This is a genomic window from Sporosarcina sp. Y1004 (assembly GCF_057669665.1).
Genome location: NZ_JBYHFQ010000002.1, coordinates 1 through 230,686, shown reverse-complemented (window position 1 = coordinate 230,686; position 230,686 = coordinate 1). Strand labels below are relative to the sequence as shown.

Sequence of the window (230,686 nt, the reverse complement as noted above, 5' to 3'; positions counted from 1 at the left end):
AAAAAATGCAGCCAACTACTATGAATATGCACGGGAAAATGATATTAGTTTAACCCATACATTAATACACCCACAAGTGAATAGGTCGATGCTTACACAAGCAGAACAAAAAGATCCATTTCTCTCTGCACGTATTACGAAAAAAACGCCTGATGGGATTGTTGTAAATGGTTGTCGGCTCTTGGCAACGTTAGGCGGCATTACTGATGAGCTAGTTGTTTTCCCGTCGACTATCAACAGGACACCGGGAACGACGGATGATCCATTCGCATTTGCATTTGCAATACCAAATAATACGGCGGGTTTAAAGTTTTTATCTCGCGAATCATTCGACTATGGGAAAAGCAAATGGGATCATCCATTAGGCGCTAGGTTTGATGAGGGGGACGCAATCATTTCATTTGAAAATGTATTGGTCCCTTGGGAAAGGGTTTTCGTGAGTGGAAGTACAGATATATGCAATCGTACGTACACTGAGACAAATGCGGTTATCCATATGACGCATCAAGTTATTTCAAAAAACATCGTAAAAACCGAATTTATTCTGGGTGTTGTCATTAGTATGATGGAAGCAATTGGTATTGATAAATTCATGCATGTTAAAGAAAAAGCAAGTGAAATCATGGTTATTTTAGAAGTCATGCGTTCTCATTTGTTCAAGTCTGAACACAATGCAAAAATCGATCAATACGGCAATATGACACCCGACTTTGAACCGTTAAATGCTGCACGCAACTGGTACCCTAAAATGTACCAGCGTATGAATGAAATTATTAAAATACTAGGCGCTTCAGGATTAATGGCACTTCCAACTGAAGCAGACTTCTCCAGTACGGACGTTGGCCCATTGGTTCACCGTTATACACAGGGTGCAACCATTAACGGTGAGGAAAAAGTACAGCTATTTCGCTTGGCGTGGGATATTACCATTAGTGCATTTGGAAACCGACAAGCACTCTATGAATATTATTTCTTTGGAGATCCTGTGAGAATGTCGAATGCCTATTATGATGGTTTTGATAAGCAACCCTATAAAGACATGGTTGCAAGTTTTTTGAACAAAACTAAGAGAGATGCCGGCATAGTCAATTGAAGTTTCACATTATTGACAGGTAAATATTTTTTTAGAAGGAGTGAGTACTATGGGATACGATGAAGCTAAAAAGAAATTAAGAGGTTCAATTTGCCCTGTCATTACTCCGTTTACTGATAGTGGTGAAATCGACGAAAAAGCATTCATTGAGTTGATCAATTGGCAAATTGAAAGTGGAAGTCATGGGATTTCTGTAACAGGTACGAGTGGTGAACCGAGTTCATTAACTATCTCCGAAAGGAAAAGGGTTATGGATCTGGCAACAAAGACAATTGATGGACGCGTGTTTTTTGCACCTGGTACAGGTTCTACAAATCATGATGAAACAATGGAATTAACGAAATATGCCGAAGAAATAGGTGCGGATGCTGCAATGGTTATCGTACCTTACTATAATAAGCCGAACCAAGAAGCACTTTATCAGCACTTTAAAACAGTAGCAGATTCAGTTAAAACACCAATTATAATTTACAATATTCCGGGTCGGTCCGCCGTTAATATGGAAGTAAGTACGATGAAACGCTTAGTTGATGATTGTCCGAACATTATCGGTGTAAAAGAAGCAAATAAAGACTTCGAACACGTAAATCGCGTGCTGTTAACCTGCGGAAGGGATTTTCTATTGTTTTCGGGAATTGAATTACTTTGCTATCCAATGCTCGCAATTGGCGGTGCTGGATTTATAAGTGCCACAGCAAATGTTGAACCAACGAAAGTAGCCGATCTTTACAACGCATGGGTTGCAGGAGACATTGTAAAATCGCAAAATCTTCACTTCGAATTAATGCCACTAAATGATGTACTCTTCAAAGATACAAATCCATCACCGGTTAAAGTAGCACTAAGTATGATGGGGAAAATCACACCTAAACTTCGCTTACCTTTGGGATTACCTTCAGTTGAAATACAAGCAGAGGTTCGCCAATCACTTATTGACCTTGCAATATTACCACAAGGGGCTTCCATAAAATGATGAAAATAATGATAAGAAACTAGGTGAAGAGTATGGTATCAATTCATAAGTCAGTTTCATATAAACATGAAACGCAAAAGAATATATTACTCTATATAAATGGGGAATTTACACCGGCTATAAATGGGATGACGATTAAAAACATAAATCCGTTTACAAATAAACAAATTAATGAAGTTGCTGAAGGACAATCTGATGATATTCAAAAAGCAGTGGCAGCGGCTCGATATGCTTTTGATCACGGACCTTGGAAAACAATGAAACTTAAAAAGAGATTGGCATACATTTACCGTATTGCAGATTTGATAGACGAAGAAGTAGAAAAAATAGCGTACCTAGAATCACTTGATACAGGACTTCCCATTAGTCAAACTAGAAATATGGTAAGTCGTGCCTCCGAAAATTTCAGATTTTATGCCCGTATGGTAGAAAGTCGTCTTGTTGGTGAATCCTATCAAGTGGATGAAGAATTTATCAACTACACGATTAATGCACCTGTAGGAGTTGCAGGGTTAATCACACCATGGAATGCTCCCTTTATGTTAGAGACATGGAAAGTCGCGCCAGCACTTGCGACTGGAAATACAGTTGTATTAAAGCCGGCTGAACTCTCTCCGCTTTCAGCTAACCTATTAGCCGAAATAATTCATAAGGCAGATCTTCCTAAAGGTGTTTTCAACGTTGTTCACGGTTACGGTGAAACAGCAGGAGATGCGCTCGTTAGACATCCAGACGTCCAACTAATATCTTTCACAGGTGAAACAACGACGGGCACTATGATTATAAAAAATAGTGCAGATACATTGAAAAAGTGCTCTATGGAACTCGGTGGAAAATCTCCTATTATCGTCTTTGAGGATGCAGACTTTGAACGAGCTTTAGATGCTTGCGTCTGGGGAATTTATTCATTTAACGGTGAACGATGCACTGCGAGCTCCCGCTTGTTTCTACAAGAAGGGATTAAAGATCAATTTATAGATGCTTTAAAGTTGCGTGTGTCGAATATTATAATTGGTGACCCACTAGACAAAGATACGGAAGTGGGGCCATTGATTGATAAAGGTCATTTTAATAAAGTGAATAGCTATTTGGAGATTGCAAAAGCGGAAGGCACCGACGTAGTTACCGGCGATATTCCTGAGAAATTCGACAGTGGCAATTTCGTTGCACCAACATTGATCCTAAATGCTAAAAATAACATGCGCGTTGCACAAGAAGAAATCTTTGGGCCCGTATTAACTGTGATGACATTCAAAGACGAAGAAGAAGTCATTACATTAGCGAATGTTATTGATTACGGACTTGCAGGTTATGTGTGGACTAACGATATTAAACGTGGCCATCGAGTTGCACACAAGATTGAAGCGGGAATGCTTTGGGTGAACGCTCAAAACGTCCGCGATCTAAGAACACCTTTTGGAGGGATGAAATCTTCTGGCATCGGTCGTGAAGGTGGACACTATGGCTTTGATTTTTATACTGAACAAAAAATAATTCATGTATCCATTGATGAACATCGTATACAGCAGTTCGGAAAAAAATAAAGGAAGGCATGGTGAGTAAGTTGGACTTTTCAATCATTCGAATTGCGAGAACCGTTCTTCATGTAGTGGATTTGCAAGTGTCTCGTCAGTTCTATGTTGATGGGTTAGGCATGATTGAAACAGAAAGTGATGAAAACCATATTTACTTAAGAGGTTTAGAGGAACATTCGCATCATAGTTTACTTTTGAAAAAAGCAGACAAAGCCGTTGTTGAAGTACTAAGCTATAAGGTCGAAAAAGAACAGGATCTTGAGGAAATCGAAAAATTATTTCTATCGCTAGGTTTACAAACAAAGTGGATGGATAAAGGGGAACAACATGCAATTGGAAGAACACTTCGAGTGCATGATGTTTCAGGTATTCCTTTAGAGTTTTTTGCGGAAATGACCACTGTTGACCGGATGCTTCAGCGATATGACCTCTATCGCGGAGCCAAGATTCAGCGGATTGACCACGTAAACTGTGCTGTTCCAGATGTTCAAAAAGCTTATGATTTCTACGTCAATCACTTAGGATTCTCGTGTTCAGAGTATACAGATACTGAAGAGGGAGACTTGTGGGCAGCATGGCTTTATCGCAAACCAACTGTGCATGACCAAGCATTTATGAGTGGTCCTGGTCCAAAATTACATCATTTTGCATACTCATTAACAGATCGCCTTAGCGTGCTCGATTGCTGTGATACTTTGGCTAGTATGGGGTATGCGGATTCAATAGAGCGCGGTCCTGGTCGTCATGGCTTGTCAAATGCTTTTTTTCTCTATTTGAGAGATCCAGATGGGCATCGTATTGAACTATACACGGGAGATTATTTAACCACCGATCCTGACTTAAAACCGAAACGTTGGGATTTAAATGACCCACTTCGTCAAACATTTTGGGGACATCAAGCACCCGATCGATGGTTTAATGAAACCAGTACGTTCATTGATATTGAAACGGGCAAAGAGATAGAATACCGAGAACCGTTATTGAAACAAAGGAAACCAAAGATCTTGACCTAATTAGTATAATTTTTAAACACCTACAAAAATGGCAATGTTGCCTTTTTGTAGGTGTTTATTCTTTGGTGGAAAAGTAATTCAAGCATCGGTTACTTTGAAAAGGCATGGTTGGCTGTCATTTAAAGAAGATACCCCACAGAAATCGTTTAGACTAGTCGAGCAAGGGTATCCTTAGAGTGGAACGAAATTTAAGGAGGTTAAATGATGTCTATTAGCAAAGAACTCCAAACCTTGAAAGAATTTAACTGTGAAAATCGTTGTGTCTTGAGTGTGTATTTAAACACCAATCCGGGTGATCCGGAGCAATTAAACGGTGCTTGGAGAATTCATTTGAAGAGTGGTTTAAAGCGCATTGATGAATATTTAACAGCCTCTAAAGATGAAAATGAAATAAAAGCATTTAATGCATTGAAGAAAAAAATCGAAAAAGAAGTTGAGGATAATAAAAATGATTTGAGCAAAGGCGTTGTAATCTTTGCCTCATTAGATCCGGAGTTATGGTCAGTTCACTATGTTCAGGTTCCCGTGAAAACGAGTTTTCACTGGGAAAATCATGCTGTGACTGAAGAAATGGAATATATGTACAAAGCCTATCCGGAGGCAGGAATTATCTTGCCTAGTTTTGGGGAAGTACGTATTTTAGACACGGCAATGGGAGCTATTAAGAATGAACTTACTTTCGAATTTGATCCGAACTTGGAAGGATGGGGAGAGCGGAATAAAGCATCCGCTGCGCATAATCAGGGTTTGGGAAGTTCGAAAGTCGACGCGCTTGAACCTCGTCTAAGAGAAAACTTGCAGAGATTTTATAAAGGAATGGTGGAAATCGTTGAGAAATTAAAGAAAGAAAAAGGTTGGAAAGAAATTCATGTGTCAGGTGAAGCAGACCTGGCAAATGCATTCTCTGAAACGCTACGGGAAAAACCCGCAAGTTGTATCTACAAAAACCTGAATAATAGTAAACCCAATGATGTGCTTCATCAAGTATTTGAAAAGTAACGATTTAAGTCAAAGACCAACCGTTTTTTATTTTAAAGACGGTTGGTTTTGTTACGTTTGTTAACACACTCAGTACTCATTGAATAATATAGGTATAGGCAAGGTGTAAGAATGCTTCTGAGAATGGACACCTGGGAAAGGGATATTGCCTATCAATCTTGACGTCAGGTATAGGTAACCATGACTTTCATCAATATTATTGTACTTATTCCAAAGTATGTAAAAGAGAAGTAACTACCTAAGTAGTTACTTCTCTCAGTTATTTATACGTTTTTTCAGATTCGCTTTTTTCGCGTTGATTTGGAGTCATTGGCTCATGAGTAGGATTTAAATTTCCCAGTTCAGCTAACTCAAGAGAAATTTCTTCTTTCATAACGCCTGTTTTACCTTTTTTCATTTTTTGAAGTTGGGGCCCAATAGAAATTTTAGTGGTATCTTCAGTATTATTTCGTTTCATGGTCAAACCTCCTCTTAAAGTATTGTTCTTTATTAATATGGCTCAGTAAGCGAATTCAATCCGTTTTTAAAACTTATAATTGTTAATGTGTAAAATGAGCATTCTATAAGTAAGGTACAATTGGTCAAAATTAAGAACTGTCAAATTTTATGCGAAATATTAAATAGGTGACACTAAAAACTTTGTTAATTGCTGTAAGGAAGTCAAAGAAATCAATTGCTATTCAAAATATGCGTCTTAATTGTGATGGTTTGGTGAACATTTAAAAAAACACTACAATACGACATTCTTTTCATGAAGAGTGTTGTACGATGAACTCGTTGCTTCTTAACCTACAAGAAAATAACTTCAAGATATGAAGCCCAATATATCATATGGAGGAAAAATTGTGAAAAGTCTATTTAATGAAAAAGCATTGTTGGTTCAAATTGGGATTAAAAGAAAGATCATGTATAGGAAAGCAAAAACGTTCGGGTTTACTCATCCTTTGGTTGTTGAATGCAGTCAAGAATTGGACGTGTTGATAAATAAATACCATGAAAAGGTTGCATGAAGTACTATTTTTTCTTAAGTCACTTTTTCCGATAGTTGAAATATAAAGAGATCAGCACTCCAAATGGAGAACTGATCTCTTTTTTGTACAATTCATGATAATGAGATTAAGTAAAACTTCTTTATTTTTATACGAAGAAATGCATTTTTAATTTTTACTGAAGAAATAGATTTCAAGTAAAATATAAAGCGTTCTCCTGCACTGGGGAATTTAAATCCTATTGACTAACACTAGTGGACAGTGTACTATTACGAATAATTATCGCTATAAAAAAAGACTAAAAGAAAGCGATAAATGTAAAAGGGGGAGATTGAATGAAGAAGAATTGGATAGCGTATACAGTGGGACTTTTGAGTGTTATGTTCGTTCTCGCAGCATGTGGTGGAGCTGAAAAAACCTCTACAACGTCAAACGACGATAAAGCGACAGAAGCTAATGAAGAAACTGAAAAATATAAAATTGGTGTGACGCAAATTGTAGAACACCCATCATTAAACGCAGCGTTCGATGGTTTTCAAAAGGCTATCGAAGATGCAGGTCTTGAAGTAGAATATGATATTCAAAATGCACAGAACGACAACAGTGCAAATACAACAATTGCAAATAATCTAGCTAGTTCAGGCGTTGACTTGATTTTTGCAAACTCTACACCAAGTGCACAAGCAGCAGCTAGTGTTACGCAAGAAATTCCGATTATTTTCACTTCAGTTACAGATGCAGTAAGTGCTGAACTTGTTGCTTCAAATGAGAGTCCAGGTGGAAATGTCACGGGTACGATCGATAATCACCCTGAAGCTATTCCGAATACAATGAAATTCCTTAAAGAAGCTGGGGTAAAAAATGTTGGGATGGTATTTAACTCCGGCGAACAGAACTCCCGTGCGCAAGTAGATGCAGTAAAAGAATTGCTAAAAGATATGGATATGAGCGTAAAAGAAGCATCGGTTGCCACTTCAGCTGATGTTAAACAGGCTACAGAATCCTTGATAGGAAAAGTGGATGCATTCTATATCATTACAGATAATACTGTTGTTTCTGCACTTGAATCTGTAGTATCCGTAGCAAATGAACATAAACTTCCGGTAATGGTAGGTGAATTCGATTCAGTAAAACGTGGTGGCTTAGCGGCATATGGATTCGAATATTATGATATCGGTTATGAAGCAGGTCAAATGGCAGTGAAGGTATTAAAAGGTGAAAGTGAACCAGCTACTTTACCGGTTCAAATTCCACAAAACTTGAAACTTATTATGAACAAAGATACGGCTGATTCAATTGGGCTTACCATTAAAGATGAATGGAAAGCTGAATTCAGCGAATAAATTAGGAGATGATTCTGTATGTTTAGTGCTATTTTCGGCTCTGTTGAGCAAGGAATCATCTATGCAATCATGGCACTCGGAGTGTATATCACATTTCGGGTGCTTGATTTCCCCGATCTTACGGTAGATGGAAGTTTTGTAACAGGAGCAGCGGTTGCAGCAACAATGATTTTCTTTGGCTATCATCCACTATTGGCAACTGGAGTAGCTATCGTATTTGGATTTATAGCTGGTTGTATTACGGGGCTCTTACATACAAAAGGAAAAATAAACCCATTGCTAGCAGGAATTTTAATGATGATCGCACTATACTCAATTAATTTAAGGATTATGGGAATGACGTCAGAAACATCAATTGGACGTCCTAATATTCCTTTATTAAATGCTGAGACGTTGTTTAGTGGTTTTTACACATTTTGGAGTACGCTTCCAATCGATAATGCGATAAATCAGTTTTTCTCCATGCTAGGTGTTAATTACTTGCCATCTACATGGGGAACGCTGTTTTTAGTTATTATTATTACACTAATAATTAAATTCGTAGTGGATTGGTTTCTTCAAACAGAAATTGGACTTGCCATTCGGGCAACCGGCGATAATAAAAAAATGATTCGTAGTTTTTCAGCTAATACAGATACACTCGTTATCTTAGGATTAGGCTTATCAAATGGGCTTGTAGCATTCTCGGGTGCCTTAATTGCGCAGTACTCAAAGTTCTCAGATATCGGTATGGGTATCGGTATGATTGTTATCGGGTTGGCTTCAGTAATTATCGGTGAAGCAATCTTTGGTACAAAAACAATTATACGAACAACACTCGCGGTTATTGCAGGGGCTATTATTTATAGAATAGTATTAGGCCTGGCCCTGCGCGTAGAGTTTCTTGATACGGGAGATATGAAATTAATCACTGCTGTTATCGTAATAGCCGCACTCATTTTACCGCAGTTTCTTGAAAAAAGGCGGGAGAATAATAGAAAAGCAAAACGTTATGCAGAACGATTATCAGGTAATGATCAAGCGCAGAAAAAGGAGGGAAAAGCAATTGTTGAAACTCCAACAGATTAATAAAGTATTCAATGAAGCAACTCCCGATGAAAAAATTGCACTTGATCAAATCAATTTGCATTTAAAAAAAGGCGATTTTGTTACTGTTATCGGCAGTAATGGTGCAGGGAAATCAACCATGATGAATATGATTTCAGGAGCACTAACACCTGATTTTGGCACGATTGAAATTGAAGGTAAAAACGTGGTGAAACTGCCTGAATATAAACGATCTGCTATGATTGGTAGGGTATTCCAGGATCCTATGTCTGGTACCGCTCCTTCCATGACAATCGAGGAAAACCTTGCAATGGCTTTTTCCAGAGACAAAAAACGCGGTTTACGGAAAGGTGTTCATAAGAAACGTCGTGAGTTGTTCAGGGAATCACTCGAAACGCTTCATTTAAATCTCGAAGACAGGCTAAATGCAAAAGTAGGCATGCTTTCTGGAGGAGAGCGTCAAGCGCTTTCTCTGTTAATGGCTACTTTTACACAACCGGCCATATTGCTTCTTGATGAGCATACGGCAGCACTGGATCCGTCAAGAGCAGCATTAATTACAAATATAACAAAAGAACTTGTTGAAAAGGATCAATTGACCACGCTTATGGTTACGCATAATATGCAGCAAGCGATGGATCTTGGTAACAGATTGATAATGATGGATAAGGGACAAATCATCTTGGAAGTCGAAGCTGAAGAAAAGAAGCAGTTGACGATTGAAAAGCTAATGGCTGAATTCCAACGAATTCGGGGAGAAAAATTGAATAGTGATGCGGCGCTACTATCCGTGTGATGAAAGAAGGCATAACTTGTTGGCTATCCAACAAGTTATGTCTTTTTAGTTTCGACAATGTAACTTGGATACATTGATTATCTAAACTGGTATGATTAAAACAGATTATAGAGAAAAAAGGTGTATATATTGAAATCATTTATCATTATCGGTGGTGGAATCTTAGGCGCTTCGACAGCTTATCACTTGGCGAAAGCGGGCGCAAATGTGACGGTTGTGGATCGGCAGGATGCAGGGCAGGCCACGGACGCCGCCGCAGGAATTATTTGTCCATGGCTTTCTCAGAGAAGAAATAAAGCTTGGTATGCACTTGCAAAAGGTGGCGCAGCTTATTATGTGTCACTAATTCAGCAATTAGAAGAGGACGGGGAAACTGAAACAGGATACCAAAGGGTTGGGGCAGTCAGCTTGCATACAGATCCGCTTAAACTTCAAAAGATGGAAGAACGAGCGAAGAAAAGACTGGATGATGCACCAGAAATGGGTGAAATTCGTCAAATGACAAAAAGTGAAACAAATGCGATATTCCCGCCTCTTTCAGAGGAATATGGATCGGTCTATGTAAGCGGGGCGGCACGTGTAAATGGGCGAGCTTTGCGATCTGCTTTGGTCAATTCTTCAAAAAAACATGGTGCGGTTTTTGTGAATGGCTCAGCAAAACTGACATTTACCAACAAATTAGTAACGGGTGTTCAGGTTAATGGGACTCAATTTACTGCCGATACTGTGATTGTTACTGCAGGTGCTTGGGCAGCTGAATTGATGGAGCCAATGGGCATACATTTACAAGTGACTTCTCAAAAAGCCCAAATCGTTCATTTACAGCTTGAAGATACACAAACGAATGAGTGGCCAGTTGTAATACCGCCTACGGATCAATATATATTAGCATTTGATGATGGGAAAGTGGTTATCGGGGCAACGCACGAAGATGAAATGCAATTCGATATGCGTGTGACTGCAGGCGGTTTAAATGAGGTTTTAGGAAAAGCGCTACAAGTCGCACCAGGATTATCGGATAGTACCTTTACGGAAGCACGAATCGGATACCGGCCTTTCACACCTGGTTTCCTTCCAATTATTGGTGAAGTGCCTGGGGTACAAGGGCTATTGCTAGCGAATGGATTAGGTGCTTCCGGATTAACAGTAGGACCGTTCTTAGGGCAGCAACTTGCCTATTTGGCAATGGGAAAACAGCTCGATATTGATTTAGACTTATATCAAGTAGCTTTGGCAATGGATATCGAGTGACTGTATTCTACATGTGACTATTCACATAAAACGGTAATTTAATTACTGTAAAACGATTTAGAAGTATGTATGTTAAGGAGATTATTAGAATGAGATTAGTATCATGGAATGTCAATGGATTAAGGGCATGCGTAGGTAAAGGTTTCTTGGAATACTTTGAATTGGTAGACGCTGATATTTTCTGCGTACAAGAAATCAAATTACAAGAAGGCCAAATCGACATGCAGTTGGATGGTTATTTTCAATACTGGAATTATGCGCTGAAAAAAGGGTATTCTGGAACAGCGGTGTTCACGAAAGAAAAACCGATAACAGTGAAATATGGCGTAGGGGAAATGGATTCCGAAGAAGAGGGACGTATTCTCACGTTGGAGTTCCCTGGATTTTACTTGGTGAACGTCTACACGCCAAACTCCAAACGTGATTTAACTCGACTGCCTTTCCGTTTGGAGTGGGAAGATAAAATGCGGGCATACTTGATAGAGTTAAATAGTATAAAACCAGTGATTTTATGCGGCGATTTGAACGTTGCACATGAGGAGATTGATGTACGAAACGTGAAATCGAACATAGGTAATTCAGGATTCACTACTGAAGAACGCGGCAAAATGACGGCATTGTTAGCAGCAGGCTTTATTGATACATATCGGTATTTCAATCGAGATTTAGAAGGGGCTTATACGTGGTGGTCCTATATGAGTAAAGTCAGGGAACGCAATATCGGATGGCGAATCGATTATTTCATTGTGTCAAAACAGCTTGAAAGTTTACTGATAGATGCAACCATCGATTCGCATATTCTCGGTAGTGACCATTGCCCAATCGGATTAGAAATTGATTTTAAATAATATGTAAGGCGGAAAACCATGTGGAAACAAGTTGTCAAAACATCAAATCGATCTAGATGAAGGAGTAGAATTATGATAATAGCCGACATTAAGAAGATTGAAAATGGATACATCGCCCACTATGAACGTCTTCTTGAACATTCCGTGGATAAAGTATGGTTAATGTTGATGGATAACAGGGAACTAGAAAAGTGGTTTCAGGAGTTGCGTGTTGGAAATCCTGGGAAAGGAGGATTCATGAAGTTCGACATGCAGGACGGGAAGTTTGAGGAACTTGAAATTTTTGAGCATGCTTTACATTCTGTACTTGAATTTGATTGGTTCGGCGATGTTGTCCGCTTTGAACTACATCCGCAGCAAAAGGGGTGTTTAATGATATTTACAGAAAAGTTCAAAATGATAACCCCACAAACAACAAAAGACCTTGCAGGATGGCATGTTTGTCTGGACGTCATAAAGTCATTGCTTGATGGTGAGCCAATAGACTCCAGAGAAGAAGATTGGGCAAAGGCACATAGCAAATATGAAATAGCTATCAAGGAATTGGTCTAATTGATAAAATATAACGGACTCGTAACGGGTTCTAGCAAGTGAACTGAAATGAAGACATGACAAAAAGAGGGCGATATTCCGTTCGGATTTGAACGGAATATCGCCTTTTTTTTTTTTTTTTGATTTACCGTATCGTTGTGTTTCCATCTTAACACACTCATTAGTTTCCTTTTTGATACTATGGCACCTTTTAGTGTGTACTTACACGATGTGCGTTATAAGATTATACTAACGTTAATAATGAAATTAGAGAGGGGTCAGGAAAATGAAGAAATATCGTATTGATCAAAGTAAAGGAATGGAATTTGGAATTTATACACTAGGAGATCATATACCGAATCCACATACTGGAGAACGTATTTCTGCACAACAACGTATTCATGAAATCATTGATTTAGCGAAGCTAGCTGAGCAAGCGGGTATTGATTTTTTTAGTGTGGGGGAGAGTCATCAGGAGTATTTTGCAACACAGGCACATTCAGTTGTATTAGCAGCAATTGCTCAAGCAACTAGTAAAATTAAAATTGCAAGTTCTTCTACAATTATCAGTACATCGGACCCTGTTCGAGTGTACGAAGATTTCGCTACGATTGATTTGATCTCAAATGGGCGCACGGAGATTATTGCTGGCCGTGCTTCACGGGTAGGGCTATTTGATTTACTAGGCTATGATCTTCGTGATTATGAAGAGTTGTACGAAGAGAAACTTGAACTGTTATTGAAGATAAATGAAGAGGAAGTTGTTAATTGGAGTGGGCAATTCCGTGCACCATTAAAGAATGCTTTAGTAATTCCACGTCCGCAAAATGGCTCCATGCCGATTTGGCGCGCTGTTGGTGGACCGCCTGCTAGCGCAATCAAGGCTGGACACGTGGGGGTTCCGATGTTTCTAGCGACTTTAGGTGGACCTGCTACAAGTTTTAAACGCTCTATCGATGCTTACCGTGAGGCTGCTGAGCGAAGCGGTTTTGAAGCATCTGAGCTTCCGATTTCAACAGCTGGATTTTTTTATGCTGCCGAAACAACTCAACAGGCACAGAGAGATTCGTATCCTCATGTTAATCAAGGGATGCAGTTAATCAACGGACGAGGTTATCCAAAACAACACTTTGCTCAGGGTGCAGATACGCGTGATGTCATGAATATCGGTAGTCCACAACAAATCATTGAAAAAATTCTCTATCAGCATGAGGTATTTGGTCATCAACGATATATCGCACAAATAGATTTTGGTGGAGTGCCATATGAAAAATTAATGAAAAACATTGAGCTGATTGGAACAGAAATTTTACCGGCAATTAAAAAGTATACAGCTAAAAAATAGGAGGATCCTACCATGAAAATCGTTGGAATATCGGGTTCAATAGTGGGCTCAAAAACAAGAACAGCCATGAACTACACAGTAGAATCAATTGCTGAAAAATATCCAAATGCAACAGTGACATTAATAGACTTAGCTGATTATAACGTTCAATTTAGTGATGGGCGCAATTATTTGGACTATGAAGGAGATACAGGATTTGTATCAAAAACAATAATGGAAGCTGATGCAATTATCATTGGGACACCCATTTTTCAGGCATCTATTCCAGCGACATTAAAGAACATTTTTGACTTACTACCGGTCAATGCGTTTCGGGATAAAGTAGTGAGCATGCTTGTAACTGCCGGTTCACCAAAGCATTACTTGATTGCGGAGCAGCAGTTAAAACCGATTTTAGCCTATATGAAGGCACAGATTGTTCAAACCTACGTATTTATTGAGGAGCAGGACTTTCTTCGCAAAGAAATTGTAAATGATGATGTGCACTTCCGGATTGACCGTTTAGTAGAGGATACCGTTGTGTTAACGGAAACCTATACAAAGATTAGAGAAGCAAAAGAAGCAAATTACGACTTTTAAGTCTGATGGCTCCAATTTATATTTAAGTCTGCGGAGGATCGATATTTTAGTGCGAATGACAATCCCATATAAATCTCTGAATAGAAAAAAGCCGAAACTATTGTAGTTTCGGCTTTACCTTCGTTATTCAGGAGTAACGAAACCATTTTTACCTGCTTTCATGCCTGATATAAGAATACCTATACTTGAAATGATAATTAGCAGCATTGGTATTGTCCAACTGGATGTGAAGTCGTGTAAAATACCAAACAAAACAGGACCGGCTGCAGCAAGTGCGTAGCCGAAAGACTGTGCCATGCCTGACAGATTTGCTGCTTCATGTGGTGTTCGAGTGCGTAAGCTGAAGAACATCATCAACAGTCCAAAAGCTACACCGCCTGCAATACCTATTAAAATCATAAATAACGGAACAAGCGCGGTTTCACCAACCATAATACCTATATAACCCGATAGATATAAAACCGTAGCACTTGCGACAATCCAGCGCTGATCTTTTACTTTCCCGGCTAGAATTGGAATGATGAATGTCATGGGTAATTGTGAAAATTGCATGAGGGAAACCATCCATCCAGCACTGCCGGCATCCAATCCTTGAGATTTTAATACTTCTGGTAACCATGCCGAAGTTGTATAAAATAACAAAGATTGGAAACCCATGAAAAAGGTTACGCTCCAAGCCATAGGGGAGCGCAATAGAGAAGCGGATTTTGTTTTAAGTGATGCGAGTGTATCCACTTTTGATGTTTTCTTATTTTTAAGTTGAGGGAACCAAAATAACACAGCAATGAAAGATAAAACACCCCATACACCAAGCGCACCTTCCCATCCGAAATTCATTCCACTCGCAAGCGGAACACTGACACCGACTGCAATTGACGCCGATATATTCATAGCTACAGAATAAATGCCAGTTATAAGGCCAATATGGAGCGGGAAATTGAGTTTTATCAAACTGGGCAATAAAACATTGCCGAACGCAATGGCAAGTCCAAGTAGGAAAGTGCCGATAAGTAAATTTGACGTTGAACCCTGAGAACGAATGACAATGCCTGCAGTCAATAATAGAAGAGAAAAGAATAATGTCAATTCCAACCCGAAGCGTCGTGCAATCTTCGGAGCGAAGGGTGAAATTAGTGCAAATGCAAGCAGTGGAATGGTTGTTAAAAACCCTGCTAGTGTATTGGAAATCGTCAAGCTGTCTTTTATAGAGGAAATTAATGGACCAACAGTCGTTAATGGTGAACGGAGCGTGGATGCCATGAAAATAATACCAATAAGGAGGATCCACGTTTTCTTAGTGAAATTCAATTTCTTACTTGTATAGTTGGAATGTGGATTCGTCAAAATTCTTCCTCCCAAATCTAGTTGCTTTCTCAACAATATCACATTGGTGGTACGCGGTATGTACATTGAGTATCATGAATCTTTAACAGCTGTTGAAATGAACTCTATGCACATATGCCTAATGGTATTGTTGCGGGTAGTTTAACAGCAATTGCTTTAAATAAATTATTCCTTCGAAAAAGAAGAAATCAATACAGTTATCTGAGCAAAAAGCTTAATATGTTTTCATGACGCCTGCTTGTTCTATTAACATAGAGAGGCTGCGGTTTTTTAGTAGGGACATTTGCAAATCATAGAAGGCTGGCCTTATAATTGACTGAATATAAAATATAGATTGACTTCCAATGTATCTCATTATATATTATTAGTGAGATTGAGAATCATTTTCAATTATAAAATAAATGTCTGGAGTTGGAATGTCATGAAAAGAAGTTTATTCTTAGTCGTTATTGCCGTGATGCTCGTACTTGCCGCTTGTGGAAGTACAACTAAAAAGGATAGTGGTGCTGATACAAATGCAAAGAAATCCGAGAAGTCGGAAGTGAATTTGTATACAAGCCGTCATTATGACGTTGATAATGAATTATATAAAAAGTTTGAACAAGAAACCGGTATTAAAGTTAATATCATAAAAGACGAAGCGGATGTACTAATCGAGCGCATCAAGCGTGAAGGATCTGCAACGAAAGCCGATGTATTACTAACAGCTGACGTCGGTAGACTGTATCGTGCGAAAGAAGAAGGACTACTTCAAACCGTGTCAAGTGACATCTTATCAAAACAAATACCTGAGAACTTGCGTGATGTTGACGATATGTGGGTGGGTTTGACGAAACGTGCGAGAATTCTTGTGTATAATAAAGATAAAATCAAACCTAAAGAGCTTTCCACGTACGAAGCGCTTACTGAAGACAAGTGGAAAGGGCGTGTTCTCGTCCGATCTTCTGAAAGTGTTTATAACCAGTCACTTCTCGCTTCATTCATAGAGATAAATGGTGAAGAGGAAGCAAAAGAATGGGCACAAGGTCTCGTCAATAACTTTGCCCAAAATCCTGAAGGCGGAGATCGAGATCAGGCGAAAGCAATCGCTGCGGGTATCGGTGACGTCGCAATTATGAACTCATACTATTTCGGTCAAATGCTTCATTCAGAAGAACCGGAAGAAGTGAAAGTAGCAGAAAACCTTGGTGTTTTCTTTCCAAATCAAGAAACGACGGGAACACATGTAAATATTAGTGGAGCTGGAGTTATCAAAGGTTCGAAAAATGCGGAGAACGCACTTAAATTACTTGAATTTCTTACTGGGGAAGAAGCGCAAGGCGAGTTTGCCTCAGCGAATTATGAATTCCCTGTGAATGCTAATGTAGAGCCTTCAGAACTCCTTAAATCTTGGGGAGAATTTAAAGAACAAGATATACCATTATCGACTCTAGGAGAGAATAACGCGAAAGCGATTATGATTTTTAACGAAGTCGGCTGGAAATAAAAGTCGAGCCCCCTTCCGTATTTCCGGCAAGGGGGTTATTGCTGAAAAGGTAAAGGATGGGTTTTGACATGAACAAGCATTTAGCTAATGTAAACGGATGGACGATTGGTGCAATACTCATTATCATCATGCTGTTTTTACCTAATATATCGATTGTAGTAGGCATTTTTTCACCAGCAAGTGAAAATTGGGCACATATAAAGGAATTCATGCTTCTTAACTATATAAAGTCATCGCTCACACTCGTTTTCTTTACGGCGCTGTTCACGATTGCAATCGGGCTCAGTCTCGCTTGGCTCATTGCCCAATATAATTTTCCGCTCAGGAACTTTATGAAATGGGCGCTTATTCTTCCATTATCGATTCCGCCTTTCATTGGTGCCTATACGTATCACGGCATCATTAATTACACGGGCGTCATTCAAAAGACACTACGTAACCATTTCGATATCACACCGAATCCTGCCTATTTTGACATTATGCATGTCCCAGGTGCGATTTTCATTTATACACTGTTTCTTTATCCGTATGTATATATGATTACGAGAATTTTTCTTTCTCATCAATCTGCTTCTCTAATTGAAAGTGCGCGGACTTTAGGAAAAGGTCCTTTGGAAATCTTCTTTAAAGTTGTGATCCCAATTTCCCGTGTATCCATAATTGGTGGTGTGAGTCTAGTAGTTTTGGAAGTTTTAAACGATTACGGGGTAGTGAAATATTTTGGAATTCAGACCTTTAGTACGGCTATTTTTCAAACGTGGTTCGGGCTTGGTGATTTGGAGTCATCCATCAAACTAGCTGCCTCTCTTATGGGAATTGTTATTGTTATTCTGATTATTGAACGTTTACTACGAGGGGGCAAACAATTTAGCTACTCCACGACAAAAGTAAGACCACTTCCACTTGTTAAACTAAAGGGGAAGAAAGCGGTATTTGCGACGTTGTACACAGTTATTATTTTTAGTGTGGCATTTTTTATACCAATCCTTCAGTTGATTGATTGGGTTATACTGACGTTTGGTAAAGTACCAATGCAGGATGTATTACTCTATACGAAAAACTCTGTTATTGTTGCAGGAATGGGTGCATTCTTAATAATTATATTTTCATTAGTAGTAGGTAACTTTAGTCGAATTGTCAATCACAAGTTTGCCAAAGTACTGCCGAAATTAACGGTCCTCGGTTATTCGATACCCGGTGTGGTTGTAGCTGTGGCTGTTATTACAACATTCATTGCGCTTGACCGATTTCTCGCTCCTATCTATCGATTCTTTGGTACAGATTCAGAACTTGTATTGAGCGTCAGTTTGTTTATGCTAATTAGTGCGTATGTCATCCGTTTTTTTGCAATCGGCTATAATTCAATTGAATCGGGTTTTGATAAAATTGGAACAGATTTCCGTGATGCGTCTCGTATGCTAGGAGCAAACAGCCTTCGAACATTTTTCAAGATAGATGTACCTATGATGAAGGGCGCTATTATTAGTGGATTTATTCTTGTGTTTGTAGATATACTAAAAGAAATTCCGTTAACGTTAATCTTACGGCCATTTAATTACGATACATTAGCGACAAAGGCGTTCCAATATGCAAGTGATGAAAAGATTATGGAAGCATCACAAGCATCATTATTAATTGTAGGTGTTAGCACGATTGCGATCTTTGTTTTCCATAAGTTACTAAGAGAGGAGCCAGAATAATATGTTTATAGATATTAAAAGTTTGCAGTTCTCTTATCCCAAATCCCCCTTGAAAACGATCGATAATTTCTCCTTCACGGTGGAAAAAGGAGAGATTATTTCAATACTTGGCCGCAGTGGAAGTGGAAAAAGTACACTTCTTCGTTTAATTGCAGGGCTAGAAATGCCGGCAGGAGGCTCATTTATTCTGAATGGTAAGAAGATGTTTTGCGACCAGACGTTCCAGCAACCGGAAAAACGTGGAATCGGTATGGTTTTTCAGGACTATGCACTTTTCCCGCATATGAGTGTTGAGGAAAATATTCTATTTGGGCTCCCGAAAATGACTAGGAAAGACAAAAAAAAGCGTGCACAAGAAGTGCTTGAACTCGTTGAACTAACAGGATTTGAAAAACGGTATCCTCACCAGTTGAGTGGGGGCCAGCAGCAGCGGGTTGCACTTGCACGGGCACTAGCTCCGGAACCTGAACTGATTCTTCTTGATGAGCCATTCAGTAACCTGGATACAGATTTGCAAGTGAAAATTCGTGAAGATCTTCGAAGGATTCTCAAGGCAGCAAAAATAACTGCAATTTTTGTCACGCATAATCAAAATGATGCCCACGCACTTGCGGACCGCATCGTTAAAGTTAAAGATGGAAAAATAGAAAAGGTTGGACGTCCTTGCGACTTATTGGGGGTATCTCCGACTGAGATTCCAGGAATGATCGAGATTACTTATGAAGAACTAATTGGTGCTCGATAATAAATACGTAACCACGACAAAAAGCTTCATTCCAATTTCCGGGGATGAAGCTTTTTGTTTCTAAGGATATAAAAGAGAAGAATAGTATCATGGGTGATATAAAGAACTAATAAAATCGACTGTGCATAGTCCAATAGCATATGCGAATCCTTAAATTTAAACATATTTAACAATTATCACCAAGTGTTAAAATAGTATGCTATCAGCAATAATGAAGCATTTCTATCTGGTTTATTGCCTCACTATTGTCTCCTTGACAGCCCGGAATAATAGTACAATATACGAGTATTATTAGGTACTTCCACATAATTAACACTCCTCAATAAACTAATCCTGCTCCGGATTCGAATTAGGTTCCACATGAACGTGTACGTCGTATACATCATGTTTATTTACTAATACTTTTTCAACTGATGTCGAAATACTGTGCGCTTCATTAATATTTAGGGATGATTCTACAAGAATGACCACATCGACAACTGCGTTGTTACCATACTTTCTAGCTTTTACTTCTTTTACTTTCTGAACGCCGGGTACCGCTTGAATTGTATTCTTATAGACAATCATTTCAATTTCATCAAATCCATCACTTAAATCATGAGAGGCTTGACTAAAAATATCCCATGCAGTTTTACAAATTAGATATCCTACAACTAAGGCAGTAAGCGGATCAAGCCATGGCATGCCTAATTGGGAGCCAAATATCCCAATTGCTGCACCAATACTTACCCAAGCATCTGATATATTATCCTTTGCAGCGGCCATGATAGCTTGGCTATTTATTCTTTCTGAAAGCTTTTTATTGTAACGGTATACTACATACATTACTCCGAAAGAAAAAATACCGACATATCCAGCGAGTATATCTGGAGATTCATTACCCCCTTGAAAAAAAGTGATGGCTGCACTGATTAATACCTGTATACCTACTGCCATCATGATGAAAGAGGCAAGCAAAGAAGCGATTGTTTCGCTTTTCCAGTGTCCATATTTATGGTTTTTGTCTGGTGGTCTTTGAGAGAGTTTTAACCCAACAAGTACGGCAATGGAAGCAATGATGTCGGAGGTGTTATTTAAACCATCTGCTTTTAAAGCTTCTGAATCAGTAATATTTCCTATAGTTATCTTCAATACAGAAAGAAATATATATGCAATTATACTTATTATTGCACCACGTTCGCCTAATTTAAGATCTTTGTATTTTTGTTCATCCAAAAAAGTCTCCTCCTTGCATAACTTAAACTAGGTGCTTTCTCACTGTAAATAGCATATAATTACCAAGTTGTCTTAAGGAAACAAAATCCCTTGACTGATTCCAGTCAAGGGATTTTGTTTTAAAAATATAGTGTTTGGTGAACTCATTTTTATCATTTATATCACTCGTTACATTCTGACGTCTAGACAACATAACACACCCAAGATCTTGTAGCAAGGTGAACTGCTTTTAAATGCCAACAATCTACAACTTAATGCGATGTTCTTTATATACATGTTTTTTTGCGATGTTTCTTAGTTGAGCCATTTCAAATTCACTAACCTTTTTCTCGTAAGCAATTATGGAATCGAGCAATTGTTCAGTTGTACGAGCACCAATAAGTGCAGAACCAACCGTTTTATCTTCAAGTACGAATGCAATTGCAGCTGCATGTAAATCTTCTGATTTGCTATCGAGCGATACGAGTACCTGTTTTAACGCATTTGTATCATATTCGACAAATCCGTCCGTTTTACTGGCTCTTGATAATCCTTCCGAAGTTAAATAACCTTTGGCTATCGTTCCTCGAGTAATGACAGATGCACCAGCGCTGTGTATCATTGGAAACCATTCTTCAGGTCTGCGGTCAAGTAAATTATATTGCATCATGACTGTGACTGCGGAACCACTCTCCAAAAATCGTTTAATGACGTTTGGACGAATGGAAGAAATGCCATATTGACGAATCAGACCTTCTTTTTTCAAGCTCTGGAATGCATCAATCGTTTCCTCAACATTGTCCTCCATCGTTCCCCCGTGAAGCTGGTAGACATCGATATAGTCTGTTCCTAGACGCAACAAGCTCTTTTTTACGGCAGCCATAATATGTTCTTTAGAAGAGTCCCATGTCCATCCATTACCATCCGCGTTCATTTTGTTTCCCGCTTTTGTAGCCAGGATAATTTCTTGACGCTTACCTTTCAAAGCTTTTCCAATAAGTTCTTCATTTTTACCGGCATCATATAAATCCGCAGTATCAAAATAATTTATGCCCGCATGTAGGGCAGCATCAACAATCCTTTTTGATTCATCAAAATCATTAGGAAGCGACATGCAGCCGAATCCAATTTCAGAGACGAAAAGCCCGCTATTACCCAACTCTCTTTTCTTCATAAGAACACCCCCTGTTTTTCCCATGGTACAATGACTCCATTAGAAATACCATTTGAAGGGATTGATTGTATTGAAAAATTACGAAGAAAAAACAATTTCAGGTGAAACGTTGTATGAAGGAAAAGTGATCACTTTGCGCGTTGAAAAGGTAGAGCTGCCGGACGGGAATAGCGCTATGCGTGAGCTCATCAAACACCCGGGTGCGGTCGCAATCCTAGCGATTACTGAAGAGAAGAAAATCGTTCTCGTTGAACAATACCGAAAAGCATTGGATCGTATATTAATTGAGATACCTGCCGGCAAAATCGATCCTGGAGAAAAACCTGAGATCACAGCGGTCCGTGAACTTGAAGAAGAAACAGGGTATGGCGCTAAAGATTTTACATATATTCAATCATTTGCGACTTCACCCGGTTTTGCGAATGAAATCATTCACATCTACTTGGCAAGGAACTTATATAAAATCGACAATCCTGCTTCTGGCGATGAAGATGAATTCATTGGACTGCTGGAAGTGACCCTAAAGGAAGCGGAAGAAATGGTTACAGCCGGGGATATTTTTGATGCCAAAACGGCCTTTGCTATTCTTTACGCTAAAAACCTTTTAACAAAGTGAACTAATTTTGGACGGACAAGCATATGTTGTACAAACTATGCGGAGGTGCAGCTATGGTCCGTTCTTTATCGTTCATCCATTTATTCGTTATTCTCGCGATCGGTTATATTGGAGGGGCGCTTTTATTTCGTGAGATGTCTATGACCGCAGTGGAAAGAGTGGTTACCTTCTATGACGCTCGCGTTGTTCTAGGTCATGATGCAGGCTATATTAGACCTGTAGGAACGGCAGCATTATTCTTTGTCGTTGCATTCGGGTTGTCGTCGTTTAGAAAAACACGGTTCACAGTCTTATTTCTCGGTGCTGTAAAATGTGTTCTGTTTGGGTTATCATCCGCGTATTTGCTTGCTTCAGGAATGAAAATAATGGAGTATTCGATTTGGTGGTTCCCTTTTCAGTTTCTTATTTGTTTCATGTTTCTAGTGTATTGTGCTGTCCTCAGCCCGCCATACTTTATGCGTTCAACAATTGGGAAAAGACCCAATACGCGTGCGTTACCGACAATTATTGGTGTTTCAACTGCTGTAATAGCCATCGAAATTATCGTTTTTCAATTCATTTTAAGATAGAAAATCAGTTTCGCCATTTTACTCCTCGCTCCCTTTCTGTTGTCATAAGGAAAGACCGTTTGTTATAATGGAGTCAGTTTGAGGGGGGCGTCGTATGGAGAGCCGAATCGATCGGATAAAACAACAATTGCACGGGGCCAGCTACAAGCTGACGCCTCAGCGTGAAGCGACGGTTTTGGTCCTCCTTGAGCATGAGGAAGATCATCTGAGTGCTGAAGATGTATTTTTGCTAGTTAAAGAGAAAGCACCGGAAATCGGGCTTGCTACTGTGTACCGAACGCTAGAATTGCTAACAGATCTAAAGGTAGTCGATAAAATCAATTTTGGTGACGGTGTATCGCGATATGATCTGCGGCAGGAAGGCGCTGCGCATTTTCATCACCATCTTATATGTATCGAATGTGGAGCAGTGGATGAAATTCAGGAGGATCTTCTCGGAGATGTTGAAAAAATTGTTGAGAACCGTTTTGAATTCGCAATTAAAGACCACTGGTTAACGTTTCATGGCATTTGTAAAAGATGTAAATCAAACACTGATGAAAGTGGAGACTGAAACAGAGGATAGCATAAAGCTGTCCTTTTTTCATTGAAATTGAAGTTGTGAAAAATGGTTCATGTATTACTTAAAGGTTGAAGAGAATGAGGGTTTTGTGTCTAGGTTACGGTCGCCAACTTTATGTCTCGCTATTAAGAGCTGAGTGGCGCACATCATTATGTACTGTATTCCTGAAACTGGTAAAAGGGGGAAGGGGTTTGCTTAAATTGAAAGCAGAAGGAATTTTTATTTATGTTTCCCGCCGTTTATGAAAGATAGCGGTTTTGCACTGGAGGATTATATGCACTTTCTGAAAGTGGAGCGCCAATTATCCGTAAATACAATTGTTTCATATAAAAGGGACCTTGATGAATATATGGGGAATATGGAACTAGCAGGTTATAAATCAATCGATGACGTTGACCGTCCAGCAATACTAAGTCATCTGCGAAAGATGAAAGAAGGCGGGAAATCACCACGAACCATATCCAGGCATATTTCATCCATTCGTTCGTTTCACCAATTTTTACTTCGGGAAAAAGTAACAACGCAAGACCCAACCGTCCATTTGGAATTACCGAAACTTGAACAAAAGTTACCGCGTATTTTGTCGATGGAAGAAGTAGACAAGTTGATTGAGTCACCAGATCGTTCTAAGCCTCAGGGTGTAAGAGATACGGCCTTACTTGAAATTTTATATGGGACGGGAATGCGGGTAAGTGAACTGATTGGACTTAATATGGATGATATTCACTTATCTATGGGATTCGTCCGTGTATTTGGTAAAGGTGGTAAGGAAAGAATTATCCCGCTTGGAGGCAAGTCTATCGAGGCATGTAAGCGCTATATAGAAGAAGCTCGACCGATTTTTATCGAGAAACAAAGAGGAACTGAAGCATTATTCGTTAATATGAGGGGAACTAGACTAACTAGACAGGGTTGTTGGAAACTGTTGAATGGACATGCCTTAAAAGCGGGTATACAGAAAGAGTTGACACCACATATACTGCGGCATACTTTTGCTACACACCTTATCGAAAATGGCGCAGATTTAAGGGCAGTTCAAGAAATGCTCGGTCACGCCGATATCTCAACTACACAAATATATACGCATGTCAGCCGATCCAGGTTGAAAGACGTCTATGTGAAGTTTCATCCTAGAGCTTAAAAGTCTAAAGAAATCGTAATTTATGGAGGAAATATAATGAAAAAACAACAATTTGAACGCGTCCATCTAATCGTACTCGATTCCGTGGGGATAGGGGAATCGCCAGACGCACATCTTTTCGGTGATGTAGGTGCAGACACACTGGGTCATATCGGTGAAGCTATGGGGGGATTAAATATGCCAATTATGGGCAGTCTTGGGCTTTCCAATATTAGTGAAATACAAGGCATCCCTCCTGTGAATGAACCCAGAGGCTATTTTGGTAAAATGCAGGAATCTTCTGTTGGGAAAGATACTATGACGGGTCATTGGGAAATAATGGGCCTCAATATAGACAAACCATTTAAAGTATATCCAAATGGTTTCCCACAAGAACTGATTTCAGAATTAGAACAACGCATTGGTCGGAAAGTAATTGGCAATAAACCGGCAAGTGGTACTGGAATTATTGATGAGTTAGGTCAAGAACATATGGAGACCGGCGCAATAATTGTCTATACGTCGGCGGATCCAGTATTGCAAATCGCTGCGCACGAGGGGATTATCCCGATTGAGGAACAATATCGAATCTGTGAAATAGCAAGAGAATTAACAATGAAGCCCGAGTTTTTAGTCGGTCGTGTTATTGCACGTCCGTTCATCGGTGAACCGGGTAATTTCGAACGTACTACGAACCGCCATGATTATGCATTGAAGCCATTCGGTCGTACCGTCATGAATGAAATGGTAGATGCGGGTTATGAAGTGATTGCAATTGGAAAAATCTCTGATATTTATAATGGAGAAGGAATAACGGATTCGGTACGTACTGTCAGCAATATGGACGGTGTTGATAAGTTGTTGGATGTTATGAAAAAAGACTTCACGGGGCTCAGTTTCACGAATCTGGTTGATTTTGATGCATTATTTGGGCATCGCAGGGATCCGCTTGGTTACGGAAATGCTCTGCAAGAGTTCGACGTGAGACTCGCAGAAATCATGAGTGCAATGCGTCCGAATGATTTGCTAATCCTAACTGCAGATCACGGCAATGATCCCGTCCATGAAGGTACAGATCATACAAGGGAATATGTTCCCCTTATTATTTACTCACCATCATTTAACAAGGGTGGAGCCATGCCGCAGAATGAAACTTTCTCAGACATTGGCGCGACGATTGCAGAAAACTTTAATGTGAAAATGCCTGAATTCGGCAAGAGTTTCTTAGATTTATTAGAAGAGGTGTGATGATTTTGTTCAGAATGGTTGATGTAATTGAGAAAAAACGAGATGGCTACGCCCTGACGAAAGAAGAGATTACATTCTTCGTGAATGGATATACAGATGGATCGATTCCTGACTATCAAGCGAGTGCATTCCTTATGGCGGTCTATTTCAAAGGGATGACTTCGGAAGAACAAGGATACTTAACTATGGCGATGGTAGAATCTGGTGACCAAATCGACTTGTCTGCAATCGAAGGAATAAAAGTCGATAAACATTCTACCGGTGGTGTTGGCGACACAACAACACTAATACTTGCCCCACTGGTTGCAGCATGCGGCGTTCCCGTCGCGAAGATGAGCGGCAGGGGGCTTGGTCATACTGGTGGGACACTCGACAAGCTAGAGTCGATAGAAGGGTTTCACATTGAACTAACTGAAGAACAGTTCGTAAAGCAAGTGAATGATTTAAAATTGGCGGTCATTGGTCAAAGTGGCAACTTGACGCCTGCCGACAAAAAACTGTATTCCTTGCGTGATGTGACTGCTACGGTTAATAGTATTCCACTAATTGCAAGTTCCATTATGAGTAAGAAAATTGCTGCAGGAGCAGATGCAATTGTTTTGGATGTGAAAACCGGAGACGGCGCATTCATGAAAACGGAAGCAGACGCAAAAGTGCTGGCGCATTCAATGGTTGCCATTGGAAAGCAGGTCGGTAGAAATACGATGGCAGTCATTTCTGATATGAGTCAGCCATTAGGGTTTGCAATCGGAAACTCTCTTGAAGTGATTGAGGCAATTGAAACGCTCAAAGGGAATGGTCCAGAAGATTTGACAGAACTTTGTCTCGTTCTTGGTAGCAAAATGATTGTAGCTGGAGCAAAAGCAGATTCAATCGATGAAGCTCGGAGTATGTTAAAAGCCGTCATTGCTGATGGTTCAGCGCTTGAATTATTCGGTAAATTGATAGAAGCACAAGGTGGTAACGGTAAGGTCATACATGATATTTCATTATTGCCAACCGCACAATACCAAATAGTCGTACCGGCGTTATCATCAGGTTATGTTACGAAGATGGACGCAGATGACATCGGTGTTGCCGCAATGCTCCTCGGTGCAGGAAGAGCCACCAAAGATGCTGAAATTGATCTGGCAGTAGGAATTGTGTTAACTAAGAAAATTGGTGACGCTGTGCAAGAAGGTGAAGCGCTCGCCATCATTCATTCAAATACAGAAAATGTAGAACAATCCATGAAACTTATACAAAAACATATTACTGTAGGAATAGTAGCAGTAGAAGGTCCGCGTCTCATCGGAGATATGATAACGGGCTGATAGTAATTGAAATCATAGCTCCCCCCACCAAATACTTATTGGTGGGGGGAGCTTTTTTGCTATGTAGTGGACCGCCCAATAGCTCCCGCCAACCGCTCGAGAATATCCGCCGCCCACCCGAGAATCCGCGTCAACTAATTCTTTTTTCTCTCATGTGTAAATCGATTGGAAGACGTACATACTTTCACTAGTAGTTGGCAATGTCGAAATATAAGAACCTTTCAATGACTTTGACTAGTTCTGTCAAGTGTAAGGTTTTTACCCTCCAGTTGTGGAATAATTTGCAGGAAGGAGGGGGTTCAGCATGGCTGACATCGAAATTATTGACAATGGAATTTTAATTGCAACACTGCGAGGGGAATTGGACAATCATGAGGCAAATCGAATCCGTTCCCACATTTCGTCATCTATTTTTAGCGGACAAGTCAAGGCGGTGATTTGGAATTTGGCAAATCTCGGTTTCATGGATAGTGCAGGAATAGGACTCATTCTCGGCAGGATGCGTGATTTAGCACCTATTGAAGGGGAAACACTCATATTAAATCCATCCGTAACAATGGAGAAGATATTTACATTTTCTGGTCTGGGACCGAATATAAGGCATTGCACGGTCGATATCGCGATCGGGGAAATTGGAGGGGTATTACATGAACAATGAAATGACGTTATCATTCGTCGCTATTGAAGAAAATGAAGCGCTTGCAAGGATGGCAATGACGTGTTTTATCACGCCGTTGGACCCGACAATCGAAGAAATCTCTGAATTTAAGACAATTGTTTCAGAAGCTGTAACGAATGCGATTATTCATGGTTACGAATGTGATGGGAAGAGTCTAGTCACCCTGCATGCATTGATTGAAGGAAATAGAGTGACAATGACGGTCCGAGATGAAGGAATGGGTATTTTTGACGTAGAGCAGGCAATGGAACCGATGTTTACGACAAGACCGTTCATGGAGCGATCGGGAATGGGATTTACGATAATGGAAAGTTTCGCCGACAGTGTATCTGTCGAATCTGTACTAGGGAATGGAACATCCGTCAAGTTCGAAAAAACGTTTTCTCCGGTCCCGGAAGCAAGCAGAATGAGGTGACCCATGGACGCATCTGTTGAAGTGAAACCCGCTTTGTTGACCCAGGAAAAGATGAGGGAACTCATCAAAGTTTCACAAGAAGGTGATAAAGAAGCAAGAAGAATGATGGTAGAAGGGAATACGCGGCTCGTCTGGTCCATCGTCCAGCGATTTTCTTCCCGCGGCGCGGATCCTGAAGATTTGTTCCAGATTGGTTGTATCGGTCTTATGAAATCCATTGATAAGTTCGATTTGTCGTATGAAGTTAAATTTTCGACATATGCCGTCCCGATGATTGTTGGAGAAATTCAGCGTTTTCTTAGGGATGACGGAATGGTTAAAGTGAGTCGGTCAATCCGGGAGCTTAGTTTTAAAATTCGTCATGCAACCGATGATTACATCAAATTACATGGTAAATCACCATCTATTTCAGAAGTTGCGGCAGTACTTGAAGTAACAGTCGACGAAATCGTTCTAGCATCTGACGCCTTGCGCGATCCTGCCTCACTTCATGAGCAGCTCTATGAAAGTGAAGGAGATAGCCTAACGCTTATGGATCAGCTTCGCGATGACAGATCCGAGAGAGTATTCGATCACATCCCGCTTCGAGATGTCATATCCAAGTTGAATAAACGAGATCAGACGATTATCTATATGCGCTATTATTTGGATTGTACACAAAGTGATATTGCGGAAAGAATTGGAATATCACAAGTACAAGTGTCACGGCTTGAAAAGAAAATCCTGGCACAATTAAAACAATGGATGGGTGCAGACCCGGAAGAAAGTATTATAAAAGTGAGGACGGATTGAACTAATGGAAAAATTATTTCAGTCAATGAATGAAGCTGAAGAATGGTTTTATAGATGTTTTGGCAAAGACAAGTCGTTCGATGCCACCGCCAGGTCGTTGCACCTTTGGGAAATGCCAACAATGCTGTTTTATATTAATGGACTTATTGACGGTCTCACGATAACAATGTTATTGACGGAAATGCAAAGGAATAACGAAAGAAGTAACGAGAGGAATAACGAGAGAAACGACGATGTGGAAGATGGAGGGGAACGCTTCCTCTCTTTTTTTCCATATCATGCTGTTTCAAATGTAAAAGATACTGACGAGTTACTAACTTCGATTCTAAGTGGTATGGCAGGCTTTGTAACACCTGATGGTTATGCATTTACGATTGATATACGATCTTATCCGGGCAGGCAGCCTGACGAACCGGATAACGAAAAAGTTGTCAGAGGATCTAGAGACGGATTTACGGAGAATATCATCCAAAATACAGCGCTCGTCAGAAGGCGGATTCGAACAGAAGATTTACGGTTTGAAATGCATAAAGTGTCGATGAATGGAAAAACAGACGTCGCCATTACATATATGCAAGGAGCGGCTAGTGAAGAGCATTTAACGTATGTACGGGAAAGATTGGATGCAATTCGTCATGATGGTCTAACGATGACAGATAAATCACTTGAAGAATTTCTCATGAAACAGCGTTTTCACCCAATGCCTTTTGTACGTTTTACAGAGCGCCCAGATATATGTGCGGCTCATTTGCTAGAAGGGCATGTCGCAATTATTGTTGATACGTCACCTTCAGCCATACTTGTACCTGCGCCTTTATTTCATCATCTTCAACATGCCGAAGAATATCGCCAGGCACCGCTTATCGGAACAATGGTCAGGTTAATGCGTTTCTTTGCAGCAGTAATGAGTCTCATTCTCTTGCCATTTTGGTATTTGCTCGCGACGAAACAACAATACTTACCAGATTTCCTCAGTTACATCGGGCCAAAAGACCTTGGGGACATCCCACTTCTTGTTCAGCTCCTCATTGCTGATGGAGGTATCGAAATACTCCGAATGGCAGCTATTCATACGCCGACGCCGATGTCGACCGCGATGGGACTTGTCGCCGCAATTGTGATTGGACAAGTGGCAATCGATGTTGGATTATTCACTCCGGAAGTCGTATTGTATGTAGCGGTTAGCGCAATCTTCACTTTCTCTATCCCCTCTTACGAATTAAGTTTGACAACAAAGATTTTCCGATTATGCATTTTGTTATCGACAGCACTTCTTGGAGCACCTGGATTTTTCATAGCTGTTGCAGTACTATTTTACTATTTATGTTCTTTAAAGCCGATGGGCATACCGTATTTATGGCCCGCTGTCCCATTTTTCCCGAGAGCTATGTTGCGTGTTCTAGTAAGGTTTCCGATGACTGCAGATGCTCCCAGACCATTCATAACGAACTCACCTAATCGAAACCGTGTGTCCTAGACGTTGCTTCAACCCTTCAATATATGATAAAGTTTTAATTATCTAAGTCGAGGGGGAAGGCAATATGCATTTATACGGAACTCAATCGATCAACGAACAAGGCCACCTAACAATAGGTGACGTTGATACGGTTGATCTTGCACATACTTATGGAACACCACTTATCGTTTATGATATCGACTTGTTCCGTGAACGGGCAAAAGCTTTTAAAGAGACTTTCGAAAAGGTTGGCATCCGTGCACAAGTCGCTTATGCGAGTAAAGCATTTTCGTCGATTGCTATATATGAAATAGCAGCACAACAAGGTCTTTCTCTTGATGTCGTTTCTGGAGGAGAACTGTATACAGCAGTAGCTGCAGGTTTCCCAAGCAATCGAATTCACTTCCATGGTAACAATAAGAGTTTTACGGAGCTACAGTATGCGTTCGACGAAAAAATAGGCTGTATTGTTATCGATAACTTTTCTGAAATCGGATTAGTAAAAGAAATCGCGGAATCGCGTGAAGAAAAGATGAACGTGCTTATTAGGGTAACACCGGGAGTAGAAGCTTCGACGCATGATTATATTACAACTGGCCAAGAAGATTCCAAGTTTGGTTTCGATTTAAAAAATGGTCAGACAGATAAGGCTTTTCTCGAACTGTACAATCATCCTTATATCAACTTACTGGGCATGCATTGTCATATTGGCTCTCAGATTTTCGAGACGGATGCATTTCGATTAGCTGCAGAAGCTCTTATGTTGAAAATGGTTGACTGGCAAGAAAATCATCAATTCATATGTACCGTTCTGAACTTGGGCGGCGGTTTTGGTATTCGGTATACAGAGGTAGACAAACCGCTTGAACCGTCAGTATATATCGAAGAAATGGCAAAAGTGGTTTTGTCTATGACACGCAGCTATAATTACCCTATGCCTGAAGTTTGGATAGAGCCGGGCAGATCGCTAGTTGGAGATGCAGGTACGACTCTTTATACTGCTGGAAGCGCAAAAGAAGTACCAGGGATTCGTACTTATATAGCGGTTGACGGAGGAATGTCAGATAATATACGACCTGCACTTTACGGTGCAAAATATACTGCGGTCTCAGCAAACCGTATGAATGAGCCTCACGATGATAAAGTAACGATAGCAGGGAAATGTTGTGAGTCGGGGGACAAGCTGATTGAAGAAGCTTATTTGGCACAACCTGTCGAAGGCGATATTATCGCTGTTTTCTGTACAGGAGCTTACGGCTATTCTATGGCTAGTAATTACAACCGACTTCCTAAACCTGCCATTGTATTCTGCGAAAAAGGAGTCGACCAGCTGGTTGTTCGTAGAGAGACCTATGAAGATATTGTCAGACTCGACATTCCGTTGCAGCAAATTAGACAGGGGGAGAAGATTTGAACAAACGCAATATCCTCCTGCTTGCCTTTATTGTAGTTGCAGCTATTATGTGGGGGGCGGTATACTGGAGGTTCGTCGCACCAGTCCTCGATCCTCGATAATAGACAAGGCTTATCATTGGAAAACGCAGTCAGTCCTTTAGAAACAGAAAGGACTTTCAGAAAAGAAGGGATTTAAGTGATACTACTACGCTATAAGAAAATAAATGAAAAAATTGCAATGGGCTTACTTTCGTATATGCCCGGCGATAAAACAGTGAAAAAACTGCAGGACACGATTCACCAATACGAAACAGATGATAAATGGCAGTTGTATCTTTATAAAAAAGATGACGACTTTATCGGTGTTATTGGGCTTGAATTAGGTGATGGAATGTACACTTTGCAACATATTTCCGTCAACCCCTCTTTTCGTGGTGAAGGGATCGGCAAGGAAATGGTGAAAAAGGTACAGGCATTATTTCCTGAACAGAAATGCGTTGGTACGGAAGAAACTGTACAATTTATACAAAAATGTACGCAGAAAGAAGAAGGAGCAGATAATTAATATCTGCCCTTCTTCTTTTCTTCGCGTTCTCTAAGAATATCACTACGGTCTCTTAGCATATGTTTATGAATGACAGCATCATCACCGAAGGGAAGTAGTTCCATAGATTGTTCCGCTTTATGAACGAGTTTAGTTAGTGTAGGCGATTTGATGACAATCGGGAACGATTCAAATGGGAGTTGCTGTTTCAATCGACTGATTGCATTTTTTAAATTATGGATAAGTAGATGGAATTCAATTTCGTCTGTGAAGGCGGGAGTGTCTATCTCAGATGCCGGTAATTTTGCCATCGCTTTATCAAGCGTTCGAATAGCGCCGTTCAAATTACCACGACGCCAATGATACATTCCAGTGGATAGGAGAATATAAGCGGTTAAAGGGTGGCTTTTATCTCTGTTAGGAATAGACTTCCAATATTCCTCCAGTACTTCATGACATTCAAAATAGTCTTGATTACTGTTAAAATAAACAATGAAATTTACGAATAACGGATGATGGTACGGATGCATGTTAACAGTCCTCTCCATAGTTTGATAAATAGGTAGGTGTGAAAGTATGACGTATTTTGTGAAATTGGAAGCTTTTGAAGGTCCACTAGATCTATTATTACATTTAATCAACAGACTTGAAATTGATATATACGATATCCCTATGTCGCAATTGACAGGACAATACATAGAACACCTTCAAGCGATGCGGGTATTGCAACTGGATGAGCTGAGTGAATATCTAGTTTTAGCTGCAACTTTGCTAGAAATAAAGAGCAAAATGCTTCTTCCCGTCCACGAAAGTGAAGCGTTCGATGATGACTTTGATCTGGATGCGGAAGACGATCCGCGAGATGAACTCGTTGCTCGACTTATTGAATATAGGAAGTATAAGGAAGCTGCTATCAGTCTGAAAGAATCGGCGGATGATCGAGCTGTCCATTTTACAAAAACACCTGAAGATCTTACGCAGTTTGGTGAAATCGTCGCGAATGAATCGGAAGTGAGTTTAAATGTTTTTGATCTAATCGGCGCATTCCAAAAGATGTTAAATAGAAAGCGTTTAAAAGCACCCTTAACGGCTAGTATAACAAAAACAGAAGTATCGCTAAATGAAAAAATGGACGAAATTATGGCTATATTAGAAAGGGGAGGCGGAAAGTGTGATTTCTACTCTCTATTTGAAGACGGGGAGACAACCGATCTCGTTGTAACCTTTCTATCATTGCTTGAATTAATGAAACGGCGAGACGTCACTGTCGATCAGAATGGTAATTTTGACGAAATGACTGTGACGTTCCGACGGGAGGATGAGTGTTATGGCAATTGAAAGCCGCTTGCCGGGAATGATTGAAAGTTTTTTATTCATCGTAGGTGATGAAGGGTTAACCATTCAACAGTTAACGGCTTTGACGGAGCATGATGAATCTGAAGTTACAGAGGTAATCGACTGGCTTCGGACAAACTATGAAGAACGTAGAGAAAGTGGTATTGAACTGAAAATCTTTGGTGGTGCATACCGTTTAGTGACGAAAGCTGAATTTGCAGAGGATTTAAAACGATTGTTAGAAAATCCATCACCAAAGACCATGACACAGGCTTCTCTCGAAGTATTGGCGATTATCGCCTACAGACAACCTGTAACACGCGTTGAAATCGATGATCTAAGAGGTGTAAAATCCGAAGGCCCGATTAACACATTGATTGCTAAAGGGCTCATTATGGAAAAAGGTCGTTTTGAAGGAAGTGGACGAGCAATCCTTTATGGAACGACCGATTTATTTCTTGACCGCTTCGGCTTGGAATCACTTGTCGGCTTGCCACCGCTTTCTCAGGACGAAGAGGGAGAGGAGATTGAAACAGACTTGTTCATGACAAAGTTCCAGGAAGCATTTGCAATGGAAAATGACTGAGGAGGAGACATTTCTTGAAACGGGTAATGATTGTTGTCCTATTTTTCTCGATATTATTTGGCACAGGGGTAAACGAAGTGGCCGCGTCCGGTCAGGCATGGGCAGTAATAGATGCAGACACGGGCAGGTTACTGGAAGGCCATAATGAAAATGTCAGGTTGCCAATTGCCAGTCTGACAAAAATCTGGACGGCGTTAACGTTCCTTGAAAGTGGTACACCTCCCGGAGATGTAATTATATCTCCACGAGCAGCATCAGCGGAAGGGTCTTCCTTGTATTTGCAGACAGGTACAAGTATGGACTCGTATGCGTTGCTCTACGGCTTGATGTTGCGATCAGGGAATGATGCAGCGTTTGCTTTATCAGAAGCAGCTGGTGGTTCAATGGATGGATTCGTGAATTTAATGAATGAAAACGCACTACTCTACGGCTTGAATGACACTGTTTTTACTAATCCTTCTGGCCTGCACGATGAGCTTCACTTGTCTACGGCATTTGAAACAGCGCTTATGCTGCACTACGCGATGGAAAATGACCAGTTCCGTGAAATTGCATCCACTAAAAACTATAGTTATGAGGGCAAGGATCGAGTCTATAGCTGGCGAAATAAACACCGACTTATCCATTCTGAACCGACTGTAATTGCAGGGAAGACAGGTTTTACAAAAGCTGCTGGCCGAACGCTTGCAACCTACTTTGAGAAGGATGGAAAAAACATCATTGTAGTCACACTCAATGACGGTAATGACTGGAACACACATAAAAACTTGGCAAATCAAGTTTTTTCTAACTATAAAATTGTAACCGTCGCAAAAAAAGGAGTTTACGATATTCTACCGGGTGTAGAAGCAGAATTGGAAAAATCCATTCGTTTGCTGCTTAAAAAAGGTGAAACTGAAGAGTTGTCCAATGTCATTCAAATCCCTCGTGGGGAAAGTGGTAATAGTAGTGGCGTATGGACCGTCTCACTCAATGGAGAACCGCTAGTAGCGAGCAATGTCCTACTAAAACAATGAATCTAAGTGAAAGCTACTGAGAATCGTGGAAAACAAACCCCGTCACCAATAATAATTCAATTGTGACGTTTTTGAGAAGACTGATGCTATATAGGTCAGTCTTCTTTTCATTTACGACAAAGTGTGACATAATTTTTTACAGAATGAAGATGGGGTGACTTAATGGAAAGATTACAGAAAGTACTAGCACAAGCAGGAGTTGCGTCACGGAGAAAATCCGAAACACTAATAGTAGCTGGTAAAGTGAAAGTGAACGGTGTAGTTGTTACGGAATTAGGGACAAAAGTATCCAATTCCGACCGAGTGGAAGTTGAAGGTGTAGAGCTCGTTAAAGAAAGTTACGTATACTATTTGCTATATAAACCAAGAGGGGTTATTTCCACTGTCGACGATGAGAAAGGTAGGAAAACCGTTTTAGACCTGTTTCCGCAAATTGAACAACGGATTTTCCCGGTTGGACGACTTGACTATGATACATCTGGTGTAATCATTATGACGAATGATGGAGACTTCTCTTATCTAATGACACACCCGAAATTTGGTATTAAGAAAAAGTATATTGCAAAAGTAAAAGGAATTCCTGATCGTGAAGCGCTTCGTAAACTAGAAAAAGGTATCGATTTGGAAGATGGTAAAACTGCTCCAGCGCATGTGAAAATGCAGACGGTAGATAAGAAAGCCGGTACTGCACTCATTGAAATCACGATTCACGAGGGCAGAAACCGCCAAGTACGTCGAATGTTCGATGCAATCGGATGTCCGGTTCAAAAACTTCGTAGGGAATCATTTGGGAACATAACAACCCACGGGTTGAATGCAGGCGAAGCACGTGAACTGACCAAACATGAAGTGAAACAGCTTCGTGTCCTCGCGGAGACAGGTAAAATAGGCTGAATTCGAATCATTTGCGCCTATGCGAAATTTGATTGCTTACCAAAACTTATCTAAAAAATGTGATTGACGCCTTGCCCTGGGCAAATGGGGAAGGAATTGTAGTACTTTCCTCCCCGTGAGGCAATTGTTCACAAACCCTTCAATTATAGCAAGTTACTGCAAAGGTCTATTTGTTATAATTTAAGGCAGAGCTTAATTATTGTTAGGAGGTAGTGCATATGGCTAAGGCGGGTAAAAAGAAATCTCGTCTAATTATTAGGACGTTTGTGCTGTTGCTTCTCGTATCAGCAGTTGTCTATACCATCGCTTCGAAAGATAAAGTGAAAGTACTAGCGGTTGGAGATAAAGCCCCCGATTTCGAGCTTGTCGATTTGGATGGCAACAAGCATAAGTTATCTGATTATAAAGGCGAGGGCGTTTTCCTGAACTTCTGGGGAACTTGGTGTGGTCCTTGTAAAAAGGAAATGCCATATATGGAAAATCAACATATAGCATTTGAAGAAAAAGGCGTCAATATTCTAGCAGTCAATATCGCCGAATCTGATTTGAAGGTTGAAACGTTTAGAGACCAGTATGGCCTGACATTTCCAATCACAATCGATAAGGATAAGAGTGTTAAGGAAGCCTATAATATAGTGCCGCTTCCTACGACCTTTCTTATCAATAAAGACGGCAAAATTGAACAAATCATAACAAGGGAAATGTCTGAAGATGAGATCATTACACTCATGGAAAGCATTCAACCCTCTTAAGGAGTAAATCCAGAATGAGCAAAATCAAATGCCAGTGCGGTCATGACAATCCATTCGGCACAGTGCTTTGTGAGCGATGTGGTAGACCGCAAACAGAAGAAGCGAAAGAAAGTAAACTTGTTGACATGCGCTACGAAGGTTCGGCAAGAAGATCGCAGACATATAAACGGTCAATAGTTGATAAAGTATGGAATTTCTTTTCAAGTGTGAAAATTGGCATCAGTATTATTGTTGCCGTTCTCGCGACAGCTGCAATCGGGACGATATTCCCGCAGAAATTATATGTGCCTGCATCCACAGAAGTGGAATTAGCTGCTTACTATGAAAGGCTTTACGGATTTGCTGGAACCATTTATTACAAACTAGGATTTCATGATATGTACAATAGCTGGTGGTTCATCACGCTAGTTGGGATGCTTGGAGCATCCATCATCATCGCTAGTGTCGATCGGGTTATTCCGCTTTATAAATCATTGAAAAAGCAACGTACGAAACGCCATCCTTCCTTCATGAAAAAACAACGTCTCTATGGCGAAGGACCTTCGGAAGATCCAGATGCCGCACTACTAAAAGCGGAGGAGAAACTGAAGGAACTTCGTTACAACGTGAAGACGGAAGACGGAGCTTTACTTGCAGAGAAAAACCGTTTTTCAAGATGGGGTCCGTACGTCAATCACTTGGGACTTATCATTTTCTTATTCGGTATTCTACTGCGTGGTATACCTGGGTTTTATGTAGATGAAACGATGTGGATCCGCGAAGGGGAAACACGTTCTATTCCAGGTGCAGAAGGTTACTTTTTGGAAAGTAAAGAATTCATCATAGAAAACTATACAAAAGAGGAAGCTGACGAAGTGTTCGGTGATGCGCTCGAACGTGTCGGCATGATTGCGAAAAACTATCAGACCGATGTCGCTTTGTATCAAAAAGAGGAAGGTAGTCTTCCTGGTTCCAATGAGACAGAGTTCGTGAAGGACTACTCAATTATTGTCAATAAACCATTAAAATTTGATGGCTATAACGTGTTTCAAATGGATTTTCGTCTAGATGAATTAAAATCAATGACGTTCAATTTAACTGAAAAAGCGACGGGTTCATCATTCGGGGAATTCACGGTCGACCTTAACAATCCGAAACGTGATTACGAACTTGAGAATGGCGCAAGCGTTGTACTGAGTGATTATTATCCTGACTATGATGGGGTTGAGAACGGGGAACCAATATCGAAATCTCCGATACCGAACAATCCTGCATTCATCTTTAAAATGGTGACTCCGGATAAGCCTGATGGTGAAATGAGCTTTGTTGCGATCAAACAAACACTCGAAACGGAAGTCAATGATTATAAAGTGAATTTCGTTAGTGCAGAAACCCGAGATATATCGGGACTTACAGTACGCAAGGATAAAACGTTATATCTCCTTCTTATAGGGGGGATTATCTTTATGATTGGTGTCTCACAAGGATCTTATTGGCACCATAGAAGAATTTGGATTCAAAAAGGGACTGACGGCGGGCTGTTAGTCGCCGGTCATACAAATAAAAACTGGTTTTCCTTGAAGAAAGACCTGGATCAAGTGAAAGACGTTGCAGAATTACCATCTTATGAAGACAGACAAGACAAAGAATCTACCTCGGAAGATAAGGAAGTGGACAAAATATAATGGGACTTGCAGCGTTAAGTGCTAATCTACTTTTAGTTTCATTTATCGCCTATCTTGTCGCAACGCTCTTTTTCGGCGGTGCGGTAAAAGGTGCTAAATCGGAAACTTCTTATAAAAACAACAGATGGGGCAAAATTGCGATTACGATTACGATTATCGGATTCATTACCCATGTAGGCTATTTCATTGCTCGCTGGATAGCATCAGGACATGCCCCAGTAAGTAATATGTTCGAATTTACAACAGCATTTGGAATGATGCTCGTAGGGGCATTTATTCTTCTGTATTACATTTATAGAACGCCATCACTCGGCTTGTTTGCACTGCCAATCGCGATTATTATCATCGGGTATGCAAGTATGTTTCCGAGGGAAATTACACCACTTATTCCCGCACTGAAAAGTTATTGGTTGTGGGTTCATGTAATTACGGCTGCACTTGGTGAATCGATTCTTGCAATAAGTGCTGTTGCGGGACTCATCTACTTATTGAAGAATATTGATTTGACGAAAAAGTCGAAACAGCGTTTCTGGCTAGAAGCGGTTATCTTCACACTTATACTAGTAATTGGGTTCGTATTGTCTTCGACGTCGTTTAAAATAGCAGGCTATGAAGCAGAATTCACATACATTGATAAAAATGAACAACCTGCTAAAATCGAGTACAATTATCCACCACTTTTCGGAATGGCTGGTTATGAATCGCTTACACCGGGTGTAATGACGCCATGGGCCGAAATGCCGCCAATCATAAATGCGAAGACGTTTACGACATTCGTCTGGTCAGTCGCGAGCGGAATCGTTTTATACTTGATTCTGAGACTTATTTTCCGACGTCCAATTGCAGCATTGCTACAGCCTTTCGCTAAAAAAGCGAATTCGCAAATGATGGACGAAATTGGGTATCGTTCTGTTTTGATTGGTTTCCCTGTCTTCACACTTGGTGCACTCATCTTCGCTATGATTTGGGCTCATGAGGCTTGGTCAAGGTTCTGGGGTTGGGATCCAAAAGAAGTATGGGCTCTTATTACATGGTTATTCTATGCCGCATTCCTCCACTTGCGTTTTTCACGAGGGTGGGACGGCGAGAAATCAGCATGGCTAGCAGTTATCGGTTTCATTATTATTATGTTTAATCTAATTGCTGTTAACTTAATCATTGCTGGGTTACACTCCTATGCTTAAGACAAGGTAAGGAAACTTACAATTGAATAGTAATTGAGAACTTCATGGATGTAGTTGGATAACTACTTCTGTGAAGTTTTTTATTGTTTACATAACAACAGCCGAACAATACATTAAAAACTACAGTACTTCACTGATCCGTCATATTGAAACGGGTTCAAAGCAAGCCACCGCTGCTTTTCTGTTTCTTTTTTACATGGCGACTTGTACAATGGACTAAGAAGCATGTTGAAAGGGGTATACATCTATGGACGAAAAGTTGAAACTGTTAGTAGTAGATGACGAGGAGAGAATCCGCCGTTTGTTAAATATGTATCTTACGCGAGAAGGATATGAAATTGACGAAGCGGTTGATGGAGCCCAAGCTCTTGAAAAGGCTCTTATTAATAATTATGACTGTATTTTACTTGACTTGATGATGCCTGAAAAAGATGGCCTTGAAGTGCTGGAAGAATTGAGAGAAAAGAAAATAATGACGCCTGTTATAATGCTGACAGCAAAAGGCGAGGAGTCTGACAGAGTAACCGGTTTTGAAGCGGGTGCGGATGATTACATAGTGAAACCGTTCAGTCCGCGTGAAGTTGTACTGCGCGTTAAGGCGATTTTAAGAAGATCAGTTACATTCCCAGGATCAGCATCAGCATCTACATCGAAAGATTTAGTCGTTTTTCCACAATTGACAATCGATCACGATGCACACCGTGTTACAGCAGATGGTAAAGAAGTGGCGCTAACGCCTAAAGAGTATGAACTTCTCTATTTCCTTGCGAAGTCGCCGGACAAAGTTTTCGACAGAGAGCAATTGTTAAAAGAAGTATGGCATTATGAATTCTTTGGCGACCTTCGTACTGTTGATACGCATGTTAAGCGACTTCGGGAAAAGCTCAGTCGCGTTTCTGAACATGCGGCAAAAATGATTGTCACTGTGTGGGGAGTCGGCTACAAGTTCGAGATTCCTAATGAATAGGATATGGAATTCAATTGTCGGGAAGCTATGGGCAACCATATTGCTTCTCGTTTCCTTTGTCCTTTTTATCGTAACAGTACTGTTACTAGAATTCCTTGATAATTTTCATACGCAACAAGCCGAGGATACCTTACGTAGGGTAGTAACGACAATCGGGAAAATCGTCGAAGATCATGAAGGCGGACCTTCGATGCAAGTAATTATTCATGACATTCTTGACGAAGAAACAAATGCAATGGTTGTAGGTTCCGACCGAGAAGTTACCGATTCGTTTCATAAGGGATTAAACCAGGAAAAGATAGAGGAAAAAATCCTGAATGAATCTCTATTCCAATTCAATCAAAAATTGGATAAGCCAGTTGTGAAGGAAATGATTCTACCTTCTAATATTGAAGAAGATGTCATGGAGCAATATCTTGTTTTATCTTACCCACTTGAAATAGAAAATGAAGTAACTGGTACGGTTGTCATTTACCAAAGTCTTGAAGCCGTCCACAGAACTACGAAAAGAACTACGCATATTGTATTTTTATCAGCATTTATAGCATTTATTTTAACGACATTTTTTGCATTTTTCCTGTCTACTCGAATTACTCTACCTTTAAGGAGTTTTAGGCAAGCTGCTTTTGAATTGTCAAAAGGTAATTTCGACACTCGTTTGCCTGTAAATCAAAATGATGAAATTGGTCAACTCGCTACGGCATTTAATCAGATGGGTAGACAACTTAAATATCATGTAGAACTAATTAATCAGGATAAGGAACAACTATCAAGCATTTTGACATCAATGACGGATGCTGTCATTACATTCAATCGTGATTACACGATTCTTTTAAGTAATCCCCAAGCAGAAAGACTATTGCAAAACTGGTATATTAAAAATGAGGAACTAGAAGGAAATCGCCATATTCCGCCAGCAATTTTCCATATGCTTGAACACGTTATTACGTTTGCGGAGGAAGTGGAGGATGAATTGGAACTGAATGGTCAGTTCTATGGTATTTCGATAAGCCCGCTTTACAGCGGAAATAGTATTCGTGGGGCTGTTGCAGTCTTAAGAGATATGACGGATCAGCATAAACTTGAAAAGCTCCGTTCAGATTTCATCGCAAACGTTTCCCATGAACTTCGAACGCCCATTTCCATGCTGCAGGGGTACAGTGAAGCGATTATAGATGGTGTGACCAACAGTGATGAGGAACGCGACGAGATGGTGCAAATCATTCACGATGAGTCGAAAAGAATGGGACGCCTTGTGACGGATCTTCTGGATCTCGCTAGGATGGAGTCCGGTCATATGCGGCTTTACAAAGAAGATTTGTCAATAATCCCTTTCCTGGACAGAATTGTATTTAAGTTCATGCAAGTAGCGCGAGAAGCGAATGTTGAACTGTCTTTCGAATTTCCAGAAACACAAGAATTAATAATAAACGTTGATGAAGATCGGTTGGAGCAAGTATTTACTAATTTAATCGACAATGCCATACGCCATACGCCTGATGGAGGTAGCGTCAAAATTAGTATTGAAAAGCTTGTAGATAAGATTGAAATAAAAGTCACGGATACAGGCGTTGGGATTCCAGTAGAGGACCTTCCGTACATCTTCGAACGATTTTATAAAGCGGATAAAGCGAGAACAAGGGGGAAAGGCGGTACGGGCCTAGGACTTGCTATCGCGAAAAGTATAATCGACTCCCACGGCGGCAGAATTACTGCAACAAGGAGCGACGTTGAAGGTACGATTTTCTGTTGTACATTGCTATTAAAAAATATGTAACTAATTAGCTTGAAGAACGACTAATTAATAGAGCGGGGGAATTTTATGAACGACTCCGTTTTTCACCGACTATACGAGCAGTATCATCAGGATGTGTTCAAGTTTCTTATCTATTTGACAAGGGACCGTGATCAAGCTGAAGACCTTATGCATGAAGTATATGTAAGGGTGCTGCGGGCGTACGTCGGTTTTGAGGGGAAAAGTTCCGAAAAGACATGGCTCTTTTCAATTGCCAAAAATGTCGCAATAGATTATTTCAGGAAAAACACAGTGCGAAAAAAACATCTCTTTGATAAATTCGACTGGGAAAAAAGTGAGCTCGTTTCGACAGGAATCCTTCAGGAGGAAATCGTTACGCTCAATGAAGAAATGCAAGAGCTGTTAAACGCACTTAATACGTGTACAGGTGATCAGAAAATGGTTATCATTATGCGTTATTTCCAAGACCTTTCAATTGCTGAATCAGCTGAAATCCTTGGCTGGACAGAAGGCAAAGTAAAGACCACTCAACACAGGGCAATCAAAGCTTTACAAAAGAAATTGAATGCTCTTCCGACAGAAGGGAGGGAACTTGATGACCCAAAAAAAATGGAATAACAACAAGATTGAAAATCTCCTCGGAGATTTACCTGATATAGAGGATAACCGTTCAAAATCGAAAATTATTGAACGGCTTAAACAGGACGAAAGGCTGAGCGATCACCGTCGCAAGCGATCTTTAAGGTGGATGCCGGCATTGGTAGCTATCGCTGCTCTGCTAGTTGTAGGGCTTCTAATCCCATCGATGTTTCGGGGAGATGACAGCGCAATGAAGTCTGAAAGTGCAGACTCGGCTGTGACGAAGAGTGATGACTTTGACACTTCTACGGTAGGAGATGAATCGGCTAAAATGGCAACCGTTGAAGAACAGACTGAAAAGTCTTCTACCATGATGGCAGACATGGAGAGTGGTATGCATCATTTTGCTGTCTATCCTGAAGATCTTGAAGATGTTACATTATTCCACATAGGACTTGCAGGTGATCAAGCATCAAGCATTCCTGTTTCATTCGTTATTCCAAACAGTCAAATCGAAGCGGATTTTGGGACTTTGAATCCGACAAGTTATGATTTATACTCAAAATATGCGGTGCGTATCGACGAGGAAGCGCTCGGATTTACTGCATATCACCCTTATGAAGGTGTTTTTATTCGGGATGATTTAGACCTTATCCACCGGCTTCCGAAGGGGCATGGCTACGACTTGGCGTCTGCTTCGATGGAAGTGTATTTCAATACATTACAGGATACGTTTTATGGTTTTAAAGAAATACAATTTCAGCACGAAGATGAATCGGCAGTCGTGTTTTCCGAAGTCGGGCAGCCCAGTACGCCGATGGTGTTAAAGAGTGGTATCAATCACTTTAATTACTACTTATTTGAGCAAGAAGATGGACAGCAGTTTCTTTCATCTAACTTTTCGCAACCGCAGCAATCTATCGTAAAGGCGCTGCAACAGATGAGGATAAAGCCAAATGATGTTTTTCAGCCAGTCATTCCAGCTGCTATCGAATTTGAAGTAAATCAAGGAACTGAAGTGACTGTTGTAAAATTCACAAAACCCTTGGACTTGGAAGCGATTGAGCCGATAAAAGGAATGTTAATGATTGAAGGTATGTTGTTAACGGCCGCTAGCTTTGGTGAACAACTTCAATTTGAAAATGTAGTTCAAGAAGAATGGAACGGTTTTAACTTCAGTGGACCTTTACCGGTTCCGATTGGATCTAATCCGCTACCTATCATTTTGAAATGAAAAAAGAGTGCTTTGTAAACTGAACTGTTTACAAAGCACTCTTTTATATATACAATAGAAATGTAACATAATATTGATTCATCTTCGGGGCAGGGTGTAATTCCCGACCGGCGGTAAAGGAAATTTTTCCAAGCCCGCGAGCTTAACAGCTGATACCGGTGTGATTCCGGAGCCGACAGTATAGTCTGGATGGGAGAAGGTGAAGGTGCGGCCATCTTTTTGTGTTGTCCACAAAAAGGGTGCTTGTTTAATCATGGGTAAATAGGAGATTTCCTCCTTACAACTTGTGAAGATTTCGAGATGAATGTAGCGATAGATGCGAGTAAGTGAACACCAGAGTGTCCTTAAGTTAGACACATATTGATGTGAACGAGCGAAGCTGATGACGTATTGCGACATGTATCGGAAGCGAAACGTACCTTTTAACTCCTTAAAGCCTATTTGCTTTAGGGATTTTTTGTCGACATATATAGGATGGAACGGCCTTTCCTCTTTTGAAGTGAATCGCAAAAGGAGAGAGGAACAAATGACAAACAAGAAATTACGTAAGATGATTTTGATCGCGATACTAGGGAGTATTTCAACTGTTTTGATGCAGTTTAACTTCCCGTTACCTGCATTACCGGCATTTCTGAAAATCGATTTCAGTGAGATTCCTGCCGTTTTGGCAATTATGACTATGGGACCTGTAGCTGGAATATCGGTTGAATTGCTTAAAAATATTATGCACTGGTTCATGTCAGGGAGCCCGACAGGAGTACCTGTAGGAGAACTTGCAAACTTTGTAACGGGTGTACTCTTTATACTACCTATCTATTTCATCTTCAATAAATTCCGGACGGCTAAAGGCCTTACGGTCGGTCTGATTGCTGGAACAGTTGCGATGGCAGTCGGCATGAGCGTCCTGAACTATGTATTGTTTTTACCAATGTACGGTTACTTCCTTAATATGCCAGCCATGTCAGGTGATGCATTGTACTCAATGATTGTATTGGGAATCTTACCATTTAACCTTGTCAAAGGTGTTATTCTAATGGTTATTACATTGCTACTTTTCAATAGTATGCAAAAATGGATTGCTCAACAGCGGTCACAATTAGCTTCTTAAATTACAAATGTCACGAGTCAAACTACTATATATAGAGAAAAGCCGTACCGGGAAGTTTTACCGGTACGGCTTTTCTATGTATTAATTAATTTAGTGACCTGAAGGTGAGTTCAGCGCGTTCAACACTGCATAGGACATGCTTGTGGAGTAATCTAGTGTAGTTGGTCGGTATGGTATTTCCAACGTCAACTGAGAGGCGCTGAGCTAGTAATACTGGTTGGTGTATGTCGACTACTAATTTGAAATTAATCTTCGTATTTTAACGCATCGCCATCAAATGGTGCATCGGCAGTCTTGATTGAATCGGTTGGACAGCCATCGAAAGCATCTTCCAAATCTTCCATTAGTTCTTCTGGAACTTCCGCTGTACCCGTGTTATCATCGAGGATAACGTAAGCAATCCCCTCGTCATCATAATCGTATATATCTGGAGCAGCTGCTCCACACGCCCCACATGCGATGCATGTATCTTGGTCGACGATTGTATATTTAGGCATAGTCTTTTTCTCCTCTTTTCTCCGTACAAAAAATTTACTTCATAATCCATTCTAATGATGTTGACAAGAGTTTTCAACAAAAAACGTTTGTTTATCGGAGGAATTCAAAATGAATCTATTTTCAATACTATTAACCATCATAAGTAGAATAGATGGGGAACGCAAAATCTATGCGGGTTTTCACCTATTACGCGGCAAAAAATCAGGTCAGACTTTGCAGGATGTCGAATATTACGGCTTAAAAGAATTCTTTGGCATTTTACCAAAATTGTCGTTAGAAGAGTTTAATTTAGTTGCTCATCAATTGGCGGATCAAGAACTTATTTTAACCATGAATGATTCATACGTCAAGTTGACTGAACAGGGAAATGCCGAAGTTGCAAAAATTCAATCTTATCAATTTAACGGTTGGGACTATAGAGGTCGTGAAATGATTTTTTTTGGAAGATTATCGCTTACAGTTCAAACGGTCTCTAATTTTAAGGCAGGTGAAAAGTCTTTCATGCCAGTTCAAAAAGACCGCGATATCCAGCACTTTGTAAAATCTTTCTTACATACTTTGCCTATTGGCGATCCTGCGTTTTCTCGCTTGCTTAGCGAAGAGCTTCGCGTTTGCTTTACACGAAGCGGAATAGACGACATTCAAAAGCAAGTTATCACCTATCGATTGAGCGGTTTTAAAATGAGCGGATGGACTTGGGATCAATTATCGGATACTTTGAAACAAAATCCATTTGACATCCGTCTACTTTTTATAGAAGCATTACATATATTACTAACTGTAATCTTAAATTCATCCGATTTGCCTTTGTTGCGAAAATTAGCTGAAAATGTCAAGGTTTCGACATACTTGACTGATTCGTCAGTAAAAACGAAACAGCTTTTTATCCGTGGACTATCGATTGAAGACATAGTCAATGTACGTAAATTGAAAACAAGTACGATTGAAGATCACTTCGTCGAAATGTCTATTAATGACTTAGAATTCCCTCTAACTGATTTTGTTTCAGAGGAAGATGTAGTGGCAGTCATTGCGAAAGTTAGTGAATTTGGAACACGAAGACTTCGAGTGCTGAAATCGGAATTCGAGCACTTGTCCTATTTTCAACTACGACTAATTCTAGGTGCTCGGACTGGAGTGGAATGCTAGTGGAGATTCACAAAATTTTGAAAGAGAAATTTGGTTTTGACCAATTCAGGACGGGTCAAGAGGAAGTGATTCGCGATGTAATTGCAGGAAAAGATACGGTTGCCATTTTGCCTACAGGCATTGGGAAATCCCTTTGCTACCAACTACCAGCATATGTCTTTGAAGGAGCAGTCTTAATCGTTTCACCCTTGGTTGCTTTAATGGAAGACCAAGTGGCCATCATGAAAAGAAATGGAGAAAAACGAGTGGTTGCTTTGAATTCATTCCACACTTATTCTGAAAAGACACGAATAATGAATGAGTTGCACCATTATAAATTTATTTTTATTTCACCTGAAATGCTGTTGCAGAAAAAAGTGACTGCACTACTCCGCACTTTGAATGTGTCGTTATTCGTAGTGGATGAGGCGCATTGTATATCGCAATGGGGATTTGATTTTCGGCCAGATTACTTACGGATTGGGGAATTGTTCAACGGTGTGGCGCGTCCGGGTATTTTGGCTTTAACGGCTACAGCGGATGATAAGGTAAAAGCTGATATTTGCCATTATTTACAGTTACGGACACCAATCATCCATCAGCAATCACTTGATCGTCCGAATATTTCATATTCGATTATTAAAGTTGACAACGGGATGATGAAAACGGATTGGATAAGAAGTCGTATAATTGAAACACAGGGTCCTGGAATTATATACGTTGCTTCAAGAAAACGTGCGGATAAACTTTCAGCAATCCTCCAGACGGACGGTGTATCAGTCGCATCTTACCACGCTGGTAAAGAACAAGAAGATCGTGCATTTATCCAAGAGCAGTTCATTACTGGTGAAATTAGTTGGATTTGCGCTACAAATGCTTTTGGCATGGGTATACATAAGAATGATATCCGTCAAGTAATCCATGAACATGTGCCCCAGGCCATTGCAAGTTATATTCAAGAAGTTGGAAGGGCAGGCCGGGACGGTAAACAATCTGCTGCAACATTGCTTTTTTCTCCAGAAGACGAATCGAGAACACGGTTTATTGTTCAAGATGATATACCACAAGAAACTGAAATTCGGCATTATCAACAGCTTCTAGTGAATAATGTTTCACCTAATGAGGCTGCAGAATTAGCGCGAATCAGCGAAACAGGAAAACGTGTCATGGATTACTATATTGAACGGATGCCAATCGAAGACGTTATTATTCGGATGAATGAGTTAATAAGGGAAAAAGAGGCACAGCTACAGACGATGCTTCGACTAATCCACTCAGATCAATGCATTCGACACGAAATTTTACGTTTTTTTGGTGAGAACTGTGAAGTGAAACCTCAATATTGTTGTTCAGTTTGCAGAACTGCAGAATTTATAGGCACTGTTGGACAAAAGTCGATTCCATTCGATAAACGAACGATGGATTGGGATCAAAGACTAGCTGTACTTCTTGGATAATAGCTCGGTTTCTCAAACAAGTTCACTTAGTATGAGCCTTCAGCTAGTCAAAAGGTGTCCTAAATTCGTCGCGTCCTGCAGGCACAGGCTCAATTCAAAATCTGGACGCAATCTATTCCAAGATGAAAGCGTAGTGGCAGTAGTGATTTCACCAATGTGTATTTGATTTTTACGACAAAACTCGTCATAATAGAAGAATAGTACGATGCGATAGGAGAATGTGGCGATGAAAAAAGATGATTACAAGACTGAATTCGAAGAGCACAGAAAAGAAATCAGTTTAGACGAAGGTTCAGAAGTTGGAGACCTTCCATCGCGTACGGAATTACACAGGAAAGGTCGGAAGCCGAAAAAGAAATCCGGCCATTTGATGATTAACATAATTCTTGGACTATTTACGCTGATTCCAGTACTCATTTTAGTTTATTTCATTTCTGATTTTTATTCCCCTGGTGATATGACATCTGCAAAAGGTGGCGAAACGGGTATACGCTTTGAAACTAGTAAGGAAGCGGCCGATAAAAAAAATGATGCCACCGATAAGGATATTGCAATTGAGGCCGAGGATGATGAGAGTAAAACAGATAGCAAAGATGATGGGGAAAGTACAAGTAAACCGGTCAGTGGAGCGGAAAAGCCAGTAGTCAAAGCCGATCCAATTCCTGAGAAGAAACCAGTAGTGAAGCCGGAACCTAAGCCAGAGAAGAAATCTGAACCAAAACCTGAACCAAAACCTGAACCAAAACCAACTGCTAAAACGCATAAAGTGGCCAGTAATGAGAATCTATATCGTATTTCACTGAAATATTATGGCAATGGAACAGGTGTAGATAAAATTAGAAATGCGAATGGCTTGTCTTCAAATGAAATTAGTGTGGGCCAGACGCTCGTTATTCCTTGATAAATAACATTGTGGAAGAAGGCAAAGTGTACTTGCTTTGCCTTTTTCCTATGAAAGGTGGGGCATGATTACGGTCAATAAAACAATTAAGTTATTAGTATTAATTATAGTCGGCTTCATCATATTCATGTTTATGAGCGCCAGAAGAAGGAACGTTGTTCACCATAGCATGAACATAGAAAGTCAAAGCTTACACGACAAAAGGCTATCAGTATTTTTCATTTCTGATATTCATAGGCGTAAAATCGATGATAAGCTACTAGCTAAAATTCAATTCGAAAATACAATTGATGTAGTTATCATCGGCGGGGATCTTGCCGAAAAAGGTGTCCCATTAGCGCGTGTCGAGAAGAATATCCGTCAGTTAGCCAGTTTAGGTCCGTTGTTTTTTATCTGGGGGAACAATGACCGTGAGGCAGGAGAAAAGCAAATTAGGGATATGATTAGCCGCTACGGAGGAAAAATCCTTGATAATGAAAATGTAGCAATTCCTGGTCATTCAAAGTGGGGGATTGGTGGAACGGATGATCCATCTAGCGGGAATGTCGATATTGATTCTTCTCTTCAATCCATCGTACAGTATGAAAATGTTATATTTGTTACACATACGCCTTCACTTTTTAGGAAAGTGGAACAGCTTTATCAACCTCGTATATTGCTGGCTGGACATACACACGGAGGTCAAATTAGAATCGGTAAATACGGTCTGGAAGACAAAGGATCCTTCCGCATCAAGAATGGTCGGGCAAAGCTTATCAGCAATGGATATGGCACTTCTAAGATACCGTTACGTCTAGGGGCAGAGCCAGAATGTCATATTATTGCAATCAGATACACTTGAACCGTCCTAAAGGAGCGAAAGTTAAAATGATACTAAAAGATGTAATTGTGATAGGGGGAGGACCATGTGGTCTTTCAGCGGCAATTGAATTGCAAAATAAAGGTCATGACGTACTTGTTATTGAAAAGGGTACTATTGTGAACTCGATTTATCATTATCCAACGCATCAAACCTTTTTCAGTACCAGTATTAAATTATCCATTGGGGATATTCCGTTTATCACTGCAATAGATAGGCCAAAGCGAAATGATGCGCTTGTCTATTATCGTAAAGTAGCTGAATTTAAAAAAATACCCATCAATAATTACGAAAAAGTGGAAGACGTCACTAAGGTAGGTCAAGACTTTTGCGTTTTAACAGACAAAAACGAGTACCAAGCTGCAAACGTTGTTGTTGCGACTGGCTATTATGACAATCCAAATCGATTGGGAATTGAAGGGGAGGAACTTCCGAACGTTTTCCATTATTTTAAAGAAGCACACCCTTACTTCGGAAAGAAGGTTGTTGTCATTGGAGGTAAGAACTCCTCCATTGACGCAGCACTAGAATTGGAACGTGCCGGCGCACAGGTTACCGTAATTTATCGGGGTTCTGACTATTCACCGAGTATCAAACCATGGATTTTACCGGGATTTGACAGTCTTGTCCGCAGTGGTGACATTGATATGCATTTTAATGCGGATTTACTCAAAATCACTAACTCATCTGTTGTGTTTGAAAAAAAGGGAGAGACATTCGAATTCGATAATGATTTTGTCTTTGCGATGATTGGCTATCATCCTAACTACGCTTTTTTGGAGAAAATAGGTATTACAATTGATAAAGAAAGTGGACGTCCCACTTTTGATGAAGAAACGATGGAGTCGAATGTGGAAGGGCTCTTTGTAGCGGGGGTAATAGCAGCTGGAAATAATGCCAATGAAATTTTTATTGAAAATGGAAAGTTTCATGGAGACTTAATCGCGCGAGCAATCGAAATGAAAAAAAACGAGAAATAAAAAAGGCTACTCTTCACCTGATTAGACCAGGTGAAGAGTAGCCTTTTTCGTTGCTTATGAAACTACTGCGAACATAGTTCTAGCAATAGTTTTAAACGCGCTTTCTGACCACTAAGTCCGTGTTCGAAACGCACACCCATTTTACTCAACATTTTCCCTCCTCCTTCATAAGCATAAATGTCTTGAGCAATTCCGTTGAAACAACGGGAAACTAGAATAATTGGAAGACCGTCAGAAAGGAGCTGTCTGATTCCTGTGATTAGATCAGGTGGAACATTGCCCTGTCCAAGTCCCTCGAGAACCAAGCCGTCATACCCGAGTGAGGCGATTGATATTAGCAAGTCTGAATCCATTCCCGCATAGACTTTGAACATTGCTACCTTTTTAGTGATTTTCACTATTGGGAGATACGTTCGGGAAAGTGGCGCATGATGAAAATGAATGTCCGACTTCGTTACGATACCGATTGGACCGTATTGCGGACTTTGGAAAGTTGATACGCTACTACTATGAGTCTTTGTCACGTTAGTCGCTGTATGGATTTCATCGTTTAGGACGACGAGCACACCTTTTCCGATGGCGTAGTCTGAAGCTGCAACCCTGACAGCAGACATCAGATTGTAAACGCCATCCGATCCGATTTCATTGGAAGAGCGCATGGCACCTGTTAATACAATGGGGATGCTGAAATTCGTTGACAGTTCTAGGAAATATGCTGTCTCTTCAAGTGTGTCCGTGCCATGGGTAATGACTACACCATCGAAGTGATTGTCCTCAATATGTCGAGATATTAATTTTTGCAGCTCCAACATCTCTACGGGTGTAATGTGAGGGGAAGGTAAATTAAATGCTTCCACTTCTGTAATCGTAGCGAAATGTTGGATGTTATATATTTCTAATGCTAGTGGATTGGTCGCACTTAACATAACGCCGCCCGTTGTGATATCCAGTTCCATCGAAATTGTGCCGCCTGTATGTACGAGTAGAATATTTTTCAGCATTTTAGTTCCTCCTGTTTAAGGGAATTGATGGTATAATAAAGCGGAAATGGAGGCCAGCCTATGTTCATTTTGCTTACCGTAGCGATTGCGCCGGGATTGGCGCTCTTCAGTTATTTTTATTTAAGAAAACAAATTGCAAAAGAACCATCTCTGACATTATTTCATACATTCTTATATGGTGCTATCATGACTTTCCCAATATTGTTCATTCAACATGTTTTCGAAGAGGAAAACATTTTTTCTAACTACTTCTTTCGAAATGTAGTCTTTACCAGCGGTCTTGAAGAGTTTTTTAAATGGCTTATCCTTCTGTTAGCGATTTATCGTCATGTAGAATTTGAAGATGCTTATGATGGAATCCTTTATGGTGCCAGCGCTTCCTTAGGTTTTGCAACAGTTGAAAATATTATTTATCTCTTAACATTTGGAACTGATACAGCTTTTCTCCGTGCTTTACTGCCAGTTTCAAGTCATGCCCTTTTCGGTGTTGTCATGGGTTATTATTTTGGACGTGCTAAGTTCGCAGTTGAAGCACACGTTAATAAGTACTTATTTTTAGCATTACTAGCTCCATATGGTCTTCACTTCATATACAATGGCATCCTTGCCGTAGATGATTTGTGGCTGTATCTGATTATTCCTTTTATGTTATTTCTATGGTGGTTTGGCTTAACACGAGTTAAATATGCACATTCATTCGCAATGCAACAATTCAGACGTAAAACCCGAATGAACACTAAATGATTCAGCAATTGCTGAATCATTTTTTTGTTTTGCTAATAATAATGATGATTTTGGACAAACTGATTTAAAAGGAGGAATGAACTTGAAAAAATTGATTATCCGCATGATTACAATCGTCCTTCTCCTCGGAAGTGCATATGCTGCGTCTCCCGGTCAAATTGAGGCATTCAGCACGCAGAATGTTGCGCGAGGAGCTTTCGGAGATGACGTTATTGAACTGCAGTCAAGACTTCAGTATATCGGTTATTACACTGGGACAATTGATGGGAAATTCGGTTATGGAACCTATTGGGCTTTACGTAACTTTCAAGAGGAATATGGACTTCCAGTTGACGGAATTGCAGGGTTACAGACAAGAAAGAAATTAGTGGATGCATCTAATTATGATGAGAAATTCGTTAAAGATAATATGAATAAAGGAAATAAGTTCACTCATTACGGAAGTAAGCCGCTAGCATCTCAAGTGGATAAAGGCGCAGGGAAAAAAGAGAATGTTCAATTACCTGCAAAGTATTCGGATGCAGATCTTAATCTGATAGCAAATGCGGTTTACGGTGAAGCAAGGGGCGAGCCATATGAAGGCCAGGTAGCAGTTGCAGCAGTCATTTTAAACCGCATAGAGCATCCTGACTTTCCGGATACTGTAGGTGGCGTAATTTTCCAACCACTGGCCTTTACTGCTGTTGCAGATGGTCAAATATGGCTTACTCCCAACGAACGAGCAAAAGAGGCGGTCCTGGATGCGATTAATGGCTGGGATCCGTCAGAAAACTCGATTTACTACTTTAACCCTATTACAGCAACAAGTGAATGGATTTGGTCGCGACCACAAATAAAGAAGATTGGGCTGCATGTATTTTGCCATTAAGGACTAACATTTGAACACGAAAGGAGGATAGGGCAAATATAGTGGGAATAACAAAAGGCTCCTGCTGTTATTTGCTGATTTATGAAAAAACTGATGTTTGTTTTGATATACTCTGTAGCAGCACTTTCAATTTTTTCTTATACTAAAGCGGCTGAAAATAAAGAGCTATCTATAGCCTTAAGCAACCAATATGCTAATAAGATGACTGATGCGTCGAAGAAGCTGGAAGAATTAGATATTGCGGTGAAGAAAACGTTATTATTTAATGAGACAGAAGGCTCATCTGAAGCACGGGAGGACATTTGGCGCTTATCATCTGATATAAAAAACTCCGTATCCTCTCTGCCGATGGATCCAAGTTTTTCTACATCCTGGATGAATTATCTTGGACGACTTGGTAACTTTGCAAAGGAGACTGACCGTTCAAAGGATAATGCTGAATATCACCGAGTAATGAAATTAGCCTCCAAGAATCTGAGTTCCATGTCGGATGAGTGGCAAGTTGCAACTGCAGGCATGGTGACCGGAGATTTGTCGGTTGATGGATGGAATAAAAGACTCGATAGTGCAAGTGCTGGACATGATTGGACGGGAATGGGCACTGCTGTAAAGCAGTATACAGAAAGTGATTTCCCGCTCACGGCAAGTGAGTCGGATTCGATGAAAAAGAAAGATCTTAAAGAAATAGAAGATCCGAAAGTTACAAAAGAACAGGCTGTTACCAACTTTAAAAAATTGTTCCCACACCTATCAAACGAAACCATTGTTGTAGAAAAAAGCCAACCAGGATCTCCCTATCCGTTTTATCATATTCGTTTCGCGGAAGATGAGTCTGTCGGTTACATCGACATCACAGAAAAAGGTGGCCATGTCTTATCATTATTAACGGAAAGACCTTTTGGAAAAGAAAGCCTTCCGTTTGAAGACTTGAAAAAGAAAGCTGAGTCGTTTTTAAAAGAAGCGGGGTATAAGGATCTTGTTTATGAAGAGGCAAGGGAAAATAATACAGCATGGCATATGGTGTTTGTTCGAGTAGAACCTGAATATGGTGCAAAAGTATTTTCAGATATCATTCATTTGAAAATCGCCAAAGATAATGCAGGTATAATCGGATTGGATGCTTCTGAATATGTACGTAAAGAGAAAACTTCGAAGCAACCGATAACGAAAAAGGATTGGAAATCATTTTTCCACACCAATGTAACGATTGTTAAAGAAGAATATGCATATGTTGAAAATCGTCAGTTGGAACAGCGACTTGCACATTATATGACTGTCACATTAGATGAAAATGGTGAAACAGGTACGTATGCTGTTATTGTCGACACTGAAACATCCGAAGTAATTAAAACGGAAAGGTTACAGTAAAATAGGCATTGGATTTTCCATCTTGTCATGACATAATAGGATGTATGACATATAGATGGCAGGTGTTACATGTGCTACTTTCGATAGGGACAATTATTGTTATTGACAAGGATTTTACTAAAGATGGTGAAAAGTTTAAAAGTAAAGTGGTCGATATGAGTGATGGGTACGTGATGATTGACTATCCAACTCATATTGAAACCGGACGCACTTCATTCTTCATGGATGGAACGCAGTTACAAGTGAACTTCACTGATAGCACCAAAATTTCATATGCATTTCGGACAGAAGTAAGTGGTCGCCTTAATAAAGGGATCCCCATGCTGAAATTAACCTATCCTGGTGATGATCAACTCATTAAGATACAAAGGCGCCAATTTGTAAGAGTAGAATCAGCAATAGATGTCGCTGTGGAGAAAAATAGTCTATTCAGCCAATATGTCGCTGCAGACTTAAGTGCAGGCGGTATCGCACTTTTTTTGTCAAACTTCACAACACTAGTCGCTGAGGAAGTCGTATCGTTAATTATCGTATTACCGTTCAATAGTCACGATATTAAGTATGTTAAATTATCTGCAAAGGTCGTCAGAGTATGGGAGAAAGATGGAAGAATAATCGCTTCGCTGGAATTTGAGAAAGTAAATGCATTTGTGCGTCAATCCATCATTCGGTTCTGCTTTGAACGACAATTGCAAATGAGAGATATTAAATAGAATTTAAATGGGGGAAAGTCCGTGATAAAAGGGCTTTTCTCTTTTCATTTTCATGACTAGCGCGCCGAAGGGAAATGGTTAATTCGAAGAAAAATACAAATTCCGCGGCTTTTACCTTTTCTTTCACAACCTAACAAAGGCGCTGACGTCATACTTATGATACAATGTTTTCGAATTGATTACGGGGGTTTGAGAAATGACAAAAAGAATAAAAATCGCGATTGACGGTCCGGCTGCTGCTGGAAAAAGTACAATTGCCAAAATTACAGCTGAAAAACTAGGTTATACGTATATTGATACAGGAGCAATGTACCGTGCACTTACGCATAAGGCATTAGACCGCAACATAAATAGTAATGATGGAATGGAACTGGAGAAATTACTTGAACAGATTGAAATCGTTCTATTACCGTCATCGGTAGGTCAAGCCATAATTGTTGATGGTGTAGATGTATCTGAATCCATTCGCTCACAACTGGTAACTGCCAATGTGTCTGCAGTTGCTGCTCACAGTGGTGTTAGATGCCTAATGGTCGATAAGCAACGGCAATTAGCCGAAGGAGTAGGTGTTGTCATGGATGGCCGTGATATTGGGACAGCTGTGTTGCCAGATGCGGAACTCAAGATTTTTATGACTGCGTCTGTCGAAGAAAGAGCAAGGCGGCGTCATATTGAAGATGAACGTCGCGGTTTCATCACTTCAATTGAACAATTGAAGGCTGAAATAAGCGAACGTGATCGTGCGGATATGGAGAGAGAGGTATCTCCGCTGAGACAGGCAGAAGACGCCGTTCTAATTGACTCAACTTCCATGACCATCGAGGATGTGGCGAAAAAAATTAGCGAACTGGCCGAAAAGAGGATGCGTTTATGAATTTATACCCACTAGGCAAATTTCTGTGTAGCACTATTTTTTATCCGCTATATAGAATTAAAGTAATTGGCAAGGAAAACTTTCCTAAAGAAGGGGGTGTTCTTCTCTGTACGAACCATATTGAGAATGTCGATCCGCCTGTTGTTGGGATCACCTGTCCACGACCTGTTCACTTCATGGCGAAAGAAGAACTTTTCAAATTGCCAGTATTAAAAAGTGTCCTGCCACAAGTGAATGCATATCCGGTGAAACGCGGAATGAGTGATCGAGAGGCGTTTCGTAATACACTTAAAATCCTGAAATCAGGGAAAGTGGTCGGAATGTTTCCTGAAGGCACACGGAGCAAGACGGGCGAACTTGGCGAAGGTCTTGCAGGTGCAGGATTTTTTGCTCTGAAAGGCGGAGATGCTGTCGTTGTTCCTTGCGCAATTATAGGACCTTATAAAGCATTTAAAAGATTAACAGTTGTCTATGGAAAACCGCTTGACATGACGCCTTATCGTGAAAATAGGACGTCGGCTGAAGAGGTTACAGAAGTTATAATGAGTGAGATCAAAAACCTTCTCGAACAAAATAAATGAACAAAATAAGGGTAAATTTTTGTTATTATGAATCGATTCGCATAATATGGAAGTAAGATTCTTTATGAAGGAGGTCTACATAATGACTGAAGAGATGAACTTAGAAACAGAGAACAACTACAATGAAGGTGACCGTGTTACTGGAAAAGTGACGAAAATCGAAGACAAATCGGTGACAGTTGAAATTGCGGGAGCTCCGTTTGATGGTGTTATTCCAATCAGTGAACTATCAAGCCTTCACATTGAGACGGCTTCGGATGCGGTTGCTGAAGGTGATGAACTTGAACTTATTATTATGAAAATCGAAGAAGATAATTATGTTCTTTCAAAACGGAAAGTCGACGCGGAAGATGCTTGGGGTTCACTTGAAGAGAAATTTAACTCAAAAGAAACAATTGAAACGGAAGTGAAAGACGTCGTTAAAGGCGGATTAGTAGTCGACCTAGGCGTACGGGGCTTCATACCAGCATCACTTGTCGAAGATTATTTTGTTGAATCTTTCGAAGAATATAAAGGCCGGACAATGACTTTCAAAATTGTTGAAATGGATAAAGAGAAAAACCGACTAATTCTATCCCACCGTGCGGTGATTCAGGAAGATAAAGAATCGCAAAAAGGTGAGATACTGGATGGTCTTAAAGAAGGCGAAATACTTGAGGGTACTGTCCAACGTCTTGCAGCATTCGGTGCTTTTGTCGATATTGGAGGAATTGATGGACTTGTCCATATTTCACAATTGTCACATGATCATGTTGAAAAAGTGTCGGATGTTTTAAAAGAAGGCGATAAAGTGAATGTCAAGGTTTTGTCAATAGACCGTGATTCAGAACGGATATCACTTTCGATTAAAGACACATTGCCTGGTCCTTGGGAAGGCATCGAAGAAAAGGCTCCAAAGGGAACGAAACTTGATGGAACTGTGAAAAGACTTGTGTCATACGGTGCTTTCGTGGAAGTTTTCCCAGGCGTCGAAGGTCTTGTTCATATCTCGCGTATTTCCCATCAGCACATCGGTACGCCGCATGAAGTGTTGCAGGAAGGTCAAAAGATTGAAGTTAAAGTGTTGGAAGTAAATACACAAGAGAAGCGACTCTCTTTGAGCATTAAAGATCTTGTAGAAAAAGAAGATAATAATTCATACGGTAGCTATGAAATGCCTGAAGAAGCATCAGGCTTCTCAATGGGAGACGTCATTGGTGATCAGTTGAAGAAGTTTGCCAATAGAGACTAATTGGGATGGTAATATAGCTCCACTTTCAACCAATCAGCCCGATTTAGATCCCCAGAAAACGAACAAGTGAACATTATGAACGAGTAATTATAAGGATGATGGTGCTTTTACGGGCATCATCGTCTTTTTTTGTGTATAATATGCAGAAGATAAGCTGGAAGGATGTTAGATTATGAATAAACCAACTGTAGCGATCGTCGGTAGGCCGAACGTCGGGAAATCGACAATATTTAACCGAATCGTTGGTGAACGTATTTCAATCGTAGAAGATGTAGCAGGAGTTACCCGTGACCGTATTTATAGTTCAGCCGATTGGCTCGCGCACGAATTCAACCTGATTGATACTGGTGGAATCGATATTGGAGATGAACCCTTCCTTGAACAAATCCGGCTACAAGCGGAAATTGCAATAGATGAAGCGGATGTAATCATTTTCCTCGTGAATGGCCGTGAAGGAGTAACGGATGCAGATGAACAAGTCGCCAAAATATTGTATAAAACGAAAAAACCTGTCGTTTTGGCAGTGAATAAGGTTGATAATCCGGATATGCGGGATATGATTTATGACTTCTATTCCCTAGGATTTGGTGAACCTTATCCGATTTCGGGTTCACATGGACTAGGACTTGGAGATTTGCTTGACGCGGTAGCAAACGACTTTCCTGAGCCCGGAGCTGAAGAAATTGAAGATGATGTAATTCGGTTTTCATTAATCGGCAGACCGAATGTTGGGAAATCATCACTTGTTAACGCATTTTTAGGCGAGGAACGAGTTATCGTTAGTGATATCCCTGGCACGACAGTAGATGCCATCGATACTGCTTATGAATATGATGGGCAGAAATATAAAATTATCGATACTGCAGGTATGCGTAAAAAAGGTAAAGTATATGAAAATGTGGAGAAATATGCTGTTCTTCGTGCATTAAAAGCCATTGACCGTTCCGATGTCGTTCTCATTGTTATAAATGGGGAAGAAGGTATTCGTGAAATGGACAAGCGAATTGCCGGTTACGCGGAAGATGCAGGAAAAGGTGTCCTTTTTGTTGTCAATAAGTGGGATGCTGTTGAGAAAGACGATAAAACAATGAATAAGTTTATAGCGGATATCCGAGATAATTTCTTATTCCTAGACTATGCACCAATCGCTTTTGTTTCAGCTAAAACGAAACAGCGCGTAAATACTTTGTTTGAAAAAGTTAAGTTAATAAGTGAAAACCATGCACTACGAATCCAATCAAGTGTCTTGAATGAAGTAATCGAAGATGCGGTTGCAAGAAATCCAGCACCTAGTAGCAAAGGACGTAGACTGCGTATTTATTACGCCACGCAAGTAGCCGTCAAACCGCCAACTTTCGTCGTCTTTGTGAACGACATTGAAATCATGCACTTCTCTTATGAGCGTTTTTTACAAAACCGTCTTCGGGAATCATTCGGCTTCGAGGGAACGCCAATCCGGCTCATAACACGTGCAAGAAGCTGACCGGATTTGGAGAAGAAAGGATGTCTGTATGAAATGGAAAAAGTAACCGTTATAGGCGCCGGAAGCTGGGGGACAGCAATTGCTTTTGTCTTAGCAGAAAATGGTCATGACTGTTTACTCTGGGCGAGACGTTCTGACCAGTCTTCCGAAGTGAATGAAAAACATACAAATCATTCATATTTACCGGGTATTTCTTTACCGGCCAATTTGACAGCAACATCTGACTTGGAAAAGGCTGTGATGCACGGGGATACCGTCATCATAGCTGTTCCAACAAAAGCAATTCGTGAAATCTGTTCAGAACTGAATACTATGGAACTCAATCCGAAATTGATTGTTCATGTTTCTAAAGGCATTGAGCCTGATTCGTTGAAGCGGATTTCCGAGATGATTTCGGAGGAACTGGATTCCACTAAGAGATCTGCTATTGTTGCGCTTTCAGGACCAAGCCATGCGGAAGAAGTTGTGCTGCGTCATCCGACGACAGTGACGGCTGCTTCTCTGGATTTAGACGCTGCGGAAAAAGTTCAGGACTTATTTATGAACAATTACTTCCGTGTCTATACCAATTCTGATCTCCTAGGTGTTGAAATTGGAGCTGCACTTAAAAATGTTATAGCGCTTGCTGCCGGTATTTCTGATGGCCTTGGTTATGGTGACAACGCAAAAGCTGCGCTTATTACACGAGGGTTAGCAGAAATTTCTAGACTCGGTGTTAAGATGGGGGCAAATCCTTTGACGTTTTCAGGCTTAACGGGCCTGGGAGATTTGATTGTCACTTGTACAAGTGTTCATTCACGTAACTGGAAAGCAGGTAACATGCTCGGTAAAGGAAATAGTCTAGATGAAGTTGTATCAGGCATGGGAATGGTCATTGAAGGTGTCAGAACAGCTAAAGCTGCCCATCAGCTTGCAGCCCAGTACGGGGTCTCCATGCCGCTCACAGAGGCACTGTATTCTATTCTATTTGAAGACATACCGCCGAAACATGCTGTTGATCAATTAATGACTCGCATGAAAAAACAGGAAGTGGAAGATCTCTTCGGTACAAGGTAATTCTTTAACTATACGAAAGGAGGACTTAAATTGTCCTCAATGGATAAGATGTGGCTATCGTTTTATGCAATGGGATTCATGTTCATTTCTATGGGTCTTATTTATGTAAGCCGACATAAGCTTAAAAATAAAATAATTAAATTTCTACTAGCGCTAATCGCTTATTCTTTGTTGATTTTCGCATTTTTTGCGATGATTTATCTTGTGTTTAATGGCCCGACAGGAGGAGCATGATGAAAAAGTCAGTAAAAAGAATCAGTTTACTCCTGATGTCTTCATTTATTTTTGTTTTATCAGGCTGTATGTACCCTTCCGAAAAAACAACTGGTCAGGAAATCCCTTACGCCGATCAGCTGGAATCAATGCAAAAGGCGGTAGATGCCTTCCAACAGAATTCGGGAGGACTATTGCCTATCAAAACACGTGAGCTTGAAACAGATATTTATATCAAATATCCGATTGAGTTTGCTAAACTTGTTCCTGCTTTTACAGAAAAAATACCATCTAATGCTTATGAAACAGGTGGCATTTACCAATATGTGTTGACAAACGTTGAAACGGACCCAACTGTTAAGCTCGTTGATCTACGCTCAGCTGAACGTATTCGTGACTTGAATTTGCGAAAAAACATTAATGGCAAAGTTTCATTCAAGGATGCGGTCGGTGACAATGTTTATGCTGTTGACTTCAAAGCGATGGGTTTCAAAGAGCCGCTGACGGTCCCTAGCCCCTACTCGGAAACTATGTTGCCACTGGTAATCGGAGGGGATGGCATATTTTACATCGATTATTCAATTGACTTGAACCGGATTTTGAAAGAAGAAAAGCCGGATGTTAAAGAAGGCGAAGATATCCGCTATCTACTAGCAGATAATAATCCGGTTTTACCGGCCTACTCTCTCCCTTATACGGTGAATGAAAAGAATGAACCTATATTTATGAGGAATTCAAAATAAAAAACGTTTCATGCTACGTGCATGAAACGTTTTTTATTTACATAAACTAATATGCGCATATAAAGGAGGACGATGGATGAAAGAAGAATTATATGAAAACTTGGCTAGACGTACAGATGGAGATATTTACATTGGAGTCGTTGGTCCTGTTCGTGTAGGGAAATCTACATTTGTTAAAAGGGTGATGGAAGAAGTTGTAATTCCGAACATGACGGACGCGGCGGACCGAATACGAGCACAGGATGAACTTCCACAAAGTTCACCTGGACCCGTGATCATGACATCAGAACCCAAATTTGTACCCGCTCAAGGGACTTCGGTTTCGGTAGGGGATGGAGACTTAAAGTTTCAAATCAGGCTTGCTGATTGCGTGGGCTATGTCATAGACGGTGTTAAAGGGTATGAAGACGAGGATGGACCGAAATACGTTCACACGCCTTGGCACAACGAACCAATACCTTTCGAGGAAGCTGCCCGCATCGGTACCGACAAAGTAATTCGGGATCATTCCACAATTGGAATTCTGGTTACAACGGATGGAACGGTCAATAATATTCCAAGAGCTGCAGCTGAAGTTGCAGAAGCGGAAATCGTTACTAAACTACAGGATATCGGTAAGCCGTTCGTCATTGTGCTGAATTCTAAAATGCCAGCGAATGAAAAAACAGTCACTCTGAAGCAGGAGTTGCATGAGAGATATGGTGTTCCTGTTATCGCTATCAGCGCAGACCAGTTGAATGCGCAGGAAATTCAGCTCATCTTAAAAGAAGCACTGTATGAATTCCCAATTTCGGATATCGAAATACAAAAGCCGGATTGGATGGATGTGCTGGGAAGTGAGCATGAGTTGAATGCTAACATTGACAGGGTTATAAACGAAGGATTCTTGGAAGCTTCGAAAATTCGTAAAGTTCAAGAATTGGCAGAAAAACTGAAAGAAGAAAAGTATGTTAAAAATGCTGATGTTATTGAAGTTGATGCGGGCAAAGGGAAAGCGATTGTGAAAATCGATATGGATGAACAGGCTTTCCGTGAAATTTGTGAAGAAATCATGGGACAGGAGATTGGTTCAAAAAAAGACTGGTTATTGTTTGTTAAAGATGCTGCAAAAGCGAAAAAGTCATATGACATGTATTCGGAAGCAATTGATACAGCTAGAAAACAAGGGTACGGTGTCGCACTTCCGACAATTGATGATTTCAATCCATCACCACCAGAATTAATTAAACAGAACAACTTTTTTGGTGTCCGTATGAAAGCAACAGCACCTTCCCTTCATATCATCAGAGTGGATATGGAAGCTGAATTTTCGCCATTAATCGGATCTGAATTTCACAGCCATCATTTATTGAAAGAATTGAAGAATGCATATTTACATGACAGAGAGGCGTTATGGGAAACCCAATTATTCGGAACGCCCCTACATGAAGTCATGAAAGAAAGCATTCGTTTTAAAACTGCATCGGTTCCGATGAACGCACGAAAACGTCTGCGGGAGACGATTGAGCAGATGGTTAACGATGGTAATAAAGGTATGATTACATTTATCGTATAAAGGAAAAAGATCCGTCAAAAACGGATCTTTTTCTATTTTTCGCCCTTAAAGTGCATGATATTGGCAGTTTCGCGATAATATTGTTGCGTCAGAGATTTTCTTGTGATACTCTTTTTACAGTATTAGAAGCTAGCTAATGCCCTTTGAGAGGAGGTGAATGGTGTGAATAAAACAGAATTGATTACCTCTGTAGCTGAAGCAGCAGAATTAACTAAGAAAGATGCTACAAAAGCTGTCGAAGCTGTATTCGATACGATCCAGTCTACTCTTGCTGAAGGTGAGAAAGTACAATTGATCGGTTTTGGTAACTTCGAAGTTCGTGAGCGCGCAGCACGTAAAGGTCGTAACCCGCAATCTGGAGAAGAAATCGATATCGCAGCAAGCAAAGTTCCCGCTTTTAAAGCTGGTAAAGCGCTTAAAGACGCAGTTAAATAATCTTTGAATTTACATAGGAGTCCGTCCATAGCATCTGTTTTTCAGATGCTTAGGGCGGACTTCTTTCCAATTTCCAACTAAAACACAATATATAAAGTAAAGGAACTGTACGGAGGCGAGGGAGTGTGCTACTATTTTTGTTGGAATAACTTTATATCCGATTGGGGAAGATTCGTATGAAGAATGTTGTCGATTATGAGAAAATAGAGAAGGCAGTTTCAATGATTCTCGAAGCAATCGGTGAAGATACCGAGCGTGAAGGTCTCATAGATACGCCGAAGCGGGTTGCGAAAATGTACGCCGAGATGTTCGAAGGCTTAAATAAAGATCCTAAAGATTATTTTGAAACGGTTTTCAACGAAAACTATGACGAAGTAGTACTTGTGAAAGATATACCGTTTTACTCGATGTGTGAGCATCATCTTGTGCCATTTTTTGGTCACGCTCACATTGCATACATACCGCGTGATGGTGTTGTCGCTGGTCTTAGTAAACTAGCGAGAACTGTTGAAACAACTGCAAGGAGACCTCAACTTCAGGAACGTATTACATCCACTGTGGCAGATACCTTAATGGAGATGCTGAATCCAGTCGGTGTTTATGTCGTAATCGAAGCTGAACATATGTGTATGACTATGAGAGGGGTAAAAAAACCCGGTTCCAAGACTGTAACTACAGTAGCACGTGGTATTTACGAAAATGACGATGTTAAGCGCGGGGAAATCCTATCTCTTATCAAGATGTCCTGAGACCTTTGCGGGCAACTCCTTTTCTATGATATGATAAAACCGTTAAAGATTAGACAGGAGAGGTGAAAATGACACAAACCGACTATATCGTAATTAAAGCTAAGGAAGACGGTGTCAATGTAATCGGTTTAACTCGTGGGAACGACACGAAGTTCCATCATACGGAAAAGTTAGACCGTGGTGAAGTGATGATCGCACAATTTACTGATCATACGTCAGCCATGAAAATTCGTGGGAATGCAGACGTTCATACCGCATATGGTGTCTTAACAAGCGAAGGGAAAGACTAATTCGCTTGATACAATTTTCATTAGACGTCATTGAATGGAGATTCGACGATGGAAATACAAAAAACTAAAGCACATATTGAAAATTATATACTTGAGGTTGAGCGATCAATTTACGAGCCAATTATAGATAGAGATGTAGGGCGAATGTCCGTAGACTCTATCAAATCTTTCTTTCTACTTTTGCCTTTGTTAAACGGGGAAAGGTGGAATGATCGTGTAAATACTGCAGCAGTTGCGGTCGGTGCAGTACATGCAGCGTTTGATGCGCATAATTCAATCGATGTTTCCAACGCCACGTCGAGACAGCAACAACTTAAGGTATTGTCAGGAGACCATTTTAGTGGTGTTCATTACCGGCTTCTAGCTTCTCTCCCCGATTTCGGTTTTATCCGTTCGTTGTCTGAAACAATCGGTCGAATTAACGAGAAGAAGGCAACTTTTCATAACCGTTTACCGGACAGTCCGGATAAACTGGTGGAAACCGTACGCATTATCGAAGCAGGATGTATAACGGATTTTTTACTTACATTTGGATTTTCGGAATACGTCCCCATTGCAAGTGCAGCATTGCCGCTTATGTGGCTTGAAGGTATTAAATCAGATGGTACAACTAATTGGGAATACAATTCGAGTAGCGGGTTGAAGTCTCACAATATGGAAATAGCGATAGAACACCTTCGTACTGAATTGCAAGTAGCGGTCGACTCGGCTGATTTCCTCGAACCTTTCTTACAGCAGAAGATCCGTGATTTTTCGGTCCCGCTCCTTGGTAAACTGAATTGAGAAAAGAGGCATGACTCTTGTCACTATCAAAAGAACAGAAAGTCCATAATGTTTTTGAAAAAATATCTATCGATTACGATAAGATGAATTCTGTAATTAGTTTCAATCAGCATAAAAAATGGCGCGATGACATCATGTCCCGTATGGCTGTTCACAAGGGTGCACATGCACTAGATGTCTGTTGCGGAACTGCAGATTGGACGATTGCAATTGCAGAGGCGACGGGGATTGAAGGAAGTGTAACCGGCCTAGATTTCAGTGAAGGAATGCTGGAAGCTGGACGCCCTAAGGTAGCAAATCATCCCAATATTAATCTCCTACAAGGGAATGCAATGGAATTACCATTTCCGGACAATTCTTTTGATTACGTGACAATTGGTTTTGGTTTGCGCAACGTACCAGATTATTTGACGGTTTTGAAAGAAATGAACCGGGTTTTGAAGCCGGGCGGCATGATAGCTTGTCTGGAGACATCCCAAACCGAACTACCGGGTTACCGACAATTATTCCGTTTTTATTTTAAATTCATCATGCCTATTATGGGGAAATTATTCGCGAAAAGTTTTAAAGAGTATTCGTGGCTTCAGGAGTCAGCGAATGATTTCCCTGGAATGAAGCAGCTTGCCCAGCTCTTCACAGAAGCGGGATTCGTAGACGTTTCATATAAGTCATATAGTGGTGGCGCGGCGGCTGGCCATGTGGGTTATAAACAATAAAGACCGCAGGGGAAGGTAATCGTTTTGGAGAAATTGAAGTTAATGTCGCTTTATGCCGATTTCCGGAAGGATCTCGCTTATATAGAAAAGGAACTTGAACGATCCGTCAATTCATCTTCCCCAATTATACGGCAAGCATCGCTCCACTTGTTGCGTGCAGGTGGCAAAAGGATTCGACCAATTTTTGTGATCTTAGCTTCCAAATTTGGTACTTATTCTTTGGAGGACGTGGCAAAAGTAGCTGTTTCACTTGAATTGGTTCACATGGCATCGCTTGTGCATGACGATGTTATTGATGACTCAGATATACGTCGTGGCCTAGAGACGGTAAAGGCGCGGTGGGATAACAGGATTGCAATGTATACTGGGGACTTTATTTTCTCACGTGCACTAACATCCATAGGTGAAATCGAAATTCCGGCAGTACATCAACTACTTGCAGTAACTATGTTGGAGATTTGTAAAGGCGAGATCATTCAGATTGATCATCAGCGAAAAACTGATCAGACAATTCGAGATTATTTACGTCGTATTAAGAGAAAAACTGCGCTTCTCCTATCATCCAGTTGCGAACTGGGGGCATTGGTTTCCGGAGCAGATCCTGCAATCGTTAGGAAATTACGTCGTTTTGGTTATTTTGCTGGAATGGCTTTTCAAATTGTAGACGATATTCTAGATATTACTTCCACGGACAAAGCGCTTGGAAAACCTGCAGGAAGTGATTTGTTGAATGGACACTTGACGTTACCAGTCTTATACATAAAAAATGATGAAAAGTTTAAACCTTTCATGGAGCGTTCTTTTAACGGTACATTGACGGAATTGGAACGCGATGAAATGTTAACTTATATAAAAAGTACGGATGCAATTGAAAAGGCTCAGGCTGTTAGTGACCTGTATTTGAAAAAGGCAATGGCCGAACTACTACCATTGCCGGAAGGTGAAGCTAAAAAGGCGTTTATGCAAATATCGGCTTTCATTGGTACACGTAAGTATTAATGCGCTAACAGTTGAAAAATCAAGCATCGGGTGGTACGATCGAAAAGGAGAAATCCTGATACATACAAGAAGGAGTGTTAATAATGGAAAGAACATTTTTAATGGTTAAGCCTGACGGAGTTCAACGTAATTTAATTGGTGAAATTGTAGGTCGTTTCGAAAGTAAAGGTTTCCAACTTGTAGGCGCTAAGCTTATGACAATCTCACAAGAACTTGCTGAACAGCATTATGGCGAGCATAAAGAGCGTCCTTTTTTCGGTGAGTTAGTAGATTTCATCACATCTGGTCCTGTATTCGCTATGGTATGGGAAGGTGAAAATGTTATTTCTGTTGGTCGTCTTATGACAGGAGCAACAAACCCAAAAGAATCAGCACCTGGCACAATTCGTGGAGACTTCGCTGTTACTGTTGGTAAAAACATTATTCACGGTTCGGATGCTCCAGAATCCGCTGTACGTGAAATTGGTCTTTTCTTTAAAGAAGAAGAGTTAATCACTTATGACAAATCAATGAACAACTGGATCAATTAATTACACTGAACAGCCGTGCGAATGACGCACGGCTGTTTTTGTTATTTTTCTATATGTAACCTCGCAGTATGACCCAATACTTTAAACACTTAGCGTCGAATACATCAATTTGTGTACTTTGGCACGCGCTAAACGCCTGTAAGTTGGCTTCACTTGTATTTGTTCTTCCGAAAATGCTTCCAATCCGTTATAATAGTTAGAATATAGGGACGGGAGGAAACATATTGCCGGATTATGCTTTATTTATAGGAAATATCAAAAGAATGACTGGAATAGACCTATCACTCTATAAAGAAGCGCAGATGAAAAGAAGACTCACTTCTCTTTATGAAAAACGAGGGTTTGGGGATTTCATCGAATATTACGACGCTATACATAATGATAAGGTATTACTTGAGGAATTTCTTGATCGTATGACAATCAACGTCTCAGAATTTTATCGCAATGCCCAGCGGTGGGATGTACTTGAAAAAAAGATTTTTCCTAAACTTCTTTCTGAGAATAAAAAACTGAAAATTTGGAGTGCTGCTTGTTCGACTGGGGAAGAACCGTATTCAATCGCACTCGTTTTATCATCGCATGTACCGCTACATGATATTTCCATATTGGCGACAGACCTTGACTCAGGTGTAATTGAACGTGCAAGAGTAGGTCTTTATCCAGAGAGGGCATTAAAGGAAGTACCCTATCCTGTAGTAAAACAGTACTTTGTCAATGAAGGTCATCATTATCAAGTGAAGGATGAAGTTAAAAGGACTGTGACGTTCAAACAGCAAAATTTGTTGAAAGACAGATACGATTCAGGATTCGATTTAATTGTATGTCGAAATGTCATGATCTATTTTACAGAAGAAGCGAAACATCAAATTTATATGAACTTTTCCAAGGCATTGAAACCCGGCGGGATTTTATTTGTAGGGAGTACTGAACAAATTTTTAATCCTACAAAATATGGTTTTGAATCAGAAGATACGTTCTTTTATAAGAAAATTTAAGGTATCCGGGTAGATTCCGGATATTTTTCATATTAACATATAGTCAAATGTACTTTACTTTGGTAAAGTGCTATAAACGAATGATTGATCATTCGTCAGAGGAGGAAATGGAATGAGGTACTTCACAGCTGGAGAATCACACGGTCCGCAACTTACTGCAATTATTGAAGGGCTACCTGCCCAAATGGAATTAACTGCTGAAATGATTAATGGAGAACTTTCAAGACGCCAAGGTGGACATGGACGCGGAAGACGTATGCAAATAGAAAAAGACCAAGTCGTCATATCGTCAGGTGTCCGTCATGGTAAAACGTTAGGTTCACCTGTTACATTGACGGTCGTTAACGATGACTGGAAACACTGGACATCGATTATGGGTGTAGAACCGCTTTCAGAAGATGTTAATCCTGCTGATGTGAAAAGGCAGATCACCCGACCGAGACCGGGCCACGCAGATCTTGTCGGAGGCATGAAATACGGTCATCGGGATCTACGCAATGTTCTAGAACGGTCTTCCGCGCGCGAGACAACGATGCGCGTCGCTATTGGTGCGGTTGCTAAGCAGTTTCTTCGGGAACTCGACATCCATACTGTCGCACACGTAACGGAAATTGGAGGAGTAACAACCAATCCGGATACATATGCAGGAAAAGGGACTGAAGAGCTAAGGGATATCATTGAAAACGATCCTGTCTATTGTGCAGACCCTGAAGCTTCTAAATTGATGGTCCAAGCCATTGATGATGCAAAAGGCCGCGGAGACACTGCAGGGGGCGTCGTAGAAGTAGTTATTGAAGGCTGTCCGCCTGGAATCGGTAGCTACGTCCAGTTCGACCGTAAGATGGACGGTAAACTTGCAGGAGCGATGATGAGCATCAATGCATTTAAAGGTGTGGAAATTGGACTCGGATTTGAAATGGCTAAAATGCCAGGCAGCAAAGTCCATGATGAAATCGCTTGGAGTGAGGAACTTGGATATTACCGGAAGTCCAATCGTTTAGGTGGTCTTGAAGGTGGAATGACAACAGGCATGCCGATTGTCGTCAGGGGAGTCATGAAACCCATCCCGACGCTATATAAACCACTTGAAAGCGTTGATATCGAAACGAAAGAACCTTTTGTCGCAACAATCGAACGCTCTGACCCATGTGCGGTACCAGCGGCTTCAGTTGTGGCCGAACATGTCATCGCAACAGAGATGGCAAAAGCAATCATGGAAGAATTCCGTTCGGATACAATGGATGGCTTGAAAAAGGAACTTGAAGAATACAGACGGTATGTAAAGGAGTTTTAACATGGGGACACTTTCTGTTAATATCCAAAATCATGAATACGGTGTCCATTTCGGTAAAGATGTATACAATCTATTTGCGACCGACTACGCTGGTTTACTAGCAAGTGCGGACCGTATTGCAATCATTGCTGATGAATCGGTTGCTGACCTCCATTTACCACTTTTACAAAAGGCATTGGAGTCTGCGAATCGTGAAATCGCCGTGAAAACAGTCCCGTCTGGAGAAAACTGTAAAACATCTGCCGTCTACGTCGATTGCCTTTCCTTTCTGTTGAATGAAAAATTCACGAGGGATTCCCTTATTATCGCTTTCGGCGGCGGGGCTTGCGGCGACCTGACAGGGTTTGTTGCAGCGACGTTCATGAGAGGAATAAGGTTTCTCCAATGCCCCACGACGATTTTAGCGCATGACAGTGCGGTAGGCGGCAAAACAGCAATCAATATGCCTGAAGGTAAGAATATGGTCGGTTCATTTCATCAGCCGGTCGGTGTTTTGTTTAACACATCGCTTTTTGAATCGCTACCGCCGCGTGAGATTAGATCCGGCATGGCTGAATTGTTGAAACATGCATTTATTTCGGATCAGGAATGGACGCTTGCATTACTAGACAATCCGTCCTTTTCACAACCCGATTTCGATTGGCTGTCAAGCGAATTGTTACGGGGGACAGAAGTGAAAGCGAAAATCGTAGCGGAAGATGAATTTGAGCATTCTGTACGAAAGTATCTTAACTTCGGCCATACATTCGGCCACGCGGTGGAAGGGGTATGTGGGTTCGGTGGTTTAAGCCATGGAGAGTCTGTAATGATTGGTATGGCGTACAGCCTAATCTTGAGCGAAAGTCATGGTTCTGTGAATGAAGAGATGACAACTCGTTTCATCAGTTTCGCCAAGAAGCATGGCTACACTTTCCAACCTGTCCATGAACATGCATTCGATATATTCATGAATTATATGGAAAAAGATAAAAAAGCTTCTTTCGGCAAACTGCATTTCGTTTTGCTAGATGGAATAGGAAATCCCTTTGTGAAAGAATTATCGAAAGAGCAATGTGAAAATGCTTTCAATCTATTGAAGCAAAGAACAGAAGGAGATGGGAAGCTGTGATGGTTAGAGGAGTAAGAGGAGCGACCACTGTCGAATCCGATGAAGAACAATCAGTTCTAGAAGCGACGCAAGAACTTGTTGAAGAAATGGCGAAAGAGAACGCTATCTCTCCAACCGATATTATTTCTGTACTTGTGTCTACTACGACGGACGTCAAATCGACTTTTCCTGCAAAAGCGGTCCGTTCAATCAATGGCTGGATGTACGTCCCAGTCATGTGTACGAATGAAATAGAAGTGCCAGGAGCTATGCCGTTATGCATTAGAATTCTTATGCATGTAAATACAGATACTCCGCAACAGCTTATCAAACATATCTATCAAAATGAAGCTGTAAAACTACGACCGGATTTACAAAAATAATAACGTGAAAATTCACTGGAGGGATTTACATGAACTGGAAAAAAGCACTTGATGGAATGTCTCCATATAAACCTGGTAGATCAATCGAAGAAGTGACAAAGCAGTACGGATTGAAAGAAGTTATAAAACTCGCTTCAAATGAAAACCCGTATGGCTGTGCTCCTTCTGTAAAAGAATTCATGGCAACAGCTACCATCCAACATGAAATCTATCCGGATGGCCATGCCAGTGCGTTGCGAAGTAAATTGGCCATACAACATTCTGTGACCGAAGATACAATATTGTTCGGAAACGGTTCTGACGAAATTGTGATGATCATTTCACGGGCACTCCTCAGTCGGGAAGTGAATACAGTGATGGCGACACCGACTTTTCCGCAGTATGCTCATAGCGCGAAAATTGAAGGTGCCGAAATAAGGGAAGTTCCTTTAAAAGCTGATGGACAACATGATCTTGATGGGTTTCTAAATGAAATCGACAGCAAAACTACCGTCGTTTGGGTATGCAATCCTAACAATCCAACGGGGAATGTCATTCCGAGTGCCGACTTGAAAGCTTTCTTGGAACAAGTTCCTGAAACTGTTCTCGTTGTTCTTGACGAAGCCTATTTTGAGTACGTGACAGCTTCTGATCATGTCGATTCTGTGTCGTTGCTAGAGCAATATCCTAATGCAATCGTGTTGCGTACGTTTTCGAAAGCATATGGTCTAGCAGCATTCAGGGTAGGGTATGCAATCGGCCACCCTGAAGTCATCACTAATCTCAACAAAGTGAGAAACCCGTTCAATAATAACTCGTTTGGAGTGGTGCTTGCTGAAAAGGCATTAGATGACGCGGCATTCATTGAGAAGTGTCGTGAGTTGAATCGTCAACAAAGGGAACGATTCAAGGACTATGCTGGACGTAAAGGCATCCACATCTATGATTCTGAAACGAATTTCGTCCTGATTCAAGTACCGGGCGATGCAGATGAAGCTGCAGAAAAATTGTTACAGCAGGGATTTATCATCCGAAGCGGAAATGCGCTTGGAACGCCAGGATATGTCCGGGTGACAATCGGAACGGAAGAGCAGACCAGCAAATTCTTTGTTGCATTTGATTCATTGCTGTCTGTAGAAGGTTCTCACGCATGAGTTCACATGTAACCATTATCGGTCTCGGATTGATTGGGGGATCGCTGGGTCTAGCCCTAAAAAGAAGATCGGACATACAGGTGACGGGGTTTGACCAATCGCCAAAAACGTTGGAAGAAGCCTATCGAAGAGGAATCATTGATAGAATTGCCCCTACCGTTGAAGAAGCCTGCTTGCACGCAGATTATATTTTCTTTGCCACACCTGTAAATACAACGATTGGTATGATACAGGAGGCAGCTACCTGGGAATTGAAGGAAGATGTCATAATCACTGATACAGGCAGCATAAAAGGCTCGATTATGAAAACTGCATCTGCTTTAATCGAAAAGGGAATTACGTTTATAGGAGGCCACCCTATGGCGGGTTCCCACAAAAGTGGTGTCTCAGCGGCAAAAGAACAGTTGTTTGAAAATGCTTATTACATATTGACACCTGATTCTCGGACGCATACAGAAAAAGTTGAACGCCTGCGTAAATTATTAGCACCTACGAAAGGAAAGGTTGTCGTACTCGATGCTGAAGAACACGATCGGATGACGGCTATCGTCAGCCATTTTCCACATCTGATTGCTTCATCACTAGTTGGACGGCTTGCACTTCAACAAGAAGACCAGCCGTTCGTTCAAGAACTTGCCGCGGGAGGATTCCGTGATTTGACCCGAATTGCTTCTGCTGACCCTGTCATGTGGCGGGATATCACAACTCAAAATAGGGAAGAGCTATTACAGCAACTTGACGGATGGTTTTTGGAAATGAGCAATGTTCGGGAGATGTTACTGACAAATGATCCGGAAAAAATATACGCCTATTTTGCGGAAGCTAAAAAGTTCAGAGACGATTTACCATTAACTTCGCAAGGCGCACTCTATATGACATTTGATTTGCATATAGATATCCCGGATCACCCCGGCATTATTTCTGAAATCACAAAAATACTTGCAATTGAACGAATTAGTATAACTAATATCCGAATCGTCGAAACACGGACGGATGTATACGGAATTCTTGTGATCAGTTTCCAAACTGCAGAGGATCGAGTACGCGCAAAATCGTCTCTATCCAAAACAATGGATTATAGTATGTACATAGTATAAGGGGGGTTCTTGGTGGGAATGAAAACAGTGGAATTTGATAAACCAGTAATGTTGGGTGAAATAGCGGTTCCGGGAGATAAATCAATCTCACATCGTGCAGTAATGCTTGGCTCCATCGCGAAAGGTCATACCCAAATCACTGGCTTCCTGGACGGGGAAGATTGTTTGCGTACAATTGACATTTTCCAACAACTCGGAGTTGAGATTATTAGAAATGGTACGGATGTCTCTGTGAATAGTCCAGGAATGGGAAATTGGAAAACACCGATAGATAATCTTTATGCCGGTAATTCTGGAACAACAGCGAGGTTATTACTGGGAATACTAGCAGGATCGAATATCAAATCCGTTTTGACGGGAGACGAATCTTTGTCAATGCGCCCCATGAATAGAGTAACATTGCCATTGGCAGCGATGGGCGCCTCCATAGCAGGTGAAGTAGACGCCAATCTTCTGCCGCTCTTAATTGAAGGAGGGCCTCTCACGGCGATTGATTACGAAATGCCAGTTGCAAGTGCCCAAGTAAAATCGGCAATCATATTTGCTGGCATGAATGCTCAAGGGACAACTACGATTACAGAAAAGACTGTTTCGCGCGATCATACCGAGCGTATGTTAATGCAATTTGGAGCAACCATTCATGTGGAAGGAACAAAGGTTAGTGTTACAGGGGGAGATCCGCTCCTGGGTACAGACGTTGTTGTTCCGGGAGACATTTCATCTGCTGCATTTTTCATGGCTGCAGCCGGAATGATACAAGGAAGTTCTATCACATTTAAAAACGTCGGACTTAATCCTACAAGAACAGGCATACTGGATGTACTTAAGGATATGGGTGTTAGTGTTGAAATCTTGGAAGAGACAGATGGAGTCGGAGAACCGTATGGCACGGTCAAGGTCACTTATGCAGAATTACGGGGTACAGAAATCAGTGGCGACTTAATACCAAGATTGATTGATGAGTTGCCTGTTATTGCGCTCATGGCTACGCAGGCGCAAGGTATTACGATAATTAAGGACGCAGGAGAACTAAGAGTCAAAGAAACAGACAGAATTGCCGCAGTCTCGTCAGAATTGAACAAGCTTGGTGCTAACGTTGAAGCGACCGAAGATGGAATGATTATCCATGGACCAACACCGTTAACAGGGGGGACACTCGCTTCTTACGGTGACCATAGACTAGGTATGATGGCGGCAATTTCAGCGCTTATTGCATCCGGTCCCATTCAAATTGAAGAGCCTGAGTGCATAGCCATTTCATATCCAGGTTTTTTTGACAACCTAGAAAAACTAGCCACCCAGACAAATAAAAAAGGATAACTGAGTAATGTATATATCGTGAAAGAACAGGTGAAAATATGGGACAGTTAGAAGAGATTGAGCAGTACATCTTAGAAGGAGAAGTAGAAGCGTTGAGCAGCACGGTTGATCAGTTGAACAAATCGACCGATTTTGATTTGCTCTATGAAGCAGCGGGACTGTTCGCCAGTTACGGATTCATGGAAGAAGCCGATCAACTATACGAAACTTTGCGCTTCCATCTTCCAGACGAAGCTCAATTGAAGATAGATCGAGCCGGCACGTTACTTGAGCTTGGCGAAGAGGATGAAGCGCTCCTGTTGCTTACCGATGTGAGTCCGGATAATGAAGAGTATGTACAGGCACTGTTGGCATTAGCCGATTACTATCAAATGTCCGGAATGGCGGAAGCTGCGCTTTCGAAGATTAAGGAAGCTTATGAAATCGATTCAAATGAGCCAGTTATTCGCTTTGCTTATGCGGAATTACTTCTAGGTTCAGGAAAGTATGGAGAGGCAGCTCGGTTATACCTTGAGTTACATGAAGAAATGGATGAAATCGGTGGCATTCGTATTTTATCTAGACTGGCTGAAACGTATAGCGCAGGTGCGGCTTATGAAGAGGCAATTCCATATTACGAGGAATTACTGGAAGAAAATGCATTACCGGATACACTTTTCGGTGCAGCATTTGCATACTATCAAAGCGGTAATCCTGAAAGATCGGTTGCGCTTCTCGACAATTTGATTGAAATGGATCCTGATTATTTTTCTGCCTATATGCTTGCGGGACAATCTTTGTTGTTGGTGGGCGAAGACCGAAGAGCATATGAGATGTTTAAAGCTGGAATTCGCAGAGATGAATTTGTCAAAGAACTACAATTGATGGCGGGGAAATCTGCACTGAAACTAGGTCTGCCCGAAGAGGCGGAAGGACACTTGAAAGAAGCGCTCGTTCTCGACCCTGAATATAGTGAAGCACTTATAACACTTGCATCATTGTATAACGAAAGAGAGCAAAACGAAGAATTGCTAGATCTTCTTTCATACATGAAAAATGACCAGATAGACATCCCTTTATTGGATGCATTTATGGCATATGCGTATGAGCGTGAAGAACAATTTGATGATGCATACGCGTCCTATAGTAAGGCATATATTGGGTTAAAGGATGATCAAGGGTTTCTCGGAAACTATGCAAAATTCCTGCTTGAAGAAGGGAAACGCGATGAGGCCTTTGAAGTTATCAAAGAGATAGTTAAAATTGTTCCCGTTGATGAGTATTGGAGAGCTTTCCTGGAAGCACAAAATGACGAGGAGGGGTGACATGACGGCCATGGTTCCTGTCGCCGCTAAAAAGGACTTTGTACGTTGGTTCTTAAAGCGGTACAAATTGAAGCGCCGTGAATGTGTGTGGATTTTGAACTATCTTCTAAGCCATGAGCACCTTCTACAAAACGTTCACTTTACGGATGAAGCGCATTACTGTCCCCGGGCAATGGTGATTTCAACTACAGGTTCGGAGAGCATCCCGTTCCGCTTTTATAAAGGAAATCTAATGACTGCAGATGCTGAGAAATCATTTCATGACCTAAGACTCCACCCTGATGACAAAATGTATATTCAGCTTAATTTCCCGAACAGTCATTCTTGCCCAGAGTATGCGAGCGTCAGAGAAGAGAATCCATTTCTTCCAACCTATCTACAAGTGAGTGAAAGTGATCGAAAAGTTGCGGAACAATTGCTTGAAGAGAGTGTCGCTGCAATGACCGTAGATATGCTAATGAAAAGAGTGGATGAAGCGCTTGATTCGAATGACAAAGAGCGGTTTATCGCGTTATCTGCGACGTTGAATGACATGAAGATAGCAAAGGAATGATGACTCCATCCACCTAGATGGAGTTCTTTACTTATTTCCGAAGGAGGTTTTATTGAGATGAACTGGACAGCTAAAGATATGGATACATATTTGCAACAGAAAGAATATATCGATACACTGATTGTACCCTTGCTTAAAGTAGATACAGAGCCAGGCAACATGAAAAGTAGTGCATCATCATCTGAGTTTCTGATGCACCTAACAACATTTATCGAAACACAATTTAAAGGCCGTATGATGCTTATGCCGCCATACGCATATACGCAGTCTACGAATTTATTAGAAATGGCTACAACATTGACTCGAGACCTTTCGTTAGCACCTTTCAAATATGTGTTTTTCTTAACGACTGATTCTTCTTGGACAAGTATTGAAATCGAAGGCGAAATCATCTGGCTACCACCGATTCCACTTGAAAATATGGACCCACAACTTAAAAAATCAATTATTGAAGATCAGCTGCGACAAGTATTGCCAAGGTTCATGGAAAAGTGGTCAGAACAGTAAAATTCGATATTTGTTCACAAACTTAATTCTATTCAGAATGCATGATTGAATTTCCTTTAGTATTGATATATCATAGATATGTCCTAGTATTACAATTAGCAATAGAATGTCCGTTGGACTGACCTTTAAGTAAGAGGAGGGAAAATGATGAGCAAGAAAGTGTCAAGACGCCAATTCATGAGTTATACACTTATGGGTGTTGGTGGATTCATGGCTTCTGGAATGTTAATGCCAATGGTCCGTTTTGCAATTGATCCAGTGTTGCAGAAGACAGATGAAGGAGATTTCATCCCGACTCCGCAAAAAGTGGACGAGCTAACGGAAGTACCAGTTCGTGTCGATTTTACTATTAAAGATCGAAAAGATGCCTGGTATACATCTGACGTAGCAAACGCTGCCTGGGTTTATAAAGAAGGCGATACGGTCATCGCGCTTTCTCCTGTTTGTAAACACCTTGGTTGTACGGTGAACTGGGGCGGCGATGAAAAGCATCCAGACAAATTTTTCTGTCCATGCCACGCAGGACGTTATATGAAAAATGGTGACAATGTACAAGGAACGCCACCGCTCGGGCCACTTGACGTATTTGACGTTAAAATCGAAGACGGTTTCGTGTATCTCGGAAAAACAAAACCGAACACATTAGTTTAAAAATGTAAGGGGGTACGACCGAAGTGCTAAATAAAATTTATGATTGGGTTGACGAACGGTTGGATATCACCCCGATTTGGCGCGATATCGCTGACCATGAAGTACCTGAGCACGTAAACCCTGCACATCACTTTTCTGCATTCATCTATTGTTTCGGAGGACTGACATTTTTTATTACTGTCATCCAGATTCTTTCTGGCATGTTCCTTACAATGTATTACACACCGGACATTGAAAATGCATGGAAATCCGTTTATTACCTTCAAAATGAAGTAGCATTCGGTGAAATTGTGCGTGGTATGCACCACTGGGGAGCGTCGCTTGTTATCGTTATGATGTTCCTACATACGCTGCGTGTATTCTTTACAGGGTCTTATAAGAAACCACGTGAACTGAACTGGGTTGTCGGAGTCTTGATCTTTATGGTCATGCTTGGCCTAGGGTTCACAGGATATCTACTGCCATGGGATATGAAAGCACTGTTCGCTACGAAAGTAGGAATTGAAATTGCAGCTTCAGTCCCGTTCATCGGTGAATCGATTAAAGTACTTCTTGCTGGAGACACGACGATTCTCGGTGCACAAACATTAACACGTTTCTTCGCGATTCATGTATTCTTCTTACCAGCTGCTTTGCTTGGGTTGCTTGCAGCACACTTTATCATGATCAGAAGACAAGGTATTTCAGGACCTCTATAAAATACAACAGGGTCCAATGATTTTAAAAAGGAGGGGACATTATGCATCGCGGAAAAGGGATGAAATTTGTCGGAGATTCGCGCATTAAGGCTACTAACAAAATGCCGAACGTCCCGAAGGATTACTCAGAGTATCCGGGTAAAACAGAAGCTTTTTGGCCTAACTTCCTATTGAAAGAATGGCTGATTGGTGCTGTTTTCCTTATCGGGTATTTAATATTGACAGTTGCTCACCCGTCCCCGCTTGAACGTCAAGCGGATCCAACGGATACAATGTACATGCCGGTTCCGGACTGGTACTTCCTTTCAATGTACCAATTATTGAAGTATCAATTTGCTTCTGGACCATTTAATGTAATCGGTGCAATTGTTATGCCAGGACTTGCGTTCGGCGCATTGATGCTTGTACCATTTATGGATACGACGAAGGAACGACGTCCATTTAAACGCCCTCTTCCAACAGCATTTATGCTTCTGTCATTTGCAGCTTTGTTCTATTTGACTTGGGAATCATATGTGAACCATGACTGGGAAAAGCAAAAAATACAAGGTGCGATTGTTGAGGAAGTAGAGTTTGACACTGAATCAGAAGGTTATCAGATTTACGCTGGAGCATCCTGTATCGGTTGTCACGGTGATGCATTCCAAGGTGGATTAGGTAAGCCGTTAGTAAATACCGGTCTTTCTACTGAGGAAGTTATCGATATCGCTCATGATGGCGTTGGAGATATGCCTCCTGGAACTTGGGAAGGCTCAGATGAAGATTTGCAAGTACTTGCCGAATTTATTTCAGGCTTGAAAAGCGAGTAATGTAAAAGAGTCAGGAAACTGACTCTTTTTTTCTATATATAATAAGTAATTTGGGAGAGGTACCTATGAGGTTAATACTACAGAAAATTTGGCTCGTTCTATCTCATAAATCATTTCTTTGGATACTGTTCTTTATAAACTTACTTGGCACAGTTTTTGGATATGATTGGTATATGTGGCAACTAGAAATAACGGAGCCGAAGTTCTGGGTTTTCGTACCGGACAGTCCAACTGCAAGCTTGTTTTTCACACTTGCAATCTTCGGCTGGCTTATCGGAAGGAATTTTAAACTCATTGAAGCACTTGCACTAATAACACTCGTTAAATATGGACTTTGGGCGGTTGTCATGAATATCCTGACGCTAATCGAGACAGGCGAAATTGGCTTGATGGGCTGGATGCTTATTGCATCACATTTTGGAATGGCAGTTCAAGGTGTGTTATACAGTCCTTTGTATAGATTTTCTTTCGTCCATATTGCGATTGCGGCTATTTGGACACTCCATAATGATGTCATTGATTATGTGTATGGACAGATGCCGATTTACCACGACCTAATGAAACATATGGAACACATCGGTTATTTTACATTCTGGCTATCCATTTCCTGTATTATGCTTGCTTTTGGGTTGTGGAAGAACAGGACAAAAGCTGTCATATGGTAATTGCAATCAGTTGCGGTTGAAGTGAGTTCATTATAGAATAGAACTTACAGAGAAATAGGGGAGGAAGCTGATTATGTTTTGGATTTACCTAGGTGCAATAATTTTATTGCCTCTTTATGCCCAATTCAAAGTGAAGAGAACATACAAAAAATATTCTAAAATACGTTCAACTTCAGGAATGACAGGTGCAGAAGTTGCCCGACTTATTCTTGATAATAATGGTTTGCAGGACGTGCAAGTAGTTAAGACAAATGGGTTTTTGAGTGACCATTATAACCCACTAACGAAAATCGTAGCGTTGTCACCACATAATTTCGATGAAGCATCTGTAGCGGGAACAGCAATTGCTGCCCACGAAGTAGGCCATGCTATACAGGATAAGGAAGCGTATGCATTTCTACGTTTTCGTCACCGTTTAGCACCAGTTGCAAATATTACTTCAAATGCGTCATGGGTTTTCATTATGATTGGTTTGTTTTTCTCGAGCATGAATTCCATGCTTGGAATTGGTATTGCCCTGTTGGCAGTCGGAGTACTGTTTCAAGTTGTTACATTGCCAGTGGAATTCAATGCCTCATCCCGTGCCATGAATGAGGTTGTCTCTCTTGGCATCATCCGTAATGAAGAAGAAGGACATGCGAAAAAAGTGTTGAGTGCAGCAGCGATGACATATGTTGCAGCAACAGCGGTTGCAGTAATGGAATTGGTGCGTTTACTCTTAATCTTTACGAACAGAGATTAATCATAAAAAGTCCGTCCCTCGTTTTTCGGGGGACGGACTTTTTGCTTTAATAGAAACCATTAAATATAGCACCGTTAGAGATTCCTATAATGTAGATTTTTCTTCTTGGCTAAATGTCTGACGTTTCAGTAGGCAGCGCGATGTGGTTAGTACCATCACACCGCCAATCTAGCGCTCTAGAGGGCGTTTTTGTTCATCTAGCGTAAAACCTTCGCCCATGACATCGTGAACATCGGTTAGAGAAACAAATGCGTGTGGATCCACGGATGTAATAATGTTTTTTAAACGAACAAGTTCATTTTTTCCAACAACACAATAAAGAATTTCTCTATCGGACTTTGTAAAATGACCGTAACCTCTAAAAACAGTGACACCGCGATCCATATCCGCTGTAATTTTTGTAGCGATTTCATCTTGTAATTCAGAAATAATGAATGCCCCTCTAGCTGCATAGGCACCTTCTTGAACAAAGTCAATGACTCTGGAACCAACAAATAATGCAACGAGCGTATACATCATCGAGCGATGGTCGAGATAAACGGCCCAAGAAACCAAAATGACAAGCGCGTCGAATAAAAACATTGTCTTTCCCATACTCCAACCAATGTATTTATGGGCGAGACGTGCGATAATATCAACACCACCTGTTGTTCCTCCATTCCTAAAGATGATTCCGAGTCCGACACCGATAAACACGCCCGCGAACAGGGAAACCAGGAACATATCATCTTTTAAATGGATATCAATCTGATAAATCATGAAAACTTTCAGGAAAATCGACACTGCGACAGTTCCAATAACCGTATAAATAAATACTTTTTTACCTAACAATTTCCATCCGATAATGAACATTGGAATATTCAGGAGAAGATTCATTATTGCGGGATCCCAATCGAAAGCGAACAGTAGAATCAGTGTAATCCCAGTGAATCCTCCCTCAGCAAGTTCATTTTGAATGTTGAAGTGAACGAGTCCGAAGCTGAAAATTGCAGAACCGAGAATGATGAAAAAGATATTTTTGAACTTAATTCCTTGAAACATTTCGTGCACACCTTCCTTTTTAAAACGCTAGGGTTATTATCGTCTATAATTTTTATTTTGACAATACTGTTATTAATTAATACGATGGTAGTGGGAGTTGACGCAAATGGAACAATCACAAACAATGGAGAACTTACAACAAGAAGTGGATCTGTACATTAATAGCTTTGAAGAAGGTTACTTCCCACCGATGGAACTAGTTGCTCGGATGACTGAAGAGCTTGGAGAATTATCGCGGGAAGTGCAGCATGTATACGGCATGAAAAAGAAAAAATCCACTGAAGCGGTAAAGTCACTTGAAGAAGAAACTGGAGATTTGTTGTTTGTTCTAATTTGCTTCGCTAATTCACAAGGAATCAGTTTAGAAAAAGCACTTACGGATGTTCTCGAAAAATTCAAGAAACGGGACGCCGATCGCTGGACCAAAAAGGAGGAAATGATTTGACGATAAAAGTTGCAATCGCTGGGGCACGCGGCCGATTAGGTAGCGCAGCATTAGTATCAATTATGAATACGCCTAATATGGAAGTCATTGCTATTCTGGATTATAAGTACGATGGACAATTTTTACATGGAACTGATGTAAATGAAGAGCCGGGAGGTATTCCAATTTATACTTCTCTTGAAGGATTGGCAAATACGAATAAGCCTGATGTACTCTTAGATGTTACTGATCCGGAAGCTGTTTTTAAAAATGTTCATGATGCCATAACCCTAGGAATCCGACCAGTCGTCGGCACATCCGGACTCTCTAAGGATAATATTGCCCTTTTAACAGAGTTGGCAGCCAACAATCAGACGGGAGGCATTATTGCCCCGAACTTTTCTATTGGAGCCGTGCTTATGATGAAGTTTTCGGCAATAGCAGCACGTTACTTGGGTGATGTCGAAATCCTAGAAATGCACCATGATAAAAAAGTCGACGCTCCTTCAGGAACTGCAGTGAAAACTGCCGAAATGATTAACGCGGTCAGAGAAGAACATATACAAGGACACCCTGATGAAAAAGAACATCAAGCCGGTGCACGCGGTGCAGATATAAAAGGCATGAAGATACATAGCATACGACTACCCGGGTTACTTGCGCATCAGGAAGTATTGCTCGGCGGAGACGGCGAATTGCTTAGTATCCGCCATGATTCATTCAATAGGAATTCCTTCATGCCAGGAATTCTTATGGCCATACACAATGTCATGGAACGAAAAGACCTTGTCTATGGACTAGAGAATTTTATCGATTAATACTAGAAATATATAACTGTAAATCGGAAGGGGTGCTGTGATTGAAAAAATTGAAAGTAGGTGTCATCTGCTATCCATCCCTCGGGGGTTCCGGAGTAGTCGCGACTGAACTCGGTAAAATGATGGCGGAACGAGGCCACGAAATGCATTATATTACATCCAGCAAACCATTCCGTTTTCTGGACGCACATCCTAATATTCAATTTCATGAAGTTACAATTGATGGCTATTCGGTATTTAAATATCCTCCCTACGATATTGCGCTGGCCAACCGCATTGCAGAGGTGATTGAAACAGAAAAACTAGATCTTCTGCATGTTCATTATGCTGTACCCCATGCTATATCTGCGGCACTCGGCAAAGATATGGCAAATTCCACAATTGGTGTTATTACAACACTACATGGAACAGACGTAACGATTCTTGGCCATGATCCAGGACTTAAGAATACAGTTCGTTATGGAATTGATAAATCAACAATTACAACCACAGTTTCTGAGTCTCTCCGCCTTGAGACCTTAGAATTAATCAAACCGAAAAAAGATTTGATGACAATATATAATTTCATCGATGAAAACAAGTATCGGCCATTGGATCCCGGGGCTTTGAAAATTGACTTGGGAATCAAACCAGAAGAAAAAGTTATTATCCATATTTCAAATTTCCGGAAAATCAAACGGATTCCCGATATTATACACAGTTTTAAGGAAATAATGACAGAGATTGACGTAAAACTGATTTTGGTCGGGGATGGACCCGAGCGAATTGATATGGAAAAGCTTGTGATGGAGTTAGGTTTGCAGGGAAATGTTATATTCACTGGAAAAAGGGATGATTTACCTGAGCTATTGGCAATCAGTGATTTAATGTTCCATTTATCGGAAAAGGAAGCTTTCGGTCTTGTACTATTGGAGGCACTTGCTTGTGGAGTTCCATCTATCGCAACAGATACGGGTGGAATTCCAGAAGTCATTAATGATGGTATCAATGGCTTTATTGTAAAAGTAGGAGACAGGCATGCAGCGGTTGAAAAAGCGCTCATGTTATTGAAAGACAGAGAATTGCATGCAACTTTCAGAGAAAATGGTTTGGCTACTGCATCTGATAAGTTCCATTCATCCACAATTGTCGACCAGTACGAAAATCTTTATTATGAAGTGGCGGGAAATAGATGACAGTTAATTTCGGATCTGCACCTAGCCGTGAGGTTATTCATTCACTTGAAAGTGCGGGATATGAAGCTGTTTTTGTTGGAGGCGCAGTGCGCGATTCTTTGTTAGGTAAAAATCCAACAGATATCGACATTGCTACTTCTGCTGAACCTGCAGAAGTGAGAGCGGTATTTCCGATGACCGTAGATATAGGGACCAAACATGGAACTGTGCTTGTGCTGATGAAAGGTGAACCTATAGAAGTAACGACATACCGGACAGAAGGCTTATATACAGACCATCGCCGCCCTGATGAAGTACGTTTCGTAAAATCTTTAGCGGAAGATTTACGGCGCCGAGATTTCACGATGAATGCACTCGCAATGACAATTGATGGAGTACTGATTGATCTCTTCGGTGGCAAAGCGGATATGACAAAACGAATTATCCGGGCCGTAGGAAATGCTGCAGATCGATTTAAAGAGGACGCGCTTCGGATGTTCAGAGCAATTCGATTCACTGCTGTCCTAGATTTTGAAATCGAAGAAAAGACATTTGAAGCAATCCGTCTCAATGCTGAACAGATTCGATACATTTCTGTAGAACGGTTAAAAGCTGAAATGGATAAATTATTTTCCGGAAATTATCCGATAAAAGCTTTTCTATGCATACAAGAAACAGGGATAGCTTCACATTTACCATTATTTCCGAAAGACATAGAGAAACTAAATAAGACTGCACCTTTTGAAACGCCGAGTGAAGGCTGGGCTTGCTTTATGGTTGCGGGCAACTTCTCACCATCAGAAATCGTAAAAGCATATAAATTGTCGAACGTTGATAGGATGTTCCTTAGTTCAGTAAATGATGTATACGCAAATCGACTAAATCGACAATTTACTGTTGACGACTATTACTTAAATGATTTGTCAGTCCTTTTAACGACGGAAAAGATTTTTTCGACGTTCCATACTCACCAAGAAACAATTTTGGCTACAGAAATTAAACGAATGAAAGAATCGCTACCAATTCAGTCAATAAAAGCTCTTGCTGTCGATGGTCAAAAACTGATGGAGTGGACAAATCAATCAGGAGGCAGATGGCTTGGTGAATGGATTGGGAAGATTGAAAAAGCTGTCCTACACGGTTCACTTGAAAATGAGCCCAATGACATAAAGGAATGGTTTCTAAATGAATTCACTGGTAAAAAATGAATTGTTAAAAAGGTTGTTTGACGCAGATGGTGAACCCGTTTCTGGACAAGAGATTGCCGACCAGTTCGGGTTATCGAGGACCGCCATCTGGAAATATGTAAAAGAACTTGAAATAGAAGGTTACGAAATAGGGACAATTCGAAAAAAAGGTTATTATCTCATCAACTCACCAGACCGGGTGAACGAAGCAAATGTACAAAAACATTTGAATACTAAAAGTTTTGGTCGACACATCCATTACTTTGATACGTGTAAATCGACACAATTCATTGCACATGATGAAGAACAGAATGGTGCACTTAATGGAACTGTTGTTATATCTGAAGAACAGACTGCTGGGAGAGGCCGAATGGCGCGTCCGTGGAACTCTACAGCGGGCAAAGGTATCTGGATGAGTGTAATTACCAGGCCGACATTAACGCCTCAACAAGCGCCACAGATGACGTTAGTTGCGGCGGTTGCAGTTACGCGAGCCATTCAAGAAATGACAGGAATCGATCCAGATATTAAATGGCCGAATGACATTTTGATCAACGGTAAAAAAGTGACTGGAATATTAACTGAACTTCAGGCGGACCCTGATCAAGTAAAAGCAGTTATTCTAGGTATCGGTATGAATGTGAACCAAGAAAAAACGGATTTTCCGGAAGAACTGCAAGACATTGCGACATCCCTTAAAATAGTTACCGGTAAGTCGGTCGACCGTGCGCAACTTATTGCAAAAACCCTCGGATTTCTCGAACTCTACACAGACTTGTATGTTAAACACGGTTTTGGACCAATCAAGCTGTTATGGGAAGGCTATTCGAACACAACGGGGAAACAGATACGAGCTGTAATGTTGAATGAAACAATTGTAGGTACTGCACTCGGGATATCGGATGATGGGGTCTTAGAATTGAAGCTCAGTGACGGTACAATTCGAGGAATCTATTCAGCAGATATTGAAATCACAAAGTGATAGGTATACATTGAACTTTCAATTTGTTATAGTAAATCCAAAGGGCGGTATCTATTGTGAGCTGCACCACTTTTGAAATACGAATACCTAAAGTTCAATATGATCTGCCTTGATCTTAACGAAAAGACAGGGACGGAGGAAACCATCACATGATGATACAACCCTTCTGTCCATTTTGGCGCAGAGGGGTTTTTATATCCGGTTTCTTCTCAAAAGAGAGGGGAATAGTAAAATGAAGAGTACACTAAATTTTATTAAAATGAAAAAGACCAGTGAAAAGATTGTCATGTTGACGGCATACGATTACCCGTCAGCAAAGCTTGCGGAAGAGGCGGGAGTCGATATTATTCTTGTTGGTGATTCACTCGGAATGGTTGTACTTGGCTATGATTCAACCATCGCTGTAACAACAGAGGATATGATTCACCATGGCAAGGCGACTAGGAGGGGGGCAAAGGATACCTTCATCGTTGTTGATATGCCATTTGGGACGTATCATGGCTCTGCGGACAGTACGTTAACAGAAGCGGTCCGGATTTTCCAACAAACAAATGCAAATGCATTAAAGCTTGAAGGTGCAGGAAACGTTATTGAAACGATTCGGTTGCTCACTGGAACAGGAATTCCAATTGTTGCACATCTAGGCTTGTTGCCACAATCTGCATCGGTTGTCGGAGGTTATAAAGTGCAAGGGAAAACGGCTGAAGCCGCGAAAAAGCTTATCGATGACGCCCGTGCATGTGAAGAAGCTGGAGCATTCATGATTGTATTGGAATGTATTCCCTATCAGCTTGGTGAGGAAGTTTCAGCCGCTGTTTCAATCCCAGTAATCGGCATTGGTGCTGGAGCAGGAACAGACGGTCAGGTACTTGTATTCCATGATACTATTAAATACGGAAGTCACCATGTCCCTAAATTCGTGGAAACGTATGCAGATGCCGGAACGGTTATTCGTGACGGATTGAACAAGTACGTGACATCAGTAAAAGATGGTTCATTCCCTTCGGAACAACATCGTTTTACGATGGAGGAAGAAGAATTGGTTGCATTGTATGGTGGCAGTGGAGGTGACAAATGAAATGAATGTTGTTCGAACGATATCTGAATTACAAAGTTTGATTGATCGTAATGCACGTTCTGGCTCTACAGTCGGTTTTGTACCGACGATGGGTTTTTTGCATGACGGTCACTTATCGCTCGTGGAGCAGGCGAGAGGGCAAAATGACATCGTCGTCATGAGCATTTTCGTCAATCCTGCTCAGTTTGGTCCAGGGGAGGACTTTGATGCATATCCCCGTGATGCAGAAAGAGATGCTAGTTTAGCAAAAAAGGCAGGCGTGGACATTCTTTTCATGCCTACACCGGAAGAAATGTATCCACAAGATGGCGGCATTCGAATTCTGCCAGGTCCTCAAGCGAATACATTGTGCGGAGCATCTCGTCCAGGTCATTTTGACGGCGTTTTGAAAGTCGTCTTGAAGCTGTTCAATATCGTCGACCCTGACCGTTCCTATTTTGGTATGAAAGACGCCCAGCAACTTGCGATTATCGAGACGTTTGTACGGGACTTTAACTTAAGAACATCGATAGTTCGGGTTCCAATCGTCCGCGATCAGGATGGACTCGCGAAAAGTTCCAGAAATGTTAAATTGACTGCGACGGAACGTGCGCAAGCCCCAGTTATTTGGCAGGCACTCGAAAAAGCAGTTTCATTGTTTAAAGAGGGTGTGCCGAATGATGAAATTGAACGGATAACGGCAACATATATTGTCAACAATAGCTCTGGCCTCGTGGATTACATATCTCTTTTGTCTTACCCAGCACTTACAGAATATGAACTCTCTGCAGACGAGGCAATTCTTGCCTGTGCAGTAAAGTTTGGAAATACAAGATTGATAGATAATATTATTATGTCAACAAAGGATGGTTGTCATGTTCAGAATGATGATGAACAGTAAATTACACCGTGCAACTGTAACAGAAGCAGATCTAAATTATGTAGGCAGTATAACAATTGACAGTGAGTTACTAGAGATTGCAGGAATGTTGCCAAATGAAAAAGTACATGTAGTTAACAACAATAATGGAGCACGGTTTGAAACGTATATTATTGCAGGGGAACGCGGAAGTGGTGTCATCTGTGTGAACGGAGCGGCAGCACGGCTTGTACAACGCGGTGACATCGTCATTATCCTGTCCTATGTTTATATGTCAGACGAAGAAGCAAGTACGCATGAGCCAACAGTTCTGATTATGGATGATAAAAACAAGGTAAAAGAAATTATTCGGGAAAAGCAGGGTATGGCCCTCTAATCTATAGGGCTCATTTGAAATCAGTTACTTGATTTCAAATGAGCTTTTTATGATTTTTTTTCAATCTGTTGGGGATTTGCACTAACTTAAAAGCCGGAATGTGATACAATCTGCATTAGTATGATAAACAGGAAGTTGATGATCGAATGCACAATAAAACCTATGCAGTCGTTGATTTAGAAACAACCGGTCATTCACCGGCAAAAGGGGATCGGATGATTCAAATCGCGGTTGTATTTATTAAAGAAGGAAAAATCGGCGATAAGTACGTCAGCTTTATAAACCCTGAACAAAAAATCCCTGCTTTCATCCGTCATTTGACAGGGATTTCTGATGAAGATGTGAAGGATGCACCATCTTTTGAAGAAATTGCAGCTGAAGTCGCCACTCTATTGGAAGGAACTGTATTTGTTGCGCATAATACGGATTTCGACCTATCCTTTCTTCAAAGCGAATTTGCAAGATGCGGAATCGCGATGTGGACAGGGAAGAAAATCGATACAGTAGAATTGTCCAAAGTCTTGATACCATCCGCTCCGAGTTACAGACTGCAGGATATTACCGAAGAACTAGGCATACCATTGGCGTCTGCACATCGCGCTGATGAGGACGCAGAAGCAACCGCGAAGTTATTTCTAATCTGCATGAAAAAGTTATACGCATTGCCGGAGGATACACTAAATCTCTTACATCGCAGATCATTTCGATTAAAATCTGATCTTTCGACACTTTTTCATGAAGCGCTCAAAATTGCACGGACGAAAAGTACAGGCAATGAGTTTTCATTTTTCCGTGGTATACCCTATCGCAATGTGGTGATGCAACAACCTGAGAACTTTGTAAATCCGGTATATCCCGGTGACAATGAAAAAAAAATAGAGCAATTAAAAAAAGCTTACCCAGAGTTTGAACATAGAGATTCTCAAATTGGATTTATGGATGAAGTGTGGGATACCTTGTCTACACAAACTGAAATTATTGCAGAAGTTCCGACTGGGATTGGAAAGACGATTGGTTATCTAGTACCGGCAGCCATACATTCAATACGGACAGGGAAGCCAGTTGTTATTAGCACATACACAAATCATCTGGCTGATAAAATCATGGATGAGGAACTCAAGAAAGTACAATTAATTCTTGATTGCAATGTGACAGCGACATTACTTAAAGGAAGAGAGCAGTACATCTCACTTGGTAAATTCGAGGAACTTCTAAGAATTGCCGACGAATCGTACGATGAGACATTTACAATAATGCAAATCCTTGTCTGGCTTACAGAAACCGTAACAGGTGATTTGCAAGAGATTAATGTTTCTGGCGGTGGACAGTTATTTGTCGATCGAATTAGGAAGCGAACGAATAAGCTTGCGTGGGATGAACAAATTGCTGATTATCACTATAAACTACTCCAAGGGTCCGAACATTCGAATTTAATTATTACAAACCATGCAATGTTGCTGTCGGATTTGAATCGCGAACAAAGTATATTCATTTCACTAGCCGGAGTAGTTGTTGATGAAGCACATCAATTTGTACAAGCTGCAACCTTTATGAATGAAACAGTGTTTTCGTACACGAATTGGAAATATGTTCTTGGACAGCTTGCTTCAGAAACATCCGGACAATTGTTGCAGCAAATTGACAAGCTGAATAACAAATTTGGAACCGATGGCTTTCACAATAAAGAGTTGCTGGATTCCGCATTTATCAAATTCCTAACTTTGTTCGATCATGCGATTTCCACTTTGACTGGTTTCAATCCTCCAAGACGTAAAAGACATCAAGGAAACAGAGTCGTTTATTCACTCTCTGAATTGGAATATAATCAATCGCATTTTTCGAAAGTTGCTATAGCATTGTCTGATTACATTAGAAAAGCTGAATCTTTCACGCATGGTTTATCGAACCATTTAGATAATTTGACACGTGATGAACAGGCTATTCTAGCGGAATGGAATTTCTGGGTACAAGAACTGACTATCAAAGCCGGTGAATGGGTAGAAGTTTTTCTTGACTACAACACGGAAGATTTCACTGTCTGGATGGAAAAAGATTTACGAAGTGTTCCAGGAAGCCTAACTGTTATTAAACGCTCATTGGATGGGTCTCAGCTGATTCAAAAGTTTACCAATAGGATGAAAAATGAACAGACTGGAATTGTATGGACTTCAGGTACACTTAGAGTTCCCGGAAATGACCGTTTCATATCTAGGCAACTTGGCATAGATGATTCGATTCCGCTTGTAACATTTGATGCGCCTGCCCATTTCTATGAAGGTGCAGAAATATTCATTGTTGAGGACATGCCTGATATCCAGCATGTCAGTCAATCTGATTATGTTGAAGCCGTTACAGATGCGGTAATTCAGACAGTAATGGCAACGGGTGGAAGGCTATTTGTTCTGTTTACATCCCAAGATATGTTAAGAAAAACATATGAACTTATTACAGAAAGTGAACAGTTAGAAGGCTATGCGCTATTTGCACAAGGGATAAGTTCGGGAAGTCGAATTAGGCTTTTGAAGTCTTTCAGACAGTTCAACAATTCTGTCCTTTTCGGGACCAATAGTTTCTGGGAGGGTGTCGACGTACCTGGGGATGCTCTAACAGCGGTGATTGTTGTAAGGCTTCCATTTTCATCACCGGAAGAACCTGTCTACAAAGCTCGAGCGGCCAGAATGACTGAAGCTGGATTAAACCCGTTCACGGAACATGCACTACCGGAAGCGGTTATGAGACTCCGTCAAGGCTTTGGGAGATTGATTCGATCATCTTCAGATAAAGGTTTTTTCATTATATTGGACAGACGGATTGAAACGAAAAAGTATGGTAAGCGATTCCTTGAAGCTTTTCCGGACGTGCCTGTGAAAAAAGTGTCGTTAGATCATATGGTTAATGAACTCGAAAATTGCTATAATGATTAGGTAGGTAATTAGTAGAAAATATTTCTTAAAGGTTCGGGACGTGAAGTAATATGTTGAACTGGATAAAATTCATCATTGTCTTCCTATTAATGTTAACAATCGTCATAACTGTCACTGTTTTTTATAATGCTGATAAGCCTTTTTCATCAGCAGAAAAGAAAGCCATCGAATCCGCGGTTCAATCGGGACAACTCGTTTCTGCAAGTTCAGCTACTGTCTTTAATGGTACTGTTCCGAGTGTAACTGTGTTTGGTGTAGACAAAGACGGGGTAGAAAAAGCTGTTTTCATCGACGGGAAATTGAAAGACCGCTATAAGGAAGTCAAGTTGTCTGAAGGAATCACAGCAGAAAAAGCAATCGCAAACGTAAAAGAAGAATTGGATGTAAAAAAGATTCTTCATGTCACGCTTGGAATTGAAGGAGACAATCCAGTTTGGGAAGTAGTATTCAAAAGTGAAAACGAAAAACTGAATTATGTCTATGTCTTTTTCGAGGACGGACAATGGTGGAAACGCATTTTGAATCTCTAAAGGAGCGATTTAATTGACGAAATCATTAGCAGCGAGGGTAAATACGCTTACACCATCAACAACGCTCGCCATTACGGCGAAAGCGAAAGAAATGAAAGATTCAGGCATCGATGTCATTGGTCTTGGTGCGGGAGAACCGGACTACAATACGCCAGCCAATATTATTGAGGCAGCTTACACTTCCATGAAAGATGGAAAAACAAAGTACACACCCTCGGGTGGGTTACCAGACCTCAAAAATGCAATCATCCAGAAGTTAAAGCAAGACCAACAGCTAAACTATACTGGGAAAGAAATCATGATTGGGATTGGCGCTAAACACGTATTGTATACGCTGTTCCAAGTTTTACTCGATCCAGGTGATGAAGTCATCATCCCAACTCCTTATTGGGTCAGTTATCCCGAGCAGGTAAAGTTGGCAGGCGGAGTTCCGGTACATATTGAAGGGACAGCTGCGGCACAGTTTAAAGTAACCGCAGAACAAATTCGAGAATCAATTTCTTCTAAAACGAAGGCAGTAATCATCAATTCACCTGGGAATCCAACAGGTATGATTTATTCTAAAGAAGAATTGCTGCAAATTGCGGAAGTATGTAAAGAGAAAGATATCTGGATCATTTCGGATGAAATATATGAGAAACTCATTTATGGTGATGAAAAGCATATTTCAATAGCACAACTTTCTGATGATGCTAAAAGTCGTACACTTCTCATTAATGGTGTTTCGAAATCACACTCAATGACAGGGTGGCGTATAGGTTACGTCGCAGGGGATGAGGTAGTAGTAAGTGCCATGACGAGTTTAGCGAGTCACTCGACATCGAATCCTACGACGACTTCTCAATATGCTGCAATCGAGGCTTATAATGGTCCTCAAGATACAGTAGAAACAATGCGTGCAGATTTTGAATCGCGTATGGAACGGGTCTACCCGCAATTAGCGGCAATTCCTGGATTTAACGTGATTAAACCTCAAGGCGCTTTCTATCTACTTCCTGAAGTATCTGAAGCAGTTAATAAAACAGGGTTTGCTAACGTTGATGAATTTGCAGAGGCATTATTGACGAAAGCAAATGTCGCTGTTATCCCGGGATCTGGTTTTGGATCACCTGATACAATTCGCTTGTCTTATGCAACATCAATCGAACTGTTGGAAGAAGCGATTCGACGAATTCGTGTATTTGTAGAAGCAAACTGGAAAGAATAAAAACGGAGATTAAATTCTTGGAGGTTATTATGAAAACAATCATGATACATGAAATGCCAAACCATGCAGGCGAAACAGTTCGTATTGGTGGATGGCTAGCCAACAAACGTTCTAGCGGGAAGATTGCATTTCTACAACTTCGTGACGGTTCTGGATTCGTACAGGGAGTAGTCGTTAAAGAAGCGGTTGGCGAGGATCTATTTGCTAAAGCAAAGTCAATTACACAAGAAAGTTCACTTTATATTACAGCAGAAGTAACTGTGGACGAGCGTTCAACTTTCGGCTACGAGCTACAAGTGAAAGATATTGAAGTCATTCATGAAGCGGTAGATTATCCAATCACGCCGAAAGAGCATGGTACAGAATTTTTAATGGATCACCGCCATTTATGGCTCCGTTCACGTAAACAGCATGCAGTAATGAAAATTCGTGACGAAGTCATTCGTGCAACATATGAGTTTTTCCATATGAACGGATTTGTCAAAGTAGATCCACCGATATTGACAGGTTCTTCTCCAGAAGGCACATCAGAATTGTTCCAAACAAAATATTTTGATGAAGATGCATACCTTTCGCAATCAGGTCAACTATATATGGAAGCTGCAGCGATGGCACTTGGAAAAGTATTCTCGTTCGGTCCGACATTCCGTGCAGAAAAATCGAAAACACGTCGTCACTTAATCGAGTTTTGGATGATTGAACCTGAAATGGCTTTTGTCGAGTTTGATGAAAGCTTGATAGTACAGGAACAGTATGTGACGCATGTTATTCAATCAGTTTTGCAAAACTGTGCAATTGAATTAGAAAGACTAGGCCGCGATTTGTCTAAACTTGAAAAAATCCAAGCACCATTCCCGCGTATTTCATACGATGATGCTATCAAATTTTTGAATGAAAACGGATTTGATGATATTACATGGGGAGAAGACTTTGGAGCGCCACACGAAACAGCAATTGCAGAAAGTTATGATTCACCTGTATTCATCACACATTACCCGATAGGTATTAAACCCTTCTACATGCAACCGCATCCTACAAGGGACGATGTTGTTTTGTGTGCTGATTTAATCGCTCCCGAAGGTTATGGAGAAATTATTGGCGGATCTGAACGTATTCATGACTATGAGCTGATGAAACAACGAATTAAAGAACACAACCTTGATGAATCTGCTTATGAATGGTATTTGGATCTTAGTAAATACGGAGCAGTTCCACATTCAGGATTTGGACTTGGTCTTGAGCGTACAGTCGCATGGATTTCAGGTGTGGAACATGTTCGCGAAACGATTCCATTCCCACGTCTATTGAATAGATTGTACCCTTAAAACTTTTTGATTTTAATAGAAGAGAGGGGTTCGGTCATGCAACACGAAGAACGACTCCGGATTTGGATTGAGCAGGGAAATGTTAACATTTCCCAGCTTTTTTTTCACCATTATAAGAGTCTTGGAATAAAAGATTTGGACGCGATGCTAATCATGCATATGACGGCTTATAAATCAGAAGGGAATCATTTCCCAACACCTACTGATTTTACTAGTCGAATGGATTTGTCTGAAAACGAAGTATCCATGGTATTACAACGCCTGATGCAACGCGGTTTTCTCCAAATTGGTCAAAATGAGGATCAAAAAGGTGTATTGTATGAGACATTCTCTTTGCTACCACTCTGGAATCGTTTAGTTGATCATATTGAGCTTGCGACAAATGAGGTTGAGGAAGAGACCCATAAGAATGCAGAAGGAGAAATTTTTTCGCTATTTGAACAAGAATTTGGACGGTTTTTGTCACCAATGGAATGCGAATCAATAACGATGTGGCTTGATGATGATGGCCATACTGTTGAAATTATCCGTGCAGCATTAAAAGAAGCTGTTATTGCTCAAAAACTTAGTCTGCGGTATATCGATCGGATTCTTTTCGAGTGGAAGAAGAAAAATGTTAAAACAATGTCTGATGTTGAACGTCAAACAAAGTCTTTCCGAACGGTAGGACCGCGACCATCTCAGCAAAATGAAAAAACTGTTTCGGTAAAACGTGTTCCATTCTATAATTGGCTGGAAGAACGGGATTAGGTGGGATACCATGCTGACGAAAAAACAATGGGGATTTTGTCTGGAGCAATTCGGTGAAATGTTTCCAGACGCGCACTGTGAATTGGTGCATGACAATCCTTTTGAATTAACAATAGCGACGCTTCTATCTGCTCAATGTACGGACGTTTTAGTGAATCGGGTAACGGCGGAACTATTTAAAAAATATAAAACACCGGAGGACTATCTTGCGGTTGATGTCGAGGAACTGCAAGGGGATATCAGGTCAATTGGATTATTCCGGAATAAGGCGAAAAATATTCAAGCACTGAGTCAATTGTTGATTGATAATTATGATGGGGAGGTACCCCCGAATAGGGATGTCATGATGACGCTTCCAGGAGTGGGTCGTAAAACAGCAAATGTGGTCGTGTCAAATGCTTTTGGTATACCTGCTCTTGCTGTCGATACACATGTTGAACGTGTAGCGAAACGACTAGGAATGAATAGGTGGAAAGACTCGCCCCTTGCAGTTGAAGAGAAAATTATGCGATGGACTCCGATTAATAAATGGACAGATACGCATCACCAAATAATTTTTTTTGGTAGATACCACTGCAAGGCGCAAAACCCTGGATGCAACGTTTGTCCGCTATTGCCGTTATGCAGAGAAGGAAAGAAAAGGATGAAAGAGAATGCTGAGTGAAGTAAACCCTATCAACAAAGAGCTGCTAACTCCCTATTTTGATAAATGGGAGACAGTTCGTGAAGAAATAGAGACTTTTTATCAACAAAAAGATCATCAAGCCGTAGAGTTAATGGAGTCGGCAATTGAGAATTACAATATCTTGCTTGAGCAAGGTGGAAGTAAGTTTGATGACCGTAAAGGAAAGGTTGTTTATACACTTTTACCTTTGAATGGTGAGGAACGTTTTGAGTTTGTAAAAGATAAAATAGCCAGTCATTATGCTTATATTCAATTGGATGCGCTCTTTACGGAAACAAAAAAGAAAACTGCAAGACTTTCAATACAAAAGAATTAAAAAACAGAACCTCAGATGTGTTTTGCATCTGAGGTTCTGTTTTTATGTCTGGATTTCATGGCATTTCCACAATTGACTAATAACACATTTAAAGGAGTTTGATACATTTTTGATTATGGGTTACTATCGTCAGATGTGCCCTCTGTACCCTCTGTACCAACATTTGGATCAGGGATCGTTCCATCATCAATAACAGAACCATCGCCTGTGCCATCTCCATTATTGTTGTTCCCGTTATTTCCATTATTGTTGCCGTTATTCCCATTATTGCCATTGTTATTATTGTTATTCTCGTTATTCTCGTTATTCTCGTTATTCTCATTATTGCCATTGTTATTCTCATTGTTCCATTCTTCACCGTCAGGATTTTCAGTTTCTACTTCATCCTCATCAACTTCAGGTATGTCTTCAACAACATCTTCGATTTGCACCGTTGTAGATGCTGCGCCACTTTGTAAGTCACCGAGTTTGGCAATTACAGAGAATGTATATTTCCTGCCTGATTCTGCGCCAGAGAACGTGACGGAAGTATCTCCGGTTGTTGTCATTACCTGCATATCCCCACCATCTACTCCTACTAATACGGTAAATTCGACGTTATCTTCTATATCGCCAAAGTCAGAAGCATTATGGGCCCAATTCAATTTAATAGAACTGGAGGCACTGTCATATTCAGCTGTTAGACTGTTTGGCGCTTCCAATTCGATGATTTTTTCTCTAGCAACTTCTACAGGGACTGTCCCGCGTACGAATAACTCCGTCCGTTTTAAGTTCCATGGTGTGGAGGAACTTGCTAGAATAAGTGGATCTGAACCATATTGAATTGTAGCCTCTTCAACGGAGGAGGGTTTTTTAAATTGTGCTGTATTTTTCCCAGAAGATATGGATGACATAACTTGTTTAAACAAATCTTGTGGGACGTATCGTTCCCCTTCAAAACTCTCCATTGCAGAACGATCTTGATAACCGCCCCAAACTGCAATTGTGTAGTCGGTCGTATAACCCGCAAACCAAGAATCCTGTGCTCCACCTTTGTTTGAGAAGTTAGTTGTACCCGTTTTACCGGCTACATCTAGCCCTTGAATGGCTGCTCGTTTTCCAGTACCATTGCCAGTGAAAACGTCTCGAAGGATATCTGTAATCATATAAGCTGTTGAATCTTTCATAACTTCAACAGGATTGGGAGTCATGTTAAGATCAGTTACCCCATCACGATAAACAATTTTTTTAATGGAATGTGGCTTTGTGTAAATACCACCATTACCGAATGGGGTATAAGCACCCGCTATTTCAATTGTAGAAAATTCATCCGTTCCTCCTAGCGCATTCGAAGGGTATTCATTTTTGAAATCTAAACCGAGTTTAGCCGCAAAATCTACTGCTTTCTTTCGACCGACTTCCTCATAGGTTTTCACTGCGGGGACGTTGCGTGAAGTAGCTAGCGCTTCACGCATTGTAATTGTACCCTTGTATTTTCTATCCACATTACGAACGGGTTGTGCAGGTTTGGAGTCTTTATAATTGTATGCTTCATCATGCATAGTCTGACCAGTTGACCAATTCAAATATTCAACTGCAGGACCATAATTAATAATCGGTTTAATAGCTGAACCTGGTTGACGTTTTTCAGCAGCGGCAAAGTTTAAAAGTCCTGTTGAGAAATTTCGACCTCCACCAATTGCCACGATTCCACCAGTTTTCGTATCTAGGACAGTTAAAGCACCTTGCATTTTGTCATTAGCGAAGATGTCTGATTTGAGAGCATTTTCGACAGCCTGTTGAGCCTCCACATCTAATGTTGTATGAATTGTGACACCGTCTGAAAGTATGTCTTGCATTCCTGCATCTTCCAGTTCGGTTAATACAATATCGACAAATGCAGCATATTTTGTATTGTCATTAGCTTTCCTTTTCTCTTCAGCAAGAAGTGTGCCTGTTACAGGAATTTCTATTGCCGCTTCCATTTCTTCTTTAGAAATTTTTTCATGCTGGTGCATTAGCCCGAGTACAATATCACGGCGTTTTTTGGCACGATCTGGATTTTTGTATGGATTGTATCCGTTTGGACTTTGCGGTAACCCTGCTAACATAGCGACTTCGTGTAATTCAAGTTCATTCAATTTTTTACCATAAAAATAGTTGGCAGCTGTTCCAAAACCATAATTATTTCCGGACATCAGGATTTTATTGAAATACATTTCAAAGATTTCTTCTTTTTCATATTTGCGTTCAAGTTTATTGGCAAGCCATGCTTCTTGTGCTTTCCTTTTAAGGGTTTTTTCTGTGGAAAGGAATGAGTTCTTAATGACCTGTTGTGTCAGGGTACTTGCACCTTGTGAACCGAATCCATCTCGGAAGTTTGCAATGACTGCCCCACCGAGTCGCCAAAAGTCCATTCCTTGGTGGGAATAGAATCGAATGTCTTCCGTAGCCAGAATGGCGTCTTCCATAATTTTTGGAATTTCGCTATAAGGAACAAATTCTCTTTTTTCTGTTCCGGACTTATAAATAACTTTATCATTTTTATCCAAAATCTCAGATGATAGAGGGTCCTTCAAAAGATTTTCATCTAAATCGGGTGCCGAACTTGCATAAAAAGTGAACAGGCCAGCACCACCGATGAGAATGACAAATCCGACTGCAATAACTGCAAGAATTAACTTTTTAAAGATGCCCTTCTTTTGTTTCGGCTTTTTATCTTTCTTTTTTGTACGTTCTGCCTCCATGCTCTTTCGTCTAGCAGTTCTTGAATTTATATTTTCGCTCATATCTCTTCCTGCCTTTCAGTAGCTTCGTTAGGTGACGATAAAATATCCGACACCGCTTGTAAATATTCGATTCTAGGGTTGAAACTAGGGAAAACTTCTATCGCCATAGTTTCAAACTCTGTAAGTGTGATTGATTTTCTACCGCCTGTCTGCATTCTCTCCCAATACATTTCAAAATTATGATAGGGGACGATAAAATATCGGTCAAGCGAAGTGAACTTTATAATGAAAAATACAACTCCATTTTGTTTCGCAACAGATTTCATATGAACCACTTGGTGGTCATGGATATTTTGTAAAGGGAAGGAGGTTAGACTTTTTGTCTCCTTCGCTTCAAAATCGATATACTTCCCTTGCCACACTCCGTTAAAGTCTGTTGTAGACGGTGTCCGAAAGTAAGCTTCTGTGATGACAGCGGCGCTTCTTGCAGGATAATTCACGTTTACGACTTGTATGGGCACAGGTTTTTTATGAATGACAGCAATACCGCGACTCAAATAGTATTCATTGGTTTCATTCAGTTCATCCTCTAACGACTTACCACGATTACTGAAAGAAAGATCGATTTTTTTTTGAGCTACGTTTCTTTGAACGGGTATATATTTCCTGCCGTTCGGATAGCGTATTGTCATAGATACCACCTCACATCTGACCATTATACCACAAGGATTAGACGGAATAGAAAAGGGAAAGTTGCAACCAATAATATGGTTCAACAATAATTTCTTTCCCGCCAAGAAAGTTTCATTGTACTGCAATTTGAGAAAAGTAGATATTTAGTTGATTCTCTGAGAGAATTGAATGAGATGATGTAATAGGAGTAACGCAATTGAGGTCTTATCATGTTTAATTGAAATTTTATTAAAAAGGACTTGATAGACCTTTGGGAATATATGTTCGTCATTATTTGGTGAATCGGCTTCATATCTGATAAAATTGAATGAATGCAAGGGAAGGATGAAAGAATTTGATAAATTTAATAGAGAAAACAGAAAAACTACTTTCTGTCTGTAAAGAATGTTTTGAAAGACTCACATATATGAGGGAACTCGGCCGGGAACCTGACTTTTTTATAGAAGTGAAACCTTATGCGGATAAATACCATACACTGCTCGATGAATGGACGGAGGAAGTATCTCAATTTATCAAGACTGCAAAACCTAAATATGTTCATCCGATTCAAATTGAAACACTGAACGACTCAATGAAGCAATTCATCGTGCAATCATTTTATCAAAAGACCGGCAAAAAAAGATTTATCCTTTCTATCAATTCTGCAGAATATACATTGAAGACTATTCTGGACGCTCTGCATCTAGAGCAAGAAGGAGATAGGAAATGACAAAGAAGATTGCGGTTCACGAAGTATTAAGAATACTACGTTCTGATCCATCATTTTCGGATAATGTCATTCATTATAAAACGATAGCAAGTAAAGGAGCGAAGTACGCAGAATTTCCAGACAAACTTCATCAGTCAATCATTAAAGCACTTTCATCTAAAGGCATTGATAAGTTATACAGTCATCAAAGAGAAGCCTACGAACTGGCTTCGTCAGGAAAGTCGTTCACAGCCGTGACTCCGACAGCATCCGGAAAATCCTTATGTTATCATTTGCCTGTTATGGATTGTATCCTTGAAGATGATACTTCCAGGGCAATTTATCTGTTTCCGACAAAAGCGTTAGCGCAAGATCAGCTTGCGGATCTCCATGATCTAATAGAAGCAAGTGGAGAGACAATCCTCAGTTATACGTATGATGGCGATACTGCTCCTGGATTACGTTCAAAAGTCCGGAAGTCCGGACATATTGTACTGACTAATCCAGATATGCTCCACTCAGGAATCTTGCCTCATCACACAAAGTGGGTTTCATTATTCGAAAACTTAAAATACGTCATTATAGATGAGTTGCATACTTACAAAGGTGTCTTCGGCAGTCACGTAGCACATGTATTACGAAGACTGAAGCGTATTTGTAACTATTATGGAAGTGATCCGATATTTATCTGCACATCTGCAACAATCGCGAACCCGCAGGAATTAGCTGAGTCGCTCATAAACTCTGAGATGCAAGTGATCGTCAATAACGGGGCACCTGCTGGGAAGAAACATTTCGTCTTCTATAACCCACCAGTCGTCCATCCGACATTCGGTATCCGCAGAAGTGCAGTGCTTGAAGTGCGGGATATCGCCAAGCTCTTATACAATGAGGGCATCCAAACAATCATTTTTGCAAAAAGTAGGGTACGGGTCGAGATGCTTGTCACGTATATGAAAGCTTTAACGAAGAAGAAATTATTCGATGAAACGGTTATGGGGTATAGAGGGGGCTATCTACCTTCAGAACGTCGTAAAATTGAAAAAGGGCTTCGCGATGGTGATATTCGTACCGTAGTTAGCACGAATGCACTTGAGCTGGGCATTGACATCGGACAATTGCAAGCCTGTATTATGACCGGTTACCCGGGAAATATTGCAAGTGCATTTCAACAAGCGGGTCGTGCTGGGAGGCGGCAAGATGAAGCGCTTGTAATTTATGTTGCACAATCTTTAGCGCTTGATCAATACATTATTGAACATCCCGACTATCTTCTGGGACAAACGCCCGAAGAAGTACGAATACATCCGGATAATATGTTTATTTTAATGGACCACCTCAAATGTGCCTCATTCGAGCTACCCTTTTCATCTACAGAGACCTATGGTGAATTCGAAGTACAGGAATTGCTCGCATTCTTGGAAAGCGAAGGTATATTGATAAAAACCACAGACAAATGGCATTGGATGACAGACAGTTTTCCAACTAGTGAAATCAGCCTTCGTTCTGCATCGCAGGAAAACGTTATCATTATTGATAAAACCTATCCAAAAGAAACAAAGGTAATTGGGGAGATGGATCGTTTCAGTGCGATGACTTTGCTCCACGAAGAAGCAATCTATATTCATCAGGGCACACAGTTTCAAGTTGAGGAACTCGATTGGGCGGAAAAGAAGGCATATGTTAGTGAAGTTGATGTCGATTACTTTACGGATGCAAATCTTGCAGTTGAACTGAAAGTGATGAATGAGGATAATGTAGAACAGTTCGGTGATAATCATGCAGCTTATGGTGACATTGCAGTTCTTGCGATTCCAACGATCTTTAAGAAAATCAGATTCGATACGCATGATAATATTGGTTCAGGTCCGATTTCGTTACCTGCGGAGGAATTGCATACATCGTCAACTTGGTTCACTTTCGATATTCCAAAAGGGTGGACGCGTGCTGGATTAACGGATGCAATGACGGGAGCGGCTTATGCCATCCAATCTTTTATCCCGTTATTCGTCAGATGCGATAAGACAGATGTACATGTAGTACCACAAGTAAAAGCCATTCATACTGGAATGCCGACGTTCTTCATATATGACAGTTATCCAGGGGGGATTGGTCTGAGTGAAAAAATCTTTGAACAGTGGGATTTACTGCTCCGCCAAGCGGCTAATCATGTATCTAGCTGTCGTTGTGAGTCTGGTTGTCCAGTTTGTATCGGTGCACAAGAAGCGGGAATGGGTATGAAAAAAGACGTTGGTTCTCTTCTACACACATTGGCGGGAGGAGAATCCAATGTCTTATGAACAGAAATTAATGCAAATGAAGAAACTATTGAAGAAAAAAGACCAGAGCAAGATTCTTGAGAATGATTCTGAAGTTGTAAAGAATGTTCCACAACCACCGCCTTATGAACAACAATGGCTTGATGCGGGTTTGACAAAGGTCGTAAATAAACACGGCATTGTCTACAAGCGTGTTATTGAATACAACACGGACTATCGGCACGGACATATTATTCTGGCTGGTTTAAAGTCAATGCTTGAAAAATGGGGGGATTCGGGTGAAGTACATCCGCTTTCTCCTGATTTTTCTAAGCCTCTATTGTTCTTTGATACAGAAACCACTGGGTTAAAAGGTGCTGGTACACTGATTTTTCTAATGGGTTTTATGGAACAGACAGCATCATCTTTTAAAATGACGCAGTATGTACTTCCAGGTCCAGATCACGAAACTGCATTTCTTTATGAAACGGGATTATGGAAAAAGCCGGTGACCCTCGTTACGTATAATGGAAAAAGTTTTGATATTCCAATGGTTGAAACAAGGTGGACGATGAACCGCAAAGAATTACCTCCGCTTATAAAGCATAAACAAATTGATTTATTGCACGGTTCTAGACGGATTTGGAAGGGTGAAATGGCTACATTCAGACTACCGGCCATAGAGGAAGAACAGCTCGGTTTTTTTCGCGAAGGAGATATGCCCGGACATATGGCACCAATCATCTATCAGGATGCAGTGAAAAATGGTCGTGCGGATCTTCTTATGAAAATACTCGTCCATAATGAGTGGGATATACTTTCACTTGTTGCACTTTATATACGCTCTACTGATTTGCTATTGAAAATGGATATTCCTGAATCAGCAATAACGCATACGAATATTGGGAAATGGTTTGGTGATTTGAAGTCTCACGATCGAAGTAAACAAATCTTTGAGCGTGTGATAACAGAATATGGGGTACATCATCCCATAACACATTTTTACTTTGGCTTTATTTTGAAAAAGGAACAGGCTTATAAAGAGGCAGTTTCTTCATTTACGATAGCGGCGGCTAAACTTACTGGTCGTGAACGAATTATCGCATTGGAGGAATTAGCGAAGCTATATGAGCATAAGCTGAAAGAGTTAAATAAAGCATTGGACTCGACGCAGGAAGCCATCAGGTATTTGAAAGAGGCCACCAATTTAACAGAAAAATTTCGGATTCGTTCAGAAGATGACTTTTTGAAGAGGGAAATTAGAATAAACAGAAAATTATTTCCCGGGCAAGCGCACAAATCGACAGGGAACTATTAATCAACCTATTTAAAAAGACAAGGTCAGTCACTATATGGTATAATTGACCGTATATAAACAGAGACGGAAGGGCGATTTTCATGGATACTAAATTGGATTCAAAAACAATTCTTGAGAAAGAATTTAAAACGGGCCTTCGAGGCTACAACCAGGAAGAAGTCGATCTCTTCCTAGATGATGTTATTCATGATTATGAGGCTTTTAAAAAAACAATTATGGATTTGCAACAAGAAAAGTCTAGGATGCAAAAAGAATTAGAGTCTGCTCAAAAGCGACCTGCGGCTGGAAGCGCTGGCACAACTAACTTTGATTTGCTAAAGAGGATCTCAAATTTGGAGAAACATGTATTCGGAAGTAAACTTTTCGATCAAGAATAATATATTAGCCTAATTAATTATTGTAAAAGACTTAAAAGTAAGGTATACTGTAGATATCATAGTGCAAATTTAGGTAATCGCTGCAACATCCTATGTTGTAGAGGAAAGTCCATGCTCACACGGATCTGAGATGACCGTAGTGTTCGTGCTCGGCGAAAGAATAAGCCGTGGCTTCGCGCATCGCGCGTTGACGGCGGGAATAAATCCTAAGTCTTCGGATATGGATGAGGTTCCCTGAACAGTGCCACAGTGACGTAGCTGATTCGGAAACGGGTCAGATGGAACGCGGTAAACCCCACGAGTGAGAAACCCAAACTATGGTAGGGGCACTCTTCCGAAGGAAATGAACTGAGGAAGAGACAAGCAATTTTTTGCTTGTAGATAGATGATTACCACCCTTAGTACGAGGCGCAAGCCGTTTGAGTACACGGGAACAAAACATGGCTTATCGAATTTCCTATGGTATTATTATTACAATGATTGCTCTCCTGAAACATGGGGAGCTTTTCTTTTGGAAAATTAATGAGTGAAAACGTTATGGTTGGAATTTATCTAGAGGAAATCTTATCGCCTTTAAGTGGTGGTTTGAATGCGGAGAATACATCTAATTTTGATATGTATTTACGTTTTAAGGCTTCGATAAATACAGTTGGATTTGTTAGGATGTTTAATGAGCAAGCTTATTTTAGAATCTAGTTATATTTTCAAGGAAATGCAATTAATTTGTTTTTTTATTAAAAAAGGTATGAATTTATGGGTATGATTGAAGGTATAGGATTGGAGTTGGAAACGCATGACTGAATTTAAATTAGTAGCAACCTCTGCAATGGGACTTGAATCACTTGTTGCGGATGAAGTAAAAGCACTTGGGTTTAAAACAACTTCAGAAAACGGTAAAATCTTCTTCCAAGGCGATGAATTGGCGATTGCGAAAACAAATCTGTGGCTTCGCGTAGCGGACCGTGTCCGAATAGTTGCGGGCGAGTTCCAAGCTACAACATTCGATGAACTTTTCGAACAGACGAAGGCAATTCCATGGGAACGTTTTCTGCCGGTCGACGCAGAATTCCCAGTTGCAGGTAAATCAGTAAAATCTACATTGTACAGTGTTCCTGATTGCCAAGCAATTGTGAAAAAAGCAATTGTAGAACGATTAAAAATTGCTTATAAAAGAATCGGCTTTTTTGATGAATCGGGTCCTTTATTCAAATTAGAAGTATCAATTTTAAAAGATAAAGTGACATTGACAATTGATTCAAGTGGAACAGGTTTGCATAAACGCGGTTACAGACTCGCGCAAGGTGATGCACCATTAAAAGAAACATTAGCAGCAGCACTTGTGAAAATTTCACGCTGGAATCCTGATCGGCCTTTCGTTGATCCGTTCTGCGGTTCAGGAACAATTGCGATAGAAGCCGCGATGATAGGGCAAAACATTGCACCGGGATACAACCGCGAGTTCCTAAGTGAAGAGTGGCCGTGGATCAACAAAAATATTTGGGATCAGGTTCGGGAAGAAGCGGAAGATGTCGCTAAATATGATCAGCCACTTGATATTACAGGGTCAGATTATGATCCGAGAATGATTAACGTCGCACGGGAAAACGCGGCGGGTGCTGGGTTTGCAGATTTGATCAAATGGCAGACGTGTGATGTACGGGATTTGACTGTGGACGGCTTAAATGGCGTAATGGTCGGAAATCCACCATACGGTGAACGACTTGGTGAAGTTGAAGAAGCCGAAGAAATTACGCACGAACTTGGCCGAGTAATGAAAAATTATCCTTCGTGGTCAGTTTATATGTTGTCTTCATTAGAAAACTATGAAAAACTATACGGTCATCGAGCAACGAAAAAGAGAAAATTATTCAATGGTTTTATTAGAACTGACTTGTATCAATTCTGGGGACAACGTCAATAACTGATAATATGCGGAAGAGGGAAACTCCTCTTCCTTTTGCATGTAAATAGGAAGGGGTATACGATGAAAAGTAAGATGCCATTCCCGTTATCAAAAGAAAAATCGTTCTATGAATCCTTGAATGATTGGATAGGGGATACATTGTACGATGATCTAACTGAAAAAGGTTTTGAATGCAGGGATGAACAAATTTATATGGCTTTCCAAATTGAGCAGGCATTGAAGGAAAAGAAGGTATTGTTCGCTGAAGCAGGTGTAGGGACAGGGAAAACAATCGCTTATTTGCTCCCTGCAATTGCCTATGCTCGTTATACAGGTAAACCAGCCCTCATCTCATGTGCGGATGAAACGCTCATCGATCAGCTTGTAAAAGAAGACGGTGATATTCGTAAAATTAGTGAAGCACTTGGTCTTGATATAGATGTACGCCTTGCCAAATCACGAGATCAGTACCTCTGTCTAAAACGTTTAGAAGAAGCAGGTAATACGATTGATGAGGATTATATTGATGTCTTAGCTGATGGACTACCAGATTTCGTTTATGGTAATGCATCTTTACAATCAATAGGTCCTTATGGTGTGCGTTCAGATTATCCGGACATGAGTGATGAAGAATGGAAGACAGTGAATTTTCACCCCATCCAGCAATGTGCTGCATGTGATATCCGAAACCGATGCGGTCAAACTATTCACCGAAATCATTATCGTGAAGCTGTTGAACTAATTATCTGCTCACACGATTCATATATGGAACATATTTGGACGAAAGATTCTAGGAAACGTCAGGGACAGTTACCGTTATTGCCTGAAGTATCTATGATTGTATTCGATGAAGGCCATCTTCTTGAATATTCAGCACAGCGGGCATTGACATATGAAGTTCAAAACAGTACCCTATTAAATTTGCTAGAGCGAATAATGGTTGATCGTATAAGGGAAACAACTCTTCTACTCATGGAACGTTTAATTGATTCTCATGAAGCATTTTTTGCATTGCTGAATGTTCACGCGGATGAAACCGGTAATGAACGTAGAGCTATCGAAAAAGCACCGGCTCTTATTGAAATCGGTAAAGAGGTAGTGAAGATTTCAAATGCACTCCTTGAAGAATTCGTTTTCGAAGGCGAATTGTATATAATTCCGGAATACGATTTAAGAATGGTCGAAGAATACCTAGATCAATATATCTACTCGATGGAACTCTTTACTTCTAATAATGACGCAGTAGACTGGCTTGAGAACCGTCAAGACGAATCGACGCTCGTTATTATGCCGCGTCTTGTAACAGATATATTAAGGGAAAAACTGTTTTCATCGAATACCCCGATTGTTTTTTCATCAGCAACTTTATCGGTTGGTGAAACGTTTAACTATTTAGCTGACGGGCTGGGCATTCATGACTACCTATCATTTTCTGTGGATTCACCATTTGATTATGATGAAGTAATGGAAGTGCTCGCAACAGATGTTGAAGCGGGTGGGAAAGCAAAACAAGCACTTGAACTTTTAAAAGATGGTAAACAAACACTAATTCTCTTTAAATCAGAGCGGGCAATGAATCAATTCAAGGAAAAAGTACCTGTGGAGTGGAAAAAAAGTATCGCATTCGAGGGAGAGAGGGAATTATCTTCAATCGTACGTGATTTTCAACAAAAAATAGTTCCTGTGTTATGCTCTTACCATTTATGGGAAGGACTTGATATTCCTCAAGATGCTTTAACGCGTGTCATTATATATGACTTGCCATTACCGCCTTCAGATCCATTGTTCGACGCGAGACGCCAGTATGCTGCTGATCCATTCCGTGAAGTAGATGTACCCTTCATGTTGCTTAGATTACGCCAGGGGGCGGGACGTCTTATACGTACATCGGATGATTCAGGGACAGTTCACCTTCTGCTTGAAGGAAAAGAACAAGAAATGAAAGCGGAAATTGAAGGTATTTTCCCAGTGAAAATGAAGATGACGAACTAAGATTTTAACCAGGGTTTTCAATGTATATCATATAAGGTTTTTCAATTAACAAACGAGGACGTCCAGTTGGGCGTCCTTTTTAGTTGATTGAAATAAGTAGGTCGATACAATGAATTGTCTAGATTGAGGGTAATGAATAAAGAGGGTTTAGAATATTAATTAGTGAATTTGAAGATATACTAGCAACGATATTCATTTGGAAAACTATATTTAACCAAATTATGATAGTATTGAGTCCAATATAGTAAAAGAGGGGGAATGAATTTGTCTACTGAAGAGAATTTTGTGGCGTTGTTAAAAAAAATGAGTGCATATTCGGAAGCGATTTCAATCATGTATTGGGATATGCGTACAGGAGCGCCGAAAAAAGGGATTTCAGCGAGATCGGAAGCTGTTGGCACCTTGTCTACGGAGCTATTCAAATTGAGTGTATCTGCAGAAATGAAGGGTTACCTCGAAGAACTTGGCAATAGAAAAGAAACGCTTAACCCGATATTATTAAAAACGGTTGAAGAAGTGAAAAAAGTCTACGACTTGAGTGAAAAAATCCCTGCAGAAGAATATCGTGAATTTGTTGTCCTGACTTCTCAATCAGAATCGGCTTGGGAAGAGGCAAAAGATAAATCCGATTTTGATATGTTCCTCCCATATCTTGAAAAAATTGTTGCAACTACGAAAAAGTTTATCGGCTATTGGGGCAATGAAGGTGATAATGCTTACAATATACTTCTTGATCAATACGAGCCGGGGATGACAACGGATATTATCGATGAGGTTTTTAACCAACTGAAGGAAACAATTGTGCCGTTGGTAAAGAAAATTTCAGAGTTGAATAATCAACCCGAAACGTCTTTTCTATTCAAACATTTCCCGAAAGAAAATCAGAAATCGTTCAGTCATGAGGTATTGAAACAACTTGGCTACGATTTTGAAGCGGGTCGTTTGGATGAAACCGTTCATCCATTTGCAACAGGCATAAATATCGGCGACGTCCGTATCACAACAAAATACGATGAAAATGATTTTCGTTCGGCTGTGTTCGGGACGATTCATGAATGTGGGCATGCACTATATGAGCAAAATATTAGTATTGAATTAGAAGGTTTACCGGTTGCGGATGGAACTTCAATGGGAATCCATGAATCGCAATCGCTGTTTTATGAACAATTTGTTGGTCATAATGAAAACTTTTGGAAGTATAATTTCAATTTATTGAAAAGGGAATCTCCTGAACAGTTTGAAGATGTTGCGCTCGAAGACTTTCTCCGTGCAATTAATGTTTCAAAACCGTCCCTTATTCGGATTGAAGCAGACGAATTGACCTATCCGCTTCATATTATGATTCGTTATGAAATCGAAAAAGGATTATTCAACGGCGATTACGAAGTGAAGGATCTACCGGGAATTTGGAATGATAAATACGAAGAGTACCTTGGAATCCGTCCCGAAAATAACGGTGAAGGTGTTTTGCAAGATGTCCATTGGGCCGGTGCATCGTTCGGTTATTTCCCTTCCTATGCGCTTGGTTATATGTATGCAGCACAGTTGAAAGTCGCAATGTTAAAAGATCTTCCTAATTTCGATGGGTTATGCGCTACAGGTGAATTCGGACCGATTCTTGAATGGTTGACGGAGCATGTCCATAAATTCGGTAAGATGAAAAAGCCACTTGACATTATCAGAGACACGACGGGTGAAGGATTAAACGCCAAATACCTGGCAGATTACCTGGAAGAGAAATATACAAGACTTTATAACTTATAACAGTAAGAGCAATCTCGAATGTTGGCAAACAACGCCAAATGGGATTGCTTTTATTCTAATAGACCTTATGCCAAGTTCACCTGTAAAATATAAAACTCATGCAAGGATAGAAAAAGTATTGGCAGAAAAATTTGTACATAATATCGACGTCGAAAATGGTATGATAAGAAGAGAAATTGACGAAGGGATCGAGACTTAAATGCCAGAATTGGATAAACTTATACAAGAATCAGCTGAATATGGACTTTTATTTAAAAAGAATGACGACGAAGACCGGTATAAAAAGACCGTGTTATTCGCTAAAAAACTAATTGATAAAGAATACACAATTGGATTTGCAGGACATTTTTCTGCCGGTAAGTCTTCAATGATCAATGCTTTGACAGGAGAAGACTTATTACCGTCGAGCCCAATACCTACGAGCGCCAATATCGTCAAAATAAGTAAAACAGCCTCCGATTATGCTGTTATTCATATGACAGATGGCACAGCCGTAAAATATGGCGGTCACGGTTTTCCTGCAGCCATAAAATCGTTCAGTAAGGATGGAGTGGCGGTTTCACTTGTTGAAATCGGTCACACGGATTCCAATTTACCAGAAGGAATCACTGTTATGGATACACCAGGCGTTGATTCGACTGATGACGCGCACCGTTTATCCACAGAGTCCGCTCTTCATCTAGCCGATTTGGTATTTTACACAATGGATTATAATCATGTGCAATCGGAATTGAATTTCCGTTTCACTAAAGAGTTAATGCGGTACAACGAGAACGTCTACTTAATCATTAACCAAATTGACAAACATCGAGATAGTGAATTGCCATTTGTAGATTTTAAAAAGTCAGTCGAGGATTCATTTAGCATGTGGGGTGTCATACCCAAAGGAATTTTTTATACTTCTTTGAAAGACTTAAAGCATCCATTCAATGATTTTAGTGATGTGTTATCCATTGTTGACAGTTCAATGGATAACTCGCAAGAGAAACTCGTGAAAAATGCTAGGCAGATCCTATTGAAATTAAAGGATGAGCACAAACAATTTTTATCTGATGAAATTATAGAGCGGAAAAATAACTTTGCTGAGATCGTTACTGAAGATGAATGGGCTATGCAAGAGGAATTAGAGATAGAAACTTCAGAGGCGAAGAAAATGCTAAACCTACTTTCGGGAGATGCATTTTCTAGCTCGTTTGAAACAGAGAGGAATGCCTTGCTGCAGGTTGCGGCAATTACTCCATACGAAACACGAGAACTGTTAAAAGCTTATTTGGAGTCATTGTCGTCTCGCTTTAAAGTCGGTATCCTATTTGGCGCAAAAAAAACCGCGGAAGAAAGAGAACGCCGAAAAATTGCTCTTGCTGATAATATGGGTAAACTCGTACACGCTCAGATTGAAGTTCATCTAAAAACACTTATGAAAAAGTCATTAAAAGACGCAGGTATTTTAACGGATGACAGATCACTTGAGATTGATAGAATCGACATGGAGATACCATTCGCTGATATTGAGAATGAATTCAATGTTTCGGATACAATTACAGGAGATACAGTGCTAAATTATGCGGAAAGGATGAAAACAACTATTCATACCGCTTTTCGCAGAATAACCGATGAATGGAAACATGTTATGGCTCAAATTGCATTGAAGAATGGAGATGAGCAATCGGGTAGTCTAGAGCAGAAAGTTTATCGTTTGAATGAGAAATTATATGCAATCAAACAAGTCAATGAGGTCGCAAACCAATTGGCAAAACTTGATTATGCAATGGACGCATCAGCCGAAGAGGTTGAAGTACTGCTCAAGCAGTGGAAAACAAAAGAAAAACTACAACTTATTGAATTTAACGAAGCCGAAGAAATAATAATAAGTGATGAAGTAGAAACCCCGTTTGAAAAAGACGAACAAAGTTATGAAGTAATGGATAATTCGGCATCTGTTGTCAGTCAAGCCAATCACATTGGAGATGCTGTTGAATCGATCCCAGGTTTTCTAGAAACTGCTAATTATTTACGGAAAAAAGCAGACAGACTAGATGGGCAAGAGTTTACGGTTGCACTTTTTGGTGCATTCAGCGCTGGAAAGTCATCTTTTTCCAATGCATTACTGGGAGAAAATATATTACCGGTTTCTCCAAATCCAACTACAGCAGCCATAAACAGGATTCGCCCAATTTCTCCAGGTAAAAAAGATAGAACGGCTGATATTCTACTGAAAACGCAAGAACGGATGATGGAAGACGTTTTACGTTCCTTCGAAGCGCTTGGTATCGTCGCGGTGTCTCTGGAAGATGCATTTCAAAATGCGGACGGTGCACTAAATTCGGAATTGACTGATGAAAGTTATCACATTCATAAAGCTTTTATTACCGCCTTCAAAAAAGGATACTCCATTTACAAAGAGATGCTTGGTACAGTCATTAATGTTGATCGGGAGGAATTCGTCAAATTTGTAGCAGAAGAAGACCGAAGCTGTTTTGTCGAATCAATTGACTTTTTCTATGACTGTGAATTGACTCGAAAAGGAATTACACTGGTTGACACACCAGGAGCTGATTCTATCAATGCTCGCCATACGGATGTTGCATTTGAGTACATTCGAAACGCAGATGCAATTCTTTTCGTCACATACTATAACCATGCATTTGCAAGGGCAGACAGGGAATTCCTCGTTCAACTCGGACGAGTGAAAGATGCATTCGAACTCGACAAGATGTTTTTCATTGTGAATGCGATTGATTTAGCTTCCAATAAGGAAGAGGCAAATGAGGTCAAGAATTTCGTTGGTGATGAACTTAGGAAATTCGGTATTCGAAATCCGAGGGTTCATGGTATTTCTAGCTTGCAGGCACTTGAAGCGAAATTGGAAAATCAAATGGATGAGTTCATGGCGCCATTTGAAGTTGAATTCCATCATTTTCTTGAACATGAATTGAAGGGACTCGCGGTCCAAGCGCTCAAAGAAGAAGCGATGAAAACAATCGAACGCCTTTCTTCGCTGATAACGAGAACTGAGACGAACATGACAAGAAAAGCGGAAAGGTTAGCAGAATTGAACAAGCTTGAAGGAGAAATACGACAACATTGTGCATTAAAGTTTACGACAGTACTTACGAAATCTGCACATAATGAGCTGAGTGAACTCGTCTACTATATTTTACAACGTGTATTTTTGCGTTTCGGTGATTTCTTTAAAGAGGCATACAATCCATCCGTCTTCGTCAATAATTCGGCAGATCGGGCACTGAAGGGAGCGCTTGCTGAAACTGTTCAAATGATTGGATTTGATCTGACACAGGAACTGAAAGTGACTAATTTACGGATGCTCAATTTTATGAAAAAGCAGTTAAATGAACGCCAACGGATGGAATTTATCAAATTAAACGATATGGACAGATCGATTGCGCCATCACCGTATGAATCGCAAGATGCTGATATGTTATCATTTGATACACCATTCGAGGACCCGAACGTTTATAACAGTGTGAACAGATTATTTAAAAATCCAAAATCCTTCTTTGAGCGTGGAGAAAGAGATATATTGAAAAACCGGCTTGAAGAGTTGCTGAAAACAGATGCATCTACGTACTTGGGGAAAGAAAAAGAAATCCTTGAAAAGTGGACTGATCAATGGATTGACAGTGAGGCGGAAGGACTTAGATTACACTTGCTGAAAGAAAGTCTGAATCAAATCACTTCCGAACGGACACTACTTCAAAGCACAGAGCAACTGGGCGTATGGCGTACTATTTACGAGGAAATACAAGTAGAGGAGCTGGTATGAGTGCCAAACGTTTTTGTTTCAGTAGAAGACATTAATTATGAATTGACGAAATGGGTAGACACCCGCTTTTCATTGAAAGATGCAACCGAAGGACAGCGGAAATTCGATGAAAATCATGTAGTAGGTGCAATTTACTGGAATCTTGAACATGATTTGTCTGATATGACGAAAATGGCAGGAAGGCATCCATTACCTGAGAAGGAAGCACTCACTAGGCTTTTCAGAGATAGTGGATTATCCATCGATGACCAAATCGTCGTTTACGATGATGGGGGAAGTCCATTTGCAGCACGAGCATGGTGGTTGTTACAATATGCAGGATTCAAAAAGTCATTTATTGTGCTTGAAGGTTTCGATGTGATAAAAGAGTCAGGCATTCCGGTAGATAATAATAGACCACAGCCACAACCGAGTTCCGTAATACCTGAATGGGACGAAGCAATCTATGCTCCCAGAAATTTTGTTGAAGAAACGGTCGCTGGTAAAACGGCTAATATCCTTCTAGATGCCCGATCAGCGGAGAGATTCCGTGGCGATACGGAACCTCTTGACCAAATTGCTGGCCGGATTCCAGGGGCATTGAACTTTGACTGGGAACAACTAAAAGAATCGGGTATTTTCAAACTAGATGAAGCAGTTAAAATGGAATTGAACAAGGTTGTTGATTCGAACGACCAGGTAACTGTTTATTGTGGAAGCGGCGTAACGGCGGCGCCGCTATATGCCATGCTTAAACAGCAAGGTTATGAATTTGTCCGTTTGTATGTTGGTAGCTACAGTGATTGGATTTCACACGTGGGGACGGAAGTTGAACGAGGATAAGATATCCTTGTGACAAAAGTATTTTAAATGAGTAAATGAAGTAGAACCGACTATTCTACACATTGAAGAAAGCTTATAAATGGATTAGCGAGTGGGCTGACACAGAAGGTTTTTAATTAAGGTGTATTAGTAAGATATGGAGGAAACAAATTTGTATTATGCATTACTTGGAGATATCCATTCATCAAAAGAAGATTTAGAAAAAGTACTCGCTGATATTGTAGTAAAATCACCTGAAGCAACTATTGTTGGCACAGGTGATTTGTATGAGTGCATAATTAGTAAAAGAGATATCACGGAAAAGAAGTTTACGAAGCTTCAAGACGTAATGATTATTCCGGAGGGATTTACTGAGCTGCTACCATTCCTCTCCGTCAGAGGAAATCAAGAAGAACGGATTGTTTTAATCACTGAAACAGAAAATCCCCTCAGAGAAAAATTAGCAACAATGCCAGAGAGCCTTGATATTGATCGCGCCAAAATCATCCATGGACATCAATGGAAGTGGAGTGGGGAGCCGCGTCTGCCTATCTACAAGGAAGCGGATAAATCCCTTGTTTTTTATGGACATAGTCATGCTTCTGGATTAATGCATAATGGGATTCACCAACAAATTATATTTGACGTACCTTATGATGTTAGCGGGGAAAGTATTCTTGTAAATGTAGGGGCTGTAAAAGATGATTGCGAGTGGCTGTTGTATGATTTTTTAAAAAGTACAGTTACCTTTATGAAAGCATAACAAAAAAGACTGAACAGAATCTGTTTAGTCTTTTTTGTGAATAGCTTCTCGCGCAAGTGCATCTGCGGCACGGTTTTCGGAATCGGGAATCCATTTGATGAAAAAGAAGTCAAACTTATTAGCAATTTCAAGTATTTTCTTCAAGTACTCTTTATAGTTTTCATTTTTAACAAATTCTTTTTCAACGGCCATGACGACTAATTGTGAATCTGAACGCACTGATACTACGCCAGATGTCAATTTAGCTGTCTCTTCCACACCGCGTAATAGTGCTAGGAACTCTGCGGTGTGATTATCTGTTGGATTAATGCGTTCAGATAACTTAATTAAATGACCTTCACCTTTTATGAAAATGCCGATTCCGCTTTCCCCAGGATTTCCCGCACTTGCACCATCAACGTATAATTCAATCATTTAGTAACACCTCGATCATCTAAGATAGTTGCACCAATTTACAAAGCGTATTAAAATTAATGAATCGTGTTTTTGGGAGGTTCTATAATGGATAAGACAATCATCATGAATGACATTGATGGAATTTTGGATACCTATTGCGAAGGCTGTTTCCTTAAAACACAACTGTCGAAAGACAAAGGGAAGCCAGGATCGCATAAGTTTTGTATTACCACGTGTACAATCGGTGAACAGCTTAAATTTCTAGGTCAGGAAATGAATAAAATAACAAAATAATATCCCGCTGGAAATTACATCAGCGGGATTTTGCATTCAATCATTCATCACCAAGTTTTAAGACATTCGCTGCCTGAGGACCACGGTTCCCTTCGATGATTTCGAAAGATACGGACTGTCCTTCATCAAGCGTTTTAAAGCCTTCAGATAGAATACCGGTAAAGTGGACGAACACATCTTCTCCGTCATCCGCTTCGATGAAACCATAACCTTTATCATTGCTGAACCATTTCACTTTTCCCTGGTACATGTACATTCCTCCTCGGCGATTCGATGTCCTATCCATCAAACGCATGGATGTATTTACTATACATGAATCGACATTGTGCGTCAATGAGATGCCTAATTATTCAGACATAATTTTATTTAAATATTAAATATATTACAGGAGTGGTTGAATGGAACAACTAATTGTGAAATGCAGGAATATTGTTAAGGGGATATATGACAGTTTTGATGCAAGTCATGACTTTGCACATATTGAACGTGTAATGAGAAATGCGGAAGAAATTATGATTCATGAACCGTCTGTTAATCAGGACGTTGTCCGTTTTGCTGTATTGTTACACGATATAGAAGATGCTAAATACAAAACGAATGAAAATCCTTCCGTTTTGGAAATTTTACAGTCCATTGGTGCTAATGCTGAACTATCTCAGAAAGTGGAGGATTGTATTGCTACTGTATCATTCAGTGGGGGGAATGCGAAAGATATCACATCCATCGAGGGGGCTATCGTGCGTGACGCAGATCGGCTTGACGCAATCGGAGCTATCGGGATTGCACGAACATTTGCGTTCGGCGGAGCAAGGGGAAGAAAGTTGTATGACACAGATGAAATCATACGTGAAAATATGTCCGAAGCAGAATATCGTAGCAAGGAAACAGCATCAGTTACACATTTTCACGAAAAGTTATTACTGTTAAAAGATTTGATGGTGACAATAGGAGGGAAAAGACTCGCACAACAGCGACATGACTATATGGTGGGTTTTTTGAATCAGTTAGAAAGGGAAATCGGCAGCTGATGGTAGTATTTCGCCTCGTTACGAACATTGATACAAAAATATCTCATTGCATTAATATAGTAGAAATGATGAGGGGGAAAGCTGTTTATCGATACAGAGCGTCTAACCATGCGTTCCATTGAAACTGAAGAACATAATCAGCTATCTTTAAAGAAAAACTACCTGACACCAATGAGATTTGGCGGCCAGGTAGTTTCTATTGTTTTATGTGTGTCATTTTGTACTAGCTAACATTAAAATTCAAGATGTTTTGCAATGTAATCTTTTACATCAGTAATGGGCATACGTGTTTGTTCCATAGAGTCGCGGTGACGAACAGTTACTTGACGATCTTCTTCGGAATCAAAATCGTACGTAACGCAAAACGGTGTACCGATTTCATCTTGACGGCGATAGCGTTTACCGATAGATTGTGAATCATCGTATTGGACATTGAAATGCTTGCGTAGTTCGGCGTAAACTTCATCCGCACCATCCGCGAGTTTTTTTGACAAAGGCAAAACTGCAGCTTTAACAGGTGCTAATGCTGGGTGGAAACGGAGAACTGTTCGTTTGTCGTCGCCTTCCAGTTCCTCTTCAGCGAACGCATCGCAGAGGAACGCAAGTGTTACACGGTCTGCACCTAGAGAAGGTTCAATACAATAAGGAACGACCTTCTCGTTCGTTATAGGGTCGAGGTAGTGGAAATCTTCACCGGAATGTTCCATATGCCGTTTTAGGTCGAAGTCAGTACGGTTCGCAATGCCCCATAGTTCACCCCAGCCGAACGGGAATTTGTATTCGATGTCAACAGTCCCATTCGAGTAGTGGGAGAGTTCATCTTCATCATGTTCACGCAGACGCATATTGTCTTCTGTTAAACCAAGGTTCAATAACCACTGTTTTGAAAAATCGCGCCAGAACGCGTACCATTCCATGTCTTCACCGGGTTTACAGAAGAACTCAAGTTCCATCTGTTCAAACTCGCGCGTGCGGAATGTGAAATTCCCTGGTGTAATTTCGTTACGGAAGCTTTTTCCGATTTGTGCAATACCGAAAGGTAATTTCTTTCTCATCGAACGCTGAACGTTTTTAAAGTTCACGAAAATACCTTGTGCTGTTTCAGGACGTAGAAAAATTTCGTTTGCAGATGAATCAGTAACGCCTTGTGAAGTTTTGAACATCAAGTTGAATTGACGGATTTCTGTGTAATCCAAAGCGCCGCAAGTAGGACAGGCAACTTTGTGTTCATTGATTAGCTCGGCCATTTTGTCGAACGACAGACCGTCGACAATCATTTCAATACCTTTCGCATCGAGTGCATCCTCGATTAGTTTGTCTGCACGGTGACGCGTGTTGCATTTTTTGCAGTCGATCATCGGGTCATTGAAGTTGCCGATATGACCAGATGCTTCCCAAACTTTAGGATTCATAAGAATAGCTGAGTCAAGACCGACGTTATACGGCGATTCTTGAATGAACTTTTGCCACCATGCTTTCTTGATGTTGTTCTTCAATTCGATACCAAGGGGACCGTAATCCCAAGTGTTTGCGAGCCCACCGTAAATATCTGATCCTGGGAAAACAAAACCTCTTTGCTTCGCTAAGTTAACTACTTGTTCCATTGACATAATTAATCCCTCCAATTAAAATAAGCACCCATCCCTGGACAATATGTCCAGGGACGAGTGCATGATAACCCGCGGTTCCACCCTAATTGACTGCGTAAACAGCCCACTTTAATAGTGCATTAGCTCCAGGTTGCCGTTTCACGTCGTTACGGGCTTCCACTGTCCCCGTTCGCTCTAATTTGACATTACTTATAAACCCATCTTCGCCTATTTAGTTCTCTTTCATATTAACATGGTTCCTCTTTCTTCGCAATAGCGGGCATCTTCGTATATAATAATCAAGGATAAACAATTGAACGCTTAGGGCGGTGACTTTTATGGAACTGAATAAGCGCCAGACGGAGATTTTTGAAATCGTTAAAGCTGATGGCCCGATTACTGGCGAGCAGATTGCAGAAAGGCTTAAGCTTGCGAGAGCAACAATCCGTCCTGACTTAGCTATCTTAACAATGGCTGGTTTTTTAGATGCTAGGCCCCGTGTAGGTTATTTCTATTCAGGAAAGAGACCCACTCAATCGGTGGCCGATAGTATGATTGGTATGAAGGTACGTGATTTTCAATCTATTCCAGTCGTTGTTGAAGAGAATATATCCGTCTATGACGCAATTTGCCAGATGTTCCTTGAAGATGTAGGAACTTTATTCGTTGTCGACGGATTTTCGCATCTTACAGGGGTTCTTTCAAGGAAGGACTTGTTACGGACAAGCCTCGGCAATAATGAATTAGAAAAAATACCGGTGCATGTTATTATGACCCGGATGCCAAACATTACGTACTGCGAAAAACAGGATATGCTTCTTCAGGTGGCAAAGAAAATGATAGATAAGCAAATAGACTCACTCCCAGTTGTTAATAAGAGCGGCGACGGACTTGAGGTTGTTGGCCGAATCACCAAAACGAATATTACCGCAGCCTTCCTTTCACTTGCGGATGACCATGAATTATGAGGGGGATACTATGAGAAGATTAACTTTATTCATCGTTTCCGACTCAGTCGGGGAAACGGCCGACCTTGTTGCAAAAGCTGCGGCAAGTCAATTCAAACAAGGACTTGAAACTATTTCGATAAAAAGATTTTCACATATTGATGATGAATCTCAACTTAATGAAATCGTTTATTTAGCGAAACAACAAAATGCGATTATTGTTTATACACTAGTAAAAAGTACGATGTGTCAGAAACTGAAAGAAGAATGTCATCTTAAAGGTATTCATTGCCTAGATTTACTTGGTCCAATTATTAAACGGATTGGTATAGAACTCGGTGAGAAACCTTTAGAGGAACCGGGACTTGTCCGGCAACTTGATGAAGACTATTTCAAACAAATTGAAGCGATTGAATTTGCCGTGAAATATGATGATGGTAGAGATCCACGGGGTATTTTAAGAGCCGATATTGTTCTCATTGGCGTTTCCAGAACTTCGAAAACACCTTTGTCACAGTATCTGGCACATAAAAGATATAAAGTTGCCAATATACCCTTAGTACCTGAAGTAGATCCGCCGGAAGAGTTGTATTCCATTGACCCAAACAAATGCTTCGGACTTGTCATATCGCCTAAAAAGCTGAACTTTATACGTAAGGAAAGACTCATCGCACTTGGTTTAAAAGATGATGCGAATTATGCGCGAGTTGATCGAATTGAAGCAGAAATCAATCATTTTAATAATGTCGTTTCGAAAATCGGCTGTACAGTAATTGATGTAACAAATCGGGCTGTTGAAGAAACAGCAAATGTTATACTAAACGAAATTACGAACCGCAACCGATAAAATCTGCAGAAGGACCACCTGTTTAAATAGGGCGGTTCTTCTTTTGCGGATGATTTAAAGTTTTTTTATCAAATATGAGCTTTGTAATAGGATAAAGTCATGCAATTAGTGTAATATGAAAGATTCCGAGTATAATCGAAAATAATTTGTCGAATATGAAGGATTTTTGAATACTATCTAGAATTTATACTTAGATAGAGTGGTTGGTGATAAGTTGACTAGAATACCAGAAGAGACTATAGAAACCGTTCGATCGAAGACTGATATTGTGGATTTAATAGGGGAATATGTTCAATTGACAAAAAGGGGAAAGAATTGGTTTGGCCTGTGTCCGTTCCATGGTGAAAGTACACCTTCTTTTTCTGTGTCAGAAGATAAACAACTATTTCATTGTTTCGGATGTGGAGCCAGCGGTAATGCCATTACATTCGTTATGGATATGGAGAACAGTCCCTTTACTGAAGCTGTCGTAAAACTCGCTGAGCGTACAGGTATTGAAATTGATGCAGTAGTGAGCGAAGGATTCGGGGTCAAACCGAATAATGAATTTAAATCTATGATTGAAGCTCACGCTCTTGCAACAAATTTCTATAGTCACCTCTTACTAAACACTGTCGAAGGTGAGGCAGCATTAGAATATCTTGAAAAAAGAGGGTTTACGCGAGAGAATATCGAAAAATATGGAATCGGATGGTCGCTTAATGATAACGAAGCTTTATCAAGCCTTCTGAAACGTAAAAGTTTCAACATGATGGAAATGGAACGAGCGGGACTTTGTATCATGAAAGATGATGGGACAGGCTACTTCGACAGATTCCGAGCACGTATTATGTTTCCTCTCCGTGATGACTTTGGAAACGTTGTGGCATTTTCCGGAAGGACTATATCGGGTATGAAACAGGACGCTAAATACCTGAATAGTCCTGAAACACCGATATTCGAAAAAAGTCATATCTTATACAATTTTCACAATGCACGTCTTAACGTCCGGAAATCGGGTAAAGTAATACTGTTTGAAGGATTTATGGATACGATATCCGCAGATCGAGTTGGCGTGATGAATAGTGTTGCAGTAATGGGCACATCTTTGTCAGACACGCATCTTCTTAAATTAAAAAGAATTGCCAAAGACATTATCATCTGCTGTGACGGGGACGATGCCGGATGGGAAGCAGCCAAACGATTTGCTGGCATGGTTACACAAAAAGGAATGGACGTTCAAATCGCTTTATTGCCGGGGACAATGGACCCTGACGACTATATCACAGAGCATGGCGGTGAATCTTTCCGCGAAAAGATTATTGGCAATCCACATTCATTTATGTCATTTATAATGGCATATGCTAAGCGATCCAAGAACTTATCATATGAAAACGATGTATTGCAATATATCCATGAAGTGCTGGAAGAATTGGCGAAGCGTTCATCACCAGTAGAACGCGATCTCTATATCCGACAACTGTCAACTGTGACAGGTGTTTCTGTCGAGGCAATTAATCAGCAGTTTATAAAAATGGCAGGTAATCAGGCGAAAAGAGCTAAGACAGAACCGCAAGACAAAGAGATAATTCAACCACAGAATACGATTCCAATTCGAAAAAAGACAGGTACAGAACGTGCTGAGCGTTTATTGTTGTACCATCTCTTAAGTGACGTTGACTTATTCGACCGTTTACGTGAGGAAAAGGAAAATTTGTTCATTCGGGAAGGGTATATCGCCATCTTCATCCGGCTAGCCGGATTTTACGAACAACATGGAACACCTGACTTTCACAGATTTGCTGAGTCATTGGAAGACCGTGAACTCAGGAAAATTGTACTGGATTCCGCGATGGTGGAAAGAGATCCTGAACATGCCGAAGAAGAAATTTCTGATTGCATCACTCATTTGGAGAAGTACCGGATTAGTTTAGCAATTCAGTCTAAAATGCACGAATCAAAAGAAGCAGAAAAGATGAAGAATCATACCCGGGCGCTGGAGCTGGCCAGGGAAATTATACAGCTCCGGAAATCATTGACGGCATTGTAGTCGTATTCCGGTGTACTAAGGAGGAACGGGTTAGATGAGTAAAAAAGAGAAATCCGAAGATATGGAAATTGAATTGACTGTTGAAGAAGTGAAAGCAAACCTGTTGGAAGCCGGAAAGAAAACAGGTGAACTCACTCTCGATGAGGTTACAGAAAAGTTATCTGTTTTTGAAATGGAACCTGAACAGTTTGAAGAGTTCCTCGATTTGATTGAAGTGCAGGGCATTGAAATGGATCGTAAGGGTGACGAAGAAGCTGGAGATGGCAAAGCAGTGCCGGAAGAGAAATTCGATTTGAATGACCTTAGTGTACCGCCAGGTGTTAAAATCAACGACCCTGTGAGAATGTACTTGAAAGAAATCGGCCGTGTTGATTTATTGACGGGTGCAGAGGAAGTTGAACTCGCAATTCGAATTCTCGATGGTGATGAAGAAGCTAAGAAGCGACTTGCTGAAGCCAATCTTCGTCTTGTCGTCAGTATTGCAAAAAGATATGTGGGACGCGGGATGTTGTTCCTAGACTTAATACAAGAAGGTAATATGGGTCTTATAAAAGCAGTAGAGAAGTTTGATCATACGAAAGGTTTCAAATTTAGTACGTATGCAACATGGTGGATACGTCAGGCAATTACCCGCGCAATCGCAGACCAAGCCCGAACAATCCGAATTCCTGTACACATGGTTGAAACGATCAATAAATTGATTCGGGTTCAACGTCAATTGCTTCAAGATCTTGGTCGTGAACCGTCTCCAGAAGAAATTGGGGAAGAAATGGATTTGACTGCTGAAAAAGTACGTGAAATTCTAAAAATCGCACAAGAGCCTGTATCTTTGGAAACGCCAATCGGGGAAGAAGATGATTCTCATCTTGGTGACTTCATCGAAGACTCAGAGGCTCAATCTCCATCCGATCATGCTGCATATGAACTATTGAAAGAACAATTAGAAGATGTACTTGATACATTGACGGACAGGGAAGAGAATGTCCTTCGTCTACGGTTCGGTCTCGACGATGGTCGTACAAGAACACTTGAAGAGGTTGGTAAAGTGTTCGGTGTTACACGTGAGCGAATTCGCCAGATTGAAGCTAAAGCACTTCGTAAACTGCGTCATCCTTCAAGAAGTAAACGTTTAAAAGATTTCTTAGAATAATAAACGGGCATCGGCATAACTATTGCCGGTGTTTTTTTTACTACTTACGAAGAAGTTGTAGAAATCTTACTAGGAGGTTATACAACCCTGAAGGTTTTATCTTTATCAGTGCTAGCAACTTCTAGTGCTTTTGTGTCTACACAGATAACAAGTAGCTGATTTTTTGCATTGGCTTCTCCCTACATTCATCAAGGAGCGATTATGACCATGAATCCACAGCGAAAAAGGATGATTATTTCTGAAATTAAGTATTGGAAAGAAAATAAGCTGTTGCCTGAGCATTACTGTGATTTCCTTATCACTCTGTACACCCAGGGTGAAGATGAAAATGAAATAAAAATTGTCGAAGGAGTACTACTTAAGGAAAAAAAGAAATTAAACCGAACAATTATTATGCTCACCATGTTAACGACTTTTATCAGCGTTTGCATGTTCGTTTTTATCCATCATCCTATACTGACGCTATCTTTAGCAGCATTTGTAATCTTTCTATTTCTACTGTCTACACTACGTAAATCAACTGTCCAAATGCGGATTACTCCTTTACTATACATACTGGCTTCTTTCTTATTGTTGTTTATGTCCCTCAAGTTATGGATGGTCTTTTTCGAAGGAAATAGAATGCTTCTCATTGGGTTGCTCATTTTGAACTGCTCACTTTGGCTAATTGCCGGTCGTTTGCACAAATTGGCATATTTGATGATTTCTGGAATTGTAGGTTTACTTTTAATCATCGGATTTCTAATCGTTTCGTTCTAAAAATCCAACTAACTTTCAAGATATGCTGTGAAAACAGAAAACAATTCGTTATAATTGGAATTGTAAGCGTTCACAAAAAAGGGGATGAAGATGTTGAATTTCGATTTGACTGAAGAACAACAGATGATTAGAAAAATGATTCGGGAGTTTGCGGATGAAGTTGTTGCACCCGGTGCAATTGATCGCGATCGGACTAAAGAGTTTCCAGTGGAAATTTTTAAGCAACTGTCTGATATGGGAATGATGGGCTTGCCGTTTTCGGAAGAATATGGAGGCGGAGGTTCTGACACGGTAAGTTTTGCCATTGTCACGGAGGAGCTTAGCCGAGCATGTGCATCGACGGGGATTACATACTCCGCGCACATATCACTGGGAGGAGCACCGCTCAACCTGTTCGGAACGGAAGAGCAGAAACATAAATACTTGACGCCAATTTGTACTGGGGAATCTTTTGGTGCATTTGGTTTGACAGAATCTAATGCAGGATCCGATGCGGGGGGGACGCAAACGACTGCAAAATTGGACGGGGATGATTTTGTCATCAACGGTTCAAAAGTGTTCATCACAAATGCAAGCTACGCTAAGCACATTGCAATCACTGCCATTACAGGAAATAAAGACGGGGAGAAAGAAATTAGTGCGATTATTGTGCCAACCGATGCAGAAGGTTTCACGGTTATCGATAATTATGAAAAAATGGGCCTTAATGCTTCTAATACGACGGAGTTGGTATTGGAAAACGTACGTGTCCCGAAAGAGAACCTTCTCGGCATCCAAGGTAACGGCTTCAGGCAGTTCTTGGTCACTCTAGATGGCGGACGCATCGGGATCGGCGCTATGGCGTTAGGAATCGCTCAGGCGGCGTTTGATCGGGCACTACGCTACTCGAAAGAACGTAAACAATTCGGGAAGGCACTTTCCGAATTTCAAATAACGCAATTCAAGTTGGCTGATATGGCAATGAAAATAGAACTGGCGCGTAATATGGTCTATAAAGCAGCTTGGTTGAAAGACCAGGGACGGCCTTTTTCAAAAGAGGCGTCGATGTGTAAATTATATGCCTCAGAAATCGCTATGGAAGTTGCAAGTGAAGCAATACAGATTCATGGTGGATACGGCTATATGAAAGAGTATGAGGTCGAACGTTATTTGCGCGATGCAAAGCTTCTTGAAATTGGAGAAGGGACTTCAGAAGTCCAACGAATGGTCATTGCAAGACTAATCGGCTGTTAAGAACTTACCAGATTCCGAGAAGTTTGCTGATTTAAACTGAAATATTTGTCGAATTTGTCACAAAGGGCGAAAAGATCAGCAATAACTCTTTCAGTTTTCTATTAGATACAGTACAATAATAGTTGTGAACTGTATTCATTACAGAATAGATCCTGATAAAGGAGGGTAATTTAATGAGTAGAAATCCAATAGTACCTTATATCTTAATTTTCGCACTTGGAATTGGTCTAATTTTCTTCATGTCTCTTTACGGACTTGATCAGAAAAAAGAAATTGCTGAACAAGGTGAAGATGGGGCAACTGAAGAAGTCGCACCAGCAGACACAGCCGATTTTGATGCTGAAGCAGTTGCTCAAGGGAAATGTATCGGTTGTCACGGTGGAGATCTAACAGGTGGAATGGCACCAGCGTTGGCTGGAACTAGTCTATCTAAAGATGAACTTAAAGACGTGATATTACATGGTACTGACGGCGGAATGCCGGGCGGACTAGTTAAAGACGATGCCGAGCTAGATGCAATGGCGGATTACATTTTATCACTTAAATAATTCTTGAATTTGCAAGGAGCTGTCAGTCAGCAGAAGTTTTTGTTGACTGATGGCTCTTTCTATTTGTGTATCGTGTAAAATGGTTAATATCGTAGACACTATTTTAAGGAAGGATGTGGATGTAATGAATTCCGAACGATTATCGAACAGATTGATGTCGGTTGCTTCTTTCGTTAAGGAAGGAGCAGTTGTTGCGGATATCGGCAGTGATCATGCTTATTTGCCTTGTTTTCTAATCCATTCAAAGATGGCAAGAAAGGCAATTGCAGGTGAAGTAGCTAAAGGGCCATATGAATCCGCCGTTAGCAATGTACGGAGAGAAAACCTATTGGATGTTATTTCTATTCGTTTGGCAGATGGTTTATTTGCCATAGAGGAGAATGATGGGGTTGATACGGTGACGATAGCTGGAATGGGAGGCCCACTAATAGCCTCTATTTTAGAAAACGGCAAAGATCGCCTTTTTGATGTAAATCGAATCATCGCACAGCCCAACATATATGCGAGGGCAGTCCGTGAATGGGCAGTATCCAATGATTGGAAAGTTGTTGATGAACATATTTTAAAAGAAGATGGAAAAATATACGAAATTCTCGTGTTGGAAAAAGGTAGAACTACGTATAGTGAATTGGAAATGATGGCGGGACCCATCCTGCTCATATCTAAAACGGATGTATTCATTGAGAAATGGGGAATTGAGTTATCAGAATGGAATCGTGTGCTTGATTCGCTCGAAAATGCAACGGAAACAGATGCGGTTAGGGTGAAAAAAGAACAATTGAGAAGCCATATCGAATTAGTTGGGAAGGTGTTAACTAAATGAAAAAAGTGAACGGTAATGAAATTATAGAGCTTTTTGAAAACTGGTCTCCGAAACGTTTTGCGGTGGAAGGGGACCCGGTAGGCCTGCACATCGGACAGTTAAACCGGTTGGTAGAAAAAGTCCTCATCACACTGGATGTAAATGAGGAAGTTGTAGACGAAGCAATCCAAAGAGGCGCAAATCTTATCATTGCGCACCACCCACCGATTTACAGGCCATTAAAGAGACTTTTAACGGACACACCCCAAGGTAGAATGTTCGAAAAGTGTATTAAGAATGATATTTCCGTTTATGCGGCACATACTAATCTCGACATCGCACCTGGCGGAGTGAACGATATGTTAGCAAAAAAACTAGGCTTAGTTGACACGGAAATCGTTGAACCAACATCTGTTGAGTCATTATACAAACTAGTCGTCTTCAGTCCAGAGAGCCATGCGGATGCGATTAGAGATGTGTTGGCAAAGGCTGGTGCGGGTGCAATTGGGAATTATGCCGGATGCAGTTTCAGTTCACCCGGAATTGGCCGCTTCAGACCAACAAAAGGGGCGGATCCATTTATTGGCGTAATCGGCCAAGGGGAAGAAGTTGAGGAAGTTAAGATCGAGGTTGTTGTGCCAGGACCACTCAAAAGTAAGGTGCTAAAGGCGATGCTTAATTCCCATCCTTACGAAGAGCCAGCGTATGATTTCTTTGAACTTGATCAGCCAGGGACCGAATATGGCCTAGGGAGAATTGGAAAACTACCAACAAAATTGACGCTTGCAGATTTTGCGGAACAAGTGAAAAGTATTTTTGCTGTGCCTGCACTTCGATTCGTTGGTGATCCAAAAAAAGAAATTCAAAAGGTAGCAGTTCTTGGCGGGGATGGTAACAAATATATAACTGCCGCTAAGTACAGTGGCGCAGATGTCCTTGTAACCGGAGACTTGAATTACCATATAGCTCATGATGCACAAGCGTTGAATTTAGCGGTTATAGACCCGGGTCATAATATTGAGAAGGTCATGATTGAAGGGGTTGCAGTTCACATGCAAAATGCGAGTAAAGAAGCTGGATACGATGTTACATATCTTCAATCAGAAATCATCACGGAGCCATTCATTTTCATGTAAAGAACAATAAAAACCGGCCTCTTACTACGGAGGCCGGTTTCTTTAGGTTGTTGCATATGGTTCAATTCGTATGACAGGTGTAGGATGTTTGATTTTCGGTAAAATTTTCTCCAGTGGAAATTTGCGTTCTGGAATTTGTGTAGATGGATCTTCTGGATTGAAGTTTTCCAAAAATGCAATCACTTCACGGACGACCAATGTTGGCGTCGAGGCACCAGCTGTGACACCAACAGTCTTGATACCTTCCAACCATTTTACATCAAGTTCGGAAACATCGGAAATCCGATATGAAGGTGTGTTAGCAATTTCAACGGAAACTTGTGTTAGACGGTTCGAATTATTACTTTTAGGATCCCCAACGACGATGAGAAGCTCAGATTCCCCTGCTTGTTGTGCAACAGCCTCTTGTCTAACTTGTGTAGCTAGGCAAATTTCTTTATGAACTTCGATATGTGGATATTTTTCCTTAAGTGCGTCCATAATGTGAACGACGTCCCATTGGCTCATGGTTGTCTGGTTTGTAACGAGCAATTTAGTAGTCTCGAGCTCCAGGTTATTCACATCTTCAATCGATTCAATTAAATGCACAGCATGGGGGGCCACGCCAATTGCACCTTCCGGCTCGGGATGATACTTCTTACCGATATAAACGATATCGTATCCTTCCGCAGTCTTTTCTCCGATTAAATCATGCGTTACAGTTACATCCGGACAAGTCGCATCAATCGAAACAAGGCCTTTTCTTTTCGCTAGTTCACGCACTTCAGGTGAAACACCGTGTGCTGTGAAGATTACTGTCCCTGTTTCGACTTTCTCGAGAATCTCCAAACGATTTTCTCCGTCGAGTGTTATAATGCCATCTGCTTCAAAGGCATCCGTAACATGTTTGTTATGAACAATCATTCCGAGTATATAAATGGGTCTCGGCAATGTTTTGTCGAGTGCCGCATTTCTTGCTATGATCATTGCATCGACAACCCCGTAACAGTAGCCTCTAGGGGTAATCTTTAATACTTTCATACAGACTCACTCCTCTAATAGGATCTACCACCATTATAGCGGAGTTGGGCTGCTGTTTCAAAATTATCGAATGGGCGGCTGAAATATTCGGGGGACAGATGGGCCGGGTGCGACATTCGCAACTGTTGCCCTTGTTGGTGTAGATGCCGTTCCGCCTGCGGGTGGGAGCGATTGAAAGCCTTTGTATAATCTCCACATCGCGGGCAAGTTTTGAACCATCGGCGCAAATTGCTGGACGACAGGTGCGAATTGCTGAGCAGTGTTTAGGAAACGATTAGCCGTTTGCATGTATTCCTCCATTTTTGATGGCCCTTGTTGCGAACCTGGGCCAGGCGTCGGACCGCCAAATGGATTGTTCGACGGACCATTCATGAATGGTTGTCTGTGTGCTTGTGGTGGTGCCACTCGAGGGGGCTGTCCGAAGCCCGATTGTCCCATTGGATGGGGTGGCGGTTGTTGTCGCGCAAATGGATAAAAGGACTCATACCTCATAATTATCTCCTTTCAATAAATCAGAATGAACTTTCACATAGTATACTATGCGAAAATCGCATACGGCGGAACGAAATCATGTTACAATAGGTGTACATTAGGAGGGTTACGAATGTCTAAATTTACAGATTATCAATTTAAACCGTTTATACGTGAAGCAATCGGGAGGCTCGGCTTTGAGAATCCGACACCGATTCAAAAGGAAATTATACCGCTTATCCTGAAAGGGACAAATGCGATTGGACAAGCACATACAGGGACAGGTAAATCACATAGTTTCCTCATTCCAATACTGGAACGGACAGATGTATCTGTTGATGAATTGCAAGCAGTCATCACCGCACCAACAAGAGAGCTTGCAACGCAACTGTTTAACGAGCTTGCTAAGATGACTGAAGGTACTGAAGTACGTACATCACTACTCATAGGTGGTACAGACAAGCAACGATCAATTGGGAAACTAAAATCAAATCCCCATATTATCGTTGGAACACCAGGGCGAATCAGTGATATGTCTGAAAATGGAGCTCTTGCTATCCATACTGCAAAAATTTTAGTTATCGATGAAGCGGATCTTGCATTTGATATGGGCTTTATCGAGGATATCGATAAGTTTGCATCGAAAATGCCCGCTAAATTGGAAATGTATGTTTTCTCTGCTACGATTCCAGAGAAATTAAAACCGTTCCTTACGAAATATATGGAGTCACCTGTTCATGTGAAAATTGGTGAACGTAAACCATTGACGGAAGGGATGCGCTATTCTCTCGTTCCTGTTCGCGGTATGAACAAAAGAAAGAAATTGTTGCAAGTAATGGAGGGAATTAATCCCTATTTGGCAATTATCTTTATGAATACAAGACAAAATGCTGAAGGACTTGCAACTTTCCTTGCAGAAAGCGGCATTAAAGTCGGAAGAATTCATGGAGATTTAACACCGCGCGAACGGACACGGATGATGAAACAGGTTCGTGATCTTGAATTCCAATATATAGTAGCGACAGATCTTGCAGCGCGCGGAATTGATATTCCGGGTGTCAGCCATGTAATCAACTTTGAACTTCCTGATGACCTTGAGTTTTTCATTCACCGCGTGGGTCGTACTGCACGAGCAGGGCTTAAGGGGACAGCAATTACATTATATGAACCTTCTGAGGACGACAAAGTAGTGAGAATTGAAAAGATGGGTATTCCTTTTGTCCATGAAGAAGTGAAAAATGGTGAATGGGTTGAAGTAAAAGAACGCCATTCAAGAAGAAATAGAGTTAAGGAAACAGACGATATTGACCGCAAAGCAATTTCGTTCGTACCAAAGCCATCGAAAGTAAAACCTGGCTATAAGAAGAAAATGGCTCAGCAAGTTGAAAGTTTTAAAAAGAGGGAAAGGAGATTGAAACGTAAAAAATGATAAATGATAAACCATTATTGCTTGGCTCCCATGTTTCGATGAGTGGTAGTAAAATGCTACTGGGCTCGAGTGAGGAAGCTGCAAGTTACGGAGCAACTACATTTATGATTTATACCGGTGCACCGCAAAATACGCGGAGAAAACCGATTGAGGATCTGAATATTGCAGCAGGTCATCTAAATATGGAGGAAAATGGACAATCTAATATCGTCGTCCATGCTCCGTACATCATCAACATAGCGAATACGTTTAAGCCTGAAACTTTCAGACTCGGTGTTGATTTTCTGCAAAGTGAAATTGAACGGACGGCTGCACTTGGCGTTGACCAAATTGTTTTACATCCAGGCGCACATGTCGGAGCAGGTGTAGATCTCGGAATTGCAAAAATTATTGAAGGATTAAATGAAGTGCTTTCACAAGACTACCCAGTTCGCATAGCCCTCGAAACGATGGCGGGTAAGGGGACTGAGTGTGGCCGTAGTTTTGATGAAATAGCTGCAATTATCGATGGTGTGACACATAACGAACGTTTATCTGTTTGTTTCGATACCTGTCATGTCCATGACGCTGGGTATGATATCGTAAATGATTTCGAAGGTGTGCTAATGGAGTTCGATAAGATAGTTGGAATGGATAGAATTTCGGTCATTCACGTAAATGATAGTAAGAATGAGCGAGGGGCAATGAAAGACCGGCATGAAAATATCGGATTCGGTCATATCGGTTTCGAACCTCTTTCTTATATCGTGCACCACGAGGGATTCCAGACGGTGCCTAAAATTCTTGAAACTCCATTTGTAGGTGTTGATCCTAAAAAGAAAACTGCGCCTTATAAATATGAAATAGAAATGTTTAAAGCGAAATCATTTCAGCCTGATGTAATTGATTTATTAAGAGTCTAATAAGAAAATCCCGCCTGCAAAGTTTCAAAGTGCAGGCGGGATTTTAGTGTATAAGGTTGTTTACGTTTTTTCACTGGGTGGAGTCTAAATATTTCTTGAATAGTATTTCTGTTTTTTTATCACCTATAACGATTCTAACTTTATTAATGAACGTTTCAGGGACACCTGTGAATAGCCAATGAAATGAAATTTCATCCAGTAAAGGGCGAAGCGCCCTAATTTCTGATTTTGAAAGATCGATACCATATTGTCCTGCAATGACTTTGACTTCAGCATCGCTACGTGTCTTCACTTCATTTAATAGTTGAACATAATCCATTATTGATTCCTTCTTTCTTAAATGGTTGTATCCCCTCGTGCAATAGTTTATAATTTGACGAGTGAATCGTAATGATTCCTGTTTCGAGAAAGGAATAGTAAAATGACAAATAACATTATTCAATTGGACGATGTCAGTTTCAGTTATGAGCAGGCAATCGCTCTTGATCAAATCTCTCTCGAAGTAGGAGAAGGGGAATTTTGGGCCTTGATAGGACCAAATGGGTCCGGTAAATCAACTCTAATTAATATTATTCTTGGTCTATTACAGCCATCCAGTGGTTCGATAAAATTGTTTGGTGCAGATATAAATTCATTTAGACACCGGGAACGAATTGGTTATGTTTCACAGAAATCTAATTCATTCAATTCTGGTTTTCCGGCGACAGTCCGTGAAGTCGTGCGCAGTGGTTTGACTCGAAAAGTAGGATTGTTCAAGAGTTTTTCGAAAAAAGATGAGCACCGAACATTGGAAGCACTTCGCATCGTTGGAATGGATCGTTTTGTCGGTCGGAATATGGGTGAATTATCTGGTGGCCAACAGCAGCGTGTTTTTATAGCAAGAGCGCTTGCAGGGGAGCCGGATCTTCTAATTATGGATGAACCCACTGTTGGAATTGACCAACAGAATGTGGCATCGTTTTATTCTATGCTTAATAAACTAAACCGTGAGCATGGAATAGCAATCTTGCTTGTAACACATGAAATTGACCTCGTGACGGATCTCGCAACGCATGTAGCCTGTTTAAATCGGTCGATTCATTTTCATGGCAGACAATCAGATTATAAAAAAATGGAAGACGAAGACGTTTCAAGATGGTATGGCCACCCTGTTCGACGCGTTCACCAGCAAACGAATGAGGTAAAACGATGATTAATGATATTTTATCCTATGAGTTTTTACAGAATGCATTCTTATCCGGATTAATCATCGGAGTTATTGCTCCTTTACTTGGCTTGTTTATCGTCGTCAAAAGGCTTTCACTCATCGCCGACGCACTTAGCCATGTTGCTCTTGCTGGAATCGCCGGAAGCCTTTACTTGAGCCAGCAGGTGCTGTTTTTCAGTGCATTGAACCCTGTTTACTTTGGGATTGCATCCGCTGTGGGCGGATCGTTGCTAATTGAAAAACTAAGAGGTGCATATCGTCATTATGAGGAACTAGCTATTCCGGTTATCATGTCTGCGGGAATAGGGGTAGGAGCAATTTTCATTTCATTATCGCAAGGGTTCGGCTCCGATTTAATCGGCTATTTATTCGGTTCCGTTTCGGCGGTTAGCAGACAGGACCTACTTGTTGTTGTCGTTATTGGAATCATCGTGGTATTATATATCCGTTTTCTGTATAAGGAATTATTTGTCTTATCATTCGATGCGGAGTATGCAAAGGTTTCAGGTATTAATTCACGGTATATCCAAATGATCCTCATGATTATAACGGCTCTTGTCATTGGGGCTTCGATGCGGATTGTTGGTATCTTGTTAGTCTCATCGCTCATGACGATTCCTGTGGCATCGGCAATTCAGCTCGCAAAAAGCTTTAAGGGTGCGATGATCTATTCAATTATATTTGGCGAATTGGCTGTTATTATTGGACTTATTTCCGCGTATCATCTTGATATCGCCCCGGGGGGAACAATTGTCGTTACGTCAGTACTGGTTCTATTAGTCGTTCTTGTTTGGAAGAAAATACAGGGAGGGCGCAATGCCCATGCGGTTAAGGAGGAATTGGTATGACACTTGATGAGGCTTGGCGTCTTCTCCAGGAAAAACAGTTTAAACGAACAAAAAATAGAGATACCATATTACAGTTATTCTCTGAAAATGATCGTTATTTAACAGCTCTGGAAGTTAAAAACTTTATGGAAGACGATAATCCTGGAATTAGCTTCGATACAATTTATCGTAATTTATCAACTTTTTCAGAACTAGGTATACTAGAAGAAACCGATTTAAATGGAGACCGGCACTTCCGAATGCAGTGTGATCCGGGCGTTCATCATCATCACTTTATATGTACAACTTGTGGAAAGACACGAAGCATAACACATTGCCCCATGGAAATGATTACCGTCAATTTACCTGACTATGAAGTGGAAGGGCATAAATTTGAGATATACGGAAAATGTCCATTATGTGTCATAAACTAGAAAACGGTGTGAATCTCTATTAATAGAGATTCACACCGTTTTTATATTCGATTTAAGCTATCAAAACCGGGAATAGCTGTTTGATAACATTATTTGCTTCTTGCCAGTCGTAAACTCGGATGACACCATCGGGAATGGGATTCCGATTATACGGTGTATCGAATAATATGACTGGAATATCAAGCTCTTCATGAATTTCAACTGCATTGTCATGCTTGTCTTCAAAAAATGCATGAACATCAAACTTTTTCGCTGTTGCAATTTTATTGTGACTACCGATGAGTTCGATATGATCGTAAGGAATATCCTGCAATTTGAACCAATCAAGTGTGGAATCATATACTTGATGACCCCTTGCAGAAATGTAATAAAGTTCGAACATTTCTTTCCAATCGGTCAAAACTTGTTTAGCGAATTTTTGCGCAGGAGAAGTTTCGTAAATGCCCGTTTCGGCTCCTTTATACCACTCGAAGAAGATTTTTTCATCAACCGGAAATGCTTTTGTCAGATCATATTCTTTTATATCATCTAGAACAAGATTGCATCCGAATTGCTCATTGATATGTGGCAGTAAAGAAGTAGGGCAAGTTACTGTACCGTCGATATCAATGCCGAAGCGAAGGTTTCTCATTCGACTTTCTCACCTTGTATGAGAAGTTCTTCTTGTCTTTTCTTTTCGAAATATTCTTCTGCGAGTTTGTCTATTTCAATTTTCAATTCTTCCACCATAGTTGCTTCTGGAACTTTTCGAACTGTTTTCCCTTTCATGAAGAGGAGACCTTCACCACGTGCTCCTGCAATTCCAATATCGGCTTCACGTGCTTCGCCGGGCCCGTTTACTGCACAGCCGAGAACTGCAACTTTTAGTGGGGCTTTAATATGTGAAATATATTCCTCTACTTCATTTGCTATGGTAATGAGGTCGATTTCAATTCTTCCGCAGGTTGGACATGAAATAAGTGTTGCTGCATTGGAAGAAAGACCGAATATTTTTAGTAACTCGCGAGCTACTTTGATTTCTTGAACAGGATCAGCACTTAATGAGACTCGCATCGTGTTGCCGATGCCTGCGGATAGAAGTGTACCTAAACCGGCAGAGCTTTTAATAGACCCTGAAAATAGTGTTCCAGACTCCGTGATGCCCAGGTGTAATGGATAGTCGAATGCTGCCGCCGCTTTTTGATAGGCCTCGACCGCTAAATTTACATCTGAAGCTTTCAATGACACAATGATGTCGTGGAAATCGAGGTCTTCAAGAATTTTGATATGGTGCAAAGCGCTTTCTACCATACCATCAGCAGTTGGATACCCGTACTTTTCTAGAATTTTCTTTTCAAGTGAACCGGCATTAACACCGATTCGAATCGGAATGCCTTTAGCCTTTGCAGCGTTGACGACTGCTTCGACTTTGGCTTGTCTACCGATATTTCCAGGATTGATGCGAATCTTATCGGCACCTTGTTCAATAGCGATTAACGCCAACTTGTAATCGAAATGGATATCGACAACGAGAGGAATGTTAATCCGTTTTTTTATTTCACCGATTGAATAAGCTGCACGTTCGTCCGGACAGGCAACTCGTACGATTTGACACCCTGCTTCTTCCAAACGCAAAATTTCTGCTACTGTCGCTTCAATGTCATGCGTTTTGGTAGTCGTCATACTTTGAATGAATAGCTCATCGCTCCCCCCGATAGTCAAATTACCGACTTTTACGGGACGTGTGTTCTTTCTATTTATCATTGCACTCATTTGTTTCTCTCCTTAGTTGGCAATTAGCCTTATAACTATAACTATTTTAGCAATCTTCATGCCAAAAAGACAAGGGACAACCCTTATCAATTAGAACCTGCACACTTCTCCGTTAGCAAGCTGGATAGTGGTAGAACAACTTTTTCTCCGCCAATAATCTGCTGGTTTTGAAGATGAGGATTAAAGGAATAGAAGGAAGACAACCTATCGATGAAACTGGATTCAGTATCCGGGTAAAGTGCAAATAGCGTTTCAATAGTGTCCCCAGCAACTGTCGTAACAGTTATGGATGTACTTTTTTCTTCTTCACATTGTTTTTGTTCATTCTTAAAAGAAGCGAGTGGGATAGTGCCTTCCACTAGATCAATTCGGATGAAATGGAACGTTACGAAAAGTAAAACTGCGAGTAGTAGTATTTTCATGGAAATTCCCCCTTCCGCCACTATATGCACGTAAGGGGGGAATATTCATCTAGTTATTTTTGGATAATACTTAGCCGCCGCTGCGATATAAGCTAGATGAATAGAAAATGTAATTACTGTACTGAAGGTCTTTAGTGCAGGCAAGAAATCGAGTCCTATCGTCATAAGAATTGGTAAGGTAATCGCAATAGCAGAAGTTCTCCACATATGACGGTACTCACCACGTCTTTTCATCAGTTTCAACACAATTATTCCTATTAATCCAAAAAGACTAACCCTGAGGAATATGTAGGAAGTGCTGATGACGAGTTGGAGCAGGAAAGCCATTGGATAGACCAGTTCGCCAATTGTTTCACCGTGTTCTAATTGTTCGGGTGAGGCTTCGAAGAGAACCTCGTTCCCTCCCAGGTAACGTATGAATGAGAGGGTTGTAAAAATAGCAACAAAAATGAATATATAGCCGAACACCTTGCCAATCGGAAGTAAGCGGAATGCAGCTAGTTTTTTGGGTTCAAATAGGGATGCTTTAAATAGCTGGTGGAACTTCATTTTTTACCTCCTCCATCTATTCTAATTCTATCATTTTGTCCACAACAATATCTGACAGTATGATGACACTTCTAAAACTGATTGTAAAGGGATTGTAAAGTTTGGATTGCTTCTATTTACAATTCGATACAGCTATTCCCATAATAAGATGCACTATATAAAGTTAGATGGAGGTCGACTGCATAATGGAAGTTAACTGGCAGGAGATGTTGTTCCAGTTTCTTGGTGGACTCGGAATTTTCTTGTTCGCAATCAAGTATATGGGAGACGGACTTCAAAAAGCAGCCGGGGATAGGTTGCGTGCAATTCTTGATCGTTTCACGACGAACCCGTTCATGGGCGTATTGGTCGGAATTATTGTTACAGTCTTGATTCAGTCTAGTTCAGGTACAACTGTCATTACGGTGGGACTTGTCAGTGCCGGTTTCATGACACTTCGTCAAGCGATTGGCGTGATAATGGGTGCAAATATCGGGACAACGATTACGGCTTTTATCATCGGATTAGATGTAGGGGCGTATGCACTTCCAATTATGGCTGTTGGTGCATTTCTAATCTTTTTCATTAGAAAGAGCTCAATTAGAAACTTGGGTGAAGTCATCTTTGGCTTTGGAGGTCTATTCCTGGGCCTTGAACTAATGAGTGGAGGTATGAAGCCTCTCAGGGAATTGGAAACATTCACGGATCTTATGGTTTCCATGAGTGACCAACCAATGTTAGGTGTCGTTGTTGGAACGGTATTTACACTAATTGTTCAAAGCTCGAGTGCTACGGTTGGGATTTTACAGGGTCTTTATGCTGAAAATCTTGTAGACATTCACGGAGCTCTGCCAATTCTATTTGGTGATAATATTGGAACGACAATAACAGCGGTTCTTGCGTCAATCGGCGCATCAGTAGCGGCAAAGCGTGCAGCTGCTACACATGTATTGTTTAATATTGTCGGGACAATTATCTTTATGTTGTTACTGGTACCTTTCACGGCATATATAGTGTGGTTATCAGATGTACTCAATCTTGAAAATAAAATGCAAATTGCTTTTGCGCACGGTACGTTCAATATTGTGAATACGATTATTCAGTTTCCTTTAATTGGAGCTTGGGCTTGGTTGGTTACAAAATTGATTCCCGGCGAAGATGTTACGATTGAGTACAAACCGAAACATCTGGACAGGCATTTTATAGAACAATCACCAGCTGTTGCAATTGGACAAGCGAAAGAAGAAATCATTCGAATGGGCGAATTTGGAGTGCGTGGTTTGCAAGAGTCTTTTGAGTATTTAAAGACAGGCAATAAAAAACATGCGGAGACGGCATATCAAATTGAAGATGCCATCAATAACCTTGATCGAAAAATTACAGACTATTTAGTTGAGATTACAACAGTAAGTATTTCGCCGGTAGAATCTGCACGTCACTTCATGCTTATGGATACTGTGCGTGATATTGAGCGGATAGGTGATCACTTCGAAAACATTGTAGAACTTATTGATTACCGCGATGTAAACCGAGTTAAACTGACAGCAGATGCAATGGATGACTTAACTGAAATGTTCACATTAACGATTGAAACAGTTCAAAAAGCCGTTGAATCACTTAACTCGAATGATGTTGATTTGGCCAGAATGGTGGCTGAAAAAGAGGTTCTCATTGATAGGATGGAACGGAAATTCAGAAAGAATCACATTTTAAGGCTAAATGAGGGTCGTTGTACAGCGCAATCGGGAATGGTGTTTGTAGATATTGTCTCTAATTTAGAGCGAGTCGGTGACCATGCTGTGAATATCGCGGAAGCAATTCTTGGAAACAGGGCATAATCGTTTTTTAGGGGGATGAATTTATGGAGTTTGTAGGTTGGATTGTTGCGATTGCTATGTTTATTATTGCTTTTGCCGGACTCGTATATCCAATCATTCCGTCAGCCCTCTTTATAGTTGGAGGTTTCCTCCTATATGGATTTATCGATACTTTTGACGGAATGACTATTTGGTTTTGGATTATTCAAGTGTTGTTCGTTATCTTGTTGTTTGGTGCAGATACATTGTCGAATCTCGTCGGTGTGAAAAAATTCGGTGGTTCTAAGGCTGGTATGTGGGGAAGTACAATCGGACTTTTAATTGGTCCTTTTGTTATTCCGGTTGCGGGTATTTTAATTGGCCCATTTCTAGGAGCAGTCATTGCAGAACTAGCCGTATCGCGCGCGGGAGTGAAGCAAGCGGTGAAAACAGGTATTGGTTCGCTAGTCGGATTTTTAACTTCAGTGGTGACAAAAGGGCTGGTTATGGTTATTATGATTATTGTATTTGTATTCTATGTTAGATAAAAAATGATGTAATAGTCCATTTTGTTTGAACGTTTTCAATAATTTTGCTAATGTTGAATGCGTAACGTATTTATGAATCTCTCGAGGAGGAATGTACAAATGGCTTACAAACTACCAGAACTACCTTATGCAGAAAATGCACTTGAACCACACTTTGACAAAGAAACGATGAACATTCACCACACGAAACACCATAATGCATATGTGACGAACTTGAATAACGCACTAGAAGGAAATGAAGAACTTCTAAACAAATCAATCGAAGATCTAATTGCGAATCTTGATGCAGTTCCAGAAGACAAACGTACTGCTGTCCGTAACAATGGCGGAGGACATGCGAACCACTCACTATTCTGGGAACTACTTTCACCAGAAGGCGGCGGTAATCCTTCAGGTGCACTAGCGGAAGCGATAGATAAGAAATTCGGTAGTTTTGATGCATTCAAGGAAGAGTTTGCTAAAGCAGGAGCAACTCGTTTCGGATCTGGATGGGCTTGGCTTGTACTAAACGGCGGAGAGCTTGAAATCACGTCAACTCCAAACCAAGATTCACCAATCATGGAAGGCAAAACGCCTCTTCTTGGTCTTGACGTTTGGGAACACGCATATTACTTGAACTATCAAAACCGTCGTCCTGACTACATTTCAGCATTCTGGAATGTTGTTAATTGGGATGCGGTAGCAAAACGTTTCAGTAATTAATTTTTATTCTACTTAATTCTTCGATGAAAAGGAACCAAGCACACATCTTGTTCGTCAAGATGTGTGCTTTTCCATTTTTGAATGTTATAATTCAACATGGATAAACGAAGAAAGGAGGACAATATGAAAAAGAAGATAGGTAAGGCGGATCAAGCTAAAATACGCCAACGGAAACATATCGCTTTCCGGATGAACTTCCTATTCTTTTCTATTTTTATCCTGTTTTCAATGTTAATTTTCCGTCTTGGCTATTTACAAATCGTCAAAGGTGAAGATTATTCCCGTGCGCTGGAAAGAACGGAAGAAATCGCTGTTAATACAAGCGTACCTCGGGGCAGGTTATTTGATAGAATGGGGCATGTCCTAGTTGATAATGATCCGAAAAATGCCATTACATATACGAAGACGACATCTACCAGTTCGCTAGAAATGCTGAATATCGCTAAAAAACTATCCGAATTGATTGAACAAGATACAAAAAGGATAACAATGGGCGATAAAAGGGACTTTTGGATATTAAATCATCCCGAAGAAGCAGTTAAAAAAGTTTCTGAAAAAGAATTGATGACGCTTCAGAAGGATAGTTCACTTTCACGAATGGAAGTTCAGCGGAAGATAAATGGACTTACACGAGAACGAGTTACGAAAAAGGAAATAGATTCTTTCTCTGAAAAAGATCTTGAGGTGTTGGCGATTTACAGGGAAATGATGTCAGGTTATGCTTATTCTCCGCAAATCGTTAAAAGTGGAGATGTCTCGGAAGAGGAATTCGCAGTAGTGTCCGAGCGCCTTGGAGAATTGCCAGGTGTCGATACAACGACGGACTGGGAAAGAGTTAAGAAATCAGATAATACGATCCTCGGATCAACTACAAGTCCGATAGAAGGTATTCCTAAATCTAGGGAAGATTATTTTTTGGCAAGAGATTACTCCAGAAATGACAGGGTTGGAAGAAGTTACATCGAACAATATTATGAAGAACTGCTAAAAGGACAGAAAACAATTGTAAAGAATATTAAAGACCGCAGCGGCCGTGTCGTCGAAACAAAGACAATAAACGAAGGCGAACCCGGTAAGGATTTAATATTAACGATTGATAGTGAAATGCAACAGGAACTCGAGAAAATTGTGTCTGATAAACTTTTGGAATTGAAAAGGGGACCAAATTCGGGGGAACTGGATAAAGCTTTCTTAGTTATGATGAATCCTAATAATGGCGAGGTTCTTTCACTTGTTGGAAAGCAAGTCGTTACTAATCAAGAAACAGGTAAGCTCGAAATTTGGGATTATGCATTTGGTACTTTTACTGCACTCCATGAAGCGGGTTCAACAATCAAGATGGCGACGCTTCTTACGGGTTATCAGGAAAATGTGGCACGTATCGGCGAAACGAAGATAGATGAACCAATTAACATCGGTGGTGGTATTACAAAAAGATCGCTGTTTAATCAAAACGGTAGAGTTGCTGTAAATGATATTCAAGCAATCGGTAGGTCTTCAAACGTTTATATGTTCCGAATCGCAATGGCCATGGCGAATTCTAACAATAGCTCTGGAAAATCGGCACGTAGTATTGAAAATGCATTTGATACGTTCCGACAATCTTTTGCGTCTTTCGGACTTGGAACAAAAACCGGCATAGACTTACCAGGGGAGTCAGGCGGTCTAATTGGCAATAGTAATGGGATAGGTATTTTAATGGATTTATCCATTGGCCAGTTCGATACTTATTCAACACTTCAGCTCGCCCAGTTTGTCTCTACAGTCGCAAATGGCGGCTATCGGATAGCTCCTAAGGTGTTGAAGGAAATTCGCGAACCTTCCGAAGATGGAAAAACTTTAGGCCCTCTTATTCAGGAGACGGACATTAAGGTTTTAAACAGAATAAAAAATACCGAAGCGGAGATCAACCAAGTGAAGCGTGGAATGCACTATGTCTATTATGGGCAAAACGGGACAGCCAGGAATCTCTTTGCTGGAAAAGATTATGATGCCGGTGGGAAGACGGGAACCGCACAAGCAATCAGTTCAGGTAAAAATACAATCAATTTATCCCATGTTGGCTTTGCCCCTTTTGAAAACCCGGAAATTGCCTATGCAGTCCTTATTCCAAATATATCCACAAATCAGAGAAGCTATCCACCTGCACAGAATGAAATTATTCAGCAAGCTGTGGACAAATATTTCACGCTGAAAGCGAAAAGGGCTTCAGAAGGAGTCTCGCCAAGCATAACTCAACCAATTATCCAGGCGCCTGAAGTGGAATCTGAAAAATAAATAGAAAGTAGGGAAGCCAGAAAAATGGTTTCCCTACTTTCTATTTTACAGTCGTAATTACTTTAGCAATAGCATGGAAATCCATTGACGAATCTACTATATGTTCCCCAATTTGAATCTTACCTGTTAGCCCATTACCAGCAAGAAAGGCATCAAATATAGATGCATCTTCTATAATGCCCATTCTTTCCAAATCAGCTGAGACGATTGTGGAATTTGAACCCGATTCAATCATTAAAATTGTCTTTGTAGCAGTGTCTGTGGTTGGGGAGTTACTTTCAGTTACAAAATCTTGCTTGTCATTCACCTTCTCCTCAGTCTTCGCTAGGTCAGGCTCCTTAACGGTTGATATGGTTTGAGCGATAGCTAAAAGTTCTTTTGTTTTGGCGAGTTCCTCTCGAAGTTCTACGACTTCACTTTGCGATTGCTGTGCTTTGGAAGGAGTTATACGTTCGCTTTCGTTGATGAAATAGAGAATCCCTCCGGCAAGAATACACGCGGTCCCGAGTATGCGTAACATATTCTTTATCATGAAACCACACCTCTAGATTGCAATACTGCGATTACCTCTCCGTTTGTTAAGGAAGAGCGTTTAGCAATATCATTAACGGAATATCCTTGGGAATGTAAAGACAAGATTTGGTTAACGATGATTTCATGTACTGGCTTTGTTTGCTTTTTAGCTGTATTGCTTGAAGGTAGAGAACCGGCACCAATCATTAACTCTTCTTCGATAGTTTTAACTCTTTTTTTTAGGCTATTCGTTTCTTGGTGGAGACTAATTGAAACTTTCTCCAATTCGTCCGCATAGTGGGACGCAGAATTACCGATAAAAAATGATGCCAGTATACTTATAAGTCCAATAACAAGAAGAATTATCGGAATGTCCATTTCATCACTTCCTTTGCTTGCTTCTTTTGCTACCATTTTACCATATGCATTTCGTTATGGTAATTTCAATCTTTCTAGTGGACATATACTTCTGATGTGGTACACTTAATTAGTCGTATAAATCATGCTCATATAAAATTTTACATTCCTGATGAGTGGGAGGGACCAACAATGCGCGTAAATATTACACTTGCTTGCACAGAATGCGGTGAGCGCAATTATATTTCAAAGAAAAACAAGCGTAACAATCCAGAACGGATTGAAATGAAAAAATACTGCTCACGTGAAAAGAAACAAACTTTGCATCGTGAAACGAAATAATCGCTCAGACCAAAACCTTCATCGGTTTTGGTCTTTTCATTTCAGAACTGGGGGTAAGAAAATTGAGTAAAGATTTTTTGAGGAGACAAATGCTAGTTACATTGAATAATATGAGCAACGCAGATCACAAAAAGAAGTCGTTGGAAATTACTCAAAAAGTACTTGAATCGGATGAATTTCAAAGTGCGGGCACAATCGGGATAACGATTTCTCGTTATCCCGAAGTGGACACACGTGCGCTTATCGAAGCGGCTTGGAAAACTGGGAAACGAATTGCTGTACCTAAATGTTTGCATGCAACCCGCGAAATGGATTTTCGTTCTATTACTACGTTCAACAGTTTAGAAACAGTCTATGTCAATCTTTTGGAACCAATTATCGAAGAAACGGTTCCTGTTGCAAAACATGAAATTGATTTGCAAATTGTACCCGGCGTAATTTTTTCCGATGAGGGTTACAGAATTGGTTTTGGTGGGGGTTATTATGACCGTTACATGAGCGATTTTAAAGGTGCTACATTATCATTGGCATTTTTATGCCAGACAGGTCAAGAGGTCGCTATTGAATCCCACGATGTTCCTGTCAATAAAATTTTTACCGAAGAAAAGGTTATCATCAGCCAAAATGGAGGAGACTGTGAGTGAAAGACTTTTATGGGGTCCTCCAATTACTAAAGCGATTTGGCATATATGTCTATACAGGAAATAAAATTGATGATATTGATTTTGTACAATCCGAAGTAAAGGACTTATACGAAAGTGGACTCCTGATGAAGGAAGACTACTTGAAAGCTATCCTCATATTACGTCAAGAAGCAGCTAAATTATGAAATAGGGACTGGGAATATCATTCTCATGAACTTTTTTCAACGTATTGTGAAACTATTGTTCAGTTACAACGTCTAAAATGTAGTAAGATTAAGAACGACTTGTTTTTATATCATTTTTTTTGAAAGGAAGAGAAGGAATGAAAAAAATAGTATGGCCTAAACATTCCGTACTCATCGTCGCAATTGTCGCAACATGGTTAACAACATATTTCGGTTATATTACAAGTTTTAATATGAAAATCGATAATATGATGCAGGAATTCATTCTGTTTTTGAATCCTCTTAGTTTTCTTCTATTCGTATATGGTATTGCGCTATTCATCAAGAGTACGAAAAGACGTAACATCTATTTACTTACAGTAAGTATGTTAACTTCAATTATTATGTTTAGTAATGCAGTTTTTTATAGATTCTTTAATGACTTCATTACTGTACCTGTTCTATTTCAAACGAGTAACTTCAGTGATCTTACATCATCGGTTACTGCCAATATTCATGCAACGGATATATTTTTTTTCACGGACGTGCTAATCATCTTCTTGGCAATCCGCTTTATTCCGAAAAATAATAGCGTTGAACAACGAAGTAAAATTGCACGCAAACTTTACTTTGTCATGTCTGCTGCAATTATGATGGTGAATTTGGGCCTTGCCGAAATGGAAAGACCACAATTATTAACACGTAGTTTTGATAGAGAACTTCTCGTGAAAAATATCGGAACGTATAACTACCATATTTATGATTTGTTCATTCAGTCCAAGACCCACGCTCAACGTGCGCTTGCAGATGGCAGTGAACTTGTCGAAGTAAGTAACTATATTAATGCGAACTACGCTGCTCCCGATCCAGAGATGTTTGGTACTGCGGAAGGTCGTAATGTAATTGCCATCTCTCTAGAGTCCTTACAGTCGTTTGTCATTAATGAAGAGATGGATGGACATGTCATTACACCATTTTTAAACGAATTATCGAAGGATCCTGATACATTCTATTTTCCTGAGTTTTATCATAACACCGGTTTAGGAAAGACGTCGGATTCAGAGTTCATTCTTGAAAATTCACTTTACCCTAGAAATGGTAGCGCAGTATTCTTCACGAATAGTGGAAATACGTACAATTCAATGGCTGAAAGACTTGGCGAAGAAGATTACTTCACAAATGTAATGCATGCAAATAATCGGAGTTTCTGGAATAGAGATATCATGTATAACTCTCTAGGAATCGATAAATTCTATGATTTAGAAAGTTACAGTGTGGGTGAGGGGCAAGCAGTCAACTGGGGTATGAAAGACATACCATTCTTAGAACAGTCAGTGGACATTATGAAAGATATGCCGCAGCCATTCTATTCGAGATTGCTTACATTAACTAACCACCATCCATTCACATTGGATGAAGAAGATAAACTTATTCCAGAGTATACATCCAATTCAGCTACATTGAATAGATATTTCCAAGCCGTGCGATATATGGATGAGGCTATCAAAGTTCTCTTCGATGACTTGAAAGCAAACGGTTTGTATGATAATTCAATTATCGTCATGTATGGCGATCATTACGGCATTTCCGAAAATCATAATAAGGCAATGGGAATGTACTTAGACAAAGAGATTACACCTTTTGATAATGCGAAACTGCAAAGGGTTCCACTGTATATCCATATTCCGGGTCATGGAAAAGGAAAAACAGTTGACCAAGTTTCATCACAAGTAGACTTGAAACCTACAATTCTTCACTTAATGGGTATAGATACCAAGGATGATATGCAACTTGGTGCTGACATTTTCTCTCCAAGTCATGAACCATTTACAATTTTCCGTGATGGACGTTTTGTAACTGATAAAAATGTCTACACGCAAGAGGTTTGTTATGATAGTGAAACCGAAGAGGAAACTGATATAAGCGAGTGTGAGCCGTTTATTGAACGTGCTATGACTGAGCTTAATTATTCGGATATGATTATTAACGGCGACTTACTTAGATTTAAAGATGAACAGACAAATTTACCTGCAGTAAATAGTAAAGAATAAAAGTGAATTGGATCTGCACGGAACTCTCCGTGCAGCCTTTTTTTAACCTAAATACGGAAAAGGGGGAGACGCGGTGAGAAAAAGGTTATTCATCTTTTGTGTAGCACTCCTGTTGGTAACAGGATGTACAGAAGAGACTGATGAAATCATTGAAAACTCAAAAGACCTTGAAGAAAATGCGTTTAAAGAAGTGAAAGAAAAAGAAATTAGTAAGACATTAACAGCTGACTCCGCAAAGTTCCATTTTGTAGTGGATTGGTTAACAGAGACCAAGATTGTCTATGTCGAAAAGGAAAATGGGCTTTATCTATTGAAAACATTTGATTTGGAATCAGGTCAATCAGATATTGTTTATGAAGAAAGTTCTATAATTATTGATGTTCTAATCCACCCTTCTAAGAATTATTTTTTACTACATACTAGCGATAATTCCACGTCTGCAATAATTAAGATAGTCAGTATGGATGGCGCGATACATGATGAAATTAAAGTTGCATCCACAGAGCTGGAAATTGAATGGAACGATATCGATCCATCACTCATCCTTTTCACAGCTTTTCATGAAGATTGGACATTCGATTTGCTATTATATAATGGGGAAAAGAAATCTCTAGAACTTTTAGCGATTGAAGATCCTTTTCCGAAATGGCTTGGCAAAGACAAGGTTGCAGTCAGTCAAATTGAGGGGCACATACTTGATGGAGGAGAAATACATATTTTTGAGCCCGCCACTGAAAAATGGGACCAATTAGAGGTGGATGAAGTCGTTTATTTTGATACATATGAAGAGTCACTGCTTGTTGTTACAGTGAATGAGGAGACAGATGCGCATTACTCCATTATGGACAAGGACGGAAAGATTCGTTCAGAATGGATGATGCCTGTTATTAGTAATTATTCGGAATGGGTTATCCCTAAAGTTGAATGGATTTCAAAGGATACCGTATTGCTTTCTTCTCCTGTAGAGGGGGGGCAACTTGATGAACTCCTTTCACCCTATCGACTAATACGAGTAACTGAAGGACGTCAAGATGTTGTAGCTGATGAAATCGCATCTGGCCTTCTTCGTTGTTCACCTTCGGGAGAAAAATGTTTAACAGGCAATTCCTCGGAAAATTTGATTGATGTAGTTTCCGCGGTTGAGAATTTGTGGCTAAATTTTACTGAATGATAGAACACTGAGACTGGGCGTCTGCTAAAGCACGACCCGGATGGATTTGTGAATTGACTATATTTTAAGAAGTTAATAGTTCTATTCAAAAAAAGACTCTCCTGCGAATTAACGCAGGAGAGTCTTTTTGTTCTAATTATGCAGTAGGTGGGAACCCTTGAAAAACAAGTGTAGCAATTGTGAAGCCGCCGAAAATAACTGCAGCTCCAAGATTAAATAAAATACTTAAAGCGTTTCGTTGCTTGAATGCTTGGACTGTACCAACAACCGCTAAGATTGCGATGAGTCCAAAAATGACCATCAATAAGTTCATAGGGATGACACTCCTTTCAACAATAAAAAATGAATGCCGATTTAGCGATATTCCTCTTCTATTGTACTGTTTCCAAACATTTTTGTCGAGGTATATAAGTGACGATTATTTGAAATTGTATTTCATCTTGCGTAATATGTTTTGAAGGAGGTGGAGGCCATGCTTAAAATCAATACATACTCGCTTGGACCGATACAGACAAATTGTTACATCATAAGTGATGAAGCGGGTAATTGCCTAATCATAGATCCTGGTGAAGAAAGTGGACGGCTTATTAATAAGATAAAAAGCAAGGAACTAACCCCGATTGCGGTTCTTCTGACTCATGGGCACTTCGATCATATCGGAGCAGTTGAGAGTATTAGAGATCGCTATAACATTCCAGTCTATATTCATGAAGAGGAGCAAGATTGGCTCCTGGATCCAAAACTGAATGGATCTGCCAAATATCCACAACTACCGGATATATATTGCAAAAAAGCAGATGAAATTATTTTCAATGAAGGAATAATGTCTATTGGACCATTTACCTTTGAGGCAAGGCATACACCTGGCCATTCTCCAGGAAGTGTTTCGTACGTCTTTACATCATCTCGCTTCGCGATTGTAGGAGATACATTATTCAAGCAAGGTGTTGGTAGGACGGATTTACCTGGAGGAAATACGGGAGTTTTACTTACATCTATTCATGACAAGTTATTATCTTTAGATGATGATTTTGTAATTTACCCTGGACATGGAGCTCCAACTAATCCCGGGGATGAAAAAGACTCAAACCCTTTTTTGAACGGATTTTAAGCGAATGATTCATTTAAAACAAAAAAACAGCCAGAAATAGGCTGTTTTTTTGTATGTACTATTAGTGGCCAGCGCCAGGTACGTGAATAAACGTTGAGTAGTAGCTGAAACCAACCATAAACACCATCAGATAAGCTCCGAATAGGTACATGTACATACGCTCTGTCAGGTTCAAATATCCAAGTAGTAGGAAGAACCCTGTGTTCGCAACAAAAAGAAGTGCGGCTGGCAGCATGTCTCCAATATAAAACATTACTGCGAAAATACCAGTCCAGAAGCCCATCAACTTAAACATGTTATCCATGTGCGTCCCTCCTTAATAAAACATTACAATAAGCTCCCATTCATTATAAAGGATAACAACTGCAGATGTAAACTCCAATCGTTCTTTCATTGTGACAAAGACGTGTATAAGCTGTATTTTTATGAAAAATGAGATTTACTAGGTAAAAAAAGGCCAAATATGAAATATCCCTTCTTTTCCGCGATACACAATTCGACTTTGAAGGAAAGTATTCCAATCTGCAATTCAAAATCGTATAATATGACATAGGTTGAATGCAGATTATTCAACCTATTAAACAGTTAAATACCGTTACATTTAAAAAAGAAAGAGGGGTGTTTAATGATTAGAAATGACAACGTAGTAGAACAGAAAAGTTTTCAACTCTTAGAAAAAGCGATTAAATATGAAGCTTCAGATATCCACCTTATCCCCACGAAGGAAGGATATGATATATCCTTCAAAAAAGATTTGAAACTGGACCGGTCTGGAACAATTCCCCCACAGTTAGCGGGCCGTATGATTTCATTTTACAAATTTTTGTCCTCACTCGACATCAGCGATAAACGTAAACCCCAAAGTGGTTCATTTCACAAACAATTCCAAGGAGAGAATTTTTCTTTTCGCGTATCAACAATCCCTTCAATTCAAATGAAAGAAAGTGTTGTCATTCGGCTGCAAAGGCATGACCGGATTGTTTCCATCGACGAGCTCTGTATGGAGAAAGAATGGGCAGATAAATTGCGTCAGGCGATGTCTGAGCCGCAGGGACTGCTTCTATTGACCGGTCCGACTGGAAGTGGAAAGACGACTACTATCTATTCTTTAACGGCCCATTGTGTAAATAATCTTGAGCGACATGTGATTACATTGGAAGATCCTGTTGAAAATAATCATTCACATCTTCTACAAATTCAAGTAAATGAGCGTTCCGGCATGACATACTCCGCTGGCCTTAAAGCGATATTGCGCCATTCACCTGATGTGATCATGATAGGTGAAATTCGAGACAGTGAAACCGCTAAAATCGCAGTTCAAGCAGCATTGACCGGTCATTTGGTATTAACTACTGTTCACTCCAAGGATCCTGTCGGTTGTTTTTATAGGATGATGGATTTTGGTGTTTCCGCGGAAGAATTACGACAAACAATCGTATGCATTTCAGCCCAACGCCTAATTCGAAATAGTTCCGGTGAAAGAGGGGCTGTATTTGAAATTATTCAAGGAGATAGGCTTGCCCAAATTACTGACTCAATTATGAGCGGGGAAAGAGTAATCGTACCGGATGATTTAAAAGTGGAGTCGCTCATCCGGAAATATAGCCGCTCAAGTGTGATACGGGATGGATAGACGTTTAAGTAAATCAATGTTGCGTAAAAAGAGAACTCTTCAAAATCGACCGGTATTTCTGAAAAGACTAGCTGTTTTACTAACAGAAGGCTATACCTTCTATGATGGCGTTACTTTACTATTGCCACACCATATGAAAGTTTATAATCCGATGTTGGAAATGATGGATGCCGATTTTAAAGAAGGTTTTGGGGTGACCCACGTGTTGGCGCGGTTAGGATTTTCATCGGGGGTACTTCTTCCTGTTGCGATTGCGGAAATAGATGGGCGCGTTGCACAAGCTTTGGAGGGGGTGTCTGTACGTCTCGAAAGAGCTGAAGAAAAAAAGAAAAAATTAAAAAACCTTTTAATTTATCCAGTTTTCCTTTTTCTTATTATTTCAGCACTGCTAATAGCGTTTCGTAAGTTTTTTCTGCCCAATATGGAAAACCTTGCAATTTCAAGGGGAAATGAAGGGGATGGGTTCGTTTCAATGTTGCCCTCACTTGTTACGAAAATTCCTGATGTCATTATAAGTATTGCGTTAATAACGGCACTGCTCACGGTTATTGGCATCTTTGTTTATAGCAAACTGCTACCCGAAACTAAAATACAAGTAATGATGACTATTCCTATCGCAGGAAGTTTTTTTTCAACAGTAAAGACCCGAGACTTTTCAAGTGAAGTTGGAAGCTTACTTCAATCGGGATTATCTATGCAAGACGCGCTAGATATATTAATTCATCAAAAAGTGGATTCAGTTTTAAGTGAAATTGCTGGAAATGTAAAAGAACAAGTCATTTTCGGAGAATCATTTCATACTGCTGTCAGCAGAACAAAGGGATTAAAGGAGCAGTTATCTGCATTTGCCAAACATGGTGCGGATAGCGGTTTTCTACCGAAAGAGTTGCAACTGTACAGCGAGCAACTCAGTGAAACAATCGACGAAAATCTGACAAAGGCTTTAGCGGTTCTTCAACCAGCTTTATTCAGTATCATCGCAATTTGTATTTTAGCAGCGTATCTCGCATTATTATTACCCGTTTACGGAATGATGGATAAATTATAGGAGGGGTTATATGAAATTAATTCGTAATGAAAAAGGGTTCACATTAATCGAAATGATGATCGTATTATTAATCATCTCGGTTCTCATTCTCATTGCCATTCCAAATGTCACAAAACATTCTAAGTCAATTGATGAAAAAGGCTGCGCAGCTTACATCAAAATGGTACAAGGCCAGGTTGAGGCTTATAAAATGGACAAAAAACACGTGCCAACTATGAGTAATTTAGAAGATGAACAATATTTACCGGGAACTGCGCAGTGTCCAGACGGAACCCTTTTAGTAATAGTGGACGGCAAAGTGGATAAAGTGGGTGGGACGGCAGGTTCAGGAGCAGACGGTGGAGGAAACTAGGGAAAGTGGATTCACGTTCCTTGAAATGATTCTTGTATTAGCTGTCCTGTCAATTATGACAGCAATCATTTTACCTATCGGGGATCAATGGATTCGAGTGAAATCAGAAGATGATGCCCTTCAAGTATTTATTGCGTCCGTGCAAGACATGCAAGCCTATTCCATGGCGAATTCTGTAATAACCCAATTGGAGTTCAAACATTCCGGATCTGAATTTACTACTTCTGAACTAAGTGGAAAAGTAATTGCAAGGAATGTATTTCCTGAAGGCATGCATTATCTAAGCAGTAGTACATCATCGAAAGTGGGGTTTCATGCAAACGGAGATATTATTAAAGCTGGCACACTTGCATTCTCGACAAGTTCAGGTGTGATTGAAATACGGTTACAATTTCAGCGTGGAAGGATGATTATTTATGAATGAAGGGGGCTATTCGTGGCCGGAAACGATACTGACATTGACTATAGTAATTGTGATATTTGGCACACTACTTCCTTTCTCCACTTTCGCGACTTCCAAACTACAGTTAAAAAAGGCGGCAATGTATGCTTCGGAAACCGCATTACAAGGCGCTATCTATTTTAAAGCATATGGATTATCGGAAGGTGTCCGGAAGATTGAAGAAATCGATTATAAGTGGTCCATTCATGGACAAGCTGTCTGTGTGTCATATGAAATTATTGATAAGGTGTACGATAAATGCGTAAATACCTAAAGGTACGTGACGAAAAGGGCTATACGTTCCTAGAAAGCATTTTCCAACTAACTGTATTGTCTATTTTTCTTCATTTATTTATTTTGTTCTTTTTTTGGAAAGAGCCAATAGAGGAAAAGTTCTTTGACACCTCCTCCACAGAGTGGGAACTGTTTTCACTGGATATGCAAAAACTGCTTTCAGATGTTAGTGAAATTCAATTGCTTTATGAAGGAACTACTTTTCGTCTTGTCACAAGCCGTGGGAGGATAAACATAGGACAAAGTGGGACTGTCATTAGAAAACTAGTTAACGGAGAGGGACATGTCCCATTGATTACGGGAGTTCAGTCAGTGAGATTCACTTATGACGGTATGACTTTAACTGCTCATGTATTGCTGCTTAATGGTTCAGTAAAAGTAAGGGGGTTTGCGGTTGGATTGTATCCGGAATGAAAATGGAGCCATGCTTGCAGCAACAATTATTTTATTATTTTTCGTTAGTCTCTTTCTTTTCTCCCTCGTTTCATGGCATGATAGTCTACAAAGGAATTACGATTCGCTTGAGACGTATTATGAGAACGAAACGGTGAGGACAATGAAACGGAGCGGATAAGCATATTCGTTCTGCCAAATGGGTGATGAGATGAAGAAAGTATATTTAGTTGGTTTTATGGGATGTGGAAAAAGTGCAATCGGCAAACGACTTAGTTATGCAACAAGAATGCCCTTTTACGATATGGATAATGAAATCGTAAAGATGACAGGTTTGTCGATTCCACAAATATTTGAACTGCACGGCGAGGAGTATTTCCGTAATTTGGAAACGGATTTTCTCCGCTCATTTCGTGATGAATATTGTATCATTGCAACGGGCGGAGGTGTGGCGATGAGAAAGGAAAATAGGGAAGTCATGCGTGAGACGGGACTTGTCTTTTTCCTTAATGCTCCATTTCGTGACATATGGAGGCGAATATCAACCGACCGGAATCGTCCAATTGTGCAAAGGTCTAGCCGAAGCGACCTTGAAGGTTTATTTAATGCGCGAAAACCTTTTTACTTACAAAGTGCCCATTTTAAAGTGGAAACTGAAAAGCGTTCGTTAAGAGATATTGTAGATTATATTGCTTTTCAAATTGGCCGTCTTAAAGGGGAAAAGTAATAAGTGGAAATCAGCTGTTGATTAGATTTTTAAAACTATAGTTAGCAGAAAGTTTAATTTTCAAAGATATACACGAACGTTTTTGGTTATAAAGGCATAAATGTTCGTTAAAACGACAGTCAATTAAAAAGCATTGCACTTACATGGATGAAATGTTAAGATATAAGGCGAAAGGGCAATAGTTGTCCGAATCTTATTCATTTTCATTTCAATTGAATAGCGCGAATGATTGTATGAGGAGAGCACGCAAAGGCGTCGCCGAAGGAGCAAGTAACTTATGTTATGAATCTCTCAGGTAACAAGACTCATACAGGACGCATCTCTGGAGAGTGCCGGATAATCGGCCACCAACGAGGAAAGCCGTAAGGTCAAACTTTCAGGTACAAGGACAGAGGTTCTCTTCTTAGGGGACCTCTGTCCTTTTTTATCAATTTTCCAAGGGGGAATGAATTATGTCAGAAACTTTACAACGTACCGTCCTTTTTGATAGCTATGCTGAGTATGGCGGGAAAACAATCGATTTTGGTGGTTGGGAATTGCCTGTTCAATTCTCGAGTATAAAAGCGGAACACGAAGCTGTACGTACGAAAGCAGGATTATTTGATGTATCCCATATGGGTGAAGTGCTTGTAAGTGGGGAAGGTTCTCTTCCTTATTTGCAAAAAATGGTTACGAACGATGTTTCGAAACTTAAAGATGGACAAGCGCAATATACCGCTATGTGTTATGAAGATGGCGGAACTGTAGACGACCTTCTAATTTACAAACGTGGTGAAAACGACTATCTGCTTGTTGTCAACGCGTCAAATATCGACAAAGATCTCGAGTGGATGAACAGTTACGTGACTGATGATGTTAAAATTGAAAATGTATCATCTTCCTATGCACTTCTAGCTTTGCAAGGACCAATAGCGCAGGAAGTCCTTCAGAAGTTGACAAACGAGCCGCTTGAAGACATTAAGTTTTTCCGTTTCAAGGAAAATGTCGAGATTTCAGGTCAGAAAGTGCTTGTATCCCGTACAGGATACACAGGAGAAGATGGTTTTGAAATTTATGGATCACCGGAAGCGATTGTTGAACTATGGTCTGCTATCCTGAAAGCAGGCGAAAGTGAAGGCGTCGTACCAGCGGGTCTTGGAGCACGTGATACACTTCGTTTCGAAGCGGGTTTACCGTTATATGGACAAGAATTGTCAAAAGAGATCTCACCACTTGAAGCGGGTGTAGGTTTTGTAGTCAAAGTAAATAAAGAAGCAGATTTCCATGGGAAAGAAGCTTTATCTGCACAAAAAGAGAATGGTGTACCGCGTAAACTTATCGGTTTGGAAATGATTGATAAAGGGATTCCACGTACTGGTTACAAAGTATTCCTCGGTGAAGAACAAATCGGTGAAGTCACGACGGGTACACAATCACCAACACTTAAAAAGAATATAGGTTTTGCGCTTTTGAATCGTGAGCATACTGCTGAAGGAACTGAAGTTGAAATAGAAATTCGAAATAAACGTTTGAAAGCTGTAATTATTGCTACACCATTTTATAAACGCTAATCATACTAACATTATGAAAAGGGGTTAAGAGGACATGCAGCATCGTTATATTCCTATGACTGAAACTGATCGCGCTGAAATGATGAAAACAATTGGTATTTCATCCATAGATGAACTTTTTGCGGACATTCCTGAAAAGGTCCGATTTAAAGGCGAATACAATATTAAAAAAGCGAAATCTGAAACTTCATTAACAAAAGAACTGTCAAAACTTGCGTCGAAAAATGCGGATGCGCGCACATATGCATCATTCTTAGGTGCAGGGGTTTATGATCATTACAAACCAATCATTGTTGACCATGTTATTTCGCGTTCTGAGTTCTATACGGCTTATACGCCTTACCAACCGGAAATTTCGCAAGGTGAGTTGCAAGCGATTTTTGAGTTCCAAACAATGATTTGTGAGCTGACTGGTATGGATCTTGCAAACTCATCTATGTACGATGGCGGAACGGCTCTTGCAGAAGCGGGAACGCTTGCATCTGGACATACGCGTCGGAAGAAACTTCTTGTTTCCGAGACGGTTAATCCGGAATCTCGTGATGTAGTGCTTTCCTATGCATCAGGTCAAAATATCGAAGTGGTCATGATTCCACAAAAAGATGGCGTAACAGATATGGCGATGCTGGAAGAATTGATAGACGAGAATACAGCCGCTGTTTTAGTTCAATACCCGAACTTCTTCGGTCAAATCGAAGACATTCAAAAAATCGGGGAAATTACACACGCTAAAGGCGGATTGTACGTTGTATCATCAAATCCACTTGCACTTGGAATACTGACGCCACCTGGCAAGCTAGGCGCTGACATCACGGTAGGAGATGCACAGCCGTTCGGCATTCCAGAATCTTTCGGCGGACCACATTGTGGCTATTTCGCAGTGACGAAAAAGTTGATGCGAAAAGTACCTGGGCGTCTTGTTGGAGAAACGACGGATGATGAGGGCCGCAGAGGTTACGTTTTGACACTTCAAGCACGAGAGCAGCATATCCGTCGTGATAAAGCGACGTCTAACATCTGTTCGAACCAAGCCCTGAATGCACTTGCAGCTTCTGTTGCGATGACTGCACTTGGGAAAATAGGCGCGCAAGAAATTGCATATCAGAACATTGTGAAAACACGTTATGCGAAGGAAGCATTTGAAAAAGCCGGGTTTGAAGTTAAATTTAGTGGATCGCATTTTAACGAAATTGTCGTTGATTGCAAACAGTCTGTTAAAGAAGTGAATACAACATTATTTACAAAAGGGATAATCGGCGGCTATGACTTAGGTTTGACGTATCCTGAATTTGCAAACCATGCTCTAATCGCTGTGACTGAACAGCGTACGAAAGAAGAAATCGATGCACTTGTGCAGGAAATGGAGGCCCTTCATGCATAAAGATAACCAGGCATTAATATTTGAACTTACTAGAGAAGGACGGATAGGCTATAGTCTTCCTGAACTGGATGTGCCTGAACTTGACCTTTCCGGCTTATTGCCAAAAGGATTTGTTCGCGAGGAAGTTGCAGAACTTCCGGAAGTTTCCGAACTTGATATTATGCGTCATTACACAGCACTTTCGAATCGTAACCACGGGATTGATTCCGGATTCTATCCACTTGGATCATGTACAATGAAATATAATCCGAAAATCAACGAATCCGTTGCTCGTTATCCTGGATTCGCAAATATTCACCCACTGCAAGATGAGTCGACTGTTCAAGGTGCACTGGAAGTAATGTATGACCTGCAAGAGCATCTTGTAGAAATTACGGGTATGGACGAAGTGACTCTTCAGCCAGCAGCGGGAGCGCACGGTGAATGGACGGCTCTTATGATGATCCGTGCTTACCATGAAGCAAACGGTGACTTCAAACGTACGAAAGTACTTGTTCCGGATTCGGCACACGGTACTAATCCAGCTTCAGCTACAGTTGCCGGTTTCGATACGGTTACAGTAAAATCGGGTGAAGACGGACTTGTTGATCTTGAGGACCTGAAACGACATGTAGGAGATGACACGGCAGCACTTATGCTGACGAACCCGAATACACTAGGTCTATTTGAAGAAGAAATTCTTGAAATGGCTGAGATTGTTCACGCTGCTGGAGGAAAACTCTATTATGACGGTGCAAACCTGAATGCAGTTATGTCTAAAGCACGCCCTGGCGACATGGGCTTTGATGCAGTTCACTTGAACTTGCACAAAACATTCACAGGTCCTCATGGTGGTGGTGGACCAGGTTCAGGTCCAGTGGGTGTGAAGAAGGATCTTATTCCTTACCTGCCGAAACCAGTTCTTGTGAAAAAAGATGAGGTTTATACGTTTGAATACAATTTACCGCAATCAATCGGTCGTGTTAAACCGTTCTATGGTAACTTCGGAATCTATTTACGTGCATACACGTATATTCGTTCAATGGGCCCGGACGGCTTGAAAGCAGTTACGGAAAATGCTGTATTGAATGCAAACTATATGATGCGCTTATTGGAGCCTTATTTCGACCTTCCATATAACCGACATTGTAAACACGAATTCGTACTGTCGGGTCGCCGTCAAAAGAAACTTGGCGTGCGCACGCTTGATATGGCAAAACGTTTGCTTGACTTTGGCTATCACCCGCCAACAATTTACTTCCCGCTTAACGTTGAGGAAGGCATGATGATTGAGCCTACAGAAACAGAGTCAAAAGAAACACTTGACGCTTTCTGTGACGCTCTTATCCAAATTGCAAAAGAAGTCGAAGAAAATCCAGAAATCGTACAAAATGCTCCGCATACAACAGTTATCAATCGTCTTGATGAAACGAAGGCGGCACGTAATCCTGTTTTGCGCTATATAAAACAATAAGTAATCGACAAAAGGCACAGCAAATCCTGTTGTGCCTTTTTGTCGTGGGCGTATTTAGAGCAAGTGGAGGTTTATAAAAGGGAAATCTAGCCAGAAGAATTGTCATTGTCAGTGGTGGAATAACTTGAGTAAATCGAGGTTTAGCACTTCTCCCATTCAACGTCTGCATAACTGTTGTAAAGAGCTTGCGCTGTTTCTGTAAGTCCCTGATTCGTAAGGATTATTGTTTCGTCCAATTGGTCTTCATTAGCGCGGTTGAAACGGCCTGTAGCATTGCTGAGTGGAGGATTACTCGCTTGGGTTAATTGTGGGGTGTTATTTGCAATGAACGACCCCACACGCATGCGAGTGCCGTCTAGCGTACTGGGAAAAAGAACTCAATTAATCGTTTTCTTTAATGACATATGCTGCTTCATTCCATACTCTAGTATTGAAAAAAGCTCCTCCCAAGGGGAAGAACTTTATATTTTACTTACTTTTCACTTTACCTGTCCATTGACGGAAGCCGCCTTGCAGGTGGAAGAGTTGATCATATCCTTTTTTCCTTAGAAGTAAGGCTCCACGTGCGCTTTTTCCACCGTTTTGATCGTATAAGTAAACGGGCTTGTCCGACCGGATTTCTTTATGTCGCTGACGGAACTGAGAGTACGGAATATTACGCGCTCCCAGAATATGACCAGCATCATAATCCTTGGGCTCACGCACATCGATTAGTTGTGCTTTCCGATAACCTTCGATAAATTGCTCTTGCGTCAAGTTTGTAACAGCTTTCTTAAGACGTTGCATCGTCACAACAAAATAAATGATTACGATAAGAGCAACGGCCCCTAGGATATAATAGTTCAAAACAAATTTCCCCTTTCTCTCTACCTTATCATTATAAAGATTGAGTGGCACTTGTTCAATGGGAATGATAAAATGAAATTCGTTGTGGAGGGAGAATTCGAATGAAAAAAAAGGTTTGGCACTTCATTAATTCAGGAAAATGTCGTGCTTCGTTCAATATGGCTTTGGATGAGGCACTGCTAGAATGGCATAGCAAAGGGGAAATCGGCCCAGTACTTCGATTTTATGAATGGGAACCCGCTACGTTATCAATTGGTTACTTTCAAAATGTCGAAAGAGAAATAGATATGGGTGAAGTGAAAAAAAATGGACTTGGATTCGTTCGACGTCCAACGGGGGGCAGAGGTGTCCTTCATGAGCACGAACTTACATACAGCGTTATTGTTAGTGAAAGTTATCCCGAAATGCCTGAAACGGTAACAGAAGCGTATCGTGTTATCTCGGGCGGTTTGCTTGAAGGGTTCCGTAACTTAGGCTTAGATGCGTCATTTTCAGTTCCTAAAACTGAACAACAGAACAATGATTTAAAGAAACCGAGAAGTGCAGTCTGCTTTGACACACCAAGTTGGTATGAACTTGTTGTTGAGGGGAAGAAAGTTGCTGGAAGCGCGCAGACAAGACAGAAAGGTGTCATTTTACAGCACGGTGCGATACTTTTAAGTCTTGATGTGGACAAACTGGTTTCTCTCTTTAACTTTAAAACGGAAGAACACCGCGAACAAATGCGTATGAGTTTGCCAGAAAAAGCGGTAGCAATAGATAAACTGATAAACCGCTCTGTTTCAATTGAGGAATGTACAGATGCATTTTCAAGAGGTTTCGAATCAGCGCTTGATATGGAACTTGTACCATTAGAATTAACAGAACAGCAAATCGAATTCGTAATGGAAATTGAGCGGGAAAAATATGCGAATGATGACTGGACATATAGAAAATAACATCTGTAACTTTGGTGCTATTTATCGAGAATTAAGCGTTCCGAAATGCGTAAATTAAGCATTTGGAGTTTAATGTAAAAACTATTTTATTGAAGCAGGTTTCAATATGTAGTATATTAGGTATTATAATTAACACAACATGTAGTGTTCTACGTGAAAATACATGTTTTGTTTTATGAATATATCCCATAAGGAGGGATGCGTTAATGGTCATTGTTTCAAAACACCAGGAACCTATCTTGGACAAGGCACAGCTGAATGCGGATATCTCTAAATTCCCGCAAGTGCATCCAATTACAGATGATATGCATATTGAACATAAAGGGGTATCCCGGCTTGTCATGATTGACAGATATTCGTTTAAGGATACGGAAAAGGAAACACTCAAAGTTGGTGATTTCGTCGTCCTAACGGTTAAGGAAGATCCGAAATTCCCGGCACGTGGACTTGGCTTTATCACTGCAATTGATAAAAAAAGTGGAAAAGCAGATATATGGATTGAAAAAGATTTTCGTTCAGCGATCGACAATCCAGTTGAGCAGGAAAAAGGTATCATTACAAGACCGATAGAAGTTCTAGAAAAGCCACTTGAAGTTTTTTATGAGCAAATTGCCAAACGTAATGCGACAGGACTTGCCTCGGTTGAAACGACAGAAGCAAGACGAAAAGAATCGTTCGATCAGTTCTACAATCAATTGTCGAAATTGAATTTCATTCCTGCTGGACGTGTTCTATACGGAGCTGGTTCAGATACTGAAGTGACTTTCTTCAACTGTTATGTTATGCCTTTCGTGGCTGACTCTCGTGAAGGTATTTCTGATCACCGCAAACAAGTGATGGAGATCATGAGTCGCGGTGGTGGTGTTGGGACAAATGGATCCACACTACGACCACGTAACACACTTGCACGCGGCGTCAACGGTAAATCATCCGGGTCGGTTTCTTGGCTCGATGATATAGCTAAATTGACACATCTTGTCGAACAAGGTGGATCTAGACGTGGTGCACAGATGATCATGTTAGCAGATTGGCATCCGGATATTTACGAATTTATCATCTCAAAAATGCAGAATCCTAGAATCCTCCGTTACCTTGTGGAAACTACCGAAGATGAATTGATAAAAAAGTTAGCAAATGAAAAACTGAAATTCAAACCGCTTACAGCTCAAGAAGAAGCGATGTACCAAGGGATAATGAACTATCGGACGATTCCTGGTATGGGTGGATTCAATGATGCAATCTTGAAAGATGCTGAAACGAAATTGCGTGATGGGGGAACCTATTCCGTACAAAATGCGGAATTCCTCACAGGTGCAAATATTTCCGTCACATTGACAGACGATTTCATGAAAGCAGTTGAACAGAACGCAGATTATGACCTGCGCTTCCCAGCTGTTGAAAAGTACTCGCCGGAAGAAATGGCTACATACAACGAAGAATGGCATAAAGTCGGCGATGTCCGTGAATGGGAGCGTCAAGGGTTTGCAGTTCGTGTATACCGAACAATCAAAGCACGTGCACTTTGGGATCTTATTAACATCTGTGCAACGTACGCCGCTGAACCCGGCATTTTCTTCATCGACAATGCCAACAATGAAACGAATGCCAAAGCTTACGGCCAGCAAGTTGTAGCAACGAACCCATGTGGTGAACAACCACTTGCACCTTACAGCGTTTGCAATTTAGCTGCTGTAAACCTTGCGGAAGTCGCAAATAAAGAGACAAAAACAGTAAACTTCGAAAAATTAAAAGAAATAGTTCGTATTGGTGTTCGAATGCAGGATAATGTTATCGATGCAACGCCATATTTCCTAGCAGAAAACAAAGTACAAGCACTCGGCGAACGTCGTGTTGGACTCGGCGTAATGGGACTTGCTGACCTGTTGATCTATTGCGAAAAAGAATACGGTTCTCTTGAAGGCAACGACCTTGTCGACAACGTATTTGAAACGATCGCAACATCTGCTTATCGTGAATCAATCGAACTTGCAAAGGAGAAGGGAAGTTTCCCATTCCTTATCGGTAAGACAGATGAGGAAACGTTAGCCCTGCGCAATGCGTTCATCAATACAGGCTTCATGAAAAAAATGCCGGAAGATATTCGCGTGTCCATTTTGGAACACGGTATTAGAAACTCCCATTTATTAACTGTTGCACCAACTGGATCTACTGGAACCATGGTTGGCGTTAGTACTGGATTGGAACCATATTTCTCCTTTTCTTATTACCGCAGCGGGCGTCTTGGTAAATTCATCGAGGTGAAAGCTGAAATAGTAGAAGAGTATTTGAAGAATAATCCAGCTGCAGATCCGGAAAACTTACCGGAATGGTTTATCTCTTCGATGGCTCTTGCGCCTGAAGCGCATGCAGATGTACAGTGCATCATCCAACGTTGGATTGACAGTTCAATTTCTAAAACGGTCAATGCGCCACGGGGGTATACTGTTAAACAAGTTGAAAGTGTTTATGAGCGTCTCTATAAGGGCGGAGCGAAAGGCGGGACTGTCTATGTGGATGGTAGCCGAGATGCGCAAGTCCTGACCTTAAAAGCTGAAGAGAATGAAATGGATTCCGACTATGTTGAAGAAGTAGTTGCACAGCGTAAAGTTGTTCTTGTCAATACAATACAAGATCTACGTTCGACAAACGTTACAATCGGATCTGAAGTCGGTGATACTTGTCCTGTATGTAGAACAGGTACAGTCGAAGAAATGGGCGGCTGTAATACATGTACGAACTGTAATGCCCAATTAAAATGCGGGTTATAAAGCAATATAAAAGCGGAAGCGGCCATAATCGGCAGCTTCCGCTTTTAAATAATTACAGGAACAGTCCCTGCTTCAAGTCCCATTGCATCAACACCATGCTCTTCTAGTTGCAATAATTTCTCAAACGATGCAATTGCAATTTCCACTTGCTTGTCATCAGGGTCTTTCGTTGTCAATAGTTGAAGCCACAAACCGGGATAGCCTAAATACTTCAAGATAGGAACATTGCGAAGCGAATTTGTTATTTGCAGGACTTCAAAAGAAATGCAGAGAACGACTGGAATGAGTAGAATCCTATTTACAATGCGAAACCAAAATGGATCGGCCGGTACAAGGAAATAAACAAACATACCAACAATTACCGTAAACAGCATAAAACTGCTACCGCAACGAAAATGGAGTCTAGATTGTGACTGAACATTTTCAACTGTCATGGGCAAATTATTTTCATATGTGTTGATAACTTTATGCTCCGCACCATGGTACTGGAATACCCTCTTAATGAGCGGTGTCATAGAAATAAGTGAAATATAGGTCAATAGCAAAATGAGCTTAAATAGACTTTCAAGCAAAATTTGTGCTGTTTTTCCTGGTGCAACAAATTGTAGTGCTTGTGCTAGAAAGACGGGGATCAGTGTAAAGAGGAACTTCCCAAATAGTAAAGATAAGACTCCGACAGCTGCGACACCAAGAACCATTGCCAATTTGGAGGTTTCTTCTTTTGGCGGAAGAATTTCTTCGCCGGGCATAATATCATAGCGGTCACTGGAAAATGTTAAATGCCGTGACCCGATTCCAGCAGATTCAATTAATGCAACAAATCCACGAATAAATGGGATTTTCTTCATTTTTATCAGAGTATTACTCTTTTCCTTTGGAAGGTGGAAATAATCAATTGTATCGTCCTTTCGCCTAATTGCCGAGATGGTATGATTTTTTCCGGCAAACATAACACCTTCAACTAGTGCTTGACCCCCGTAAGTAGGAGGCTGTTGTTCTTTTTTCATATATTTAGCCCCACTTTCTTTTAATTCAACAAATACTATTAACTCATTATACTAAAAAATAAAGTTACACTCCATAATGATGTTTAAAAAGTTCTAAACCTCCCGACACTTTGTATAGGAGGGATATCTATGATGAATATTACTTTGTTATGGACTGCACTAATCGGGGCCTTAATCACAACGATAGCTCTAAAGTTCCTGCAATTATTCAATTTCATTAATTGGTCACCTATCGGCTGGGCAAAAAAATGGCAGATATTCGTATCAGCTCATTATTCAATAAAATGGATTTTGCTTTTCATGGCTCTTACATTGTTATTTGCCATTCTGTATTTCGTCGTGTCATTCACTACATCAATTCCCCCGTCTATAACCGCGTTAATTCTAGGGTTTATTGTTGTTTTTGCGGTTGAATGGACAATTGGTTCACCGCAAAGTCCTGTAGCTGCAATAAAATCGATATCTATACCTTACCTAGCGTTAATGGCCATTGTGTTCAGATTTATCACAGGAACGGCTGTATTTATGAAGAAATTTTCGGATGAAAGTGTGAAATGAGTTGCTACAAAAGAACGATATGCTAAAATGGGAAAGATAACGGTGAAGGGAATGGTGTGGCAGTGAAGTTACTTATTCTAAACGGACCCAATCTAAACAGGCTTGGTAGTAGGGAGCCAGGTATTTATGGTGCTGAAACATTAGCAGATGTTGAAAGTAAACTAGACAAGGCTGCGTCGCTCCATGATGTTGAACTATCATTCTTCCAATCGAACTGGGAGGGTGCACTAGTCGATAAGATCCACGAAGCTGGTGACACCAGTCTTGATGGCATTATTTTTAATCCTGGAGCGTTTACACACTATAGCATTGCTCTACGTGATGCAATCGCATCTGTCGATGTGCCTGTCATTGAGATCCATATATCAAACATACATAGCCGAGAGCCGTTTAGAGAGAAGTCTGTCATTGCACCGGTCTGTATCGGTCAGTTAACTGGATTTGGCACTGACGGATATCAACTGGCCTTTCAAGCATTTCTTCTCCGGAGAAAAGGGGTATGAAACTGTGAAATTGACAAAAATACGGGAACTGTTAATCGAACATGGCATTGATGCACTGCTAATCACAAACGAATTCAACCGTCGTTATATGACAGGATTCACAGGTACCGCTGGGCTTGCGCTAATCTCGGCTGATGATGCAGTATTCATCACAGATTTTCGTTATACGGAACAGGCGGAAAAAGAGATTCAAGGTTTCCGTATCGTCCAGCATACGGCAACAATCATAGAAGAAGTAGCAATCCAGGCGAAAAAAATGAAACTTCGTACTATCGGTTTCGAAAAAGATAATGTATCATTCGGTCTTTATGAGCTTTACAATGAAAAAGTTGATGCGGAGCTGAAACCAGTCTCGGGTCTTGTTGAAAAACTACGTATGGTGAAAACGGAAGATGAGCTTATCATTTTGAAAAAAGCGGCTAAGATTGCAGATAACGCATTCACACATATTTGCGGTTTTATCAAACCGGGTCTCACAGAGTTGGAAGTATCGAATGAGCTGGAGTTTTCCATGCGAAGTCAAGGAGCTACGTCATCATCATTCTCTATTATTGTTGCTTCCGGTTTGCGCGGAGCATTGCCCCATGGTGTAGCAACAAATAAAGTAATCAATTCGGGTGACTTTGTCACGTTAGACTTCGGTGCTTTGTATGAAGGTTATATTTCAGACATTACACGTACTGTTGCTGTAGGTGAGCCTTCAGCAAAACTAAAAGAAATCTATGAAGTGACTTTAGATGCCCAAGAACTTGCTTTAAAAGAGATTAAACCGGGTATGACAGGAATAGAAGCGGATGCGATTGCTCGCGATTATATTAAGTCTATGGGCTATGGCGAAGCATTTGGACATTCTACAGGACATGGTATAGGTCTGGAAGTTCATGAAGGACCCGGACTATCTTATCGATCTGAATTGATTCTGGAACCCAATATGACTGTAACTGTAGAGCCTGGGATATATTTACCTGGAATCGGCGGCGTACGTATTGAAGATGACATCATCATAACCGTTGACGGCAACGAACGTTTAACGCACTCAACAAAAGAACTACTTATCTTATAATCTATCATCCATTGGAGGAAATACTATGATTTCAGTAAACGATTTTAAAACAGGATTAACAATTGAATTTGACGGAGACATTTGGCGTGTAATGGACTTCCAACACGTAAAACCAGGAAAAGGTGCAGCTTTCGTACGTTCAAAACTGCGCAACCTACGTTCAGGTAACGTCAATGAAAAAACATTCCGTGCCGGAGAAAAAGTTGCTAGAGCACAAATCGATAACCGCCGTATGCAATACTTGTACGCAAATGGAGACGAACATATCTTTATGGATAATGAATCTTACGAGCAGATTGAACTTCCTGAAAAACAAATTGAAGACGAATTGAAGTTTTTGAAAGAGAACATGGAAGTTCATATTATTCTCTTTAAAGATGAGGTACTTGGCGTTGAATTGCCGGTAACAGTCGTTTTAGAAGTTGCTGAAACGGAGCCAGGTATTAAAGGCGACACAGCAAGCGGTGGATCTAAGCCGGCTAAAATGGAAACAGGTGTCGTCGTACAAGTGCCATTCTTCGTCAACACCGGCGACAAACTAATCATCAACACAGTAGAATCTGAATACGTTTCTAGAGCATAAAGAAACATACTAAGTCAATCGAAGAATCGGAAAAGTCATGCTACCCAAATGGGTGGCATGACTTTTTTACATATATTGAACCTCTAGCACATAGGATGTTGCAATGGGGGGAACACCGGATGGAACTAAATGATTTGCTACGAGTTGCCGGTATCGGATTAGTCATCGGTTTTCTGCATATTTTTTTCGAGCAGACTGGCAGAAAGGAATTTTCTTTCTTCTTGTTTTTCATCGCTTATATTTACATCACTGCTGAAATGCTCCGCTTCCTAAGGATTTTCTTCTCGGAAATTACGGAGTTTTTCCAGTGGTTGTCCATGTCGGTCTGATGCTGACTTTAGTTCAGACCATTGTCGTCTTCCTAATTCTCCTCCTCATTTCATTTACTGTACCCAAATTACAGCCGTTGTTGTATACATCTATTTTTCTCTATTTTTTATTTCATATATTTCTCACCATTGTTTTCCCATTCGTCATCTACTTTTTAACTCTTTTTGAACCGTTACCGGAACCATTTGCAAAGTTACTGATTGGCAGCGCCATTCTCTTTTTATTATCTGAGCTCATTGCAAAACATATCGCTGAAGCAGGTTACGGTTCATTAGCGGCAATCGCTCATTTCGCCGTAAAGATTGCAATACTTACTCTTTGGATGGAACAGACATCCAAACTAATAGATTTACTATTAAAACTCATCACAAAATGAACGGACGGGGCCATCCATGATCTCTTTTATAGAAACGCTACTCGGAACCGTATTATCAAGCTTTGTCATCGTCATCATCTCTGCATTTATGGCTTTGCTAGTAGATTTCCTATTCCCTACGTTTACGAAATGGACGAGGATGATTCTCATATTCATTGTAATAACGGTAGCTTTGCAGCCAGCATTTGAACATTTAAATCTAATTCGGGATATTGCGCATTCCATATCAATGATGTTCATTTCCATTTATCCGATTTTGACAGCCAGTATGATCGCTACAGGCGGAGCATTCAGCATGCTAAATTTCCAACCGGCAATGCTACTGTTTGCAAATGGTGCAATCGTTTTGACAGAACGTGTTCTGATTCCTCTTTTGACTGCAGCATTGATATTAGATTTAGTTTCCAGAATACTTCCACCCGTTCCTTTTACAAAAATGGCGGATTTAATTCGGACGAGCCTTCTAGGAGCGGTATCGGCAGTAGTAGCAGCTTATTCAATTTTTATCACGGTGGGAGGCACGATGTCTTGGGCGCTTACGGGTTTGACGAGTGAGCCTATTAAAGAACTCATTCGTCAAAACGTTCCACTTATCGGCTCTTTCATGACTGATAGTATGGGGACAATCGGCCGCTATTCATCGGGAGCAAGTGTTTTTGCAGGAGGATGGCTAATATCTGCAATTTGGACAGTGGCGCTTATTCCGTCATTCAAAACATTAATCACCGCATTCTTTTATAGATGGACTGCGGCTCTCATTGAACCATTTGCAAATGAAGATATCACGGGTATTTTGGATGATATCGGGCGGACGTTATTCGTGTTATGTGCAATCTCTTTTCTTATTGCTTTTGCATTTATCTACACGGCACTATTTTCAATTATCCTTGTAAAGTTGATTACTACGATGAAATGAGGCTGGAAATGGAGTCTTTTTAACTGGAATTCTGCTGATCACACTATTATCTGCAACAATCTTGTTATTATTTTCAAACGAAACAGAAGAGAAATTCATACCCATTATTAAACTTGCAATTGGTATCTGGATGATTCAATCAATCTTCACAATAATTGGTCATAGCCTCTCGTGAAACTGCATAAAATGAATCATTGATGACAGGTCGTACAACCGGCTCAATGAACGGAAATGGTGATGATATGCAAAAACCAAAAAGGAAAATCCATACTGTCCTCCTCGGGACGATTGTTCTCCTGGTCATCATTTTCATCAATTCCAGTCTTGATGTCATCGGGGGGGGGAAGGAAAAAAAGGAGGAGAGCCGGGAATATGCTGCATTAGAAGAGGCGCTTATGAGAACTGAGGGAATAGGGGAAGTTTTACTCTACCCCCATTATGAAGGTGGAGAATCTGCAAATCCGCTATCCGATTACTTTTCAATATCCAAAGCATCGACTACAAAAGGAAATCAGTTGCAAGGCATTCTAGTCGTTGCAGAAGGCGCGGAAGATTTCAAGATGAAAAACGAACTATCCAAGATCTTGTCTACTGTACTTCAGCTACCCGAATACCGAATCGTCATCGTTGAAATGGAGAAAAGGGGGAACACTAATGAAAACGAATAAAAGAACAGTATGGTTTTTGACATTGCTAAGCCTGGTTGCAGTCATCTCGATCTATTACATCAAAGAAAAAGCGCCGATGCCGTTCGACGGGATCACCATTTTTAAGGACTCGGACAAAGCTATTAATTTGAACGAGGAAGCTGATGGTACAGATAAAACGACGCCCGTATTTGCTGAAGCGTTGCTCTTTGAGGAAATGCGGATGGAAGTTCGCAATGAGCGAAGTAAAATGGAAGATCAGTTATTGACTAAAATGACATCTTCAGAGTATACGGCAGAGGAAAAAAACAAAGTGTTCGATGAGATGGCCATGCTTAATAAACAAGAATCAGCCGAAGCGCTCATGGAATTACAAATTAAAGCGTTGGGGTATCCTGAAGCATTCGTACACAATCAAGATGGTGATGTAAAAATCACTGTCCTTTCTTCGGAAGGTCAATCAGCACAAATGGCAGAAGAGATTACCCATTTCGTCATGACAAGTTGGAAAGATGCCAGGGTCGTTCAAGTTTCTTTCACTGGCGACTCGGAATAACCTAACAAATTGAAGGCCCTGGATAGGGTCTTTTTTTTTGCTAAATCAATATACAATGCCGCATAACTGTGCGTTTCCAGGCACTCTCTGTGTTCCAATTAATCTTTTTCGTAGCTGGAAGATGACTTCAGCTTTTGATCATTTCCCTCAAACTTTGAGGGAAATGACCTTTATCTATTTCAATATGACGTGAAAACGTCTAAAATAGATATAGAACGTATTAAAATGGAGTCAGGAGAATCGATCATGCTAAAAATTCAAGAAATCCGTGAAATTATTAAACTAATTGATCAATCTTCAATTGAAAAATTTTCTTATGAATTAGATGGTGCAAAACTGGAATTAAAAAAAGGAAGTACTAAGCATTCCACTTCAGTAGTTGAAGCAGCACAACCTGCTCAGCAAGTAGTTGCTGAAAAACCGGCGCAACCAGTAGTAGAGGTAAGTTTACTTCCAGAGGAGTCGCCAACTACTTCTGAAGTTGCAACACAATCGGACGATTCATCATTGACCAAAGTTATTTCACCAATGGTTGGTACTTTCTATTCTGCATCTTCACCGGAAGTACCGGCGTATGTACAGATTGGCGATAAGGTGAAAGCTGAATCAATCGTTTGTATCGTAGAAGCAATGAAGTTATTCAATGAAATTGAAGCGGAAGTTTCTGGGGAAATTGTTGAGATTCTCGTAAAAGACGGGCAACTCGTAGAATATGGCCAGCCCCTCTTCCTCGTAAAAGCTAATTGAAGGGGGAGTAACGTATGAAGAAAGTGTTGATTGCAAACCGTGGTGAAATTGCAGTTCGTATAATCCGAGCTTGTAAAGAGCTTGGCATGAAGACAGTTGCAGTTTATTCTGAAGCTGATCAGGATGCTCTGCATGTTGAATTGGCTGATGAAGCTTATTGCATCGGTCCAAAGTTATCTAAAGACAGTTATCTTAACTTTTCCAATATTATTAGTGTCGCAAAACTTACCGGATGTGATGGCATTCACCCGGGATATGGTTTCCTGGCGGAAAATGCAAGTTTCGCGGAACTTTGTGAAGAGGTCAATATCGAATTTATAGGTCCGACCGCAGATTCAATTTCGAGGATGGGAACGAAAGACGTAGCTCGTGAAACTATGAAGAGTGCTGGCGTTCCGATTGTTCCAGGTTCAACGGGAATCGTAGCTGATGAGCAAGAAGGCCTCCGTATCGCTGAAGAAATTGGTTTTCCGGTCATCATCAAAGCAACGGCAGGCGGAGGCGGTAAAGGGATTCGTGTTGCGAGGGATGCTGAAGAGCTGGTAAGTGGAATCAAAATTACACAAAAAGAAGCTGCTGCTGCTTTCGGTAATCCAGGTGTCTATCTTGAAAAATTCATTGAAGTTTTCCGTCATGTTGAAGTTCAGATACTAGCCGACAAATACGGTAACACGATTCATCTAGGTGAGCGGGATTGTTCCATTCAGCGAAGAATGCAGAAGTTATTAGAAGAAGCACCTTCACCAGCGCTGACACCTGAACTTCGTCACTCTTTAGGGGAAGCAGCTGTCAAAGCGGCGGAAGCCGTGAATTATAGAGGTGCAGGTACGGTTGAATTTATTTTTGATCATATCAATCAAAAGTTCTATTTCATGGAAATGAACACCCGTATCCAAGTAGAACATACGATAACAGAAATGATTACGGGTATCGATTTAGTTCAGCAACAACTTAAAATTGCATCAGGTGAAAAATTGGGCTATCGTCAAACTGATATTAAAATCAACGGCTGGTCTATTGAGTGTCGTATTAATGCAGAAAACCCATCGAAAAACTTTATGCCCTCACCAGGTAAGGTTACGATGTATATGCCTCCGGGCGGTTTTGGTGTTCGGGTAGACTCGGCGATGTATACAGGTTATTCCATTCCACCATTTTACGATTCTATGGTTGCAAAGCTGATTGTTCATGCCGACACTAGGGAGGAAGCTGTAGCAAGGATGAAACGGGCACTTGATGAATTCATCATCGAAGGCGTAGATACAACCATCCCATTCCATTTGAACCTTATGGATAACGAAGTTTTCAAGTCTGGCGATTTTGATACAAAATTCCTTGAAAAGTACACAATTATGAACTAACGGAGAGGAGAATCTGGATGTCTGATAAAACAATTCCAACATTGGTTGGATTGGCTCCATCGGGAAGCAGTGAACTTGGACACGTCCATCTTGCTCCTGAAGTTCTTGAAGTAATTATTGGTATTGCGACGACAGAAATAAAAGGCGTTGCATACACAAGAGGAAACTTTGCAACAGGTGTTGCGGAGAAGTTTGGAAAAGTGAATCATGGTAAGGGAGTCAAAACGGAATGGACTGAACAAGGTTTGATGATCGATGTTCATTGTGTTGTCGAGTATGGATATTCTTTACCCGCAATCGCATTGGAAATCCAAAAACAAATACGTCATGCAATATTCCACATGACATCCCTTGAAACAACAGAAGTCAATGTTCATATTACAGGGATTCAGATTGAAGCTGGAACCGAAACCGTATGATCTGAAAAGCATCATTCTATCGGATGATGCTTTTCAAATTGTCTTACTGTATCTGGACAACCAACTTATGCTATGATAATGCCCTAGAGATACGGTAGTGGAGGAGAATAATATTATGAAACGACGAGAAGCACGCGAAAAAGCTGTACAAACACTTTTTCAGCTTGATAATACAGAACTGAGTATAAATGAGGCAATCACTTATATTATTGAAGAGCCGGTGAACCGGTTTTATGAACAAATTGTTCGTGGTACTGTAGAGAATAAGGAAGAGATTGATGAAGTCCTTACCGAAAAGCTGGAAAATTGGTCTTTGGACCGCCTCCCTAAAATCGAACGGACCGTTTTACGAATCGCTGTCTATGAACTGCTATACAATAAAGAAGTACCACACAGGGTTGTAATAAATGAAGCAATCGAACTTTGTAAAACATTTGGCGATGAAAAATCAGGCCGATTTGTAAATGGCGTACTATCGAAATTCGAAGAAAAATAATTGGATTGTTTGGAGGAACCATGATGACTGACAAACGGATTGATGGAACAGCAATTGGTAAGGAAATCAGGGAAGAAATAAAGCACAGAGTAACTACGCTTAGGGCAAATGGCTGTCAGCCAGGCCTAGCGGTAGTCTTAGTCGGTGAAAACCAAGCTTCCCGTACATACGTTAGAAACAAACAGAAATCGAGTCTGGAAGCGGGCATGAAATCGGAATTAATTGAACTTCCCGCTACGGTATCCGAAGAGGAGTTACTTAATCACGTTATTAGATTAAATAATGATAATTCAATTCATGGCATCCTCGTTCAATTACCATTACCTGACCATATCGATGAGAACCTCGTTATTCGTGCCATCGATCCTACAAAGGACGTCGATGGATTCCACCCGGAAAATGTTGGGAAAATGATAATTGGTCAAAAAGCATTCCTGTCATGCACACCATACGGGATCATTAAACTTCTTGAGCGGACAGGCACTGAAATTAGCGGCAAGCATGCAGTTATTGTTGGACGTAGCAATATAGTGGGGAAACCGATGGGTCAATTACTGTTGCAACGCGACGCCACAGTCACATACTGCCATTCCAAAACAAAGGATTTAGCATCCTTTACAAAACAGGCGGATATTCTAATCGTCGCAATTGGAAAGACAAAATTCATTACAGAAGAGCATATAAAAGACGGTGCTGTCGTTATTGATGTAGGCATGAACCGTGATGAGAACGGAAAACTTTGCGGAGATGTCGATTTTGAATCAGCAATAACGAAAGCTTCTGCTATAACACCGGTACCTGGCGGAGTAGGTCCAATGACAATTACCATGCTTCTAAAAAACACTCTTCACAGTGCTGAAAAAGCATATGAAGAAGGTAGACACTCACAAAAATAATAAAAAACCGGACGGACGCTGTTTTTCATCGAAAAGACAGCGTCTCTATACGTCAATAATCGGGGAGGCGGGACTGTTGGCCGGAGATCCACACTTGTCTGTACAAGCATTAACAAAATATATTAAACGAAAGTTTGATGCAGACCCTCATTTGCGAAATGTCTTTGTCAAAGGAGAACTATCGAATGTTAAAAGCCATCCGAGCGGTCATATCTACTTTACTTTAAAAGACGAAAAAAGCCGAATTCAGTCAGCGATGTTCCGTTCTAGCGCAGCTGGACTTAAGTTCAAACCTGAAAACGGTATGAATGTTCTCATTACGGGTGACGTAACTGTTTTTGAAACGAGCGGAAATTATCAATTGTATGTACAATCCATGCAACCTGATGGCATCGGAGCATTATATCTTGCTTTTGAACAATTGAAAGAAAACCTAGGTAAAGAAGGTCTTTTCGATGCAAGATGGAAAAAACCACTTCCACTCTATCCAAATAAAATCGGTGTGGTTACGGCCCAAACAGGCGCAGCGATTCAAGATATCTGCTCCACAATTGAACGGCGTTATCCGCTTGCTGAAATCATATTATTTCCCGCGGTAGTACAAGGGCCGCAAGCGGCGCCTTCCATCATCAAATCAATTCAACAAGCGGATAATTATGGTTCTCTCGATGTCCTTATCGTGGGAAGAGGCGGCGGTTCAATTGAAGATTTATGGGCATTCAATGAAGAGTCAGTTGCACGGGCAATATTTTCTTGCCGTTTACCGGTTATTAGTGCTGTTGGACATGAGACGGATACAACAATTGCTGACTTCGTGTCGGACAAAAGGGCACCTACCCCAACTGCGGCTGCCGAGATGGCCGTACCGGCGCGAGAAGAGTTGTTTGAAAGGCTATTGGATCGTAAGAGGTCAATTTATAATTCCTTATCCAATCAAATCAAAAATGAGCGCAAACGTTTAACAAGTTTACAAAATTCCTATCCACTTCAATTTCCAGAACGATTATATCGTCCGTTTACTGAGAGATTGATTGGGTTTGAAGGAAGACTGCTTAGAAGTGGTAACGATATAACAAGCTCTCGAACATCGCGATACCAAAGATTAAGTGCCCTGCTTTCCACTTATTCCCCGGATCAGCGAATTAAAGAAGGTTATCGAGACATAACGGTAGTAACAGAACGTCTCACAAGAAGTGTACAACAAGACCTACGCATGAGAAGTGAGCGTTTTCACGCATCTGTACGAATGTTGCAGGCGCTGAATCCACTAACGATTATGGAACGAGGCTATTCAATTGTTTATAAAAACAGCGAGGTCATCAATTCTGCTGAATTACTGGAAGTTGGGAAAGAAATTCGGATTCGTTTGCATGATGGTACAGCGGAAGCGACAATCCAATCAATTAAGATAAGCGATGGGGAGGAAATATAATTGGAAAAAGAGTCAATCCGCTTTGAAGAAGCGATGTTGAAATTAGAAGAGGTGGTCCAGAAACTCGAGACAGGCGATGTACCCCTTGAAGATGCCATCACACTGTATAAAAGAGGAATGGAGCTTTCTGGTTTTTGCCATGGTAAACTACAGGATGCTGAAAAACAACTAATCTCTATTATTGACAAAGATGGAAACGAAACGGAATTCAATCCGGCAAAAGGAAGCGATTCAAATGAATGAGAAACTACAACAATTTATCACAGATAAGCTCCCGGTTATTGAAGGTAAGCTAAATATTATGATTGACTCAATGACAGTATCAGAAACTTTAAAATCCTCGATGGCCTATTCAATTAATGCCGGCGGGAAACGAATCCGGCCACTCCTCGTCCTAGCCACGCTAGAAGATTTAGGCGCCAAATCAGAAGATGCTTTGACGGTTGCATGCGCAGTTGAATTGTTACATACTTATTCCCTAATCCATGATGATTTACCGTGCATGGATAATGATGATTTCAGACGTGGAAAACCGACGAATCATGTTGTTTACGGGGAGGCTGTAGCAGTTCTTGCAGGAGATGCGCTTCAGGCCCTTGCGTTTGGAAGTCTATCTCGTCTTACAGTTACGAGTGCCGAAAACGCTCTTCAAATCGTCCGTTTACTTTCGGATGCATCTGGAGCAAGAGGTATGGTCGGCGGTCAAGTGCTTGATATTGAAGGGGAGAAAAAAGCTTTATCTATATCCGAACTCGAAACCATTCATATCAACAAAACGGGTGCTTTGTTGTCATTTTGCATTGAAGCTGGGGCAATACTTGCAGGATTATCTGGTGAAAAATCAGCACAATTGAAAAAGTATGCATTTAACATAGGCCTTGCTTTTCAAATACAGGACGATATTTTAGATGTTACTTCTACGACAGAAGAACTAGGGAAGACTGCGGGTAGCGACACGATAAGTGATAAGTCGACATATCCGTCATTGCTCGGTTTGGATGGTGCTATTGTACGACTTGCTGAACACCATCAGGTAGCAAAACAATCTCTTTCATTTTTGAAAGTAGATCAACCACTTCTCGGATTATTCGCAGATTATATCGTCGAAAGAAAATCTTGAAATGACCGTAATTGTTGTACTGGACGTCTTACTTGATATAATGGGTTCTTAGCAGTAACATTCGAGGCAATTAATTTGTGAAGGTGTGTGATGATGATGGAACTCACTGAAATTACTAGTCCATCTTTTATAAAAAAACTCAACAAAGAACAGTTGACAGAATTAGCGGGAGAAATCCGGAAGTTTCTAATTGAAAAGCTATCTGTTACCGGTGGTCATATCGGTCCGAATCTTGGAGTTGTCGAACTAACGATTATGTTGCATCGGTTATTTGATAGTCCAAATGATAAAATAATTTGGGATGTCGGCCATCAGGCGTATGTTCATAAAATACTAACTGGACGCGCATGCGATTTCGACACACTTCGGCAATACAAAGGCCTATGCGGATTCCCAAAAATGATTGAGAGCGAGCATGATGTGTGGGAAACAGGTCACAGTTCTACTTCGCTTTCTGCGGCTATGGGAATGGCAGCAGCGAGGGACGTAAAAGGTGAATCGAATTATGTGATACCAGTCATCGGTGATGGTGCGCTGACAGGTGGAATGGCACTTGAAGCGCTAAATCATATTGGAGATTCAAAAACCAATATGATTGTTATTTTAAATGACAACGAAATGTCAATTGCGCCGAATGTCGGTGCACTTCATACGGTCCTTGGGAAATTGAGGACTGCGGGCAAATATAACTCAGCAAAAGATGAGTTGGAATATATACTGAAGAAAATTCCCGCTGTTGGTGGTAAACTTGCTGCAGCTGCGGAGCGAGTTAAAGATAGTCTGAAATACCTACTCGTCTCTGGAGTCTTTTTTGAAGAACTCGGTTTCACATATCTTGGTCCGATTGATGGACATGATTTCAATGACCTTGAACGCAATATTCAATATGCGAAGAAAATGGAAGGGCCAGTACTACTTCACGTTATTACGAAAAAAGGCAAGGGATATAGTCCAGCTGAAGATGATAAAATCGGTACATGGCATGGTACTGGTCCGTATAAAATTGAAACAGGTGATTTTGTAAAATCTGCCTCAATTGCACCTTCATGGAGCGGATTAGTAGCAGAAACAGTTCGGAACATTGCTCGTGAAGACAGACGTATCGTTACAATAACACCAGCGATGCCTGTTGGCTCGAAATTGGAATCGTTTGCTGCAGAATTTCCAGATCGATTCTTCGATGTCGGCATTGCTGAACAACATGCAACAACAATGGCGGCAGGTCTCGCTACACAAGGCATGAAGCCATTTCTAGCAATTTATTCGACATTCATGCAACGAGCTTATGACCAGGTACTTCATGATATTTCAAGGCAGAATCTGAACGTCTTTATCGGAATTGACCGTGCAGGTCTTGTTGGTGCGGATGGTGAAACGCATCAGGGTGTCTTCGATATTGCTTTCCTTAGACATATGCCAAACTTGGTTATTATGATGCCAAAAGATGAAAACGAAGGACAGCATATGGTAAAAACCGCTATTGATTATGACGAAGGCCCAATTGTAATGCGTTATCCAAGAGGAAATGGTCACGGCGTATTAATGGATGAAACACTACGTCCAATCCCTATCGGTACGTGGGAAGTATTACGTGAAGGACATGATGCAGCTATATTGACATTCGGTACCTCAATTCCGATGGCGCTCGAAGCGGCCGAATTGTTATTCACCAAAGGAATCCATGTGAAAGTTATTAACGCGAGATTCATCAAACCGCTTGATAATGTAATGCTGGATGGTCTTTTTGCTACTGGTATACCAATTATGACAGTTGAAGAAGCTGTCCTTGCGGGCGGTTTCGGAAGTGCTGTTATTGAATATGCTCATGACACACAACAAACTGGCGTACCGATTCGACGGATGGGTATTCCAGACCAATTCATTGAACACGGTAACGTTGATGAATTGCTTGCTGAAATCGGTATGACAACTGATCATCTGGTTGATAATATGTTAAACTTCGTCAAAGAGTGTGGAGTGGAAAGGGAACAAGTATGACAAATCGTACAACAAAAGAGCGGGTTGACGTACTATTAGTTGAGCGTGGTCTCTTCGAAACAAGGGAACAGGCAAAGCGCTCGATTATGGCGGGCATCGTCTTTTCTGCTGAAACTAGATTAGATAAACCAGGTGAAAAAATTGCAATTGACGCCCCACTTGTGGTCAAAGGCTCGAAATTGAAATATGTGAGCCGAGGCGGATTAAAACTTGAAAAAGCACTTGAGCAGTTCGATGTCGATGTATTGGATAAAATTATACTTGACATCGGATCATCGACGGGTGGTTTTACAGATTGTGCACTTCAAAACGGTGCTGCACATTGCTACGCACTTGATGTTGGTTACAATCAACTTGCGTGGAAGATACGTCAAGACCCACGTGTAACGGTTATGGAGAGAACAAATTTCAGGCATGCAACGCCGGATCTGTTCACCCAAGGGATACCGCAATTTGCTACTATCGATGTTTCTTTTATATCATTAACACTTATCCTACCCGCTTTGAAACGAATCATTGCTGATGGCGGTGACGTTATGGTACTTGTGAAGCCACAATTTGAAGCAGGAAAAGGGAAAGTAGGAAAAAAAGGCGTTGTCAGAGAAAAGTCTGTTCATCAAGAAGTGTTGAAAAAAATTGCTGAAGCATCCATAAACGAAGGATTTAGTCTCCGTGGAATCTCATATTCGCCCGTTACTGGCGGCGAAGGGAATATTGAGTTCCTATTTCACTTAACTTCTGAGGAAAACCCAGTGACAAATTTTTACGCAGTTGACTTTGATAAACTTATTGAAGAGGCTTACAAGGAGCTACACTAGTGCGCATCTATTTGCGCACTTTTCCTATCTGAAGCGAAGAGACATTCCTATATACTTGTTGCTTAAAAATTTCGGTGTTACAGTACAAATTAGAATATAATTATTGGGTATGGGAGTGATTGGCATGAATAAAGGGCATAGACAAATTCGCATTCGGGATATTATCTCGAACTTTGAAATAGAAACGCAAGACCAGCTTGTAGACAGCTTAAAAGCTGCTGGAGTGGCTGTGACACAAGCGACCGTTTCGCGTGATATAAAAGAAATGCATTTAATTAAAGTTCCTTTATCCGACGGTAGTTATAAATACAGCCTGCCAGCCGTACATAAGTACAACACGGAACAGAAACTTCACCGCATGTTAACAGATGCATTTGTTAGCATTGACAGTGCAGGACATTTTATCATTTTGAAAACATTACCTGGAAATGCCCAAGCTGTCGGGTCATTAATGGACCATCTTAGTTGGGATGAAATTCTGGGAACGATTTGTGGCGATGATACATGTTTAATAATTTGCCGGGATGAATCTCTGACAGAAAAAGTGAAGGAAAAACTACTGGCTATGCTTTGAAAGAGGTGATGGTAATTGTTAAGTGAAATCTCCATTAAAAACTTCGCAATCATAGAAAACCTAGAAGTTACTTTCAACGATGGTTTAACTGTATTGACTGGGGAAACAGGTGCAGGGAAATCAATTATTATCGATGCTGTGCAACTGCTGGCGGGTGGAAGAGGATCGCAGGAGTTTATCCGCCATGGTTCGACAAAAGCTGAGTTGGAAGGGCTTTTTACAATTGAAGATAATGATCATCCAATTATCGGTAAGTTAGCTGATTTCGGCATTGACGTCCAAGACGGCATTGTCATTTTGCGGCGTGACCTCAATTCGAACGGAAAAACAGTTTGCCGTGTCAATGGAAAACTCGTAACCATTGCTATTTTGAGAGAAATAGGTTCGCAATTGATTGACATTCATGGGCAACATGAAAATCAGGAATTGATGCATGAAAGAAGACATATTCATTTACTCGATCATTTTGCGGGAGAAAAATTCGACCTTGCTTATGTAAATTATTCTGAGATATTTGAAAGCTATCGAAAACTGAAACGGAAGCTTGAAAAGGCTGACGAAAATGAACAACAAGTTGCACAGCGTATTGATCTGTATTCATTTCAATTAAAAGAAATTGATGCAGCAACCCTCATAATTGGTGAAGAGGATAAACTTGAAGCCGAGAAACAAAAACTTCAAAATTATACTCGATTATATGAGCGACTGAATACAGCGTACGTTTCAATTAGCGGAGACACGCATGCACTAGATTGGGTTGGATCAGCTATGAGTGATATCGAAGATGCAGCTTCAGTAGATAAAACATTGAAACCCCATGCGGAAATAATCGCATCAAGTTTCTATTCACTGCAAGATACGTCACATGAATTAAAAAACATACTTGATGATATGGAATTTGATCCTGCAAGACTCGAAATAGTTGAAGAGCGTCTGGCCCTTCATACCTCACTTAAAAGAAAATATGGTAAGACAATTGAAGATATATTATTGTATCGCGATAAAATAGCTGATGATCTAGAAAGTTTAGTAAGCAGGGATGAACGACTTGCGGCAGAACAGGAAAAACTTGATCAACTATTGAAAGACCTGGAAGTTGAAGCGGAAGAACTATCAATTATTCGCCTAAATTATTCCCATCACTTAGAAAAAGCGATTATGGAACAGCTACAACAACTACATATGGGAAAAGCATCTTTCAAAGTGGATATAACAAGAAAATTGCCTGGTACTTTTGATTCAAACGGATATGACGATGTGGCATTTCTTATTTCGACGAATGTGGGTGAGCCACTGAAACCATTAGTTAAGGTTGCCTCTGGCGGTGAAATTTCACGTATCATGTTGGCTTTGAAAACGATTTTTTCAAAACATCAAGGAGTAACTTCACTTATTTTTGACGAAGTAGACACAGGTGTAAGTGGACGTGTTGCTCAAGCGATTGCGGAGAAAATTGCCATGATTGCTACCCATTCTCAGGTACTTTGTATTTCACATTTACCACAAGTTGCCGCTATGGCTGATTACCATTACCTTATTAAAAAAGATGTAAAAAGTGACAGAACTAGAACTGAAGTCCAAAATGTTATTGAATCGGATAGAACGGAAGAAATGTCCAGAATGTTATCTGGGGCAGAAATAACTCCTCTAACATTGAGCCATGCAGAAGAGTTGTTAAAATTAGCTGTCGAACGTAAAAAGTCGTTTAGATAACCAAGAAACACGCATAATACATTATGCGTGTTTCTTGGTCATTTTTTTAAATTTCCCAGCACTACTTATTAGTAGGACCAAAAAGGAAGTTGATTTTCATTTTTGCTTGATTTACCCTTTCATAAGATTCCTCTGAACGACCATACCAACAGTATCTTATTTAGGGAGGTGAAATATGGGATGGAGTAGACAGTTCAAGTTAGCCGTTTCGTTGTCTGTGATTTTTCTTTTCATGCCATTCACGACAGATGCGGCATTCGCAAAAGACGAATCGTTGATACCCATGGGGCAATCAATTGGTATTAAAATGGATTTGTCTGGAGTGTATATCACGAATGATGTCATGATTAGGAAGGATAATTGGTTGAAGGCAGGTGATCTAATCGGACAAATAGAAGGTGTAATAATTGGTTCCTTACGCGAATTCGAAAAATCCTCATCGTCATTGCGTAGTAAGAAGGAAGTCGTTTTACATGTCTCCCGAGGTGGTAATGAGCTCCAAATCCTAGCAGATGGCGAGGCGATAAAACGTCTCCTTCCATTCCTAAAAGATCGGACGGAAGGAACAGGAACCCTGACTTATGTCGACCAGAACAATGGAACATACGGCGCTCTAGGTCATCAGATTATTGATAGTGCCTTGAAAACACCGCCTTCTTTTAAATCAGGATCGATTTATCTTTCGGAAATCGATCAGATTAAAAAAAGTGTACCGGGTATTCCGGGCTATAAGATCTCGACGATTGTAGATGACAAAGATATGTTAGGCTCGATTCGAATAAATGGGATATACGGAATATTCGGATCGTGGAACAGCACATATAAGGAAGTGTTGGCCAAACCTCTACAGATTATGCATTCCAGTGAAGTGGAAGTAGGACCGGCTGAAATTTACACGACCATAAAAGGAACAGCAGTCGAGTCATTTTCCATTAGCATTACTGAAGTTGAACAAGATCAGTTCCATTTCATTTTAACAGATGAAAAATTACTAAAAGCTACTGGCGGAATCTTACAGGGAATGAGTGGAAGCCCTGTTATTCAGAATGGCCAATTTGCAGGTGCTGTAACGCATATGTTTGTCGACGACCCTAAAAAAGGAGCGGCTCTTTTTTTGGAAAAGATGAGAATTGGTGAAAAGTAAAAAAAGGTCAACCAGTTTCTGGTTGACCTTTTTTTAGCAGTCGGGTAAAATTTTTTGACAAAAATTCAGAAAACATAAAAACGCGTCGAAATATGGGGAAAGCATATGCCAGAAGGTTCATTTACACTGAAAAATAGAGGTTTGTTTCACTATTCGTCGAAAATTCCCTTGTGCAGTTAACATATAGTTGTTAATATTTAGGGAACGAGGCCGTCATAATAGTACAAGGGGGAAATGAGATGGATAAACTGAAAGTAGCGATTGCTGACGATAACAAGGAACTTGTGAAAACGATGGTGGCATATTTTGAAAGGCACCCCGAAATAGAAGTAATTTGGACGGCACATAACGGTAAAGTATGCTTAACAATGTTAGAAGAAAAAACGCCGGATGTCCTATTACTTGATATCATTATGCCACATCTTGATGGTATTGCAGTGCTTGAAACGTTAAGTGGCAATGCAAAAATTGCTGATTTGCATATTATCATGCTTACCGCATTTGGCCAGGAAGATGTAATGACACAAGCGGCAAGTCTTGGCGCTTCCTACTTTATGCTTAAACCATTTGAGTTTGATAGACTAGCTAACCAAATTTTCCAAGTAGCAGGAACGAGGAAACCCATTGCTCCACAAACTCAATCCGTTGGGGAAGTTACGTCTGGAGCTGTAAGTCAAAAAGTCTTGGATACAACAATTACAGCAATTATCAAAGAAATTGGTGTGCCTGCTCATATTAAAGGCTATGCATTTATTCGTGAGGCGATTCAAATGGTGTACACCGACGTGGATTTACTAGGGTCTGTAACAAAAGTGCTATATCCAGAGATTGCTAAAAAGTACAATACGACTGCGTCCCGGGTCGAACGGGCAATTCGTCACGCAATAGAAGTAGCTTGGAACCGCGGTAACTATGATGTAATATCCAAAATGTTTGGTTATACTGTGCACCACTTGAAAAGTAAACCCACTAATTCAGAGTTCATCGCAATGATTGCCGATAAGATTCGACTTGAACATATGGCGAGCTGATTGTTGGTATGAAAGCGTTTTATTGTGAGAGTTGCAGAACTATCACCGACAAACTATGGGTATGAAGCAATTAAGTTAAATAGGTAATGTGGATATAGAAACGCATTCTTTACGGAGATTTAATTCGTATGAGGAGGCGTTTTTTTTTGTCTGATTTTGATATTGAAATAGATAGATACATGCTGGATTGTGCTGCAAAGGGGTTATCTCCAAAAACAATGAAGTCATATGAACAGACGTTAAAACTATTTGCTAGGTATATGGATGACACTTTTAAAATTTTGTCACATAAGGAAGTGACTGCGGAACATTTGCGAGCATACATGAGAAGTTTAGCGGAACGAGGAAAGTATGAAGTCACTTCAGCATTAAAGCCAGTCAACTATCCTGAGCGTAGACAAGACTTTGGGAAACCAGTCACACAGACAACGATTGCGAACTACACACGGAACATAAAAGCCTTTTATGGTCATTTAGAAGCTGAGCGTATTATTCGTAAGAATCCAATGAAGACAGTTCGAAACGTGAAACCAGAGCGTAAAGCGAAAATCATGCTTGAAGATAACGAATTGAAACAGTTCTTCCGTGCATTCGATGTTTCCAAGTTTGATCAATATCGTGATTGGATTATTGCTAGGGTGATTTTTGACACTGGTTGCCGAATTTCTGAGCTACTTGCAATTGTTCCGTCAGATATTGATGTCCGAGCAAACGCCATTTTACTCAGAGAAACAAAAAATAACAAACAACGCTTTGTCTATTTTTCAGATAAAACTAGAAGACATCCTAAATCTTGGTTAGATTACAAGGACCGCTATTCTGATACCGATTTTGTATTCCCAACCCTTCATGGAAACAGGCGCAAAATAGAGGGAGTTGAGAGGTCATTCAGATTGAGGAGTAAAGATGTGGGTTTGCAGGTAACACCGCATTTACTAAGAAATAATTTCGCCAAGCGCTATCTAATGAATGGCGGAGATTTGGCAACTTTATCCAGTCTTTTGGGTCACGCCAGCTTGGAAATAACGTCACAAATTTACCTCGATTTTGCCGATAAGGAAATCATGCAGAAGTATAAGAAGCATTCTCCACTATCCAATTTGGATATTTAAACACAAAAAAGAGCCTATAGGTGTTAGCGCACCCTAAGCTCATGTAAAACCGTTTCAGTTCTCACAACTGAATGAAGCACTCAACTATAAGTAAAAAGAGCACTCTTTTGTATTGCCTACTATCATATCAAAAAAAAATATGATTAGACAAGGCTTGTTTAACTACGCCTATAAACAAGTGGGTGCTCCTTTAATAAAAGGGAGCAATCTATATGACAATCTATCTATCAAACTATGCACGCTTTAAAGACAAGCATGAAATGGACAATGCGGCTAATCAACATATCACTTCCAACTGGAATCAACTGAATTCATCTGATAGAGCGGTATTAGGTATGGTTAGACGTTATTCTGTAAAGCATGGAGCGGCACATTTAAAGCATATAACGATTGCAAGCGCATTGCATAAGTCAATATCTACTATTAGACGTTCAATTGTTAAACTTGAAAAATTAGGCATCATTGAACGAGTTAAATTTATTCGTAGAGTTCTAAAGGGATTCGGAGCTAATATCTATGTCATTCTTCCAGTAAAACCTAAAAGTGAACAGTCGGAAATGAATACTCGGGTAGTTGCGAGGGAGGTAGATGCACCAATCCATCAAGGGAATAAATCAGAAAACGAACCGTTATCTTTTAAATCTTTAATAGCTAATGACAAAAATGCATCATTACATGATACGTATCGCCCAGAGCTGTCACGGACGCTTTACGAGCGCTTTAAGTCACTATTGAAATCAACGGTCGGGGAAGATACGAAGCTTGCAGGAAGGCTCTATGGAGTCTACAGGTCACAGTCAATTAGAATGATGAGATTCAGTATACAAGAGGAAAAAGGTGAGATATTCGAAGATTTGGCAATACGAGCATTAAATAAAGGTTTGCTAGAAGCATCTCTACGGAGGTGCTTTTTTCATAACATAAAAATAAAGGAGGCGGACGGTGATTTGATGTGCCACAGAATGATCGTCTAAAGGGTTGCATTTCACCTTTGAGCCTTCTGATTTCTGCAGTAACCTAAGGAATTCTTATCAGCCTACTTCCGGTTACATACGCTCTGTTGAATAAAACGCTGTAATCTCATTTTTGTAGCCAGTTCATTTAAAGCTTTGAAAAAATCAGCTTGAAAAAACACTTGTTACTTATGATGGCTGACATTAATTGTCGGCTTTTTAATTTGTCCAATTTTAATAAATGCATAATAGCTCAACTGGGACATCATAATCCATAAAAGCATCAGCAAATAAAGACTTATCAATCAGTTCCTTTAAAACACCTGAATAATAGCCTGCAATATTGCGTAAAGTTTTCTTCTTGCTCACTTGCGTGGTGGTGGATTAGCTGTACATGAGTTCTTTTTACTAAAATAACGATTCGTGATTACCATCCGAAGGAGGAAACACGGAATTGACATTTTTGAATCTATTCCATCCTTTTCGAATGACAATGTAAAGTAAACCCAAGAGGAAAACTAAGCAGCATAAAAGTATTACATGTGGAAATGTTTTATCGATCATTAAGACCATTAAAAAGAGGTATAGAACAAAGACACTTTTCTGTTTTAATTTCCAGTATTGGATTCGACGTGAACTTTGAAAGGCTTTATGTAGTCCCATATTTCGAAACAAGCTAACATTGATTGCAACGAGGATGACTAAAGCTAAAGATGTATAAGTCAAATCATCTTGAATCGAATTGATTTTAGGAGGTACGGTTATACCGAAGATTAATATGACCACACATTGAATAATAATTGTTGAGGATGTATCAGACTGATTAGTCCATCTAAGCTTTCTTGTATTATTCCTGCCCATTAACAACATCCTTTTTATTAATCGTTAAGAATATTATGTCCATAAAATTGAAATAAATAAAAAAAGTGATGAATTATTTATGCAATCGTACCTTATAAAGACTCTTAAAGATGCTTTACGAATTATAGAGGTATTCGTATGAATAAGAACGAATAAAGAACAATGCTCTGTTCTTGTTCAACTAACGGGGGGTTTGTTTAAGAAAGAAAATACAAATAAAATAAAGAACATTATGAATGTATTAGTATTAAAGAATCGCGAAAGGTTGAATAAAATTGTATCAATTAAAAATAAATAAACTTATTAATCAATATGACCAGAGGAAGAATTTTTTTGGAAGCATAAATTATGAAGAAATTAAGAAAACGGAAAAATTATTAGGGGTGACACTTCCAGAAAGTTATAAATGGTTTTTAGATGAATACGGTGGTGGAGGAAATGGTTTTGAATTTAGTAATTGTGAAATGATTCATTCCTATAAACAACGGTTTGCCTCAATGCCGAATGAGTTTGTCATGATCTATTGGTGTGATGAGTATGGTTACTGTTTAGATACAAATAATCTACAAGATGGAGAATGTCCGGTTGTGAACTGGAGTCCATTTGAATCTGCCATCTATCTTTCTAAGCCTAATTTTTATGAGTTTTTCTTAGATGAGATAGAAAATGCAATAGATAATGATTTTTGGGACGAATAAGAATGGCTATTCAAGTATTTTTCTTATTGCACTAACGGATGCAAAAGGGTGTCCCTGCAGCTGAATGCAGCCTCCTGGCATAACAAAATAAAGCATGATTCTATAACGGAATTATGATTTTTCTATACCGTTCCTAATTTTTTTCATTTTTTTTTGTTTCAAGGCTGAAGAAACAATACTTTTCGCCTTTTCCCTGTTCTTTTCATCTTTCAGCAGGTCGCTCGCTGTCGATATAATTTTTTTGAATTCTCTTTAAAATTCAAGATCACGTCACCTCCACTTTTAGCTATAATTCTATTCTAAAGAAAATGATTCAGTTTCTCACGGAATATCCTGTTTTTTCATCATTTTATATTTTAATTGCCTCTTAATTTCGCCATAGTTTCATTTTTGTCTTAAAAATAATCTGCCCAGGAGTATAGTACCTACCATCAATTTGCATAAGAACCGGAAGAATAAGAAGAAACCCCTGATATTAAAACGTTTCAGGGGTTTCTTCTTATGAGTTAAAGCTTAATTCAATGAAATCTCTTTTATCTTAACTTTTATCGTCATCATCGAATCGATCAGGTCGTCTGTGATCATTATTTTATAAAGATCCAGTCATGATACTCCATTACAGGCCCAGTTTGTGAAATAATTACTATAAATATAATTGGATATTTATGTTAAAGTTTGCGCTTAATTTAACTGGCAGGATAGTTGAAGAGTATTGTTAAACTTGTGTTCAACAATCGGGCCATTTAATGGAGTAAGCTTTACACAAAAAAGGGGGCAATGCCTTTGGGACAAAACAAATCACATATTTATACACCTTCTAAACACTTTGTTTCGGCTGCAACTATTGTACTCAACGACCAAAAGGAAGTTTTGCTAATTAAAGGTCCTATGAGAGGTAGGGAAGTGGAATAGTCACTTACCAGAGAGTTTATAGTTGTTTCACTAACGGGCAGTTTAGTTGCGTAAGGATTTGCCGAAAGAAGGAAATAATAAGGTTATTGAAAAAATAACTAAAAAGACAAATCGATTTGCTGGAGGGATATTATGTTAGGTATGGATGTGTTATCTCAAAGATTTACGGATTTTGCTGAAAATGAGTGTAAAGGCTCTAGTATGTTATATGAATACTTAGCATTAGAAATCGCAAAAGATGACGAGTTATTAGAGTTATGTAATAACGCTAGCAGTGGTCAACCAGTACCAAATTTACTTTTCGGTGCTGTACATTACCTTCTGCTTAAAGGAAAAGAACACAAGTTAAAAGAATTTTATCCTAGTCTAGCGATTAAACCTCAGCATTACAAAGAATCATTTGAATACTTCAAAGAATTTTGCCTAATTAATAAAAATGAAATCATCAATATCTTACAAACTAAACTTGTTCAGACGAATGAAGTACGAAGATGTGCTTACCTTTATCCAGTCTTTAGCTTTATTTACGAAAAGACTAAAAAGCCATTGGCACTCATTGAAATTGGAACTAGTGCGGGGTTGCAACTACTGTGGGATAAGTATTCATATACATACAACACAAATGAAGTTGTTGGTAACATAGGTTCTGCACTAAACATTACATCCGAATTAAAAAGTGATACAACACCAATTTTACAATCAACTTCCCCACCAGTGACAACAAGAATTGGTATTGATTTAAATACTGTCGATTTAAACGATGAGGAAGAATATTTGTGGTTAAAGTCTTTAATTTGGACTGAACACAAAGATAGACTAATCATGTTTGAAAAAGCTGCTAATTATATTAAAGAATATCCCGTTCAATTAGTTAATGGAGATGGAGTTGCTTTATTAAGTGAGTTCGTTGATGATGTGCCATTTGGAAATACAGTTTGTATTTATCATACTCACGTAGCTAATCAAATGTCGATAGAGACAAGAAAATCATTATTAAATATAATAGAATCAATTGGAAAGAACAGGGATGTTTTTCATATCTATAATAATGTTCAGGACAAATATTTACACCTTGATTATTATTTAAATGGTGTGGAATATAAACAAACGATTGCTGAAACAGATGGTCACGGAAGATGGTTTAAATGGTTACTTAAGGATGAAGTACAAGTGAAATAATTAGAGTTTATTGAGCTGAAAGCTGCCTTTACATGGCAGCTTTCGCTTATAGAGTAATGGAGTAAAATACTTCCGTGAACTGGTGTTATGCTAACCTGGTGTGTATAAACTATGCAAGCCCGTTCAGAAATCGAATTCCTTCTGGAACTAACGAAGCAGTTTAGTTGAACAAGGAGCAAGCAAGAATAATGTAGAAATACTCATAGTATTCTAAGGAGGGGTATTGTGGATTTGAGAATACATAGCGATTTTTCTAAAGTAGATCTTGATGGAATGAAAGAGATATATGCTTCTGTTGGGTGGACAAAACATACAAAGGAGATAATAAAACAAGTATTCGAAGCAAGTAATGTCAGTGCTTTTGTCACAGTAAATGGACAAATTGTGGGTTTTGGCAGAGCTATGACAGATGGAGTTTTTAATGCTGCTATATATGACGTTTTAGTACATCCAGAATTCCAAAAACAAGGGATAGCGAGACAAATTATGGAGTATTTACTTGCTAAACTAAATAATATTTCGTGCGTTCACTTAATCTCTACAACTGGAAATGCGGATTTTTATAAGAAGTTGGGATTAAAGAGAACTAAAACAGGAATGGCTAGGTACCTAAACCCTAATCTAGCTAGTGAGTATTTAGAATAACCATTTTTCTTATTGAACTAACGGGCAGGTTAGTTGTGCGAAATGTTTCTAGCTTAAATTGGGGATGGTCACATCTCTCAGGTAAAGGCTAGACAGTTCCATTGGAACTGAAGGATTATATCGAAGAGTCAAATGACAGAGTAACGTCTTGAAGGGCTCTCTCTTAGTCGATTAGCACTGGATTTAGTAAGGATAATAGTGTTATAAGCTCGGCAAAAAGGCGTGAGAATTTACCGTAACAGTGTAACGGCTGACGAAATCCTACCCGAGGGGGTGGTGTAAATCATGATGCTTGAGTTGAATGAATATGGTGAGAATGCTATATGCCACAAAACAAGATATTGGTAAGCTGACGAATTTCCGAATGTACGGGTCTAGACCTGCAATACATAGAAATGTGTATCTCACTTAATGTGAGGTTAGTTGTGGACGAGTAAGAATAACTAATATGAAAATCCACCTTATGTTACAGGCATATGCATAGCTAACAGGCTCACAGGAAACATCTAAGTTCATTCTATAATAGATATAATTCAACGTTGTAAGCTGATAACGCGGAGGGCTTACTCCCGAAGAAATGGTAATAAGGAAAACAATAATGAGACTAGTTATTGTATAACTTATTTTTATATCAGTGAAAGTGGTGGTACAGTACCGATGAAATGTCTAATACACATGGAGGGATAGCCACTAGACTAATGAAGAATCACTTAATCATGCAAGGCAAATCTTTACCGGTTAATAAGGTTCTCGTGAGACTAAAAGAGGTTCACCTCCCAAGGGAGGCACCGACTTATTGAAACGGAAGAATTGAGACACCTGGACTATATTGTTATATCAGAAGTGTCGATGATTAATTGAATTGGATTAGTTGGAACGCCGTATGCGGTGAAAGTCGCACGTACGGTGTGAAGGAGGGGAAAAGGTGGCGATAACTTCAAAGCCTTACCTATTCCTATGAATAGGAGAGGTCAATTCTTTATTCAGAAGGATAGTCACCCTCTAAACTTTGCAGCTGAACAGTGAGAGGGCCATGCGTAACCTTCGAAACAATCACATCATGATAACTCCAATTAATGATTTTTCGCCAATCATCTGAACGTGTGCCTGGCGAATAGAGACTACCTACTCGTTTAGCAATGACACCTTCCATTTTGTTTTCTTTTATAACATTAAATAGTTGCTCACCTTCACCTAATACATAAGGAACTAGATTTATGTATTGTAAATCGATTACTGAAATAACTTCATTTAACAAACCCTTTCTTTCTTCAATTGGCCAATGCGTTACAGCTTCTTGACGCTTACGTAGAATCAAAGATTAAAAGGAAGTATACGTAACAATTGTTTTTTGTGCAGCCCCTTTCATTTCAACAATGTAAAGGGGTTTTATTTCTACTTGTATGAGTACCTATGCTAGCTGCGATCATTAATACTTTATCAAAGAGAATATAAATGGGGAAAAAAACTTAATCTGAAAAGCGATTAGTCAACAAGGAGCAATAAATCTTGGAGCCTTAATGGATCGAGTAATTGATTTTGACACTCTAGATAAAAATTGGAGCAAAAAAACAACCCGACCTTTGCACAATAAAAGTCTGATTGCTTATTAATTAGGAATATGGTCATAACTGTCCTTGCAGCCTCTAAGGTCTTGTAAGATAAGGGGGTTTGGGATTTCTTACATCATGGCGCCAAAGCTCCAGTGTCAGGCATCTGAGTTAGTCTATAAGCATGGACACATAAACTTATTCGACTAGTCGTCAACAATTAAATTCGATTATTTTTCATTCTCTGATGCAATAGACCATCTGAATGCTTATTTTCACCTGTTACAAAATCTGTCATGTAATAAGTCAAATAGTCTCCATAATGATTGGTCGTTTTCAACAAAAGCTCATCTACATAATAAGCTCCTTTTGGTATTTGATCGAGTAGCATGACGGATAAGGCAGCATAAATACCGCAAGCTACCTGAAAGTATGTGGCATTGGTCTTGTATTGAGCAAAGATGGAGTCATTGCTTAGCACATTGTACATATACCGTTCCTTGTCCTGATACACGAGAAGTACCCCCGCTAAATCCTCGCCTTCCAATGGCGCATCAAGTGGATCGAGAACCTTCATTTCAAAATCCCATATTTTATCCAGGTCATCGATGTTTGCACGGATCAGCTCTGTTGTATGGTCATTAATCTTATATAAAAACCCGCCTTCCATGTCATATAACTTGCCCATAGTAAATACCTCTTCATGCGGCATTAAGCAACCATAAAACTGTTTATCTCCTAGCGTCACCTTAAATTCAACATCATACACCTTTTCGTACAAGAAGAGCGGGATATGATTCTTCATAAACATTGGATAGCTTAAAATTGCCTCATCCAGAAAACATTCGGGCGACCAAGTCGTATAGACGACATTCTCTTTAGCCACATTCTTGTCCTTATAAAATGAAGTATCATGCTCTACAATATAACAACCTAACGGAAGCTCGTCCGAAGAATCTCCTTTAAGAAGTTCAATCGCCATCCATTGAACTACGCCTGGATTCATTCCAGAGCCAATTATGGCAGATGAATTTAAAATGTTATCTTTATGCTTTTCTAAATGCCTTAGCCTCTCTAGTAAACCAAACCCTTCATACAAGTCTTCATTGTCATCAACTTCCGTGTTTTCTAATGCCGTATTGACATAATTGACACCCAGTTGATCGCAGCATTGCAACATTTCAACCGTATCCGCCCAAGAAACATCAACAACAAGGGTTGTTTTCGTATCTTTAAGATGATTGATAAAATTACCCTTATCTTTAAGATCAAATTGATGCAACACGATATGATCTTTCAAGTTTGGAAATAAACTATGAAAGTAATCCTCCTCTTTTTGTTTGTTATCGACTAAATGAATCCTACTACTCTTAATGATGTGATGAATGGGATCCTTTTCATCATGCACTGACTTATTCAAAATGGAAAGTATTGACTTCGCAACTCCTCCACCACTGCCTAAAATTGTTATCACTGTATTCTTCACTTTCAATTCAACACCTTATCTACTTTTTATACTATATGTAGTCGGGTTTGAAAGAGGAGAGACAGTTGTCCATAAAAATGAAAAATGACTACTTTTCAACGTGGGCGTTAACGTATTATTTAGGTATTCTTTCTGACGTGGCAAAAGCCTGGTCAACGTAAAACGATGATTGAAAACCTGCCTACGGAAACGGTCGAATACCGTTTACCTGTAGAAAAGCTTTGTTGGTTTGAAGTAGGGGTTACTGATTCGTATGGGGAGATAAGTTAGGTGCAGTCTTCCCAGAACATTATAAGGAACTTTTCAAGTTAATCAATAATGCAGAAATAGGTGAATGGACACTATATCCTATTAAAGACCCTAGAAATCCAAAAAAACTTGGGATGATGTTGGACAAAACACCGAAGTCAGAGATGAAGATATGTCGAAAGACCTTATTGCAATCGGTGATGATGGTTCGGGAGATAAATTATGTTTTAAAGTAAATAACGGAAGAATGGAGAATGAGATTTATATTTGGTATCACGAAGATGTAGAACATGAAGAATATGCCCCTAATTTGAAAGGATTTATTATTATAATTTTAGAAGAAGAGACCGAGGATGACTTTGAGGACGAATAAATCATATTCAACTAACGGGCAGTTTAGTTTAATAAGCAGGAATTGATTTTTGGGGGATTATAACTGGATAATTTACTTAATATTGGAACTTCTATCAGTGTAAAACGTATTAAAGTAAAGGGACAGGTTATTGCAATAAAGGGAGTATGTTTGAAAAAATGCAAAGGGGTGGATTTTAATGATGCTTTTAGCACCTTTCCTGATAGCACTTATACCAGGGATTATTATATTGATGCTTACATGGTGGTTCAGTAAAAAAGGCTTTTCCTTATTTGTAAGGATGTTGCCTGGAATCCTAGCAATTATAACCGCTGCAATTCTCTTCTATATTGGTTTTGTTAACATTAGAGGATTCGAAGGTGGAGCTTATGGCATTCTTGGTTTCTTTTTAATCATTTTTGCCATTATATCTCTTGTTATTGGAAAAAAGGATACAACTGTTTTTCGGTAAGATGAATTAGTCAACGTTTTAAGCTAAAACGGGATTTCTATTTTCATCTTCAACTAACGGGTAGCTTTAGTTAAACAAGACCGTCATTTCGATGGTTTTTTTTTACGTCCAAAACATCAAGTAGATTTCGGCGAACCATTGTGAAATGTTACACTTAAACTAACGCGGCAGGTTACTTCAATACAAAAATGAGGATACGAACATGAATGAGATTTTTGCTAAAGCACTTTATGAATCTATAGATAAAAGAGAATCTTGAACTATACAAAAATTTATATGAAACAACGAACATTACTCCTAAAACAAATAGTTATTGGAAAGGTGCTATTAGTTTGTACGATGGTTTATCTGATGAAAACAAAGGCGTTTTAATGTCGATAATCAATCAAACCATGATTGATACTGTTTCACATACGCTCGGAATAATTGATGGGAGTTCAACCCTCAATGATTGTTCGTTCGAACCAAAATTATTGCTGGATTCTGTTGATACGGAGAGTGAAATGCAAGATTGGTTTTTAGGATTCATAGAAGAAAGAGATAGCAAAATCTTATAAACGAATACAGACGGGGGATATTAATTTGGGGGATAATCACAGAGAAACCATAAAAGAAGTTTTAACAAAATTAGAGGTCAATTAATTTAATGGTGTTTCGGGTAAGATAAGCGATAAAGATATTGCCGATTTTGAGAGTGAGTATGAACTATCATTCCCGGCGGCGTATAGGGAATTTTTATTGATTTGTAATGGGGTATTTTTTGATAATATTCTGGATTTTAAACGAGTTGATAATTCGCCACTAACAATGAATGACGGTACGGCGTATATTGATGGTTGTCTCGATTTGAATGGTGTGATTGAAGCAACCGATGATTATGCGGGTCGAATACCGAATTCGTTAATCCCTATCGGTGACGGTCTAGGTGGAGATTTAATTTGCATAGGTGTGGGGGAAAACGTTTTTGGGAAAATCTATTTTTGGGACCACGAAAATGAGCTTGTGGCAAAATTGATGGTGGGTATAGATACACCCACAGAAGACATTGACTTGTATTGGGATAATATATCTCTTGTCTCTCACACCTTTATGGATTTTTTGAATGGTTTGGAAATCAGTCAAGATACGGATGACGATACAAATGTCGATGCGATTATTGTGAATATGAAAGTAAGTGATAAATTTCTTGCGAGACTTAAAAAATAATAACTAACTCAATTGGCTTTTAGATGTTATATCAAATAATGTTGTTAAACCACACAAAACACGTTCCATTCAGCGATTGAATGAAACGTGTTATTTTTATTGTCTTTTTACGAAAGGAGGAAGTCGCAAACTGTTTTTCAAAACTAAAATCTGTAGAAATAAGTTGCACATCTACCCTGAAGTGGAAGTCCATGTAGCTAAACAAAGCCCATTCGAATTATTCGAGTTGGGTTTTGTCGTCCTTGAAACATCCTTCCAATTGCTGAGGATGTTGGACACTCAAAACTATAAAAAGGATATGCGATTTTGGGTAAAACGTATATCCCACAATGCCAATGCGTTACCCGAATTATTATGGGAGGAAGGTAAACAGTCAAATCAACTAATGATAGGAAAGCAGAACAAAGAGCACCTAGAATTACTCAAATATAAAATGTCGAGAACCATTCAGACGTTGTTCAGTTTTGTAGAGAATAGCCGTGTTCCTATCAAATTGGACCAGATACATGATTATTTCGGCAAGTGGAATTGGATAAAGAAATGATACTGAAAGGAGTTGTAATAGATGGGTATGCCCATTGTATGGCAGGGGAGTGATTGCTTATCTCATATGCTTGCCGTTGGTCCTACTCGTTGCGGTAAGACAGCCACAATACTAAAATCGATGATTTATAAATTACTTCTACAAAAGAAACGTGGTGTTCCTTTAGGCTTGTCTGTTGTCGAGCCCAAAGGTGACGTGGCGGCAATGGTAAATGAAAAGACCCTGACAAACCCAATTCCGCAAGTTTCAATCCAATGGAAGGTGACACGGATACAGTGGCGGAAGCAACGGTCGTTGTATTAAAAGGATTGTTTGGAAAACAGGATGCTTTCTTCGCAACCGTTCAGGAACTATCGGCACGTAACGTCACGAAGCTGCTAAAAGAACTGCATGGCAACAACATGGATATTGTCGATGTAATGAACACATTGCGTGTTCAAAATGTCTTGCAACAAAAGGTATCAGAACTGAAGCATCGTGACGGCATGACGGACTTGGTCCATTTCTTTGAAGCAGAATTGCTTGGAAGTATGCGCGAGAAATACCAGCAATTCGTAATTGGATAAGAGCCCAACTGGAAAACATCGTCAGTAACGAAGCGCTCCGAACAATCATGACGGGTAAAAGTGATGTGAACATTGATGAACATTTGGAAAAAGGCGGTGTACTTGCGGTCAATACGGCACTTGGAAAGCTACGTAAAGCGGGTGACGCCTTCGGCCAATTTATGATCATGCACTTGCAAAACGGAACGTTCAGGAGACCGGGAACGGAAGATACCCGTATTCCTCATTTTTTGATTGTGGATGAATACAGCCGTTACATTAATCCAGATGTAGAGATTTTCTTATCACTCGCTGCCGAATATAAGGTAGCGGGTATTTTTGCTACACAATCTCTTGGTCAACTCGAAATTGAATCGGGAAATCTTGGGTCAAAGGCGATGAAACAAGCGATTCTTACATCTTGTCGAAATAAAATCTGTTTTGGTGGCATATCCGCACAAGATGCTTCAGATTTCGCGAATTCGGCAAAGATAAAGTCATCATGCGCCAAAGCACGTTCATCCTCTGTTGTGTAGCGCTGATTTTGCGCTACATGCAGGCTAACGGCGGTTAGTTGCAGAATGATTAATAAAATACCAAAAAACTATTTTAACTAAAAAAGGCGCTTGTCCCTTTCAGATAAGGTATTTCTTTCATATTTTAAGATATCTTGAAAGAAAGGAGGGAACATCCTATGGGAAATAAAGGAGATATAAAGATACAACAAACAGAAGAATGTCCTACTTGTCCAGAAGGCACTGTTTGTGAAGATAGCGATCTACTGTGTATAAACATTCCTTGTACGACTACGGTAGTATTGTTAGGCTTGATCCAGTTAAATATTGGTCCGCTATGTATTCGAGCGGGTTCAGTAGGTAATTTGGAAAATTTATCAGATGAAGAGAAACTTGCCCAAGTACAACAGGTATTTGGTGTACTAAGAAATACTCTTCCAAATTTCACTGCCTAAGAACAAAATTCATAAGAAAACGATTGCTCAATGAGAGCAGTCGTTTTTTGTGCTAACGGGTAGCTTTAGTAAAGGTAAAGGGTTGCTTACCGTTCAAAATGGATCAGATACATGATTACTTTGGTAAATGGGATTGGAGAGAGAAATGACATTGAGAGGAGGTGAGATAAATGGGAATGCCAATAGTATGGCAGGGGAGTGATTGTTTCACCCATATGCTTGCTGTCGGACCAACCCGTTGCGGAAAAACGGCAACGATATTGAAACCGATGATTTATCAATTGTTGCTACAGAAGAAGCGTGGCGTTCCCTTAGGCTTGTCTGTTGTAGAACCCAAAGGTGACGTAGCAGCAATGGTAAATGAAATGTGTTTAGAAATGGATATTCCATGTATTCATGTTGACCCTGACAAACCCAATTCTGCGAGCTTTAATCCAATGGAAGGTGACACGGATACAGTGGCGGAAGCAACGGTCGTTGTATTAAAAGGTTTGTTCGGAAAGCAGGATGCGTTCTTCGCAACTGTTCAGGAACTATCGGCACGTAACGTCACGAAGCTGCTAAAAGAACTGCATGGCAACCAAAATTTTAAATCAGGCATTTTATCATGGAATGATATTAATGGAAAAGGAAGAACTCTCCATGGGGGAGTTTATCGGTTGGTTTAGAGAGTACGATGCCGTTTTTTACAATATCAAACAAAACCATTTAACTTTGCCTTTTCTTAATCTGCTTAAAAATTATTTAGAAGGTATTGAAGATACAGATGCGAGGGAAAATTTAGGGATTATTTTATATGATATTGCGTTTATTTATCTGATGGAAAACCGCGATTTCGAAAAAGCAGAGGAATTTTTTAAAGAGGCCCTTAAACTTCGTGAGCGGCATTTTCCTGATGATAAAATAAGCATCGCTAAATCCTATTACGGTTTGGCAACAATGTATCATCAAGTTGGTCAAAGAGACGAAGCAGTGGAACTGCATCTTAAGGCCTTTGATTTACGAAAACAATACTGCGATTCTTCCAATATTCTTGCGCTCGCATTTTCATCCAATGGACTGGCAAGACTTTATCAGGATATGGGAGATTATGAGAAAGCCCAACAATTTTATAAACATTCGTTGGATATCTATGAATCGTTAAAAAGACCTGATAATTTTAACTTGTCCATAACTATGATGAATTTAATCAGCTGTTATCATGAATTAAAAAAATACGATAAAGCTTATGAATTTGCCAATAATGTACAAAACATTATAGAGGGTGATGAAGGCTTTAATCAAATCATCTTTGCAAAATCTTTGAATTGTCTAGGAGTGACAAATACAGCTATGGGAAAATTAGATATCGCTCTTGATCTTTTTCAGCAATCCTATGATTTGTTTAAAGAACAATTAGGAGAAGAATGCATAGAAGTATCAAAGGTATTGCATAATATGGCTTTAACTTTTGCCTTGTTAAATCAGAAATTGACCAGTAAAGAAGAACTTGAAAAATGCTTGGAAATAAAAAATAAGCTAATCGCTTTGAAAAAACTGTCACTTAGCAATTTAAACTATCGGTATACCCTTAGAATGCAGCTGCTGATAGAACAAGATAAATTTGAATACGAGCAATTAAAATTTAACTTTTAGGGGAGCTCGCCATGCTTAAAATCGAACTTAGAAATTTCCACTTTATTGAACCTTTTGAGGAATTAGGACCAATCACAAAATTAATCATCCACCATACATCCCGTGTTGATTTCACAGCAGAAGATACTCACATCTATCATCAGCAGGAAAGAGGTTGGAGTGGAATTGGTTATAATTATTTCATAGAAAAAGACGGAACGCTTGTTGAAGGAAGAGGTTTACATGTGGGTGCACATGCGTATGGACATAATCGCAATACTCTAGGAATTTGCGTTACTGGTGATTTGGAGCGAACCCGATCGAATAACATCATTAGTGTTAAAATGTGTAACAAAAAAGGAAGAAGAACAACACACTTATGTGTCGTCCTTCTTCCTTTTAAGTTTATCATATTTTTAAAATAGGAAATGCGTTGTTAGGCGAATACACGCACTTCTCATAAGTGAAGGTTGTTTGTTGGAGTTGGCTTAATCAGGCATTCAGAAAAACTGGAAACTAGAATTCGATAAATATTAAGTAGAGAAGCAATTAAAAATCTAATGCTTACCTTAAAGTTATTTTGATAGGTAGTTTGTAAATGAAATTTATGATTCAGGTAATTTACACTCCTGTTAATTATCAGACGGAGTACTTATACATGTGGTAGACTTAAAGTGACGAATTTCGAATATTCAACAATTTTCTTCTGAAGAGAGTTTTTAAGTGACGACGAGAACGAAGTTACAATCGGAAAGTGACAACTCAAGCAAAATGGCTATGAACGTGTTGCTATTTCAGATAATGACGTACTGCACACAAACTTTTGTACCCAAATAAACATTTAACGTAGATAAACTGAAACGAAATTCTTTATTTTATAAAGGGCTTGAAAGTCTGCTACGTAAAATTGAAGACAATGATCTATTTAAATGGAGAGTAAAATTGTTGATAAAGTATTTCTTATAAAATCAAATAAGGAATATACTGTTTCTAGGGGAAAATATTTACTTTAAAGGGAATAGGAGAAAGCTAATGACTTCGAAAATATACATAAAAGAACTGAAGATTAAGGGGTACAAGCGTTTCGCGGAGTTTTCTATGAAGTTTAATGAGGAGATTAATGTAATTATTGGTGAAAATGAGTCAGGGAAAAGTACAATACTAGAGGCTTTAGAAATTGTACTAAATCAAACTATATTTAATTATGGAAGTGGTATCTTTGAACAATATTTTACGATAGAAAATGTAAGGGAATTTCAAAAGAATCCAGTGTTTGAAAATTTACCGGAAATAGAGATAGAAGTATTTTTTAATGACAGTAATGATATTAAGATGGGTTATTTTAATGGACACCATTCATCATGTATAAATGAAAGTAAAAATGGGATTAGATTCAGATATTCATTTGATGAAAGTTTCAAACAGCTATTTGAAGAGATGTCTTTTGAAGTGGATATGGAAAATATTTTTATACCAACGGATTATTATAATGCGATTTGGGAAACATTCGCAGGTCATAAGTACAATCGTCGAAAAGTCCCTATTAAAAATTTGACAATAGATAATTCTTTACAAAAGAATAATCTATTCGATTCTTATACGAAAAGGGTTTACAACAATAAAGTTGAAATCGTAGAACGCAATGAGCTCTCCCATAACTTGAAAAGTAACTTAAACCAATTTTTAATTGAAAATGAACATTTACTACGCATAGGAGATCATAGTTTAGGCTTTGATGAAAGAAAGTCTTATTTTGAACAGCTAATAGATTTGAAGAGTAATGGGGTTTCCTTACAGAATATGGGGAAAGGACGTGAAAATCTTATTAAGACTGAAATTGCATTAGATAGAGTATGTGAATTGATTCTATTAGAAGAACCAGAAAATCATTTGAGCTACCTGAACACGAGAAAGTTAATATCAGAAATTCAGGAGAAAAAAGACGGGGTTCAAATTATTTTAACGACCCATAGTCCATTAATCGTTAGTAGGATGAATTTACAAAACACATTGTTGATTAATGAAAATCAATGTCACACTTTGAAGGATATTCCTAAGGAAACAGCAAACTTTTTTAAAAGAACAGATAATATGCATATATTAAACTTTATACTTTCTAAAAAAGTGATAATCGTTGAAGGACATAGTGAATATATATTAATGCCTACTTTAGTTAAAAACTCACTTAAAACTACTTTGGATAAAGAAGGAATAGAGGTGATATCTGGAGCAGGCTTAACATATATGCATTATATTGAAGTATCAAAAGTCTTGAAAAATAACTTACTTGTTATTACAGATAATGATAAAAAGCAAGACACAATAGAAAAGATTAAAAGCCTAAATCAAGAATTTATAGAGTCAACTACCCTTATAAATTTAGTTTGTGATTCGGATATAAAAATGTTTACCTTTGAAGTATGTTTGTATGAAGAAAATAAAGAGACTTTGAAAACTATATCTAAGCACAAGCCGAGAACGACAGCTATCTATGAAAAAGAAACTTATGATCAACCACTTGCATATATGTTGAAAAATAAAACAGAGGCAGCAATGAGCATCACGGAAGATGAAGAATACAAGGATAAGATAATGCTCCCCCAATATATAAAGGAGGGAATATTGTGGCTAATTCAAAGCTAATACTTGCCTCAGCAGGATCCGGGAAAACCTATTATATCGCAAATCATTTAATTGAAAATGAAAGAAATATTGTTATCACTTTCACTAACCAAAATGTTGAAAACTTAAAGAAAGAAATCAAGTGCCGTTTTGGTTATATTCCTGTGAAAACAGAAATTCTAACCTTTACAAGTTTTGTATACGGGTGGTTAATAAAACCGTTTGAGCCTATATTGGAAGTAAGTGGTCAGCCTCTTGGTGTGATATCCACTGGTATAGATATTATTACTAAACCAGAGCCACAACGAAAGGATGGAAAACCTAACTGGAGATATAAAAAACAAGATAATTCTAGGCATTACTTCACTAGCAGCGATAAGTATTATGTTGATCATCTCGTAAAACTATATTCCCTTCAATCAAAAGCAATCAAAAATAAAATTAAGTCTAGATTAGCAAGTTTTATGGATATGATTTATATTGATGAGCTGCAAGATTTTATAGGAAGAGACTTCAAGTTATTAGTTGAACTTGTTAAAGAGAAGTCCTTGAAAATACTTGCTGTAGGAGACTTTTATCAGCATTCTGTATCGAAGACAGACTTTACAGCGACAAGCCCATTTCAAAGAGGTAAGAAGGATATTACGAAAGAAGAATATGTTAGCCTATTTGGAAAAAGAGTTGAAGTCGATGAAACTACATTGAAAAAGTCGAGACGAGTTTCAAAGCAAGTCTGTGAATTTATTAATAAGAAGCTTGAAATTGATATTGCTTCACGCAGCTCAGAAGTGGGAAGTATAGAACTGTTGACTGATCCAGATAGAATTCTGGATGTGATTCAATCTAACGATGTTGTTAAACTTGTATACAAAAATAAAAAAAGATATGGCTGGGAGCATAGTAACACTTGGTCATATTGTAAGGGGGATACCTATAAAAACACTTGTATTGTTTTAACAAGTGCATTTGAAAATATTATGGATTCAAGTTTTACCATCGAAGGTTACTCATCTACGCAAATTAATAAATTTTATGTAGCTTTAACACGTGCTACAAATAGAGTTTACTTTGTTAAGCCTAAAGATTTGGGAAAGGTGTGTTTTGAAAAGTCATAATGCAGAGAAATGCAATGAAAAAAACATAAGGTTGCAGTTGACCTGAAGCCCCAGTGAGAATTATTCCCACGCCAAGAAGTTAGCCACAACATGGGCTGGTTGTGCCAAATGCACATTCCATGTAAAGTTACAGTGCCCCAGAGATGTAAAATTGACTCAAGCATTTAAAGAAAGTATTACTAAAATAACAAATACCAAAAGTTGTTCTGAAAACCTTATAGAATTGGTAGGTAATTAATATGTATATAGATACACGAACTCAAGAAACGATGCAACAATCAATATGTAAATATTTAGAAATAACTATTGAGGAACTGGATAATCTATTTTTTGAAGCAAAAAAAGCCTCGGTGAAAGAATATTCTATGGATATGGATTAGTTTAATACTATTATAAATGAATTTATTGATTCCAAAGTGTTAAATCAAACTATTGAACAAATATTGTTTTTTCATTTAGGTCGTAGGCTAAACATAGCTAATGATTGTGTTGAAGGAAGGAATTTATTTGAATTATTATCAAATGAAAGTGCAGTTAGTGTATTTTTGAAAAATCATGCGGTAACATTTCAAGTCAATACCACGCATTTAGACTTATTCTAGAAGGGAAAATTAATATCTTTAGATGACGCCGCAAAAGAACATGTTCCTTATTTAAGATGGCGTATGGGACATAATTCTAATCGCGTAGATTATTGCTTTAATGGTTTTATGCTTAGAGATTTACTAGTCAGAAATGATTATGCACGTTCATTATTTTCCGCACCTGAGTTTATAAGTGTTTTATCAGAGTTCCTGGGAAATCGGGATATAGTAACTGATTACGTTGAAAATAGTAAATATTACTGTTATGAATATCTTGTTCCAATTGATAAAGTGTTTTTTGATGAATCAGAGAGATTATCAAAGGAAGGAAAACATCGGTATTTACTGAATCAAGTGTTATGCAGATTATTTAAATATACAACAGGCGATAGCAATATGTTTGACCATGATAATCCCGTTCTAAGGTTGGCCGATAATGATAAAATGGGGAAACAGAATTTTATTAAAAAAGAAGAAATAACATGGGAGAAGCTAAGCTAGATAATTAAAAATACATATGGATTTGTTACCGCTATCGTGAGGTTCAAATATTGTCTAAAGGCATCAATTGTATCGACTTGAGCCATATTGCGTTTCTTGGTTGGACTTGGCGTAATTTTTGGGTGTCTGTGTTGTAGACTAACGTAAAGGTTTAGTTATTAGTGTCTGTTTGAATTAAGTTTTGATCTGGGTGTAGGTGAATACACGCACGTCTCATTAATTATCTACCGTCAGCATTCTTCACATGTTGAGTGTGTGGATTGGGACTGGAAATGTATTTTTACAATAAAGTCTTTTGAATAACTAGTTGCTCAAACTCTAGTTTAGTAAAGAAAACACTTTGCCCCCGCAATGTAATTTTTATTAAACGTAGTCAAAAACGTAGTCAAACAATTTTAACAACAGCTATAAACCTTTGGAAACACTGGTATTATAATGTTTTATGGAACGGCTGGTTCGACTGCCGCCGTCTTCACATAAAAAACGACTGTAAATTTAGTTATAACAATGTTTTTGAAGGTTAGGGATATTGAGCGGGAGTTAAACTCTTATTCAATATCCTTATACATTAACTTTTCCTATGTGCGCTGCTTTAAATTCTTACCAACGCTTTATGCTTCTTCACCATCTTATAAAATGACGTTTTCTTCATATCTGCTTCTTCCATCGCTTTAACTGCTGTAATATCCCTAGCCTGCCATTTTTCATAAGCTTGAATGAATTTATCCGTTATTTCGATTGTTGGCCTTCCGAATTTTACGCCATTTGCAAGGGCTGAATCAATTCCTTCACGCTTCATTTTCTGCAATTCAGTACAGCACCTGTAGAATTAAATCGGAAATGAATGTCCCGATGTTATGTTATATAGTATCAAATAGAGACACATTTAACACGACAATTTCAAAGGATCAAAAAGAGGTTACGAGATTACTTTATTATCGTAACCAGGTTGCTAAAATAAAGACGGACAACTTGATTCAATTGGAAAGAATATTCATAAACGTTCACAGTAAATAGTGAGCGTTTTCTTTTGCAACATAATGTCAATTATGTTGTATTTTTGAGTTTTATTAGATATGATTCAGGCTATTATGCAACATAGTTTATGAGATGAATTCGATAATTAATGCAACATAATTTATAGGAGATGATATTTCGATGGGGTCTTTCCAAGATTATTTAGCTTCTAGCAATTTAAGTGAAAATACCATCAAAGGATACACTCAATCCGTTAATGGATATTTAAAATGGTCTGATGAATCAAAAAAAACTAGCTACCGGGGCAACTAGTTCAATGATTTTTACTTTAGATAGTCAATTTTCTTTTCGATTTTCTTGGACCCGCACTGAAAAGAATTAGAGAATTCCCTATAAAGCCCTGTACATTCTTATATCCATTACACCAGTAGTCCTACTCCAATCCTATCTAGTTGACTCCTTCTAATCCTTTTAAAAATTCATAACAAATTTCACTTTTAGAAAGACCTTTTTTCTCCATTTCATTATACTCTAAAACTAAACCGGGATTACGAACAACACAAAATGTAACAAATGCACCTGAACCACTCGCCATAAGAGAGAAACGTATGTCATCAATTTTATTAATATCTACATTGATATCTTTAAAAAATTGAATTGTATTTTCACAAGTTTTCATGCCTTGTATGTACATATCTATTTTTCGATTAACTTCCGCAACGGATTCCAAAGATGATGTCTTTCTTTCTATTTCTCTAAATTCATCACGTATTTTGAAGAATCTGTAGTTTAAGAATTTAGCGTTTGGATGAGATAACTTAAAAACCATAAATGAAAGTCTTTGACCAATTGGATCAATGATAAAAGAGTATGCTATCAGCAACGCAATTCCACCAATCCATCCAGTAAAAATGAAACTAATTATTAGAACAATCCAAGTTGCTATACCTGCCCAAAGATAAATTGACCCACTTTTTGTACCATTATTAGAAGCACCAAGTAAATTTAGAAAATTAGTGACTAAAAGAATAAAAGCCAAAGCATACCATAAATCCATAACAATCCTCCATCCTAAATTTAACATTCTCGCTAAGTGGTGTTGGGATCAGACTAACGGATGGGCTCTATGGCGCCGTTCATCGACCTTCCTTTCTCAGCCAAAGTATCCCCGTTCTATAAACATTTTAATCCTCTATTGTGTAGCGCCGATTTTGCGCAACATGGCTAACGGATGCGTTACTGAGATTAGCTGTCGCATGACTGTTTGGTGGCTGTTGCCTATTACACTGCCCTTTACTGTGGCGCTATACAGACATCAAAGGACAATTACCTTTTTCAGGGGAATTGTGTTTTTTATCATTTCGTCGATTTTATTGTACTTTTCCTTAAGGTGAGTTGAAGAGAGGTGCCATAACTTTAAGTTTTGACACCGTTTTTGGAATGTAGTAATGTTAAGGTGTCAGGTGGTGTCATAACTAGGTATCATAAGTTGGTCACAAGAAAAGGGGTAAATACATATGAAATATGGTTATGGTCGCGTTAGTACAGCGTCACAAGATTTAGAGTTACAGCTGCAGACATTGGAAAGTGAAGGTTGTGACAAAATCTATTCAGAGAAATTCACTGGAACTAAATCGGATCGTCCTCAATTTGTAGAGTTACTATCATTGCTGAAAAAAGGTGATACATTAGTAGTTACGAAGCTAGATCGTTTCGCAAGATCAGCAGAGGATGGGGTAAATCTAATTAAAGAATTGCTAGCAAAAGGAATCAAGGTTCACATATTAAATATGGGACTTGTAGAGGATACATCAATGGGCAGATTAATTTTAAGAATGTTATCAGCCATTGCGGAATTTGACAGGGATATGATAGTTGAACGATTAGCAGAGGGGAAAGCCATTGCGAAGCAGAATCCTGATTTCCGTGAAGGTAGACCGAAAAAATTCACTAAAAAGCAAGTAGCACACGCTTTACAGCTATTGGAAACGAATTCTTATACGCAAGTAGGAGAAATTACAGGGATTTCTAAAAGCACACTAATCCGTGCTAAAAGAGAAGTAGCTAAAGGAGGCAGATAATGATGGCCAAGAAATCACTTTTAGAATATCAAAGGGAGTATGAAAGAATCATCCATGCAGATCAACCAAGAAAAGGTATTCTACTAGCTGGTTTAATGACTGAAATGGAGAAACAATTCAAAATCCCAGTGTTTAGGAATGAAGTATGGGAACGAGAAAATATAAAGGTAATAGCAATGTATCGCAAGTTAAGTATTACAAGAACATTGTGAAGGTCGGCGAAACCTGATCTTCTTTTTTTTGTGAAGATTGTGTATCCAAGGGGTCTGTACGTTTGGTAGTGGGTGTCACTTTGACCGATAATTTGCGCTTATTTCAAGTATTATTTTGCACATATAATTTAAAAAAACTACTAACTTCAATGAGGAGATTAGCGAAAGGGAGAGTTTTGGAATATAGAAGAAGACATTTAAGTAATGTAAATATAAAGTGAAAGTTGAGTTTAAAGTGTGGACTGAAATAAGTTTTTATATGAGGAAAGTCGATTGCAATATGATGGTACAAAGAATTGCAAAGAAAAATGCATACCGATTTGAGCAAGATTTTACATGGAGAGGCGGGCATGATAGCCTGCATTGGCTGGGCCAGATCTTTGTGGTGCCTGGCTTCTAGGCTCGTGCATTCTGTCCGTAGAGGCCCCATGTCAACTCAACTTGGAGTCTGCAATATCCTCTGCAATACTATTTACGAATCCTTTGCAATTCTCTGTACTTCGTTTTGCAAAATACACTAGGTGTTACACCTAATTCCATTAGCAGTATATCTACTTCTTCAGAAAATTTATCGCTATAACAATCTATTACCTCTTCCATGGTTTCTACATGAAACAACTTCAAGTAATCCGTCCGAAGCAAATAAGCCTATCAATCCTCAGTTGAAATATTGAAAGGGAGTTATAAAATCATTTATTCGATACGACGAAAAACCAGTGAACTATAATTGAACATCTTATGAAAACTATTAACAGTACTTCCATGATGGGATGTCGCACAATCATTACTGGCCTACATCCAGACGTTGTCAGACAGTTGATTTTAGGCATTAATTTTGATAAAGAAACGAAAACCTTTGGTACTTTACAACAGGCATTAAATTAATCTTACTAAAATGATAAAATCGATAATTCAGAAGAGGCTTATTTAATTATGAGTTGCTTCATTTAAAGAGTCCATTTCATATGCGAATGAGGCTTTTTTTCTATTTACTTTCAATTTTGTATCAGGGAACTGAAAGGGTTATTGCAATCTACTCATTCTGTTTGGAAAACTCCCCAACGATTCCCACTGCCTGAGTTTTTGGGAACCCGACAACCCCGGCACAATGGTTGGTCAATTCGCAATGGCTGAATTCGTATTCCTTGTCCATTTTATAAAATGTGGTTTTCACTAGATCTTCCTCCATAGTATTGGCTGCTGGAGGAAAGAAGCAAGGCGACAGTATATACCTCTGGCGAACATTGCCATATGTGCGCTGCGCACACTATGACAGTTTTAAACATCAGGGCACGATATGTTCATTTGAAGCACCTGCGACGTTGTTGAATTAGCAAAAACTGCACTGGAGAAAGGTGACCATAAACAGCCACGTATTATAAACTCCTTGTGTAAATATCCATTATGGTCCTGATGCAGGTTGGGAGCGAAAGGCCAAATTTCTTCTGTTCATTTCCTTTTCTAGTAGTTCGATAAAATCACTACTAAGTTTTAGTTTCAATGCAGTATTATAAGCATCAAGTAGTAACTCATCTGATAATTTTTTCACCTTCAAGTTCTCCTTTCTAAAAGGGATATTATTGAAATGCAAAAATCTAGTAAATTAATGATTTATTATCTATCTTATTATGAGGGCCAGTATTATTTGGCTGCTTGATTTAACAACAAGAGTATAGTAAATAAAGTTAATTTATTTCTAAAAAAATCGCATCCTGCACTGTTCTTTTAGTTTAATTTTACCGTGTAGCAGTTTAATGTAAAGTTGCTAAATGCCACATTCATTTCATATAAGAATTGATATACTTTATTCTTATCGAAAACTTAGGGGGAATGCCGTTCATTGTCTAGCCTCGTANTGTAAAGTTGCTAAATGCCACATTCATTTCATATAAGAATTGATATACTTTATTCTTATCGAAAACTTAGGGGGAATGCCGTTCATTGTCTAGCCTCGTATTTTGTGTATGATAAGTGTGAACATGCCGTGTGCAATGCCCATTAGTTTAATTTTACCGTGTGGCAATTTAATGTAAAGTTGCTAAATGCCACATTCATTTCATATAAGAGTTGATATACTTTATTCTTATCGAAAACTTAGTGGGAATGCCGTTCATTGTCTAGCCTCGTATTTTGTGTATGATAAGTGTGAACATGCCGTGTGCAATGCCCATTTACTTCGCGACCTAAAAGCTTTTTATGAACAAACGAACCAAACATACACAGGATATGGAGATTCTCCTTTTGGTCAAAAGTAAAGAGAGTGTCAAGTGGAGCCTCTCCATCCCATGGTTGTGACATAGATGGATGATACCTATCTAGAGATTTTCGAAAAAGGATACATTGAAAATGCCACAATGGCCAATCATTTGCTACAACCATAACCTTTACCATAGTAGTCTAATTGTGTTCTAATAAGTACATAGCCTCAATAACAAACATTTTTATATCTATTATTGTAGTGTGGGGTGATATTGTGAAGAGAGTGTGGTTGAACCACCTTCGCGTTACTGAAGGATTAACTCAAAATGAAGTTTCCTCAAGGTCTTATATTGACAGATCATATTATTCGCAGATAGAACTTGGGACACGGAATCCTAGCATTACTGTTGCTAGAAATATTGCAACTGTGTTGAATTTTGATCCATTGATTTTCTTTAACGATAAAAATAATATACCTAAAGATACATCACTGAACTTGGGGATATCTGAATTTTTCGGAAATATGGAGAGCGGATATCTACTATATCTATATAGTAGTACAGCTAGGTATTTACATCATGCTGTTACGTTTTCTCTAATAGGAATTGGAAAAGGTAGTCATTGTTTATTTATTGTTAATCATGATGACTTCATTCAAATTCAACAAAACTTAGAAACTCGCTTAACAAAAGATGAAATCAAAAATTATATTCATCATTTAAATATGGAAGAATTAAAGAATAATTCACCTGAAGACAAAGTTAATCATATAAAAGGTTTACTTTCCAAGTTTGACAATAAAGTGTCCGTACGTATATGGTCGCATGAGAAACGAGAGCTACAAAATGAATGGTTAATCAAGTTACACAGCCAGTTGAATACAGGGGATTTGAAGGCGAACAATAATAAAATTTTAATTACAGATTCTTACAATTCGTCAATAGTTTCAGCAGGAACGCATATCGAGATGATGAGAAATTCCCCATACCTTATGACCGATTATGAATTATTTGATTCCCCGTTATATCAAGCTAGTACTAAATCGTCCATATATCCTTCACTTTATATTCAAGAAGATATGTAGACATTTGAATCAATTTCATAACTAACAGGTGTTAATACGTGCTACGGCTAATTTAAAGCCGAGAACGCTATAAACTGCAGTTCCCATTTTTGTGGTAAAAAGTAACATAAGATTGTCAAACCTTGTATGACAGAATTTTTTGCCTTACAATAGGAATAGTCAGCATCTGTATTGGTGGTACTTAACAATTTTGAGTTTTAGGGCGGTTTTCCTTTTTTAAAACCTTGCCATATAAGGTTGAGAGTTATGAAAATCATTTATTTACCTGTTATAACTCTACTTGCTCGACTTAAATGACTTTATCGAAAAAATGAAATTTAGACTTTAGAAAGTGGTGGTATTTTGGACAAATTCATTCAATTAACAAAATATCTACAGGTGAACAATTCAGCGCACATATTATATGTTTCTGAGGATAATGAGAGATATCTTGATAATATGATGGCTTATATTAAAGCAGGGATTGAAAGAAATCATCATCTTATCATAATAGAAAATTCTAATTTATATAGTGAGGCAGAGAAAAGGATAAATGAATTATTCTCAATTGAAGAGAAAAAATGTATTCACCATATAGATAATTATACATTTTATGGCTGTCACGGGGATTTTCACATTCACAGTGTTGTTGAACATTTCGGTGAAGTCTTGGCTCCCTTTTTTGATAAAAAGATTAATATTCGTACATGGGCTCATGTTGAATGGAAGGAACAGGAAGGAATTTTTAGTAAAATTGCAGAATTTGAACATCTAGCAGAATTTAGCGTTAACGAAATGAGACTTATGTCCGTATGTGCATATACTGCTTCAGATGTTACCGCATCCCTTCAGACTAAAATGATGCGAAGCCATGAATATCTTATGACAGATACGGAATTGGTTCGATCCACCTTATACCGAAAACATTGATTATTGAAACCCCTCTCCTGTCACTTTGAGAGTTATTTTGCACTATAAGTAAATATAAAAAGCCCGATTTCTCAACATTAAAATAGAAAAATTGGACTTTTACCGTTACTATAGTGAATAGGTAAGCTTTTGAAGTTATCGCCAGCTTTTCCCCCACTTCACACCTTACGTGAGGTAGAGTAGGCAACCAGCGAGTTGCTACCGGAGGTAGCACTTTTCCATTGGAGGGAAGTAGGCAGACGGTTTCATCAAAAATGTGTCGTTAGGATTACCATACGTTATTTACGCAATTTGCGTGTTATATATTAAAAGTCGATTGAGTCCTTTACGGATGCAATCGACTTTTTTGGTTTAAAAACTAATTGGATGAAAGGAGAGGGTAAGTCTGTAGGCTGGATATGAAAATGAACAGTGGTTATTTCAAAACGCATTTTTTTAGTTGAGTGTCACTTTAAGAGGTAATTTGCACTTATTTTAAGTGTTATTTTGCACAACCAAATTTAAAAACTTGCTCACAGCTTGGATAAGTGCATTTATTGTTTAGAAAAGGCGTACTATGAAGCGTGTTATTTTTATTGTCTTTTTACAGAAGGGGGGATGTTTCACCAAAAAATATTCCACCTTCTACTTCTTTATATGGAATGTGTTTAGTACCGCAATACTCTTTTAACCATTTTGAAGCTGTTTGAATAGAAGGGAATTTTTTTAATTCTATTCCATCTTTAAAAATAAATATGGGCTTTTCTACCTTATTGACTGCAACAGGTCGTATTAAATTCATTATTTTCCCCCCTTAAAACGATTGTCATATTGGATTTAATTCTTTCTATAAGTTGATCACTAAAGAAAATAGTCATCCATCTACATCTCAATATAGTTGGCAAACTTCAGTATTGTTTCTCCTTTCACCATCTTCGTAACTTGTGCGTAGATGTATCGTTGTTTGTACATCAGCATGTTCTAAACAATTTTGTACTTCCTTATAACTAGCACCCGCTTCAAATAATAATGAGCATTGCGTATGACGTAAACCATGTGTTGTGATTGTGCCTAGCTTGTATTTATTCTGTAGATGCAAGATCCACTTACGAGTTTTTTTAGGCTGCATGTATTCGTTGTGCTCATTGCAAAATACAAGTTGCTTTGGTTGCATTGATCCCGATGTGTAAGTCGAAAATATCAATGCCTTAAGATTTCACAATAATAACCCCATCACGTCCACGCGTTAGCAGCACGCGGTAAGCATTGAGCTTCATTTGAATGGAGTTTTCAGCTTGATGATTCAGCGCGTATTGATTAAATTGCCAGCCGTTTTGTCCCCATGTTAAATCATCAGCCCAGACGACAATAGCCATATCTAACTCTAAACCTTGCGAGTGGAATTCAGTCACCGCATATTGTAAGTTTTTACAGTAGTACTGTGAGCTCGGATCATTGTAATAAGCAACATGGGGCTTGACTTGATCGCGCGGTTGCGAAAAGGGAATTTGCTGTACTGCACGATTTTTTGAAGAGGTCACAAGTCCGTATGTTTTATTGGAGTCTTAATACACTTCTCTTACATAGCGCTTTGCTTCATCAAGTGAAGTCATGCGTTTTAAAATAAATCGTTCTTTTTGAAGCTGGTATTCAATAGCACGGTAATTCGCTTGATCGCCTGCTAAAAATGGTTCTACCCAATTGAAATAATGTAAAGCGTTATGGGTACGTAGTGAGGTACTCAAATGTAAATGGGCATTTTCGTAATATTGCATTGCATTAGGAAATGCTTCCGGATGGTGTTTGGCGTGGATAGTAAAATCTTGTCCTGCAATCGCATCATTCCATAAACGAATGCCTTGCTCTTCGCCGGTATGAATCTCAATCGAAAATAAATTCAGTGTTATTCTTTACAAATTCTCAGCATCTTTAGAACAGTGAGCGAAACTGGAACGGAAAAGAATTAGAACAGATAGAAAACAGTCTGCTAGAGCTCAAACAACGGTTTGGAGGTGTAGTTTAAATAGTACAGGGTTAAGTAGAAAATATCCTTAATAAAGCTAAAAACATTGTTATACAAGATGTGGTAAATCATCTGTTAAGAAAGGGAAATAAGGATTATTATTATCTCGAAATGCGAGAGGATCAATTGAAAATCTTAAAACAGATGGCCGCCACCCTAAGCATTTTTTCCTCATCAAAGTTAGATGTAAAACAAAAAGGAATGCTTGCTAATATCTTTCTCAATATCAGTCAACATGTTGATTCAGGAGATACAACCATTGCATTAGTACAATTAGAGGAGTACGAAGAGTCCATACGTGAAACAGAATTACCGAAGATAAGGGAAGAATTTGAGATTAGAGCAAATTTATTTTATTTAAACTTCGAAATTAGGAACTACTTAATAATTTAGAAAAATATTGTTGAAAGAAGTAATTTTAGTTCTAGATGAATCTAGGCACTACCAACACCAGTGCCGATAAAATTATTAAAAATTTTATCGACAAAGAAGGCTCATCATCTCCACAACCCATTCTAGAAGTTTAAGCGTGGTCTGGAAGACTGTGTATAAAATTTATTTTATAGTTAATGATGATGTTTAACAGTAAATATTTCCACTTTTAATTAAAAAGACTCCTTTTAAGGAAATGGGGGCTTCTCAGTTCTGTATGCTTCGCTTAAAGGAAAAAACCATTCTTCTTGAGTCCTTTAAATGTTGGAATAAAAATTCACTTTATTAGGAGGGTTAAAAGATGGGCGAAGAAAAGCTAGGAATGAAAAAGACCTCTCGTCGGGAGTTTCTTAAAAAATCCGGATATGTAACGGGTGGTCTGATTGGTGGCAGTGTTTTAGGTGGAGTGATTGGAAGTGAAATTTGGAATCCAGATAAGGACGTTGCACCCGAAGTGGCACAACAGTTTGATCAGGCTTTACAATACTTTAAGAGCAACGCGGATTTTGATATCTTGTCGCACGCAACGGAGCGTATTTTTCCAGCGGATGAGGATCGTCCGGGTGCGATCGATTTAGGGGTTCCTTACTATATTGATCACCAATTAGCAGGTCAGTGGGGTATCAATGCGAGGGAATATCGCCAAGGGCCTTTTTTTAAGGGGGATCCTACTCAAGGGTATCAAACACAATTAAAGCACCATGAAATTTTCGATGTAGGTATCGAGGCACTCGATACGTATAGTCAGTCGAATTTTAATAATAATTTCACGAAATTAGAAGCTGAACAGCAAGACGAGGTACTTAATGCTTTTGATGCAAATAAAGTGGACATGACGGTTATTTCATCCAGCTTGTTCTTTGAACTTTTACGAAAATTGACGATCGAGGGAGTCTATGCAGACCCGCTTTATGGTGGAAATAAGGACATGCAAGGCTGGAGGATGAAGGAGTACCCTGGTGTACAACTGACTTATGCCGACCTCATACAATCAGAAGACTTCATTGAAATTGAACCAATGAGTTTACATGACAGATTTAATAGATAACAAACATGAAATGCGAGAAGTCGTGAACCGCAGGAAAAGGAGGGCATATTCATTATGGTTACGAAACTGCCTAAAACAGATGTTGTAACAGTAGGTGTCGGTTGGACAGGTGGCATTATTGCTGCGGAGTGTAGCAAAGCAGGATTAAAAGTTGTCGGATTAGAACGGGGTAGAAATCGGCGAACAAAAGATTTCGCGATGAAATATGATGAACTCCGCTATGCATTACGGTATGAAAATGCACAGGATTTGTCCAGGCAAACCATAACATTTCGAAATAATAAGAGTCAACGAGCCTTACCAATGCGCCAACATGGCTCCTTCCTATTAGGGGAAGGTGTTGGAGGAGCAGGCACGCATTGGAATGGACTAACCGATCGTTATTCACCTTATGATTTTGAAATCAAGTCAAAAACAATTGAAAGATATGGTGAAAGCAAAATTTCGGATGGATTAAATCTCCAGGATTGGGGGATTACATATGATGAAATCGAGCCGTATTACGTGAAGTTTGAGAAAATGGCTGGTATTTCTGGTGATGAGACCCCGCTTCGTGGCAAACGGTCGGAACCCTTTCCGAATCCTCCATTGAAAAGTACACCAGCGATGGAGCTATTTGTGGAAACAACGCAAGGTATGGGGCTTGATCCTTTTACTATGCCAGCAGCGAACAATTCACAAAACTACCAAAATCCAGACGGCCAGCATATAGGCGCCTGTCAATATAAGGGGTTTTGTGAACGGTTTGGCTGTGAGTATGGAGCGAAAGCAAGTCCGAACATTACAGTGATTCCAACAGCGGAGGCTACTGGTAACTTTGAACTTCGTCCTCATTCGGAAGTCCTCGAAGTGTTGCATGATGGCAAAAAAGCAACAGGGGTTCTTTATGTGGATACGCGTACAGGAGAGCAGTTTGAACAACCAGCGGAAGTTGTCGTATTAACAAGTTATACATTTAATAATTCCCGCTTGCTGCTCGTTTCCGGACTTGGTACCCCGTATAATCCAGAAACACAAAGAGGTACAATCGGAAAAAATTACTGTTATCAAGTAATCGTAGGTACGGACGGATTTTTTGATGATAAAAAATTTAACGTTGCCATGGGAGCGGGAGGACTAGCCGCGACATTAGATAATTTTAACGCGGATAACTTTGATCATACAGACCATGATTTCCTGCACGGTGGTTCTATCCTGCTGGCACAATACGCAAAAAGACCAATCGCTAACAATCAAGTTCCTCCTGGAACACCAAAATGGGGAAAAGAATTTAAAGACCAATCAATCAAGTATTTTAACCGCTCAATTAATGTTTATACGTATGGCGCATGTTTGCCCCATGTGAATAATTATTTGGATTTAGACCCAACTTACAAAGATATTAACGGGTATCCACTCGTTCGTATGACCTTCGATTATACGGATACGGATCGGAACCGAGGACATTTCCTGAATGAACAAACAAAGAAAATTATACAGGAAATGGGAGCCACCCATGTTTCTGAAAATGAATCGATGAAGCATTATGACATCACAGATTATAAAGCGACACATAATACAGGCGGCGTCATCATGGGAACCGAACCGGAAAACTCTGCTGTTAACACGTACCTGCAAATGTGGGAAGCGGATAATGTATTCGTCGTCGGTGGTTCAGCATATCCTCACCAAAGCGGTTACAATGCGACAGCAACTTTAGGAGCACTTGCTTATCGAGCGTCAGAAGGGATCATTCACTATAGCAAAAATGGTGGATTGCTTGTTTGAGGAAGAAGGAAGTAAGCATAAGGAGGAAATTAAATGACGAAAAATATATTTATCAAATTAATTGCCTCTATTTTAGTATTATTACTTACAACGGCTTGTGCAAAAGGTAATGATAACAGAGAAGAACCGCAGGGGGACCCGCAAGTAGAGCCAATTGAGGACAATGCACCGATAGACCTGTATGAGAACGTTGAAGAACCCACTAAAAACGAAATGAACGGTGATTTTGGTAAGGAAGTAGATGGAAACGTAGAAGAAGAAGTCCCTGAAGATTATCTGGAGAAAGACGAAGATACGGAAAGTAGCCGGTAGACAGGTACCTTGTCCCACACTCCAGCCAAACCTATAGAATTGATAAAGGGAGCTAGTACTTATACCAGCTCCCTTTCTAATTATTGGGGCTTCTCAATATTATTTTAAACAGCATTGAAAAGGTTTATTAACAAAAGCATAATAATATGCTCTTGAAGAAAACTAAAAACCTCATTTACTTTTTTGATACGGTTCACCTTATTATAAGTGGTATAAAAATATGGAGATCTTGATTGAACAAAAATTATATATTTTATTTTGCCCCCCCGCAACGCATTTTTGTTAAACGTAGTCAAATACGTAGTCAAACATTTTAAGTAGCAGCTAAAAAACCTTGGAAATACTGGTATTATAGCGTTTTATCAGACGGTTGGTTCGACTCCCGCCGTCTCGATACCTAGAGATCATATGATTTCAAACAGTGTAAAAACCCTTTTGGTAATCAAGGGTTTTTACTTTTGCCTTGTTTCATCGAGTTTCAGTATTCAACATTTTACCTTAGATACTGCTTTGATATACGTTAGTTTTACACATAGTATAGATACATGAAAATAGTTAGAAGAGCATAAGGCAAAAATTCCCTTATGCTCTTCTAACTAAATATCATACTCTAAGAACATGCACTTTAATTTCCTTCAGTGCTATGTTCTCTTTTTTGTACACAGTTTGGACAGCCCAAATTTTTATTTGTTAGATTAGTAATGGTAGCTTGTCATTCGCTTTTTCAACGCAGACATACCCACCAGACTGAAAGGTGTGAGTACGGAAAATAATTGTAAGGATTCTTTTTGTTTTTCGTTGGATGCTTTCCTGAAGCGGTGCGGGATACTTTATAGCTAGGTTATTTTCTGGAATTATTATTCGAGAGCCGCAATAGGGACAATTATTTCCACCATGACTACGGGTCGCTATCGAAGTTTTCCATGAATGATTGGTTGGGCATTTCCAGTTTGCTTTTTCATGACTGGCCGATCCAAATTCAAATGGGTTAAGTCCATTACTTTTTATGTTCCATTCTGTCGAGAGGTTTGGATAAACTTCTCCAACCATTCATATTATTCCATATGTTAATTAGGTTTGTGGATGATATGAATTTGTTATAAAGTACCTTTTTAAAATTGGATATTATTGTTATAAAAGATTAAAGGGGAATAATTATGATTTTGGATGTAGCTAAGGAATTAAGAGAACTAGAGAGTTCTTTTGATAAATTAATAGATTTAAGCGATTTAAATCCAATTAACTTTATTACAAGACTCCATTTATATAGGTTAAAGGGTTATGAGGAGCTTATTTTTAAATTAGGAAAAGAAAAAGCTTTATGCAAAACCTCTAACGAGAAAAAGCCTTACTTAGAGAAATATAAGATGATTTATCTATCTGAAAGAAAAATGTGCATACGTATATTAAAAGAATTGGATAAGGAAGCAGTAAGTCTAATATACCCTAAAAGTAATGAAATAATTATAAAAAGGGTACTGGAAAGTAGAAAGCTATATAGTGATGAAAAATCAATTTATGAAAACATAAAGAATTACCTGAAGCAGATGATAAAAAGGGAACTAGAGGAGACAAACCAGCTATTATATAGTTTAAAAAAATATCCGTTTGAATATATAAACACCTCAGACAGCTTTATTGGACCTGAACCAGTTTATAGGTATCGAAAAGATATTATTTTATACAAAGACGCGTATATCACCGCAAATGAGGGGTTGCATTTCTGTTTTTGGTAACGAAAACACAAGTGAAGCTACAAAAAATACATTGTTGAATATTATTGCTTATTTAAGTGGTCGTCCTTATTTTTACTTTACAAAAAAATGGTAATTTTAATAAGAAGCTATTTAATTTATACGAACAGTTTGATTTACTGGACATGCTTAGGTTAAGAAAGAAGAATTTCTTTGAAAGTCCAGAGGGTGAGCCTTTACATCTTGAACTTCCTATATTAAAACAAGTGAAAGGCTACTCGACCGTCCATTTTAAAGATTCGCAACATGAAATGTTATTTGAATTATACCATGCATCTCTAAAACAATTTGAATCCCTCCCTAGATGTGTTTTCTTATTTAGAGTTTTTGAATACGGTGCACAAAATCATTATAAACCCCTAATGAAACCGGCTAATTATGATCCAGTGGATGCACTTAATTATTATATAAATGAGATTATGAAACATAATTATAATCCTTTATATTATGTTGATTATGGCACATATATAGATGGAAAAAATGAAAAAGTTGTGAGGAATAGAGAGGCTAAATATGTAAATTTCGTTACGGAATTAAAGAAAGAGGCAAAAAAAAAAGAGTGGAATAAAGATTCATATCTCAAGAAGAAAGATTTAGGAAAGATAATCTACGTACACGGAAGAAATGCAGCGGCTCATGGAGGGAGCGGGCGAGGGAATGCCAGATATGATTATTCAAAGAACTATAAACTTTTAAACAATGTAAATATTTTAAAAAATACTTTAATGAGTAAAGGCACAATAACTGTGCCTTTGTATGTCAAAGAAGTCACGATCTGGTCCGATTGCTAAACAATAGCTCCAAGAATTAAATGAATACTCTATACAATAGCAGCTTACATAATGTGCATATTTTATGAATGAAAAAAGAGCCTAAATATACAAGAAGTGTATAAATCCTTGCATATTTTAGACTCTTTAATTTTATTCCTTATTGTGTTAAAGCACCCTGTAGTTTAAGTGAGAATCTTCACAATCTTTTCTTCGCCCTAACAAGATCTCATCTCTTAAATGTGCTGGGCATATCAAAAAGACGCCTTCTTATTCAAGAAAAGCGCCCTTTTGTTGAATAAACGACTCTTCCTATTTATGATACCGTTCTCTTTGACATGTCTATATAAGGTTTTAATTCTATTTTAAAGGAGAAAAACATCAATACATTGTTTTCTTGAAACTACTCCTCAAGCGACTGATACTCTGCTACCAGACCTTTTTGAACGCCTGGTCGTTCCGCAATGCGATGAGCCCATTCCAAGAGATGAGTATATTCATCCATGTTTAAAAATTCATAAGAGCCTTCATACAATTTACCTAAAGTTAAACGCCCGTACCAAGACCATATCGTAATATCTGCAATAGTATAGGTATCACCAGCGATATAAGAACGCTGAGCTAATATTTTATCAAGTAAGTCTAATTGACGTTTCGTTTCCATAGTAAAACGATCAATTGGGTATTTCATAGGCTCTGGCGCATAAGCAAAAAAGTGACCAAACCCTCCACCAACATAAGGACCTGACCCAATTTGCCAGAATAGCCAATTAAGGGTTTCTGTCCGTCCATGAATATCTGTCGGGATCAGTTTATTAAATTTCTCAGCCAAGTAAAGCAGAATCGACCCTGATTCAAAAATTTCCACACGTGGACTTTGACTTTGATCGACTAGGGCTGGGATCTTAGAATTAGGATTGATCTTGACAAAATCTGAACCAAATTGATCGCCGGCTCCAATATTGATTTTATACAAATCATAGTCTGCACCATCGACACCCAACTCTTTTAATTCTTCCAGCATAATCGTCACTTTAATACCATTCGGCGTTCCCAGTGAATAGAGTTGGAACGGTGCCTCTCCGACTGGTAGTTTTTGTTCGAAACGTTCACCGGCTGTCGGACGATTACCGCCTCTATTCGAATACTCTTCTTCCCACTGCCACACGTCTGGTAATTCATATTTTGTCATCTCAACACTCCTCCTAATATCTATTATTAACTCCATCATACTAACAATATAAAAGTACTCCTAATATTTAGCTTATCATCTATTTATAATACGGCTCAGCATAAAATCTCTAAGTGCCTGTGTGTGTTTTGGAAAAGGGTGTTGTTTACTTGGGTAGCCACACTTTCTGCAATATATTAAAGACTCCATTCATTTTTCGTCAACTCTTTGTGCTCGTGTAGAATAGTATCCAAGGTTATTGGTTTTTAATCAAACGCAACACAAATACAACACATGGTTTTTAGAAATGTGATAGCCACAAGGTTTATCGACACATTTACACGTCCTCCTGGACATTTAAACCTAATCAACATTTAATAAGAGCACACATTTCCGCATTTATTGCTAGAGCGATGAATCGAGCTTTCAGACCAGTCCCTAAAAGAAAAGTATACCTAGATCTAGTTACGAAAAGAATTATGCTAAATAAAATAACTATCTTTATGTCCAAAGTCGAAAATGTCTCAATATTAGGTAAGCCGAAAAGAGAGTATCCTGATATCGATCTTAATCAAGAATTGGTTCAGCTATATCCGGGTATGTCAATTTACTACAGTGGCGAAATAGTAGAAAGTATAATCGCGGAGGTATCAGAAAAGGAATTTTTTAATGAGATTTTACCCGATTTTGCAGGTCGAAAATTTACCGATCGGGAGGGGCGCTATGTGTTGTATTCAAAGGAAGCAAAGGTTGTTGCTTTATATAAATATGAAAATGGTAAAACATCAATATATCTTTTCTGGGGTGGCGACTTCGATAGGGTGGTCGAGGATGGAGATTATGTTGAAATAAAGTGAAGTATTTCTGCTTTTTCGTAATGATTGCCCATTCAATTTAGTTATCAGGTTCTAATGCAATTCAGAATTGTATTAGAACCTGATACTATTTTTTTATGTTCCAGTAGTTCGACTTTTAAGTGAGAGAAAAAACAATCAATCATTGTGTTACGGGATCGTTCCTTTAAAAAAGTTATCAAGTTACGGAAAACTTGCTTATCATAAATTCAATGTATGCTATTACCTAAAAGGATACATGGAAAATAGCTTAACAAAGACATTGCGATGTCGACCTCTTATTCAATGTATGCTGTTATTGAATTAACATCAAAAGAATACATAAAAAAGGGGCTGTTACGATGGCAAACACGAACACAAAAAAAGGCATGATGATAGACGTTCAACCATTAACAACGGAAAAAGAAATCAAAGAAATGATTGATGCGTTAGAAATGGGCAAACGGAACGCAAATAGAAATGTACTTCTATTCAAAATCGGAATATCAACGGGGTTACGGGTAGGCGATACTGTAAAATTAAAAGTATCGGACGTGAAAGGGAAATCTAATTTCAAAATCCGTGAGGGTAAAACAAAGAAAGAACGTACTGTACACCTTAATGCTATCATGCCAGATATTGCAGACTATACAGAGGAAATGAATGAAGAAGGTTATCTATTCCCATCAAGAAAAGGTGATAGCCACATAACAACTACACAGGCATACAGAATACTTGTTCAAGCAGCTGAACTTATAGGACGTACGGACATTGGATCCCACTCAATGAGAAAGACATTCGGTTATCACTACTATAAGCGGACTCATGATGTAGTAACATTAATGAACATCTTCAACCATTCGGATCAATCAATTACAAAAAGATATATCGGAATTACAGAGGAAGAAGTGGCAGATTCATTAAAAGATTTTCGATTATTTTAAAAAGAGTAGCCTATCACTACTCTTTTTTCTATTCCGTCATGTTTCGACCAAATGCCCATTAAAACGAAGATTTTTTCCTGATAACAATACTCTCTAAACCTTTATGTGCAGTGGGTTAATGAAAGTTGGTATAAGGGGGAGTTGAACTGCACCCCAATTGTTAGACACCATCAAACAATTGGAGGCGTAAAGCTTTTTTGAACTCAACAACATTACCCATTTTGTCAGTTGCTACATCCGTAAATTCAACAGTGGTCATTTGGATTCTTCTGTGATAAAGAACATTTTTTTATGGCTGTTCAGACACAGCATTTTAAGGAATATAGAAATATTAGAATTCTTTCGACATAATTTGCGAAAGTGATTAACATTTGAGTAAATACACTGTATTATGTATTAAAAAGGGTCGGTGTTGTAATGGATGATGGGGGATTTTCTTTGTATAATAGAATGCCAATAGAATTGTTAGCAAGTTTTTATTACCATATTAACAAAAACATAGATAATGGAATTTTATCTAATGCCATGTACCATGAAATAAATATAATTAAACGGGTAGCTGCAAAAAAGATATCTCATTGACTTACCTATATGAACAAGGTTCGCTTATGAAATGATAAACATAGGTTTCTTCAGGGACATTTCTTTTATGTTTTATGTTAAATTGACCCATTGGGTAAATTAGTGTTTAAACGTTGACCGAAGGAAAAACATAAAGTGGGGTTTTTATGGGGGTGCTTAAAAAGAGTCGTTACGTATTGTCCGAGGGTTCAAAAGGAGGTTAATCGGAATTCAGCTTCAGAATTGTAAATGGCAAAAAGAGTTTTCTTCCACTTGTACAGGAATAAGCGACAGTCGCGATGATTGTTTTATAGTTTGGAATGATGAAAATAGCATATTTTTGCCAAAGCTGAATTATCCTAACACGATAATTCTTTTTTTATGGAACTATCAATATCAACACATTGGGCTTGAGCGTTGATGGTCTTTTGCATGCTCGGTGCTACATGCACCTTGGTAGACATAACATCCGTTCACGGAAGTATTTAGCTTTATTTCTCAATTAGAAAAAGCTACCATGTAAGGCAGCCGAATCTTCACTAAAGCACTCGTTAACTGAAGAACAAAATTTATAAAAGTTGTTTCTCCATTGAAACAACTTTTATATTTATTTTCACTTGTTCTACTACATTAATCCAATCTTCTTCGCTAGCCACGTTATGCTTCACTGCAATAGCAACATCTCCGAATTCAGCAATGTTGTTGTCTACCACTGTTTTTAACTTATCTTCTTGCAAGTCCGTTGCCACTACTTTTGCACCTTCACGAGCAAATAATTTAGCCGTAATTTCTCCCATACCAATTTCTGCACCATTTTGGGTTTGTGGAATAAAAATTGATATTTCGCCTAAATCGCAGTAAATACCTCGGAATAATATACTTTTAAAAAGGAGTTTTATTATGGGACGTGAATTTATAGATATTTTTGATGAATGGGTTCACTCGTATGACTCATCAGTAGCTGGGGAGGATCCTGAATACCGCGATGTATTCGAAGGCTATGACGAGATTCTAAATGCTGTCACAAGCAAAGTTGTTGGAACTATTCTTGAATTCGGTACAGGGACGGGAAATCTGACAGCAAAATTAATTGATGCCGGTCATCAAGTGATTGGCATTGAGCCGAACACTGCGATGCGGAGAATAACGGCAGATCGTTTTCCTTTAATTGAAATCAAAGACGGAGATCTAGTAGATTTTGAAACTGTAGGCATGTCAATCGATTCAATTGCAAGTTCATATGTATTTCATCATTTAACTGACGAAGAAAAAGGAATTGCGCTGAAGAAGTATGCCCAGCTGCTACCGAAAAACGGGAAAATTGTTTTTGCGGATACCGCTTTTATTACGGAAGATGCAAAGCAGGCTCAGATTGATAAGGAACGGGCAAGAAACTTTAATAATGTTGCGAACGATTTAGAAAGTGAATATTACACAACACTACCTGTATTGATGAAACTATTTCTAGAAGCTGGGTTCGAAGTGACGTTTAGACAATTGAACGATTTTGTCTGGCTAATGGACGCTACTAAACGATAAGGGGAGAGCATGATGAGGAAACTGAATGTTGAGAGCTTTAACTTAGATCATACGAAAGTTGCTGCACCGTATGTTCTTTTAGCAGGGAAGAAACAGGGAATTCAAGGTGATGAAGTGTATAAGTACGATTTACGTTTAACACAGCCTAACAAACAGATTATGAAAATGGATGCACTACATTCCATCGAGCATTTAATGGCAGAGAACATTCGGAATCATTCGGATAAAGTTGTCGATCTTAGTCCGATGGGCTGCCAAACCGGCTTTTATTTATCTGTCATCAATCATAATGATTACGAAGATATTATTGTCATTTTAGAAAAGACATTACAGGATGTCCTAGTGGCAACCGAAGTACCGGCGTGTAATGAAGTGCAGTGTGGATGGGCCGCCAATCATAGCTTAGAAGGTGCCAAGGAGTTAGCAGAAAATATGCTCGAGAAAAAAGATGAATGGCACCAAGTATACAAAGAGGAAGCGTGATGAAAGTTTACGGCAGTGTACAGGATTTAGTCGGAAACACGCCGATTGTTGAGATTAGCCATATTTACATTCCTAATAATTGCCGGATATTCGCTAAGCTAGAGTATCTAAATCCGGGGGGGAGCGTAAAGGATCGACTCGGGTTATCACTAATTGAGGACGCAAAGGAATCGGGATACTTGTTGCCAGGTGGAACAATTATAGAACCAACGGCAGGAAATACGGGTATCGGTTTGGCTCTTGCTGCGATAGGCAAAGGTTATCATGTGATATTTGTCGTACCGGAGAAGTTTAGTTTAGAAAAACAAACACTTATGCGCGCTCTTGGCGCTGAAATAGTCAATACGAAAACTGAACTAGGTATGAGTGGCGCGATCGAGAAAGCGAAAGAACTTGTTTTAAAGACCCCTGGCGCTTTTTCACCTTCTCAGTTCTCAAATCCGGCAAATCCGGCGACATATATGAAGACGCTTGGACCTGAATTATGGCGTGATTTAGATGGGGAAATAGACGTCTTTGTTGCAGGTGCGGGTTCTGGTGGTACATTTATGGGGACTTCGCAGTTTTTGAAAGGGCACAACCCGAGTGTGAAAACAGTTGTCGTGGAACCTGAAGGCTCTATAATCAACGGCGGTGTAGTAGGATCCCATGTAACGGAAGGAATCGGAATGGAGTTTTTACCAAGCTATATGGACCTTTCGTATTTTGATGCCATTCTTACAGTGAAGGATGAGGACGCGTTTACACAATTGCGTTCATTGGCGAAGAATGAGGGGTTACTTGTTGGAAGTTCTTCTGGAGCTGCATTTTACGGTGCTTTACGTGAAGCTGAAACTGTGAAAGCAGGAAGCCATATTGTTACTATTTTTCCCGATTCAAGCGAGCGTTATTTAAGTCAGAACATATATGATCTATTTAAAAGGAGAGAATAATTCATGCGTGCAAAAACGAAATTAATCCACGGCGGTATTGTTGGAGATGCAACGACAGGCGCTGTTTCGACACCAATATACCAAGTAAGTACGTACAAACAACAGTCAGTCGGTCAATTTAACGGTTATGAATATTCACGTACAGGTAACCCAACTCGCCATGCGCTAGAAGTATTAATTAGCGATTTGGAAGGCGGAAAAGCGGGCTTTGCTTTTAGCTCCGGGATGGCAGCGATTAGTTCGGTTATGATGTTGTTTAGCAAAGGCGACCATGTTGTTCTAACGGACGATGTATATGGTGGAACATACCGTGTCATTACGAAAGTATTAAATCGTTTTGGCATCACGGCAACATTCGTTGATTCTAGTGATGTCTCAAAAGTAGAAGAGGCGATTGAAGAAAATACAAAAGCGATTTTCTTGGAATCTCCAACGAATCCACTGTTGAAAATAACGGACATTGAGGCTGTTACTAAACTTGCAAGAGAAAAGGGGTTGCTCACAATTGTCGATAATACGTTTATGACACCGTATTTTCAACAACCAATCGCTCAAGGTGCAGATATTGTATTGCATAGTGCCACGAAGTATATCGGAGGTCATAGTGACGTCGTAGCTGGACTTGTTGTTGTAGCGACAGAGAAGCTTGCAGAGGATTTACACTTCATTCAAAACTCGGTTGGTGCTATCCTTGGACCACAGGATTCATGGTTATTGATTCGCGGTATAAAAACTCTTGGGCTTCGTATGGAAGAGCATAATGTGAATGCACAGAAAATCGCGGAGTTTTTAGAAGGGCATGAAGCAGTGGGAAAAGTGTATTATCCGGGACTTAAAACACATCCGGGTCGGGAATTGATGACAAGGCAGGCGACCGGCTTCGGAGGGATGATTTCGTTCGATGTTGGAAGCGAACAAAATGCCGATGAGCTGCTTGCGAAATTGCGCTACTTTACGCTCGCAGAAAGTTTAGGAGCAGTTGAAAGTCTGATTTCAATTCCTGCACGAATGACACATGCGTCGATTCCGCGTGAACGGAGATTACAACTAGGTATCACAGACGGTCTCGTTCGCATTTCGGTTGGTATAGAAGATGTGGAAGATTTACTTGAAGACTTGGCAAAAGCGTTAGTGTAAGAGTACGAAAAGCTATTCACATTCATCGTGAATAGCTGTTTTGCATTCATATAAAAAAGAAATCCCCAAATTCCATACAGAAAAATCACACAATCTTGCTTTAACGTAGAGTAAAGTTTACATATGACGGATTAGCGGAAGTTTTATATGCGAAGCCAAGAATTCGAAAGACCAGTGACCTCTTTCTTTAAGGTTGCTGGTTTTTAAAATTTTATGCAAAATAAAACTTGAATTGGTGCAATTTATCTCTAAAAGTGACAACAGAGTTGTGCATTGAAGGGGCTGATTTTATGGCGAAAGTAGGTTATGCGAGAGTAAGTAGTAAAGAACAAAATTTGGACCGACAGATTGAAGCGTTAGAGGACGTTTCCAAATTATTTACTGACAAAATAAGTGGAGAGTCTACCGATCGCCCTCAATTAAAAACCATGCTGAACTATATCAGAGAAGGCGATATTGTCGTGGTTACAGAACTTGATCGACTAGGAAGAAACAACGAAGATTTAACGGACCTAATGAATATCATTCAGCAGAAGGGAGCGACACTAGAAGTCCTTAACCTTCCTTCTTTGAAAGGTATCGAGGACGTTAATTTAAGGCGACTAATCAATAATCTAATGATTGAAATATACAAATATTAAGCCGAGAGTGATAGACAGCGCATCAAAGAAAGACAAGCCCAAGGCATTACTATCGCTAAAAAGAAAGGGAAATTTAAAGGGGGGAAGCTGAAATGTAAAGAAAACGATCCTAAGCTGCTGCACGCTTTTAAATTATATCTTGATGGAGAAACTGAAAAAGATATTGAGCGAATCACAGGTATTAACCGCAGGACGTATAGAAGATACAGAGACAAATATGATATAAACAGGTAAAAGATGAGGAATACGAAAATGGAATGAAGTATTAAATAACGATTGATAAAACCGACCAGAGGTATGTTGCGCACCCCAAAAGTTAGAGTTGAAATCTAACTTTTGGGGTGTTTTATTATGACTAAATATAGCAATGAGTATAAGTTGATGGTGAAAGAGTATCTAGATGGTCCACTTGGTTTAAAGTTGCAAGTGCGTATTATCACCAGAAATAAATGATACTCGTGATTTTGTACGTGCTAAAGATGTTTTGTTGAATATCGTACGTGATGTAAATGAGGTGTATTAACGATATCTAGAACATTACGAGCAGTGTTTAAAGGGGCACACGGTAAGGTTGTAGAGCGTCAGTATAATATGGAGGTTAGTGCATTAACTCTGGAGGAAAAGACCCGAAACGTGCGTCCAGCGCCTTATTTGGTTAGAGCAACGTGATAGTCGTCCACAATATAGGAGTAGTAAACATACTATTGATAATTGGTTATTATGGTAAATAACACGGCCACCTTCTATATAAAAGAAATGGCGGTTTTAAACTTAGACTTAGACGTCCACACCTCCACACCTCTATTCATTGAAATGATGATTGTATTATTGATCATCTCGGTTCTCATTCTCATTGCCATTCCAAATGACACAAAACACTCTAATTCAATTGATGAAAAAGGCTGCGCTGCTTACATTAATACAATTAGAGAGAAAATTACCCTTTTGGAAACCCAGTGGTATCAAAGGTTTGAGTGGGGTGGTGAAAAGGTCAATTGATTTGCCTTTTTATTTTCTGATGTGCATGAGGGGACTCTCACTCATGACAACTTATCTATAAAATTATGCACACGTCACAAACAAAAATGATTTAGACAAAGCTTCTAATCAGCATATCTCAGCCAATTGGAATCAGCTTAACAAAACTGATAGGGCAGTTTTAGATATGATCCGTAGATATTCCGTAAAATATGGAGCAGCACACTTGAAGCATATTACTATCTCAAATTCATTGGGAAAGTCAGTCTCTACTATGATGTAATAGGTAAAGTTTCATCAACGCCACTAACACCATTGACACCAGCTACTCCGATTGACGAGAAGTCGTAGTGGAAAATAAGGAAGAAGTCGCGAAAAAAATGTTGATAAAGCCTCTTTACTAGTATGGTAGTTTACCTTTTTGCGACTAAGTTCGTGCAATTTTTGTCCTTTTCATGTTAAATTAAACATAGATTTTATCGAAAATCGTTAAGAAGGAGTGGATAACATCTTGTGAAGAAACTACTGAAATTAATGCTGTTATTCCTCTTTGCATTTGTTGCCTATCAATCTTTATTATTAAAGGGAAATCCTGGTTCATCGGACCAGGTTGAATACGAAGTAAATGCAGAGACTTTCCCAACTGAACTGCACCCCGTTGTAGCAGAGAAAGTGGGGATTTTATTAGAAAAAACGGCAGAAAGAGAGATTGCAATCCTAATCACAGATAATTATCGTTCGTTTGAGGAGCAAGACAAGCTTTATGATAAGGGCAGAAGAACTCCCGGAAAAGTGGTTACTCATTCGGAGGGAGGCGAATCCTATCACAACTTTGGCCTTGCAGTCGATTTTGCTCTTCAGCTTAAGAATGGTAATGTGATCTGGGATACTGAATATGATGGGAACGGAAATGGTCAATCAGACTGGTTTGAGGTTGCAGAAATTGCAAAGGAGCTGGGCTTTCAATGGGGAGGAGACTGGCACGGCTTTAAAGATTATCCTCATCTTCAGATGGATTTTGGCTTAACCATTAACAATCTGCAAGAAGGAAAACGTCCCAAAACACCCCAACTAATAACAGAGGGCACTGAAAAACGTTCGGTTTTTAACGAATCTTAATAGCCATACCAAAAATAGACGACTTTAAAATTTTTTATGCTAAAAATAACGATTGCTGAATTGTTCTTCCTTGAATTTCGCAATTTCCATGTTACGTTTCACCGTTTATTTTCTGTATTGTCGTAAAAATAGTCCCTCTTATTATTAGTCTGCAACAACCGCACTTGCCCTCGGTGGACATCATTTCCGGTCATCCTGTAAAATCTTTCTTCTATAGAGGTAGAGAAATTCCGAACGATTATTGATGGAACTCAAAATATAATGGTGTAGTTCAATTGAATCCTCGAATCCCTTATCTATCAGAGCTCCATTAATTTTAAAAACTGTACAAAATTAAAGACAGTACATCCTATCGGCGTCCTACAAGGTCATGCTGCATACCAGTCGAAAATGGACCGTGACAAGGATGGGTGGGCTTGCGAATGACAATAGTTAAATACACACTTGATAGAACCGAAGATGGTCAGTATGTGTTCCTGGAATATCCTAACGAAGAAAATCAGTTCCTCATTCCAAAGAATGAAGTCCCAGCCGAAGTTACGGAAGATGACATCGTATTAATCAGCAACGAGGATTCAGTTTATGATTAAGCCAAGAACACCCGTGACTTCAGTCGTGGGATGA

246 protein-coding genes, 1 other RNA gene, 4 pseudogenes and 3 riboswitches (1 of these 254 cut by a window edge) are annotated in these 230,686 nt (G+C 39.7%); of the genes and pseudogenes, 212 read left to right on the top strand and 39 right to left on the bottom strand.

Features of this window, described 5'->3' with window-relative positions:
* The 5 genes from hpaB to AC25Y6_RS02795 form a co-directional block, all read left to right on the top strand.
* Positions 1–1,093, top strand: the 3' portion of a protein-coding gene (hpaB, locus tag AC25Y6_RS02815) for a 4-hydroxyphenylacetate 3-monooxygenase, oxygenase component (protein ID WP_488141986.1). 392 nt of this gene lie to the left of the window's left edge; only the last 1,093 of its 1,485 coding nucleotides appear in the window; the start codon falls outside the window, past its left edge; it ends in the stop codon at positions 1,091–1,093.
* Between the two features lie 49 nt (positions 1,094–1,142).
* Positions 1,143–2,066: a 2,4-dihydroxyhept-2-ene-1,7-dioic acid aldolase gene (gene hpaI, locus AC25Y6_RS02810; protein WP_488141985.1), complete on the top strand. Its 924-nt coding sequence runs from the start codon at positions 1,143–1,145 to the stop codon at positions 2,064–2,066.
* Positions 2,067–2,098: 32 nt separating this feature from the next.
* A complete protein-coding gene (gene hpaE, locus AC25Y6_RS02805) occupies positions 2,099–3,610 on the top strand; it encodes a 5-carboxymethyl-2-hydroxymuconate semialdehyde dehydrogenase (protein ID WP_488141984.1) in 1,512 nt (503 codons plus the stop codon).
* A gap of 20 nt (positions 3,611–3,630) precedes the next feature.
* Positions 3,631–4,614 carry a 3,4-dihydroxyphenylacetate 2,3-dioxygenase gene (hpaD, locus tag AC25Y6_RS02800; protein WP_482102022.1) on the top strand — a complete coding sequence of 328 codons (984 nt, stop codon included), beginning with the start codon at positions 3,631–3,633 and terminating at the stop codon, positions 4,612–4,614.
* 204 nt (positions 4,615–4,818) lie between these two features.
* Positions 4,819–5,613 (top strand): VLRF1 family aeRF1-type release factor, encoded by a 795-nt coding sequence (locus AC25Y6_RS02795; protein ID WP_488141983.1) that lies wholly within the window; start codon positions 4,819–4,821, stop codon positions 5,611–5,613.
* 259 nt (positions 5,614–5,872) lie between these two features.
* On the opposite strand, the gene AC25Y6_RS02790 is transcribed toward AC25Y6_RS02795, so the two are convergent.
* Entirely contained in the window at positions 5,873–6,070 is a 198-nt protein-coding gene (locus AC25Y6_RS02790; RefSeq protein WP_488141982.1) for a hypothetical protein, read from the bottom strand.
* Between the two features lie 388 nt (positions 6,071–6,458).
* On the opposite strand from AC25Y6_RS02790, the gene AC25Y6_RS02785 reads away from it, so the two are divergent.
* The 9 genes from AC25Y6_RS02785 (at position 6,459) to AC25Y6_RS02745 (ending at position 14,342) form a co-directional block, all read left to right on the top strand.
* A complete protein-coding gene (locus AC25Y6_RS02785; protein WP_482101941.1) occupies positions 6,459–6,623 on the top strand; it encodes a Spo0E family sporulation regulatory protein-aspartic acid phosphatase in 165 nt (54 codons plus the stop codon).
* A 314-nt stretch (positions 6,624–6,937) separates the two neighbouring features.
* On the top strand, positions 6,938–7,945 hold the full coding sequence (locus AC25Y6_RS02780) for an ABC transporter substrate-binding protein (protein WP_488141981.1): 1,008 nt from the start codon (positions 6,938–6,940) through the stop codon (positions 7,943–7,945).
* A gap of 18 nt (positions 7,946–7,963) precedes the next feature.
* Positions 7,964–9,013, top strand: a complete 1,050-nt coding sequence (locus AC25Y6_RS02775; protein WP_488141980.1) for an ABC transporter permease — start codon at positions 7,964–7,966, stop codon at positions 9,011–9,013.
* Positions 8,991–9,788, top strand: coding sequence for an ABC transporter ATP-binding protein (locus AC25Y6_RS02770; protein WP_482101938.1), 798 nt, complete (start codon positions 8,991–8,993; stop codon positions 9,786–9,788). The genes AC25Y6_RS02775 and AC25Y6_RS02770 overlap by 23 nt, the downstream gene beginning before the upstream one ends.
* A 129-nt stretch (positions 9,789–9,917) precedes the next feature.
* Positions 9,918–11,039 (top strand): NAD(P)/FAD-dependent oxidoreductase, encoded by a 1,122-nt coding sequence (locus AC25Y6_RS02765; RefSeq protein ID WP_488141979.1) that lies wholly within the window; start codon positions 9,918–9,920, stop codon positions 11,037–11,039.
* 89 nt (positions 11,040–11,128) lie between these two features.
* Positions 11,129–11,887 carry an exodeoxyribonuclease III gene (locus tag AC25Y6_RS02760; protein ID WP_488141978.1) on the top strand — a complete coding sequence of 253 codons (759 nt, stop codon included), beginning with the start codon at positions 11,129–11,131 and terminating at the stop codon, positions 11,885–11,887.
* A 72-nt stretch (positions 11,888–11,959) separates the two neighbouring features.
* Positions 11,960–12,439 (top strand): SRPBCC domain-containing protein, encoded by a 480-nt coding sequence (locus AC25Y6_RS02755; protein WP_488141977.1) that lies wholly within the window; start codon positions 11,960–11,962, stop codon positions 12,437–12,439.
* A 265-nt stretch (positions 12,440–12,704) separates the two neighbouring features.
* Positions 12,705–13,763: an LLM class flavin-dependent oxidoreductase gene (locus AC25Y6_RS02750; protein WP_488141976.1), complete on the top strand. Its 1,059-nt coding sequence runs from the start codon at positions 12,705–12,707 to the stop codon at positions 13,761–13,763.
* A gap of 12 nt (positions 13,764–13,775) precedes the next feature.
* The gene (locus AC25Y6_RS02745; RefSeq protein WP_488141975.1) at positions 13,776–14,342 is read left to right on the top strand and encodes an NADPH-dependent FMN reductase; all 567 of its coding nucleotides are present in this window, start codon (positions 13,776–13,778) and stop codon (positions 14,340–14,342) included.
* A 123-nt stretch (positions 14,343–14,465) separates the two neighbouring features.
* On the opposite strand, the gene AC25Y6_RS02740 is transcribed toward AC25Y6_RS02745, so the two are convergent.
* Complete coding sequence (locus tag AC25Y6_RS02740) at positions 14,466–15,686, bottom strand: CynX/NimT family MFS transporter (protein ID WP_488141974.1); 1,221 nt, start codon at positions 15,684–15,686, stop codon at positions 14,466–14,468.
* 421 nt (positions 15,687–16,107) lie between these two features.
* On the opposite strand from AC25Y6_RS02740, the gene AC25Y6_RS02735 reads away from it, so the two are divergent.
* The 3 genes from AC25Y6_RS02735 (at position 16,108) to AC25Y6_RS02725 (ending at position 19,617) form a co-directional block, all read left to right on the top strand.
* On the top strand, positions 16,108–17,172 hold the full coding sequence (locus tag AC25Y6_RS02735) for a Fe(3+) ABC transporter substrate-binding protein (protein WP_488141973.1): 1,065 nt from the start codon (positions 16,108–16,110) through the stop codon (positions 17,170–17,172).
* Positions 17,173–17,240: 68 nt separating this feature from the next.
* Positions 17,241–18,872 (top strand): ABC transporter permease, encoded by a 1,632-nt coding sequence (locus AC25Y6_RS02730; RefSeq protein ID WP_488141972.1) that lies wholly within the window; start codon positions 17,241–17,243, stop codon positions 18,870–18,872.
* A 1-nt stretch (position 18,873) separates the two neighbouring features.
* The gene (locus AC25Y6_RS02725; RefSeq protein WP_482104475.1) at positions 18,874–19,617 is read left to right on the top strand and encodes an ABC transporter ATP-binding protein; all 744 of its coding nucleotides are present in this window, start codon (positions 18,874–18,876) and stop codon (positions 19,615–19,617) included.
* A gap of 327 nt (positions 19,618–19,944) precedes the next feature.
* Here AC25Y6_RS02725 and AC25Y6_RS02720 read toward each other — a convergent pair whose 3' ends face one another.
* Both AC25Y6_RS02720 and AC25Y6_RS02715 read right to left on the bottom strand, forming a co-directional pair.
* On the bottom strand, positions 19,945–20,832 hold the full coding sequence (locus AC25Y6_RS02720; protein WP_488141971.1) for a cation diffusion facilitator family transporter: 888 nt from the start codon (positions 20,830–20,832) through the stop codon (positions 19,945–19,947).
* A 244-nt stretch (positions 20,833–21,076) separates the two neighbouring features.
* On the bottom strand, positions 21,077–21,985 hold the full coding sequence (locus AC25Y6_RS02715; protein WP_488141970.1) for an aldo/keto reductase: 909 nt from the start codon (positions 21,983–21,985) through the stop codon (positions 21,077–21,079).
* 70 nt (positions 21,986–22,055) lie between these two features.
* On the opposite strand from AC25Y6_RS02715, the gene AC25Y6_RS02710 reads away from it, so the two are divergent.
* From AC25Y6_RS02710 to AC25Y6_RS02655, 12 genes are all read left to right on the top strand, one after another.
* Complete coding sequence (locus AC25Y6_RS02710; protein ID WP_488141969.1) at positions 22,056–22,601, top strand: NUDIX hydrolase; 546 nt, start codon at positions 22,056–22,058, stop codon at positions 22,599–22,601.
* A 53-nt stretch (positions 22,602–22,654) separates the two neighbouring features.
* Positions 22,655–23,170: a hypothetical protein gene (locus tag AC25Y6_RS02705; protein ID WP_482101925.1), complete on the top strand. Its 516-nt coding sequence runs from the start codon at positions 22,655–22,657 to the stop codon at positions 23,168–23,170.
* 94 nt (positions 23,171–23,264) lie between these two features.
* Positions 23,265–23,723 carry a ferric iron uptake transcriptional regulator gene (gene fur / locus AC25Y6_RS02700; RefSeq protein WP_482101924.1) on the top strand — a complete coding sequence of 153 codons (459 nt, stop codon included), beginning with the start codon at positions 23,265–23,267 and terminating at the stop codon, positions 23,721–23,723.
* Positions 23,724–23,973: 250 nt separating this feature from the next.
* Positions 23,974–24,873: a site-specific tyrosine recombinase XerD gene (gene xerD / locus AC25Y6_RS02695; protein ID WP_482101923.1), complete on the top strand. Its 900-nt coding sequence runs from the start codon at positions 23,974–23,976 to the stop codon at positions 24,871–24,873.
* Positions 24,874–24,909: 36 nt separating this feature from the next.
* Positions 24,910–26,100 (top strand): phosphopentomutase, encoded by a 1,191-nt coding sequence (deoB, locus tag AC25Y6_RS02690; protein ID WP_488141968.1) that lies wholly within the window; start codon positions 24,910–24,912, stop codon positions 26,098–26,100.
* Entirely contained in the window at positions 26,100–27,413 is a 1,314-nt protein-coding gene (locus AC25Y6_RS02685) for a pyrimidine-nucleoside phosphorylase (RefSeq protein WP_488141967.1), read from the top strand. Before deoB ends, AC25Y6_RS02685 begins: the two co-directional genes overlap by 1 nt.
* Positions 27,414–27,717: 304 nt before the next feature.
* The gene (locus AC25Y6_RS02680; protein ID WP_482101921.1) at positions 27,718–28,071 is read left to right on the top strand and encodes an anti-sigma factor antagonist; all 354 of its coding nucleotides are present in this window, start codon (positions 27,718–27,720) and stop codon (positions 28,069–28,071) included.
* A complete protein-coding gene (gene spoIIAB, locus AC25Y6_RS02675; protein ID WP_488141966.1) occupies positions 28,061–28,507 on the top strand; it encodes an anti-sigma F factor in 447 nt (148 codons plus the stop codon). Before AC25Y6_RS02680 ends, spoIIAB begins: the two co-directional genes overlap by 11 nt.
* Before the next feature lie 3 nt (positions 28,508–28,510).
* Positions 28,511–29,299 (top strand): SigF/SigG family RNA polymerase sporulation sigma factor, encoded by a 789-nt coding sequence (locus AC25Y6_RS02670; RefSeq protein WP_482101919.1) that lies wholly within the window; start codon positions 28,511–28,513, stop codon positions 29,297–29,299.
* A gap of 4 nt (positions 29,300–29,303) precedes the next feature.
* Positions 29,304–30,776 carry a spore germination protein gene (locus AC25Y6_RS02665; protein ID WP_482101918.1) on the top strand — a complete coding sequence of 491 codons (1,473 nt, stop codon included), beginning with the start codon at positions 29,304–29,306 and terminating at the stop codon, positions 30,774–30,776.
* A gap of 64 nt (positions 30,777–30,840) precedes the next feature.
* On the top strand, positions 30,841–32,169 hold the full coding sequence (gene lysA, locus AC25Y6_RS02660) for a diaminopimelate decarboxylase (protein WP_488141965.1): 1,329 nt from the start codon (positions 30,841–30,843) through the stop codon (positions 32,167–32,169).
* A 177-nt stretch (positions 32,170–32,346) separates the two neighbouring features.
* Positions 32,347–32,715 (top strand): GNAT family N-acetyltransferase, encoded by a 369-nt coding sequence (locus tag AC25Y6_RS02655; protein WP_482101916.1) that lies wholly within the window; start codon positions 32,347–32,349, stop codon positions 32,713–32,715.
* Here AC25Y6_RS02655 and AC25Y6_RS02650 read toward each other — a convergent pair.
* Positions 32,712–33,242 (bottom strand): DUF309 domain-containing protein, encoded by a 531-nt coding sequence (locus tag AC25Y6_RS02650; protein ID WP_488141964.1) that lies wholly within the window; start codon positions 33,240–33,242, stop codon positions 32,712–32,714. The genes AC25Y6_RS02655 and AC25Y6_RS02650 overlap by 4 nt on opposite strands.
* A 28-nt stretch (positions 33,243–33,270) precedes the next feature.
* On the opposite strand from AC25Y6_RS02650, the gene AC25Y6_RS02645 reads away from it, so the two are divergent.
* From AC25Y6_RS02645 to AC25Y6_RS02590, 12 genes are all read left to right on the top strand, one after another.
* Positions 33,271–34,032 (top strand): segregation/condensation protein A, encoded by a 762-nt coding sequence (locus AC25Y6_RS02645; protein ID WP_482104469.1) that lies wholly within the window; start codon positions 33,271–33,273, stop codon positions 34,030–34,032.
* Entirely contained in the window at positions 34,022–34,615 is a 594-nt protein-coding gene (gene scpB, locus AC25Y6_RS02640) for an SMC-Scp complex subunit ScpB (RefSeq protein WP_488141963.1), read from the top strand. Before AC25Y6_RS02645 ends, scpB begins: the two co-directional genes overlap by 11 nt.
* Before the next feature lie 14 nt (positions 34,616–34,629).
* Positions 34,630–35,631 carry a D-alanyl-D-alanine carboxypeptidase family protein gene (locus AC25Y6_RS02635; protein ID WP_488141962.1) on the top strand — a complete coding sequence of 334 codons (1,002 nt, stop codon included), beginning with the start codon at positions 34,630–34,632 and terminating at the stop codon, positions 35,629–35,631.
* A 162-nt stretch (positions 35,632–35,793) separates the two neighbouring features.
* Positions 35,794–36,525: a pseudouridine synthase gene (locus tag AC25Y6_RS02630; RefSeq protein WP_482101911.1), complete on the top strand. Its 732-nt coding sequence runs from the start codon at positions 35,794–35,796 to the stop codon at positions 36,523–36,525.
* 218 nt (positions 36,526–36,743) lie between these two features.
* Positions 36,744–37,277 (top strand): thiol-disulfide oxidoreductase ResA, encoded by a 534-nt coding sequence (gene resA / locus AC25Y6_RS02625; RefSeq protein WP_488141961.1) that lies wholly within the window; start codon positions 36,744–36,746, stop codon positions 37,275–37,277.
* 14 nt (positions 37,278–37,291) lie between these two features.
* Positions 37,292–38,941: a cytochrome c biogenesis protein ResB gene (resB, locus tag AC25Y6_RS02620; protein WP_488141960.1), complete on the top strand. Its 1,650-nt coding sequence runs from the start codon at positions 37,292–37,294 to the stop codon at positions 38,939–38,941.
* Positions 38,941–40,125 carry a c-type cytochrome biogenesis protein CcsB gene (gene ccsB / locus AC25Y6_RS02615; protein WP_488141959.1) on the top strand — a complete coding sequence of 395 codons (1,185 nt, stop codon included), beginning with the start codon at positions 38,941–38,943 and terminating at the stop codon, positions 40,123–40,125. Before resB ends, ccsB begins: the two co-directional genes overlap by 1 nt.
* A gap of 247 nt (positions 40,126–40,372) precedes the next feature.
* A complete protein-coding gene (locus AC25Y6_RS02610; RefSeq protein ID WP_482104463.1) occupies positions 40,373–41,092 on the top strand; it encodes a response regulator transcription factor in 720 nt (239 codons plus the stop codon).
* On the top strand, positions 41,085–42,869 hold the full coding sequence (locus AC25Y6_RS02605; protein ID WP_488141958.1) for an ATP-binding protein: 1,785 nt from the start codon (positions 41,085–41,087) through the stop codon (positions 42,867–42,869). Before AC25Y6_RS02610 ends, AC25Y6_RS02605 begins: the two co-directional genes overlap by 8 nt.
* Positions 42,870–42,914: 45 nt before the next feature.
* Positions 42,915–43,466, top strand: a complete 552-nt coding sequence (locus AC25Y6_RS02600; protein ID WP_488141957.1) for an RNA polymerase sigma factor SigX — start codon at positions 42,915–42,917, stop codon at positions 43,464–43,466.
* On the top strand, positions 43,444–44,661 hold the full coding sequence (locus AC25Y6_RS02595; protein ID WP_488141956.1) for a hypothetical protein: 1,218 nt from the start codon (positions 43,444–43,446) through the stop codon (positions 44,659–44,661). Before AC25Y6_RS02600 ends, AC25Y6_RS02595 begins: the two co-directional genes overlap by 23 nt.
* Positions 44,662–44,737: 76 nt before the next feature.
* Positions 44,738–44,866, top strand: a riboswitch (FMN riboswitch).
* Between the two features lie 321 nt (positions 44,867–45,187).
* Positions 45,188–45,769 (top strand): ECF transporter S component, encoded by a 582-nt coding sequence (locus tag AC25Y6_RS02590; protein ID WP_482101903.1) that lies wholly within the window; start codon positions 45,188–45,190, stop codon positions 45,767–45,769.
* Between the two features lie 245 nt (positions 45,770–46,014).
* Here the strand turns inward: AC25Y6_RS02590 and AC25Y6_RS02585 are convergent, their stop codons facing one another.
* The gene (locus AC25Y6_RS02585; RefSeq protein WP_340795973.1) at positions 46,015–46,266 is read right to left on the bottom strand and encodes a ferredoxin; all 252 of its coding nucleotides are present in this window, start codon (positions 46,264–46,266) and stop codon (positions 46,015–46,017) included.
* A gap of 109 nt (positions 46,267–46,375) precedes the next feature.
* On the opposite strand from AC25Y6_RS02585, the gene AC25Y6_RS02580 reads away from it, so the two are divergent.
* The 5 genes from AC25Y6_RS02580 to AC25Y6_RS02560 all read left to right on the top strand — a co-directional run bounded on the left by AC25Y6_RS02580 (position 46,376) and on the right by AC25Y6_RS02560 (position 51,592).
* Positions 46,376–47,416 carry a YpbB family protein gene (locus AC25Y6_RS02580; protein ID WP_482104459.1) on the top strand — a complete coding sequence of 347 codons (1,041 nt, stop codon included), beginning with the start codon at positions 46,376–46,378 and terminating at the stop codon, positions 47,414–47,416.
* Entirely contained in the window at positions 47,416–48,852 is a 1,437-nt protein-coding gene (locus tag AC25Y6_RS02575) for a RecQ family ATP-dependent DNA helicase (protein WP_488141955.1), read from the top strand. The genes AC25Y6_RS02580 and AC25Y6_RS02575 overlap by 1 nt, the downstream gene beginning before the upstream one ends.
* A 226-nt stretch (positions 48,853–49,078) precedes the next feature.
* Entirely contained in the window at positions 49,079–49,753 is a 675-nt protein-coding gene (locus AC25Y6_RS02570; RefSeq protein WP_488141954.1) for a LysM peptidoglycan-binding domain-containing protein, read from the top strand.
* A 64-nt stretch (positions 49,754–49,817) separates the two neighbouring features.
* Positions 49,818–50,594, top strand: coding sequence for a metallophosphoesterase (locus tag AC25Y6_RS02565; RefSeq protein ID WP_488141953.1), 777 nt, complete (start codon positions 49,818–49,820; stop codon positions 50,592–50,594).
* Between the two features lie 26 nt (positions 50,595–50,620).
* Positions 50,621–51,592, top strand: a complete 972-nt coding sequence (locus AC25Y6_RS02560; protein WP_488141952.1) for a YpdA family putative bacillithiol disulfide reductase — start codon at positions 50,621–50,623, stop codon at positions 51,590–51,592.
* A 62-nt stretch (positions 51,593–51,654) separates the two neighbouring features.
* On the opposite strand, the gene AC25Y6_RS02555 is transcribed toward AC25Y6_RS02560, so the two are convergent.
* Positions 51,655–52,593 carry an asparaginase gene (locus AC25Y6_RS02555; RefSeq protein WP_488141951.1) on the bottom strand — a complete coding sequence of 313 codons (939 nt, stop codon included), beginning with the start codon at positions 52,591–52,593 and terminating at the stop codon, positions 51,655–51,657.
* A 60-nt stretch (positions 52,594–52,653) separates the two neighbouring features.
* On the opposite strand from AC25Y6_RS02555, the gene prsW reads away from it, so the two are divergent.
* The 34 genes from prsW (at position 52,654) to AC25Y6_RS02385 (ending at position 81,762) form a co-directional block, all read left to right on the top strand.
* Entirely contained in the window at positions 52,654–53,337 is a 684-nt protein-coding gene (prsW, locus tag AC25Y6_RS02550) for a glutamic-type intramembrane protease PrsW (RefSeq protein ID WP_482101896.1), read from the top strand.
* A gap of 76 nt (positions 53,338–53,413) precedes the next feature.
* Complete coding sequence (gene sleB / locus AC25Y6_RS02545; protein ID WP_482104453.1) at positions 53,414–54,205, top strand: spore cortex-lytic enzyme; 792 nt, start codon at positions 53,414–53,416, stop codon at positions 54,203–54,205.
* A gap of 81 nt (positions 54,206–54,286) precedes the next feature.
* Positions 54,287–55,573, top strand: a complete 1,287-nt coding sequence (locus AC25Y6_RS02540) for a PepSY1/2 domain-containing protein (RefSeq protein ID WP_488141950.1) — start codon at positions 54,287–54,289, stop codon at positions 55,571–55,573.
* A gap of 44 nt (positions 55,574–55,617) precedes the next feature.
* Positions 55,618–56,286, top strand: coding sequence for a flagellar brake protein (locus AC25Y6_RS02535; protein ID WP_482101893.1), 669 nt, complete (start codon positions 55,618–55,620; stop codon positions 56,284–56,286).
* A 196-nt stretch (positions 56,287–56,482) separates the two neighbouring features.
* Positions 56,483–57,160 carry a (d)CMP kinase gene (gene cmk / locus AC25Y6_RS02530; RefSeq protein ID WP_488141949.1) on the top strand — a complete coding sequence of 226 codons (678 nt, stop codon included), beginning with the start codon at positions 56,483–56,485 and terminating at the stop codon, positions 57,158–57,160.
* On the top strand, positions 57,157–57,741 hold the full coding sequence (locus tag AC25Y6_RS02525; RefSeq protein WP_482101891.1) for a lysophospholipid acyltransferase family protein: 585 nt from the start codon (positions 57,157–57,159) through the stop codon (positions 57,739–57,741). Before cmk ends, AC25Y6_RS02525 begins: the two co-directional genes overlap by 4 nt.
* 82 nt (positions 57,742–57,823) lie before the next feature.
* Positions 57,824–58,972 (top strand): 30S ribosomal protein S1, encoded by a 1,149-nt coding sequence (gene rpsA, locus AC25Y6_RS02520; RefSeq protein WP_488141948.1) that lies wholly within the window; start codon positions 57,824–57,826, stop codon positions 58,970–58,972.
* A gap of 172 nt (positions 58,973–59,144) precedes the next feature.
* Positions 59,145–60,455 carry a ribosome biogenesis GTPase Der gene (gene der / locus AC25Y6_RS02515; protein ID WP_482101889.1) on the top strand — a complete coding sequence of 437 codons (1,311 nt, stop codon included), beginning with the start codon at positions 59,145–59,147 and terminating at the stop codon, positions 60,453–60,455.
* Positions 60,456–60,488: 33 nt separating this feature from the next.
* A complete protein-coding gene (locus AC25Y6_RS02510) occupies positions 60,489–61,511 on the top strand; it encodes an NAD(P)H-dependent glycerol-3-phosphate dehydrogenase (protein ID WP_488141947.1) in 1,023 nt (340 codons plus the stop codon).
* A gap of 39 nt (positions 61,512–61,550) precedes the next feature.
* The gene (locus AC25Y6_RS02505) at positions 61,551–61,745 is read left to right on the top strand and encodes a DUF2768 domain-containing protein (protein WP_482102019.1); all 195 of its coding nucleotides are present in this window, start codon (positions 61,551–61,553) and stop codon (positions 61,743–61,745) included.
* Positions 61,745–62,467: a hypothetical protein gene (locus AC25Y6_RS02500; RefSeq protein WP_482104448.1), complete on the top strand. Its 723-nt coding sequence runs from the start codon at positions 61,745–61,747 to the stop codon at positions 62,465–62,467. Before AC25Y6_RS02505 ends, AC25Y6_RS02500 begins: the two co-directional genes overlap by 1 nt.
* A 76-nt stretch (positions 62,468–62,543) precedes the next feature.
* Positions 62,544–64,022, top strand: coding sequence for a stage IV sporulation protein A (spoIVA, locus tag AC25Y6_RS02495; RefSeq protein WP_488141946.1), 1,479 nt, complete (start codon positions 62,544–62,546; stop codon positions 64,020–64,022).
* A 162-nt stretch (positions 64,023–64,184) separates the two neighbouring features.
* Positions 64,185–64,457 (top strand): HU family DNA-binding protein, encoded by a 273-nt coding sequence (locus AC25Y6_RS02490; protein ID WP_482101885.1) that lies wholly within the window; start codon positions 64,185–64,187, stop codon positions 64,455–64,457.
* A gap of 176 nt (positions 64,458–64,633) precedes the next feature.
* On the top strand, positions 64,634–65,206 hold the full coding sequence (folE, locus tag AC25Y6_RS02485) for a GTP cyclohydrolase I FolE (RefSeq protein ID WP_482101884.1): 573 nt from the start codon (positions 64,634–64,636) through the stop codon (positions 65,204–65,206).
* Between the two features lie 68 nt (positions 65,207–65,274).
* Positions 65,275–65,496, top strand: coding sequence for a trp RNA-binding attenuation protein MtrB (gene mtrB / locus AC25Y6_RS02480; RefSeq protein ID WP_482101883.1), 222 nt, complete (start codon positions 65,275–65,277; stop codon positions 65,494–65,496).
* A 48-nt stretch (positions 65,497–65,544) separates the two neighbouring features.
* Positions 65,545–66,279 (top strand): heptaprenyl diphosphate synthase component 1, encoded by a 735-nt coding sequence (locus AC25Y6_RS02475; protein ID WP_482104446.1) that lies wholly within the window; start codon positions 65,545–65,547, stop codon positions 66,277–66,279.
* Positions 66,280–66,296: 17 nt separating this feature from the next.
* Positions 66,297–66,995 (top strand): demethylmenaquinone methyltransferase, encoded by a 699-nt coding sequence (locus AC25Y6_RS02470; RefSeq protein ID WP_488141945.1) that lies wholly within the window; start codon positions 66,297–66,299, stop codon positions 66,993–66,995.
* Positions 66,996–67,019: 24 nt separating this feature from the next.
* Positions 67,020–67,994: a polyprenyl synthetase family protein gene (locus AC25Y6_RS02465; RefSeq protein WP_482101880.1), complete on the top strand. Its 975-nt coding sequence runs from the start codon at positions 67,020–67,022 to the stop codon at positions 67,992–67,994.
* Between the two features lie 83 nt (positions 67,995–68,077).
* The gene (gene ndk, locus AC25Y6_RS02460; protein WP_482101879.1) at positions 68,078–68,524 is read left to right on the top strand and encodes a nucleoside-diphosphate kinase; all 447 of its coding nucleotides are present in this window, start codon (positions 68,078–68,080) and stop codon (positions 68,522–68,524) included.
* A gap of 224 nt (positions 68,525–68,748) precedes the next feature.
* Positions 68,749–69,519, top strand: a complete 771-nt coding sequence (locus AC25Y6_RS02455; RefSeq protein WP_482101878.1) for a CheR family methyltransferase — start codon at positions 68,749–68,751, stop codon at positions 69,517–69,519.
* Between the two features lie 112 nt (positions 69,520–69,631).
* Positions 69,632–70,813: a chorismate synthase gene (gene aroC / locus AC25Y6_RS02450; protein ID WP_482101877.1), complete on the top strand. Its 1,182-nt coding sequence runs from the start codon at positions 69,632–69,634 to the stop codon at positions 70,811–70,813.
* A gap of 1 nt (position 70,814) precedes the next feature.
* Positions 70,815–71,921: a 3-dehydroquinate synthase gene (gene aroB, locus AC25Y6_RS02445; protein WP_488141944.1), complete on the top strand. Its 1,107-nt coding sequence runs from the start codon at positions 70,815–70,817 to the stop codon at positions 71,919–71,921.
* Positions 71,921–72,283 carry a chorismate mutase gene (aroH, locus tag AC25Y6_RS02440; RefSeq protein WP_482104653.1) on the top strand — a complete coding sequence of 121 codons (363 nt, stop codon included), beginning with the start codon at positions 71,921–71,923 and terminating at the stop codon, positions 72,281–72,283. Before aroB ends, aroH begins: the two co-directional genes overlap by 1 nt.
* A gap of 29 nt (positions 72,284–72,312) precedes the next feature.
* Positions 72,313–73,416, top strand: a complete 1,104-nt coding sequence (hisC, locus tag AC25Y6_RS02435) for a histidinol-phosphate transaminase (protein WP_488141943.1) — start codon at positions 72,313–72,315, stop codon at positions 73,414–73,416.
* Positions 73,413–74,513, top strand: coding sequence for a prephenate dehydrogenase (locus AC25Y6_RS02430; protein ID WP_488141942.1), 1,101 nt, complete (start codon positions 73,413–73,415; stop codon positions 74,511–74,513). The genes hisC and AC25Y6_RS02430 overlap by 4 nt, the downstream gene beginning before the upstream one ends.
* Before the next feature lie 18 nt (positions 74,514–74,531).
* Positions 74,532–75,833: a 3-phosphoshikimate 1-carboxyvinyltransferase gene (gene aroA, locus AC25Y6_RS02425; RefSeq protein ID WP_488142005.1), complete on the top strand. Its 1,302-nt coding sequence runs from the start codon at positions 74,532–74,534 to the stop codon at positions 75,831–75,833.
* 38 nt (positions 75,834–75,871) lie between these two features.
* Positions 75,872–77,137 (top strand): tetratricopeptide repeat protein, encoded by a 1,266-nt coding sequence (locus tag AC25Y6_RS02420; protein ID WP_488141941.1) that lies wholly within the window; start codon positions 75,872–75,874, stop codon positions 77,135–77,137.
* A 1-nt stretch (position 77,138) separates the two neighbouring features.
* Positions 77,139–77,690 (top strand): ReoY family proteolytic degradation factor, encoded by a 552-nt coding sequence (locus AC25Y6_RS02415; RefSeq protein ID WP_482101872.1) that lies wholly within the window; start codon positions 77,139–77,141, stop codon positions 77,688–77,690.
* Between the two features lie 57 nt (positions 77,691–77,747).
* The gene (locus tag AC25Y6_RS02410; RefSeq protein ID WP_488141940.1) at positions 77,748–78,197 is read left to right on the top strand and encodes a YpiF family protein; all 450 of its coding nucleotides are present in this window, start codon (positions 77,748–77,750) and stop codon (positions 78,195–78,197) included.
* 144 nt (positions 78,198–78,341) lie between these two features.
* On the top strand, positions 78,342–78,848 hold the full coding sequence (locus AC25Y6_RS02405) for a QcrA and Rieske domain-containing protein (RefSeq protein WP_482104435.1): 507 nt from the start codon (positions 78,342–78,344) through the stop codon (positions 78,846–78,848).
* Between the two features lie 23 nt (positions 78,849–78,871).
* Positions 78,872–79,546 (top strand): menaquinol-cytochrome c reductase cytochrome b subunit, encoded by a 675-nt coding sequence (gene qcrB / locus AC25Y6_RS02400; RefSeq protein WP_149579895.1) that lies wholly within the window; start codon positions 78,872–78,874, stop codon positions 79,544–79,546.
* A gap of 41 nt (positions 79,547–79,587) precedes the next feature.
* Entirely contained in the window at positions 79,588–80,355 is a 768-nt protein-coding gene (locus AC25Y6_RS02395) for a c-type cytochrome (RefSeq protein ID WP_482104434.1), read from the top strand.
* Positions 80,356–80,420: 65 nt separating this feature from the next.
* Positions 80,421–81,020 carry a lipoprotein heptaprenylglyceryl N-acetyltransferase LhaT gene (gene lhaT, locus AC25Y6_RS02390; RefSeq protein WP_482101868.1) on the top strand — a complete coding sequence of 200 codons (600 nt, stop codon included), beginning with the start codon at positions 80,421–80,423 and terminating at the stop codon, positions 81,018–81,020.
* Positions 81,021–81,093: 73 nt separating this feature from the next.
* The gene (locus AC25Y6_RS02385; protein ID WP_482101867.1) at positions 81,094–81,762 is read left to right on the top strand and encodes a zinc metallopeptidase; all 669 of its coding nucleotides are present in this window, start codon (positions 81,094–81,096) and stop codon (positions 81,760–81,762) included.
* A 168-nt stretch (positions 81,763–81,930) separates the two neighbouring features.
* Here AC25Y6_RS02385 and AC25Y6_RS02380 read toward each other — a convergent pair whose 3' ends face one another.
* Complete coding sequence (locus AC25Y6_RS02380) at positions 81,931–82,803, bottom strand: YitT family protein (protein WP_482101866.1); 873 nt, start codon at positions 82,801–82,803, stop codon at positions 81,931–81,933.
* 106 nt (positions 82,804–82,909) lie between these two features.
* Here AC25Y6_RS02380 and AC25Y6_RS02375 point away from each other — a divergent pair, with 106 nt between their 5' ends.
* The 15 genes from AC25Y6_RS02375 to AC25Y6_RS02305 all read left to right on the top strand — a co-directional run bounded on the left by AC25Y6_RS02375 (position 82,910) and on the right by AC25Y6_RS02305 (position 97,418).
* Positions 82,910–83,248 (top strand): nucleotide pyrophosphohydrolase, encoded by a 339-nt coding sequence (locus AC25Y6_RS02375; RefSeq protein ID WP_482101865.1) that lies wholly within the window; start codon positions 82,910–82,912, stop codon positions 83,246–83,248.
* Positions 83,245–84,045 carry a 4-hydroxy-tetrahydrodipicolinate reductase gene (gene dapB / locus AC25Y6_RS02370; protein WP_482104432.1) on the top strand — a complete coding sequence of 267 codons (801 nt, stop codon included), beginning with the start codon at positions 83,245–83,247 and terminating at the stop codon, positions 84,043–84,045. Before AC25Y6_RS02375 ends, dapB begins: the two co-directional genes overlap by 4 nt.
* Before the next feature lie 41 nt (positions 84,046–84,086).
* Positions 84,087–85,220: an N-acetyl-alpha-D-glucosaminyl L-malate synthase BshA gene (gene bshA, locus AC25Y6_RS02365; RefSeq protein ID WP_488141939.1), complete on the top strand. Its 1,134-nt coding sequence runs from the start codon at positions 84,087–84,089 to the stop codon at positions 85,218–85,220.
* Entirely contained in the window at positions 85,217–86,407 is a 1,191-nt protein-coding gene (locus AC25Y6_RS02360) for a CCA tRNA nucleotidyltransferase (protein WP_488141938.1), read from the top strand. Before bshA ends, AC25Y6_RS02360 begins: the two co-directional genes overlap by 4 nt.
* The gene (locus AC25Y6_RS02355) at positions 86,385–87,368 is read left to right on the top strand and encodes a biotin--[acetyl-CoA-carboxylase] ligase (protein ID WP_488141937.1); all 984 of its coding nucleotides are present in this window, start codon (positions 86,385–86,387) and stop codon (positions 87,366–87,368) included. The genes AC25Y6_RS02360 and AC25Y6_RS02355 overlap by 23 nt, the downstream gene beginning before the upstream one ends.
* 232 nt (positions 87,369–87,600) lie before the next feature.
* On the top strand, positions 87,601–88,446 hold the full coding sequence (panB, locus tag AC25Y6_RS02350; protein WP_482104429.1) for a 3-methyl-2-oxobutanoate hydroxymethyltransferase: 846 nt from the start codon (positions 87,601–87,603) through the stop codon (positions 88,444–88,446).
* Positions 88,436–89,326 carry a pantoate--beta-alanine ligase gene (panC, locus tag AC25Y6_RS02345; protein ID WP_488141936.1) on the top strand — a complete coding sequence of 297 codons (891 nt, stop codon included), beginning with the start codon at positions 88,436–88,438 and terminating at the stop codon, positions 89,324–89,326. Before panB ends, panC begins: the two co-directional genes overlap by 11 nt.
* Entirely contained in the window at positions 89,301–89,681 is a 381-nt protein-coding gene (gene panD / locus AC25Y6_RS02340) for an aspartate 1-decarboxylase (RefSeq protein ID WP_482101859.1), read from the top strand. The genes panC and panD overlap by 26 nt, the downstream gene beginning before the upstream one ends.
* Positions 89,682–89,827: 146 nt before the next feature.
* Positions 89,828–92,605, top strand: coding sequence for an ATP-dependent DNA helicase DinG (gene dinG / locus AC25Y6_RS02335; protein ID WP_488141935.1), 2,778 nt, complete (start codon positions 89,828–89,830; stop codon positions 92,603–92,605).
* A 50-nt stretch (positions 92,606–92,655) separates the two neighbouring features.
* The gene (locus tag AC25Y6_RS02330; RefSeq protein WP_488141934.1) at positions 92,656–93,135 is read left to right on the top strand and encodes a cell wall elongation regulator TseB-like domain-containing protein; all 480 of its coding nucleotides are present in this window, start codon (positions 92,656–92,658) and stop codon (positions 93,133–93,135) included.
* 13 nt (positions 93,136–93,148) lie between these two features.
* Positions 93,149–94,342: a pyridoxal phosphate-dependent aminotransferase gene (locus tag AC25Y6_RS02325; RefSeq protein WP_488141933.1), complete on the top strand. Its 1,194-nt coding sequence runs from the start codon at positions 93,149–93,151 to the stop codon at positions 94,340–94,342.
* Between the two features lie 29 nt (positions 94,343–94,371).
* A complete protein-coding gene (gene asnS, locus AC25Y6_RS02320) occupies positions 94,372–95,667 on the top strand; it encodes an asparagine--tRNA ligase (RefSeq protein ID WP_482101855.1) in 1,296 nt (431 codons plus the stop codon).
* 36 nt (positions 95,668–95,703) lie between these two features.
* Positions 95,704–96,417, top strand: a complete 714-nt coding sequence (locus AC25Y6_RS02315) for a DnaD domain-containing protein (protein WP_482101854.1) — start codon at positions 95,704–95,706, stop codon at positions 96,415–96,417.
* 10 nt (positions 96,418–96,427) lie between these two features.
* Positions 96,428–97,081, top strand: a complete 654-nt coding sequence (gene nth, locus AC25Y6_RS02310; RefSeq protein WP_488141932.1) for an endonuclease III — start codon at positions 96,428–96,430, stop codon at positions 97,079–97,081.
* Positions 97,071–97,418: a YpoC family protein gene (locus tag AC25Y6_RS02305; RefSeq protein ID WP_488141931.1), complete on the top strand. Its 348-nt coding sequence runs from the start codon at positions 97,071–97,073 to the stop codon at positions 97,416–97,418. The genes nth and AC25Y6_RS02305 overlap by 11 nt, the downstream gene beginning before the upstream one ends.
* 113 nt (positions 97,419–97,531) lie before the next feature.
* Here AC25Y6_RS02305 and AC25Y6_RS02300 read toward each other — a convergent pair whose 3' ends face one another.
* Positions 97,532–100,186, bottom strand: coding sequence for a PBP1A family penicillin-binding protein (locus AC25Y6_RS02300; RefSeq protein WP_488141930.1), 2,655 nt, complete (start codon positions 100,184–100,186; stop codon positions 97,532–97,534).
* Entirely contained in the window at positions 100,183–100,818 is a 636-nt protein-coding gene (recU, locus tag AC25Y6_RS02295) for a Holliday junction resolvase RecU (protein WP_482101850.1), read from the bottom strand. Before recU ends, AC25Y6_RS02300 begins: the two co-directional genes overlap by 4 nt.
* A 335-nt stretch (positions 100,819–101,153) precedes the next feature.
* Here recU and AC25Y6_RS02290 point away from each other — a divergent pair, with 335 nt between their 5' ends.
* From AC25Y6_RS02290 to AC25Y6_RS02235, 12 genes are all read left to right on the top strand, one after another.
* The gene (locus tag AC25Y6_RS02290) at positions 101,154–101,528 is read left to right on the top strand and encodes a YppE family protein (protein WP_482101849.1); all 375 of its coding nucleotides are present in this window, start codon (positions 101,154–101,156) and stop codon (positions 101,526–101,528) included.
* Positions 101,525–103,807, top strand: a complete 2,283-nt coding sequence (locus tag AC25Y6_RS02285; protein ID WP_488141929.1) for a DEAD/DEAH box helicase — start codon at positions 101,525–101,527, stop codon at positions 103,805–103,807. The genes AC25Y6_RS02290 and AC25Y6_RS02285 overlap by 4 nt, the downstream gene beginning before the upstream one ends.
* Positions 103,797–105,083: a ribonuclease H-like domain-containing protein gene (locus AC25Y6_RS02280; protein WP_488141928.1), complete on the top strand. Its 1,287-nt coding sequence runs from the start codon at positions 103,797–103,799 to the stop codon at positions 105,081–105,083. The genes AC25Y6_RS02285 and AC25Y6_RS02280 overlap by 11 nt, the downstream gene beginning before the upstream one ends.
* 80 nt (positions 105,084–105,163) lie before the next feature.
* The gene (gpsB, locus tag AC25Y6_RS02275; protein ID WP_482101846.1) at positions 105,164–105,460 is read left to right on the top strand and encodes a cell division regulator GpsB; all 297 of its coding nucleotides are present in this window, start codon (positions 105,164–105,166) and stop codon (positions 105,458–105,460) included.
* A 65-nt stretch (positions 105,461–105,525) separates the two neighbouring features.
* Positions 105,526–105,913, top strand: an RNA gene (gene rnpB, locus AC25Y6_RS02270) — RNase P RNA component class B.
* 69 nt (positions 105,914–105,982) lie between these two features.
* On the top strand, positions 105,983–106,156 hold the full coding sequence (locus AC25Y6_RS02265; protein WP_488141927.1) for a hypothetical protein: 174 nt from the start codon (positions 105,983–105,985) through the stop codon (positions 106,154–106,156).
* A 97-nt stretch (positions 106,157–106,253) separates the two neighbouring features.
* Positions 106,254–107,381 (top strand): THUMP domain-containing class I SAM-dependent RNA methyltransferase, encoded by a 1,128-nt coding sequence (locus tag AC25Y6_RS02260; RefSeq protein ID WP_488141926.1) that lies wholly within the window; start codon positions 106,254–106,256, stop codon positions 107,379–107,381.
* A 63-nt stretch (positions 107,382–107,444) separates the two neighbouring features.
* Entirely contained in the window at positions 107,445–109,355 is a 1,911-nt protein-coding gene (locus AC25Y6_RS02255) for an ATP-dependent DNA helicase (protein ID WP_488141925.1), read from the top strand.
* Between the two features lie 258 nt (positions 109,356–109,613).
* Entirely contained in the window at positions 109,614–111,119 is a 1,506-nt protein-coding gene (locus AC25Y6_RS02250) for a carboxypeptidase M32 (RefSeq protein WP_488141924.1), read from the top strand.
* A gap of 199 nt (positions 111,120–111,318) precedes the next feature.
* Positions 111,319–114,903, top strand: coding sequence for a dynamin family protein (locus AC25Y6_RS02245; protein WP_488141923.1), 3,585 nt, complete (start codon positions 111,319–111,321; stop codon positions 114,901–114,903).
* Entirely contained in the window at positions 114,904–115,725 is an 822-nt protein-coding gene (locus tag AC25Y6_RS02240; RefSeq protein ID WP_488141922.1) for a sulfurtransferase, read from the top strand. It begins immediately after the preceding gene.
* A 151-nt stretch (positions 115,726–115,876) separates the two neighbouring features.
* A complete protein-coding gene (locus AC25Y6_RS02235) occupies positions 115,877–116,467 on the top strand; it encodes a metallophosphoesterase family protein (protein ID WP_488141921.1) in 591 nt (196 codons plus the stop codon).
* Between the two features lie 24 nt (positions 116,468–116,491).
* On the opposite strand, the gene AC25Y6_RS02230 is transcribed toward AC25Y6_RS02235, so the two are convergent.
* Positions 116,492–116,881 (bottom strand): ribonuclease HI family protein, encoded by a 390-nt coding sequence (locus tag AC25Y6_RS02230; RefSeq protein WP_488141920.1) that lies wholly within the window; start codon positions 116,879–116,881, stop codon positions 116,492–116,494.
* A gap of 87 nt (positions 116,882–116,968) precedes the next feature.
* Between AC25Y6_RS02230 and AC25Y6_RS02225 the strand changes: the two genes are divergently transcribed.
* On the top strand, positions 116,969–117,157 hold the full coding sequence (locus tag AC25Y6_RS02225; protein WP_482104412.1) for a zinc-finger domain-containing protein: 189 nt from the start codon (positions 116,969–116,971) through the stop codon (positions 117,155–117,157).
* A gap of 40 nt (positions 117,158–117,197) precedes the next feature.
* Here the strand turns inward: AC25Y6_RS02225 and AC25Y6_RS02220 are convergent, their stop codons facing one another.
* Entirely contained in the window at positions 117,198–117,407 is a 210-nt protein-coding gene (locus AC25Y6_RS02220) for a cold-shock protein (RefSeq protein ID WP_067210265.1), read from the bottom strand.
* 148 nt (positions 117,408–117,555) lie between these two features.
* On the opposite strand from AC25Y6_RS02220, the gene AC25Y6_RS02215 reads away from it, so the two are divergent.
* Positions 117,556–118,185, top strand: coding sequence for an HD domain-containing protein (locus AC25Y6_RS02215; RefSeq protein WP_488141919.1), 630 nt, complete (start codon positions 117,556–117,558; stop codon positions 118,183–118,185).
* Positions 118,186–118,418: 233 nt separating this feature from the next.
* Here AC25Y6_RS02215 and AC25Y6_RS02210 read toward each other — a convergent pair whose 3' ends face one another.
* The gene (locus AC25Y6_RS02210; protein WP_482102015.1) at positions 118,419–119,798 is read right to left on the bottom strand and encodes a glycine--tRNA ligase; all 1,380 of its coding nucleotides are present in this window, start codon (positions 119,796–119,798) and stop codon (positions 118,419–118,421) included.
* Between the two features lie 314 nt (positions 119,799–120,112).
* Here AC25Y6_RS02210 and ccpN point away from each other — a divergent pair, with 314 nt between their 5' ends.
* The 9 genes from ccpN to AC25Y6_RS02165 all read left to right on the top strand — a co-directional run bounded on the left by ccpN (position 120,113) and on the right by AC25Y6_RS02165 (position 129,225).
* Entirely contained in the window at positions 120,113–120,742 is a 630-nt protein-coding gene (ccpN, locus tag AC25Y6_RS02205; protein ID WP_482101836.1) for a transcriptional regulator CcpN, read from the top strand.
* 10 nt (positions 120,743–120,752) lie between these two features.
* The gene (locus AC25Y6_RS02200; RefSeq protein ID WP_482104410.1) at positions 120,753–121,568 is read left to right on the top strand and encodes a pyruvate, water dikinase regulatory protein; all 816 of its coding nucleotides are present in this window, start codon (positions 120,753–120,755) and stop codon (positions 121,566–121,568) included.
* Positions 121,569–121,782: 214 nt separating this feature from the next.
* Positions 121,783–123,597: a DNA primase gene (dnaG, locus tag AC25Y6_RS02195; RefSeq protein ID WP_488141918.1), complete on the top strand. Its 1,815-nt coding sequence runs from the start codon at positions 121,783–121,785 to the stop codon at positions 123,595–123,597.
* 34 nt (positions 123,598–123,631) lie between these two features.
* Entirely contained in the window at positions 123,632–124,747 is a 1,116-nt protein-coding gene (gene rpoD, locus AC25Y6_RS02190; protein ID WP_482101833.1) for an RNA polymerase sigma factor RpoD, read from the top strand.
* 201 nt (positions 124,748–124,948) lie between these two features.
* Positions 124,949–125,506: a hypothetical protein gene (locus AC25Y6_RS02185; RefSeq protein ID WP_488141917.1), complete on the top strand. Its 558-nt coding sequence runs from the start codon at positions 124,949–124,951 to the stop codon at positions 125,504–125,506.
* Positions 125,507–125,599: 93 nt separating this feature from the next.
* Complete coding sequence (locus AC25Y6_RS02180) at positions 125,600–126,739, top strand: acyl-CoA dehydrogenase family protein (protein ID WP_488142004.1); 1,140 nt, start codon at positions 125,600–125,602, stop codon at positions 126,737–126,739.
* A gap of 173 nt (positions 126,740–126,912) precedes the next feature.
* Positions 126,913–127,287, top strand: coding sequence for a cytochrome c550 (gene cccA / locus AC25Y6_RS02175; RefSeq protein ID WP_482101830.1), 375 nt, complete (start codon positions 126,913–126,915; stop codon positions 127,285–127,287).
* Between the two features lie 124 nt (positions 127,288–127,411).
* A complete protein-coding gene (locus AC25Y6_RS02170; RefSeq protein ID WP_482101829.1) occupies positions 127,412–128,110 on the top strand; it encodes a tRNA (adenine(22)-N(1))-methyltransferase in 699 nt (232 codons plus the stop codon).
* Positions 128,107–129,225, top strand: coding sequence for a Nif3-like dinuclear metal center hexameric protein (locus tag AC25Y6_RS02165; RefSeq protein WP_488141916.1), 1,119 nt, complete (start codon positions 128,107–128,109; stop codon positions 129,223–129,225). The genes AC25Y6_RS02170 and AC25Y6_RS02165 overlap by 4 nt, the downstream gene beginning before the upstream one ends.
* Before the next feature lie 42 nt (positions 129,226–129,267).
* On the opposite strand, the gene AC25Y6_RS02160 is transcribed toward AC25Y6_RS02165, so the two are convergent.
* Together AC25Y6_RS02160 and vrrA are read right to left on the bottom strand one after the other, a co-directional pair.
* Complete coding sequence (locus AC25Y6_RS02160; RefSeq protein WP_482101827.1) at positions 129,268–130,245, bottom strand: 4-hydroxy-3-methylbut-2-enyl diphosphate reductase; 978 nt, start codon at positions 130,243–130,245, stop codon at positions 129,268–129,270.
* Positions 130,246–130,308: 63 nt separating this feature from the next.
* The gene (vrrA, locus tag AC25Y6_RS02155; protein WP_482101826.1) at positions 130,309–130,737 is read right to left on the bottom strand and encodes a VrrA/YqfQ family protein; all 429 of its coding nucleotides are present in this window, start codon (positions 130,735–130,737) and stop codon (positions 130,309–130,311) included.
* Between the two features lie 112 nt (positions 130,738–130,849).
* On the opposite strand from vrrA, the gene AC25Y6_RS02150 reads away from it, so the two are divergent.
* Entirely contained in the window at positions 130,850–132,145 is a 1,296-nt protein-coding gene (locus AC25Y6_RS02150) for a DEAD/DEAH box helicase (protein ID WP_482101825.1), read from the top strand.
* On the top strand, positions 132,142–133,047 hold the full coding sequence (locus tag AC25Y6_RS02145; protein WP_482101824.1) for a deoxyribonuclease IV: 906 nt from the start codon (positions 132,142–132,144) through the stop codon (positions 133,045–133,047). Before AC25Y6_RS02150 ends, AC25Y6_RS02145 begins: the two co-directional genes overlap by 4 nt.
* A gap of 70 nt (positions 133,048–133,117) precedes the next feature.
* Here AC25Y6_RS02145 and AC25Y6_RS02140 read toward each other — a convergent pair whose 3' ends face one another.
* Complete coding sequence (locus tag AC25Y6_RS02140; RefSeq protein WP_482101823.1) at positions 133,118–133,366, bottom strand: hypothetical protein; 249 nt, start codon at positions 133,364–133,366, stop codon at positions 133,118–133,120.
* 102 nt (positions 133,367–133,468) lie between these two features.
* On the opposite strand from AC25Y6_RS02140, the gene AC25Y6_RS02135 reads away from it, so the two are divergent.
* From AC25Y6_RS02135 to AC25Y6_RS02125, 3 genes are read left to right on the top strand one after another with little or no spacing between them, the layout of a single operon-like run.
* Entirely contained in the window at positions 133,469–134,239 is a 771-nt protein-coding gene (locus AC25Y6_RS02135; RefSeq protein ID WP_488139790.1) for a metal ABC transporter ATP-binding protein, read from the top strand.
* A complete protein-coding gene (locus tag AC25Y6_RS02130) occupies positions 134,236–135,102 on the top strand; it encodes a metal ABC transporter permease (protein WP_482101821.1) in 867 nt (288 codons plus the stop codon). Before AC25Y6_RS02135 ends, AC25Y6_RS02130 begins: the two co-directional genes overlap by 4 nt.
* The gene (locus tag AC25Y6_RS02125; protein WP_482101820.1) at positions 135,099–135,515 is read left to right on the top strand and encodes a Fur family transcriptional regulator; all 417 of its coding nucleotides are present in this window, start codon (positions 135,099–135,101) and stop codon (positions 135,513–135,515) included. The genes AC25Y6_RS02130 and AC25Y6_RS02125 overlap by 4 nt, the downstream gene beginning before the upstream one ends.
* A 52-nt stretch (positions 135,516–135,567) precedes the next feature.
* Here the strand turns inward: AC25Y6_RS02125 and AC25Y6_RS02120 are convergent, their stop codons facing one another.
* The 4 genes from AC25Y6_RS02120 to AC25Y6_RS02105 form a co-directional block, all read right to left on the bottom strand.
* Positions 135,568–136,146, bottom strand: a complete 579-nt coding sequence (locus AC25Y6_RS02120) for a 5' nucleotidase, NT5C type (protein WP_488141915.1) — start codon at positions 136,144–136,146, stop codon at positions 135,568–135,570.
* Positions 136,143–137,267, bottom strand: a complete 1,125-nt coding sequence (gene ispG, locus AC25Y6_RS02115; protein WP_482104399.1) for a flavodoxin-dependent (E)-4-hydroxy-3-methylbut-2-enyl-diphosphate synthase — start codon at positions 137,265–137,267, stop codon at positions 136,143–136,145. Before ispG ends, AC25Y6_RS02120 begins: the two co-directional genes overlap by 4 nt.
* A gap of 86 nt (positions 137,268–137,353) precedes the next feature.
* Positions 137,354–137,689 (bottom strand): hypothetical protein, encoded by a 336-nt coding sequence (locus AC25Y6_RS02110; protein ID WP_488141914.1) that lies wholly within the window; start codon positions 137,687–137,689, stop codon positions 137,354–137,356.
* Between the two features lie 45 nt (positions 137,690–137,734).
* On the bottom strand, positions 137,735–138,238 hold the full coding sequence (locus AC25Y6_RS02105; protein ID WP_488141913.1) for a DUF1189 family protein: 504 nt from the start codon (positions 138,236–138,238) through the stop codon (positions 137,735–137,737).
* Between the two features lie 185 nt (positions 138,239–138,423).
* On the opposite strand from AC25Y6_RS02105, the gene AC25Y6_RS02100 reads away from it, so the two are divergent.
* The 4 genes from AC25Y6_RS02100 (at position 138,424) to AC25Y6_RS02085 (ending at position 143,540) form a co-directional block, all read left to right on the top strand.
* Entirely contained in the window at positions 138,424–140,055 is a 1,632-nt protein-coding gene (locus AC25Y6_RS02100; RefSeq protein WP_488141912.1) for a Na/Pi cotransporter family protein, read from the top strand.
* Positions 140,056–140,078: 23 nt separating this feature from the next.
* The gene (locus AC25Y6_RS02095) at positions 140,079–140,561 is read left to right on the top strand and encodes a DUF456 domain-containing protein (RefSeq protein ID WP_482101814.1); all 483 of its coding nucleotides are present in this window, start codon (positions 140,079–140,081) and stop codon (positions 140,559–140,561) included.
* Between the two features lie 99 nt (positions 140,562–140,660).
* Positions 140,661–141,263, top strand: a complete 603-nt coding sequence (locus AC25Y6_RS02090) for a superoxide dismutase (protein ID WP_482101813.1) — start codon at positions 140,661–140,663, stop codon at positions 141,261–141,263.
* 123 nt (positions 141,264–141,386) lie between these two features.
* Entirely contained in the window at positions 141,387–143,540 is a 2,154-nt protein-coding gene (locus AC25Y6_RS02085) for a peptidoglycan D,D-transpeptidase FtsI family protein (RefSeq protein WP_488141911.1), read from the top strand.
* 40 nt (positions 143,541–143,580) lie between these two features.
* Here the strand turns inward: AC25Y6_RS02085 and AC25Y6_RS02080 are convergent, their stop codons facing one another.
* Positions 143,581–144,072 carry a hypothetical protein gene (locus AC25Y6_RS02080; protein WP_488141910.1) on the bottom strand — a complete coding sequence of 164 codons (492 nt, stop codon included), beginning with the start codon at positions 144,070–144,072 and terminating at the stop codon, positions 143,581–143,583.
* Entirely contained in the window at positions 144,069–144,467 is a 399-nt protein-coding gene (locus tag AC25Y6_RS02075) for a hypothetical protein (RefSeq protein ID WP_488141909.1), read from the bottom strand. Before AC25Y6_RS02075 ends, AC25Y6_RS02080 begins: the two co-directional genes overlap by 4 nt.
* 135 nt (positions 144,468–144,602) lie before the next feature.
* On the opposite strand from AC25Y6_RS02075, the gene rpmG reads away from it, so the two are divergent.
* The 5 genes from rpmG to AC25Y6_RS02050 all read left to right on the top strand — a co-directional run bounded on the left by rpmG (position 144,603) and on the right by AC25Y6_RS02050 (position 148,782).
* Complete coding sequence (rpmG, locus tag AC25Y6_RS02070) at positions 144,603–144,752, top strand: 50S ribosomal protein L33 (protein ID WP_179391711.1); 150 nt, start codon at positions 144,603–144,605, stop codon at positions 144,750–144,752.
* Positions 144,753–144,814: 62 nt separating this feature from the next.
* On the top strand, positions 144,815–145,396 hold the full coding sequence (locus AC25Y6_RS02065) for a 5-formyltetrahydrofolate cyclo-ligase (protein ID WP_488141908.1): 582 nt from the start codon (positions 144,815–144,817) through the stop codon (positions 145,394–145,396).
* Positions 145,393–145,581: a YqgQ family protein gene (locus AC25Y6_RS02060; protein WP_482101808.1), complete on the top strand. Its 189-nt coding sequence runs from the start codon at positions 145,393–145,395 to the stop codon at positions 145,579–145,581. The genes AC25Y6_RS02065 and AC25Y6_RS02060 overlap by 4 nt, the downstream gene beginning before the upstream one ends.
* Positions 145,582–145,718: 137 nt before the next feature.
* Positions 145,719–147,611 (top strand): LTA synthase family protein, encoded by a 1,893-nt coding sequence (locus tag AC25Y6_RS02055; protein ID WP_488141907.1) that lies wholly within the window; start codon positions 145,719–145,721, stop codon positions 147,609–147,611.
* Between the two features lie 73 nt (positions 147,612–147,684).
* Positions 147,685–148,782, top strand: a complete 1,098-nt coding sequence (locus tag AC25Y6_RS02050) for a YqgU-like beta propeller domain-containing protein (protein WP_482104391.1) — start codon at positions 147,685–147,687, stop codon at positions 148,780–148,782.
* Between the two features lie 136 nt (positions 148,783–148,918).
* Here AC25Y6_RS02050 and AC25Y6_RS02045 read toward each other — a convergent pair whose 3' ends face one another.
* Positions 148,919–149,095 (bottom strand): DUF2759 family protein, encoded by a 177-nt coding sequence (locus AC25Y6_RS02045; protein WP_482101805.1) that lies wholly within the window; start codon positions 149,093–149,095, stop codon positions 148,919–148,921.
* Between the two features lie 159 nt (positions 149,096–149,254).
* Between AC25Y6_RS02045 and AC25Y6_RS02040 the strand changes: the two genes are divergently transcribed.
* The gene (locus AC25Y6_RS02040) at positions 149,255–149,893 is read left to right on the top strand and encodes an MBL fold metallo-hydrolase (protein WP_482101804.1); all 639 of its coding nucleotides are present in this window, start codon (positions 149,255–149,257) and stop codon (positions 149,891–149,893) included.
* Positions 149,894–149,954: 61 nt separating this feature from the next.
* Here the strand turns inward: AC25Y6_RS02040 and AC25Y6_RS02035 are convergent, their stop codons facing one another.
* Positions 149,955–150,197: a DUF2626 domain-containing protein gene (locus tag AC25Y6_RS02035; RefSeq protein ID WP_482101803.1), complete on the bottom strand. Its 243-nt coding sequence runs from the start codon at positions 150,195–150,197 to the stop codon at positions 149,955–149,957.
* Positions 150,198–150,518: 321 nt separating this feature from the next.
* On the opposite strand from AC25Y6_RS02035, the gene comGA reads away from it, so the two are divergent.
* The 11 genes from comGA (at position 150,519) to gcvPB (ending at position 159,166) form a co-directional block, all read left to right on the top strand.
* Positions 150,519–151,526, top strand: coding sequence for a competence type IV pilus ATPase ComGA (gene comGA / locus AC25Y6_RS02030; protein WP_482101802.1), 1,008 nt, complete (start codon positions 150,519–150,521; stop codon positions 151,524–151,526).
* Positions 151,519–152,574 (top strand): competence type IV pilus assembly protein ComGB, encoded by a 1,056-nt coding sequence (gene comGB / locus AC25Y6_RS02025; protein ID WP_488141906.1) that lies wholly within the window; start codon positions 151,519–151,521, stop codon positions 152,572–152,574. The genes comGA and comGB overlap by 8 nt, the downstream gene beginning before the upstream one ends.
* A gap of 10 nt (positions 152,575–152,584) precedes the next feature.
* Positions 152,585–152,926: a competence type IV pilus major pilin ComGC gene (gene comGC / locus AC25Y6_RS02020; protein WP_488141905.1), complete on the top strand. Its 342-nt coding sequence runs from the start codon at positions 152,585–152,587 to the stop codon at positions 152,924–152,926.
* A complete protein-coding gene (locus AC25Y6_RS02015; protein WP_482105511.1) occupies positions 152,913–153,350 on the top strand; it encodes a prepilin-type N-terminal cleavage/methylation domain-containing protein in 438 nt (145 codons plus the stop codon). The genes comGC and AC25Y6_RS02015 overlap by 14 nt, the downstream gene beginning before the upstream one ends.
* On the top strand, positions 153,343–153,642 hold the full coding sequence (locus AC25Y6_RS02010; protein WP_482105512.1) for a hypothetical protein: 300 nt from the start codon (positions 153,343–153,345) through the stop codon (positions 153,640–153,642). Before AC25Y6_RS02015 ends, AC25Y6_RS02010 begins: the two co-directional genes overlap by 8 nt.
* Positions 153,627–154,076, top strand: a complete 450-nt coding sequence (comGF, locus tag AC25Y6_RS02005) for a competence type IV pilus minor pilin ComGF (RefSeq protein WP_482105513.1) — start codon at positions 153,627–153,629, stop codon at positions 154,074–154,076. The genes AC25Y6_RS02010 and comGF overlap by 16 nt, the downstream gene beginning before the upstream one ends.
* A complete protein-coding gene (locus tag AC25Y6_RS02000; protein WP_482103061.1) occupies positions 154,057–154,236 on the top strand; it encodes a hypothetical protein in 180 nt (59 codons plus the stop codon). Before comGF ends, AC25Y6_RS02000 begins: the two co-directional genes overlap by 20 nt.
* A gap of 30 nt (positions 154,237–154,266) precedes the next feature.
* Complete coding sequence (locus AC25Y6_RS01995) at positions 154,267–154,782, top strand: shikimate kinase (RefSeq protein WP_482103062.1); 516 nt, start codon at positions 154,267–154,269, stop codon at positions 154,780–154,782.
* A gap of 225 nt (positions 154,783–155,007) precedes the next feature.
* A riboswitch (glycine riboswitch) is annotated at positions 155,008–155,099 on the top strand.
* A gap of 1 nt (position 155,100) precedes the next feature.
* Positions 155,101–155,178: riboswitch (glycine riboswitch) on the top strand.
* A 56-nt stretch (positions 155,179–155,234) separates the two neighbouring features.
* Positions 155,235–156,332 carry a glycine cleavage system aminomethyltransferase GcvT gene (gcvT, locus tag AC25Y6_RS01990; RefSeq protein WP_488141904.1) on the top strand — a complete coding sequence of 366 codons (1,098 nt, stop codon included), beginning with the start codon at positions 155,235–155,237 and terminating at the stop codon, positions 156,330–156,332.
* Between the two features lie 34 nt (positions 156,333–156,366).
* Positions 156,367–157,713 carry an aminomethyl-transferring glycine dehydrogenase subunit GcvPA gene (gene gcvPA / locus AC25Y6_RS01985; protein ID WP_488141903.1) on the top strand — a complete coding sequence of 449 codons (1,347 nt, stop codon included), beginning with the start codon at positions 156,367–156,369 and terminating at the stop codon, positions 157,711–157,713.
* Positions 157,706–159,166 (top strand): aminomethyl-transferring glycine dehydrogenase subunit GcvPB, encoded by a 1,461-nt coding sequence (gene gcvPB / locus AC25Y6_RS01980; protein ID WP_482105515.1) that lies wholly within the window; start codon positions 157,706–157,708, stop codon positions 159,164–159,166. Before gcvPA ends, gcvPB begins: the two co-directional genes overlap by 8 nt.
* Before the next feature lie 140 nt (positions 159,167–159,306).
* Here gcvPB and AC25Y6_RS01975 read toward each other — a convergent pair whose 3' ends face one another.
* Together AC25Y6_RS01975 and AC25Y6_RS01970 are read right to left on the bottom strand one after the other, a co-directional pair.
* Positions 159,307–159,510 carry a hypothetical protein gene (locus tag AC25Y6_RS01975; RefSeq protein ID WP_488139668.1) on the bottom strand — a complete coding sequence of 68 codons (204 nt, stop codon included), beginning with the start codon at positions 159,508–159,510 and terminating at the stop codon, positions 159,307–159,309.
* A gap of 124 nt (positions 159,511–159,634) precedes the next feature.
* Positions 159,635–159,952 carry a rhodanese-like domain-containing protein gene (locus tag AC25Y6_RS01970; protein WP_482103121.1) on the bottom strand — a complete coding sequence of 106 codons (318 nt, stop codon included), beginning with the start codon at positions 159,950–159,952 and terminating at the stop codon, positions 159,635–159,637.
* A gap of 161 nt (positions 159,953–160,113) precedes the next feature.
* Here AC25Y6_RS01970 and AC25Y6_RS01965 point away from each other — a divergent pair, with 161 nt between their 5' ends.
* Entirely contained in the window at positions 160,114–160,950 is an 837-nt protein-coding gene (locus tag AC25Y6_RS01965) for a lipoate--protein ligase family protein (RefSeq protein WP_488141902.1), read from the top strand.
* 206 nt (positions 160,951–161,156) lie between these two features.
* On the top strand, positions 161,157–163,718 hold the full coding sequence (locus tag AC25Y6_RS01960) for a vitamin B12-dependent ribonucleotide reductase (RefSeq protein WP_488141901.1): 2,562 nt from the start codon (positions 161,157–161,159) through the stop codon (positions 163,716–163,718).
* A gap of 44 nt (positions 163,719–163,762) precedes the next feature.
* Here the strand turns inward: AC25Y6_RS01960 and AC25Y6_RS01955 are convergent, their stop codons facing one another.
* Positions 163,763–164,725, bottom strand: coding sequence for a DUF1385 domain-containing protein (locus AC25Y6_RS01955; protein ID WP_488141900.1), 963 nt, complete (start codon positions 164,723–164,725; stop codon positions 163,763–163,765).
* Positions 164,726–164,854: 129 nt separating this feature from the next.
* Here AC25Y6_RS01955 and AC25Y6_RS01950 point away from each other — a divergent pair, with 129 nt between their 5' ends.
* The 29 genes and pseudogenes from AC25Y6_RS01950 (at position 164,855) to AC25Y6_RS01810 (ending at position 190,366) form a co-directional block, all read left to right on the top strand.
* On the top strand, positions 164,855–165,283 hold the full coding sequence (locus AC25Y6_RS01950; RefSeq protein ID WP_482103069.1) for a hypothetical protein: 429 nt from the start codon (positions 164,855–164,857) through the stop codon (positions 165,281–165,283).
* A 62-nt stretch (positions 165,284–165,345) separates the two neighbouring features.
* Positions 165,346–165,786, top strand: coding sequence for a type II 3-dehydroquinate dehydratase (gene aroQ / locus AC25Y6_RS01945; protein WP_482103122.1), 441 nt, complete (start codon positions 165,346–165,348; stop codon positions 165,784–165,786).
* A 4-nt stretch (positions 165,787–165,790) separates the two neighbouring features.
* Positions 165,791–166,849, top strand: coding sequence for a M24 family metallopeptidase (locus AC25Y6_RS01940; protein ID WP_488141899.1), 1,059 nt, complete (start codon positions 165,791–165,793; stop codon positions 166,847–166,849).
* A gap of 25 nt (positions 166,850–166,874) precedes the next feature.
* Positions 166,875–167,432 (top strand): elongation factor P, encoded by a 558-nt coding sequence (gene efp / locus AC25Y6_RS01935; protein ID WP_482103071.1) that lies wholly within the window; start codon positions 166,875–166,877, stop codon positions 167,430–167,432.
* A 119-nt stretch (positions 167,433–167,551) separates the two neighbouring features.
* The gene (locus AC25Y6_RS01930) at positions 167,552–167,761 is read left to right on the top strand and encodes a SpoIIIAC/SpoIIIAD family protein (protein ID WP_482103072.1); all 210 of its coding nucleotides are present in this window, start codon (positions 167,552–167,554) and stop codon (positions 167,759–167,761) included.
* Positions 167,761–168,138: a hypothetical protein gene (locus AC25Y6_RS01925; protein ID WP_488141898.1), complete on the top strand. Its 378-nt coding sequence runs from the start codon at positions 167,761–167,763 to the stop codon at positions 168,136–168,138. Before AC25Y6_RS01930 ends, AC25Y6_RS01925 begins: the two co-directional genes overlap by 1 nt.
* A gap of 16 nt (positions 168,139–168,154) precedes the next feature.
* Positions 168,155–169,054, top strand: a complete 900-nt coding sequence (locus AC25Y6_RS01920) for a stage III sporulation protein AE (protein WP_482103074.1) — start codon at positions 168,155–168,157, stop codon at positions 169,052–169,054.
* A 197-nt stretch (positions 169,055–169,251) separates the two neighbouring features.
* Entirely contained in the window at positions 169,252–169,722 is a 471-nt protein-coding gene (locus AC25Y6_RS01915; RefSeq protein WP_482103075.1) for a hypothetical protein, read from the top strand.
* A complete protein-coding gene (locus tag AC25Y6_RS01910) occupies positions 169,709–170,257 on the top strand; it encodes a SpoIIIAH-like family protein (RefSeq protein WP_482103076.1) in 549 nt (182 codons plus the stop codon). The genes AC25Y6_RS01915 and AC25Y6_RS01910 overlap by 14 nt, the downstream gene beginning before the upstream one ends.
* Before the next feature lie 246 nt (positions 170,258–170,503).
* Entirely contained in the window at positions 170,504–171,004 is a 501-nt protein-coding gene (gene accB, locus AC25Y6_RS01905) for an acetyl-CoA carboxylase biotin carboxyl carrier protein (RefSeq protein ID WP_482103077.1), read from the top strand.
* A 14-nt stretch (positions 171,005–171,018) separates the two neighbouring features.
* Positions 171,019–172,365, top strand: coding sequence for an acetyl-CoA carboxylase biotin carboxylase subunit (gene accC, locus AC25Y6_RS01900; RefSeq protein ID WP_488141897.1), 1,347 nt, complete (start codon positions 171,019–171,021; stop codon positions 172,363–172,365).
* Between the two features lie 17 nt (positions 172,366–172,382).
* Entirely contained in the window at positions 172,383–172,784 is a 402-nt protein-coding gene (locus AC25Y6_RS01895; RefSeq protein WP_482105521.1) for an Asp23/Gls24 family envelope stress response protein, read from the top strand.
* Positions 172,785–172,899: 115 nt separating this feature from the next.
* Positions 172,900–173,280 (top strand): transcription antitermination factor NusB, encoded by a 381-nt coding sequence (gene nusB / locus AC25Y6_RS01890; protein WP_482103080.1) that lies wholly within the window; start codon positions 172,900–172,902, stop codon positions 173,278–173,280.
* Positions 173,281–173,303: 23 nt separating this feature from the next.
* On the top strand, positions 173,304–174,176 hold the full coding sequence (gene folD, locus AC25Y6_RS01885; protein WP_482103081.1) for a bifunctional methylenetetrahydrofolate dehydrogenase/methenyltetrahydrofolate cyclohydrolase FolD: 873 nt from the start codon (positions 173,304–173,306) through the stop codon (positions 174,174–174,176).
* Between the two features lie 76 nt (positions 174,177–174,252).
* Positions 174,253–175,608, top strand: a complete 1,356-nt coding sequence (gene xseA, locus AC25Y6_RS01880; RefSeq protein ID WP_482103082.1) for an exodeoxyribonuclease VII large subunit — start codon at positions 174,253–174,255, stop codon at positions 175,606–175,608.
* Positions 175,609–175,851, top strand: coding sequence for an exodeoxyribonuclease VII small subunit (locus AC25Y6_RS01875; protein ID WP_482103083.1), 243 nt, complete (start codon positions 175,609–175,611; stop codon positions 175,849–175,851). It abuts the gene before it with no gap.
* Positions 175,844–176,728 (top strand): polyprenyl synthetase family protein, encoded by an 885-nt coding sequence (locus tag AC25Y6_RS01870; RefSeq protein WP_488141896.1) that lies wholly within the window; start codon positions 175,844–175,846, stop codon positions 176,726–176,728. Before AC25Y6_RS01875 ends, AC25Y6_RS01870 begins: the two co-directional genes overlap by 8 nt.
* Before the next feature lie 96 nt (positions 176,729–176,824).
* Positions 176,825–178,726, top strand: coding sequence for a 1-deoxy-D-xylulose-5-phosphate synthase (dxs, locus tag AC25Y6_RS01865; protein WP_482105537.1), 1,902 nt, complete (start codon positions 176,825–176,827; stop codon positions 178,724–178,726).
* Positions 178,723–179,544, top strand: a complete 822-nt coding sequence (locus AC25Y6_RS01860; protein ID WP_488141895.1) for a TlyA family RNA methyltransferase — start codon at positions 178,723–178,725, stop codon at positions 179,542–179,544. The genes dxs and AC25Y6_RS01860 overlap by 4 nt, the downstream gene beginning before the upstream one ends.
* A gap of 124 nt (positions 179,545–179,668) precedes the next feature.
* Positions 179,669–180,118 carry a transcriptional regulator AhrC/ArgR gene (gene ahrC / locus AC25Y6_RS01855; protein WP_482103086.1) on the top strand — a complete coding sequence of 150 codons (450 nt, stop codon included), beginning with the start codon at positions 179,669–179,671 and terminating at the stop codon, positions 180,116–180,118.
* A gap of 15 nt (positions 180,119–180,133) precedes the next feature.
* Positions 180,134–181,831, top strand: coding sequence for a DNA repair protein RecN (recN, locus tag AC25Y6_RS01850; RefSeq protein WP_488141894.1), 1,698 nt, complete (start codon positions 180,134–180,136; stop codon positions 181,829–181,831).
* 175 nt (positions 181,832–182,006) lie between these two features.
* On the top strand, positions 182,007–182,975 hold the full coding sequence (locus AC25Y6_RS01845) for a SpoIVB peptidase S55 domain-containing protein (RefSeq protein ID WP_488141893.1): 969 nt from the start codon (positions 182,007–182,009) through the stop codon (positions 182,973–182,975).
* Between the two features lie 239 nt (positions 182,976–183,214).
* Positions 183,215–184,006, top strand: a complete 792-nt coding sequence (gene spo0A / locus AC25Y6_RS01840; protein ID WP_482103089.1) for a sporulation transcription factor Spo0A — start codon at positions 183,215–183,217, stop codon at positions 184,004–184,006.
* Positions 184,007–184,152: 146 nt separating this feature from the next.
* Complete coding sequence (locus AC25Y6_RS01835) at positions 184,153–185,118, top strand: tyrosine-type recombinase/integrase (protein WP_488141892.1); 966 nt, start codon at positions 184,153–184,155, stop codon at positions 185,116–185,118.
* A 212-nt stretch (positions 185,119–185,330) separates the two neighbouring features.
* A complete protein-coding gene (locus AC25Y6_RS01830; RefSeq protein WP_488141891.1) occupies positions 185,331–186,092 on the top strand; it encodes a helix-turn-helix domain-containing protein in 762 nt (253 codons plus the stop codon).
* 1,115 nt (positions 186,093–187,207) lie between these two features.
* Entirely contained in the window at positions 187,208–187,630 is a 423-nt protein-coding gene (locus AC25Y6_RS01825; RefSeq protein ID WP_482105528.1) for an SMI1/KNR4 family protein, read from the top strand.
* A 777-nt stretch (positions 187,631–188,407) separates the two neighbouring features.
* Positions 188,408–188,536 (top strand): annotated as a pseudogene (locus AC25Y6_RS01820) (NUDIX hydrolase); the annotation flags it as partial.
* 138 nt (positions 188,537–188,674) lie between these two features.
* Positions 188,675–189,721, top strand: a complete 1,047-nt coding sequence (locus AC25Y6_RS01815) for a DUF2332 domain-containing protein (RefSeq protein ID WP_488141890.1) — start codon at positions 188,675–188,677, stop codon at positions 189,719–189,721.
* A 225-nt stretch (positions 189,722–189,946) separates the two neighbouring features.
* On the top strand, positions 189,947–190,366 hold the full coding sequence (locus AC25Y6_RS01810) for a GNAT family N-acetyltransferase (protein WP_488141889.1): 420 nt from the start codon (positions 189,947–189,949) through the stop codon (positions 190,364–190,366).
* A 979-nt stretch (positions 190,367–191,345) separates the two neighbouring features.
* On the opposite strand, the gene AC25Y6_RS01805 is transcribed toward AC25Y6_RS01810, so the two are convergent.
* Entirely contained in the window at positions 191,346–191,684 is a 339-nt protein-coding gene (locus AC25Y6_RS01805; RefSeq protein WP_488141888.1) for an ATP-dependent DNA ligase, read from the bottom strand.
* Between the two features lie 452 nt (positions 191,685–192,136).
* Positions 192,137–193,402: an S-adenosylmethionine decarboxylase related protein gene (locus tag AC25Y6_RS01800; protein ID WP_488141887.1), complete on the bottom strand. Its 1,266-nt coding sequence runs from the start codon at positions 193,400–193,402 to the stop codon at positions 192,137–192,139.
* Positions 193,403–193,662: 260 nt separating this feature from the next.
* Here AC25Y6_RS01800 and AC25Y6_RS01795 point away from each other — a divergent pair.
* The 15 genes and pseudogenes from AC25Y6_RS01795 to AC25Y6_RS01725 all read left to right on the top strand — a co-directional run.
* A pseudogene (locus AC25Y6_RS01795) lies at positions 193,663–194,024 on the top strand (SMI1/KNR4 family protein); the annotation flags it as partial.
* 178 nt (positions 194,025–194,202) lie between these two features.
* On the top strand, positions 194,203–194,475 hold the full coding sequence (locus tag AC25Y6_RS01790) for a YesK family protein (RefSeq protein WP_488141886.1): 273 nt from the start codon (positions 194,203–194,205) through the stop codon (positions 194,473–194,475).
* Between the two features lie 332 nt (positions 194,476–194,807).
* Complete coding sequence (locus AC25Y6_RS01785; protein WP_488141885.1) at positions 194,808–195,032, top strand: hypothetical protein; 225 nt, start codon at positions 194,808–194,810, stop codon at positions 195,030–195,032.
* 106 nt (positions 195,033–195,138) lie between these two features.
* Positions 195,139–195,681 (top strand): SMI1/KNR4 family protein, encoded by a 543-nt coding sequence (locus AC25Y6_RS01780; protein ID WP_488142003.1) that lies wholly within the window; start codon positions 195,139–195,141, stop codon positions 195,679–195,681.
* A 163-nt stretch (positions 195,682–195,844) separates the two neighbouring features.
* Entirely contained in the window at positions 195,845–196,225 is a 381-nt protein-coding gene (locus AC25Y6_RS01775) for a hypothetical protein (RefSeq protein WP_488141884.1), read from the top strand.
* A 21-nt stretch (positions 196,226–196,246) separates the two neighbouring features.
* Complete coding sequence (locus AC25Y6_RS01770) at positions 196,247–196,528, top strand: hypothetical protein (protein ID WP_488141883.1); 282 nt, start codon at positions 196,247–196,249, stop codon at positions 196,526–196,528.
* Positions 196,480–196,791, top strand: coding sequence for a hypothetical protein (locus AC25Y6_RS01765; protein ID WP_488141882.1), 312 nt, complete (start codon positions 196,480–196,482; stop codon positions 196,789–196,791). The genes AC25Y6_RS01770 and AC25Y6_RS01765 overlap by 49 nt, the downstream gene beginning before the upstream one ends.
* A 47-nt stretch (positions 196,792–196,838) precedes the next feature.
* Positions 196,839–197,306 carry a TraM recognition domain-containing protein gene (locus tag AC25Y6_RS01760; RefSeq protein WP_488141881.1) on the top strand — a complete coding sequence of 156 codons (468 nt, stop codon included), beginning with the start codon at positions 196,839–196,841 and terminating at the stop codon, positions 197,304–197,306.
* A 158-nt stretch (positions 197,307–197,464) separates the two neighbouring features.
* On the top strand, positions 197,465–197,740 hold the full coding sequence (locus tag AC25Y6_RS01755) for a hypothetical protein (RefSeq protein WP_488141880.1): 276 nt from the start codon (positions 197,465–197,467) through the stop codon (positions 197,738–197,740).
* A 170-nt stretch (positions 197,741–197,910) separates the two neighbouring features.
* Positions 197,911–198,408, top strand: coding sequence for a hypothetical protein (locus tag AC25Y6_RS01750; RefSeq protein ID WP_488141879.1), 498 nt, complete (start codon positions 197,911–197,913; stop codon positions 198,406–198,408).
* A complete protein-coding gene (locus tag AC25Y6_RS01745) occupies positions 198,362–199,375 on the top strand; it encodes a tetratricopeptide repeat protein (RefSeq protein ID WP_488141878.1) in 1,014 nt (337 codons plus the stop codon). The genes AC25Y6_RS01750 and AC25Y6_RS01745 overlap by 47 nt, the downstream gene beginning before the upstream one ends.
* A gap of 11 nt (positions 199,376–199,386) precedes the next feature.
* Positions 199,387–199,779 (top strand): N-acetylmuramoyl-L-alanine amidase, encoded by a 393-nt coding sequence (locus tag AC25Y6_RS01740; RefSeq protein ID WP_488141877.1) that lies wholly within the window; start codon positions 199,387–199,389, stop codon positions 199,777–199,779.
* 607 nt (positions 199,780–200,386) lie between these two features.
* A complete protein-coding gene (locus tag AC25Y6_RS01735; RefSeq protein WP_488141876.1) occupies positions 200,387–201,997 on the top strand; it encodes an ATP-dependent nuclease in 1,611 nt (536 codons plus the stop codon).
* Positions 201,979–203,091 carry a UvrD-helicase domain-containing protein gene (locus AC25Y6_RS01730; protein ID WP_488141875.1) on the top strand — a complete coding sequence of 371 codons (1,113 nt, stop codon included), beginning with the start codon at positions 201,979–201,981 and terminating at the stop codon, positions 203,089–203,091. Before AC25Y6_RS01735 ends, AC25Y6_RS01730 begins: the two co-directional genes overlap by 19 nt.
* A 665-nt stretch (positions 203,092–203,756) precedes the next feature.
* Positions 203,757–204,176, top strand: a complete 420-nt coding sequence (locus AC25Y6_RS01725) for a hypothetical protein (RefSeq protein WP_488141874.1) — start codon at positions 203,757–203,759, stop codon at positions 204,174–204,176.
* Positions 204,177–204,768: 592 nt separating this feature from the next.
* Here AC25Y6_RS01725 and AC25Y6_RS01720 read toward each other — a convergent pair.
* Both AC25Y6_RS01720 and AC25Y6_RS01715 read right to left on the bottom strand, forming a co-directional pair.
* Complete coding sequence (locus AC25Y6_RS01720) at positions 204,769–204,984, bottom strand: hypothetical protein (RefSeq protein ID WP_488141873.1); 216 nt, start codon at positions 204,982–204,984, stop codon at positions 204,769–204,771.
* 618 nt (positions 204,985–205,602) lie between these two features.
* A complete protein-coding gene (locus tag AC25Y6_RS01715) occupies positions 205,603–206,211 on the bottom strand; it encodes a hypothetical protein (RefSeq protein WP_488141872.1) in 609 nt (202 codons plus the stop codon).
* A 460-nt stretch (positions 206,212–206,671) separates the two neighbouring features.
* Between AC25Y6_RS01715 and AC25Y6_RS01710 the strand changes: the two genes are divergently transcribed.
* The 3 genes from AC25Y6_RS01710 to AC25Y6_RS01700 all read left to right on the top strand — a co-directional run bounded on the left by AC25Y6_RS01710 (position 206,672) and on the right by AC25Y6_RS01700 (position 208,332).
* Complete coding sequence (locus AC25Y6_RS01710) at positions 206,672–207,235, top strand: recombinase family protein (protein ID WP_488141871.1); 564 nt, start codon at positions 206,672–206,674, stop codon at positions 207,233–207,235.
* On the top strand, positions 207,235–207,447 hold the full coding sequence (locus tag AC25Y6_RS01705) for a hypothetical protein (RefSeq protein ID WP_482106609.1): 213 nt from the start codon (positions 207,235–207,237) through the stop codon (positions 207,445–207,447). The genes AC25Y6_RS01710 and AC25Y6_RS01705 overlap by 1 nt, the downstream gene beginning before the upstream one ends.
* 762 nt (positions 207,448–208,209) lie before the next feature.
* On the top strand, positions 208,210–208,332 hold the full coding sequence (locus AC25Y6_RS01700) for a hypothetical protein (protein WP_488141870.1): 123 nt from the start codon (positions 208,210–208,212) through the stop codon (positions 208,330–208,332).
* A 517-nt stretch (positions 208,333–208,849) separates the two neighbouring features.
* On the opposite strand, the gene AC25Y6_RS01695 is transcribed toward AC25Y6_RS01700, so the two are convergent.
* Entirely contained in the window at positions 208,850–208,996 is a 147-nt protein-coding gene (locus tag AC25Y6_RS01695; RefSeq protein ID WP_488141869.1) for a sporulation histidine kinase inhibitor Sda, read from the bottom strand.
* A gap of 924 nt (positions 208,997–209,920) precedes the next feature.
* Between AC25Y6_RS01695 and AC25Y6_RS01690 the strand changes: the two genes are divergently transcribed.
* Positions 209,921–210,730, top strand: coding sequence for a helix-turn-helix domain-containing protein (locus AC25Y6_RS01690; RefSeq protein WP_488141868.1), 810 nt, complete (start codon positions 209,921–209,923; stop codon positions 210,728–210,730).
* A gap of 378 nt (positions 210,731–211,108) precedes the next feature.
* Complete coding sequence (locus AC25Y6_RS01685; RefSeq protein ID WP_488142002.1) at positions 211,109–211,639, top strand: MEDS domain-containing protein; 531 nt, start codon at positions 211,109–211,111, stop codon at positions 211,637–211,639.
* Positions 211,640–212,222: 583 nt separating this feature from the next.
* Here the strand turns inward: AC25Y6_RS01685 and AC25Y6_RS01680 are convergent.
* From AC25Y6_RS01680 to AC25Y6_RS01665, 4 genes are all read right to left on the bottom strand, one after another.
* Positions 212,223–212,420: a hypothetical protein gene (locus AC25Y6_RS01680; RefSeq protein WP_488141867.1), complete on the bottom strand. Its 198-nt coding sequence runs from the start codon at positions 212,418–212,420 to the stop codon at positions 212,223–212,225.
* Between the two features lie 87 nt (positions 212,421–212,507).
* Positions 212,508–212,747: a tyrosine-type recombinase/integrase gene (locus AC25Y6_RS01675; protein WP_488142001.1), complete on the bottom strand. Its 240-nt coding sequence runs from the start codon at positions 212,745–212,747 to the stop codon at positions 212,508–212,510.
* 79 nt (positions 212,748–212,826) lie between these two features.
* Entirely contained in the window at positions 212,827–213,159 is a 333-nt protein-coding gene (locus AC25Y6_RS01670) for a DNA/RNA helicase domain-containing protein (protein WP_488141866.1), read from the bottom strand.
* A gap of 24 nt (positions 213,160–213,183) precedes the next feature.
* Positions 213,184–213,393, bottom strand: coding sequence for a hypothetical protein (locus AC25Y6_RS01665; RefSeq protein WP_488141865.1), 210 nt, complete (start codon positions 213,391–213,393; stop codon positions 213,184–213,186).
* A gap of 272 nt (positions 213,394–213,665) precedes the next feature.
* Between AC25Y6_RS01665 and AC25Y6_RS01660 the strand changes: the two genes are divergently transcribed.
* From AC25Y6_RS01660 to AC25Y6_RS01645, 4 genes are all read left to right on the top strand, one after another.
* On the top strand, positions 213,666–214,034 hold the full coding sequence (locus AC25Y6_RS01660; protein ID WP_488142000.1) for a hypothetical protein: 369 nt from the start codon (positions 213,666–213,668) through the stop codon (positions 214,032–214,034).
* Positions 214,035–214,374: 340 nt separating this feature from the next.
* On the top strand, positions 214,375–215,121 hold the full coding sequence (locus AC25Y6_RS01655; RefSeq protein WP_488141864.1) for a gluconate 2-dehydrogenase subunit 3 family protein: 747 nt from the start codon (positions 214,375–214,377) through the stop codon (positions 215,119–215,121).
* Between the two features lie 54 nt (positions 215,122–215,175).
* Positions 215,176–216,888: a GMC family oxidoreductase gene (locus AC25Y6_RS01650; RefSeq protein WP_488141863.1), complete on the top strand. Its 1,713-nt coding sequence runs from the start codon at positions 215,176–215,178 to the stop codon at positions 216,886–216,888.
* Between the two features lie 33 nt (positions 216,889–216,921).
* Positions 216,922–217,200 carry a hypothetical protein gene (locus tag AC25Y6_RS01645; RefSeq protein WP_488141862.1) on the top strand — a complete coding sequence of 93 codons (279 nt, stop codon included), beginning with the start codon at positions 216,922–216,924 and terminating at the stop codon, positions 217,198–217,200.
* Between the two features lie 690 nt (positions 217,201–217,890).
* On the opposite strand, the gene AC25Y6_RS01640 is transcribed toward AC25Y6_RS01645, so the two are convergent.
* The gene (locus AC25Y6_RS01640) at positions 217,891–218,250 is read right to left on the bottom strand and encodes a zinc-ribbon domain-containing protein (protein ID WP_488141861.1); all 360 of its coding nucleotides are present in this window, start codon (positions 218,248–218,250) and stop codon (positions 217,891–217,893) included.
* 107 nt (positions 218,251–218,357) lie between these two features.
* On the opposite strand from AC25Y6_RS01640, the gene AC25Y6_RS01635 reads away from it, so the two are divergent.
* Both AC25Y6_RS01635 and AC25Y6_RS01630 read left to right on the top strand, forming a co-directional pair.
* Positions 218,358–218,936: a hypothetical protein gene (locus tag AC25Y6_RS01635; protein ID WP_488141860.1), complete on the top strand. Its 579-nt coding sequence runs from the start codon at positions 218,358–218,360 to the stop codon at positions 218,934–218,936.
* Between the two features lie 143 nt (positions 218,937–219,079).
* Positions 219,080–219,745 (top strand): hypothetical protein, encoded by a 666-nt coding sequence (locus AC25Y6_RS01630; protein ID WP_488141859.1) that lies wholly within the window; start codon positions 219,080–219,082, stop codon positions 219,743–219,745.
* Between the two features lie 382 nt (positions 219,746–220,127).
* Here AC25Y6_RS01630 and yghU read toward each other — a convergent pair whose 3' ends face one another.
* Complete coding sequence (gene yghU, locus AC25Y6_RS01625) at positions 220,128–220,916, bottom strand: glutathione-dependent disulfide-bond oxidoreductase (protein WP_488141858.1); 789 nt, start codon at positions 220,914–220,916, stop codon at positions 220,128–220,130.
* Positions 220,917–221,398: 482 nt separating this feature from the next.
* Here yghU and AC25Y6_RS01620 point away from each other — a divergent pair, with 482 nt between their 5' ends.
* Positions 221,399–221,752 (top strand): hypothetical protein, encoded by a 354-nt coding sequence (locus AC25Y6_RS01620; protein ID WP_488141857.1) that lies wholly within the window; start codon positions 221,399–221,401, stop codon positions 221,750–221,752.
* A 338-nt stretch (positions 221,753–222,090) separates the two neighbouring features.
* On the top strand, positions 222,091–222,672 hold the full coding sequence (locus tag AC25Y6_RS01615; RefSeq protein ID WP_488141856.1) for a tyrosine-type recombinase/integrase: 582 nt from the start codon (positions 222,091–222,093) through the stop codon (positions 222,670–222,672).
* A gap of 1,130 nt (positions 222,673–223,802) precedes the next feature.
* On the opposite strand, the gene AC25Y6_RS01610 is transcribed toward AC25Y6_RS01615, so the two are convergent.
* Entirely contained in the window at positions 223,803–224,036 is a 234-nt protein-coding gene (locus AC25Y6_RS01610; RefSeq protein WP_488141999.1) for an SDR family oxidoreductase, read from the bottom strand.
* A gap of 97 nt (positions 224,037–224,133) precedes the next feature.
* Here AC25Y6_RS01610 and AC25Y6_RS01605 point away from each other — a divergent pair, with 97 nt between their 5' ends.
* The 9 genes and pseudogenes from AC25Y6_RS01605 to AC25Y6_RS01565 all read left to right on the top strand — a co-directional run bounded on the left by AC25Y6_RS01605 (position 224,134) and on the right by AC25Y6_RS01565 (position 230,652).
* Positions 224,134–224,772, top strand: a complete 639-nt coding sequence (locus tag AC25Y6_RS01605; RefSeq protein WP_488141855.1) for a class I SAM-dependent methyltransferase — start codon at positions 224,134–224,136, stop codon at positions 224,770–224,772.
* Positions 224,773–224,784: 12 nt separating this feature from the next.
* The gene (locus tag AC25Y6_RS01600) at positions 224,785–225,255 is read left to right on the top strand and encodes an S-ribosylhomocysteine lyase (protein ID WP_488141854.1); all 471 of its coding nucleotides are present in this window, start codon (positions 224,785–224,787) and stop codon (positions 225,253–225,255) included.
* Entirely contained in the window at positions 225,255–226,187 is a 933-nt protein-coding gene (locus AC25Y6_RS01595) for a PLP-dependent cysteine synthase family protein (RefSeq protein WP_488141853.1), read from the top strand. The genes AC25Y6_RS01600 and AC25Y6_RS01595 overlap by 1 nt, the downstream gene beginning before the upstream one ends.
* Before the next feature lie 3 nt (positions 226,188–226,190).
* The gene (locus AC25Y6_RS01590) at positions 226,191–227,324 is read left to right on the top strand and encodes a bifunctional cystathionine gamma-lyase/homocysteine desulfhydrase (protein ID WP_488141852.1); all 1,134 of its coding nucleotides are present in this window, start codon (positions 226,191–226,193) and stop codon (positions 227,322–227,324) included.
* A 290-nt stretch (positions 227,325–227,614) separates the two neighbouring features.
* Positions 227,615–228,199, top strand: a pseudogene (locus AC25Y6_RS01585) (recombinase family protein).
* 522 nt (positions 228,200–228,721) lie between these two features.
* A pseudogene (locus AC25Y6_RS01580) lies at positions 228,722–228,904 on the top strand (hypothetical protein); the annotation flags it as partial.
* 552 nt (positions 228,905–229,456) lie between these two features.
* On the top strand, positions 229,457–230,062 hold the full coding sequence (locus tag AC25Y6_RS01575) for a M15 family metallopeptidase (protein ID WP_488141851.1): 606 nt from the start codon (positions 229,457–229,459) through the stop codon (positions 230,060–230,062).
* Positions 230,063–230,341: 279 nt separating this feature from the next.
* Positions 230,342–230,488, top strand: coding sequence for an excalibur calcium-binding domain-containing protein (locus AC25Y6_RS01570; RefSeq protein ID WP_488141998.1), 147 nt, complete (start codon positions 230,342–230,344; stop codon positions 230,486–230,488).
* Positions 230,485–230,652, top strand: a complete 168-nt coding sequence (locus AC25Y6_RS01565) for a hypothetical protein (protein ID WP_488141850.1) — start codon at positions 230,485–230,487, stop codon at positions 230,650–230,652. The genes AC25Y6_RS01570 and AC25Y6_RS01565 overlap by 4 nt, the downstream gene beginning before the upstream one ends.
* Positions 230,653–230,686 lie beyond the last annotated feature (34 nt).

What these genes read in the sequence shown, in the direction of transcription:
- AC25Y6_RS01995 (WP_482103062.1), top strand. Translation starts at nt 154,267, where the DNA reads ATGAAGAAAGTATATTTAGTTGGTTTTATGGGATGTGGAAAAAGTGCA.
- AC25Y6_RS02170 (WP_482101829.1), top strand. Translation starts at nt 127,412, where the DNA reads ATGAATTCCGAACGATTATCGAACAGATTGATGTCGGTTGCTTCTTTC.
- AC25Y6_RS01590 (WP_488141852.1), top strand. Translation starts at nt 226,191, where the DNA reads ATGCGTGCAAAAACGAAATTAATCCACGGCGGTATTGTTGGAGATGCA.
- AC25Y6_RS02125 (WP_482101820.1), top strand. Translation starts at nt 135,099, where the DNA reads ATGACACTTGATGAGGCTTGGCGTCTTCTCCAGGAAAAACAGTTTAAA.
- AC25Y6_RS02795 (WP_488141983.1), top strand. Translation starts at nt 4,819, where the DNA reads ATGTCTATTAGCAAAGAACTCCAAACCTTGAAAGAATTTAACTGTGAA.
- deoB (WP_488141968.1), top strand. Translation starts at nt 24,910, where the DNA reads ATGAAAAAACAACAATTTGAACGCGTCCATCTAATCGTACTCGATTCC.
- AC25Y6_RS02715 (WP_488141970.1), bottom strand. Translation starts at nt 21,985, where the DNA reads ATGAAGAAAAGAGAGTTGGGTAATAGCGGGCTTTTCGTCTCTGAAATT.
- AC25Y6_RS01920 (WP_482103074.1), top strand. Translation starts at nt 168,155, where the DNA reads ATGATCTCTTTTATAGAAACGCTACTCGGAACCGTATTATCAAGCTTT.
- AC25Y6_RS02650 (WP_488141964.1), bottom strand. Translation starts at nt 33,242, where the DNA reads ATGGAGAGGACTGTTAACATGCATCCGTACCATCATCCGTTATTCGTA.
- AC25Y6_RS02610 (WP_482104463.1), top strand. Translation starts at nt 40,373, where the DNA reads ATGGACGAAAAGTTGAAACTGTTAGTAGTAGATGACGAGGAGAGAATC.
- AC25Y6_RS01640 (WP_488141861.1), bottom strand. Translation starts at nt 218,250, where the DNA reads ATGGTTGGAGAAGTTTATCCAAACCTCTCGACAGAATGGAACATAAAA.
- AC25Y6_RS02145 (WP_482101824.1), top strand. Translation starts at nt 132,142, where the DNA reads ATGATAAATGATAAACCATTATTGCTTGGCTCCCATGTTTCGATGAGT.
- AC25Y6_RS02725 (WP_482104475.1), top strand. Translation starts at nt 18,874, where the DNA reads ATGTTTATAGATATTAAAAGTTTGCAGTTCTCTTATCCCAAATCCCCC.
- AC25Y6_RS02040 (WP_482101804.1), top strand. Translation starts at nt 149,255, where the DNA reads ATGCTTAAAATCAATACATACTCGCTTGGACCGATACAGACAAATTGT.
- AC25Y6_RS01765 (WP_488141882.1), top strand. Translation starts at nt 196,480, where the DNA reads ATGGAAGGTGACACGGATACAGTGGCGGAAGCAACGGTCGTTGTATTA.
- AC25Y6_RS02410 (WP_488141940.1), top strand. Translation starts at nt 77,748, where the DNA reads ATGAACTGGACAGCTAAAGATATGGATACATATTTGCAACAGAAAGAA.
- AC25Y6_RS02395 (WP_482104434.1), top strand. Translation starts at nt 79,588, where the DNA reads ATGCATCGCGGAAAAGGGATGAAATTTGTCGGAGATTCGCGCATTAAG.
- AC25Y6_RS02775 (WP_488141980.1), top strand. Translation starts at nt 7,964, where the DNA reads ATGTTTAGTGCTATTTTCGGCTCTGTTGAGCAAGGAATCATCTATGCA.
- AC25Y6_RS02130 (WP_482101821.1), top strand. Translation starts at nt 134,236, where the DNA reads ATGATTAATGATATTTTATCCTATGAGTTTTTACAGAATGCATTCTTA.
- spo0A (WP_482103089.1), top strand. Translation starts at nt 183,215, where the DNA reads ATGGATAAACTGAAAGTAGCGATTGCTGACGATAACAAGGAACTTGTG.
- AC25Y6_RS01655 (WP_488141864.1), top strand. Translation starts at nt 214,375, where the DNA reads ATGGGCGAAGAAAAGCTAGGAATGAAAAAGACCTCTCGTCGGGAGTTT.
- dxs (WP_482105537.1), top strand. Translation starts at nt 176,825, where the DNA reads ATGGAACTCACTGAAATTACTAGTCCATCTTTTATAAAAAAACTCAAC.
- AC25Y6_RS02305 (WP_488141931.1), top strand. Translation starts at nt 97,071, where the DNA reads ATGCTGAGTGAAGTAAACCCTATCAACAAAGAGCTGCTAACTCCCTAT.
- panB (WP_482104429.1), top strand. Translation starts at nt 87,601, where the DNA reads ATGAAGAGTACACTAAATTTTATTAAAATGAAAAAGACCAGTGAAAAG.
- aroC (WP_482101877.1), top strand. Translation starts at nt 69,632, where the DNA reads ATGAGGTACTTCACAGCTGGAGAATCACACGGTCCGCAACTTACTGCA.
- AC25Y6_RS01960 (WP_488141901.1), top strand. Translation starts at nt 161,157, where the DNA reads ATGGTCATTGTTTCAAAACACCAGGAACCTATCTTGGACAAGGCACAG.
- resA (WP_488141961.1), top strand. Translation starts at nt 36,744, where the DNA reads ATGGCTAAGGCGGGTAAAAAGAAATCTCGTCTAATTATTAGGACGTTT.
- AC25Y6_RS02680 (WP_482101921.1), top strand. Translation starts at nt 27,718, where the DNA reads ATGGCTGACATCGAAATTATTGACAATGGAATTTTAATTGCAACACTG.
- AC25Y6_RS01815 (WP_488141890.1), top strand. Translation starts at nt 188,675, where the DNA reads ATGTTAGGTATGGATGTGTTATCTCAAAGATTTACGGATTTTGCTGAA.
- rpmG (WP_179391711.1), top strand. Translation starts at nt 144,603, where the DNA reads ATGCGCGTAAATATTACACTTGCTTGCACAGAATGCGGTGAGCGCAAT.
- AC25Y6_RS01760 (WP_488141881.1), top strand. Translation starts at nt 196,839, where the DNA reads ATGACGGGTAAAAGTGATGTGAACATTGATGAACATTTGGAAAAAGGC.
- lhaT (WP_482101868.1), top strand. Translation starts at nt 80,421, where the DNA reads ATGAGGTTAATACTACAGAAAATTTGGCTCGTTCTATCTCATAAATCA.
- AC25Y6_RS01830 (WP_488141891.1), top strand. Translation starts at nt 185,331, where the DNA reads ATGACAATCTATCTATCAAACTATGCACGCTTTAAAGACAAGCATGAA.
- AC25Y6_RS02475 (WP_482104446.1), top strand. Translation starts at nt 65,545, where the DNA reads ATGGAAATACAAAAAACTAAAGCACATATTGAAAATTATATACTTGAG.
- AC25Y6_RS01950 (WP_482103069.1), top strand. Translation starts at nt 164,855, where the DNA reads ATGATGAATATTACTTTGTTATGGACTGCACTAATCGGGGCCTTAATC.
- fur (WP_482101924.1), top strand. Translation starts at nt 23,265, where the DNA reads ATGGAGAGCCGAATCGATCGGATAAAACAACAATTGCACGGGGCCAGC.
- AC25Y6_RS01915 (WP_482103075.1), top strand. Translation starts at nt 169,252, where the DNA reads ATGACAGGTCGTACAACCGGCTCAATGAACGGAAATGGTGATGATATG.
- AC25Y6_RS02150 (WP_482101825.1), top strand. Translation starts at nt 130,850, where the DNA reads ATGTCTAAATTTACAGATTATCAATTTAAACCGTTTATACGTGAAGCA.
- AC25Y6_RS01710 (WP_488141871.1), top strand. Translation starts at nt 206,672, where the DNA reads ATGAAATATGGTTATGGTCGCGTTAGTACAGCGTCACAAGATTTAGAG.
- AC25Y6_RS02035 (WP_482101803.1), bottom strand. Translation starts at nt 150,197, where the DNA reads ATGGATAACATGTTTAAGTTGATGGGCTTCTGGACTGGTATTTTCGCA.
- der (WP_482101889.1), top strand. Translation starts at nt 59,145, where the DNA reads ATGAATAAACCAACTGTAGCGATCGTCGGTAGGCCGAACGTCGGGAAA.
- AC25Y6_RS01925 (WP_488141898.1), top strand. Translation starts at nt 167,761, where the DNA reads ATGCTGACTTTAGTTCAGACCATTGTCGTCTTCCTAATTCTCCTCCTC.
- AC25Y6_RS02380 (WP_482101866.1), bottom strand. Translation starts at nt 82,803, where the DNA reads ATGTTTCAAGGAATTAAGTTCAAAAATATCTTTTTCATCATTCTCGGT.
- cccA (WP_482101830.1), top strand. Translation starts at nt 126,913, where the DNA reads ATGAGTAGAAATCCAATAGTACCTTATATCTTAATTTTCGCACTTGGA.
- hisC (WP_488141943.1), top strand. Translation starts at nt 72,313, where the DNA reads ATGAACTGGAAAAAAGCACTTGATGGAATGTCTCCATATAAACCTGGT.
- AC25Y6_RS02110 (WP_488141914.1), bottom strand. Translation starts at nt 137,689, where the DNA reads ATGAAAATACTACTACTCGCAGTTTTACTTTTCGTAACGTTCCATTTC.
- gcvT (WP_488141904.1), top strand. Translation starts at nt 155,235, where the DNA reads ATGTCAGAAACTTTACAACGTACCGTCCTTTTTGATAGCTATGCTGAG.
- rpsA (WP_488141948.1), top strand. Translation starts at nt 57,824, where the DNA reads ATGACTGAAGAGATGAACTTAGAAACAGAGAACAACTACAATGAAGGT.
- AC25Y6_RS01725 (WP_488141874.1), top strand. Translation starts at nt 203,757, where the DNA reads ATGGGACATAATTCTAATCGCGTAGATTATTGCTTTAATGGTTTTATG.
- AC25Y6_RS02075 (WP_488141909.1), bottom strand. Translation starts at nt 144,467, where the DNA reads ATGGTAGCAAAAGAAGCAAGCAAAGGAAGTGATGAAATGGACATTCCG.
- AC25Y6_RS01770 (WP_488141883.1), top strand. Translation starts at nt 196,247, where the DNA reads ATGGGTATGCCCATTGTATGGCAGGGGAGTGATTGCTTATCTCATATG.
- ahrC (WP_482103086.1), top strand. Translation starts at nt 179,669, where the DNA reads ATGAATAAAGGGCATAGACAAATTCGCATTCGGGATATTATCTCGAAC.
- resB (WP_488141960.1), top strand. Translation starts at nt 37,292, where the DNA reads ATGAGCAAAATCAAATGCCAGTGCGGTCATGACAATCCATTCGGCACA.
- comGB (WP_488141906.1), top strand. Translation starts at nt 151,519, where the DNA reads ATGGATAGACGTTTAAGTAAATCAATGTTGCGTAAAAAGAGAACTCTT.
- xerD (WP_482101923.1), top strand. Translation starts at nt 23,974, where the DNA reads ATGAAAGATAGCGGTTTTGCACTGGAGGATTATATGCACTTTCTGAAA.
- AC25Y6_RS01605 (WP_488141855.1), top strand. Translation starts at nt 224,134, where the DNA reads ATGGGACGTGAATTTATAGATATTTTTGATGAATGGGTTCACTCGTAT.
- AC25Y6_RS02105 (WP_488141913.1), bottom strand. Translation starts at nt 138,238, where the DNA reads ATGAAGTTCCACCAGCTATTTAAAGCATCCCTATTTGAACCCAAAAAA.
- AC25Y6_RS02300 (WP_488141930.1), bottom strand. Translation starts at nt 100,186, where the DNA reads ATGAGCGAAAATATAAATTCAAGAACTGCTAGACGAAAGAGCATGGAG.
- AC25Y6_RS02140 (WP_482101823.1), bottom strand. Translation starts at nt 133,366, where the DNA reads ATGGATTATGTTCAACTATTAAATGAAGTGAAGACACGTAGCGATGCT.
- AC25Y6_RS02135 (WP_488139790.1), top strand. Translation starts at nt 133,469, where the DNA reads ATGACAAATAACATTATTCAATTGGACGATGTCAGTTTCAGTTATGAG.
- lysA (WP_488141965.1), top strand. Translation starts at nt 30,841, where the DNA reads ATGCATTTATACGGAACTCAATCGATCAACGAACAAGGCCACCTAACA.
- AC25Y6_RS02565 (WP_488141953.1), top strand. Translation starts at nt 49,818, where the DNA reads ATGATTACGGTCAATAAAACAATTAAGTTATTAGTATTAATTATAGTC.
- AC25Y6_RS02665 (WP_482101918.1), top strand. Translation starts at nt 29,304, where the DNA reads ATGGAAAAATTATTTCAGTCAATGAATGAAGCTGAAGAATGGTTTTAT.
- AC25Y6_RS02045 (WP_482101805.1), bottom strand. Translation starts at nt 149,095, where the DNA reads ATGAACTTATTGATGGTCATTTTTGGACTCATCGCAATCTTAGCGGTT.
- scpB (WP_488141963.1), top strand. Translation starts at nt 34,022, where the DNA reads ATGGCAATTGAAAGCCGCTTGCCGGGAATGATTGAAAGTTTTTTATTC.
- cmk (WP_488141949.1), top strand. Translation starts at nt 56,483, where the DNA reads ATGACAAAAAGAATAAAAATCGCGATTGACGGTCCGGCTGCTGCTGGA.
- AC25Y6_RS01630 (WP_488141859.1), top strand. Translation starts at nt 219,080, where the DNA reads ATGCTTAGGTTAAGAAAGAAGAATTTCTTTGAAAGTCCAGAGGGTGAG.
- AC25Y6_RS01910 (WP_482103076.1), top strand. Translation starts at nt 169,709, where the DNA reads ATGAAAACGAATAAAAGAACAGTATGGTTTTTGACATTGCTAAGCCTG.
- rpoD (WP_482101833.1), top strand. Translation starts at nt 123,632, where the DNA reads ATGAGTAAAAAAGAGAAATCCGAAGATATGGAAATTGAATTGACTGTT.
- accB (WP_482103077.1), top strand. Translation starts at nt 170,504, where the DNA reads ATGCTAAAAATTCAAGAAATCCGTGAAATTATTAAACTAATTGATCAA.
- AC25Y6_RS01620 (WP_488141857.1), top strand. Translation starts at nt 221,399, where the DNA reads ATGTCCAAAGTCGAAAATGTCTCAATATTAGGTAAGCCGAAAAGAGAG.
- efp (WP_482103071.1), top strand. Translation starts at nt 166,875, where the DNA reads ATGATTTCAGTAAACGATTTTAAAACAGGATTAACAATTGAATTTGAC.
- AC25Y6_RS02685 (WP_488141967.1), top strand. Translation starts at nt 26,100, where the DNA reads ATGATTTTGTTCAGAATGGTTGATGTAATTGAGAAAAAACGAGATGGC.
- AC25Y6_RS01635 (WP_488141860.1), top strand. Translation starts at nt 218,358, where the DNA reads ATGATTTTGGATGTAGCTAAGGAATTAAGAGAACTAGAGAGTTCTTTT.
- aroH (WP_482104653.1), top strand. Translation starts at nt 71,921, where the DNA reads ATGGTTAGAGGAGTAAGAGGAGCGACCACTGTCGAATCCGATGAAGAA.
- accC (WP_488141897.1), top strand. Translation starts at nt 171,019, where the DNA reads ATGAAGAAAGTGTTGATTGCAAACCGTGGTGAAATTGCAGTTCGTATA.
- nusB (WP_482103080.1), top strand. Translation starts at nt 172,900, where the DNA reads ATGAAACGACGAGAAGCACGCGAAAAAGCTGTACAAACACTTTTTCAG.
- AC25Y6_RS01755 (WP_488141880.1), top strand. Translation starts at nt 197,465, where the DNA reads ATGGGAAATAAAGGAGATATAAAGATACAACAAACAGAAGAATGTCCT.
- AC25Y6_RS02755 (WP_488141977.1), top strand. Translation starts at nt 11,960, where the DNA reads ATGATAATAGCCGACATTAAGAAGATTGAAAATGGATACATCGCCCAC.
- AC25Y6_RS01970 (WP_482103121.1), bottom strand. Translation starts at nt 159,952, where the DNA reads ATGCAACGTCTTAAGAAAGCTGTTACAAACTTGACGCAAGAGCAATTT.
- AC25Y6_RS02215 (WP_488141919.1), top strand. Translation starts at nt 117,556, where the DNA reads ATGGAACAACTAATTGTGAAATGCAGGAATATTGTTAAGGGGATATAT.
- spoIIAB (WP_488141966.1), top strand. Translation starts at nt 28,061, where the DNA reads ATGAACAATGAAATGACGTTATCATTCGTCGCTATTGAAGAAAATGAA.
- aroA (WP_488142005.1), top strand. Translation starts at nt 74,532, where the DNA reads ATGAAAACAGTGGAATTTGATAAACCAGTAATGTTGGGTGAAATAGCG.
- AC25Y6_RS01650 (WP_488141863.1), top strand. Translation starts at nt 215,176, where the DNA reads ATGGTTACGAAACTGCCTAAAACAGATGTTGTAACAGTAGGTGTCGGT.
- ccpN (WP_482101836.1), top strand. Translation starts at nt 120,113, where the DNA reads ATGGAACTGAATAAGCGCCAGACGGAGATTTTTGAAATCGTTAAAGCT.
- AC25Y6_RS01895 (WP_482105521.1), top strand. Translation starts at nt 172,383, where the DNA reads ATGTCTGATAAAACAATTCCAACATTGGTTGGATTGGCTCCATCGGGA.
- prsW (WP_482101896.1), top strand. Translation starts at nt 52,654, where the DNA reads ATGTTCATTTTGCTTACCGTAGCGATTGCGCCGGGATTGGCGCTCTTC.
- AC25Y6_RS02745 (WP_488141975.1), top strand. Translation starts at nt 13,776, where the DNA reads ATGAAAATCGTTGGAATATCGGGTTCAATAGTGGGCTCAAAAACAAGA.
- AC25Y6_RS02245 (WP_488141923.1), top strand. Translation starts at nt 111,319, where the DNA reads ATGCCAGAATTGGATAAACTTATACAAGAATCAGCTGAATATGGACTT.
- comGA (WP_482101802.1), top strand. Translation starts at nt 150,519, where the DNA reads ATGATTAGAAATGACAACGTAGTAGAACAGAAAAGTTTTCAACTCTTA.
- AC25Y6_RS02705 (WP_482101925.1), top strand. Translation starts at nt 22,655, where the DNA reads ATGGTCCGTTCTTTATCGTTCATCCATTTATTCGTTATTCTCGCGATC.
- AC25Y6_RS01705 (WP_482106609.1), top strand. Translation starts at nt 207,235, where the DNA reads ATGATGGCCAAGAAATCACTTTTAGAATATCAAAGGGAGTATGAAAGA.
- aroB (WP_488141944.1), top strand. Translation starts at nt 70,815, where the DNA reads ATGGGGACACTTTCTGTTAATATCCAAAATCATGAATACGGTGTCCAT.
- AC25Y6_RS01735 (WP_488141876.1), top strand. Translation starts at nt 200,387, where the DNA reads ATGACTTCGAAAATATACATAAAAGAACTGAAGATTAAGGGGTACAAG.
- AC25Y6_RS02730 (WP_488141972.1), top strand. Translation starts at nt 17,241, where the DNA reads ATGAACAAGCATTTAGCTAATGTAAACGGATGGACGATTGGTGCAATA.
- AC25Y6_RS02600 (WP_488141957.1), top strand. Translation starts at nt 42,915, where the DNA reads ATGAACGACTCCGTTTTTCACCGACTATACGAGCAGTATCATCAGGAT.
- vrrA (WP_482101826.1), bottom strand. Translation starts at nt 130,737, where the DNA reads ATGAGGTATGAGTCCTTTTATCCATTTGCGCGACAACAACCGCCACCC.
- AC25Y6_RS02570 (WP_488141954.1), top strand. Translation starts at nt 49,079, where the DNA reads ATGAAAAAAGATGATTACAAGACTGAATTCGAAGAGCACAGAAAAGAA.
- AC25Y6_RS01860 (WP_488141895.1), top strand. Translation starts at nt 178,723, where the DNA reads ATGACAAATCGTACAACAAAAGAGCGGGTTGACGTACTATTAGTTGAG.
- AC25Y6_RS02260 (WP_488141926.1), top strand. Translation starts at nt 106,254, where the DNA reads ATGACTGAATTTAAATTAGTAGCAACCTCTGCAATGGGACTTGAATCA.
- AC25Y6_RS02200 (WP_482104410.1), top strand. Translation starts at nt 120,753, where the DNA reads ATGAGAAGATTAACTTTATTCATCGTTTCCGACTCAGTCGGGGAAACG.
- AC25Y6_RS02595 (WP_488141956.1), top strand. Translation starts at nt 43,444, where the DNA reads ATGACCCAAAAAAAATGGAATAACAACAAGATTGAAAATCTCCTCGGA.
- AC25Y6_RS01845 (WP_488141893.1), top strand. Translation starts at nt 182,007, where the DNA reads ATGGGATGGAGTAGACAGTTCAAGTTAGCCGTTTCGTTGTCTGTGATT.
- AC25Y6_RS02750 (WP_488141976.1), top strand. Translation starts at nt 12,705, where the DNA reads ATGAAGAAATATCGTATTGATCAAAGTAAAGGAATGGAATTTGGAATT.
- AC25Y6_RS02590 (WP_482101903.1), top strand. Translation starts at nt 45,188, where the DNA reads ATGACAAACAAGAAATTACGTAAGATGATTTTGATCGCGATACTAGGG.
- AC25Y6_RS02535 (WP_482101893.1), top strand. Translation starts at nt 55,618, where the DNA reads ATGACATATAGATGGCAGGTGTTACATGTGCTACTTTCGATAGGGACA.
- ccsB (WP_488141959.1), top strand. Translation starts at nt 38,941, where the DNA reads ATGGGACTTGCAGCGTTAAGTGCTAATCTACTTTTAGTTTCATTTATC.
- AC25Y6_RS01680 (WP_488141867.1), bottom strand. Translation starts at nt 212,420, where the DNA reads ATGAATTTAATACGACCTGTTGCAGTCAATAAGGTAGAAAAGCCCATA.
- AC25Y6_RS01965 (WP_488141902.1), top strand. Translation starts at nt 160,114, where the DNA reads ATGAAAAAAAAGGTTTGGCACTTCATTAATTCAGGAAAATGTCGTGCT.
- AC25Y6_RS02560 (WP_488141952.1), top strand. Translation starts at nt 50,621, where the DNA reads ATGATACTAAAAGATGTAATTGTGATAGGGGGAGGACCATGTGGTCTT.
- mtrB (WP_482101883.1), top strand. Translation starts at nt 65,275, where the DNA reads ATGACACAAACCGACTATATCGTAATTAAAGCTAAGGAAGACGGTGTC.
- AC25Y6_RS02250 (WP_488141924.1), top strand. Translation starts at nt 109,614, where the DNA reads ATGAATTTGTCTACTGAAGAGAATTTTGTGGCGTTGTTAAAAAAAATG.
- AC25Y6_RS02100 (WP_488141912.1), top strand. Translation starts at nt 138,424, where the DNA reads ATGGAAGTTAACTGGCAGGAGATGTTGTTCCAGTTTCTTGGTGGACTC.
- AC25Y6_RS01595 (WP_488141853.1), top strand. Translation starts at nt 225,255, where the DNA reads ATGAAAGTTTACGGCAGTGTACAGGATTTAGTCGGAAACACGCCGATT.
- AC25Y6_RS02315 (WP_482101854.1), top strand. Translation starts at nt 95,704, where the DNA reads ATGCAACACGAAGAACGACTCCGGATTTGGATTGAGCAGGGAAATGTT.
- AC25Y6_RS01600 (WP_488141854.1), top strand. Translation starts at nt 224,785, where the DNA reads ATGAGGAAACTGAATGTTGAGAGCTTTAACTTAGATCATACGAAAGTT.
- AC25Y6_RS02540 (WP_488141950.1), top strand. Translation starts at nt 54,287, where the DNA reads ATGAAAAAACTGATGTTTGTTTTGATATACTCTGTAGCAGCACTTTCA.
- AC25Y6_RS02385 (WP_482101867.1), top strand. Translation starts at nt 81,094, where the DNA reads ATGTTTTGGATTTACCTAGGTGCAATAATTTTATTGCCTCTTTATGCC.
- AC25Y6_RS02355 (WP_488141937.1), top strand. Translation starts at nt 86,385, where the DNA reads ATGAATTCACTGGTAAAAAATGAATTGTTAAAAAGGTTGTTTGACGCA.
- gcvPB (WP_482105515.1), top strand. Translation starts at nt 157,706, where the DNA reads ATGCATAAAGATAACCAGGCATTAATATTTGAACTTACTAGAGAAGGA.
- comGC (WP_488141905.1), top strand. Translation starts at nt 152,585, where the DNA reads ATGAAATTAATTCGTAATGAAAAAGGGTTCACATTAATCGAAATGATG.
- AC25Y6_RS02265 (WP_488141927.1), top strand. Translation starts at nt 105,983, where the DNA reads ATGAGTGAAAACGTTATGGTTGGAATTTATCTAGAGGAAATCTTATCG.
- gpsB (WP_482101846.1), top strand. Translation starts at nt 105,164, where the DNA reads ATGGATACTAAATTGGATTCAAAAACAATTCTTGAGAAAGAATTTAAA.
- AC25Y6_RS02285 (WP_488141929.1), top strand. Translation starts at nt 101,525, where the DNA reads ATGACAAAGAAGATTGCGGTTCACGAAGTATTAAGAATACTACGTTCT.
- AC25Y6_RS02500 (WP_482104448.1), top strand. Translation starts at nt 61,745, where the DNA reads ATGAAAAAGTCAGTAAAAAGAATCAGTTTACTCCTGATGTCTTCATTT.
- AC25Y6_RS01645 (WP_488141862.1), top strand. Translation starts at nt 216,922, where the DNA reads ATGACGAAAAATATATTTATCAAATTAATTGCCTCTATTTTAGTATTA.
- AC25Y6_RS01790 (WP_488141886.1), top strand. Translation starts at nt 194,203, where the DNA reads ATGATGCTTTTAGCACCTTTCCTGATAGCACTTATACCAGGGATTATT.
- comGF (WP_482105513.1), top strand. Translation starts at nt 153,627, where the DNA reads ATGCGTAAATACCTAAAGGTACGTGACGAAAAGGGCTATACGTTCCTA.
- AC25Y6_RS01715 (WP_488141872.1), bottom strand. Translation starts at nt 206,211, where the DNA reads ATGGATTTATGGTATGCTTTGGCTTTTATTCTTTTAGTCACTAATTTT.
- AC25Y6_RS02555 (WP_488141951.1), bottom strand. Translation starts at nt 52,593, where the DNA reads ATGCTGAAAAATATTCTACTCGTACATACAGGCGGCACAATTTCGATG.
- AC25Y6_RS02780 (WP_488141981.1), top strand. Translation starts at nt 6,938, where the DNA reads ATGAAGAAGAATTGGATAGCGTATACAGTGGGACTTTTGAGTGTTATG.
- AC25Y6_RS01870 (WP_488141896.1), top strand. Translation starts at nt 175,844, where the DNA reads ATGAATGAGAAACTACAACAATTTATCACAGATAAGCTCCCGGTTATT.
- AC25Y6_RS02360 (WP_488141938.1), top strand. Translation starts at nt 85,217, where the DNA reads ATGACAGTTAATTTCGGATCTGCACCTAGCCGTGAGGTTATTCATTCA.
- AC25Y6_RS02605 (WP_488141958.1), top strand. Translation starts at nt 41,085, where the DNA reads ATGAATAGGATATGGAATTCAATTGTCGGGAAGCTATGGGCAACCATA.
- AC25Y6_RS02670 (WP_482101919.1), top strand. Translation starts at nt 28,511, where the DNA reads ATGGACGCATCTGTTGAAGTGAAACCCGCTTTGTTGACCCAGGAAAAG.
- dinG (WP_488141935.1), top strand. Translation starts at nt 89,828, where the DNA reads ATGCACAATAAAACCTATGCAGTCGTTGATTTAGAAACAACCGGTCAT.
- AC25Y6_RS02760 (WP_488141978.1), top strand. Translation starts at nt 11,129, where the DNA reads ATGAGATTAGTATCATGGAATGTCAATGGATTAAGGGCATGCGTAGGT.
- nth (WP_488141932.1), top strand. Translation starts at nt 96,428, where the DNA reads ATGCTGACGAAAAAACAATGGGGATTTTGTCTGGAGCAATTCGGTGAA.
- AC25Y6_RS02225 (WP_482104412.1), top strand. Translation starts at nt 116,969, where the DNA reads ATGGATAAGACAATCATCATGAATGACATTGATGGAATTTTGGATACC.
- spoIVA (WP_488141946.1), top strand. Translation starts at nt 62,544, where the DNA reads ATGAAAGAAGAATTATATGAAAACTTGGCTAGACGTACAGATGGAGAT.
- AC25Y6_RS01665 (WP_488141865.1), bottom strand. Translation starts at nt 213,393, where the DNA reads ATGCAATATTACGAAAATGCCCATTTACATTTGAGTACCTCACTACGT.
- sleB (WP_482104453.1), top strand. Translation starts at nt 53,414, where the DNA reads ATGAACTTGAAAAAATTGATTATCCGCATGATTACAATCGTCCTTCTC.
- ndk (WP_482101879.1), top strand. Translation starts at nt 68,078, where the DNA reads ATGGAAAGAACATTTTTAATGGTTAAGCCTGACGGAGTTCAACGTAAT.
- AC25Y6_RS01975 (WP_488139668.1), bottom strand. Translation starts at nt 159,510, where the DNA reads ATGCGTGTGGGGTCGTTCATTGCAAATAACACCCCACAATTAACCCAA.
- yghU (WP_488141858.1), bottom strand. Translation starts at nt 220,916, where the DNA reads ATGACAAAATATGAATTACCAGACGTGTGGCAGTGGGAAGAAGAGTAT.
- AC25Y6_RS02165 (WP_488141916.1), top strand. Translation starts at nt 128,107, where the DNA reads ATGAAAAAAGTGAACGGTAATGAAATTATAGAGCTTTTTGAAAACTGG.
- AC25Y6_RS02280 (WP_488141928.1), top strand. Translation starts at nt 103,797, where the DNA reads ATGTCTTATGAACAGAAATTAATGCAAATGAAGAAACTATTGAAGAAA.
- AC25Y6_RS01700 (WP_488141870.1), top strand. Translation starts at nt 208,210, where the DNA reads ATGATGGGATGTCGCACAATCATTACTGGCCTACATCCAGACGTTGTC.
- AC25Y6_RS02415 (WP_482101872.1), top strand. Translation starts at nt 77,139, where the DNA reads ATGACGGCCATGGTTCCTGTCGCCGCTAAAAAGGACTTTGTACGTTGG.
- panD (WP_482101859.1), top strand. Translation starts at nt 89,301, where the DNA reads ATGTTCAGAATGATGATGAACAGTAAATTACACCGTGCAACTGTAACA.
- AC25Y6_RS02420 (WP_488141941.1), top strand. Translation starts at nt 75,872, where the DNA reads ATGGGACAGTTAGAAGAGATTGAGCAGTACATCTTAGAAGGAGAAGTA.
- AC25Y6_RS01930 (WP_482103072.1), top strand. Translation starts at nt 167,552, where the DNA reads ATGGAACTAAATGATTTGCTACGAGTTGCCGGTATCGGATTAGTCATC.
- AC25Y6_RS02505 (WP_482102019.1), top strand. Translation starts at nt 61,551, where the DNA reads ATGGATAAGATGTGGCTATCGTTTTATGCAATGGGATTCATGTTCATT.
- AC25Y6_RS02230 (WP_488141920.1), bottom strand. Translation starts at nt 116,881, where the DNA reads ATGATTGAATTATACGTTGATGGTGCAAGTGCGGGAAATCCTGGGGAA.
- AC25Y6_RS02585 (WP_340795973.1), bottom strand. Translation starts at nt 46,266, where the DNA reads ATGCCTAAATATACAATCGTCGACCAAGATACATGCATCGCATGTGGG.
- AC25Y6_RS02580 (WP_482104459.1), top strand. Translation starts at nt 46,376, where the DNA reads ATGAATCTATTTTCAATACTATTAACCATCATAAGTAGAATAGATGGG.
- AC25Y6_RS02220 (WP_067210265.1), bottom strand. Translation starts at nt 117,407, where the DNA reads ATGTACCAGGGAAAAGTGAAATGGTTCAGCAATGATAAAGGTTATGGT.
- AC25Y6_RS02330 (WP_488141934.1), top strand. Translation starts at nt 92,656, where the DNA reads ATGTTGAACTGGATAAAATTCATCATTGTCTTCCTATTAATGTTAACA.
- AC25Y6_RS02510 (WP_488141947.1), top strand. Translation starts at nt 60,489, where the DNA reads ATGGAAAAAGTAACCGTTATAGGCGCCGGAAGCTGGGGGACAGCAATT.
- folD (WP_482103081.1), top strand. Translation starts at nt 173,304, where the DNA reads ATGACTGACAAACGGATTGATGGAACAGCAATTGGTAAGGAAATCAGG.
- AC25Y6_RS02630 (WP_482101911.1), top strand. Translation starts at nt 35,794, where the DNA reads ATGGAAAGATTACAGAAAGTACTAGCACAAGCAGGAGTTGCGTCACGG.
- AC25Y6_RS02405 (WP_482104435.1), top strand. Translation starts at nt 78,342, where the DNA reads ATGATGAGCAAGAAAGTGTCAAGACGCCAATTCATGAGTTATACACTT.
- AC25Y6_RS02525 (WP_482101891.1), top strand. Translation starts at nt 57,157, where the DNA reads ATGAATTTATACCCACTAGGCAAATTTCTGTGTAGCACTATTTTTTAT.
- AC25Y6_RS02080 (WP_488141910.1), bottom strand. Translation starts at nt 144,072, where the DNA reads ATGATAAAGAATATGTTACGCATACTCGGGACCGCGTGTATTCTTGCC.
- AC25Y6_RS01565 (WP_488141850.1), top strand. Translation starts at nt 230,485, where the DNA reads ATGACAATAGTTAAATACACACTTGATAGAACCGAAGATGGTCAGTAT.
- AC25Y6_RS02735 (WP_488141973.1), top strand. Translation starts at nt 16,108, where the DNA reads ATGAAAAGAAGTTTATTCTTAGTCGTTATTGCCGTGATGCTCGTACTT.
- AC25Y6_RS02430 (WP_488141942.1), top strand. Translation starts at nt 73,413, where the DNA reads ATGAGTTCACATGTAACCATTATCGGTCTCGGATTGATTGGGGGATCG.
- hpaI (WP_488141985.1), top strand. Translation starts at nt 1,143, where the DNA reads ATGGGATACGATGAAGCTAAAAAGAAATTAAGAGGTTCAATTTGCCCT.
- AC25Y6_RS02645 (WP_482104469.1), top strand. Translation starts at nt 33,271, where the DNA reads ATGACGTATTTTGTGAAATTGGAAGCTTTTGAAGGTCCACTAGATCTA.
- AC25Y6_RS02010 (WP_482105512.1), top strand. Translation starts at nt 153,343, where the DNA reads ATGAATGAAGGGGGCTATTCGTGGCCGGAAACGATACTGACATTGACT.
- AC25Y6_RS02375 (WP_482101865.1), top strand. Translation starts at nt 82,910, where the DNA reads ATGGAACAATCACAAACAATGGAGAACTTACAACAAGAAGTGGATCTG.
- recU (WP_482101850.1), bottom strand. Translation starts at nt 100,818, where the DNA reads ATGACAATACGCTATCCGAACGGCAGGAAATATATACCCGTTCAAAGA.
- AC25Y6_RS02090 (WP_482101813.1), top strand. Translation starts at nt 140,661, where the DNA reads ATGGCTTACAAACTACCAGAACTACCTTATGCAGAAAATGCACTTGAA.
- folE (WP_482101884.1), top strand. Translation starts at nt 64,634, where the DNA reads ATGAAGAATGTTGTCGATTATGAGAAAATAGAGAAGGCAGTTTCAATG.
- AC25Y6_RS01615 (WP_488141856.1), top strand. Translation starts at nt 222,091, where the DNA reads ATGGCAAACACGAACACAAAAAAAGGCATGATGATAGACGTTCAACCA.
- AC25Y6_RS02085 (WP_488141911.1), top strand. Translation starts at nt 141,387, where the DNA reads ATGAAAAAGAAGATAGGTAAGGCGGATCAAGCTAAAATACGCCAACGG.
- asnS (WP_482101855.1), top strand. Translation starts at nt 94,372, where the DNA reads ATGAAAACAATCATGATACATGAAATGCCAAACCATGCAGGCGAAACA.
- AC25Y6_RS02055 (WP_488141907.1), top strand. Translation starts at nt 145,719, where the DNA reads ATGAAAAAAATAGTATGGCCTAAACATTCCGTACTCATCGTCGCAATT.
- AC25Y6_RS02255 (WP_488141925.1), top strand. Translation starts at nt 107,445, where the DNA reads ATGAAAAGTAAGATGCCATTCCCGTTATCAAAAGAAAAATCGTTCTAT.
- AC25Y6_RS02095 (WP_482101814.1), top strand. Translation starts at nt 140,079, where the DNA reads ATGGAGTTTGTAGGTTGGATTGTTGCGATTGCTATGTTTATTATTGCT.
- AC25Y6_RS01675 (WP_488142001.1), bottom strand. Translation starts at nt 212,747, where the DNA reads ATGCAGCCTAAAAAAACTCGTAAGTGGATCTTGCATCTACAGAATAAA.
- AC25Y6_RS02160 (WP_482101827.1), bottom strand. Translation starts at nt 130,245, where the DNA reads ATGAAAGTATTAAAGATTACCCCTAGAGGCTACTGTTACGGGGTTGTC.
- AC25Y6_RS02120 (WP_488141915.1), bottom strand. Translation starts at nt 136,146, where the DNA reads ATGAGAAACCTTCGCTTCGGCATTGATATCGACGGTACAGTAACTTGC.
- ispG (WP_482104399.1), bottom strand. Translation starts at nt 137,267, where the DNA reads ATGAGTGCAATGATAAATAGAAAGAACACACGTCCCGTAAAAGTCGGT.
- AC25Y6_RS01750 (WP_488141879.1), top strand. Translation starts at nt 197,911, where the DNA reads ATGGGAATGCCAATAGTATGGCAGGGGAGTGATTGTTTCACCCATATG.
- AC25Y6_RS02790 (WP_488141982.1), bottom strand. Translation starts at nt 6,070, where the DNA reads ATGAAACGAAATAATACTGAAGATACCACTAAAATTTCTATTGGGCCC.
- hpaE (WP_488141984.1), top strand. Translation starts at nt 2,099, where the DNA reads ATGGTATCAATTCATAAGTCAGTTTCATATAAACATGAAACGCAAAAG.
- AC25Y6_RS01740 (WP_488141877.1), top strand. Translation starts at nt 199,387, where the DNA reads ATGCTTAAAATCGAACTTAGAAATTTCCACTTTATTGAACCTTTTGAG.
- gcvPA (WP_488141903.1), top strand. Translation starts at nt 156,367, where the DNA reads ATGCAGCATCGTTATATTCCTATGACTGAAACTGATCGCGCTGAAATG.
- AC25Y6_RS01955 (WP_488141900.1), bottom strand. Translation starts at nt 164,725, where the DNA reads ATGAAAAAAGAACAACAGCCTCCTACTTACGGGGGTCAAGCACTAGTT.
- AC25Y6_RS01745 (WP_488141878.1), top strand. Translation starts at nt 198,362, where the DNA reads ATGGAAAAGGAAGAACTCTCCATGGGGGAGTTTATCGGTTGGTTTAGA.
- AC25Y6_RS02185 (WP_488141917.1), top strand. Translation starts at nt 124,949, where the DNA reads ATGACCATGAATCCACAGCGAAAAAGGATGATTATTTCTGAAATTAAG.